The following is a 230686-nucleotide window of genomic DNA, read 5'->3' as shown; positions in this document are numbered from 1 at the left end:
ACCGGGGACGTCCTCGGCGTGGGGGCGTTCGCGCTGATCGCGCTCGGTGTCGTCGCGGCCACGGCCCGCCGGGGCGAGACCGTCGCCCGCCGGCGGGAGGAGCGGGCCAGGGTGGCGGAACAGGAGCACACGCTCCGCGAGGCGCTGCGCACGGCCTCGGCCGACGACCACGGCTTCGTCGAGGTCCACCCCGCGCACTACCCGGACGTCCCCCACCGCCGCGCGGCCGGCATCGCCGGGGAACTGGGTCTGCGCCCGGCGGACGAGCCGGGCTCCTGGCGCTTCAGGCGGTGAGCCGCTTGGTGAGCGTGTACTCCGTGATCCCCGGCGGATAGTCCGGGATCACGCACACCACCTCGTACCCCTGCTTCCGGTAGAACTCCGGCGCCTGGAAGTCCCAGGTCTCCAGGCGTACGGAGGCGCAGCCCCGTTCGTTGTGCGCCGTGCGCTCCGCCTGTGCGAGCAACTGCGAACCCAGGCCCGCCCCGCGGTGCCGTCCGTCGACCCACAGATAGGTCACGTGCAGCCAGCTCGTCCAGGTGTGCCCGACCAGTCCGCCCGCCAGGGCGCCGGAGTCGTCCAAGGCCCAGACGTGGAGCGGAAGTTCCCGTTCACCTGGGGTTCCGCGCAGCGCGCGCAGCACCGGGGAGGCGGTGGTGTTGGTGTCCCGCAGCCGTTTGCGGAGCAGATCTTGCCGGGCCTTGTCGACTTCTGTCTCCAGACGAAACATGCGGCTCACCATAAACGCACCGGACAGCCAGTTCTGCAAATAACCTTCCGCTCCTGCCCCCCGGCCGTACCCTGATGAACAGCACCGGTGGGGGCCGGTGCTGATCAGGGGGCGAGACAGTCGGGTACGGCGCCCGAAGTGGGGGTAGCAGTTCTTGCACGGCGGCGGCCGTGCGGCCATCGTGCTTCGGGCGTCGTACCCGCGGCGGTGTCGTCTCCCGAGTCGTCCTCAGACGAAGACGATGGGGTATCCCCTGCTCTTCGAGAGCTTGGGGAAGGGGGTTTCGTGGTTCGCATCCGAGTCCTGGTCGTCGACGACCATCGCATCTTCGCCGAGTCGCTCGCCGCCGCGCTGGCGGCCGAGCCCGACGTGGAGGTCTCCGCGGCCGGCAGCGGTCCCGCCGCGCTGCGCTCGCTGGAGCGCGCGGCCGCCGAGGGCCGCCGTTTCGACGTGCTGCTCGTCGACGCCGACCTGGGCGGCAACGTCCAGGGCATCAGGCCCGCCGTCTCCGTGCCGGACGGCAGCGAGGACGGTCTGGTCGACGGCATCTCGCTGGTCGCCGGGGTCCGTACGGCGCAGCCGGCGGTCCGGATCGTCGTGCTCGCCGAGAAGGACGATCCGCGGCGGGCCGCGCTCGCCCTGCAGGCCGGCGCCTCGGGCTGGGTCGCCAAGGACTGCTCGCTGTCCCGGCTGCTCACCGTGATCCGGGGGGTGCTGCGCGACGAGACCCATCTGCCGCCCGCCCTGCTCACCGGTGTGCTGCGGGAACTGACCGCCGCCCGCAAGCACCGCACCGAGAGCGAGCGCCTGGTGGAGTCCCTCACCCCGCGCGAGCGGGAGGTGCTGCGCTGCATGGTGGCCGGGCTCGGCCGCAAGGCGGTCGCGGAGAGACTGTTCCTGTCCCCGCACACCGTGCGCACCCACATGCAGAACGTCCTCGGCAAGCTGGGCGTCCACTCCACCCTGGCCGCCGTCGCCCTGGCGCGGCGCGCGGGTGTGGGCCCGGTCGACCTAGCCGGGGATGTTGTCGAACGGGGCGGTCAACTGGCGTAGCAGCCCGGCCAGTTCCCCGCGCTGGGCGCGGGAGAGCTCGGCGAGGATCGCGCGTTCCTGTTCCAGCAGACCGGCGAGGGCCTGGTCCGCGCGGTCCTTGCCGTCCTCGGTGAGCCGGACCAGCACCCCGCGCCGGTCGCTCGGGTCGGGCAGCCGCTCCACCAGGCCCTTCTTGGCCAGCCGGTCGATGCGGTTGGTCATGGTGCCCGAGGTGACCAGGGTCTGGGTCAGCAACTGTCCGGGGGAGAGCTGGTACGGCGTCCCCGCGCGCCTGAGCGCGGTCAGCACGTCGAACTCCCAGGGCTCCAGACTGTGCTCGGCGAAGGCCAGCCGGCGTGCCCGGTCCAGGTGCCGGGCCAGTCTGCTCACCCGGCTGAGCACCTCGAGCGGTTCCACGTCGAGGTCAGGGCGCTCCCGGCGCCACGCAGCGACCAGCCGATCGACCTCGTCCTCCATGACGATCAGTGTAGTGGTTGTGTCGACATGAAGTCTCTTGACATCAAGTCTCTTGACATCAAGACAACCATCCGGGGAAGGTGAAGGGCATGACCACCCCCGCCTGGGACCCCGCCCAGTACCTGCGCCACGCGGACCACCGCGCCCGCCCCTTCACCGACCTGCTCGCCCGCGTACCGGACCTGCCGGGGGCCGAGCCCCTGATCGCCGACCTCGGCTGCGGCCCCGGCAATGTGACGGCGCTGCTCGCCGCCCGCTGGCCCACGGCCCGGATCACCGGCTACGACAACTCCGCCGAGATGCTCGACAAGGCACGGGCCGACCACGCCGGCCCCACGGCCGGTGGCGGCAGCCTCGACTTCTCCCACGCGGACGTGCGCACCTGGACGCCCGCACAGCCGTACGACCTGATCATCAGCAACGCCACGCTCCAGTGGGTGCCGGGGCACGTGGAGCGTTTCGGGGCCTGGGTGGACGGACTCGCACCGGGCGGCACCTTCGCCTTCCAGGTGCCCGGCAACTTCGGCTCCCCGAGCCACCGGCTGATGCGCGAACTCGCCGGGGCCGTGGGCCTCGCGGACACCCTGCGCCACGAGGACGCCGTCCGCGCGCCGGAGGCCTATCTGGCGGAGCTGGCCGACCTGGGATGCACGGTCGACGCGTGGGAGACGACGTACGTCCACCTGCTCCAGGGCGAGGACCCGATCCTGGACTGGGTCAAGGGCACGGGGCTGCGCCCGCTCCTGACCGCCCTCGCCGACGACCCGCCGGCCAGGGAGGAGTTCCTGACCGCCTACCGTGCGGCCCTGCGCCAGGCGTACCCGGCGGGCCCGCACGGCACCCCGTTCCCCTTCCGCCGCGTCTTCGCCGTCGCCCGCAAGCAGAGCTGACGCTCGCGAGCGTGGACCGCGTGCGGCCCGCCGTGTTTGACCGGCGTTCGTCGGGTCACCCGCAGTGATGAGAGCGGAGTCGGCAATCGCTTGGGAGTGAGAACCGTGGCAGGAGACCAGAAGGCCAAGGCCAAGAAGGAACAGGCCAAGGGCAAGGCCAAGGAGGCCATAGGTCGCGCGGTCGGCAACGAGAGCATGGAAGCCGAGGGCCGCATGGGCCAGTCCAAGGGCGACGCGCGCCAGGCCAAGGAGAAGGCGAAGGACACCTTCAAGCACTGACGCCACGCAGACGAACGGCCCGTGCACCCACGGGGTGCACGGGCCGTCGTACGTGCCGGTGCCGGGTTCAGCGCCACTCGGCCGGGATGTGCTTCACCTGCTCCAGGACGTCCCAGTCCTTGGGACGGGAACTCGGCGAGTCCCAGGGAGCGCCCTGGCCGAGCCAGTAGCCGCGCCTCTCCCGCAATCCGGTGACGCTGACGTCGTTCATGCTGGGCTCATTGCCGCAGCAGGGGCAGATGGCGGCCTCGTTGGGCCAGCCGCCCTCCCAGAAGGGTTCCGGATCGTTGTCGTGCCCGCAGACCCGGCAGGCGGTCTCCCGCTCCGGGCCCGGTGGGCTCCCCGGTTCGGACTGCACGAGCAGCTCCTCCTGGGCGGTGGTCGGGTTCGGCAGGCGGGCGCTCAGCTCTTCCGGCGGCCTATCAGGCGCGGCTTCGCCTCCAGCCCGTCCAGGCCGTGCCAGGCGAGATTCACCAGGTGTGCCGCCACCTCCGCCTTCTTCGGGCGGCGCACGTCCAGCCACCACTGGCCGGTCAGGGCGACCATGCCGACCAGGGCCTGGGCGTACAGGGGGGCCAGTTTGGGGTCGAAGCCGCGCCTCTTGAACTCGCGGCCCAGGATGTCCTCCACCTGGGTCGCGATGTCCGAGATGAGAGAGGCGAAGGAGCCCGTGGACTGGGGGATGGGGGAGTCGCGCACCAGGATGCGGAAGCCGTCGGTGTACTCCTCGATGTAGTCGAGGAGGGCGAACGCCGCCTGTTCGCACAGTTCGCGGGGGTGGCCGGCGGTCAGGGAACCGGTCACCATGTCCAGCAGGCGCCGCATCTCGCGGTCCACCACCACCGCGTACAGGCCCTCCTTGCCGCCGAAGTGCTCGTACACCACCGGCTTGGAGACGCCGGCCTTCGCCGCGATCTCCTCCACCGACGTGCCCTCGAAGCCCTTCGAGGCGAACAGCGTGCGACCGATCTCCAGAAGCTGTGCGCGGCGTTCGGCCCCCGTCATCCGGGTGCGCCGGGCTCGCCGCGGCTTCGCTTCGCTGCTCGGGGTACTGCTGGAGTCGGTCGCCACGGCGTCCATCATGCCGCCTCGGCGGTCTCCTTCTTGCGCCGGGAGCCGTCCCCGTCGGTGTTCCGGCGCGAATCGATACGCGAGCGTGACGGCCAGCGCACGTCGTACGCCCAGCCGAGCATCTCGAACCAGCGGATGATCCGCGCGGAGGAGTCCAGCTGACCGCGCATCACCCCGTGCCGCGCCGAGGTCGGGTCGGCGTGGTGCAGGTTGTGCCAGGACTCACCGCAGGACAGCACGGCCAGCCACCACACGTTGCCCGAGCGGTCCCGCGACTTGAAGGGCCGCTTGCCGACCGCGTGGCAGATCGAGTTGATCGACCAGGTGACGTGGTGGAGGAGGCAGACGCGGACCAGGGAGCCCCAGAAGAACCCGGTGAACGCGCCCCACCAGGACATCGTCACCAGGCCGCCGATCACGGCGGGCAGGGCGAGGGAGAGCATCGTCCAGTAGATGAACTGCCGGGAGATCGCCCGGATCGCCGGGTCCTTGATCAGGTCCGGCGCGTACTTGTCCTGCGGGGTTTGCTCCTCGTCGAACATCCAGGCGATGTGGGCCCACCACAGGCCCTTGATCAGTGCCGGGACCGTCTCCCCGAACCGCCACGGCGAGTGGGGGTCACCCTCGGCGTCGGAGAACTTGTGGTGCTTGCGGTGGTCGGCGACCCACCGCACCAGGGGCCCCTCGACGGCCAGCGATCCCATGATCGCCAGCGCGATCCTCAGTGGCCTCTTGGCCTTGAAGGAGCCGTGCGTGAAGTAGCGGTGGAAGCCGATCGTGATGCCGTGACAGCCGAGGTAGTAGAAGAAGACCAGAAGGCCCAGATCGAGCCAGCTCACACCCCAGCCCCAGGCCAGCGGCACCGCCGCGAGCAGGGCGAGGAACGGAACGGTGATGAACAGGAGCAGCGTGATCTGTTCGAGCGAGCGTTTCTGCTCACCGCCGAGCGTCGCGGAGGGCGGTGTCGAGCCGTCGGTCGCCTTCGGGGCGTCTGCGATCACATCGGAGCGCGTGGTCATGGGCGTCCCCTGTGGGGTTTTGAGGGTTGACGACAGGTGCCGGGCTGCGGGAGTCATTCCCGGGTTCCGTTACGACGGTCCCTACGGTTCCGTAACCTACGGCGTCGTAAGTATGGCAGTGCGGTGCCCGGCGGCAAGAGCCCGAGAGTCTGCGCGTCCGCATGGACACCTATCCTTGGAGTCGGTCGGACAGCGCGGTCCGCTCTGATTTCTTCCCGGATGGCCCGGCCGTATGCGGCGGCTGCCGCACGACCGCCCTCCGGGTTCCCCTGCCGGACGAGCTTCAACACTGCAAGGAGCCGCACCTGTGAGCAGTGCCGACGACCTGACTACCAGCGCCACGTCGACCAGTACCGAGCTGCGCGCCGACATCCGCCGACTGGGCGACCTCCTGGGCGAGACCCTCGTCCGCCAGGAGGGCCCCGAGCTGCTGGAACTCGTCGAGAAGGTGCGCCGCCTCACCCGTGAGGACGGCGAGGCCGCCGCCGAGCTGCTGCGCGGCACCGAACTGGAGACCGCCGCCAAGCTGGTACGCGCCTTCTCCACCTACTTCCACCTCGCCAACGTCACCGAGCAGGTGCACCGCGGCCGTGAGCTGCGGGCCCGGCGTGCGGCCGAGGGCGGTCTGCTCGCCCGTACGGCCGACCGCCTCAAGGACGCCGACCCCGAGCACCTGCGCCAGACCGTCGCCAACCTCAACGTCCGCCCGGTCTTCACCGCCCACCCCACCGAGGCCGCCCGCCGCTCGGTGCTGAACAAGCTCCGCCGGATCGCGGCCCTCCTGGAGACCCCGGTCATCGAGGCGGACCGGCGCCGCTACGACACCCGCCTGGCCGAGAACATCGACCTCGTGTGGCAGACCGACGAGCTCCGCGTGGTGCGCCCCGAGCCCGCCGACGAGGCCCGCAACGCCATCTACTACCTCGACGAGCTGCACGCCGGCGCGGTCGGCGACGTCCTGGAGGACCTGACGGCGGAACTGGAGCGCGTCGGCGTCAGAATCCCCGACGCCACCCGTCCCCTCACCTTCGGCACCTGGATCGGCGGCGACCGCGACGGCAACCCCAACGTCACCCCCCAGGTCACCTGGGACGTCCTGATCCTCCAGCACGAGCACGGCATCAACGACGCCCTGGAGCTCATCGACGAGCTGCGCGGCTTCCTGTCGAACTCCATCCGCTACACCGGCGCCACCGAGGAACTCCTGGAGTCCCTCAAGGCGGACCTGGAGCGCCTGCCGGAGATCAGCCCCCGCTACAAGCGCCTGAACGCCGAGGAGCCGTACCGCCTCAAGGCCACCTGCATCCGGCAGAAGCTGGAGAACACCAAGACCCGGCTGGCCAAGGGCATCCCGCACGAGGACGGCCGCGACTACCTCGGCACCAGCGAGCTGCTGCGCGACCTGACCCTGATCCAGACCTCGCTCAGGGAACACCGCGGCGGGCTCTTCGCCGACGGCCGGATGAACCGCACCATCCGCACCCTCGCCGCCTTCGGTCTCCAGCTCGCCACCATGGACGTCCGCGAGCACGCCGACGCCCACCACCACGCCCTCGGCCAGCTCTTCGACCGGCTCGGCGAGGAGTCCTGGCGGTACGCGGACATGCCCCGCGAGTACCGGGCCAAGCTGCTCGCCAAGGAGCTGCGCTCGCGCCGGCCCCTCGCGCCCACCCCGGCCCCGGTCGACGCGGCCGGCGAGAAGACCCTCGGGGTCTTCCAGACCGTGAAGCGGGCCCTGGAGGTCTTCGGACCCGAGGTCGTCGAGTCGTACATCATCTCGATGTGCCAGGGCGCCGACGACGTCTTCGCGGCGGCGGTGCTGGCCCGCGAGGCCGGACTGCTCGACCTGCACGCCGGCTGGGCGAAGATCGGCATCGTGCCGCTCCTGGAGACCACCGACGAGCTCAAGGCCGCCGACACCATCCTGGAGGACATGCTCTCCGACCCGTCGTACCGCAGGCTCGTGGCCCTGCGCGGGGACGTCCAGGAGGTCATGCTCGGCTACTCGGACTCCTCCAAGTTCGGCGGCATCACCACCAGCCAGTGGGAGATCCACCGGGCCCAGCGGCGGCTGCGCGACGTCGCGCACCGGTACGGCGTGCGCCTGCGCCTCTTCCACGGCCGCGGCGGCACCGTCGGCCGCGGCGGCGGCCCCTCGCACGACGCGATCCTCGCCCAGCCCTGGGGCACCCTGGAGGGCGAGATCAAGGTCACCGAGCAGGGCGAGGTCATCTCCGACAAGTACCTCGTGCCGTCCCTGGCCCGGGAGAACCTGGAGCTGACGGTCGCGGCCACCCTTCAGGCCTCCGCGCTGCACACCGCCCCCCGTCAGTCGGACGAGGCGCTGGCCCGCTGGGACGCGGCGATGGACGTGGTGAGCGACGCCGCCCACGCCGCCTACCGCAGGCTCGTCGAGGACCCGGACCTGCCGAACTACTTCCTCGCGTCCACGCCGGTCGACCAGCTCGCCGACCTGCACCTCGGCTCACGTCCCGCCCGCCGCCCCGGCTCGGGCGTCTCCCTCGACGGACTGCGCGCCATCCCGTGGGTGTTCGGCTGGACCCAGTCCCGCCAGATCGTGCCCGGCTGGTTCGGCGTCGGTTCCGGACTGAAGGCGCTGCGCGAGGCGGGCCTGGACACCGTGCTCGACGAGATGCACGAGCAGTGGCACTTCTTCCGCAACTTCATCTCCAACGTCGAGATGACGCTCGCGAAGACCGACCTGCGCATCGCCCGCCACTACGTCGAGACCCTCGTCCCCGCCGAGCTCCAGCACGTCTTCGCCGACATCGAGGCCGAGCACGAGCTCACCGTCCGCGAGGTCCTCAGGGTCACGGGGGAGGACGAACTCCTCGACGCCACCCCGGTCCTCAAGCAGACCTTCGCCATCCGCGACGCCTACCTGGACCCGATCTCCTACCTCCAGGTGGCCCTGCTCAAGCGCCAGCGCGACGCGGTCGCCGCCGGTGAACAGCCCGACCCGCTGCTCTCCCGTGCCCTGCTGCTGACCGTCAACGGCGTCGCCGCGGGCCTGCGCAACACCGGCTGACCCCGTACGCGAAAGAGGCGGTGCCCCCGGGATCCCGGGGGCACCGCCTCTTTCGTTCGTTGCGTCAGGCCCGGCGACGCCGGACGACGAGGTAACCGCCCGCCGCCACCAGCGCGGCCGCGACCCCGGAGAGCAGGCCGACGGGAGCGCCGTTGCCGGTCTCGGCGAGGTCACCGGTGGAGCCCTGCGCGGACGCGGAGGCGGAGGCCGACGGAGAAGTACCGGCCCCGGCCGACTCGCTGGGCCCGGTGCTGGGCTCGGTGCCGGGCGGGGTGGACTCGCCCGAACCCGGAGTGCCGGAGGGCGAAGTGGTCGGCGTGGCCGTCGTACCGCCGCCTTCCTCGTCCTCGCAGTCCGTCCAGAACACCTTGTGCTTGGCGGCGCCGTGCTCTCCGTCGAAGTTCCAGAAGAGCTTGTAGTGCCCGTCGGGCAGCGACAGGTCCTCCGTGCGGCCGTGACCGTCGGAGTCCAGCGTGATCTCGCCGGACTTCACGGTCTCGCCCTTGACGTCGGCCGTCGGGGCCCAGGCCTCGATGTGCCAGTCGACCTCCTGGACGGCGTCGAAGCCGAAGGCGTCCAGGTAGAAGGTGCAGACGTGCGGCTCGTTCTTGCGGAGCTCTTCGCCGGTGGTGGCGTCGTGGATCTTCACGGTTCCGTTGTCACCCGGAGGGGTGGCGTGGGCGACCGGGGCGACCAGGAAGGCCGCCGAGGCGACGGCGGACAGGACGCCGAAGCGGGTGAGGGTGCGCATGGGGCAGTAGTCCATCTTCGAGAGTGGAACGGGAAGATGTGGAGGGTGCGGCTCAGCTTCCAGGTGTGACTGACCTCTGGTCAATCACGAACAGACAACACTCACGTTCTCCACGGAACCGAAGAACGGCGAATGCCCTCAGATGGTCACGAAAGCCGCCGTGAGCAGCGCGATCCCCGACCCCGCCAGCACCCACGCGAGCCGGGTCCGCAGCAGTCCGCCCGCCACGACCACCGACGCGAGCAGCAGCGCCCCGCCCATCGGCACCCACGCGTACAGCACCCCGGCCGGCCCCGACCGCACCACCTCGGCGCTGCCCGGCTTCACCACCACCGAGTAGGTCCGGCCCTCGCGCACCGCCACCGACTTCTCGATGACCACCCGCTCCCGCGCCTCGGACCCGTGCGACACAGGCGTGTACGGGCCGCTGCACACCTCCCGCGCGCACCGGGCCACCTCGATCGTGCCGCGCTCGCGCCCCTTGGTCAGCATCACGTACTGCGCGCTGCCCCAGGACCCCCACACCCCCGCGACCAGGATCAGCAGCGCGACCACCGCCATCGACGCGCGCCGCCCGAACCGCAGCGCGGCGACCGAGGCCCGGCGGGCGGTGAGGGCGGTGGCAGGCATGGCCGGGATCATTGGCCATGGCCCTGCGCGGGGTCAACTCCGGCCCGGCGGACCGCCGGACAAGTCAGGAGTTGTACGTGCTTTGCGCCCGCTCCAGCCCCTCGATCACCAAGGCCTCCACCGCGTCGGCCGCACGGTCCACGAAGTAGTCGAGCTCCTTGCGCTCGCTCGACGAGAAGTCCTTCAGCACGAAGTCCGCGACCTGCATACGGCCCGGAGGGCGCCCGATCCCGAACCGCACCCGGTGGTACTCCGCCCCGAACGCCTTCGTCATCGACTTCAGCCCGTTGTGACCGTTGTCCCCGCCGCCGAGCTTGAGCCGCAGCACGCCGTAGTCGATGTCGAGCTCGTCATGGACCGCCACGATGTTCGCCACCGGCACCTTGTAGAAGTCCTTGAGGGCGTTCACCGGCCCGCCGGACAGGTTCATGAACGACATCGGCTTGGCCAGGATCACCCGCCGGTTCGCCGGCCCCGGCGGCCCGATCCGCCCCTCGACGACCTGCGCCTGCGCCTTCCCGGCCCGCTTGAACCGGCCCCCGATCCGCGCGGCCAGCAGATCGGCCACCATGAAGCCGACGTTGTGCCGGTTGGCGGCGTACTCGGGCCCGGGATTGCCGAGGCCCACGATCAGCCAGGGGGCACCTGCAGGGGTGGTCACGTCCATGTCTCCTCACGTGCAACAGCCGCTGCCCCCTCAGGGAGCAGCGGCTGGAGCCTATACGGCGAGCGCTCGGGCTCAGGCCTCGGCGGCCTCGTCGCCCTCGGCCTCTTCACCCGCGGACTCCTCGGCCTGCGCGGCCAGGACCTGCAGGACGACGGTGTCCTCCTCGACAGCCAGCTTGGTGCCCTTGGGCAGCGGGATGTCCTTGGCGAGGATGGAGTCGCCGGCCGTCAGACCCTCGATGGAGACCGTGACGGACTCGGGGATGTGCGTGGCCTCGGCCTCGACCGGAAGCGCGTTCAGGACGTGCTCCAGCAGGTTGCCACCGGGGGCCAGCTCGCCCTCGGTCTGGACGAAGATCTCGACGTTGACCTGCTCGCCGCGCTTGACCAGCTGAAGGTCGACGTGCTCCAGGAAGCCCTTGATCGGGTCGCGCTGCACGGACTTCGGGATCGCCAGCTCGTTGGTCTTGCCGTCGATGTCCAGGGAGATCAGGACGTTCGGCGTACGCAGCGCCAGCAGCAGGTCGTGGCCCGGAAGGGTCAGGTGCAGCGGGTCGGAACCGTGACCGTACAGAACACCGGGAACCTTGTTGTCACGGCGGATACGACGGGCGGCACCCTTGCCGAACTCGCTGCGGGTCTCGGCGGTGAGCTTCACCTCGGACATGCGGATCACTCCTCGTGAATCAGGAACGGACGTGGTCACCCGGCCACGAACGGCCTGCTACGAAGAGCGCGTCGATAACGGACCGCCGCATCCATGGATACGGCCTCCCTCGCCGAGCAACTGGGGCAGTCTACTCGGCGCGGGAGGCCGCAGAAAAATCGATCATGCAGAAGCGTTTTTACAGCTTCGGTGCGACCTACTGCTCGTCGAAGAGGCTGGTCACCGACCCGTCCTCGAACACCTCACGCACCGCGCTCGCGATCGTCGGCGCGATCGACAGCACCTTGATCTTGTCCAGGTCCCGGGACAGCTCACCCGGCGTCGGCAGGGTGTTGGTGAACACGAACTCGCTCACCCGGGAGTTCTTCAGACGATCGGCCGCCGGACCGGACAGCACACCATGGGTGGCCGTCACGATGACATCCTCCGCACCGTGCGCGAACAACGCGTCCGCGGCCGCACAGATGGTGCCACCCGTGTCGATCATGTCGTCCACCAGGACACACACCCGGCCCTTGACCTCACCCACGACCTCGTGGACGGTCACCTGGTTCGCCACGTCCTTGTCACGCCGCTTGTGCACGATCGCCAGCGGCGCGCCCAGCCGGTCGCACCACCGGTCCGCGACCCGCACCCGGCCCGCGTCCGGGGACACCACCGTCAGCTTCGCCCGGTCGACCTTCTGCCCCACGTAGTCCGCCAGCAGCGGCAGCGCGAACAGATGGTCCACCGGACCGTCGAAGAAGCCCTGGATCTGGTCGGTGTGCAGATCCACGGTCAGAATGCGGTCGGCACCGGCCGTCTTCATCAGATCCGCGATCAACCGCGCCGAGATCGGCTCACGGCCACGGTGCTTCTTGTCCTGCCGCGCATAGCCGTAGAACGGCACGATGACCGTGATGGAGCGGGCCGACGCACGCTTCAGCGCGTCGATCATGATCAACTGCTCCATGATCCACTGATTGATCGGAGCCGTATGGCTCTGGATCACGAAGCAGTCCGCGCCACGCGCCGACTCCTGATAGCGGACATAGATCTCGCCGTTCGCGAAGTCGAAGGCCTTGGTCGGGACAACCCCGACACCCAGCTGCTGGGCGACCTCCTCGGCAAGCTCGGGGTGGGCGCGGCCGGAGAAGAACATCATCTTCTTCTCGCCGGTCGTCTTGATCCCGGTCACAGCACTGTCTCCTCAGAGGTGTCTCAGCCTGCTGGCCACAGACACGCCGCTGGGCGCGGCGGGCCGTCTCAGCTGGTGGGGTGCGGGTGTGCACTTATCACGGTACGACGACTTCGGCGCACCTGTTTCCGGTCAGTCCTCGCCGGCGCCCTCCCGGGAAGCCGCCTCGGCCGCCTTCGCCGCCGCGCTCCCCGGACGCTTCCGGGCCACCCAGCCCTCGATATTCCGCTGCTGGCCACGGGCCACGGCCAGCGAACCGGGCGGTACATCCTTCGTGATCACCGACCCTGCGGCCGTGTACGCACCGTCCCCGACCGTGACAGGCGCCACAAACATGTTGTCCGAACCCGTCCGGCAATGCGACCCGACGGTGGTGTGGTGCTTGTCCTGTCCGTCGTAGTTCACGAACACACTGGCAGCACCGATGTTGGAGTACTCGCCGATGGTGGCGTCCCCGACATAGGACAGGTGCGGGACCTTGCTCCCCTCACCGATGCTCGCGTTCTTGGTCTCCACGTAGGTCCCGATCTTGCCCTTGGCACCCAGCCGGCTGCCGGGGCGGAGATAGGCGTACGGCCCGACAGTCGCCTCGGGACCGATGTGCGAGCTGTAGGCGACCGTGTTGTCGACACGCGCCCCCGCCCCGACATGCGTGTCCGTGAGACGACAGTTGGGGCCCACCTCGGCGCCCTCGGCGAGGTGAGTGGAACCGTGCAACTGCGTGCCCGGATGGACGACCGCGTCCTGACCGAAGGTGACGGTCACGTCGATCCAGGTGGTGGCCGGATCGACGATCGTGACACCGGAGAGCATCGCCCGCGTCAGCAGCCGGTCGTTGAGAATGCGCCGCGCCTCGGACAGCTGGACGCGGTTGTTGATCCCGGCGATCTCACGGTGATCGCCGGCGACACAGGCGCCCACCCGGTGCCCCGCCTCGCGGAGGATGCCGAGCACATCCGTCAGGTACTCCTCGCCCTGCGAGTTGTCGGTGCGCACCTTGCCCAGCGCGTCCGCCAGCAACTGACCGTCGAAAGCGAACACCCCGGAATTGATCTCCCGGATCGCCCGCTGCGCCTCGGAGGCGTCCTTGTGCTCCACGATCTCCGTCACAGCACCGGAGACGCTGTCGCGCACGATCCGGCCGTACCCGGTCGCGTCCGGCACCTCCGCGGTCAGCACGGTGACCGCGTTGCCGTCCGAGGAGTGCGTCGCCGCGAGGGAGTTGAGGGTCTCACCGGTCAGCAGAGGAGTGTCCCCGCACACCACGACGACCGTCCCGTCTACGGAACCCCCCAGCTCCTCCAACGCCATCCGTACGGCGTGCCCGGTGCCGTTCTGCTGCGCCTGCACGGCCGTTCGTACGTCGGCATCGGTGTCGGCGAGATGGGCGGTGACCTTCTCCCGGGCGTGCCCCACGACCACGACGAGGTTCTCGGGGGCCAACTCGCGGGCGGCGGCCAGCACATGACCCACGAGGGAACGTCCGCACAGCTCGTGCAGGACCTTGGGTGTGGCCGACTTCATACGGGTGCCCTCACCCGCTGCGAGAACGACGACGGCTGCCGGGCGAATGGCGCTCACGGGATGCCCTTCGGCTGTGGAGGGGGTGGGGTGACATCCGCAGGATACCGGGGCGTTTCCGGAGAGACATGAGAGCGGGCCCTGACAGTGCTGTCAGAGCCCGGACGGAGTGCGGCTCCCCCGCCAGGACTCGAACCCGGACAGATGGCACCAAAAGCCACAGTGCTGCCAATTACACCACGGGGGAATATTTCGGCTGAACCAGACATTCAGTCAGGTCGCCGGGTGGCGGCTCCTACTATGCCGTACCAGGCGCCCTCCATGCGACGGTACAGATCGGCGCTCTGCCGGACGTAAATCACGAGACAGCCGTGATAGGTGTCTCCGGTGTTCTTGCGCACTGTCCGGGGGTTGTGCCGTTTCAGGGTGGCTTTGCTGAACGCTGCCGTGTCGACACCGGCGATGCCGGCCCAGAACTCCTCGGCGGCGTCCACGTCCGCGGTCTCGTGAATGCTGACGCGCAGGGTCAGGCGCTCTCGCCGCACCCCGAGGAGCTCGAGCCAGCGCAGGAAGAGGCTGATCACATTGGGGTCGCTGTTGATGAACTGCAGCACCTCGGTCCGGCGGTACGGCTTGTCCTTGGCGCCCTCGGCCCAGTAGAGGGCCACTCCGGCGATGAACAGTTCGCGGTCGGACATCATCCCGATCTCCTGTGCCGCGGTCGCCTTGGTCCGCCGTCTTTCCTCGTCCCGCACCGTCAGTTCGTGCTCCCACCGCTTACGCGCCGCCAGCTTCGCCTGTTCCGTCGGATCGCGGCGCTCCGGCTTCGGCAGGTCCCGAACCCACAGGGAGACCGAACTCCTTGAGCAGCCGAGCTCCGCCTCGATGCGGTCGTAGGTCCACCCCTGGAGTCGTAGCTCTCGCGCCCTCGCCCTCAGGTCGTCCTTGGCGTTCGGTCGTTTCGTCCACTCCGGTGGTGGCTCGCCCTTCACCAGCCGCTGCAGGATGTCGTTGTTGAAGATCTTCAGCTCGTCGCGGATCTGCCGGAGGCTGTGGCCCTGGCGCCGCAGGGCGACCGCCCGCTCCCGCAGTCCGTCGAAATCCGCGTACTTGCCCCGTGAATGTGCCATGGGCATACCGTCCGGGCGGAATGCGATCTTCCACGCTCGAACGGTGAGCGATTCAGCAGTTCGAGGGATATCGGGCTGTTTCGTAGTCGATCGGTCACTCGATGTGGTGTAGGCCAGTCGTCGAAAGTCACCGGAAATCCGGCGGGCGGCGACCGTAGGCTGGAGGCATGACCACGACGGGGGAAGACACCACCGCGGCGCAGAAGGGGCCGTGGTGGTGGGCGCGGTGGCGCAGTGCGGTACTGGACGTGGGCCTTGCGTCGGCGTCCGCAGTGGAGTGCGCGTTCGAGGGGGTCCGGTTCGCGGAGGACGCGGGGATCCCGATGGCCGCGGGGATCGTGTTCGGGGTGCTCGCGGGGGCGGTGCTGGTCGTCCGGCGCAAGTGGCCGATCGCCGTCGTGCTGGTGAGCATCGCGATCACGCCCGCTCAGATGGGCTATCTGATGGGCATCGTCGGCCTGTACACGCTTGCCGCGTCCGAGTTGCCGCGCCGGATCATCGGCTCGCTGGCGGGGATGTCCCTCGTCGGGATGCTGATCGTGATGTTCGTGCGGGTTCGGCAGGACATGGCGCACGGCGAACTGGACCTGGGGGACTGGTTCGTCCCCTTCGCGTCGATCACCACCGCGATCGGGATGACCGCGCCGCCGCTGCTGCTCGGGCTGTACGTGGGGGCTCGGCGCCGGCTCATGGAGAGCCTGCGGGAGCGGGCCGACGACCTGGAGCGGGAGCTTCAGCTGCTGGCCGAGCGGGCCGAGGAGCGGGCGGAGTGGGCGCGCAGTGAGGAGCGGACCCGCATCGCCCGTGAGATGCACGACGTCGTCGCGCACCGGGTGAGTCTGATGGTGGTGCACGCGGCCGCCCTGCAGGCCGTGGCCCGCAAGGATCCCGAGAAGGCCGTGAAGAACGCGGCGCTGGTGGGGGACATGGGTCGGCAGGCGCTGACCGAGTTGCGGGAGATGCTCGGGGTGCTGCGCAGCGGGGACGGGTTCGGGCGGCAGGAGCGGTCGGCGGTGCCGTTGGTCGCGGTGGGGGTGGCGGCGGCCGCGGCGGCCTCGCGTGTGGTGGAGGAGGCCGAGGGGCCCTGTCTGGACGATCTGGAGACGCTGATCGGGCAGTCGGCCGCGGCGGGCATGGCCGTGGATCTGTCCGTGGAGGGCGAGGTGCGGTCGTACGCCGCGCAGATCGAGCAGACGGCGTTCCGGGTGGTGCAGGAGGCGTTGACCAACGTCCACAAGCATGCGGCGGGTGCGAAGACGCACGTGCGGCTGGCGCACCGGGTGTCGGAGATCGCGATGCAGGTGGAGAACGAGCCGCCGCCGGAGATGTCGTCCCTCGCGTCGGCCCGGCTGCCGTCGGGGGGCAACGGGCTGGTGGGGATGAAGGAGCGGGTCTCCGCGCTGGGCGGGGTGTTCGTGTCGGGGCCGACGGAGGCGGGGGGCTTTCGGGTGTCGGCGGTGATTCCGGCGGTGTAGGGCGGCGGGGGCCGGCGAGGCCGGCGGGGGTCAGCCCGCGGTGAGGCGGGTGGGGTCGATGCCGGAGACGAGGCCGGCCAGGGCCTGGTCGACGTCGGGGCCGAGGTACCAGTCGCCGGTGTGGTCGAGGGCGTAGACGCGGCCCTCGGTGTCGATGGCGAGGAGCGCCTGGGTGTCGGTCTCGGCGCCGAGGGGGCAGACCTCGGTGTCCAGGGCGCGGCCGAGGTCGGCGAGGGTGCGGGCCATGTGGAGGCCGTGCAGCGGGTCGAGGTGGAGGCGGGCGGGGGCGATCTGGCGGCCGGGGCCGGTGGGGGTCAGGTGCAGTCCGCCGAACTCGGCCCAGGCCTCGACGGCGGCCGGGAACACGGCGTGCCGGTGGCCTGCGGGTGAGGTGTGTTCGCGCAGGGCGTCGGCCCAGATCTCGGCCTGTTTTATGTCCCAGCGTCCGGGCTGCCAGCCGGCGGCGCGCAGTACGGCGTCGACGGGGACGGGGAAGCGGGTGGTGCCGGTGCGGTCGGGGTGCATCTGCCCTTCGCGTTCGTCGAGGTCATGGGTGGGCGCCCGGGGTGAGCGGGGCGCCTTGGTGCGGGTGTCGTACGGGTCGTGCGTGGGGAGCTGTTTGGGCCGTTTGGGGGGGGGGTTGGGGTGTCAGCCGCCGTTCGCCGTCGGGTCGACGATGCGTACGCCGAAGTGGGCGCTCAGGGCGGTGCAGGCGCGGCAGGGGGCGGCGAAGCTGCCGTGCAGCGGGTCACCGTCCTCGCGGATGCGGCGGGCGGTGAGTTTGGCCTGCTTGAGGGCGCGGCGGGCCTCGCCGTTGGTCATCGGCTTGCGGGCGGCGCGCTTGCTGCGGGCCTCGTCGGCCGCGGTGATGTGCCGGGATATGAGCATGGCCTCGGCGCAGCGGCCGGTGAAGCGGTCGCGCCGGTCGCTGCCGAGGGTGTCGAGGAAGTCCTGGACGAGCGGGTGCAGTGGCGGGGCCTGGTCGCCGCGGGCGGCGGTGGAGGTGAGGGTGGCGCCGCGCACGGAGAGGGCGGCGGCGACGGTGGGCAGTATGCCGTCGCGGCGGTGGCGGAGGGTGGGTGCGTGGGGTCTCTCGGCGCTGCTCCAGCCGATGCGGGGGTCGCCGTTGGCACCGGCGTGCGGGCCGGCGTCGGTGCCGGTGGTCATGCCCGTGTGCGGTCCTGTGTGCGGTCCCGTCTGCGTCGTGTTCATGATCGTCATCCCCTCCCGAGCATCCCCCCGGAGGTCACAGACTGCCAAACGGCGTGGCTGGTGCGGAAGCTGGGGCGGTGCGACACGCCCGGGTTTGGGCGGGCTGTCACGGTGGGGTGACGGCTGGTCACGGAAGCGGAGGGGGGCTGGCCGGTGCCCGGTGACCGGTGTCGTCGTACCGCATAGGCTGTCGGCACCGCGATCCAAGTGGTCGCCGCGTTGCGCGCGGTTGACGCGTGGAGACGGACGAGACAGTCGATACGGTGCGTGGCGGCCTTGCTTTGCCGAGGAGGTCGCCGCGGTCGTACCAGAGCGCCGCAGGGGGCTTTCGCCATGACGACAGGTCGGCTCGGGCAACAAGCCGCGCCGCCGAACGCGGCCTACGCCGGGCAGGTCGTGCATTTCCCGGACCCGGTCCGGGCCGCGCGTCATCCCAGAGGGGTGCGGGTGGACGAGCGTGGCTACCCCGACTTCTCGCCCTACGCGCGTGCCGCCGCCGAGATCGCCGAGCCGCCGGAGGGTTTCGGGGTCGACGAACTGCGGCTGACGGACTACGTGTCGGCCAACGCGGCGCTGGCGGCGACCGGTCACGAGCTGTGGGACACGGTGCCGGCGGTGGCGACGCCGCACGGCTGGACGTGGCATCACGTGGTGGCCTCGCGGCGTCTGGAACTGGTCCCGGTCGAGGTGAAGGCCCTGTTGCGGCACCACGGCGGGATCGCGACGACCCGGGTCGACCAGAACAAGCGGGGGACGCGGCCGTTGCAGGAGACGCGGCCGGCGCACTTCGGGCTGCCGAAGTCCTCGGTGGCGGTGACGGAGTCGCAGGTGCAGGGGGTCGAGGAGGACCTCGGCTACCGGCTGCCCGGCGCCTACCGGTCCTTCCTGAAGGCGGCGGGCGGGTCGGCGCCGGTGGGGGCCGCGCTGGACGCGGAACTGGGGCTCCTGGTGGACCAGCCGTTCTTCACGGTGCGTGACGAGGCGGCGGTCAACGACCTCGTGTACGTCAACAAGTGCCTGCGGGACCATCTGACGAAGGACTACCTGGGCGTCGGCTTCGTCCAGGGCGGTCTGCTGGCCGTGAAGGTGAAGGGCGGGGGGATCGGGTCGGTCTGGTTCTGCGCCTACGACGACGCGCGTGACGTCGACCCCTCGGTGCCGCCGGCCGAGCGGGTGGAGCGTCTTCTGCTGCCCTGCGGTGCGGACTTCGACGAGTTCCTGTCCCGACTGGCCGGTAATCCGCCGGAGTTGGAGACGGTGGCGAACCTGATGGTGGACGGCGGGTTCGCCCGTTCCGTTCCCGTGTCTTCTTCCGTGTCGGGGGAGTGAGCTTCAGCGATGGTGACGTTCGCGCAGGCGCAGGAGCGCGCGGAAGAGTGGATCAACGGGGATGTGCCGGCGTACCAGCATCGTGAGGTGCGGGTGCGGGAGTTCGACCTCGGGTTCGTGGTGTGGGCCGAGGACCGCGCGGAGGGGCCGCGTTCGGACGGGGGCGCGCAGCGGCTGGTGATCGCCCGGGACAGCGGGGAGGCCACGCTGTGGCCCGCGTTGCCGGTGGGTGAGGTGATCCGCCGGTACGAGGAGGAGTACGGCCGGGAGGACGGGGCCGGGGACGCCGGGGCGGGGGCGGGGGGTGCGGTCGCGTCGCGGGTCGATCTGAACCAGACGTCGTTCCTGCTGACGCCGCCGGAGTGGTTGCAGGACGCGGCGGACAAGTTGGGGATCGGTGGGGCGGGGGGCCCGGCGGCCCCGGAGGCCCGGCCGTGGACCGGGACCGACACGAACGGGGGTGAGGACCTGTCCGTGGCGTTGCCGGAGACGGTGTTCTCGCCGCCGCCGTCCTCGTCGGCGCCGTCGCCGGGTGACGAGGGGGAGTCGTCGGCTCTGGACGGGGCGGACGTCGCGGATGTGCAGGACGCGTCGGAGGTGCAGGATGCGTCGGAGGTGTCCGACGCGTCGGAGGTTGCGGATGTGTCGGAGGGTTCGGGCGCTTCCTTGGTGATGGACGCCTCCGAGGTCGCGGACGTGTCCGAGGTCGCGGACGTGTCCGATGTCTCGGACTCCAGGACGGCGCGGATTTCCGGGGCTCGGGGTGCCGGTCCGGGGGCGCCTGGAGCCACGCCGGCGGCCGGAGGGTCCGCGGTGGGGGCGTCGTACGGGTATCCGCAAGGGCCAGGGGGTGCGCCGGGTACGCCTCCCGCGTACGGGTATCCGCAGGGGCCAGGGGGTGTGCCGGGCGCTGCTGGTGCGGCCGGTGGGCCGGCGCCTGCGCCGAGTGCCGGGGACATCGCCGATGTCGCCACCAGCAAGTTGGCGCCTCCTTCGCGGGGGGCGCAGGGTGGGGGTTCCACTCCGCCGCCTCCGCCTCCGCCTGGGCTCCCGGGGGCAGGTTCGACTCCGGGGGCTGGGTACGTGCCGACCCAGTTCGTGTCGGCGCCAGGTGCCGAGGGGACCGCGGGGCCGGGAGGGCAGTCGGCTCCCGGTGGCGTCCCCACGCCGCCTCCGCCACCGCCCGGTGTGACGGGTGCTCCGCAGCCGTCTGGGGGCCCCGCCGGCGGGCAGTTCCCGGGCGTCCCGGGTGCGCCTGCTACTCCTCAGCCGCCCGGTGCCCCGGGTGTGCCCGGTGTCCCTCAGTCGCCTGGTGCCCCGGGTGCACCCCAGTTCCCGCATGCGCAGGGTGCTCCGCAGTCCGCCGGTGCGCCGAACGCTCCTCAGCCTCCGGGTCCTCCTGGGGTGCCCGGTGCGCCGAAGCCTCCCGGTGCGGCAGACCGGGGGGCCGTGCATCACGCGGAGACCGTGTTGTCCAGGCCCCCGGCTAACGGACCCGGCGTGCCTCCGCCGCCGCAGGCCCCCGGTGCGCCTGGCTCTGCAGGTGGTCCCGGTGGTCCCGGCTCTGCCGGTGGTGCCGGCACCCCGGGTGCTCTTGGTTTCCCCGGTGCGCCGGGCGCTGCCGGTGGTCCTGGCAACTCGGGCACTCCTGGGGCCCCCGGTGCTCCCGGATTCCCCAGTGCCCCGAACCCTGCGGTTGGCCCCGGTTCTTCCGATGCCCTGGGCACTCACGCTGCTCACGGTGCTCCCGGCTCCGGCGGCCCTGGTGCTCCTGGTTTCCCCAGTGCCCCGGGCTCTGCAGGTGGCCCCGGTACCCCGGGCGCTCCAGGTGCCCCCAGCTTCCCCAACGCTCCGAGTGCCCCCGGCGCCGCTCCAGGCGCTCCACAGCCGATGTCGCCCGGCGCGATGCCGCCCCCGCCGCCCGGCGCGATGCCGCCCCCGCCGCCCGGCGCGATGCCGCCCCCGCCGCCGGGCGCGGTGCCGTCCCCGGGGCCCGGTGCCTCCGCCGGGGCAGACCATGCCGGGCCACCCGGCGTCCGGGCAGCCGATGCAGGGCCGGCCCGCGCAGGGGCACCTCGCACCCACCCCGCCTCCCGCCCAGGGGCACCCGGCCCCCGGCCATCCGTCGCCCGGTCAGCCGCCTGCCCCCGGACACCCCGCCCCGGCGCATCCCGCACCCACCCCGCCCCCCGCCTACGGATACCCCCAGCAGTCGCAGCCCACCGTCGGGCCCGGCTATCAGGCGGTCCTTCGGTACCGGGCGCAGGACGGGTCGGAGCAGCAGTTGATCCGGCGGTCGGCGCCGGGGACACCGCACCCGGAGTGGCAGATCTTCCACGAGCTGCGCGCCATGAACGTCCCGCCGGACCAAGTGCTGGAGCTCCACACCGAGTTGGAGTCCTGCGAGCTGCCGGGGGCGTACTGCGCGCGGATGATCCGGGAGCAGTGGCCGCAGGCGAGGATCGCGAGCATCGCCCCGTACGGCACGGATCACGCGAGCCGGCAGCAGGGCATGCAGCAACTGCTGGCGCATCAGGGCGAGTTGCATCAGGTGGCGGACGGACCCGCCCGCCCCGCGCCGGTGCGCGCGCCGCTGCCGCCCGTCCAGGCCGCGCCGCCGGTCCCGCCGGAGGGGGTGGCGCAGGAGCTGGCCGGGGCGTTCGGTCCGGGCGTCTTCCGGTTCGAGCAGGCCGCGGTGGACCGCCAGGGCGTGCCGCCGGTCGTGGCGCACTCGCTGGTCGTGGCGGGGCTGCCGTTGGACATGGGGCCGTTCTTCTGGGCGCAGGCGCAGCCGGGGCGGCCGGTGCCGACGCTGGCCGAGCTGGCGGCCGAGCGCGGGGTGCGGCCGGCCTCCGACGCGGGCTCGTACCTCGTCATGGGCGGCGACTTCGGCAAGGCGGTCTGTGTGCAGTACGGCACGGCGAACATCGTCGCCGTGCCGGTGGAGGCGGGGCCGGGCGGTGCGCCGGTACCGCCGCAGTTCGTGAACACGGGTCTGCCCGAGTTCCAGCGCTGCCTGGCTCTGCTGGGCCGGATGTGGCGGCTTCGCTTCGGCCTGAACCAGGAGCAGGCGGGCCGCTGGACCGTCGACTTCCAGGCCCAGCTCGCCTCGCTCGACCCGGCCGCGCTGGGTTCGCCCGAGAGCTGGTGGTCGGTGCTGCTCGAACAGATGTGGGACGGGCTGCTCTGACTCCCGGCCGTTGCTGATCCTCGCGGGCCGGACCCGGTCGCACGACCGGGTCCGGCCCTTTTGTGCGCGCACCCGATGATGTGACGATCCGTCACGTCCGCCGCTCGTGTGCGGAGTGTCGCGTTATGAACATTTCCGTCCGATACATCAAGATGTGCGCGAAATCATCATTTCGCGTTCGTTTGTGTCGTCGCGGAGAGGGGTTCCAGGATGAGCAGCGCACCGGTGCCACCCCCGGGGTTCGTGCCCGTACGGGGGCGCGGCTACCGCCCCGACCAGGTCGACGCGTACGCCGCCGCCCTGTCCCGGGACCGGGACGCCGCCTGGGAACGGGCCGCCCGGCTCACCGTGCTCGCCAGGGAGATGGAGTCGGAGGCGGTGCGGCTGCGGGAGGTCGTGGCGACACTGGCCCCGCAGGCGTACGAGGCCCTCGGCGAGGGTGCCCGGCGGCTCTTCGAGCTGGGGCAGGAGGAGGCCGAGGCCGTTCGGGAACGGGCGCGACAGGAGGCGCAGCGCATCGCGGACGAAGCGCAGGCGCACGCCGACGGCGTACGGGATGCCGCTCAGGCGCACGCCGACACCGTGCGCGCGGAAGCCGAGGAACGCGCCCGGGAGCGGCTGCTCGCCGCGCGCGCCGAGGCCGACGACATCCGGGTCGCCGCCCGGCGTGAGGTGAAGGCGGGGCGCGGGAAGGCGCTCGCCGCCCTGCGCGAGGTGCGCCAGCGCACCGCCGCGATGCTCGCCGAGCAGGCCGATGAGCACGCGGAGCGGCGGGCGGAGGCCGAGCGGGCCCACGAGCGCCGCGCGGCCGAGGCGGACGCGCGGGAGGCCGAACGGGTGGCGCGGGCGGAGGCGGCACTGTCGGAGGCGAAGCTGGGGTTCGCGGAGGCGGAGGCGTCGGCGGAGCAGGGCGAGGAGGACGCACGCGCGCGTGCGGAGGAGATCCTCGCCCAGGCGCGGAGCGAGGAGGAGCGCATCGCCCGCGAGACGGAACGCGTGCTGCGGGAGCACGGCGAGCTCTGGGACGAGGTCCAGGCCCAGATGGACCGCGTACGCAGCAGCCTGACGGCACTCACGGGGAAAGCGGCGACGGACTAGGCGGGGCGCGGGCCGGGAGCTCTCAGCGAACCCCCGGCCCCCCGCCCGCCCGGCGCCCCCTCACATGTCATCCCTCACCCCTGCGCACCGCCCCCGCCAGGATCCAGCCCTCCACCGCCTCGTACTGCTTGCGCTGCTCCTCCGCCTTGTGGCGGCCCGAGAGCACGGTTCCCAGCCATCCGAGCAGGAAGCCCGCAGGAACGGACACCAGGCCGGTCGTCGTGAACGGCAGCCAGTTGAAGTCGGCCTCGGGGAAGGCGGACACGGGTGATCCGGAGACGAGATTGGTGCCCGGCATCAGCACCAGCACCGTGAGCGTGCCGCCGAGCAGTGTGCAGAGCAGTCCCGTCCGGGTGTAGCGCCGCCAGAAGAGGGTGTAGACGAGCGCGGGGGCCAGCGCGGAGGCGCCGACGCAGAAGGACAGGATCACCAGCGGCTGGAGGCTGCGGTGCTGGATCAGCGTCGCGAGGAAGATCGTGGGGAGGCCGACCGCCAGCGCGGACACCCGGGCCAGCAATATCTCGCGGTGCGGCGGCATCGACCTGGCCCGTGCCGCGAACACGTCGTGGGCCAGGGAGTTGGCGCAGGCGAGGATCATGCCGGCGACGGACGCGAGCAGGGTGAGGAAGAGCGCGGTGGTGACCGTGGTGAAGAGGAACGTCTCCCCGGTCGACACCTCGGGCCCGAACGCCGCCCGGGAGCCCAGCAGGTACGCCGTGTTGCCCTGCGGGTCCGCCTCCGCGATCACCGTCCGCCCGATCATCGCCGTCGCCCCGACCCCGACGACCGTGATGACCAGGACGAACACCGCCACCGACGACACCGCCCAGGACATCGAACGCCGTACCTGACGGGCGCTGGAGGCGGTGTACATGCGCATGGTGACGTGCGGCAGACACGCCCCGCCGATGACGACCGCGAGCTGCGAGGTGATCATGTCGAGGCGCGGGTACGGGCCGCCCGCGAACTCCAGCCCGGACTGCAGGAAGTCGGAGCCCACCCCGCTCTGCCGGGCCGCCGTGTCGAACAGGGCCGCGGGGTTCCAGTCGAACCGGTTCATGACCAGTACGGCGACCACGGCGCCCGATCCGAGCAGCATGACGATCTTCAGGATCTGGATGAGGGCGGTGCCCTTCATGCCGCCGATGGCCGCGTAGCTGATCATCAGGATGCCCAGGCCGATGATGAAGCCCGTCTTCAGGGACTCGCCCGTGAACCCCAGGATGAACGCCAGCAGTTGGCCGGCCCCGGCGAGTTGCACCAGCATCAGCGGCAGCAGCGCGGCGAGGGTCACCAGGCAGGCGGCGACGCGCACCGCACGTCCCGGCATCCGGCGCGCGAGCGCGTCGCCCATCGTGAACCGGCCCGCGTTGCGCAGGGGTTCGGCCAGCAGGAACATCAGCAGCATCAGCGACAGGGCCGTGCTGAGTGCCAGGACGATGCCGTCGTAGCCGTAGAGCGCGATGACCCCGCCGGTGCCGAGGACGGTCGCGGCGGAGATGTAGTCGCCCGCGATGGCGAGGCCGTTGCGCATCGCGGACAGGGAGCTGTAGCCGGTGTAGAACTCGTCGAGGTCGTCACGGTCGGGGCCGGTCATCACGCACAGCAGGAGGGTGATGGTGGCGACGGCCGAGAACGCGACCAGGCTCATCGCCTGCGCGGAGTCGCTGAAGCCGGTCATCGCGCGACCGCCCCTCGCCTGGCGTCCACCTCGGACTGCCTGCGGATGCGGTCCGCGAGCGGGTCGACGTAGCGGCGGGCCGTGTGCTCGTACACGGCGATCGCCAGCCAGGTGACGGGCAGTTGGAGCAGGGCGAGGAGAAGCCCGGTGGGCAGCCCGCCGGTGACGCTGCTCGCCATGAAGGACGGCGCCCAGGCGGACAGGACGAGGAAGAACGTGAAGTAGCCGAGCGCGGTGAGCGTGGCGGTGCGCCGCTGCCAGCGGTAGGCGCTGCGCAGGATCCGCAGGTCGCTGTGGTGGCCGAGCGGGGAGCGGTGGCGGGGGTGGTGCGGTACCGGCTCGGGCGGTGGGGCGGGGGGCTGCCAGGGGTAGGTGGGGTACAGCTGCGACGGGTCGTGGGACATCCCGTGCTCCTTGCGTGGCTCGGGTCCGGCACGGCGGACCGCAGGGAGTTCTGGGGGGTGGACGGGGGAGCGGAGCCCCGCACGTTACTCGGCGGTTCGGCATTGCACAGCCCTTTCGACAAACTGATCGGTCGGTATGCGCTTACTTCGCTGACCTGCGGTGTTACCCGCGTTAACTCAGACTTTTGGGCTGACCGGAGCGTGCTCGGGCCCTTACGGGGGGTGTTGCGATGGCCTGGGCGACCGGCCCGGTCACTGCTCCTTGAGCACCGGGAAGCGGCGCGGCGCCAGGACCAGCAGCACCGTGAACGCCAGGGCCGCCGCGCATCCCGCGCCCACGTACACCGCGTGCACCGCGTCCGCGATGGCCGCGCGGGTCGTCTCCGGAGCCGTGCCCGCGTCCAGCGCGCGCGTGACGGAGTCGAGGTCGCTCGCGCCGCCCAGGCGGGACGCCAGGACGCCGTTGGCGATCGCGCCGAAGACCGCCGCGCCCACCGTCTGGCCGGTCTGGCGGCAGAACAGGACGGAGGCCGTCGTCGTGCCGCGTTCCGCCCAGCCGACCGTCGACTGGACCCCGACGATCAGCGGGAGCTGGAACAGCCCCAGCGCCGCGCCCAGGAGCAGCATCAGCAGCGTGGGCTGCCAGGCCGCGCCCGGGTAGGGCAGGAACGGGAACGCGAACAGGATCACGGCCGCCGTGCCGATGCCCAGCATCGCGGTGCGGCGGAAGCCGATGCGCCGGTACACGTGCTGGCTCAGCGCCGCCGACACCGGCCAGCTCAACGTCCACACGGACAGCACGAATCCGGCGGCGACCGGTGCCAGGCCGAGCACCGACTGGGCGTACGTCGGCAGGAACACCGTGGGGGCCACCATGAGCAGTCCCAGGCCACCGAGGGCCAGGTTCACCGCGGCGATCGTGCGCCGGCGCCAGACCCAGCCGGGGATGATCGGCTCGGCCGCCCGGCGCTCGATCAGCACCACGGCGGCCACCAGGGCCAGTCCCGCGCCGAACAGGCCAAGGGACGGCCACGACAGCCACGGCCACGCCACCCCGCCCTGTACGAGTGCGGTCAGCAGCACGCCGCCGCACGCGAACACCGCGAGCGCGCCCGCCCAGTCGACACGCGCGCGCGTGGAGGTCTGCCGGGCCCGCCGGGGCTCGTGCAGGTGACGGACGACCAGCCACAGCGCCACCGCGCCGATCGGCAGGTTGACCAGGAAGATCCACCGCCAGTCCGCGTACGCCGCGAGCACCCCGCCGATCCCCGGCCCCGCGACCGCCGCCACCGCCCACACCGTGGACAGCTTGGCCTGGATCTTCGGGCGTTCCTCCAGGGGGTACAGGTCGGCGGCGAGCGTCTGGACCGTGCCCTGCAGGGCCCCGCCGCCGAGCCCCTGCACGATCCGGAAGGCGATCAGCGCGCCCATGTTCCACGCCAGCGCGCACAGCAGCGAGCCGAGCAGGAACACCGCCGAGCCGGCGATCAGCACCGGCTTGCGCCCGAAGGTGTCGGACAGCTTGCCGTAGACCGGCAGCGTCACCGTCACGGCCAGCAGATAGCCCGAGAACAGCCAGGAGAAGACCGAGAAGCCGCCCAGGTCGCCGACGATCTGCGGGACCGCCGTGGAGACGATGGTGGAGTCCAGGGCCGCGAGCGCCATCGCGAGCATCAGCGCCGCCACCACGGCCCCGCGCCGGTGCGTGGAGACCTGCCGCGCGGACTCGCGTATCGACGGCTTCGTGTCGTCCACGCGGATTCCTTCCCCCTGCATCCATCTGCCGGCGACCACTCTCCCACTTGCCCCTCACGCGGCGGCAGGGTGCACTCTCGCGGAGGCGCAGGGTGGAGCCGACCCCTAGATCGCCTCCACCCGTCGGTGGACTGCCCCTAGGGGTACCTCCGTACTACGGCTGGGGGAGGGTTCGTACCGCCGGAGGACGAGAAGGCCCCGGGGCCGTCCTTAACCTGGCTTTACGCCGCTGGGGAGCGGTGGGGGAGGGGCGGCCGGATCGACGGGGGTGGGGTTTTCCCCCGTAGAAGAGGGTGCCGAGCACCAGCGCGCCGGACCGTCCCGCGGCACCAGACTGAACGCCGTACCGAGCAAGGCACCAAGCACCTACCGAACGCCGGGCGGTCCCGGCGGCTCACTGACTGACCGATATAGGAGACATACCGTGACATCGGCTGTAACCATCACCAGGCACGGGGGCACTGGAGGGCGTACGGCCGTTGCCGCGCGGGCGCGGCAGGTCGTCAAGGCGTACGGGTCCGGCGAGACCCGTGTCGTCGCCCTCGACCATGTGGACGTGGACATCGCTCGCGGACAGTTCACCGCGATCATGGGCCCCTCCGGGTCCGGCAAGTCCACCCTCATGCACTGCCTCGCCGGTCTCGACACCGTGACGAGCGGTCAGATCCACCTGGACGACACCGAGATCACCGGCCTGAAGGACAAGAAGCTCACGCAGCTGCGCCGCGACCGGGTCGGATTCATCTTCCAGGCGTTCAACCTGCTCCCGACGCTCAACGCGCTCGAGAACATCACGCTGCCCATGGACATCGCCGGACGCAAGCCCGACAAGCAGTGGCTCGCGCGCGTGGTGGACACCGTTGGACTTTCGGACCGGCTCAAGCACCGTCCCACCCAGCTCTCCGGCGGACAGCAGCAGCGGGTCGCCGTGGCCCGTGCCCTGGCCGCCCGCCCCGAGATCATCTTCGGTGACGAGCCGACCGGAAACCTCGACTCGCGCGCGGGTGCCGAGGTACTGGGCTTCCTGCGCCGCTCGGTCGACGAGCTCGGGCAGACCATCGTGATGGTCACGCACGACCCGGTGGCCGCCTCCTACGCGGACCGCGTGCTGTACCTCGCCGACGGCCGGATCGTCGACGAGATGCACAAGCCCACCGCGGAGGCCGTCCTGGACCGCATGAAGGACTTCGACGCCCGGGGGCGCACGTCATGACCGTCATGAAGACCTCGATGCGCAACTTCTTCGCGCACAAGGGACGCATGGCCCTGTCGGCCGTGGCGGTCCTGCTGTCGGTCGCCTTCGTCTGCGGGACGCTGGTGTTCACCGACACGATGAACACCACCTTCGACAAGCTCTTCGCGGCCACCTCCTCGGACGTGACGGTGAGCGCCAAGGGCGCCTCCGACACCGGCGAGACCACCTCCGGCAACGGCAAGCCGCCGGTCATGCCGGCCTCCGTGCTGACCAAGGTGCGTGAGGCACAGGGCGTGAAGACGGCGGAGGGGACCGTCTTCTCGACCTCGGTGACCGTCGTGGACGCCGACAAGGACAGCCTCTCGCCGTCCGGCGGCGGCCCGACCATCGTCGGCAGCTGGAACGGCAACGACGCCCGCACCATGAAGATCACCTCCGGTGCGGCACCGAAGAACTCCGGCCAGGTGATGGTCGACAAGGACACCGTCGACAAGCACCACCTGAAGCTCGGTGACGAGATCGGCGTGATCAGCGCGGTCGGCACGCACACCGCGAAGATCTCCGGCGTCGCCGAGTTCGAGGTCACCAACCCCGGTGCGGCGATCTTCTACCTGGACACGAAGACCGCCCAGCAGACGCTCGTCGGCGAGTCGAACGTCTTCACGAACGTCAACGTCACGGCCGCGTCCGGTGTCACCGACGCGCAGCTGAAGAAGAACGTCGCCGCCGAGCTCGGCGGCTCCTACAAGGTGCAGACGGCCAAGGAGACCGCCGACGCCAACCAGAAGGACGTCGAGAGCTTCATGAACGTCATGAAGTACGCGATGCTCGGCTTCGCCGGGATCGCCTTCCTCGTCGGCATCTTCCTGATCATCAACACCTTCTCGATGCTGGTCGCCCAGCGCACGCGGGAGATCGGTCTGATGCGGGCCGTCGGCTCCTCCCGCGGGCAGGTCAACCGGTCCGTGCTGGTCGAGGCGCTGCTCCTGGGCGTGTTCGGCTCGGTGCTGGGGGTCGGCGCGGGCGTCGGGCTCGCGGTCGGGCTGATGAAGCTCATGGGCTCCCTGGGCATCCATCTGTCCACCAGCGACCTGACCATCGCCTGGACGACCCCGGTGGTCGGCCTGCTCCTCGGCGTGGTCGTCACCGTCCTCGCCGCCTGGCTGCCGGCCCGCCGCGCGGGCAAGGTCTCGCCGATGGCCGCCCTGCGGGACGCGGGCGCCCCCGCCGACGCCAAGGCGGGCCGCGTACGGGCCCTGGTGGGCACGGTCCTGACCGCCGGAGGCGGCTACGCGCTCTACCTGGCCTCCGCGGCCGACAAGGCCAAGGAGGGCTCGCTGTGGCTCGGCCTCGGCGTGGTCCTCACCCTGATCGGATTCGTCGTCGTCGGACCGCTCCTCGCCGGCGGTGTGGTGCGCGTCCTGGGCGCGATCGTCCTCAGGATGTTCGGTCCGATCGGCCGCCTGGCCGAGCGCAACGCCCTGCGCAACCCGCGCCGTACCGGTGCCACGGGCGCCGCCCTGATGATCGGCCTCGCGCTGGTCGCGTGTCTGTCGGTCGTCGGCTCCTCCATGGTCGCCTCGGCCACGGACGAGCTCGACAAGACGGTCGGCACGGACTTCATCATCCAGTCCGACAGCGGGCAGCTGGTCACCCCGGCCGCGGTGAAGGCCGTGAAGGACACCCCGGGCCTGGCGCACGTCACCGAGTACAAGATCACGGAGGCCGACTACACGACCCCCGACGGCAAGACGCTCAAGGACACCGACATCACGGCGGCCGACCCGACGTACGCCACCGACCTTCAGACCAAGACGGTCGCGGGCGACCTCGCCGACGCCTACAAGCCCGACTCGATGTCCGTGCACGAGAAGTTCGCCAAGGCGCACGGCATCCACCTGGGCTCGAAGATCAAGGTCGCCTTCAAGGACGGCGCGACCGCCGAGCTGACGGTCCGGGCGATCACCAGCAGTGACGTCGTCATCGACGCGGGCTCCAAGTACATCTCGACCGCCACGCTCGCCAAGTACGTGCCGGCCGACAAGATGCCGCTCGACCAGCTGGTCTTCGCCAACGCCAAGGACGGGCAGCAGGACGCCGCGTACAAGTCCCTGAAGTCGGCGCTGCACGACTACCCGCAGTACACCGTGCGCGACCAGACCGACTACAAGGAAGCGTTCAAGGACCAGATCGGCCAGCTCCTGAACATGATCTACGGCCTGCTGGCCCTCGCGATCATCGTCGCGATCCTGGGTGTCGTGAACACCCTGGCGCTCTCGGTGGTCGAGCGGACCCGGGAGATCGGCCTCATGCGGGCGATCGGCCTCTCGCGGCGCCAGCTGCGGCGGATGATCCGCATGGAGTCGGTGGTCATCGCGCTCTTCGGCGCACTGCTGGGCCTGGGGCTGGGCATGGGCTGGGGCGCCACCGCCCAGAAGCTCCTCGCCCTGGAGGGCCTGAAGGTCCTGGACATCCCCTGGCCGACGATCATCGCGGTCTTCATCGGCTCGGCCTTCGTGGGCCTGTTCGCCGCCCTGATCCCGGCGTTCCGGGCGGGCCGGATGAACGTCCTGAACGCGATCGCCACCGAGTAGCCCGCCCCTGGGGACGGGGCACCACGGGGGAACGCCCGGCGCCGAGAAGCCACGGGGGGCTTCTCGGCGCCGGGTTCTTCGCTGTCCGGGGGTGGTTGGGGCGGGCGGCTGTGGGGGCGGCCGTGGGGAGTGGGTGCGGTGGCAAGTGGCTGGGGTGAGCGGCCGTGGGGAGTGGGTGCGGTGGCAAGTGGCTGGGGTGAGCGGCCGTGGCGATTGGCGGCCGTGGCGGGCGGCTGGGGTTGGCTGGGGTGACGGGCGCCTGGGGTGACGGGCGGCTGGGCTGGGCGGCCGTGGCGAGTGGCTGGGGTTGGCGGCTGGGATGAGCGGCTGGGGCGGGGGCCTCGCCGCTCGCGCGACGCCGCTGCGGGTGCTTCGTCGTCCACAGGGCACCCGGGGATACGGCGGCGTTGTCCACAGGCTCCGCCGGCCGGGCCGACGCCGTCGTAGGCTGGAGACCCCCCGGCCCTTCGTTGTGTCGGGCCCTTCGCGTTGCCCACCCCCCGCAGAAACCCCCGGACGAAAGCCGCCCAGAATGAGCCTGCACGGTCTGCTCGACGCCGTCGTCAAGGACCCCGCCCTCGCGGAAGCGATCACGGCGGCCCTGGACGGCAACCGCATGCACGTCGACCTGGTCGGCCCCCCGGCGGCCCGCCCCTTCGCGATCGCCGCACTCGCGCGTGAGGCCGGCCGCCCCGTGCTCGCGGTGACGGCCACGGGCCGCGAGGCCGAGGACCTCGCCGCGGCCCTGCGCTCCCTGCTCCCCTCCGAGGGAGTCGTGGAGTACCCCTCCTGGGAGACCCTCCCGCACGAGCGCCTCAGCCCCCGCTCCGACACCGTCGGCCGCCGACTGGCGGTTCTGCGGCGCCTGGCCCACCCCCGCCCCGACGACCCCGAGACCGGCCCGGTCTCCGTGGTCGTCGCGCCCGTACGCTCCGTGCTCCAGCCCCAGGTCAAGGGCCTCGGCGACCTGGAGCCGGTGGCCCTGCGCACCGGCCAGACCGCCGACCTGAACACGGTCGTGGAGGCCCTGGCCGCCGCCGCGTACGCGCGCGTGGAGCTCGTCGAGAGGCGCGGCGAGTTCGCCGTACGAGGAGGCATCCTCGACGTCTTCCCGCCCACCGAGGAACACCCCCTGCGCGTCGAGTTCTGGGGCGACGACGTCGAGGAGATCCGCTACTTCAAGGTCGCCGACCAGCGCTCCCTGGAGATCGCCGAACACGGCCTGTGGGCCCCGCCCTGCCGCGAGCTGCTCCTGACGGACGACGTACGCGCCCGTGCGCGCGCCCTCGCCGAGCAGCACCCCGAGCTCGGCGAACTGCTCGGCCGGATCGCCGAGGGGATCGCCGTGGAGGGCATGGAGTCCCTCGCGCCCGTCCTCGTCGACGACATGGAGCTCCTGCTCGACGTCCTGCCCAAGGGCGCCATGGCCGTCGTGTGCGACCCGGAGCGGGTCCGCACACGCGCGTCCGACCTCGTGGCCACCTCGCAGGAGTTCCTCCAGGCCTCCTGGGCGGCCACCGCGGGCGGCGGCGAGGCGCCCATCGACGTCGGCGCGGCCTCCCTGTGGTCCATCGCCGACGTCCGCGACCGCGCGCGCGAGCTGGACATGATGTGGTGGTCGGTGTCGCCGTTCGCTGCCGACCTCGAACTGGAGGCGGACACCCTCAAGCTCGGCATGCACGCGCCCGAGACCTACCGCGGCGACACCGCCAAGGCGCTCGCCGACACCAAGGGCTGGCTCGCCGACGGCTGGCGCGCGGTCTTCGTGACCGAGGCGCACGGCCCCGCGGCCCGTACCGTCGAGGTGCTCGGCGGCGAGGGCATCGCGGCCCGCCTCGACGCCGAGCTCACCTCCCTGAGCCCGTCCGTCGTCCACGTGGCGTGCGGCTCCATCGAGTACGGGTTCGTCGACCCGGCGCTCAGACTCGCCGTCCTCACCGAGACCGACCTGACCGGGCAGAAGGCGGCCGGCAAGGACGGCACCCGGATGCCCGCCCGGCGGCGCAAGACGATCGACCCGCTCACCCTGGAGTCGGGCGACTACATCGTCCACGAGCAGCACGGCGTGGGCCGCTACATCGAGATGGTCCAGCGGACCGTGCAGGGCGCCACGCGCGAGTACCTCGTCGTCGAGTACGCCCCCGCCAAGCGCGGCCAGCCCGGCGACCGGCTCTACATCCCCACCGACCAGCTGGAGCAGATCACCAAGTACGTCGGCGGCGAGGCCCCCACGCTGCACCGGCTCGGCGGCGCCGACTGGACCAAGACCAAGGCGCGCGCGAAGAAGGCCGTCAAGGAGATCGCCGCCGATCTGATCAAGCTGTACAGCGCGCGGATGGCGGCCCCCGGCCACACCTTCGGCCCGGACACCCCGTGGCAGCGCGAGCTGGAGGACGCCTTCCCGTACGCGGAGACGCCCGACCAGCTCACCACCATCGCCGAGGTCAAGGAGGACATGGAGAAGTCGGTCCCCATGGACCGCCTGATCTGCGGCGACGTCGGTTACGGCAAGACAGAGATCGCGGTGCGGGCCGCCTTCAAGGCAGTGCAGGACGGCAAGCAGGTGGCCGTTCTCGTCCCGACCACCCTGCTGGTGCAGCAGCACTTCGGGACGTTCAGCGAGCGATACTCCCAGTTCCCCGTGGTCGTGAAGGCGCTCAGCCGCTTCCAGACCGACACCGAGGCCAAGGCCGTCCTGGAGGGCCTGCGGGAGGGCTCGGTGGACGTCGTCATCGGCACCCACCGGCTGTTCTCCTCGGAGACCAAGTTCAAGGACCTCGGCCTGGTCATCGTCGACGAGGAGCAGCGCTTCGGCGTCGAGCACAAGGAGCAGCTGAAGAAGCTCCGCGCCAACGTCGACGTGCTGACCATGTCCGCCACCCCGATCCCGCGCACCCTGGAGATGGCGGTCACCGGCATCCGCGAGATGTCGACGATCACCACGCCCCCGGAGGAGCGCCACCCGGTGCTCACCTTCGTCGGGCCGTACGAGGAGAAGCAGATCGGCGCGGCCATCCGCCGTGAACTGCTGCGCGAGGGCCAGGTCTTCTACATCCACAACCGGGTCGAGTCGATCGACCGGGCGGCCTCCCGGCTGCGCGAGATCGTCCCCGAGGCGCGGATCGCCACCGCCCACGGCCAGATGTCGGAGCAGGCCCTGGAGCAGGTCGTCGTCGACTTCTGGGAGAAGAAGTTCGACGTGCTGGTGTCGACCACGATCGTCGAGTCGGGCATCGACATCTCCAACGCGAACACCCTGATCGTGGAGCGCGGCGACAACTTCGGCCTGTCCCAGCTGCACCAGCTGCGCGGCCGGGTCGGGCGTGGCCGCGAGCGCGGCTACGCGTACTTCCTGTACCCGCCGGAGAAGCCGCTCACCGAGACCGCGCACGAACGGCTCGCGACGATCGCCCAGCACACCGAGATGGGCGCGGGCATGTACGTCGCGATGAAGGACCTGGAGATCCGCGGCGCGGGCAACCTCCTCGGCGGCGAGCAGTCCGGGCACATCGCGGGCGTCGGCTTCGACCTGTACGTCCGCATGGTCGGCGAGGCCGTCGCGGACTACCGGGCCTCCCTGGAGGGCGGTGTCGAGGAGGAGCCGCCGCTGGAGGTCAAGATCGAGCTCCCGGTCGACGCGCACGTCCCGCACGACTACGCGCCGGGCGAGCGGCTGCGCCTGCAGGCCTACCGCGCGATCGCCTCGGTGAACACCGAGGAGGACATCAAGGCCGTACGCGAGGAACTCGTCGACCGCTACGGCAAGTTGCCCGAGCCGGTGGAGAACCTGCTGCTGGTGGCGGGACTTCGGATGCTGGCCCGCGCGTGCGGCGTCGGCGAGATCGTCCTCCAGGGCACCAACATCCGCTTCGCACCGGTGGAGTTGCGGGAGTCGCAGGAGCTGCGGCTCAAGCGGCTCTACCCGGGCACCGTCATCAAGCCGGCCGCGCACCAGGTGCTGGTGCCGCGCCCGAAGACCGCGAAGGTGGGCGGAAAGCCGTTGGTCGGGCGGGAGTTGCTCGGCTGGGTGGGGGAGTTCCTCACGTCGATCCTGGGGTCGTGAGGGGGGACCTGCGGTCGGACGGTCGGATGGTGGGGCACCCGTCGGGTGGTCGTGGCGGGGTGACTCGCGGTCGGGCGGTCGTGATGGGGGACTCGCGGTCGGCGGACGGTTGTGACGGAGTGACTCGCGGTCGGCCGTCGGGCGGGTGTGGGGGTCGGCGGGGCCTGACGCGGGTGGGTCCTCGGGCGGTGCTGCCGTCGCGGGGTCGGTGCTGCCGGCGCCCGGTCGGTGGTGCCGTGGGGCGTGGTGGCACCCCGTGGCGTCGGCGCGGTTGGCCTCCGGTGCGGCGCTAGGGCGCCCCTGACGCCGGACGGCTTCGGGCGGGACGTCCGTGTCCCGGGTTCCCGCGGTGCAGGCGCTGGGTTCAGTGCGTGCGGAAGAGCGTGGCCGCCAGCGTCCGGAACACCTCCTCGGGGTCTCTGTCGCCGACCGGGCCGTCCAGGTTGTGGCTGAGGAGCAGCGTGGCGAAGCCGTGGGCGAGGGACCAGGCGGCGACTCCCGCGAGGCGGCTGTCGACGCCGAAGTCATCGGCGTCCACGGCTGCGACCGCGGTGCGCAGGGCGTCGGTGGCCAGGGCGCGGGCCGTGATCAGTTCGAGGTCGTCGGCGCGCAGCAGTTCCGGCGCGAACATCACCTGGAAGTGAGCCGGGTGCTCGCGGGCGAAGCGTACGTAGCGCACGCCCGCGTCCTTGAGGTCCGAGGCGTCGTTGAGGGCGGCCGCGAGCAGCGCGAAACCTTCGGCGGCGATCGCCGTGAGCAGTCCGGTGCGGTCGCGGAAGTGGTGGGCCGGGGCCGCGTGCGAGACCCCGGCACGGCGGGCCAGGTCGCGCAGGCTCAGCCCGGCGGGGCCGTCGGCGGCGATGACGTCGAGGGCGGCGGTGAGGATCGCGTGGCGCAGATCGCCGTGATGGTAGGGGCGGTTCGGCTTCTTGGTCTCCGCAGGTGCCATGGTCGGCAGCGTACCCATTATCTAGGCATTGACAAGTTTGGTGAGGGCGAGGCAATCTAGTCAGTGTCAAGTTCTTGGGTGAGCGGATGCGACGGGGGTTGTGTCATGACGACGTATGACCGCAGGGTCGACGCGGGCGCGGGTGCGGTGGAGCTGAGTCAGGTGCGCCGGCTCTGGCATCTGCTGGAACCCCTGCACGCGGTGCTCTACTACGCGCCGCAGGTCTTCGAGGAGGCGGCGGCGCTCGGTTACGGCACGCAGGAGCGCTGGCCGAGCTACTTCCCGTTGCGTGCCGCCCCGTTGGGGCCGGTGGGTGCCGAGCGCGTGGCGTCCGCCTTCTACAGCTTCAGCCCCCGCATGGTCGCCGAGCACATCGGCTCCGCGTGGGCGACCGCCGAGCCCGGTGCCGTCCTGGCGGCGAGGCAGCGGGGGATCGACCGGGCGTACCGCGCGATCCTGGGGGACCGCGTGGACGGTCCGGAGCTGGCGGAGGCCGCGGCTCTGGCCCGGCGTGCCGCCGAGTCGGCGAACACGGCCGGCCGTCCCCTCGCCGCGGCCAACGCCGAGTCGGCGTGGCCCGAGGCGCCTCACCTCCAGCTGTGGCAGGCGGCGACGATCCTGCGTGAGCACCGCGGCGACGGCCACATAGCCGCCCTCCTCGTGGCCGGCCTCGACCCGGTCGAGTCGCTGGTGTCCTTCGCCGCGATCGGCGCCGCCTCCGTGGAGCGCTTCGAGAGCCGGGGCTGGAGCGCCGGGGAATGGGACTCCGCGCGCGAGCGTCTGACGGCTCGGGGACTGGTGGACGAGTACGGCCAGGCCACGGACGCCGGCCGGGATCTCCGTCACCGCGTGGAACACCACACCGACCAACTGGCTGCCGGTCCATGGCAGTTGCTCGGCGCGGCCGACACGACCCGACTCGCGGACCTCCTGGGAGACTTCTGGGTGGCGGTGCTCTCCTCCGGGCTGCTCCCGTCCGAGACGACGCTGGGCATCGGCAAGGTCTGACCGTGATAGTCAGGGCGGATGCTCGGACGATTCCCTTTGACGGAACAGCTGGATGCGTTCCGTGCCACGCTCGACCGGAACGAGATCCTGACCGAGGTGATGGCCAGGACGGCGACGCTTGACCTGCCGGGCTGGTACGTGACGGCGGGCTGCCTGTTCCAGACCGTGTGGAACGTGGTCACCGGCAGACCCCCGGCCCAAGGCATCAGGGACTACGACGTCTTCTACTTCGACGACACCGATCTCTCCTGGGAGGCCGAGGATGCCGTGATCAGAGCAGGGCAGGAGGTGTTCGGCGGCCTGCGGGCCGAGGTGGAGATCCGCAACGAGGCCCGGGTGCACCTCTGGTACGAGGAAAAGTTCGGGGTGCCCTGCCCTCGGTACGACTCCACCGAGTCCGCCATCGACCGCTTCGTCGCGACCACTTGCTGTCTGGGCGTGCGGCTCGAACGTGGCGGGGAATGGCGGGTCTATGCCCCGCACGGGCTGTCCGACGTCTTCAACCTCGTGGTCCGCCCCAACCCGGTCCTTGCCCCGAAAGAGGTCTACGAGGCCAAGGCCGCGCGCTGGAAGGAGATATGGCCGGAGCTCACGGTGCTGCCGTGGCCGGAAGGGTCACCGACGAGGCGGCCGGCAGGCTCGTCGACGTGACCCTGCGGACGTGAACACCGCCCGCGCGGGCCGGATCCGCGCGGACGGCCTCTCGTTCAGCGTGTGAGGGGAGTGGGAGCCGGCTCGCGGTGCGCCACCGCCGACGATACGGCCGGTATGTCTCGATGCCCATTTGGAGGGGATGTGGTCCGGGGCCTCCTCCATGCCGCGGTGCGCCCGCTCGCTACGGTGTGCGCGACGTAGTACGAGGGAAAGCGCTTCGTGCGGGGACGGACCGGGTTGCAAGGGGAGGGACGCACGTGATGCGTCTGAAGGGCGGGGCCGCGGCCGCCGTCGTGCTGGTGTTCGCCATGGCCGGGTGCAAGGCGGAGACGACCACAGGATCCGGCGGACCTGAGGAGACCGGCGTCGCGGGCGGCTCGGGCGCGGCCCTCAGCGCCGCCGAGTCGCTCACCGTGAAGGGGCGGGCACCCAAGACGGGTTACGAACGGGACCGGTTCGGCACCGCGTGGGCCGACACCGACTCCAACGAGTGCGACACCCGCGACGACATACTCAAACGCGACCTGGAGGACGTGAAGTTCACCGGCGGGGACTGCAAGGTGTCCTACGGCGTACTGGAGTCGGACCCGTACTCGGGCAAGGAGGTGACCTACCGGCGGGGGCGCAGTCAGGTCGACATCGACCACGTGGTCGCGCTCTCCGACGCCTGGCAGAAGGGGGCCAAGTACTGGGACGCCAGCAAGCGGATAGCCCTCGCCAACGACCCCCTCAACCTCCTGGCCGTCGACGCGAGCACCAACCGTTCCAAGGGCGACGGTGACACGGCCACCTGGCTGCCGCCGAACAAGGCGTACCGGTGCACGTACGTGGCCGCCCAGGTCGCCGTGAAGAAGAAGTACGGCCTGTGGGTCACGGCCGCCGAGAAGTCCGCGATGGAGAAGGTCCTCACGGGCTGCCCCGGCCAGAAGCTCCCGGTCGGCGGCAACCCGACGGCGGCGCCGCCGCGTTTCCACGCGGACTGACGGTTCGCACCGGGCTCGCGCGAAAAGTGTTTCTCCGGTGGGCGGGCCTGCGCCTACGGTGATCGTATGGAGTGGAAGGTATCGAGTCTTGCCGAGCGTCCCGAGATGCGGGAGCGGGTGCTCGGCATGGCCAGCAGCTGGCCGCAGTTCGTCACCGAGGACCTCGTGGGCAACGCGCACTACGGACGGATCTCCGGCGACTTCCCCGAGTACGTGCAGTTCGCCGAGGACGAGCGGGGTGAGGTCGTCGCGCACGCCCACAGCGTTCCCTTCGCCCTCGGTGCCGAGGACCGCGGTGAACTGCCCGCCCGGGGCTGGGACGAGGTGCTGGTGTGGGCCTTCAGCGACCTCCGGCGTGGCGTACGGCCCGACACGGTGAGCGCGATCTCGGTCGTCGTCGATCCCCGCTTCCAGGGCCGGGGGCTGTCCGCCCGGATGCTCTCGGCGATGCGTGACAACGCCCGCGCCCACGGCTTCAGCGAGGTCGTCGCCCCCGTCCGCCCCAGCGCCAAGCACCTCGAACCGCACACCCCGATCACGGAGTACGTCTCCCGCACCCGCCCCGACGGACTGCCGCACGATCCCTGGCTGCGCGTGCACGTGCGCGCCGGCGCCCACGTGCACGCCGTGGCGCCGGCGTCCATGACGGTGTCCGCGTCGCTGGAGCAGTGGCGCCGTTGGACCGGACTGCCCTTCGACACCCGGGGCGACATCGAGGTGCCCGGGGCGCTGGTACCGGTGCGCTGCGAGCCGGAGCGCGGGTACGCGGTGTACGTCGAGCCCAACGTGTGGATGCGGCACGCCCTTTGAGCGTGCCGCATCCACGTGCCGGCCTCGTGTGCGCCGGGCCCGTATGTGCAGGTCCTATGTGTGCACGGCCCGTATGTGTGGCGTGTGTCGTGTCGGTTCCGGGGCTCAGCCGCCCAGGGCGTCGAGGTCCAGGATCTCGCCCGCCGGCTTCTGCGTCGGGACCGGTTCGTCGAAGTCGCTGAAGGTGACGGAGCCCTGGTCCGCACCGGCCGTGCTGTCGACCCGCAGCAGATACGGCTTGCCCTCGGTTGCGACGTACAGCGTGTAGCGGTCCTTGCCGTCCTTCTCGTGCAGCGTGATCGCCGGAGCCCCGTCCACGGTGGCCGTCTTCCCGCGGCTGGCGTCCGAGCCGGTGTCCCCGGCGCCGTCGAGCACCGCGCCCAGGTCGCAGAAGCCCTCGAACTCCTTGGCGTCCGTCCCCGTCGCCTTCGACTTGGTCCACTTGCCGGCCAGCATGGCCACGGCCGCGTCGGTGTCCGCCTTCGACTCGCCCTCGCTCTGCTCGCGCAGGAACGCCTCATCGAACTTCATGTACACGATGTCGCCGGTCTTGATCAGATCGGCCTTGCCCTTGCCGCCCATGCCGATGGTGCCGGCGCAGTCGCCCTTCTTGTTCAGCAGGACGTCGAGGCTGATGGTGGTGCCGCTCTCGTCGTCGGGGATGTCGCCCTTCATCCGCAGCGAGGAGGCGCCGGTCGTGGCCTTCGTGGCCCGGTCGGCTATCTCACCGCCGCTCAGCCCGGCGAACGGTTCCTTCTTCGCGGCCGACTTGCCCGGCGCGGCGGCCGAGCTGGACGCGTTCGTGCTGCTGTCCGCCTTGTCCTGTCCCGGCTGACATCCGGTGAGTCCTGCGGTGGCCGCGGCGGCGATGCAGAGAGCGGCAAGTGCGGTACGACGCATGGTGATTCCTTGGTGGGGATGCGGTGAGGTGATGAGGTGCCGGGCGCGCTGTCCGTGGGGCGCCCGGGCGGCGAGCGAAGAGAGACCGAAGAGAGGCCGGAGAGCGGTCGAAGAGAGAGCGAAAGGGACGGGCCGGTTCAGCCGGTCCTCTTCCAGTCCTTGCAGCCGGTCGTCTTGAAGTACGCGTCCGAGGCGCCGATCTTGACGACGGCCGTGCCGTTCACGTTGTTGTTCGCGATGATCGAGTCGACGCCGTGCTCGGCGTCCTTGGTGCGCTCCCAGTAGCAGGAGTCGTCGGTGTTGCCGGTGGATCTGTAGGTGCCGGGGGCGATGTCGGCGCCGACCAGGAACATCCCGCCGTCGCCGGACATCCGGGTGGCGGGGGAGCCCTTCGCCTTGGTGTCGACGGCCTCCCAGTCGTTGCAGTCGCTCGACGTGAAGAGCTTGTCGGTGGCCTTGACGGTGACGTAACTGGTGCCGGTGACATTGTCGTTGGCCAGTAGCGAGTCCATCTCGCCCGAGGCGTCCTTGGCCCGCTCCCAGTAGCACATGCCGTCGCTGTTGCCGGTCGTGCGATAGGTGCCGGGCTTGACGTCCGAGCCGACCTGGAAGTCGCCGTCCCCCGAGAACGCGGCCTTCTTCTCGGCGGCCTCGGCCTCGGCCTTGCCCGAGCCCTTGTCGCCCTTCTGGCCCGCCCCGCCCGCCCCGGCCGTGCTGTCCCCGGCCTCGCGTTTCGCGGAAGCCGAGGAGCCCTTGCCGGTGCCGCCCGAGGTGCCGCCGTCCCCGTTGTTGCCGGCGTTCGCCGACACGACTCCGATGACGACGACTCCGACGACTGCGCCCAGCGCGACCTTGCCCTTCATGCCCATGGCTGTGCTCCCCCTCCGACGCCGCGACCACCGCCGTTCGGCGGCCGCTCCGTTCGCTGGGTCAATAAGAGCAGAGTCTGTGAACCGAGTCAACACTGTTCACAGGAAGTGTCGAGTACACGGGCGTGAAGGGGTGGATCTTGCGCGCCTCGGTATGCTCGGCGTCACACGCGGGCCGCGGGCTTGTGCGGTCGACGAGGGGAGCGGGCGAGTGCAGGACAACGCGACTGAGGTGACCGCCGCCGGTATCGCACGGCTGGCCGGGGTGGGCCGCGCGGCCGTGAGCAACTGGCGCCGACGGCACACCGACTTCCCCAGGCCCGTCGGCGGCACCGAGACCAGCCCCTCCTTCGCGCTCACCGAGGTCGAGGCCTGGCTGCGCAAGCAGGGGAAACTCGCCGAGGTCCCGCTGCGCGAACGCGTCTGGCAGCAGCTCTCCGGCCACCCCGACGGCCCGGTCACCGCCCTCACCCACGCGGGCTGCGTCCTCCTGCTGATCCACGACCGGCCGCCCGTCTGGCTGGAGGTGAGCTCCGGCTCCGACGAGCGCCTGGCCGAGATGCTGCCGGGGGCGCTGCGGGAGGTGTTCACGCCGCGCTTCGGAGCCGAGTCAGTGACCGGCGTCCAGTCGGCGACAGGCGTCCAGTCGGCAACAGGCGCTCAATCGGCCCCGGCGCCAAGCCCCCAGTCGGCGACGAGCCCCCAGCCGACAGCGGGCGTTCAGCCGACAGCGGGCATCCAGCCGACAGCGGGCGTCCGACCCGACGCGATCGCCCCCGCTGTTCACACTCCCGCCGTTCACACGGCCGCCGTTCGCACCCCCACCGGCCCCGAACTCCTCCCCTCCGCCCCCCTCCTCCGCGGCGTCGCCGAGCTGGCCGCCGAACTGGGCGCCCGCCAGACCTTCGAGTTCCTGCTCGGCCGACACCTCGACGCCAACCCGCGCCAGTACACGCTCACCCCCGCCGACCTGGCCGCTCTCATGGCCGACCTCGTCGGCCCCGCCCGTACCGTCCTCGACCCGGCCTGCGGGACCGGCGCCCTCCTGCGGGCCGCCGCCACCCGCCCCGACCAGCGGCTCTACGCGCAGGACAGCTCCCCCGAGCTCGCCGCGCTCACCACGCTCCGGCTCGCCCTGCACACCTGGTCCATCGTGCGCGGCGCCACCGGCGACACCCTCCGCGCCGACGCCCACCCCCGGCTGCACGCCGACGCCGTCCTGTGCCACCCGCCGTTCAACGAGCGCAACTGGGGCCATGACGAACTCGCCTACGACCCCCGCTGGGAGTACGGCTTCCCGGCCCGCACCGAGTCCGAGCTCGCCTGGGTCCAGCACGCACTCGCCCGCCTCAAGGACGGCGGCGCCGGTGTCCTGCTCATGCCGCCCGCGGCAGCGTCCCGCCGCTCCGGTCGCCGTATCCGCGCCGACCTGTTGCGCCGCGGTGCCCTGCGCGCCGTGATCGCCCTGCCGGTCGGGGCGGCACCGCCGTACAACATCCCGCTGCACCTGTGGGTGCTGCGCCGCCCGGAAAGGGCGCCCGCGCAGCCGGAGGTGCTCCTCGTCGACGTGGGGCAGTTCGCCGGCGACGGGCGCGGCGGTCCGGACTGGCACGCCGTGCGCGAAGCCGTCCTCGACGCCTGGCAGGCCTTCGGGCGGCCCGGCCGCTTCACCGAACGGCCCGGCCTGGCACGCGCGTTGCCCGTCATCGAGCTCCTCGACGACGACGTGGACCTCGCCCCCGCCCGCCACCTGCCCCCGCCCGCGGCGGCCGACGGCGCCGAACAGCTCACGGCTGTGCGCGAACTGCTGGGGCAGACCCTGCGCCTGACCGCGGACCTCACCCCGCAGCGTGCCGACGCCGCCCACCCCGCGCGGTGGCCGCTCACCACCATCGGCGAACTCGCCCGCGGCGGCGCCCTGATGCTGCGCACGGGCGGAAACGGCGGCCACGCACGCGTACCCGTGCTCACCGACCACGACGTCCTCTCCGGCGCCGCCCCCTCCGGAACGCTCCCCGAGAGCGACGAGGAGGCCGTGCTGACCGAACCGGGCGACGTCGTCGTCCCGGTGCTCGGCGGTGGCTCGGTGGCGCGCGTGATCGACGCGGCGACCCAGGGAGCCGCCCTGGGGCGCAACCTCGTGCTGCTGCGTCCCGATCCGGCGGCGCTCGACCCCTGGTTCCTCGCGGGATTCTTGCGCGGCACCGCCAACAACCGCCAGGCCAGCAGCTACGCCTCCACAGCGACCCGCCTTGACGTGCGCAGACTCCAGTTGCCGCGGCTCCCGCTGGACGAACAACGACGCTACGGCGAACGCTTCCGCACGCTCGACGAGTTCGAGCGGGCGCTCAGACACGCGGGCCGGCTCGGAGAGCAGCTCGTGCGCGGGATGTACGACGGACTCACCGACGGAACGGTCGCGCCCGACTGATCAGGTCGACAACGGTTCGGTACAACCCGTGACCTGTTGTCGGTATCGGCCTATACGCTCGAACCCCACATCGAATCCCGGTTCAGGAGCGTTCATGTACGGCCACGGCGCGGTGCCGCCCGCCCGCAGCTCGGGCACCGTCATCACCTTGCGCGTGCTGCTCGCCGCCGCCGGCTTCCTCTCGTGCGGCCTGCTCGCCTGCGCTCCGCTGTTCCGGGTCGCCTTCCTGCGCGGACGGTCGGTCGACTGGGTGCTGGCCTGGGCGAGCCTCCCGCTGTCCATCGCCTGCTTCGCGGTGGTCGGCGCACTGCCCGAGAGCGACCCGCGGACCGACGTCGCCATGGCCCTGGTCCTGCTGTTCGGCCTCTTCAGCAGTGTGTACTTCCTGGTGATGGACATCCGGGTGCACCAGCAGAGGCAGTTCGCCGGCTACCCGCCGCCCCAGGGCCCGACCGTCCACACCGGCTACGGCTACCCCCATCCGGCCCCGTCGCCGACGCCGCCGTACGCCTCCACGCTCCAGCCGCCGCAGCCGCAGCCGTCGGCTCCTCCGGTCCCCGGCCCCGGTGTCGTGCCGCCCCCGCCGCCGCAGCGCCCCGCGCCCGCCCGTATCGACCAGGTGCGCGCCGAACTCGACGAGCTCAGCGACTACCTGCGCAAGCACGACGGCAACTCCGAGGGCGGCAGGTGACCGTGGCGGCAGGACGCGTCGTCGCCGACCGCTACGAGCTGGCCACGCTCATCGGCCAGGGCGGCATGGGCCAGGTGTGGACGGCCTACGACCGGCGCCTGGACCGGCGCGTGGCGGTGAAGCTGCTGCGCCCCGACAAGGTGGCCGGACAGGAGGCCGACGAGCTGCGCCGCCGGTTCGTGCGCGAGTGCCGGGTGACCGCGCAGGTCGACCACCCCGGACTCGTCACCGTGCACGACGCGGGCAGCGAGGGCGAGGAGCTGTTCCTCGTCATGCAGTACGTCGACGGCGCCGACCTCTCCGACCACCTCGCCGAGCACGACCCGTACCCCTGGCAGTGGGCGGTCGCGGTCGCCGCGCAACTGTGCGCCGTACTGAGCGCCGTGCACGCCGTGCCGATCGTCCACCGCGACCTCAAGCCCCGCAACGTGATGGTGAAGCAGGACGGCACGGTCACCGTCCTGGACCTCGGTGTCGCCTCCGTCATGGACACCGACACCACCCGCCTCACCCACACCGGTTCACCGATCGGCTCACCCGCCTACATGGCCCCCGAGCAGGCCATGGGCGGCGCGGTCGGCCCGTACACCGACCTGTACGCACTCGGCGTACTCCTGCACGAACTCCTCAGCGGGGACGTCCCTTTCGCCGGATCCACGGCACTCGGCGTGCTGCACCGGCACCTGTACGAGCCACCGCTGCCGGTGCGCCGCAGCCGCCCCGAAGTCCCCGAGGCCCTCGAAGCGCTCGTCCTGCGGCTCCTCGCCAAGGACCCGCAGCACCGTCCGGCCTCCGCCCAGGACGTCTACGAGGACCTGGCGCTGCTCCTGCCCGCGCGTGGGACGCCGACAGGAGCACCCCTCGACCCCACCCGCCCCTTCCTGCGCCCGCACGCCCCCTGGCCGGACCGCGCGCGCACGCCCGCGCCCCAGCCCGCCCCCGTCACACCGGCCCCCGAGAAGACCGGGAAACCGGACGTCGCGCGCGCGGTCGACGAGGTCAAGCGCCTCCTCGGCGAGGGCCGCATCACCCAGGCCGTCGACATCCTCGGCGCCATCCTCCCCGCGGCCGCCGAACAGCACGGCGTGAACTCCCCGGTCGTCCGCACCCTGCGCAAGCAGTACGCCGCCACCCTCATGGACGACGGCCAGTACCGGCGCGCCCTGCCCGAACTGCGCCGCCTCGCCGACGAACGCGCGACCGAGGCCGGCCACGCCGACCCGCAGTCCCTGCGCTTCCGCTACGACGCCGCCCAGTGCCTCGAACAACTCGGTGAACCCGCGGCGGCACTGGCCGAATACCGCGCCCTGCTGCCGTACTACGAGAACCAGTACGTGGCCGGCGACCCCCAGCTCGCCCACGACGTCCGCCGCCGCATCGGGCACCTCCTGCTCGCCCTCGGCGACCGCGCCGCCGCCCACGACACCCTCGCGCGGCTGCTGCACGACGTGGAGCGACTCCACGGACCGGGCCACCCGCTCGCGACCGAGATCCGCCGCACCCTCCAGTGGCTCGGGCAGGTGCGCGGCTAGGGCCACCGGATTTTGCCGCACACAGAGGGAAACTTGCCGCCCCCAAGGGCTTGCGTTTCCGAAGGGCAGGCCTGGCGCCGGATAGCTTTGCGCTTCGTTTCAGCCATGCACAGCACAACCAGGGGTGGGGTACGTCCATGTCGTCCAGGTCCGGCCGAAGTCATCGTCAGTCGAAGAAGCGCAGATACGTCACCTGGGCCGTCGCCGGGGCCGCCGTGGCCGCCGGCGCCGGCCTCGCCGCGCAGAGCTCCATGGCCGCGACCACCTGGCCCGCGCAGAAGACGTACACCGGCCGTGCCTTCGACACCTGCGCCGCCCCCTCGCTCGCCGCGATGAAGGCCTGGCACACCGGCTTCTACGGCGCCGCCGCCGTCTACGTCGGCGGCAGGAACCGCGGCTGCTCCCAGCCCAACCTCACCGCCTCCTGGGTCAAGTCGGTCAGCACGCTCGGCTGGAAGCTCATCCCGCTCTACGTCGGCGCCCAGCCGCCCTGCCAGAGCGGCTCCAACCCCGAGAAGCTGACCGCCTCCACCGCCGCCTCCCTGGGCGCCGGCGACGGCGCGGACGCGGTCGCCAAGGCCTCCGCGCTCGGCATGAGGACCGGCAGTCCGATCTACCTGGACATGGAGGCGTACGACATCACGAACAAGGCGTGCAACGACGCCGTGCTCACCTATGTCCGCGCCTTCGACAAGACCCTGCGCGCGAAGACGTACCGCGCGGGCTTCTACGGCTTCGCCGGCTCCAGCGCCAAGGCGATCGCCACCGCGACCGACCGGACCGACCTGCCGGGCAACCTCTGGTACGCGCTGTGGGACAAGCAGAACACCACCACCGCGGACTGGCCCTTCGGCGCCACGCAGTACACCGACCACAGCCGCGGCCACCAGTACCTCGTCAACAGCAAGGAGTCGCGCAACGGCTACACGATCACCGTGGACCGGGACGCCTGGGACGGCCCGGTGGCGATCACCGGCTGACCCCGGCACGCGCGCGTGCGTGCGCTGAGGGCGCGGCGGTGCCGGAAGTCCTGGTGAATCGTTGGTCGAATGGGTTGGCCAGAGCCGGTCCCCTGCCTACCATCGATCACCGCAAGACCTTGTGCACCGTCGCACAATCTCCTCGGGAGGCCTCCTTGCACCGCCGTCGTCGCACCGCGCTCGTCCTCTCCGCCGCCCTCGCCGCCGCGGCACCCCTGCTCACCGCCTGCGGAAGCGACGCGCATCCCGGCGCGGCGGCCGTGGTCGGCGGGCAGCGGATCACCGTCTCCCAGCTGGAGAACCGGGTGACCGAGGTGCGTGACGCGCAGCGGGCCGCCGTCACGGACGAGACGCAGTACAAGCAGGCCATCGCCAAGACCGGCACCCTCACCCGCGACGTCCTGCACGGCATGGTGCTCGACCGGGTACTGCACCGGGCGGCCGCCGACGCCGGCGTGTCCGTGACCCGCAAGGAGGTCCAGGAGCTGCGGTCCGGCCTGGAGGAGCAGGCGGGCGGCGCCAAGGGCCTGGAGACGGCCTGGCTCCAGCAGTACGGCATCGCACCCGAACGCCTCGACGAGAACCTCCGACTCCAGTTGGAGGCCCAGAAACTCGCAGGAAAGCTCGGCACCGACACCAGCGACCCCGCCTTCTGGAACGCCCTGAGCAAGGCGTCCAAGCAGCTCGACGTCGACCTCAACCCGCGCTACGGCACCTGGGACGTCGCGAAGAGCACCCGCGTCGACGCGAAGACCCCGTGGGTACGGGAGGTCACGGCGGCGGGGACCGAGCAGACGGCATAGGTCGTACGGGACTGACCGGACCGGGCGCGAGGGCGCAGGGGCGGCGGGCGGCTGGCGCGGCCATCACGGCAGCACCGTGGGCAGATGATCGTACGATCACCTCGCCGCCCTCCGCCTGTGGACAACCCGATCTCCCCGTCGGCGCCGTGCGTTAGCTTCGAACTGTGAACGCAATCGGCTTCGAGCCCGCCCCTGACCAGGACCCCGACACGGCGTCCGCCCCCGGCCGCATCGTCCTGCTCACCACCAGCCACCGCGTCGCCCCCGGCCTGCTGTCGTGGCCCGCCTGGCAGGTGCTGCACGCCGCGGACCGAGTGCTGTGCGCGGACGGTGCCCACCCCCAGCTCCCCTATCTGCGCGAGGCCGGGATAGCGGTCGACGAGACGTCCCCGACCGCCGAGGAACTGGTCGGGGCGTGCGCGGGCGGACACACCGTGGTCGTGGTGGCCACGGGCGAGGGCGAGCCGGCCCTCACGGACGGTCTGGCCCGCCTCGCCGGATCCGGACGCCTGCAGATGCCCGAGCTGGAGCTCCTCCCCGCCTCCTACGACCTGCCCGGCGCCCGGCTCCTCGACCTCGTCCAGGTCATGGACCGCATCCGCACCGAGTGCCCGTGGTCCTCCCAGCAGACCCACGAGGGCCTCGCGAAGTACGGCATCGAGGAGGCGTACGAACTCGTCGAGGCCATCGAGGAGGGCGACCGCGACGAACTGCGCGAGGAACTGGGCGACGTCCTGCTCCAGGTCGTCTTCCACGCCCGGATCGCCGAGGAGGACCCGGACGCCCCCTTCTCCGTCGACGACGTCGCCGGCGGCATCGTCGCCAAGCTCATCCACCGGCACCCGCACGTCTTCGGCGACGAGAAGGCCGACACCCCCGAGGAGGTCAAGGCCCACTGGCTGCGCACCAAGGCGATAGAGAAGCAGCGCACCTCCGTGACCGAAGGCATCCCGCTCGGCCAGCCCGGCCTGGCCCTCGCGGCCAAGCTGGCGTCACGAGTGCGCACGGCGGGCCTTGACGTCCCCCTCCCCAGGACCGAGGGCATCGGCTACGAACTCCTCACCCTGGCCACGCGCGCCGAGGCAGAGGGCGTCGACCCGGAGGCAGCCCTGCGAGCGGCGGCACGGGCGTACCGGGACGCGATCCGCCGAGCGGAGAACGGAGGCTGAACGTCGGCCGCGCGAGCGCGCAAGTGAGCGGGGGCGGCGACGGATCGCGGCAGTACCGGGCCCCGCCGGAGCGAGCCTGCCATCCAGGGGCAGGAAGGCGCCGGATCCGTCCGCAGTGGCGGCGGGCCCGCACCGAGACGGTCCCCGCCGGAGCAGATCCGTCTTGGCCAGGTGTGGAGTGTGCCGGGCGACGAGGGGGAGACCCTTCGACACCGCCCCGCCGTCATCCAGGATCGGGCCCTGTCCCGGTGGCAAGGGGGACTCGGCCGACGAACGAAGCCGTCCAGAACTGCGGATCCGGTCGGCGCCAGGTCACCTGCTCCCCGCGACCCAGCCGCCCCGTGCCCCGCGCGCACCGTCCCCCCGCCCGCCTGTTCCCCGCGCCCCGACCCACGCCGACGCGCCAGCCTTCTGCCCACGCGTCGCGACCACGACCGGCTCCCTCGTCACCTGCTCCCTCGACCGCAGCCGGCCCCCGTCGGCCCTGTCCACCCGCGCACCGTCACCGGCCCCTAGCCACCTACCCACCGCCACCGGCCCTTTGGCGCCCACACACCGCCACCCCATCCATCCGCACCCCATCCCCATCCCCCGGAAGACACGCTGGTCCCTGCCACCCAGCACCGTCACCGACCCATTGGCGCCACACACCGCCACCGCATCCGTCCGCTCCCCATCCCCCGGCAGGCAGCCGGCCCCGCCACCGCATCCGTCCGCTCCCCATCCCCCGGCAGGCAGCCGGCCCCGCCACCGCATCCGTCCGCTCCCCATCCCCCGGCAGGCAGCCGGCCCGCCACCGCATCCGTCCGCTCCCCATCCCCCGGCAGGGAGCCGGCCCGCCCGGCCCACCACGACAGCCCCGCCGCCGGTACCCCCAGCACATGAACGACCCGTCACCGGAAGGCCGCCGCCATGCCCGGATACCGTCAAGGAGTGACCGACCAGCCCTCCATGCCCCCCGGCCCCGCCGCCCCCGCCGCTCCCGCCCCCGCGGATTCCGCGCCCGCCCTTTTCACCTGGGAGTTCGCCACCAACCCCTACCCCGCCTACGCCTGGCTCCGTGAGCACGCGCCCGTGCACCGGACCCGGTTGCCCAGTGGCGTGGAGGCATGGCTGGTCACCCGTTACGCCGATGCGAAGCAGGCCCTCGCCGACCAGCGGCTCAGCAAGAACCCCGCGCACCACGACGAGCCCGCGCACGCCAAGGGGAAGACCGGTATCCCGGGGGAGCGCAAGGCGGAGCTGATGACGCATCTGCTGAACATCGACCCGCCGGACCACACCAGGCTCCGACGGCTGGTCAGCAAGGCGTTCACGCCGAGGCGGGTCGCCGAGTTCGCGCCCCGGGTGCAGGAGCTGACGGACCGTCTCATCGACGGGTTCGCGGCGACCGGCAGCGCCGACCTCATCCACGAGTTCGCGTTCCCGCTCCCCATCTACGCGATCTGCGACCTGCTCGGCGTCCCCCGGGAGGACCAGGACGACTTCCGGGACTGGGCGGGCATGATGATCCGGCACGGAGGGGGCCCCCGGGGCGGGGTGGCCCGGTCGGTGAAGAAGATGCGCGGCTATCTCGCCGAGCTCATCCACCGCAAGCGGGAGGCGCTGCCCGACGAGGCCAGCCCCGGTGAGGACCTCATCTCCGGACTCATCCGCGCCTCCGACCACGGTGAGCACCTCACCGAGAACGAGGCCGCGGCCATGGCGTTCATCCTCCTCTTCGCAGGCTTCGAGACCACGGTCAACCTGATCGGCAACGGCATGTACGCCCTCCTCACCCACCCCGAGCAGCGGAACCGGCTGACAAAGTCGCTGGCCCGGCAGGAACGGGGTCTCCTGGAGACCGGAGTGGAGGAACTGCTCAGGTACGACGGCCCGGTCGAACTGGCCACCTGGCGGTTCGCCACCGAACCCCTGCGGATCGGCGGGCAGGACGTCGCCACCGGGGACCCGGTGCTCGTCGTGCTGGCGGCCGCGGACCGGGACCCGGAGCGGTTCACCGACCCGGATGTGCTCGATCTGTCCCGCCGTGACAATCAGCACCTCGGTTACGGCCACGGCATCCACTACTGCCTCGGTGCCCCGCTCGCCCGACTGGAAGGACAGACGGCGCTCGCCACGCTTCTCACCCGTCTCCCGGACCTACAACTCGCGGTGGATTCGGCCGATTTGCGCTGGCGTGGCGGACTCATCATGCGTGGACTGCGTACTTTGCCCGTGGAGTTCACGCCCGTCCGGTAATCGACCGAGGGGTCCGGCCTATCCCGGCACGGAGCCGGCTAAACCTGACACGCCCTCAACCTTGTGATCTTCACGTGATCTACGCGGCATTAACTTGTGACAAGTGATCGAATCCCTATACGTTCACGGACCAGCGCGGTGCCCCGCACCACGTGCCGCGCGGGTACTTGCTGTCTCGGGAAAGGTCCCCCCATGCTCTCCGGGAACGGTCGTCACCGTCGCCCCCGTCAGGCCCCGGCTCTCCTCGTGGCGGCCGGTGTGACGGGCTCCGCCATCGCGATCCCCCTGCTCGGGGCGACCGGAGCGAGCGCCGCCACCGGCACCACCTGGGACCGGGTCGCGGAGTGCGAGAGCGGTGGCTCCTGGAGCGAGAACGAGGGCAACGGCTACTACGGCGGCCTCCAGATGTCCCAGGAGAACTGGGAGAAGTACGGCGGCCTCGAATACGCCGAGACCGCGGACCTCGCCAGCCGCAACCAGCAGATAGCCGTGGCCGAGAAGCTCCTCGCGGACCAGGGCATCGCCGCCTGGCCGACCTGCGGTCTGCTCAACGGGCTCAGCAAGGACGCGAGCTCGGCCGACGTCGACACGGGCGTGGGGAGCGGTACCCCCTCGGCCTCGGCGTCCGGCTCGTCCGACTCGTCCAGTTCATCTGGTTCCTCCGGTTCCTCCGGTTCCTCCAAGTCGTCGGACACCGAGGAGTCCTCCGGCCTCCTCGACGCGCTGGACGGCTCGTCCGCCTCGCCGTCACCGTCGGCCACTCCCTCCGGCGACGGCGGTTCGGCCGAGTCGGACAAAAAGAACTCTTCGGAATCCAAGGACTCCGCGACGGAAGACGCTCGGTCGTCCGACGGCTCCCCCGTGGTGAGCCCGGAAGAGGACGAAGCGGACAAGTCGTGGCAGGTGGGCAGTTCTTCGGCCCTCGTGGACGTCGGTGCTCTCGGTTCCGGCAAGCACCGCGGCGACAGTGCCGAGGAGAATGCGACGAAGAGCACGGCCTCCTCCTCGACCGGCCGGCACGCCGCCGCCACTTACACCGTCCAGGCGGGCGACTCGCTCGCCTCCATCGCCGACTCCCTTGGCCTCGACGGCGGATGGCGCGCCCTCTACGCCGAGAACAAGGACCGCATCGGGGCCGACCCGAGCAACATCGTCGCCGGTCAGACGCTCGACACAGGGGCTGAATAGGGTCGAAAAGACCTGAAAAACAGCGGGAGTTCACGTCATACTTCGCACTGAATGTCCACTTTGGTGAAAGTGTGGGATGAGTCTCAGAAGCCCTGATCGTCTTTGAAATTCCGCCGAGCGCGTGTCTACGGTCGTGACCGCTCGGCAACCCGAGCCCCGTCTGCCGCAACGCCGAATCCTGCCAGCGGCCGTACGGGAACAGTCGTCGCGTCAAGCGCCGTAGGCAGGAGCGGGGGACCCAAGGTAAGCGCCGGGCCCAGCAGTTCACGCTGGACCGGCTTGGGGTGAAGCCGCGCACCGCAGGGTGTGCGACCGGGCAACTCAACCGGCCCGAACCCGACAGCTCACCTCGCAGGCGTCGGTGAGGGGATCGATCCATGCTGTTTTCCGGCAAGGGCAAGCACCGTCGTCCGTCCAAGGCCACCCGCGCCGCCGCGCTCGCCGGCGTCACCGGTGTCGCCATCGCCGCCCCGCTGATGGCGGCCGGCAACGCCTCCGCCGCCACCGCCTCCGAGTGGGACGCCGTCGCCCAGTGCGAGTCCGGCGGGAACTGGTCCATCAACACCGGCAACGGCTACTACGGCGGCCTGCAGTTCTCGGCCTCCACCTGGGCCGCGTACGGCGGCACGCAGTACGCCGCGCAGGCCAACCAGGCCAGCAAGGCCCAGCAGATCGCCGTCGCCGAGAAGGTCCTCGCCTCCCAGGGCAAGGGCGCCTGGCCGGTCTGCGGAGTGGGCCTGTCCAGCGCCGCCTACAACGGCGGCAGCGGCTCGTCCTCCGCCGGCTCCTCGAACTCGGGCACCAGCACCCGTTCGACCGACGAGCAGAGCGCCTCCCGCTCCTCCGAGCGCCCGGCCGCCAAGAAGACCGTCACCACCCCGACCGGCAAGAAGGTCAAGAAGGGCGACGGCGAGTACAAGGTCGTCAAGGGTGACACCCTCAGCTCGATCGCCGAGAAGCACAAGGTCAAGGGCGGCTGGCAGAAGCTGTTCAAGCTGAACAAGGACATCATCGACGATGCCGACTTCATCTTCCCGGGCCAGCAGCTGCACCTGAAGTAGGCCCCAGCTGAACCACAGGGCCCTCACAGCCGTGTCCTCCAGGATGAGGGCCTCGTGAGGGTCACCCCCCGTCCCCACGGGCTCCCCGCTCCGGTGCGTGTTCCCCCGTACGCACCGGGGCGGGGCTTTTTGTGTGTGCTCGCGTGGGCCGCTCTGTTCACGGGCCTCTTTTGTTCAGTTCAGAAACAATTTACTCTCGGTTTCGTCCACAGGTCGGTCCACACGGTGGCCGATGCCCCGGAGCCGGTTAGGCTCTAGTCGCAAGGCTCACCATCCAAGAAGGAGATGCTCGTGCCGTCCATCGACGTCGTCGTAGCCAGGGAAATCCTCGACTCGCGAGGCAACCCCACCGTCGAGGTCGAGGTCGGCCTCGACGACGGCAGCACCGGTCGTGCCGCCGTCCCGTCCGGCGCCTCCACCGGTGCCTTCGAGGCCATCGAGCTGCGTGACGGTGACCCGAACCGCTACCAGGGCAAGGGTGTCGAGAAGGCCGTCCTCGCCGTCATCGAGCAGATCGGCCCGGAGCTCGTCGGCTACGACGCCACCGAGCAGCGCCTGATCGACCAGGCGATGTTCGACCTGGACGCCACCGACAACAAGGGCTCGCTCGGCGCCAACGCCATCCTCGGCGTCTCGCTCGCCGTCGCCCACGCCGCCTCCGAGGCCAGCGACCTCCCGCTCTTCCGCTACCTGGGCGGCCCGAACGCGCACCTGCTGCCGGTGCCGATGATGAACATCCTGAACGGCGGCTCGCACGCCGACTCCAACGTGGACATCCAGGAGTTCATGATCGCCCCGATCGGCGCGGAGTCCTTCTCCGAGGCGCTGCGCTGGGGCACCGAGGTCTACCACACCCTCAAGAAGGTCCTGAAGAGCAAGGGCCTGTCCACCGGCCTCGGCGACGAGGGCGGCTTCGCCCCGAACCTCGAGTCCAACCGCGCCGCCCTGGACCTCATCCTCGAAGCGATCAAGGAAGCCGGTTACATCCCCGGCGAGCAGGTCGCCCTCGCCCTCGACGTCGCCGCCTCCGAGTTCTACAAGGACGGCAAGTACCAGTTCGAGGGCAAGGACCGCTCCGCCGCCGAGATGACGGAGTACTACGAGGAGCTCGTGGCGGCCTACCCGCTCGTCTCCATCGAGGACCCGCTGTTCGAGGACGACTGGGCCGGCTGGAAGGTCCTCACCGACAAGCTGGGCGACAAGGTCCAGATCGTCGGCGACGACCTGTTCGTCACCAACCCGGAGCGCCTGGCCCGCGGCATCGAGGACGGCGCCGCCAACGCGCTGCTCGTCAAGGTGAACCAGATCGGCTCCCTGACCGAGACCCTCGACGCCGTCGAGCTCGCCCAGCGCAGCGGCTTCAAGTGCATGATGTCCCACCGCTCCGGCGAGACCGAGGACGTCACCATCGCCGACCTCGCCGTCGCCACCAACTGCGGCCAGATCAAGACCGGCGCCCCGGCCCGCTCCGAGCGCGTCGCCAAGTACAACCAGCTCCTGCGCATCGAGGAGATCCTCGACGACGCCGCGGTGTACGCCGGCCGCAGCGCCTTCCCGCGCTTCAAGGGCTGAGCAGCGTAGAGGGCTGAGCAGCGTAAAGAGCTGAGCAGCTTCAAGGGCTGACCCTTAAGGGGCTAAGCCTTAGCCAGTCGTACGTACGTCCCCGTACCGGTCCCGTACCGTGTGCGGGGACGTACGCACGTAGAAGGGGAGGCGGAGAGCCGATGGCCGTGAAGGACCGGGACCGTTTCTCCACCACGACCAGGATCAGGCTGCTCGGCGAGCAGACCGCGGCCCGTGTCTACCGGTCCCAGACCAAACGGCAGGCCCGCCGCTCCCGGCTGACCGGCCGGGCCGCGCTGCTCGCCCTCGTGCTGTGCACGCTGGTGGTGGCGCTCGCGTACCCGATAAGGCAGTACGTCTCCCAGCGTGCCGAGATCGCCGATCTCCAGCGGGAGAAGGAGCAGGCAGCCGAGCGGGTCGAGAAGCTGCGCGACCTCAAGGCGCGCTGGCAGGACGACGCGTACGCGGAGCAGCAGATCCGGCAGCGGCTGCACTATGTGATGCCGGGGGAGACGGGGTTCATCGTCGTCGACCCGGACGCGGCGAAGCAGTCCCGCACCGACCTGGGCGCGGCCGACCGCCCCTGGTACGCGAACGTCTGGGACGGGGTCGACAAGTCCGACGCCTCCGACCAGTAGACCGACCGATAGAAAGACAGGCATGGAAACGCCTCCGCCCTCCACCCCGCGCACCGAGCCGACCGACGCGGACGTCGAGGCCTTCAAGCAGCAGCTCGGCCGGCCGCCGCGCGGACTGCGCGCGATCGCGCACCGCTGCCCCTGCGGTCAGCCGGACGTGGTGGAGACGGCCCCCCGCCTCCCCGACGGCACGCCCTTCCCGACGACCTACTACCTGACGTGCCCGCGCGCCGCCTCGGCGATCGGCACGCTGGAGGCGAACGGCGTCATGAAGGAGATGACGGAGCGGCTGCAGACCGATCCGGAGCTCGCCGCCGCCTACCGGGCCGCGCACGAGGACTACATCGCCCGCCGTGACGCCATCGAGGTCCTGGAGGGCTTCCCGAGCGCGGGCGGCATGCCGGACCGGGTGAAGTGCCTGCACGTCCTGGTCGGCCACTCGCTGGCCGCGGGCCCGGGCGTCAACCCCCTGGGCGACGAGGCGATCGCGATGCTGCCGGAGTGGTGGCGCAAGGGCGCGTGCGTGACCGTCACCGAGCAGCAGGAGCAGCAGGAGGACACCCAGTGACCCGGGTCGCCGCCATCGACTGCGGTACGAACTCCATCCGCCTGCTCGTCGCCGACTGCGACCCGGAGACCGGCGAACTGGTCGACCTGGACCGCCGTATGACCATCGTGCGGCTCGGGCAGGGCGTCGACCGGACCGGGCGGCTCGCGCCCGAGGCACTGGAGCGGACCTTCGCCGCCTGCCGTGAGTACGCGGCCGTCGTCAAGGAGCACGGGGCCGAGCGGCTGCGGTTCGTCGCCACCTCCGCCTCCCGGGACGCGGAGAACCGGGACGAGTTCGTGCGCGGGGTCCTCGACATCCTCGGCGTCGAGCCCGAGGTCATCTCCGGGGACCAGGAGGCCGAGTTCTCCTTCACCGGGGCGACCAGGGAGCTCAGGGGCAGCGACCACTTGGCCAGGCCCTACCTGGTCGTGGACATCGGCGGCGGTTCGACGGAGTTCGTCGTGGGCGACGACCATGTGCGCGCCGCACGTTCCGTGGACGTCGGCTGTGTGCGGATGACCGAGCGGCACCTGGTGCGGGACGGGGCCGTCAGCGACCCGCCCACCGAAGCGCAGATCACCGCCATGCGGGCCGACATCGAGGCCGCCCTCGATCTCGCCGAGGAGACCGTGCCGCTGCGTGAGGCGCGCACCCTGGTGGGGCTCGCCGGGTCGGTCACCACCGTCTCGGCGATCGCGCAGGAGCTGCCCGAGTACGACTCCGAGGCCATCCACCACTCCCGGGTCTCCCACGACCGGGTGCGCGAGATCACCGAGTGGCTGCTGCACTCCACCCACGCCGAGCGCGCGGCCGTGCCCTCCATGCATCCGGGGCGCGTGGACGTGATCGCCGCCGGGGCCCTCGTCCTGCTCACGATCATGGAGCGGATCGGCGCCGAGGAGGTCGTCGTGAGTGAGCACGACATCCTCGACGGGATCGCTTGGTCCATCGCGTAGGCCCCGCCGGGCACCTCTGCTGAGCAGGCAGAACAACGTATGAGCGTCTCTGAGGGGCCCTTCGGGGCCCCTCTTCGGCATGCGGCCCAGAAAGTTCGTGAAGTTCTTCACAAGGAATTGGGCCCTGTCGGACGACGAATGTGGTCCGGTTGACCCTTCCGGGGGCCCAACACCCGTGTGAACACGTTCAAAAGGGTGGGTTGCGGACCTCGGGCGAGGGGTCTGCGAGGGGTGTGCGAGGGCTCCTCACGGGACGCCTTTCGGCACGGAGAGGCAGCTCACGCGGCATTGACAACGGCAATCCCTATACCGTGGTTCCCGTTCGGCGCCATGACCTGGATCACGCGAGTCGCGGAGGATAACACACACCCTCCAAGAGCTTGTGAAGGGGCGCACGAGCGACCCCCCTGGGGCGGGTGGATACTCGATGGCATGAGCACCACGGAGCGTCCCAGGATCCTCGTAGTAGGCGGTGGGTACGTAGGCCTGTACGCAGCTCGGCGCATTCTCAAGAAGATGCGCTACGGCGAGGCGACCGTCACGGTCGTCGACCCCCGGTCGTACATGACCTACCAGCCCTTCCTCCCCGAAACCGCCGCCGGCAACATCTCCCCGCGCCACGTCGTCGTCCCGCTGCGACGCGTGCTGCCGAAGGCGGAGGTTCTCACCGGCCGGGTCACCACCATCGACCAGGACCGCAAGGTCGCCACGATCGCCCCGCTGGTGGGCGAGGCGTACGAGCTGCCTTTCGACTACCTGGTGATCGCGCTCGGCGCGGTCTCCCGCACCTTCCCGATCCCCGGCCTCGCCGAGCAGGGCATCGGCATGAAGGGCATCGAGGAGGCCATCGGCCTGCGCAACCACGTGCTCGAGCAGCTCGACAAGGCCGACTCCACGACCGACGAGGAGATCCGCCGCAAGGCGCTCACCTTCGTCTTCATCGGCGGTGGCTTCGCGGGTGCGGAGACCATCGGCGAGGTCGAGGACATGGCCCGCGACGCGGCCAAGTACTACACCAACGTCTCGCGCGAGGACATGCGGTTCATCCTCGTCGACGCCGCCGACAAGATCCTTCCCGAGGTCGGCCCCAAGCTCGGCCAGTACGGCAAGGAGCACCTGGAGAGCCGGGGCGTGGAGATCTATCTCTCCACCTCGATGGACTCCTGCGTCGACGGTCACGTGGTCCTGAAGAACGGCCTGGAGGTCGACTCCAGCACGATCGTGTGGACCGCCGGCGTCAAGCCCAACCCGGTCCTGGCCCGCTACGGCCTCCCGCTGGGCCCGCGCGGTCACGTCGACACCGCCCCGACCCTCCAGGTCCAGGGCACCGACTACATCTGGGCCGCCGGTGACAACGCCCAGGTCCCGGACGTCGCCGCCCGCAAGGCCGGCGTGGAGAACGCCTGGTGCCCGCCGAACGCCCAGCACGCGCTGCGCCAGGCGAGGGTCCTCGGCGACAACGTGATCTCCGGGATGCGGGGCTTCCCGCAGAAGGAGTACAGCCACTCCAACAAGGGCGCGGTCGCGGGTCTCGGCCTGCACAAGGGCGTCGCGATGATCGTCATGGGCAAGATGAAGATCAAGCTCAAGGGCCGTCTCGCCTGGTACATGCACCGCGGCTACCACGGTCTGGCCATGCCGACCTGGAACCGCAAGATCCGCGTCTTCGCCGACTGGACCCTCGGCATGTTCCTCAAGCGCGAGGTCGTCTCCCTCGGCGCCATGGAGAACCCGCGCGAGGAGTTCTACGAGGCCGCGCGCCCCGTGCCGGCCGCCGAGCCGAAGAAGACCGAGGCGAAGGCCTCCTGACCCGTCCCGGTCGCTGACGAACCGAAGGCCCCCTGCCATCCGTGGTGCAGGGGGTCTTTCGGGTTTTTCCGGGATTGACCATGACCCTTCGGTTGTTTACCCGGGTGGACAAATCCGGGATCCTCGTCACGGAGGTGTGGGCCATGGCGGATGCCGCACTGCGGCTGAAGAGTCTGCTCGAACAGTTGCTGGGAGCCGAGCTCCCGGTGCGGATCCGGGCCTGGGACGGTTCCCAGGCGGGGCCGCCCGGGGCGCCCACCCTGGTCGTCCGCAACCGCCGCGCCGTGCGCCGACTGCTGTGGAAGCCGGGCGAACTGGGCCTGGCCCGCGCCTGGGTCGCCGGGGACCTCGACATCGAGGGCGACTTCTACGCCGCTCTCGGCCTGCTCTCCGGCCTGGTCTGGGAGCGCGACGACACCCGCTCCGCCCTCCAGGTCCTGCGCGATCCGGAAACCCGCGCCGCGCTGCTCGGCCTCGTCCGGCTCGCCGGCCTGCCGCTGCCGCCGGCCCCGCCCCGCGAGGAGATCCGCCGCTCCCGGGGCCACCTGCACACCAGACGCAGCGACAAGCGCGCCATCAGCCACCACTACGACGTCGGCAACGGCTTCTACGAGACCGTCCTCGGCCCGTCCATGGTGTACTCGTGCGCCTACTGGGCGGATCCGGACGGCACCCTCGAACAGGCCCAGCACGACAAGCTCGACCTCGTCTGCCGCAAGCTCGCGCTCCGGCCGGGACAGCGGCTCCTCGACGTCGGCTGCGGCTGGGGCTCGATGGCGATCCACGCCGCCCGCGAGTACGGCGTGCGCGTCGTCGGCATCACCCTCTCCCAGGAGCAGGCCGCCTACGCCCGCAAGCGCGTCGCCGACGCCGGACTGACCGACCGGGTCGAGATCCGCGTACAGGACTACCGCGACGTGGCCGACGGGCCGTACGACGCGATCTCCTCCATCGGCATGGCCGAGCACGTGGGATCGGAGAAGTACCTGGAGTACGCCGAGGACCTGTACCGGCTGCTCGCGCCCGGCGGGCGGCTGCTCAACCACCAGATCGCCCGGCGCCCGCTGTCCGACGAATCGGCCTACGACCTCGACGAGTTCATCGACGCCTACGTCTTCCCCGACGGTGAGCTCGCCCCCCTCGGCACCACGGTGACCCAGTTGGAGCGGGCCGGGTTCGAGGTGCGGGACGTCGAGTCGATCCGGGAGCACTACGCGCTCACCCTGCGCCGCTGGGTCGCCAACCTGGAGGCCGGGTGGGAGCGCGCGGTCCGGCTGACCGGCCCGGGCCGGGCCCGGGTCTGGCGCCTCTACATGGCCGCCTGCGCCCTCGGCTTCGAACGCAACCACCTCGGCGTCAACCAGGTCCTGGCCGTCCGCACCCCCGGGTCCGGCCGGTCCGGGATGCCGCTGCGCGCCCGCACCTGGAACTGAGCGCACGGAAGGGGCCCGCCACTCCCTCCGTGACGGGCCCCGAGTGCCGTACCCCTACTCCGCCTTGATGGCGGCCAGCATGTTCATGCGGGCCGCCCGGCGGGCCGGCCACAGCGCGGCGAGGATGCCGACCGTCGCCGCAAGCAGCAGGAAGACGGCCATCCGGGCCCAGGGCAGGACCAGTTCGTAGGTCGCCATCTTCGTGCCGAGCAGCTCACCGGCCGCCCAGCCGAAGAAGACGCCCAGCCCGATGCCGAGGACACCGCCGAACAGGGAGATGACCAGGGACTCCAGACGGACCATCCGCTTGATGCCCTTGCGGTCCAGGCCGATCGCGCGGAGCATGCCGATCTCCTGGGAGCGCTCGAAGACCGACATGGCCAGGGTGTTGATGACACCGAGGACCGCGACGATCACCGCCATGGCCAGCAGGCCGTAGAGCATGTTCAGCATCAGGGTGAACATCTGCGCGATGGACTCGGAGAGGTCCTTCTTGTCCTGGACCTTGATGGCCGGGTTGGTGCCGAGGGCCTTCTCCAGCCGGTCCTTGGTCGCGTCCGAGGCGCCGTCCGACGTCTTCAGCATGACCTGCATGTCGGACCGGTCGCTCAGGTGCGGGTTGATCGTGGCGGTGTCGACCATGATGCCGCTGATCAGCTCGTTGCCCTCGTAGACGCCGGCGACCGTGAGCTTCTGCGCCTTGCCGTCCTCGTAGTGCACGGTGAAGACCGAACCCGCCTTCCAGCCGTGGGACTTGGCGGTGTCCCGGTCCACGACGACCCGCGCGCCGCCGACCTCGAAGGTGCCGCTGTCGGTCTTCAGGGCGGTCAGCTTCCCGATCGCCGGGCCGTTGACGCCGGTCAGGTACTCGGTCTCGCCGTCGATGCGGGAGGGCGCGTTGCGCAGCGGGCTGACGGCGGTGACGCCGTCGACCTTCGCCAGCTTCTTCTCGACGTCCGGGGAGAGCTCGTTGCCGTTCGCCATGGAGACGACGTAGTCCGCCTTGACGGCCGCCGACGCCATCTTGTCGATGGACTTCTGGAGGCTGCCCGCCATCACGGTCATACCGGTGATGAGGGTGAGGCCGATCATCAGCGCGGAGGCGGTGGCGGCCGTACGGCGCGGGTTGCGCACCGAGTTCTGGCGGGCGAGTTTCCCGGAGATGCCGAAGACGCGCATGAGCGGGGCCGCCGCCGCGATCAGCGGCCGGGACAGCAGCGGGGTGAGGATGAAGACGCCGATGATCAGCAGGACCGCGCCCAGGCCCATGGGGGCCTGGCCGTCCGAGCCCTCCATCGTGGTGGCCGCCAGGATCACGGCGACACCCGCCCCGCTGAACAGCGCGCCCAGCGTGTTGCGCAGCACCAGCGACTTGGTCGTCGCCTTGGCGTGCACGCTGCACATCGCCGCGACCGGCGGGATCTTCGCCGCCCGTCGGCCCGGGAGCCAGGCCGCCAGCATGGTGATCAGGACACCGACCGCGAGGGCGGCGCCGACCGTGCCCGGCGTGATGATCAGCGGGCCGTCGGGGACGGTCGCGCCCAACGTGCCCATGAGGGACCTGAGTCCGGCGCCGATGCCGATGCCGGCCACGAGACCCGTCACGGCGGCGACCAGGCCGACCACGAACGCCTCGATCAGCACCGATCGCGTGACCTGCCTGCGGGACGCGCCGACCGCCCGCAGCAGGGCCAGCTCCTTGGTGCGCTGGGCGACCAGCATGGTGAAGGTGTTGGCGATGATGAACGTGCCGACGAACAGCGCGATGCCCGCGAAGACCAGCAGGCCCTGCTTGAGACCGCTCATCGAGGACGAGATCAACTCGGCCTGTTCGTCCGCGAGTTGCCTGCCGGTCTCGGTCTCCACCAGGTCCGCGGGGAGCGCCTTGTCCAGCGCCGCCTTCAGCGCGGTCTGGGAGGTGCCGGAGGCCGCCTTCACATCGATCTCGTCGTACGTCCCCGGCTTGCCGAACAGCTTCTGGGCGGTGGCCGTGTCGAACAGCGCGAGGCTGCCGCCGGCCGCGACATTGCCGTCGTCGGTGGTGAAGATGCCGGTGACGACGGGCTTGAGGACCGGGCCGTCGACCGAGAGGCGCACGGTGTCGCCGACCTTGTAGCCGGCCCGCTTCGCGGTCTCGGAGTCGATGGCGACCTGGTCGGCGCCGTGCGGTGCGGCGCCCTCGGCGAGCGGGTACCGGGGGTCCTCGGCCCCGTAGTAGTTGCCGCCCTGGGACTGGAAGCCGCCGCCGACGAGCTTGCCGTCCTTGTCGGCGATGGCGGTGAAGCCGCTGACGACACCGATGGCGTTCGACGCCCCGGGGACCTCGGCGCTCCTGTCGAGCAGGGCCTGGGTCAGCTCGTGGCGCTTGCCGATCGTGTTGCCCTTGTCCTCGTCCCAGGTGGGGGTGACGGCGACGTCGACCTGGTCGAAGCCCTTGGCCGAACTCTTCTGGTAGGCCTCGGAGATGGTGTTGGTGAAGACGAGGGTGCCGGACACGAAGGCCACGCCGAGCATCACGGCGAGCACGGTCATCAGCAGCCTGGCCTTGTGCGCGAGTACGTTGCGCAGGGCGGTGCGGAACATCAGGAGGTGCGGCCCTTCGCGTCGAACTGCTTCATGAAGTCGAGGACGTTGTCGGCGGTGGGCTTGTACATCTCGTCCACGATCCGGCCGTCCGCGAGGAACACCACCCGGTCCGCGTACGCCGCGGCGACCGGGTCGTGGGTCACCATGACGACCGTCTGCCCCAGTTCCCGCACGGAGTTGCGCAGGAAGCCCAGGACCTCGGCGCCGGAGCGGGAGTCGAGGTTTCCGGTCGGCTCGTCACCGAAGATGATGTCGGGCTTGGACGCGAGGGCGCGGGCGACGGCGACGCGCTGCTGCTGGCCGCCGGAGAGCTGTGCGGGGCGGTGGCTGAGCCGGTCCCGCAGGCCGACCATCCGGATGACCGAGTCGAGCCACTCCTTGTCCGGCCTGCGGCCCGCGATGTCCATCGGGAGCGTGATGTTCTCCAGGGCCGTCAGGGTCGGCAGCAGGTTGAACGCCTGGAAGATGAACCCGATCTTGTCCCGCCGCAACTTGGTGAGCTGCTTGTCCTTCAGGGAGCCCAGCTCGGTCTCGCCGATGCGGACCGAGCCGGAGGAGAAGGTGTCGAGGCCGGCCACGCAGTGCATCAGCGTGGACTTGCCGGAACCGGAGGGGCCCATGATCGCGGTGAACTCGGCCTGCCGGAACTCGACGGTGACCCGGTCCAGGGCGACCACCTGGGTCTCGCCCTGTCCGTAGATCTTCGACAGATCCGTGGCACGTGCGGCCACGGAGGTGGCCCGGCTGACGACGGGTGGCGTGGTCACGGGATGGAACTCCTAGCGGGACGACATCGTTGAAGGACGTCTTCCATCGTGGCGGCCGGACACGGCCGTGTAGTCACCCGCTGTTCTGGTTCCGGGGGCAGACTTCGGAGGGACCGCGCCGCTCGCTGTCATACCTGGGGATGACGGCGGCCCCTGATTCGGGGCGGAAGCGGAGAACAGGTGGAGCGTCCTCGTTCGGGCGGTGAAATTCCGTCATTCCGCATGCGCGGCCGGGTGTCGCACGTAAGGCTATTGGCAAGTGCGGATGGCGTGTTCCACGGTCTGATGCACCCTCAGACGTCAATAAAATAAGACAACATCGGTCCGCCCGTCCGCTGTTCGGGGGACGCGTCCCGATAGGCTCGGAACCTCAAACGCGGAGCCCATGACCTGCCCGGATGGTGGAATGCAGACACGGCGAGCTTAAACCTCGCTGCCCCTTCGCGGGCGTGCCGGTTCAAGTCCGGCTCCGGGCACTTTCCCGCCCACGCGATGAGTTCTCCCGCGTGGGCCGGCGTCTTGTCGTCACCCTTCGTAGACGGTCAGTACGGCACCGTCGATCTCGATCCTGCGGCCGGCGCGCATGCCGTCGCGGCGCAGTGTTCTCAGACAGGTGTGGAACAGCGGCAGCTCGTCCGCGTCCAGGACGGCGGCGGCCAGTTCCACCAGTTCGGTCACCGACTGGTCGGTCAGTACCTCGGGCAGCTCGCCGGAGAGCAGGACGACCGATTCTCCGGCAGGCCCACGGACCACGGCAGTGGCCGGCCCGCCATGCACGAACAACACATTCCCCCCTGGGAGCCCGGGGTCGTGCGGCTCTCGCTCCTCGGGCAGGACGAGAGACTAGCGGGGGAGTCCGGCGCTTTCGGCCACAGTCGAATTCTTTTTCCGACTCCCCGGAAGAGTGAACATCCCCGGTCGAGGACGGCCGCCGCACGGTCACTTCTGTGGCGGGCGGTGGGCGTCTGCGGGCCGGTGGGGGCGTGTCGCGCAGTTCCCCGCGCCCCCAGGTGGCGGTCACGCGCGCCACGACGGACCCGCGCAGGCCGCCGCAGGCATCCAGGGGCGCGGGGGGAACTGCGCGGCCAGCCCCCCCACCGGCCCGCAGCCGACCGGCTACTGCTTGGGTGTGCGGTCCAGCAGGGACTCCACCAGCGCAGCGACATGGCGGCGGTCGTCCGCCGAGAGTTTCTGGACGCTGGCGATCAGCAGGTCCACCTCGGGGTCGGCCGGGTGCGCGGCGGTGCCCTCGGTGCCGTACACGTGGATGCCGCAGGCCTCCGCGGCGGCGCGACGGACGGTGTCCAACGGGAGTTCCAGTCCCTTGGACAGTCCCTCCAGGGTCGCCGACTGGGGCATGCGGACGACACGGTCGGTGGTCGCCAGGTGGTGGACGGTCGAGCGCGGGACGCCACCGCGGCGCGCCACGTCACCGTAGGACCAGCCCTTGCGGTCCAGGCGCTCACGGATCAACTGCTGGAGTGCGTTGGCCACGGGTGGGTCACTTCCTGCTCGCCGCTCGGCGGAACCGTCCATGTCGGGGCCGATTCTACGGGCGGCCCCACCCGCCGCCGAAAGGGTGATTCCCCGAACGGGTTGCGCAGCGGCCCCGCGAGGCCCTAGTGTCCAATCTCGTTGGACAGCACGTCCGACCAAGTTGGACAGAGTGTGGGGGGAACCTGACTCGGTCCGACCGGAAATGCCCATCCCTGAGGGGGAATTGATCATGATGGACGCTCACGAGCTCGAGGCCGAGTCCGCGGAACTGCTGCCGGGCCGCGAGGCCCTCGGTCGTCTGAAGTTCAGCTTCAACAAGACGACCAACGTCACCAAGCACATCGCCAACGTCGAGGCCCACAACTCGTCCCTGGCCGTCAACGACCACTCCTTCGCCTCGGCCGCCGCCTCGCAGGCCGGCCAGAGCATCACGGTCACCCAGTAACACCCGCGCACCACCTCGAACCCGATCCACATCACCTGAAAGGACGTCCGTCATGAGCATGGACATGCACGAGCTGGAGACCGAGTCCGCCGAGCTGCTGCCGGGCCGCGAGGCCCTCGGTCGTCTGAAGTTCAGCTTCAACAAGACGACCAACGTCACCAAGCACATCGCCAACATCCAGGCGGACAACCAGTCCGCGGCGCTGAACGACCACTCCTCCTACTCGGTCGCCGAGTCGCAGGCCTCGCAGTCGATCACCGTCAAGCAGTAGCGCCGGCGTGACCACGGCCGCCGGGGTGGACCGCCCGTACCAGCGGTGCGGTCCACCCCGGCGGCCGTGCAAGGGGGGAAACGGGGGAGGAGTGGGGGGAGACCACATATGACAGTGCTCGGAGACGGGCCCGCGACGCTGTACGACACGGGGCCGGTGCCGGGGCCGGGTGGCTGGCCGGTGACGTACGAGCAGGCCGCGACAGGCAGCCTGCCGGTCGTCGAACAAGGGCTCGTGCCGCGGCTGAGTGCGGGACTGCGACTGCACGGCGAGTACCAGGGGTCGGGTTTCACCGAGCCCAAGTACATCGCCCGTCGGGGGGACGGGCAGGTCGTGCAGCTGTCACGGCTGCTCTATCTCGTGGCGTCGTCCGTCGACGGCGTACGCGACACCGAGTCGATCGCCCACCGGGTGAGCGCGAGATTCGGCCGTGAGGTCAGCGGGGAGAACATCCGCTTCCTCGTGGAGAAGAAGCTCGAACCGCTCGGCGTGACGGTTCCCGAGGGACAGGAGAGCGACGAGGTCGACGCCCCGCGCTCCGACCTGCTGCTCGCCCTCAAGGGCCACCGGGTCATCTTCGACGAGCGGCGCACGGCACGCATCGCGGGGTTGTTCGCGTGGCTGCACCGGCCGGTCGTGGTCGCGGCCGTACTCCTTGCGGCCGTGGCCATGGACGTGTGGCTGTTCGGTTTCTTCGGGGCGATCGAGCCGGTCCTGGAGGTCCTCGACCAGCCGGTGCTGATCCTGATCGTCTTCGCCCTGACCGTGGCCTCGCTCGTCTTCCACGAGTTCGGCCACGCCTCCGCATGCAGATACGGCGGTGCCCGGCCCGGGTGCATCGGCTGCGGGATCTTCCTGATCTGGCCGTCGATGTACACGGACGTGACGGACGTGTACCGGATCGGACGCGGCGGCCGGATCAGGACCGACCTGGGCGGGGTCTACTTCAACGTGGTCTTCATGCTCGGCATGGCCGGGCTGTACTTCGCCACCGGGGAGCCCTTCTTCCTGGCCGCGGTGTACCTCGGGCACTTCGAGATCCTCGAACAGCTGATGCCGGCGGTACGCCTGGACGGCTACTACATCCTCGGCGACCTCGCCGGGGTCCCCGACCTCTACGGCAAGATCAAGCCGATCCTGCTCGGACTGGTGCCGGGCCGGAAGGGGCGGGCGGCCCGGCAGGAGGTCGCCGGGCTGAAGAAGTCGGCGCGGACCATCGTGGCCGCCTGGGTGCTCACGATGGTGCCGCTGATCATCGGCGAGATGGGCTACGCGCTGTGGAACCTGCCCCGGATCATCGCCACGATGACCCGGTCCATGGTCGAGCAGTTCTCCGGCACCGGGGCGGCCTTCGCGGACGGCCGGGTCGTCGAGGGGCTCGTCGGGGTACTGGGCTGTCTGATGCTGCTGATCCCGATGGGCGGTGTCGTCTACCTCTCCGTGAAGATCGGCGGGCGCATCCTGCGGGCCGCGAAACGGTCCACGGCCGGGCGGCCCCGGTTGCGGGTGGCGCTGTGCGCCGTGGCCCTCGCCGGGCTGGCCGGTCTCGGCTACGCGTGGACGTCCGGCCTCACGCCCCAGCCGCTCCCGAAGAAGCCCCCGATCGCGCCGATCCTCCAGCCGGGGGTGTCGACCGAGGAACCACAGCCCCGGCAGGCCACCGCCCCGGACGACGACACGGCCTCGGACGGGGACACCTCGGACGACCCGGCGGACCCGGGCTCCGGGGCCGTGGCGCCCACGGCGGCGGGCCGCGCCCCGGGCTCGGACGCGCCCTCGCCCGGGACGTCCTCGGCCGCGTCGGCGTCCGCCGCACCGGCGTCGTCCGCGACGGCCCCGGGAACGGCGACCGGGGGCTCCTCCCGCGGACCCGCGTCCCCGACCCAGGGCACCTCACCGGGCCCGCAACCGTCGTCACCGGGCACGGGCCCCTCGGCCCCCGCTCCGGATCCGACCCCGTCGGAGAGCATCCCGCCCTCACCCACCGAGACGGCGTCCCCGTCGCCGGCCAGTGGTTCGCCGGGGGCGTCCTGACCGGACGGCCGTCCGGTCCGAGGCAGTGGAGAGGCGTCGGGGGCGGGTGCGAGGGGCGGGCGGAGCGGTGCGGGCGCACCGGCGCCGGGCCTGCCGCTGACCGGCCGCGCCCCGGCCCGCCCAGGCACCCCGTTCCGCCGCCCCCCCCACATCCGTACATCCACCACCCGAGGAGATCCCTTGAGCAGCCACCGAAAACCCCGTACCCCCAGCCCGCTCACCCGGCGTGCCGTCCGTGTGGGGCTGTTCGCCGCCGGTGTCGCCGGTGTGGCGACCGCCGTGCCGGCGCAGGCCGCCACCGGCTCGGCCCCCAAGGTCGCCGTCGCGTCGGACCACGTCTTCAGCCACGCCGACCGCCGCGACCACACGGAGGAGGAGGACTCGTTCACCATCCGGCAGTTCGGCAAGGTGAACGCCGCCTCCGTGCGCAACCAGGCCAACGCGGTCTCGGCGGGCTGCACCGCCGACGACGCCTGCCGGTCGGTCGCGCTGTCCTTCCAGATCGTCACCGTGGCGGGCGAGCACACGCGCCTGAACGCCGTGAACCTCAGCGACGCCACCAACAAGAACTGCACCGGCTGCCAGACCCTGGCCGGCGCCTACCAGTTCGTGGTCTCCACGCCCGCCCCGCTCACCCTCGACTCCGCCCACCGCCGACAGCTCGACGACATCCACCGCCGGCTGGACGCCCTGACCCGCTCCGACATCCCCGCGACCGACCTGCGCATCCGGGCGGACTCGCTCGCCGCCGAGGTCGACGCCGTCCTCAAGGACGCCGTGGCCCACGCGCCGAAGGGCGACGCGCAGCAGGACGTCACCATGCGCCGCCACCTGGACGGCTGGCCCGGCCGCTGACCCGGCCGGCGGTCCGGCCCGCGGAAGCCACCGCGGGCCGGACCGCCGCGCGGAGACCGTTGACATCGGCAGACCCTCGGCGCAGACTCGGCACACTTAAGTGAAAAAAACTTCACTGTGCGAACGCAGTCGCCCCCGAAGGGAACGCCCGATGCGAACCACCGTCGGCATCGTCGGAGCCGGCCCCGCCGGCCTCCTCCTCGCCCGGCTCCTCCACCGCGCCGGCATCGACTCGGTCGTCCTGGAGAGCCGCGACCGGGCCTACGTCGAGCAGCGCCAGCGCGCCGGGATCCTGGAGCAGGGCACCGTCGACGTACTGCGCGCGGCCGGCGCCGGGGAGCGCATGGACCGCGAGGGACTCCCGCACGACGGCATCGAGCTGCGCTACGACAGGAAGCGCCACCGCGTCGACTTCCCCGCCCTCACCGGCGGCCGCTCCGTGATGGTCTACGCCCAGACCGAGGTCTGCAAGGACCTCATCGCCCTCCAGCTGAAGGACGGCGGCCCGCTGCTCTTCGAGGCGGAGGCCCTGGCCGTCGAGGGCGCCGACACCGGCACCCCGCGCGTCCGCTTCCGGCGCGAGGGCCGCGAGGACGTCCTGGAGTGCGAGTACGTGGTCGGCTGCGACGGCTTCTGGGGGGTGGCGAGGAAGGCGGTCCCCGCCGAGCTGACCCGGGTCTTCGAGCGGACGTACCCCTTCGCCTGGCTCGGCATCCTCGCCGACGTCCCGCCCTCCCACGACGAACTCGTCTACGCCCGCCACGACCGCGGCTTCGCCCTGCTGTCCATGCGCTCCCCGTCCGTCTCCCGCCTCTACCTCCAGGTCCCCGAGGGCACCGACGCCGAGAGCTGGGGCGACGAGGAGATCTGGGACGAGCTGGAGCGCCGCTTCGAGACGGACGACGACTGGAAGCTGGACCGGGGCCCGATCACCCAGAAGTCCGTCACCCCCATGCGCTCCTATGTCCACGAGCCCATGCGGTACGGCCGGCTCTTCCTCGCCGGCGACGCGGCGCACATCGTCCCGCCCACCGGCGCCAAGGGCCTGAACCTCGCCGTGGGGGATGTCGTGACCTTCGCGAGGGCGCTGACGCACCTGAGGGAGACCGGTTCGGCCGAGCGCCTCGACGCCTACTCCGAGACCTGCCTGCGGCGGGTGTGGCAGGCCGAACGGTTCTCGTACGACATGACGGGCCTCCTGCACCGGGCGCCCGACGCGACCGGCTTCGACGACCGGATGCAGCTGGCCCGGCTGGAGCGCATCGCCGGGTCGCGGGCCGCCGAGACGGACCTCGCCGAGGCGTACACCGGCTTCCCCTTCGGCTGAGGCCCCTCCGGTGCCGGGAATCACGCCGGCGCGTAGCGTGTTGGCCGGAGCAACGAGGGAAGATCCTCCTCAAGCACTAGGGTCATTCCTTTGCCTACCCATTACTCTTGAGGCAAGGTCCACACACGGTGGCCATGGAGGAGTGAAATGAGGAGCAGCAACCCGGTCTTCTCGCGACGGGGGTTCAGCCGCGACAACGGCTACGCGGGCTTCAACACCGCGCCGCAGGCCGGGGGCGCAGCCGTGGGCACGCAGGCCAACCCCTACGCGCAGCCGCAGGGCAACCCGTACGCGACCAACCCCTACGCCCAGCAGGACCTTCAGCAGGGGGCGCCGCCGCAGGCCCCGGTGTCCACCGGCCGGATGACGATGGACGACGTCGTCATGCGTACCGGCACCACGCTCGGCGTCCTGATCGTGACGGCCGCGCTCGCCTGGGCGCTGCTGCCCGTCGACGACGCCAACATCGGCCGCTCGTACGGCATCGGCATCGGCGCCGCGCTGATCGGCATGGTCCTGGCGCTCGTGCAGTCGTTCAAGCGCAAGGCCACGCCCGCGCTGATCGTGTCGTACGCCGCGTTCGAGGGCGTGTTCCTCGGCGTCATCTCCAGCATCGTCGACAACCGCATCGCCAGCGGCGCGGCCATGCAGGCCGTGATCGGCACCCTGGCTGTCTTCGCCGCGGTGCTGGTGGCCTACAAGGCCGGCTGGATCCGCGTCAACCGGCGGTTCTACGGCTTCGTCATGGCGGCCACGCTCGGCTTCCTGCTGCTGATGGTCGTCAACATGCTGTTCGCCGTCTTCGGCGGCGGTGACGGCCTCGGCTTCCGCAGCGGCGGCCTCGGCATCCTGTTCGGCGTCATCGGCGTCCTGCTCGGCGCGTGCTTCCTCGCCCTCGACTTCAAGCAGGTCGAGGACGGCATCGCCTACGGCGCGCCGAAGGAGGAGGCCTGGCTGGCGGCGTTCGGTCTGACGCTGACGCTGGTGTGGATCTACATGGAGTTCCTGCGGCTCATCGCGATCCTCAACAGCAACGACTGACAGCAACGACCAGGCCGCCCACGGCAGCTGAAAGGGCCCCGGGTTCCCACCCGGGGCCCTTTCACGTGTGCGCGGCTAGAAGTACCTGCGCGCGGCCCTCCTCAGGTCGTACTCGTGGATGATCGCCTTGGCGTGGCCGTACGCGAGGTTGTGTTCGTGGCGGAGCCAGCTGACCTTCTCCTCGAAGCGGAAGAGGGCCGGGCCTTCGTCGACGGTGCGGAGCCAGTCGGACACTTCACGACCGGTGCAGTGGGGGATGCGGGCGAGCAGGTTGCGGTGGGTCTCCTCGGAGAGGACGTGGGACATCGGCGCCTCCGGACGCAAAGGGGATGTAAGCCGGTCCTTCAGGTCACCGTGCCTGAGCGTTCGCCCGTTGGCAACAGTCCCGGTGGGACACGTACGGTTGGCCGGTGGCTGATACTTCGCGTCTGATCCGGGCTGTGGACCACTTCGCCGACCGTCTGCGGGCCGCGCCGCAGAGCCGGTTGCAGCGGGGCGCCGCCGCCGAAGCCCTGGGCCTGGCCCGGGAGTTCGCCCGCCGGACGCAGGTGCTGGAGGAGCCGGGGACCGAGCTGCGCGAGATGCCGGACGCGGGGATGTTCGCCGCCGCCGACCAGATCACCGTGGCCGTGCACGACCTGGCCCTCGTCCTGACGGACGAGGGCCAGGTGGAAGAAGCGCTGGAACTGGTCGCCCGGGCCCAGCAGCGGGCCGGAGTCTGACGTCCGCGCGGACGCTCAGAGGGACGCTATGACCCGGTCGGCGAGGATGTAGACGTTCTCCTCGCCGCAGGCGAACGTCAGCGTGTACGCGCCCGAGACGCCCGAGCCGCCCAGCAGGACCGGGGTCTCACCCGCGCGCAGGGCCGCCGAGAGCCGTTCGGCCGTCTCGCGGTGGCCCGGGGTCATGCACAGGGTCGTGCCGTCGGCGAAGACGTAGACGTCGAGGGTGCCGAGCGGGCCCGGCCGTACGTCGGCGAGTGCGGTGCCGGACGCGGCCAGTTCCTCCAGGGTGGCCACCGTGCGCTCATGGTCGCCCACGGCCGGTGAGCCGACCGGCACGAAGTCCGGGTGGGAGGGGTGGCGACGGCGGGCCGCGGCCAGTTCGGGGCTGTCGCCGGCGAACTCGTCCGCCTCCGCCGAGGACTCCGACACCGGCTCCAGCGGCTCCAGGCCCACGAAATCGGCCTGCCGCGGCAGGAACAGCTCGCTGTCGGGCAGCCCGAGCAGCGAGGGCGCGTCGGAGGCGTCACGCGCCTCCTGCGCGGCCCAGAAGGCGCGCGCCTCGGCGAGCTCGCGCTCACGCTCCTCGGCGAGGGCCTCGGCCACGGCGGCCCGTATCTCGTCGACGTCGGCGGCGGGACGGGCGGCCGGGACCAGGCCCCGCACCGGCCCGGTGGTGTTCCTGGCGAGCTCGGTGTGCAGGGCGGCGACCTGTCGGCGCAGCACCATGAGGGTGCGCAGGACGGCGACGCCCACGGCGCCCGTGGCGGCCGTGGTGACCAGCAAGGCGATCGGCATGGCGCTCACTGACGTACTCCCGGTTCAAAGTCGACCCCCGACTTCCTACATCAGCTTGAAGGGCGGACTATCCCTCTGTCAGTGCGTAACGTCACGAATCGGACAGGACTTTGGGCTCGAGGTTTGCCGGTGAACGGCTCTGAGCTGGGCAAATCCCTGTACGAAGGGAGATAGGTCACATCCTGGGGGAGATTGGATCACAAATCGGCCCAGAACCTTGGAGTTTCCCCGGTTCTGGGCCAAAGAGTGACGCTGGGTCCCCGTACGGGCACGGAGAGTTGAGGCTAGCTCAGGCGCTCGATGACCATCGCCATGCCCTGACCGCCGCCGACGCACATGGTCTCCAGACCGAACTGCTTGTCGTGGAACTGGAGGGAGTTGATGAGCGTGCCGGTGATGCGGGCGCCGGTCATGCCGAAGGGATGGCCGACGGCGATCGCGCCGCCGTTGACGTTCAGCTTCTCCAGCGGGATGTTCAGGTCGCGGTAGGAGGGGATCACCTGGGCGGCGAACGCCTCGTTGATCTCGACCAGGTCGATGTCGTCGATGGTGAGACCGGCGCGGCGCAGGGCCTGGTTCGACGCGTCCACCGGGCCGAGGCCCATGATCTCGGGGGACAGGCCCGAGACACCGGTCGACACGATGCGGGCGAGCGGGGTGAGGCCGAGCTCGCGGGCCTTGGTGTCGGACATGATCACGACCGCGGCGGCGCCGTCGTTGAGCGGGCAGCAGTTGCCGGCGGTGACCAGACCGTCGGGGCGGAAGACCGGCTTCAGGCCCTGGACGCCCTCCAGGGTGACGCCCGCGCGCGGGCCGTCGTCCTTGCTGACCACCGTGCCGTCGGGAAGCGTGACCGGGGTGATCTCGCGCTCCCAGAAGCCGTTCTTGATGGCTTCCTCGGCGAGGTTCTGCGAGCGGACGCCGAACTCGTCCATGTCCTGGCGGGTGACGCCCTTGACGCGGGCCAGGTTCTCCGCGGTCTGGCCCATCGCGATGTACGGGTCGGGGAGCAGGCCGTCCTCGCGCGGGTCGTGCCAGGTCGAGCCCTCGGACGCGGCGGTGGCGGCGGTGCGGGCCTGGGCCTCGTCGAAGATCGGGTTGGTGGTGTCCGGGAGGCCGTCCGAGCTGCCCTTGGCGTAGCGGGAGACCATCTCGACGCCGGCCGAGATGAAGACGTCGCCCTCGCCGGCCTTGATGGCGTGCAGGGCCATGCGGCTCGTCTGGAGCGAGGAGGAGCAGTACCGGGTGATCGTGCAGCCCGGCAGGTGGTCCATGCCCATCTGCACGGCGACGATCCGGCCCAGGTTGTAGCCCTGCTCGCCGCCGGGGAGGCCGCAGCCGAGCATCAGGTCGTCGATGTCGCGCGGGTCCAGCTCGGGGACCTTGGCGAGGGCGGCCTGGATGATCGTGGCGGTGAGGTCGTCGGGGCGCAGGTCCTTGAGCGAGCCCTTGACGGCGCGGCCGATGGGGGAGCGGGCGGTCGAGACGATCACGGCTTCGGGCATCACGGCTCCATGGGCGAACGGGGGTTTCTTCCGACTGGGCTGCTTGGGAAGTTACCCGTACGTATGGCCTGGGTCACGGGGGTGGCGGTGTGACCTATGTCTAAGCGCTTGCTTTGGCCCCCGGCGGTGGGGTGGTGGCTGGTGCCGTTCGGTGGGGGCCGATGTCCTGGCCGGACGGGCCGGGAGTGCCCGGCGCGGCGCTCGTCACTGCACGCCTGTCGGGCTGGTGGGTGAGGGCTCTGCCTCCTTGACCCGCCGCCTGCGACGCCGCTTCAGCAGGGCCCATGGCCCCGTCGGGCCCGTCGGCATCGCGGCCGCGACCTCCGTGCCCGCTTCCGAGGCCGCTTCCGCCGCCGCCCTCGCCACCGGCAGGAAGCCCTCGCGGCGGGAGACGTCCGGACGGTCCTCGTCGGCCGGCCACAGGCTCAGGGCCGCGCAGACCGTCGGCAGCACCGCCATCGCCGCCGTCGCGTAACCCTCCGCCGAGGGGTGGTAGTTGTCCGGGCCGAACAGCTCGCGCGGGTTTGCCTCGAACTCGGGGCCCAGCAGGTCGCCCAGGGACACCGTGCGGCCGCCCTGCTCCACCGCGCCGATCGTCTGCGCGGCCGCCAGCTGGCGCGAGGCCCGCCGGGCCAGCCACCGCAGCGGCTGCTGGACCGGCTCGATGGTGCCGAGGTCGGGGCAGGTGCCGACGACGACCTCGGCGCCGGCCGTGCGCAGCCGTCGTACCGCCGAGGACAGATGGCGCACGGAACGCGTCGCCGGCATCCGGTGCGTGACGTCGTTCGCGCCGATCATGATCACGCAGACGTCCGGGACCCGCTCGGGATCCGCCAGCGTCAGCGCCACCTGGCGGTCCAGGTCGTCCGAGGTGGCCCCGGGGAGGGCGACGTTACGGAGTTCCACCGGGCGCTCCGCCACCGCCGCCAGCCCGGACGCCAGCAGCGCGCCCGGCGTCTGGCCCGCCCGGTGCACCCCCTGCCCGGCCGCCGTGGAGTCGCCCAGCATCGTCAGCCGCAGCGGCGGCTCGCCCGCGGTGGCGTAGACATGGCCGTACCGGCCCTCGGCCTGCGGGACGTGCGGCGTCGTGCCGTTGCCCACCTGCCGCCTGGCCAGCCGCACCTCCGCCAGCAGCAGACCCATGGCCGCCGCGCCGACCAGACCGATCCCGCCGCCGCCGTACGCCGCACCGGCCGCGATCCGCCTGGCCGTTCTCGCCCTCGACATGCTCGTCATACGTCGCCGCCACCTCCGTCGTACCCGCTACACCCACTCCTTGCCCCGCACGGACCGTGGCCCAATCCCAACGGGGAGTGAACGACCGTCATGGCGCCCGATCAGGCCATAGGCTGGCTGGACCACTAGGACCACTTCTTTTGCAAGCATCCGGAGACAACGGTGCAATTCCACGACTCGATGATCAGCCTCGTCGGCAACACCCCGCTGGTGAGGCTCAACAGCGTGACCAAGGGCATCAAGGCGACCGTCCTGGCCAAGGTCGAGTACTTCAACCCCGGCGGTTCCGTGAAGGACCGCATCGCCCTGCGCATGATCGAGGCGGCGGAGGAGAGCGGGGCACTGAAGCCCGGGGGCACCATCGTCGAGCCGACCAGCGGCAACACCGGGGTCGGACTGGCCATCGTGGCGCAGCAGAAGGGGTACAAGTGCATCTTCGTGTGCCCCGACAAGGTGAGCACCGACAAGATCAACGTGTTGCGGGCGTACGGCGCCGAGGTCGTCGTCTGCCCGACCGCCGTCGACCCGGAGCACCCGGACTCGTACTACAACGTCTCCGACCGGCTGGTGCGCGAGACGCCCGGCGCGTGGAAGCCCGACCAGTACTCCAACCCCAACAACCCGCTCTCGCACTATCACTCGACCGGCCCCGAGCTGTGGGAGCAGACGGAGGGGAGGATCACCCACTTCGTGGCGGGCGTGGGCACCGGCGGCACCATCTCCGGCACCGGCCGCTACCTCAAGGACGCGAGCGACGGCCGGGTCCAGGTCATCGGCGCCGACCCCGAGGGGTCCGTGTACTCCGGCGGGTCCGGGCGGCCGTACCTCGTCGAGGGTGTCGGTGAGGACTTCTGGCCGACCGCCTACGACCGGACCGTCGCCGACGAGATCGTCGCCGTCTCCGACAAGGACTCCTTCCAGATGACCCGCCGCCTCGCCAAGGAGGAGGGCCTCCTGGTGGGCGGCTCCTGCGGCATGGCCGTCGTCGCGGCGCTCAGGGTCGCCGAGCGCCTGGACGAGAACGGCGTCGTGGTGGTCCTGCTCCCGGACAGCGGACGCGGCTACCTCTCGAAGATCTTCAACGACGAGTGGATGGCCGACTACGGCTTCCTGGAGGACGAGGGCCCCAGCGCCCGCGTCGCCGACGTCCTCAGCGACAAGGTGCACGGCGCCATCCCCTCGCTGGTCCACATGCACCCGGACGAGACGGTCGGCGAGGCCATCGAGGTGCTGCGGGAGTACGGCGTCTCGCAGATGCCGATCGTCAAGCCGGGCGCCGGTCACCCGGACGTGATGGCCGCGGAGGTCGTCGGCTCGGTCGTCGAACGCGAGCTGCTCGACGCCCTGTTCGCCAAGCGGGCCTCCCTGGAGGACCCGCTGGAGAAGCACATGTCGGCCCCGCTGCCCCAGGTGGGCTCCGGCGAACCGGTCGGCGACCTGATGTCGGTCCTCGGCGCGGCGGACGCGGCGATCGTCCTCGTGGAGGGCAAGCCCACCGGAGTCATCAGCCGGCAGGACCTGCTGGCCTTCCTCGCCAAGGGCGGGAAGTGACGGCAAACGTCCGGTGAACGCCGGATGCCGGCGGCGGACCTGCGGTTTCCTACCGAAAGGGTGGACTTCGCGGAACTGGTACGAGCGTGTCACGTCCGCGCAGCACACGCTTAACACGCGTCCGGCACATTGGTGGATGTCGGCAGGGCGGGAGCGGCTCCCCGCCCCGGCCGGCGCCGAACGTCCAAGGACCTCCGGAGCGGCTCCCGGACCTCCATGGACGCCGGACGTGAGACCTGGCCTGACCCGGTCGACGTCCCTCGCGGGGACCGCCGTCGTCCCGCCCCCCGTTCACGGGGGTGCGGCGGTCCCCGCGATATTTTTTTGCGGGCGCTTTCTTCTTCGGGCGGCCTCGGCAGGCGGTCTCAGCGGGCGGGGCTCGACGCCCAGCTGCCCAGCAGTGCCAGCCGCTCCTCCGTCTCCGACCCCGGTTCCGGGGTGTAGACGAGCAGGCTCTGGTCGCCGTCTCCCGGGACCGTGAGGGTCTCGTAGGAGAAGACGAGCAGACCCGCCACCGGATGCCGGAGGCGCTTCACGCCGTAGGCGCACTCCCTGACCTGGTGGTCGGCCCACAGACGGCGGAAGTCCTCGCTCTTCAGGGACAGTTCGCCGACCAGCGAGGTCAGTTCGCGGTCGTCCTGGTGGTGGCCCGCGAGCACCCGCAGATGGGCCACGCACTGGGCGGCCACCGCCGGCCACTCCGGGTAGAGGTCGCGCGCGGCGGGGTCGAGGAAGACCTGGCGCGGGATGCTGCGGGCCCTGGCCGTCGTACCGCTGTAGCAGAACACCGCGTCCGCCAGGGCGTTCCAGGCCAGGACGGTCATGCTGCGGTCGAGGACGAAGGCCGGGGTGCGGTCCAAGCTGTCGAGCAGGAGCTGGACCCCCGGGCGGACCCGGGAGCCGGCGGGACGTTCGGTCTGCCGGCGGGGGCGGGCCACCGCGTGGAGGTAGGCGCGCTCGGTCTCGTCCAGGCGCAGCACGCGCGCGACGGCGTCCAGGACGGCGTCGGAGACTCCCCCCGACTTCGTCCGGGCGGGGCCGCCGGGCCCTCTGCCCTGCTCCAGCCGGATGTAGTAGTCGACGCTCACTCCGGCCAGCTGCGCCACTTCCTCCCGGCGCAGACCGGGCACACGGCGCCGGCCGTGCGAGGGCAGCCCCACCTCCTCGGGCCGGATGCGGGCGCGGCGTGAGCGCAGGAAGTCTCCGAGGTCCCCGTCCATGGGTTCGATCGTAGGGGAGTCCCGGGTGGCGAACCTGGTACTGGCAGACCCAGGAAAAGCGCATCCCTGGGTAGGGCGGCCCGGACGCCGCAGGGTGGTGGACGAGGCCGGGGAGTCGCCCCGGCGGACATCCCACCGAGGAGCACATCGATGTCGTACGAGAATCTGGCCGGACGTACCGCCGTCGTCACCGGAGCGGCGAGCGGTATCGGCGAGGCCACGGCCGTCCTGCTGGCCGAGCGGGGGGCGCGGGTCGCGCTGCTCGCACGGCGCGGTGAGCGGCTGGAGACGATCGCCGGGAAGATCAGGGCCGAGGGCGGACAGGCGCTGGCCGTGGTCGCCGACGTCACCGACGACGCATCCGTGGCGGCCGCCGTTCGAAGCGTCCACGCGGCCTTCGGGACCGTCGACCTGGTGGTGAACAACGCGGGCGTGATGCTGCCGAACCCGATCGCGGACGCCCGCGTCGACGAGTGGCAGCGGATGATCGACACCAATGTCACCGGAGTCCTGCGGATCATCGGCGCCTTCGCCGGGGACCTGAACGAGGCGGCCGCGCAGGGGCGCAGCGCGGACCTGGTGAACGTCTCGTCCATCGGCGCGCACATCACCGGCTTCACCAACTACGCCGTGTACGGGGCGACGAAGGCCGCGGTCACCCATCTGTCGGCACTGCTGAGGAACGAGTTCGGGCCGCAGGGCGTGCGGGTCACCAACATCGAGCCGGGGCTGACGGAGTCCGAACTGGCCACGCACATCGAGGACGCCGGGCTGCGGGAGCAGATCGGCGGGCTGGTCGAGGCGACGGGCTCGCTGGCGGCCGCGGAACTGGCCGACGTCGTCGCCTACGTCACCAGCCGGCCCCGGCACGTCAACCTGCGCCAGGTCATGGTGCTGCCGACCGCGCAGGTGTGAGCGCCGAGGTCAGCCCTCCCAGTCGCTGCCCTGGGAGGACGGCTTCGCCCGCCGGCCCCGGAAGAGGTCCGGATTGAGGCGGAGCGCCTGGAAGGCGTTGACGCCGACGATGCCGACCCAGGAGACCAGCAGGCCGGGCAGGTGGGCGACGCCGCCGCCGATCGCGGAGAGCGGGATCGCCAGCACCAGGGAGACGATGCCGAAGCCGAAGCGTTCACCGAAGGAGTCGGTGGGCTTGGGCGAGCGGGCGCCGCGGGCCGTCACCATCTGCTGCTCGGCGAGCTGCCGGCGCAGCCGGCGGTCCACGGCACCGTCGATCCGCTGGTCGACCTTCTCCAGGAACGAGTCGACCAGCGCGGACTCGTACTCCTCGCCCAGTTCCCTGCGGGCCTGCAGGGTGGCGTTGAGTTCCTTCTTGAGTTCGGGGTCCCGCGCATCCATTCCGGTCATGGGATCCACGGTAGGCAGGGGGGAGGGCACCCGCACTGGGGATAGCCCCCCTGTTGCGCCGGGGGTCCTTCCTAGGCCAGCCCGTGCTGCTTCGCGTACGCGTTCGCCACGTCCTCCGGGTCCTCCTTGTCGTTGTCGACCTGGCTGTTGAGCCGGGTGAGCTGGGTGGTGGTGAGGACGTTCCCGAGGCGGGCGAGGGCCTTGCGGACGGTGTCGTCGGCCTTGCGGTCGGCGATCAGGGGGACGATGTGCTGGCTGGGAATGAGGTTCTTCGGGTCGCTCAGCACCACCCAGCCGTTGGCGGCGATGTCGGTGTCGGTGGTGAAGAGGTTCGCCACGTCGACGTCCCCCTTCTTCAGGGCGCCCTTGACCAGGGGGCCGTCGGAGTCGAGCGACTTGAACTCCTTGAACTCGACGCCGTACACCTCCTTCAGTCCGACCGCGCCCACCCGGCGCTTCTTGACCTCGGGGGCGGCGCCGATGACCAGCCTGCCGTTCTGCTCGGCGAGGTCGGCGAGGGTGACGAGGCCGTACTTCCTCGCGGTCGCCCGGGTGACGGCGAAGCAGTCGGAGTCGGCCGCCTGGCCGTACGGGAGGACCTGGAGGCCGGCGGGCAGGGCCAGGGTGAGGGCGTTCTGCATGGTGCCGGGCTCGGCGGAGGCGTCCTTGGGGGCCAGGTAGTTGAGGAGGGCGCCCTGGTACTCGGGCAGCAGGTCGATGTCGCCCGCCTTGAGGGCGGGGATCACGATCTCGCGGGTGCCGAGGTTGGGGCGGACCGTCACCTTCACTCCGGCCTGCCGGAGCACCGCCGCGTAGAGGTGGCCGAGGACCTGGTTCTCGGTGAAGTTGGCGGTGCCGATGGTGATCCCGCTCTTGCCGGCGCCGCCGCCGGCGGCGGCCGTACCGCCGCCGTCTAGGGAGGTGATGCCGCTGGAGCAGGCGGAGAGGGCGGGCACGGAGGCCGCCGCGAAGAGGCCGCCGAGGAGGGTGCGTCGGTTCATCTCAGGGTCCTTAAGCGGTGCGGTGCCGGAAGAGGAAGCGCTGGAGGCCGGAGAGCAGCAGGTCGAGGGTGACGGCGACCACGGCGACCAGCACCGCCCCGCCGAGCACCTGCACGAGGTCGCGCTGGGCGAGGCCGTCGAACACGTAGCGGCCCAGGCCCCCGAAGGAGACGTACGCCGCGATGGTCGCGGTGGCGACGACCTGGATCAGTGCCAGGCGCAGGCCGGTCATGACCAGGGGGAGGGCGAGGGGCAGCTCGACCTGGAACAGGACCTGGTGGCCGCGCATGCCCTGGCCGCGGGCGGCGTCCTTGACGTCCGGGTCGACGGCGGTCATGCCGGCGTAGGTGTTGGTGACGATCGCCGGGACCGCGAGGGCGACCAGGGCGACGTAGACCGGGAGCATGGACAGTCCGCCGGCCAGGAAGACCAGCACGACCAGCCCGACGGTGGGCAGGGCGCGGCCGAAGGACGCGAGGTTGATCGCCAGGAAGGCGCCCTTGCCGGTGTGCCCGATCAGCAGGCCGAGGGGCAGGCCGATCGCGGCCGCGACGAGGGTCGCGAGGAGTGAGTACTGCAGGTGCTCGGCGAGGCGGTGGGCGATGCCGTCGGTGCCCGCCCACTGGGAGCCGCTGGTCAGCCAGGTGCCGAGGTTCTCGAGGAGTTCGTACATCGCTCAGGCTCGCTTCCGGCGCCACGGGGTCAGGGCGTACTGCACGGCCACCAGCAGGGCGTCCGCGGCCACGGCGAGCAGGAGCGTGAGGAGCACTCCCACGATCACCGGGGTGGGGAAGTCGCGCTGGAAGCCGTCGGTGAAGAGCTGGCCGAGGCCGCCGTCGCCGATGTAGGTGGCGACCGAGACCAGGGAGATCGACATGACGGTCGCGATGCGGACGCCCGCCATGATCACGGGGAGGGCGAGGGGGAGTTCGACGGTCAGGAGCGTGCGCAGGGGGCGGGTGCCCATCGCCTTCGCGGCCTCCTTGGTCCTCGCGGGCACCGAGTCGAGGCCTTCGACGGTGTTCCGCAGCAGGACGACCAGCGTGTAGACGGTCAGGCCGATCACGGTGGTGGTGCGGGTCAGACCGCTGACCGGCAGCAGGAGCACGAAGATCGCGATCGAGGGGATCGTGAACAGGACGTTCGAGAGCCCGAGCAGGAAGCCGCGCAGGGGGCGGATCCGGTGGGCGATCACGGCGAGGGGAAGGCTGATCAGCAGGCCGAGGAAGACGGCGGTGAGGGCCGCCTGGAGGTGGGAGACCGTGAGGGTGGTGAGGTCGTCGGTGTGGCCGGATATCCACGACCAGTCGATGGTCATGCGGCCACCCGGGCCTCGGTGTGCGCCTGTCCGGCGTGCGCGTGGACGTCGTCGCGGGAGGTGACGCCGGTCAGGACGCCGTCCGCGTCGACGCGGGCGACCAGGCCGGCGGGGGAGGCGAGGGACTCGTCGAGGGCGGCGAGCAGGGAGTCGCCGTCCTTGAGGGGCCGGACGGGGAGTTCGGCCTCGCGCGAGGCCCAGTGCACGGGCCTGCCCGCCGCGTCGCAGACGAGGGTCCAGGCGTCGCCCTCCGGCGCGGGGCCCTGCGGGACGGCCGCCAGCGTCTTCAGCGAGAGCAGCTTCAGGCCGCGCTCGGCGCCGAGGAAGCCGGCCACGAAGTCGTCGGCGGGGCGGGCGAGGAGTTCGGCGGGCGGGGCGCACTGGACGAGGTGACCGCCGGTGCGGAAGATCGCGATGCGGTCGCCGAGTCTGACGGCCTCGTCGACGTCGTGGGTGACGAAGACGATGGTCTTGCTCAGCTCCTTCTGGAGCCTGAGCAGTTCGTCCTGGAGCTGGGTGCGCACGACCGGGTCGACCGCGCCGAAGGGCTCGTCCATGAGCAGGACCGGCGGGTCGGCGGCGAGGGCGCGGGCGACGCCGACGCGCTGCTGCTGGCCGCCGGAGAGCTGGTGCGGGTAGCGCCTGCCGGACTCGGGGGCGAGGCCGACGGTCTCGAGGAGTTCGGCCGCGCGGGCGCGGGCCTTCCTGCGGCCGTGGCCCAGGAGCAGGGGCACCGTGGCGATGTTGTCCAGCACCGTGCGGTGCGGGAAGAGGCCGGACTGCTGGATGACGTAGCCGATGGAGCGGCGCAGTTCTGCCGCGTCCTGCCGGGTGACGTCCTTGCCGCCGACCCTGATGGTGCCGGAGGTCGGTTCGACCATCCGGTTGATCATCCTGAGGGTGGTGGTCTTGCCGCAACCGGAGGATCCGACGAGGACGGTCACACCGCCTTCCGGCATGTCGAGGGTGAGATCGTGCACTGCTGTCGTGCCGTTGGGGAAGCGCTTGTGGACCGCGTCGAACTGGATCATGAGATGTCCCTTGCCCGGCTGTATAACGTCATGCAGAGTTCTCGGTAGCTGAATAGGTTGTCAACGCTTCGGCGTTAATCCGAGGTAACGGATGACCGCCAGGCAAGATCGGATGTCCGTGTTTGAGGGGAGTTCGGGTCAGATGTCGTCTCGGATCGTGGACACGCCGGATCCCGTCACGGTCGGGCACACCGGCCTGGTGGTCCTGGACGGGATCGGGCTCGGCGTCGCGGACGTCGTCCGCCTCGCCGACGGGAGCGCGCGACCGGTGCCCGGGACCGACGCGATGAAGCGGGTGACGGAGTCCTGGGACGCCGCCCGGCAGATCGCCGCGACCGGCCGCGTCTACGGCCGCTCGACCGGAGTCGGCGCGAACCGGAACGAGGACGTGCCCACCGAGGCGGCCGCCGAGCACGGTCTGCGGCTGCTGCGCAGCCACGCCGGCGCGATCGGCGAGGAACTCCCCGCCCGGCAGGTCCGCGCGATGCTCGCGGTACGGGCCAACCAGCTCCTGGCGGGCGGCGCGGGACTGCGGCCCACCGTCGTCACGGCCCTGTGCGAGGCGCTGGAGAACGGCGCGTACCCGGCCGTCAACGAGTTCGGCTCGGTGGGGACGGGGGACATCGCGGCACTGGCCCAGGCGGGACTGGCACTGGCGGGGGAGCATCCGTGGCGGAGCGCGGGCCCGGACCGGGGCGCCGAGGGTCTCGTCGGGCGTGGTGGGGCGGGCGCGGGGGGCCCGGGTGGACGTGGGGGCGGGGAGGCCGGTGGATCCGGTGCGGGTGATTCGGGCGGGCGGGGCGCCGAGGGTCTCGGCGGGTTCGGAGGGTGGGGCGCCGAGGGTCTCGGCGGGTTCGGGGGGCGTGGTGGGGCAGGCGGCGCCGGTGTTCCGCCGAGTGCGGGGGGCGGTGTCGCTCGTACCGCGCACGCCGTCGTCGGCGCCCCCGAGCCGCAGCCCCTCGACAACAACGACGCGCTCGCGTTCATCAGCAGCAACGCCCTCACGCTCGGTCAGGCCGCCCTCGCCCTGCACGAGTTGCGCGGGCTGATCGAGGCCACGCAGGTCGTCGCAGCACTGTCGCTGCTGGCGGTGGACGGGGCGCACGAGGCGTACGCCGCTCCCGTGCACGCCGCCCGCCCGCACCGCGGATCCGCCCAGGTGGCGCGACGCATGCGGGAGTTGATCGGCGCCGAGGACCGGCCGACCCCGCCCCTGGGGCGGATCCAGGATCCGTACGGCTTCCGGTGCCTGCCCCAGATCCACGGGCCCGCCCATGACGCAGCCGACGCTCTGGAGGAAGTCCTCGCGATCGAGATCAACGCGGCCGCCGAGAACCCCCTCATCTCCCCCGAGGACATGGCCGCCTACCACCACGGCGGCTTCTACCAGGCTCAACTCGCCCTCGCCCTAGACCACTTCAGGCTCGCCCTCACCCAGGTCGCCCGACTGTCCACGTCCCGGCTCTCCACCCTGAACGAGCCCGCCTTCACCCGCCTCAGGCCCTTCCTCGCCGACCAGGAGCCCGCCTCCTCCGGCGTGATGATCCTGGAGTACGCCGCCGGTGCCGCCCTCGGCGACCTGCGGGCCTTCTCCGCGCCCGCCTCCCTCGGCCACGCTGTACTCTCCCGGGGCGTCGAGGAACAGGCCAGCTTCGCCTCGCTCGCCGCCCGTCAGACACTGCGCGCGTGCGGCGCGTACCGTCTCGTCGTCGGCTGCGAACTCGTCGCCGCCGTAAGGGCGCTGCGCCAGCGCGACCTCAGGCCCGACCCGGGACTCCCGGTGGGCCGCGCGCTGGAACTCGCCGAGGCGGTGCTGGCGGAGGACCCGGCCGACCGGCCGCTCACGGGCGACGTGACGGCGGCGGCCGCACTGCTCGACCGGTTCACGGACATCTGGAGGGGGAGCGAGGCATGAGCGACATGGGTGCGGCGGGTGGGGCGGACACTCCCGCGGGACGGCTGCAAACACTGTTCGAGGGGCACCGGCTCACACCGACCCAGCGACGCATCGCGCACAGCATGGTGCGGCGGGCCTCCGACGTGCCGTTCCTGTCCAGCGTGGAGCTGGCCGAACTGGCCGGGGTCAGCCAGCCCTCCGTCACCCGCTTCGCCGTCGCCCTCGGCTTCGACGGCTACCCCGCGCTGCGCCGGCACCTGCGCGAGGTCGCCCCCGCCGAGCAGACGGCGGCCTCCGCGTCGTACAACGAGTACCAGCAGGCCGTCGAGGCCGAGATCGAGAACCTGAGGCACCTGGCGGAGGTCCTCGCCGACCCGCGCCCGGTGCAGAAGGCGGGCCGGCTGCTCGCCGCCTCCCGCCCCCTGCCGGTGCTCGGGCTGCGCGCCGCCGCCTCGCAGGCGTACGGCTTCGCCTACTTCGCCGCCAAGGTCCATCCGGACGTACGGCTGCTCCACGAGGGCGGCACCATGATCCACGACCGGATCGACGCCGCCGTCCGCGCGGGCGCCTCGACTCTGCTGTGCTTCGCGCTGCCCCGGCACCCCCGTGAGGTCGTCGACACCCTCGCCTACGCCAAGGAGGCGGGCCTGAGTGTCGTCACGGTCGCCGACTCCGCGTTCGCGCCGGTCGCCAAGGTCTCCGACCTGCTGCTGCCCGCCGCCGTCGGCACCGGCCTCGCCTTCGACACCGCCTGCGCGCCGATGCTGCTCGGCCGGGTGCTGCTGGAGGCGATGTGCGACGACCTGCCGGACGCCCAGGCCCGCCTGGAGGAGTTCGACGCACGGGCCGCGGCACGCGGACTCTTCGTCGAGTAGGCCGCGTTTTTCAGACTGGTCTCACGTTCGCCCGCTACCCTCCCGGACCGGCAGGACTGTGCCAGGACGACGAGGAGGCGGGACGTGGCACGCGCAGATCGCAGGGCTCAGGGGCTGGCTCGGGTGGCCGTCGTGGTGCGCGCCGGGGCCGCACCCCTGTGGTGGCTCGGGGTGTTCGCGGCGGCGGTCGGGCTGCTGGTTCCGGGGCTGACCGGGCGCCGGATCGGGGTGATGGCGGGAGCGGCGCTGTTCATCGTGGCGGTAGCCGTGGTGTCGTACAGCCGTCGCAAGCGGTACACGACGCTGGGGCGGGCGGCCGCGCGCGCGGGGAAGCACGACGTGCTCCAGGACCGTGCGGTCAGTGTGCGCAACTGGCGTCGCGGGCACCGCTGGTGGCTGCTGCTGGCCTGGCTGGTCGCGTTGCTGAGCTCGTTCGCGGTGCCCGTCGCGGGCGGCCTGCTGCTCGCCGGATGCGGTACGGGCCTCAGGCTCAAGGCCGCCTGGCTCGGGCGGCTCGAACGGACCGGGGACGCGCTGCTGTGGGTGCGGGTCGACTGGCTCGCCGCGAACGGCGGACGCCCGGCCGGCAAGGCGGTCAAGGCGTACCGCAGCACGGGGATCGCGGCGGGCGACGCGGCCCCGGGAGGAGCGCGCCGCCGCACCGCGGCACTGGTCTAGATCCGGTGCTCCCGGGTCACACCTCCAGGTCGTTCTCGATGGCCCGCAGCTGGTGGCGGGCCATGGCGAGGTTGGAGCGCTTGGCGTCCAGGACCAGGTAGAGGAAGAGGCCGTTGCCTCCGCGTCCGCTGATCAGGCGGATCAGGTGGTACTGGTCGGACAGGGTGATCAGGATGTCCTCGATCTGGCCCTTGAGTCCGAGGTGCTCCATGGTGCGCATCTTCGCGCGGACCACGTCGGTGTTGCCGGCGGCGGCCACGTTCAGGTCGAAGCCCTTGCTGCCGCCCATGGTGCCGAGCGCCATGCCGCTGGTGTAGTCGACGAGCGCGACGCCGGTCGCGCCCTCGATGGAGGCGAGGGCCTCCTTCAGTGCGGTTTCGGTGTTGGCCATGACTGTGTCTCCTCGGTTGTCTAACTTTCGGTGGTGGTGCGGGCCGCCGTCGGTGCGGCGGCCGCGGCGCGGGTGTCCACGGGCTTGGCCCGGGACGTGCGGGCTGCTCTGGCACGGGCCGGAGCGGGCTTCGCGGGCGCCTTCGTGAGGGCTTCGGTGTGCTCGGCGACCGCGCTGTCGACGAGTTCTGCGATCCGGGCGCCCGCCCGACGGCCCTCCAGGTGGAGGCGGCCGACGTTGACCCGGTCCTGGGCGAGCAGGGTGACCACGGCCCCGGCGCCCGCCGTGTACGTGGCGACGTAGCCGTACACGCCCCGTACGAGCAGTTCGCGCAGGTCGCCCTGGCCGGTCCCGTCGGCCAGCTGGGCGGCGAGCGCCCGGGTGGCCGCGGTGAGCGCGGCGACGGTCTCCGGATCGACGCCCGGGGTGTCCTGGGCCAGGACGAGACCGTCGGCGTCGGCCGCGAGGGCGCCGGTGAGCTGCGGCACCCGGGCTCTGAGCCGGCGCAGCTCCTCCAGGATCGCGTCCTGAGCTGCTGCCATCAGGTCTCTCCTCTCGGCGCGGATCCGCTGCCGTTCAAAGGGCCTCCAGCGCATCCCTGAGCCTCTTCAGCAAGGTGATGTGGGGGTCGACGGGCTCGACGGGGAGACCGACGCCCGGAACCCCGGGCAGAGGCTCGGTGCAGGACATCGGCGGGCGCGGCGCGATCACTCCGGCCGCCACCAGCCGTCGTACGTCCACCAGGGTGTGGAAGGCCGGGCGGCCCAGGGCGCGCGCGATCTCCGACGCCGTACGGATGCCGTCCACGCGGGCGAGCACCGCCTGCCGCCGGGCCGGGAGCGGCGGGGACGCGGGTCGGTGTTCCCGGGTCAGCGGCAGTTCGTCGGACAGGGCGTCGGGCCAGATGCGGTGCAGCAGGTCCCGCCGGCGCAGGGTCTCGCGCTCCAGGTCGGCGACCGGGACCGGGCGCGGGGTGCCGGGGGTGTCGTCGGGGTGCCGGGGGTGGTCGGGGACCGCGTCCGGTCCGTCCTCGGTGCTGTAGCGGAAGCGGCCCGGGGTGCTGCTCGGGGCCAGCGCGAAGTACGCCGCGTCGTACAGCGCGGTCAGCCGGCACATCTCCAGGGCGCCGGGGGTGAGCAGCCCGTCGGCGACCAGCCGGTGGCCGGCCCGGTGCACGGCCTCGGCGCCGGTGAGACGGCGGACCCCGGTGCCGGCGCCGCCGGCGCTCGCGACGCTCTCGGCCAGGGCCTGGCGCCAGATGCCGGCGTCCAGCGTGCCGTGCGCGGCGAGGAGGACGTCGGCGCCGGGGGCGGCGGGGCTCTCGGCGTGCACCACCTTGCCGTCGGCGAGGTGCAGGGTGCCGCGCTCGCGCACCAGGACACCGGTGGCGCGCTCGGCGGCCAGCCGGGTCAGCATCGGCGAGACGCCGCCCCAGCCGCGGCCCAGGGCGGCGGCCTTGTCGCGCACCGGCAGCCGGGGCGGCGGGGTGGCGGGCGTGCTGCGCACGGTCGTCATCCGAGCTCCAGCCGGCCGGCCATCTCGCCGAGCCGGATCCGGGCCAGTGCGAGGTTGCCCTCCGCGCGGGCCAGCCACAGGTGCAGGAACACACTGCTGTCGAAGGACGTCGGCACGAACCGCAGGACGTGGTAGCTGTCCCGGTTGCTGAGGATGAGGTCCTCGACCGGCGGCTCGGTCCCGGCCGGCCCCGTCGCGGAGCCGCCGGCGCCGTCGAGGCCGTCGAGGCCGACGGAGCCGGCGGAGGGCTCGGCGGCCCCGGGGCTGCCGGAGGCGAAGGCGCGCTGCTCGGCGGCGAGCCGGGCGAGCTCGGCGGCCTCCGCGGCGGCCGCCTCCTGGTCACCGCCGGGGGATTCCCCTACGGCACCCAGGGCCAGCCCGCTCGTCCAGTCGACCAGCGCGGCCCCCCGCGCGCCCGGCAGCCGCATGGCTTCCAGCAGGCACTCGTCGATTCCCTGCACTGGCTCCCCTCCCGCCTGGGGTTCGGCTGAGTGACGCCGAAACTACGCAACGTGTGCGCGAGGGGTGAGGGATCTGGCATTTTCCGGTGGAACATGCTCCAAGTGGCTAGAGTGGGTCAACTTGCCATCTTCACGGGCCCATTGATCAGCGGGCTCACCGGCGTGTGTCAACTGCTCCCGGGTGCGTGCAGGGTGGTGAGCGCACCGGCGTGCGCCCCTCCGGATTCGGCCACGATCGAAGCGAGCGTCTGGGGATCCCGTACGGTTGCGAAGCGGACGCCTCCCTCCGGGGCGGGGACGAAGCCGTAGATGCCCGGCCGGGCCAGCGAGTTGTAGGCGTAGTGGTGCGCGAAGTAGTACGCGCCCGTGTCCAGCGCCGCCGCGTAGTCCCCCTGGTCCAGCAGCGGCAGCGCGCGCCCCTCGGCCAGCAGGTCGCCGGCGAAACAGGCCGGTCCCGCCACGTCCTGCACCACCTCGGGCCCGCTCTTGGGCCGCCCCTTGCCGTCGTACGCCGCGATCCGCAGCGGCCACGACCCCGGTACGTAGACCGTCCGCGTCGCCACCTGCACGCCCGCGTGCGTCACCGCGACCGGCCGTCCGCCCGCACTCTTGGCGTACTCCACCCGCGCCACGATCGTGCCGTGCTTGGCCAGCAGCGACCGGCCGAACTCGGTGACCAGCCCGTACCGCCCGTCGAAGAGCCCCGGCACCGCCTCCCTGAGCGCCCGCGCGTACGCGCGGTACGTCGGTGTCGTCGCCTCCGAGGCGAAGTTCACCGGCAGCCCGCCGCCGATGTCGATCGTGTCGATCTGGGGCCGGCCGATGCGCCGGTTGATCTCCTCGGCGAGCGCGTAGGTCTCCGCGATCCCCTCGGTCATCAAGGAGAGCGGGATGCCCTGCGAGCCGGTGTGCGCGTGCAGCCGGGAGAGCCAGGGCCGGTCGAGGTAGGCGCGCACGACCCACTCGCGCGCTCCCTCGTCCCGCAGCGCCACCCCGAACTTCGAGGTCGCCGTGGCCGTGGAGGTCGCCCCGATGGTGCCCCCGCCGACCTGCGGGTTGATCCGGATGCCGAGCGGGGAGCGGCTCACGGCCGACCGCATGAGGCCGTCCAGGCGGTCCAGCTCCTGCGGGTTGTCCGCGTTGACGGCGATCCCCAGCGCCAGGGCCTCCCTGAGCTCGGCCGGGGTCTTGGCGGGCGAGTCCAGGACCGTCATGGCCGGAGACAGGCCCGCCGCCCGCGCCAGCGCGAGCTCGCCCGGGCTCGCCACCTCCGCGCCGATCCCCTCCTCGCGCAGCAGTCGCAGCACCGGCACCAGCGGGGTCGCCTTGACCGCGAACGCGTGCAGCACCGGCGTGCCGGGCGCGGTGACCTCGTCGAAGGCCGCGCGGAGCTCCGCCGCCGACTCCCGGACGCCGGTGACGTCGAGCAGCCCGGCGATGGGGGAGTCCGGCCCCAGCAGGCCCTGCTCCACGGCCGCCCGCACCGCCTCGTCCCGGCGCGCGGCCCGTCCCTCGCCGGTGGTGCCGTACTCGTCCATCACGTCCCCGTCCTGCCTTTCGCGCGCGTCGGATGTCCCACCGGTCAATCCCTGTCCTGAAACATCCCTCTCCTACCGATGCTGACGCGAGAACGTATTGACTAGTTCTATTCAGAAAGCCAGGATGTGAATATCGACGGCAACACTCCAGAGCAGAGTCCCCAGGAGGCAGACCATGTCAGGACCCCGCCCCGTCCGAGCGCCGCGCGGTACGGAACTGAGCGCCCTGGGATGGCAGCAGGAGGCCGCCCTGCGGATGCTGCAGAACAACCTGGACCCCGAGGTCGCCGAGCACCCCGACAAGCTCGTCGTCTACGGCGGCACCGGCAAGGCCGCCCGTGACTGGCGCTCCTTCGACGCGATGGTGCGGACACTGCGGACGCTGAAGCAGGACGAGACCATGCTGGTCCAGTCCGGCCGCCCCGTCGGCGTCATGCAGACCCACGAGTGGGCCCCGCGGGTGCTGATCGCCAACTCCAACCTCGTCGGCGACTGGGCCAACTGGGAGGAGTTTCGCCGCCTGGAGGCCCTCGGCCTCACCATGTACGGCCAGATGACCGCCGGTTCCTGGATCTACATCGGCACCCAGGGCATCCTCCAGGGCACCTACGAGACGTTCGCCGCGGTCGCCGCGAAGAAGTTCGGCGGCACCCTCGCCGGGACGATCACCCTCACCGCCGGCCTCGGCGGCATGGGCGGCGCCCAGCCCCTCGCGGTCACCATGAACGACGGCGTCGCGATCTGCATCGACTGCGACCCGCGCGCCATCGACCGCCGCATCGAGCACCGCTACCTGGACGTGAGGGCCGACTCCCTCGACCACGCCCTCCAGCTCGCCACCGAGGCCCGGGACGCCCGCCGCCCGCTGTCCGTCGGCGTCCTGGGCAACGCCGCCGAGCTGGTGCCGCAGCTCCTCGCCATGGGCGCGCCCATCGACATCGTCACCGACCAGACCTCGGCGCACGACCCGCTGGCGTATCTGCCGGTGGGCGTGGACTTCGAGGACATGGCCGACGCGGCCGCCAAGGACCCGGCCGGCTTCACCACCCGGGCACGTGAGTCGATGGCCCGGCACGTCGAGGCCATGGTCGGCTTCATGGACGCCGGCGCCGAGGTCTTCGACTACGGCAACTCGATCCGGGGCGAGGCGCAACTCGCCGGCTACGACAGGGCGTTCGCCTTCCCCGGCTTCGTGCCCGCCTACATCCGGCCGCTGTTCTGCGAGGGCAAGGGCCCCTTCCGCTGGGCCGCGCTGTCCGGTGAGGCCTCCGACATCGCCAAGACGGACAAGGCGATCCTGGACCTGTTCCCCGAGAACGAGTCCCTCGCCCGCTGGATCAGGATGGCCGGGGAGCGGGTCCACTTCCAGGGCCTGCCCGCGCGCATCTGCTGGCTCGGCTACGGCGAACGCGACAAGGCCGGCGAGCGCTTCAACGACATGGTGGCGAGCGGGGAGCTGGCGGCACCGCTGGCCATCGGGCGGGACCACCTGGACGCCGGGTCCGTCGCCTCTCCCTACCGCGAGACCGAGGCCATGCTCGACGGGTCCGACGCGATCGCCGACTGGCCGCTGCTGAACGCGATGGTCAACGTGGCCTCGGGCGCATCGTGGGTCTCCCTCCACCACGGCGGAGGCGTGGGCATGGGACGGTCCATCCACGCCGGCCAGGTGACGGTGGCCGACGGCACGAAGCTGGGCGGCGAGAAGGTCCGGCGCGTCCTCACCAACGACCCCGGCATGGGCGTCATCCGCCACGTGGACGCCGGATACGACATCGCGGAGTCGGTCGCCGACGAACGGGGCGTACGGATCCCGATGCGCGAGGGTGACCCGGCGTGACGCAGACGTCCCACGGCAGCTCGTTCCACACCATGTGGCGCGAGCTGCTCCCCATCGGCCGCCACCCCGGCTCCCACGGCTACCGCCGCTTCGCCTGGACCGGTGCCGACGCCGAATGCCGGGCCTGGTTCCACGAGCAGGCCGAGGCGCGGGGGATGAGCTACGAGCTCGACCGGAACGGGAACCAGTGGGCCTGGCTCGGGGACCCCGCCGCGGGGGACGCCGTCGTCACCGGCTCGCATCTGGACTCCGTGCCCGACGGCGGGGCCTTCGACGGGCCGCTCGGGGTCGTGTCGTCCTTCGCCGCGCTCGACGAACTGCGGGCCCGGCAGGTGGAGTTCACCAAGCCCCTCGCCGTCGTCAACTTCGGCGACGAGGAAGGCGCCCGCTTCGGGCTGGCCTGCGTCGGGTCGCGGCTCACCTCCGGACAGCTCACCGTCGAGCAGGCGCACCTGCTCACCGACGGGGACGGGGTCCGCCTGCCGCAGGCCATGGAGGCGGCGGGGTACGACCCCGAGGGCATCGGCGCCGACCCGGAGCGGCTCGCCCGCATCGGCGCCTTCGTCGAACTGCACGTCGAGCAGGGCCGGGCGCTGGACCTCTCCGGCGACCGGGTCGGCATCGCGAGCGCCATCTGGCCGCACGGCCGCTGGCGCTTCGACTTCCGCGGCGAGGCCAACCACGCCGGCACCACCCGCCTCGTGGACCGGCGCGACCCCATGCTGCCGTACGCCGAGACCGTGCTCGCGGCCCGCCGGGAGGCCGAACTCGCCGGTGCCGTCGCCACCTTCGGGAAGATCGCCGTCGAGCCGAACGGCGTCAACGCCATCCCCTCCCTGGTGCGCGGCTGGCTCGACTCCCGCGCCGCCGACCAGGCAAGCCTCGACCAGGTGGTCGGCGGCATCGAGAAGGCGGCCGGCGAGTACGCGCAGGCACACGGTATCGATCTCGACGTGGTCCGGGAGTCCTTCACGCCCGTCGTCGAGTTCGACCACGCCCTGCGCGACGAACTCGCCCGCATCCTGGGCACCCGCACCGAGCTGAAGGTGCCCGTCCTGGGCACCGGCGCCGGACACGACGCCGGGATCCTCTCCGGGCACATCCCGACCGCCATGCTGTTCGTGCGCAACCCCACCGGCGTCTCGCACTCCCCGGCGGAGTCCGCCGCCGAGGACGACTGCGTGGCCGGAGTCCTCGCGCTCGCCGACGTACTGGAAGGACTGGCCTGCCGGTGACAGTCAAGACCTACTGGCTGGAGCACGCCTGGCTCGGCACCCATGTCGAGCCGGGCGTGGCACTGACGGTGTCGACCAGCGGCTCCGCCGCGGGGGCGGACGGCCGCGTCACCGCCGTCCGCACCGGCACCGCCACCCCGCCCCCCGGCGCCGAGATCCTGCGCGGACTGACCCTCCCGGGCCTGGCCAACGCCCACTCGCACGCCTTCCACCGGGCCCTGCGCTCCACCGTCCAGGTCGGCTCCGGGACCTTCTGGACCTGGCGCGAGGTCATGTACGCCACCGCCGGCCGGCTCACCCCGGACACCTACCGCGACCTCGCCCGTGCCGTGTACGCGGAGATGGCGCTGGCGGGCATCACGGCGGTCGGGGAGTTCCACTACCTGCACCACGCCCCCGGCGGCACCCGCTACGCCGACCCCAACGCCATGGGCGAGGCCCTGATCGAGGCGGCCGCCGACGCCGGTGTCCGCATCACCCTCCTCGACACCGCCTATCTCTCCTCCGGCTTCGGACAGCCGCCCACCGCCCACCAGCTCCGCTTCTCCGACGGCAGCGCGGACGCCTGGGCCGAACGCTGTGCAGTTCTCAAGGACCGGGATCACGCGAGGATCGGTGCGGCGATCCACTCCGTACGGGCCGTGCCCGCCGACCAGTTGGCGACCGTGGCGCGCTGGGCCGAGGAGCGGCGGGCCCCGCTCCACGTCCACCTGTCCGAGCAGACCGCCGAGAACGACGCCTGCCGCGAGGCCCACGGCTGCACGCCGACCCGGCTGCTCGCCGAGCACGGGGGGTCCTCGGGCCGCGCACCACCGGCGTCCACAACACCCACCTCACCGACGAGGACATCGCCCTGATCGGCGGCAGCGGCACCGGCACCTGCATGTGCCCGACGACCGAGCGGGACCTCGCCGACGGCATCGGACCCGCGGTGGCCCTCCAGAGGGCGGGCTCACCGCTCTCCCTCGGCTCCGACAGCCATGCCGTCATCGACCTGCTCGAAGAGGCCCGCGCGATGGAGCTCGACGAGCGCCTGCGCACCCGCACCCGCGGTCACTGGACGGCGGCGGCCCTCCTGCGGGCGGCCTCGGCCGACGGCCACGCGGCCCTCGGCTGGGACGGCGCGGGCACCCTGGAGCCCGGTGCGCTCGCCGACTTCACCACCATCAGGCTCGACTCGGTCAGGACGGCAGGGCCGCCTGCGCGGCTCGGGGCCGAGACGGCCGTATTCGCCGCGTCGGCAGCAGACGTGTCGCACACGGTCGTGGGAGGTCGGCACGTGGTGCGCGACGGGGTCCACGCGCTGGTGCCACAGGTGCCGAAAGCCCTCGCGGACGCCGTCGCCGCACTGCACGGATGACCCCGGGCAGCCCGCTGCCACGGCCCGCCCCCGACCCCGCCCCCACCGCCGACCAGGCCACCGAGGACGCCATGAGCAACGCGACGACCGTCAGCCCCGCCCACTCCGCGAGCACCGCAAGCACGCTCATCACCAACATCGCCGCCCTGGTCACCAACGACCCCTCCCTGGGTGACAACACCCCCCTCGGACTGATCCAGGACGCGGCCGTCGCCATCGAGGGCGACCGCGTCGTGTGGACCGGTGATCAAAGCAAAGCACCCGCCACTGACAATCGGGTCGACGCGGGCGGCCGGGCGGTCCTGCCCGGCTTCGTCGACTCCCACAGCCACCTCGTCTTCGCGGGCGACCGCACCCAGGAGTTCAACGCCCGCATGTCCGGCCGCCCCTACAGCGCGGGCGGCATCCGCACGACCGTCGCCGCGACGCGGGCGGCGAGCGACGAGGACCTCGAACGCAACCTCACCCGCCACCTCGCCGAGGCCCTGCGCCAGGGCACCACGACCTTCGAGACCAAGTCCGGCTACGGCCTGACCGTCGAGGACGAGGCGAGGGCGCTGCGCATCGCCGCCGCCCACACCGACGAGGTCACCTACCTGGGCGCCCACATCGTCTCGCCCGACTACGCCGACGACCCGGCCGCCTACGTCTCGCTCGTCACCGGCGAGATGCTCGACGCCTGTGCCCCGTACGCCCGTTGGATCGACGTCTTCTGCGAGAAGGGCGCCTTCGACGGCGACCAGGCCCGCGCGATCCTGACCGCGGGCCAGGCGAAGGGCCTGCACCCCCGCGTCCACGCCAACCAGCTCACCCACGGCCCCGGAGTGCGGCTGGCCGTCGAGCTGGACGCGGCCAGCGCCGACCACTGCACCCATCTCACCGACGACGACGTGGACGCGCTGGCGAACAGCCGCACGGTCGCCACTCTCCTGCCCGGCGCGGAGTTCTCCACCCGCGCCGAGTGGCCCGACGCCCGCCGTCTCCTGGACGCAGGTGTCACCGTCGCCCTGTCCACGGACTGCAACCCGGGCTCCTCCTACACCTCCTCGGTCCCCTTCTGCATCGCCCTCGCGGTCCGCGACATGCGGATGACCCCGGACGAGGCGGTCTGGGCGGCCACCGCGGGGGGCGCGGCCGCCCTCCGCCGCGACGACATCGGCCGGCTGACGCCCGGGTCCCGCGCCGACCTGATCCTGCTGGACGCCCCCAGCCATGTGCACCTGGCCTACCGGCCCGGGGTACCGCTGGTCAGCGGCGTGTGGCGACGCGGCGTCCGGGTCGTCTGAGCCTCAGGAGGCCCCGGCCCGCCACCGCTGCTCACCGCCCCCGGTCAGCGGCTCCAGCGAGACGGCGTCCCCGCCTGCGGGAGTCACCCCCGTCGCGATGGCGATCGCCGGGCGGATCACTCCGTCGGGGTCGACCGTGAAGCGCAGGTTGTCGCCGTTGCGGCCCTCGACCGAGTCGCAGGACCAGATGCCGAGGCCCTTGTCGACGTCGCCGCGGCTGTCGAGGCAGAAGTCGGGGTCGGCGGCGGACTGGAGGACACCGCGGCCGGTGTCGACCCGCCAGCGCTGGGAGGCGGCCGAGGTGCAGGGGGCCGTGACGACGTCCGTGCCCTCGGCGAAGTCGCTGGAGACGTCCAGGCAGCGGGCCGTGGAGACGTTGACCACCTGGGCGTAGGAGCCGCCCGGCGGGCGGAAGGGCGGAGCCGTCTTCCGGGGCGGCGCCGAACTCTTCGTCGGGGACGGCGAGGGCTGCCTGCTCGTGACCGACGCGGAGGGCGAGGGTGAGGGCGAGGGGGAGACGGTCGCGGTCACCGTCACCGGCGGCAGGGTCGGCAGCGCGCCGCCGGCCGAGACCGGGGCGGAGGAGGAGGCCGACGCGCCCGTCGGCGGCTCACCCTCCTGCGAGACCAGGAACAGCAGCAGCGGCGCCAGAGCCACCCCCAGTGCCGCCGAGGCCAGGACCAGCCGGCGCGGTCGCGGCCACGTGCCGGGCGGCGTACGGGACCCCGCCCGGGACGCTGCCCGGGGGCGGTCCTCCTGCTCGGCCCCGCTCCGGCCCGCGTAGGCCGTCCCGCCCCACGGCAGCAGCCCCTCCGCGAGCGCCGCGCGCGGGGTGTCGCGCAGGGCGCACTGTTCCTCGTGGGCGGCCGCGCAGTGCGGGCAGTGGGCCATGTGGGCGTGCAGGTCGGTGCTGGTGCGGGGGCTGTCCGGTCGTACGGACTCCTCGATGAGACGGCGGAAGTCCACGCAGTGCGGGTCGTCCGAGGAGGCGAGGCGCAGTGTCAGGCACGCCCGGGCCAGAGAGTGCAGGGCGCCCTCCGTGCCGTAGACGACGTCCTCGCGGGTGAGGCCCAGATGGCCGGCGGTGCGGGACTCCGGTTCGCCCTCCACCAGGCCGTACCAGACGAGGCCCTGGGTGCGGGCGGGCAGGGACGTGAAGGCGGCGAGCATGGGCGGCACCGGGCCGTCGGGGCCCGCCGTGTTCAGGAGCAGCAGGACGCTCGGGTCCAGGCCCGCCGCCCGGTCGTCCCCGGCCCACGCCGCCGCCGACCGGGCCGTCAGCAGCAGGAGGCTCAGGCGCCACGGGACGCCGGGGTCGACCCCGCGGGCCGTCTCCCGGGCGGCGAGGGTGAAGGTCTGCGCGGCCAGTTGCCGGGCCGCGGACTCGCCGGCCGTGCAGAGGCGGGCGTAGGCCAGCACGGAGGGCCGGTGGCGGGCGCGGAGTTCCATCAGGGCCGCGTACGCCGTGGCCGTGTCGGCGCGCAGCAGCTCCGTGAGCCGGGCGTCGGACGCCCCGTCGGGGCGAGTCATGCGCACCCTCCTCCTGACGTACCGGCCAGTCTGTGGGGGACCATAGTGAGGGAAGCGAACCCCTGGGGAAAGGGTTTCGCCGGGTAACCACAGGATGATCAGGGGACCGGTCGGGAGGGGCCGCGGACGCACGGTGCCCGGTGTCCCTGCGGACACCGGGCACACGCGCAGGTCAGTGGTGCCGACGCGTCACTCCTCGACGGTCAGGCCCTTGCGCAGCCGTACGAGAGTCCGCGACAGCAGCCGCGAGACGTGCATCTGCGAGATCCCGAGCTCTTCACCGATCTCCGACTGGGTCATGCCCGCGACGAAGCGCAGCGAGAGGATCTGGCGGTCCCGGGAGGGGAGCGCGGCGATCAGCGGCTTCAGGGACTCCACGTACTCGATGCCCTCGAGCCCGTGGTCCTCGTAACCGATCCGGTCGGCCAGGGCGCCCTCGGAGTCGTCCTCCTCCGGCTGGGCGTCCAGCGAGGAGGCGGTGTAGGCGTTGGACGCCGCCATGCCTTCGACGACCTCCTCCTTCGACAGCCCGAGACGTTCGGCGAGCTCGCCCACGGTGGGGGCGCGGTCGAGCTTCTGAGCCAGTTCGTCGCCGGCCTTGGCCAGGTCGAGCCGGAGCTCCTGGAGGCGGCGCGGCACCCGCACCGACCAGGACGTGTCGCGGAAGAAGCGCTTGATCTCACCCACGATGGTTGGCATCGCGAAGGTGGGGAACTCCACACCCCTGCTGAGTTCGAAGCGGTCGATCGCCTTGATCAGGCCGATGGTGCCGACCTGGATGATGTCCTCCATCGGCTCACTGCGGGAGCGGAAACGGGAGGCGGCGAACTTGACCAGAGCGAGATTCAGTTCGACGAGCGTGTTGCGGACGTACGAGTACTCGTGCGTGCCCTCCTCCAGCGACTCCAGCCGCGCGAAGAGGGTCTTGGAGAGCGCTCGTGCGTCGACCGCCCCCACCTCTTCGAAGGGCGGGATGTCCGGAAGCCCGGCGAGCACATCGCCTTCGCTGTCCTGCTCGATGGGATCCAGATGTTCCGGGGGGGATGTCGACGTCGCCTGATGGGTATGCGAGGCGTCGAGCCGGGGTGACATGATGTCCTCCATCGTTCTCGGCATATGGCTGCCGAAGCCAGTTCGTGCACTGCGGTGTGCGGCGCCTCCAAAGCCGGCCGTGTCGAGTTCGTGTCTCTACTAGCCCTACCCGGTTTCCCGACACGACCGCAAGTGTGTTCTGTGCGGTTATGTCCGTTTGTGGGTGATTGTTCGGGTGTCGGAGGGTGTGGAGAAGGCGTAGTGTTCGAGGGCGTCATCAGCAGCCACGACGTCGGGAGAGAGAGACGGCATGGACCGCGGGACGGTCGGCAGCGCACAGTCTGGCCGGCTTCTGGTTGAGGTGCGGCAAGAGGGCTCCAGTGCCGTTGTGACTCCAGCAGGTGAGTTGGATCACCACACGGCCGATTTGTTGCGTGAGCCACTCGAGGAGTGCCTCGCCAAGGGGAAGAGCCGGCTTGTCGTCGACTGCACACGGCTGGAGTTCTGTGACTCCACCGGACTGAATGTGCTGCTGGGGGCACGGCTGAAGGCCGAGGCGGCGGGGGGTGGCGTACATCTCGCGGGGATGCTGCCCGTCGTGGCGCGGGTCTTCGAGATCACGGGGGCCGATGCGGTCTTCAGTGTGCACGCCACGCTGGAAGAGGCATTGGCCGGTGAGTCCGGCGAGTCCGGCGACTGAGGCGGCGGGCGGGTGACGGTCCCAGTGGCCTCCTTCGTGTCCCGTTCGTCCCCGTGGGCCGGTGTCCACCGGGTGTCGCACCTCTCGTTGCGGACATACGTCCCGAATGGAGGGGTGTTCTACCGGTCCGCTCGGGCAGGAGACATCCGTACTGACTGTTCGGTGAGCGACCATGCAGTGACGTTTTGAATCGTGAACCGGTGAATCGGTGAGGTGAAGCGCTGATGAGCACCACCCGGCCCTACTCGCCGGGCGACCGTGACCCGGAGCCCAGCGTGGAGCCTGGCGGCGAAGCCGAGGTGTCGACGGGACGGCGGGTCCGTCGGCTGAGCTTCGAGGGGGAGAGCGGGGTCGTCCCGCTCGCGCGTGACTTCACCCGTCAGGCGTTGCACGCGTGGGGGTGGCTGCCGGCGGCGTCCGCGGACCGGCGTGCCGTCACGGAGGACGTGCTGCTGGTCGTCTCCGAGCTGGTGACGAACGCGTGCCTCCATGCGGAGGGCCCGGACCAGCTGGGGATCTCCTGCGACAACAAGGTGATCCGGGTCGAGGTCTCGGACCGCGGGGCCGGGCAGCCGGCGCCGCGCACCCCGCACCGGGCGGGACGGCCCGGCGGACACGGCATGTTCATCGTGCAGCGGCTCTGCCTGGACTGGGGAGTCGTCAGGGCGCCCGGCACGGCCGGCAAGACCGTGTGGGCGGAACTGGGCGCACCCGCCTAGCGCCGGCCGCCCGCCCGAGCGCCTGCTCGGCGTCGACCCGCGCCCCGGCTCGGCATCCGCCCGGCAATCGCCGGGATCGGCCCGAGCCCCTGCTCGGCGTCCGCCCGGTGACCGGCGGCAGCTGTGCGAGCCCCCTGTTCGGCGTCCGCCCGGTGACTGTCGGCATCCGTGCGAGCTGCTGGTCGCGTCCGCCCGGCAATCGCAGGGATGGCCCCGAGCCCCGGCTCGACATCCGGTCGGCGACTGGCGGCATCTGTGCGAGCCCTGTTCGGCGTCCGCCCGGTGACTGTCGGCATCCGTGCGAGCCCCCTGCTCGGCGTCCGCCCGGCGAGCGTCGGCATCTCTGCGAGCCCCTGCTCGACGTTCGCCCGGTGACTGTCGGCAGCTGTGCGAGCCCCTGATCGGCGTCGGCCCCGCCCCCCCCCCCCCCCGCCCGGCACGCACCCCTCGGTATCCGCCCGCCGCCCTCCCCGCGCCCTTCCGCGGTCGGGCCCCGGGTGATCCCGGGTGTCCCCACAGTTCCGACACTTACTTTCTCTTCCTTCCTCCGGTGCCCCGGCGTACCTTGACGGCCGATCTGATGTGCCGTCAGGAACGAGTAAGGGGAGCGGAACCGTGTCGTACCCGAAACGAACCGCCGCGCTCGCGTCCGTCGCGGCTCTGGCCGGCTCGGCGGTGCTCATGGCCGCCCCCGCTGCCCGCGCCGAGGTCGTGAACGTCAACTACCAGTGCAAGACGCCCATCGGTGACAAGAGCGCCGTCTCGCCCATCGACATCAAGGGCGTCAAGAGCGGCAGCGGCTACCGGATCACCATGTCCTGGCAGAAGGGCGTCTCCTCCAGCCCGGTCGACCTCGGCAAGGGCGCGATGAACCCGAGCGCCACCATCAGGCTGGGCGGTGCGGACACCGGGACGATGAACGTGACCGGCCCCGCCAACCAGGCGGTCGTCCCCGCCAACACCCCCATCAAGATCAACGACCTGACCGGGACGTACACCCCGAAGAAGTCCGGCAAGGTCACCTTCACCGCGGGCGTCCTCACCATCAAGGCGCTCGGTACGACGACCACGTGCACGCCGACCAACAGCCCCGGCGCCTCGCTGACCCTCGACGTCACCGCCGCCTCGGGCTCCTCGGGCGGTGGCGCCCGGAGCGACAGCGGCAGTGACTCCGGCGCCGCCCTCCCGCAGACCGGCCCCGAGGACTCGGCGATCGCCCTCGGCACCCTCGGCGGCACGGTGCTGCTCGCGGGAGCGGCGGGCACGCTCTGGCTCACCCGGCGCAACCAGACGGCCCGAGCGCGCCGTTAGCGGCCCGGTCCGCTTCCGTACGACAGCTGGAGCCGCCCATGCCGCCCGTGCCGTCCCTCACGCGTGACCTGTCCCCGCCGGTCGGGTCGAGCCGGCCGATCCCACCGGTCGGGCGGCCTGCGGTACGGCGTCCAAGGCGTCGTACGGCCGGGCCCGCGCCCGAATCCCCGTGTACGGAAGCCGAGTTGACGGGAGCGACGACGTGAGCCCGAGCGGCAAGGTGCGGTGGGCGGTTCTGGTGGCGGTGTGCGCGCTGCTGCTCACGGCGACGGCGGGGACGGCGGCCGCGGCGGACGGGCCGAGCGTGAGGCTGTCCAAGTCCCAGGCGGGCAGCGGCGGTTCGATCACCGTGAGCGGCAGCGGCTGGCGTGCGCGGGCCCTGCTGATGATCCTGGTCTGCGGACAGGCGGTGCCCTCGCGCGGGGTGCCGGGCGGTACCAACTCCTGTGCCAACGCGGACGGCCGGGCCGTCACCACGGACGGGAAAGGGCGCTTCAGCAAGAAGCTGCCCGTCGCCGAACCCCCGGTGCCCTGCCCCTGCGTGGTGCACGTGGCCACGGTGACCGGGGCGAAGGCCGAGGCCGACGCGATCTTCCAGGTGGCCGGGCACGCCGTGGAGCCGTTGCCCGCGGAGACGGACGGCGGGCGGCTGTCCGTCCTCACCGACACCCGGCTCGACGGCTCGGGGGGGCTGCTGACCTGGTTCGGGGCACCCCCCGCACGCACCCTCGTCTTCACCGTCGGCAACGTCGGCACCTCCGCCGTCAAGGACCCCGTCTTCCAGGTCGGCACCGCGCACGGCGTGTTCGCCCCGCAGTGGGAGGAACAGCAGTGGCGCGGCACGATCCGGCCGGGCGGCAGGGCCCGGATCGAACTGCCCGTCGAGCTCACCGGCGGCGCGCACGGCGCGTACACGGTGTCGCTGAAGTACGGCGGCAAGGTGCTCGCCGAGCAGCCCTGGGGCGTGGGGCGGCCCTGGGGCGTGACCCTGTTCTGGGTGCTGGTCTTCCTGGTCGTGCCGGCGGCGCTGTTCCGCATCGGCATGGCCGTGGTGGACCGGGTGCGGCCACGGCCCGCCGGAGGTCTGCGGCACCGCGGACTGCGGCTGCCCGAACTCGCCCTGCGACTGCCGGGGTTCAAGCCCTCCACGGCCGCGCACGCGGCCCCTCCCACGTCCACCCTGCCGTGGTTCACCCCGGACGCCGATCCGGGCGCGGCCGGTGGCCGGCTCTCCGCACCGCACGACGACAGCCCGACGAGTCCCACGACTCCCACCAGAGAGGGTTCCACGTGAGCATGCGAAGGAGAGTCCCACCGGCCGGCGGGCCGAGAAGAGCGGGCGCGGCCGGTGCGGCGCTGGTGCTGGCCGGGGCGGGCGTGGTGCTCGCTCTCGCCGCCGGACCCGCCCAGGCCGCGGAGGTGTCGTTCCCGACCCGGTGCGTACCGCCCGCGGGCGTCGGGCTCGACCCCGTCGAGGGCACCACGAAGGTGGAGATCACCGCACCGGCCGGCGCGAAGGTCGGCGACGAGATCGACGTGGTCTGGAAGTTCACCCAGGCCGCCTCCAAGAACCCGAACATCATCGATCTGCCGGCGAACTCGGTCCAGCCGACCGGCACCCTGAAGGCGGCCGGAGCGCAGAGCGCCGACATCGCGATGACCGGACCGCGTGAGAACCCGGCCATCCCCAAGGGCGGCGACATGGTGCTGTCCGACATGAAGGGCACACTGAAGCTGACGGCGGCCGGGCAGCTGACGCTGACGCCGGGCGCGTACACGGTGAACGCGATGGGCACGAACACGGTGTGCACGCCGACGGGGACGGTGCCGACGGCGGCGACGCTGACCGTGGCGGCCGGTGACGGGACGTCGACCCCCACCCCGGACCCGACGGACACCCCCGCCCCGACCCCGACGCCGACCCCCACCGACACCGAGAGCCCGGATCCCACTCCCAGCTCCACAGAGTCCGAGGGCGACGGCCAGACGGACTTCACCGGCAAGGCGGTCGCCATCCCCTACACCTGCCAGTCGCCCCTCGGCGAGAAGAAGGCGACCTCCGAGATCCAGATCAACGCCAAGAAGGACGGCGGCAGTTACGGCATCACCGTGCAGTTCAAGAACTCCCCGATGGACAGCCCCGCCGACATCCCCGCGGACTCGGTCAAGCCCTCCATGGACGTGCTGCTGGGCGGCGACGACACGGGCTCGGTCCACGTCGAGGGCCCCACCAACTCCGCGGCCATCAAGTCGGGCGACCCCATCGAGATCCCCGACATGACGGGCACGTACAAGCCCGGGGCGACGGGCGAGTCGACGCTGTCACCGGGGGTCCTGACGATCGAGGCGCTGGGTACGACGACCACCTGCAAGCCGGACAGGACGGAGGTCTCCCTGACCCTGACCACGCAGGAGCAGGAAGGCGGTGCGTCGGGCGGTTCGTCGAGCTCGGGCGGCACGAGCACGAGCGGTTCGTCGACCAGCGGCGGCCTGGCGGCGACGGGTGCGGACGACCACGCGGCGCTGAAGGCGCTGGGTCTGGTGGCGGGCACGGCGCTGCTGCTGGGCGGCGCGATCTTCACGTTCCTGCCCGGGCGCAAGAGGCTCTAGGGGCGCGGGAAACGCACGGGGCGCCGGGATCCACCAGGATCCGGCGTCCCGCGGTTGCAGCGCTCGGTGCTCGTCGGGTCAGCGCACGCTGCCCATGAGCTCCTTGACCCGGTTGCGGTACATCCACACCGCGACACCGGCGAGAACGGCGAGCGTCGCCTCCAGGGCGACGATCCCGGTCTTGTTGAGGTCGACCCCGGCGATGGAGAGGAGTCCGGTCGTCGCGTCACCGGCGGTGACCGCGAGGAACCACACGCCCATCATCTGCGAGGCGTACTTCGCGGGGGCCATCTTCGTGGTCACCGACAGACCCACCGGCGACAGCAGCAGCTCACCCACGGTCTGCACGAAGTAGATCGCGACCAGCCACAGCGCGGCGGCCTTGTGGCCACCCTCCGCGATGGACAGCGGCGCGAGGAACAGGAAGAAGGACGCACCGACGAGCACCAGACCGGAGGCGAACTTCACAGCCGTGCTCGGCTCCTTGCCACGCCGGTTCAGCGCCAGCCAGAACCAGGCGAAGACCGGGGCCAGGGCCATGATGAGGACGGGGTTGACCGACTGGTACCAGGAGACCGGGAACGTCCAGCCGAGGACGCTGTTCTCGGCGGAGGAGTCCGCGAAGATCGACAGGGTCGAGCCGCCCTGGTCGTAGATCATCCAGAAGACGGCCGCGGCGACGAAGAACCAGATGTACGCGGACATCGACTTCTGCTCGGTGCGGTCCAGGTCCTTGTCCCGCTTGATGTTGACCAGGACCATCACCGGGATGATCACGCCGAGCAGGGTCAGCGGGACCAGGATCCAGTTCAGCGTGTAGTGGCCGGTGAAGCCGACGATCGCGTAGAAGACGACGGCGATGCCGGCCCAGATCGCGGCCTTGCGCAGGGTGGCGGACTTCTCCGCGTCGGACAGCGGCGTCGGGACGACGCTGGAGCGGTCGGCCAGGTGGCGGCTGCCGATCAGGAACTGGGCGAGGCCCAGGGCCATGCCGAGGGCGGCGAGCGCGAAGCCCAGGTGCCAGTTGACGTTCTCGCCGATGGTGCCGATGACCAGCGGGGCGGCGAAGGCACCGAGGTTGATGCCCATGTAGAAGACCGTGAAGCCGCCGTCGCGGCGGGGATCGTCCGGGCCCTCGTAGAGGTGGCCGACCATCGTGGAGATGTTGGCCTTCAGCAGACCGGAACCGATCGCGACCAGGCCGAGGCCGGCGTAGAAGGTGCCCGAGGAGGGCAGGGCCAGGGTGAGGTGACCGAGCATGATCACGGCACCGGCGACGGCGACGGTCTTCCGGGGACCCCACACGCGGTCGCCGAACCAGCCGCCCGGCATCGCGAGCAGGTACACCAGCGACACGTACACGGAGTAGATCGCGGTCGCGGTCGCGGCGCTGAGGTGCAGGCCGCCCGGGGCGACGAGGTACAGCGGGAGCAGAGCCCTCATGCCGTAGTAGGAGAACCTCTCCCACATCTCGGTCATGAAGAGTGTGGCCAGTCCGCGGGGGTGGCCGAAGAAGGCTGTGTCGGAACCGGGGGTGCCCGGAGTCACCGAGTCCTTCGTCAGGCTGGACGCCATGGTCGTTCCTTGCTGGTGGGGATTACCGCACACAAAAGAGACCTTCAGCGACGGATACGCGCCAAAGGTCCCCACGATGCGACAGGCATTGAATGCACCATACGTCAGGCTACCGACGGAAATGGAAGGACTTGAGATGTGAATCACAGGTGCCCGTGGAACCGTACACCTGGTTTCTAAGGTCCCTACAGGATTGGCACCGCATAGTCACAGGTTCACACCGGATCCACGAAAGGTAAGAACCACTGGGTTGCGATCACACCCCAGCATCTTTGAAGAGCGGTCTACCATCAGCTCATGACCCGTGTACTGCTCGCCGAGGACGATGCGTCCATTTCGGAGCCGCTGGCCCGCGCCCTGCGCCGGGAAGGGTACGAGGTCGAGGTGCGCGAGGACGGACCCACCGCACTCGACGCCGGAATGCAGGGCGGTATCGACCTGGTCGTCCTCGACCTGGGTCTGCCCGGCATGGACGGCCTCGAGGTGGCCCGCCGACTGCGCGCCGAGGGCCACGCCGTACCGATCCTCATCCTGACCGCCCGCGCCGACGAGGTGGACACCGTCGTCGGTCTCGACGCGGGCGCCGACGACTACGTCACCAAGCCCTTCCGACTCGCCGAGCTGCTCGCCCGGGTCCGGGCCCTGCTGCGGCGCGGGGCGGCCGAGCCGGCGCAGCCGCCGGCCACCCACGGGGTACGGATCGACGTCGAGTCGCACCGGGCGTGGATGGGCGACGAGGAACTCCAGCTCACGGCCAAGGAGTTCGACCTGCTGCGGGTTCTGGTGCGGGACGCCGGCCGGGTGGTGACCCGGGACCAGCTCATGCGCGAGGTCTGGGACACCACGTGGTGGTCGTCGACCAAGACGCTCGACATGCACATCTCCTGGCTCCGCAAGAAGCTCGGCGACGACGCGGCCAACCCGCGGTACATCGCGACGGTACGAGGAGTGGGTTTCCGCTTCGAGAAGAGCTGAACCCCGGGTCGCCGTCCGGCACGTAACAGGTAAGAGGACATGCGCCGTCGACTGATCCAGTCCACGCTCGCCGTGGTGCTCGTGGTGATCGCCGTCTTCGGCGTCTCCCTCGTCATCGTCGAGACCCGCACCATCAGCAACAGCGCCCAGGAGCGGGTCGACTCCGAGGCGATCCGGCTGACCGGGATCGTGGACAGCAGGCTGTTCGCCGCGGAGGACGTGACGGCGGAGATCCTGCGCGACCAGGTCGCGCAGGAACGGTACGCCGTGATCCGGATCCCGGGTAAGGACCCGATCGAGGTCGGCGCGAAGCCCTCCGGCGAGGTCATCAGCTCCACCGAGAGGGGCGAGGAGGGCGAGACGGTCACCGTGCAGGAGCCGCGCTCCTCGGTGACCCGCGAGGTCGGCCGTACGCTCCTGATCATCGGGCTGGTGGCGCTGCTCGCGGTGATCGCCGCGGTGCTCCTCGCGATCCGCCAGGCCAACAAGCTGGCCTCGCCGCTGACCGACCTCGCCGAGACCGCGGAACGCCTCGGCTCCGGCGACCCGCGCCCGCGGCACAAGCGCTACGGCGTCCCCGAGCTCGACCGGGTCGCCGACGTGCTGGACTCCTCCGCCGAGCGCATCGCACGCATGCTGACCGCCGAACGGCGGCTGGCGGCCGACGCCTCCCACCAGCTCCGGACCCCGCTGACCGCCCTGTCGATGCGGCTGGAGGAGATCACCCTCACCGACGACCCGGACACGGTGAAGGAAGAGGCGAACGTCGCGCTGACCCAGGTGGAGCGGCTGACGGACGTGGTCGAACGGCTGCTGACGAACTCCCGCGACCCCCGGGCCGGCAACGCGGTCACCTTCGACCTCGACGAGGTCATCCAGCAGCAGCTCGCGGAGTGGCGGCCGGCGTACCGCAGTGCGGGCCGGGCGATCGTGAGCTCGGGCAAACGGCACCTCACGGCGGTCGGCACCCCGGGCGCGGTCGCCCAGGTCCTGGCCGCGCTGATCGAGAACTCCCTCATGCACGGCGGCGGCACGGTGGCGCTGCGCACCCGCGTCACCGGCAACCAGGCCGTCATCGAGGTCACCGACGAGGGGCCCGGCGTCCCGGCCGACCTCGGCGCCCGCATCTTCGAGCGCACGATCAGCGGCCGCAACTCCACGGGCATCGGCCTCGCGGTCGCCCGCGACCTGGCGGAGGCCGACGGCGGCCGCCTGGAGATGCTCCAGGCCCAGCCCCCGGTCTTCGGCCTGTTCCTCTCCCGCACCCCCCTGAAGTCCCCCGCAACGGACGAGGACGAGCCGACGGTGCGGTGAGCTGCGCGAGCCAGGGGTGGGCCGGCGCCCGCCCACCCCTGGCGGAGACTGACAGCGGCCGGGGAAACCCGGTCCCGGCACAGGTGGGACCCGGTGGCCCGGGGCCGAGCATCCAGGCCGGCGACTTGGCAGAGCCGATGCTGCCCGTCCGGCGATGCCGCAGACCCAGCCTCGGACCGGGCGCTGTTCGGATCGGTGTCCGGGGGGCCTGCCGGAGTCGGGCGTGGTCGTCTGGGGCTGCTCCCGGCTCAGGCTCGGGGCTGGGAGTCGGTCGGACTCGGGCCTGGGGCTTGGCGGAGGTCGAGGGTGGTTGTCCCGGGGGATCTGGGCTCAGGCTGGGGTCAAGTGCTGGCGGGATCGGTGTCGGGGGGCCGGTGGTCCGGGGCGGGGCGCTGCCGCGCAGGACGTGGTGGGGCCGGCGGTGGTCGTCCCGGGGGGTGATCTGGGCTCAGGCGCCGGGTCAGCCGCTGGTGGGACCGGTGTCGGGGGCCCGGCCGTTCGGGGCGGGGCGCTCTCGGCCAGGGCCAGGGCCAGGGGCCTTGTGGGGCTGACGGTGGTCGCGTGGGGTGCTGTCGGTTCAGCCTCGGGTCGGGGCGCGGTCGGACATGGTGGCCCGGGGTCCAGGACCTGGCGGAGTCGGCTGGGGATGGCCAGGGGCGAGTGCCGGTGAGGTCCCTCAGGTCGAGTCAGAGGACTCGCTGTCTGGGGCGGGGCGGCTTTCGGGTCGCTGCCTGCTCCGCCTCCTCCAGGAAGGACTCCGCGCTCGCCACCGCCTCGCGGGCGGGGAGGGTCCTGAAGACCCAGCTGCGGTAGGACCAGAAGCGGAAGAGCGTGGCGATGCCGATGCCGACGAACTTGAAGATGTTGCTCTGGAGCGGGCTGTCCCAGCCGAAGGCGTAGGTCGCGGTGTACAGGATGCCGTTCTCGATGACCAGGCCGACCACGCTGAACAGCAGGAACAGGGTGAGTTCCTTCGTGCGGCCGCTCTTGTCGCGGTCGCGGTAAGTGAAGTAACGGAACCCTATGTAGTTGAAGACGATCGACACGACCGTCGCGATCACGCTCGCCCGGACCACCGGAAGGTCGGTGAGATGCCGGACGACGTTGAAGACGAGGAGGTTGACGAGCAGCCCCGCGCCGCCGACCGCGCCGAATTTGGCGATCTCGCGGACGATCCTCCGCAGCCCTGAGGAACCATGTCCCATGGTTGTACAGTCCCCCAGTCGGGTCGGTCAGTCGAGTGATTTCGTCAACCAAGCCATGCTAACCACCCCCCATACCAGTTGCCTGTGGATGAACTCACACACAGGGACCAAGCTGGTAAGAGGACCGGAAACAGGCGCGGAATCCAGCCGCCGTGGCGCGACCGATACCCTGGTGCCGTGACGTTCCCGGTAGTCGGCATGGTCGGCGGGGGCCAGCTCGCGCGTATGACACACGAGGCAGGCATCCCGCTCGGCATCAGGTTCAAGCTTCTCAGTGACACCCCTCAGGATTCCGCGGCGCAGGTGGTGAGCGATGTCGTCATCGGCGACTACCGCGACCTCGACACGCTGCGTGAGTTCGCGCGCGGGTGCGATGTGATCACCTTCGATCACGAACACGTACCCACCGAGCACCTCAGAGCCCTGGAGGCGGACGGCATCCCCGTGCGCCCCGGCCCCGACGCGCTCGTGCACGCCCAGGACAAGGGCGTGATGCGCGCGCGGCTCGACGCGATCGGCGTGCCGTGCCCACGGCACCGGATCGTCAGCGATCCCGAGGACGTGGCAGCCTTCGCGGCGGAGGGCGACGGCTTCCCCGTCGTCCTCAAGACCGTCCGCGGCGGCTACGACGGCAAGGGCGTGTGGGTCGTCGACTCGGCCGAGGAGGCCGCCGACCCCTTCCGGGCCGGTGTCCCCGTCCTCGCCGAGGAGAAGGTCGACTACGTCCGCGAGCTCGCCGCCAACGTCGTACGGTCGCCGCACGGCCAGGCCGTCGCCTACCCGGTCGTCGAGTCCCAGCAGGTCAACGGCGTCTGCGACACCGTGATCGCCCCGGCCCCCGACCTGGACGAGGCGCTCGCCCTCAAGGCCGAGGAGATGGCCCTCAACATCGCCAAGGAACTGGACGTCGTCGGCCACCTCGCCGTCGAGCTGTTCCAGACCCGCGACGGCCGCATCCTCGTCAACGAACTCGCGATGCGCCCGCACAACTCGGGCCACTGGACCCAGGACGGCGCGATCACCTCGCAGTTCGCCAACCACGTCCGGGCCGTCCTCGACCTCCCGCTCGGCGATCCGCGCCCCCGCGCCCAGTGGACCGTCATGGTCAACGTCCTCGGCGGCGACTTCCCCGACATGTACTCCGCGTACCTGCACTGCATGGCCCGCGACCCCAAGCTGAAGATCCACATGTACGGCAAGGACGTGAAGCCCGGACGCAAGGTCGGCCACGTCAACACCTACGGCGACGACCTGGACGACGTTCTCGAACGCGCACGTCACGCTGCCGGCTACTTGAGAGGCACGATCACCGAATGAGCCCCGTTGTAGGCATCGTCATGGGGTCGGACTCCGACTGGCCCGTCATGGAGGCCGCCGCCCAGGTCCTCGACGAGTTCGAGATCGAGTACGAGGTCGACGTCGTCTCCGCGCACCGCATGCCGCGCGAGATGATCGCGTACGGCGAGCAGGCGGCCGAGCGGGGCCTGAAGGCGATCATCGCGGGCGCGGGCGGTGCCGCCCACCTGCCCGGCATGCTCGCCTCCGTCACCCCCCTCCCGGTGATCGGCGTCCCGGTGCCGCTGAAGTACCTCGACGGCATGGACTCGCTGCTCTCCATCGTGCAGATGCCGGCCGGCGTCCCCGTCGCGACCGTCTCCGTCGGCGGCGCCCGCAACGCCGGTCTCCTCGCGGCCCGCATCCTCGCCGCGCACGACGAGGAACTCCTCGGCCGCATGCGGGAGTTCCAGCAGGAACTCAACGACCAGGCCACCGAGAAGGGCAAGCGCCTGCGGTCCAAGGTCGAGGGCTCCAACGGCTTCGGCTTCGGCAAGTGACCGCCGTGGACCGGCTGGAGAGCGCCCGGGAACTCCTGCGTGAGTTCCCGGTCGTCGACGGCCACAACGACCTCCCGTGGGCGCTGCGCGAACAGGTCCGCTACGACCTCGACGCCCGGGACATCGCCACGGACCAGTCGGCCCACCTGCACACCGACCTGGCGCGGCTGCGCGCCGGCGGGGTCGGCGCGCAGTACTGGTCGGTGTACGTACGCTCCGACCTGCCCGACGCGGTCCCGGCGACCCTGGAACAGATCGACTGCGTACGCCAGCTCCAGGCGCGGTACGCCGGGACGCTGCGGCCCGCGCTCACCGCCGCGGACATGGAGGCGGCGCGCGCGGAGGGCCGTATCGCATCCCTCATGGGCGCCGAGGGCGGCCACTCCATCGCCAACTCCCTCGCCACGCTACGCGCGTTGTACGCGCTCGGCGTGCGCTACATGACCCTCACCCACAACGACAACGTGGACTGGGCGGACTCGGCGACGGACGAGCCCGGCGTCGGAGGGCTCTCCGCCTTCGGCCGCGCGGTGGTCCGGGAGATGAACCGCGAGGGCATGCTCGTGGACCTCTCGCACGTGGCGGCGACGACCATGCGGGACGCACTCGACGCCACGCTCGCGCCGGTGATCTTCTCCCACTCCTCCGCGCGGGCCGTGTGCGACCACCCGCGCAACATCCCGGACGACGTCCTGGAACGCCTCCCGTCCAACGGCGGCATGGCCATGGTCACCTTCGTCCCGAAGTTCGTCCTCCAGGCCGCCGTCGACTGGACGGCCGCGGCCGACGAGAACATGCGCGAGCACGGCTTCCACCACCTCGCGACCACCCCCGAGGCGATGCGGGTGCACCGTGCCTTCGAGGAGCGCACCCCGCGTCCGGTCGCCACGGTCTCGACGGTCGCCGACCACCTGGACCACATGCGCGAGGTGGCCGGCGTGGACCACATCGGCATCGGCGGCGACTACGACGGCACGGCGTTCACCCCGGACGGCCTGAACGACGTCTCGGGCTACCCGAACCTGATCGCCGAACTCCTCGACCGCGGCTGGTCCCGCACCGACCTCGCCAAGCTCACCTGGCAGAACGCGGTACGCGTGCTGAGCGCGGCGGAGGACGTCTCCCGGGACCTCCAAGCCACCCGGGGCCCGTCCAACGCGACGATCACGCAGCTGGACGCCTGAGCGTCCGGGCACCCTGACCTGGTGGCCGGGGCGGCCCGGGGAGCCCGCACCCGCGTACCCCCGAACGCCCCGCCCACCAGGAAGCCCCCCGCGCTCCGTGCGACGGTGACCGTACGGCGATCAGGAAGATCACGACGTACGGAGCCCGTCATGGCAGATCTCCAGGACGAACTGCACCCCGAGGTGGGAGAGCTGCCCCAGCTCTTCGGGACCGTGCCGGAGCTGTGCGCCCCGGGCTCCGACCCGGACGCCGAGCTGCTGGAGCGCGCCCGTGCCCTCCTCGCCGCGCACCCCGTCGCCGACGGGTACAGCGGTCTGCCCTGGGCCCTGCGGCACCTGCCCTGGTTCGACCTGGAGCTCGGCGAGAGCGCGGTGGACACGGACGTACCCAGACTCAGGGAGGGGCACGTGGGCGCCCTGATGTGGTCGCTGCACCTGCCCGAGGGGCTCGACGGGGACAGGGCTGTCGGCGCCACCCTGGAACAGCTCGACCTGGTCAAGACGGTCGTACGCAACCATCCCGAGGGCCTGCGGCTGGCCCGTACCGCGGGACAGGCCACCGACGCCCGCAACTGCGGCCGCGCCGCCGTCCTGCTCGGCCCGGCCGGTGCCGCCGCCCTCGGCGACTCGCTGGGCATCCTGCGCTCCCTGCACGCCCTCGGCCTGCGCGCCCTCACCCTGACCGGGGTGTCCTGGGCGAGCGCGGCGGGGCTCACCCGGTTCGGCGAGGAGGTGCTGCGCGAGATGAACAGGCTCGGCGTCCTCGCCGACCTCTCCGGCGCCTCCGACGCCACCATCCGCCGCGCCCTGGCGGTGTCCAAGGCGCCGGTGCTCTTCAGCCGCTCCGCCGCCCGCGCGCTGCGCCCGCACCCGGCCAACCTGCCCGACGACCTGCTCGCCGGGCTGGGTGCCGCCAAGGGGCTGTGCATGGTTCCGCTGACCGCCGAGCAGACCGGTCCGACGGTCCGGGACGTCGCCGACCACCTTGACCATGTGCGCGCGGTCGCCGGCGCCGAGTGCGTGGGCCTGTCCGGCACCTACGACGCCGGAACGGCCCACCCGCAGGAGCTCGGCGACGCCTCCTGTTACCCGCACCTCGTCGCCGAGCTGCTGCGCCGCGGCTGGGACGAAGCCGACATCGCACTGCTGACCTGGGGCAATGTCCAGCGGCTGCTGCGCGAGTCCGACTTCACCGCCCGGGCGGCGCAGCTGCGGCGCGAGCCGTCCACGGCGAAGATCGCCGAGCTCGACGGCTGACCGGCGGCGCTACACCGGGTCGATACGGCAGAGGCAGAAGGGGTGCCCCGCCGGATCCGCGTACACCCTGAAGTCCTCCTTGTCCTCGGCGTGCAGCAGCCGGGCGCCCAGCTCCAGCACCTTGGCCTCGGCCGCGTCGATCTCCTCCCAGGTGGTCCCGCCGTCGAAGTCCAGGTGGAACTGCTGGGAGTTGCGGTCCGCCCGCGGCCACTCGGGCGGGGTGAGATCCGGGGCGCTCAGGAAGGCGAGCCGGGGACCGGCGGGGACGCGCAGGACCACCCAGTCGGGGTCGTCGTCCTCCGGGGTGCCGCCCACGATCCCGGCGTAGAAGCGGGCGAGCGCGCGGGGGTCGGGGCAGTCGATCACGACGGAACGGAAACGTGCGACAGTCACGAGAGGTCCTCCTGGTTCGGCCGGCGGTTCAGCAGGCGCAGAGGCAGAACGGGTGCCCCGCCGGGTCCGCGTACACACGGAAGGTGCGCGAGCGGTCCTCGGTGTCCAGCGGCCTGGCCCCGAGCGCCAGCACCTCCTGCTCGGCCACGTCCAGGTCCTGGACGGTCAGGTCCAGGTGGAACTGCTGCGAGGCGTCGGGGGCGGGCCACTTCGGCGGTACGAAACCGGGGGCGGCCTGGAAGGCCAGCGACGGTCCGCCGGGGGTCTTGAGGTCCACCCAGTCACCCTCGCCCTCGACGGTGCCGCCGAGGACACCGGCGTAGAAACCGGCGAGCGCGCGCGGGTCCGGGCAGTCCAGTACGACGGCTCCGAGTTCGGCGATGGCCATGGCTTCCTCCTTGAAGCGCGGTTACCTGTAGAGGCGGGTAACCAGTAACGGTTACCGCATGCTCCCGCATCGGGGGTAACGTCGCAAGGGAATTCCCTAGCTAGGTAGCGTGCAGCCATGAGTGAGCGATCGCCCGCGCCCGGGGGACTGGCCCTGGTCGAGTCCCTGGTGAACACGGTGGACCTGGAGTCGGGCGCCGATTCGCTGGACACGGTGGAGGGGCGGGAGCGGTTCGGGATCGCCGAGGCGGAGCTGGCGCGGGCACGTGAGCTGCGGGAGTCGCTGCGGGTCGCCCTGCTGGCCCACGCCGGACATCCGCCGCATCGCACGGTGACGCCGCTGGGAGAGCTGCTGGCGGCGGCGCCCCTGTTTCTGACGGTGACCCCGTCGGACGGCTCGGCCGCCCTCGCCCCCGCCGACACCGGGCCCCTGCTCTCCCGCGTCGCCGCCGCCGTCGCCGAGGCGCTGGTCGCCGGTACCTGGATCCGTCTGAAGGCCTGCGAGGCCGTGGACTGCCACTGGGCGTACTACGACCGGAGCCCGGCGGGGCGGGGGCGGTGGTGCTCCATGCAGGTGTGCGGGGCCCGGGCGAAGATGCGGCGGTACCGGGCGAGGGGCTGAGCGCTCCTCTCAGGCTTCCTCCTCCCGCGCGCGGGACGTCCTCGAGCCCACCAGCAGGAGGCACAGGACCGCCGTGCCGGCCATCAGGCCCGCGAGGAGCAGGAGGGGATCCAGCGGGCGGGCCGTCGAGGCCGTCGTCGTGGTCATGGCTGCCTGCGCCGGCTGCGGCGACGGCTGTGTCGCCTACGGTACGGCGGCCCCGGACGCCGTGGGTGACCGGGTCGGCGAGGGCATCGTCATCGCCGGTGCCGAGCGGACCGGACGCGAGGAGGTCGGACGTGAGGGCGTCCGGGGCTCGGCCGTGTGCACATGCTCGGTCGGCGCCGCCGGTTTCGTCGCCGGGGCCGCCGCCCGCACCGTGATCCCCGCCGTCATGTCCGGATGGACCGTGCAGACATAGCCGTAGGAACCGGCCGTGGTGAAGGTGAAGCTCCAGCTCTGGCCCTTGTCGAGCATGGGGGAGTGGATCGGGACGGGGCCGGAGGTGGTCTGCACATCGTGCGGGGCGGTGTCGTAGTCGGTCCAGGTGACGGTCGAGCCGGCGGGCACGCTCAGAGAGGCGGGCGAGAAGGCGTAGCCCTTCATGGCGACGGAGTAGGTCGCAGCCTGGGCCCGGTCCGCCGGGAGCAGCCAGACCGTGAGGAGGGCGAGCGCCGCCGCGGCCCGCAGCAGCGCCCTCACGTGAACTCCGCCGCGACGAGCAGCCTGAGCCGCGTGGCCGGAAGCCGCCACGGCAGCCGGAACCCGGTGGCCCGGCGCAGCAGCCGGTACGGCAGCCGGGCCGTGCCCACGACGAGCAGCCTGTCCTCGGCGCGGCCGACCACCCGCAGCCGTAGCAGGACGGGGAAGGCCACGCCGTCGACGTCGAGATCGGCGGTGAGCCGGAGGCGGTAGCCGGGCAGGTCCTCGACCCGCTCGGAGGTGAGGACGGCCCGGAGCTCGCGGTCGTCGCACGCGAAGCGGAAGGCGGGCTGTCCGGCGTCCGCAGGCAGGTCCAGGGCCGCTGCGGCGAGCGGTATCCGCCGTCGCCTCACGGGCAACGGGCCGTACCAGGCGGTGAGTTCGCCGAGCGAGCGGCCGGGGGACACGGAGAGTCGGCGCGGTGGTGGAACAGTGGGCAGAGTGACGGTTGTCATCCCGAACTCCTTGGAAAGCGGTTCCCGAAATGTGGTGGGCGTGTGGAGAATGGACGCGAACGCCGCTCCGGCCGACTGAGCCTCGGCCGGAGCGGCGTTCACCCATGGGTCAGCAGCTTGCGGTGAGGAAGTCCGTGGTGGGCATGAGCATGTGCCCGGCCCAGACGGTGTGCATCTTCACGTAGCTGTCGACATCGAGCAGGTCCGTGACCTGCTGCCCGAGCGACTCCTCAGTCGTCGGCGCCATGGTCGCGGGCGGCTGTGCATCGCGATGGTCACGCGGCCAGACCGCCCTGCGGAACAAGGGCATGACTCCACTCCTGACGTGCTCAGGTCAACCCGACGGAAGAATCCGGCGGATGACGAACAGTGGAGTAGAGGGCGGATTCCGCTTGACTGCACATTGGTTAACCGACCGTTATCTACCTCTCCTTTGTGGGGTCATGGGCTGTGAGAACGGTCAATTCTCCGCCGTACTCGAATGCAAATCGAACTCGTGTTGATGATTCCGGGGAAGGCGGCATATGCCGACGTCCGGGGCCCGACAGGGGTCCCTCAGAGAAACCGGCCGACGATGGCACCGGCCTGCTCCGGCCGCTCCTCGAACCATCGGCCGAGGTGCTCCTGTACGACCTCCGTGACGCACAGCAGCACCGCCGCGTTGCCCAGAAGGCCGCGCGTGGCACCGAGAAACTCCGGCCGGTCCAGCTTCACCGACACGACCGCCGTCAGGCCCTCGCCGATCCGGTCCGCGCTCAGATCCGCGTCGGCGGCCGCCAGCAACCCCCGCCCGCGCGCGTACGCGTTGACCGCGCCGACCAGCCCGTCCCGGAAGCCCAGCAGGTGGGTGCTGCCCTCGAAGGCGGGCCAACTGTTGGCGAAGCCCCGCACCCGCTCCTCGCGCGAATCGGACCAGCGCAGCGCCACGTCCACCGTCGCCGCCGGAGTGTCTCGCTCGAAGGCGATGACGTCGGGGTGGGCGGCCCTCCCGGCGGTCCCAGCTGTCCCGGCCCTCCCCGCCTCCCGGTCGAGGTAGGCGACGAACTCCCGTACCCCGTCCGGGAATCGGAACCGCACCGAACGGGGCTCGCCCGGAGGGCGTTCGTCGGTCAGTGAGACGTCCAAGTCCCGGTTCAGGAAGGCCAGTTCACGGAAGCGCTCCTCGAAGACGCCGAACACGAACTCCGTCGTCTCGAAGATGTCGGCGTCGGGCCAGAACGCGAGAGCGGTCCCGCTGCCGCTCGCCGGGCCCATCGCGGTGGGCGGGGCGAGGGCGGCCCCGCGGACGTACTCCTGGACCCAGCGCGTCCCCTCCCGCCGCACCTCGGCCGTCAGGCGGCTCGACAGAGCGGTGGTGACACAGGGGCCGACCCCGAAGAGCCCCGACGTCAGGTCGTGCCGCCCACTGGTGTCCGGCCCGGTGAGGGGCCGGGTCAGCAGGGTCTCCAGGCCGGGACCGCCGGTGTGTCCCGCCGCTTCGACGGGGACGCCCGGTCCGTCGTCCGCGACCCGCACACCGCCGTCGGCCAGGAAGGTGATGTCGACGCGGCTGGCGGTGCCGGCGAGGACCTCGTTCACCGCCCGCTCGGCCACGTCGAACACCAGCTGGCGCAGGCCGCGTTCACCGGTGGAGCCGACGTACATCCCCGGCCGTTTCCGGATGGCGTGCCGCCCCTCCAGAACCGTGATGTGGCTGGCGTCGTACTCGATGGCTTCCCCACTCATGAGGTCTCCCGTGATGCCGTCCGACAGACCTCGTCAGCCTAGGCGAATACCGGAAAAACACCAGGTCAAGCCGGGTGTGCGAAACGCGTGGACGGCCAGGTGGGGGCTCGCCGGGAGGCGGTGGGCGGCCAGCTCACGGAACCTCGCCGGGGGGCCTCCGGGACCCCACCGGGGCCGCGCACGGCCCAATTCCCGGCGCACCTGGGGCCGTTGGTTCACCCTCGTCCGTCGGTACGTGAGGCGCACATCGCTGGGCGGGGCCGGCACGGTCCCGAGAGGCGGCGATCACCAGCCCACCTCACGGGCCCGGAGGCCCGGTCGAGGAAACGCGACCGGTTCCGCGCCCGCGGCCCACACCCTGCACCACCACATGCGCCGCGCGCCGCAGGCGATCGGGGGGGGGGGTGCCGCACCGCGACCGCCCCGTTGACCTGGATGCGGCCGAGGACGTGTACGGCGCCCTGTCGCAGTCGCAGTCGCATTCGCCCCCCAGCCCCCGCTCTCAGGCCGTCGGCCGCCCCATCGCCCGGTACGTCCACCCCGCCTTGCGCCACAGGACCGGGTCCAGGGCGTTGCGGCCGTCCAGGACCACCTTCGCCGCCGCGACCTCGCCGAGGGCCGCCGGGTCCAGCTCGCGGAACTCCCGCCACTCCGTGAGGTGCAGGACGACGTCGGCGCCCCGGACCGCGTCCACGGCCGTGTCGGCGTAGCCCAGGGTCGGGAACAGGCGGCGGGCGTTGTCCATGCCCTTGGGGTCGTAGACCGTGACCTGGCCGCCCTGAAGGTGGATCTGCCCGGCGACGTTCAGCGCGGGGGAGTCGCGCACGTCGTCGGAATCGGGCTTGAAGGTGGCACCGAGCACCGCGACGCGCTTGCCGAGGAACGGCCCGCCGCCCAGTATCTGCCGGGCCAGCTCCACCATCTGCCCGCGCTGGCGCATGTTGATCGAGTCGATCTCGCGCAGGAAGGTCAGCGCCTGGTCGGCGCCGAGCTCACCCGCGCGGGCCATGAAGGCGCGGATGTCCTTCGGCAGACAACCGCCGCCGAAGCCGATCCCGGCCCGCAGGAACTTCTTCCCGATCCGGTCGTCGTACCCGATGGCCTCGGCCAGCTTGGCGACATCGCCGTCGGCGGCCTCGCAGACCTCCGCCATCGCGTTGATGAAGGAGATCTTGGTCGCCAGGAAGGAGTTCGCGGACGTCTTCACCAGCTCGGCGGTCGGGAAGTCCGTCACCACGAACGGCGTGCCCTCGCCGAGCGGAGTCGCGTACACCTCGCGCAGCAGCTTCTCCGCGCGCTCGCTGCGCACACCGACGACGATCCGGTCCGGGTGCAGCGTGTCGTCCACGGCGAAGCCCTCGCGCAGGAACTCCGGGTTCCAGGCCAGCTCCGCGTCCGCGCCCGCGGGGGAGTGGTCGGCCAGGTAGCGGGCCAGCCGGTCGGCGGAGCCCACGGGCACCGTCGACTTGCCGACGACCAGGGCCGGACGGCTCAGGTGCGGGGCCAGGGAGGCGATCGCGGAGTCGACGTACGACATGTCGCAGGCGTACTCGCCGTGCCGCTGCGGAGTGTTCACACAGACGAAGTGCACATCGCCGAAGGCGCCCACCTCGGCGAAGTCCATGGTGAAGCGCAGCCGGCCGGTGGAGCCCTCGATCCCGGCGACATGCTTGCGCAGCAGGTCCTCCAGGCCCGGCTCGTACATCGGGACCTCACCACGCTGGAGCATCTCGATCTTCTCGGGCACCACGTCGAGCCCCAGCACCTCGAACCCGAGCTCGGCCATGGCCGCGGCGTGGGTGGCGCCGAGGTAGCCGGTGCCGATCACGGTGATCTTGAGGGCCATGAAGACTCCAGGAAGGGGAACGGGCCAGTGCGCGCCCGAGCATAGTCGGCGGGGCCGACGGGCAGTTCTACCGCTGTCGCCAAGCTCACGTATCCGTCCCGTGGGCGGACCTTTAAAATTTGAGTTACTTAACGGTAGTTAGCGCAGCATCGCAGCGTCCTTGGAGCGTGAGAGACCTTGGCCGGAACGGCTGATTTCGACCTGTACCGCCCGTCCGAGGAGCACGACATGCTCCGGGACGCCATCCGCTCGCTGGCGGAGGCGAAGATCGCGCCGTACGCCGCCGCGCGGTCGACGAGGAGGCCCGCTTCCCCCGGGAGGCGCTGGACGCGCTGGTGGCCAACGACCTGCACGCCGTGCACGTCCCCGAGGAGTACGGCGGCGCGGGCGCCGACGCCCTGGCCACGGTGATCGTCATCGAGGAGGTCGCGCGCGTCTGCGTCAGCTCCTCCCTCATCCCCGCCGTGAACAAGCTGGGCTCGCTCCCCGTGATCCTCTCCGGCTCCGAGGACCTGAAGAAGAAGTACCTGTCGCCCCTCGCCAAGGGCGACGCGATGTTCTCCTACGCCCTCTCCGAGCCGGACGCCGGTTCCGACGCGGCCGGCATGAAGACCAAGGCGGTCCGCGACGGCGACCACTGGATCCTCAACGGCGTCAAGCGCTGGATCACCAACGCGGGCGAGTCCGAGTACTACACGGTGATGGCCGTGACCGACCCCACCAAGCGCTCCAAGGGCATCTCCGCCTTCGTCGTCGAGAAGTCCGACGAGGGCGTCTCCTTCGGCGCCCCCGAGAAGAAGCTCGGCATCAAAGGCTCCCCGACCCGCGAGGTCTACCTCGACAACGTCCGCATCCCCGCCGACCGCATGATCGGCGAGGAGGGCACCGGCTTCGCCACCGCGATGAAGACCCTGGACCACACCCGCATCACCATCGCCGCCCAGGCCCTCGGCGTCGCCCAGGGCGCTCTCGACTACGCCAAGGGCTACGTCCAGGAGCGCAAGCAGTTCGGCAAGGCCATCGCCGACTTCCAGGGCATCCAGTTCATGCTCGCCGACATGGCCATGAAGATCGCCGCCGCCCGCGCCCTGACCTACCAGGCCGCGGCCGCCTCCGAGCGCGGCGACAAGGACCTCACCTTCCAGGGCGCGGCGGCCAAGTGCTTCGCCTCGGACGTGGCCATGGAGGTCACCACGGACGCCGTCCAGCTCCTCGGCGGCTACGGCTACACCCGTGACTACCCGGTCGAGCGGATGATGCGCGACGCCAAGATCACGCAGATCTACGAGGGCACCAACCAGGTCCAGCGGATCGTGATGGCCCGCAACCTGCCGTAAGGGGTCCGACCGGCCACGACGACAGCCCCCGGAGGTGTTCCGGGGGCTTTTGTCGTCCCTAGAGCTGGGCGTTTCGGGGCGGATTGTTCGCGTCCGCCCGATGGCGTCCGGGCCGGGAGGGGCGTAGGACGGAAGGGCACGGGGCCCGCCCCGGGCTCCCGCGTCCCCCAGGAGGAGCCATGACCCAGGCCGAGAGCATGTCCGCGATGAGCAAGGAGATGCAGGACTGCGTGGCGGCGTGCATGGAGTGCCACAGCGTGTGCGAGGAGACCATGAGCTCCTGCATGCAGATGGGCGGCCAGGCGCAGATGCAGATCATGCGCGCGCTCATCGACTGCGCCGAGATGACCCGCATGTGCGCGGACATGATGATGCGCCGCTCGCCCCTGTCGGCGGAGATGTGCGCGATGTGCGCCAAGGCGTGCGAGATGTGCGCCGAGGCGTGTATGTCCATGCCGGACGATGCCCAGATGATGCGCTGTGCGCAGGCGTGTCGTCGCTGCGTGGAGACCTGTCGGGCGATGGCGGGCATGGCGATGTGACACCGCCGCCCGAGCGCGGCCGGGGGCACCCGCCCGGTGCTCCCGGTCAGGGGTGCGGCAGGCTGCGGGGCATGACCTCATCCCAGCACGAGACACCCTTGCAGCGGGACGCCACCGAGGCCTTCGACGCCGCCGAGCGCTCGATGTGGAAGGGCCGCACCGAGGCGTACGCCGGCAGCTTCGCGCGGCTGTGCGCCCACCCCGTGGAGGCCCTGCTGGACGCCGCCGGGGTCGGGGCGGACACGCGCGTCCTCGACGTCGGTACCGGCACCGGTACGGCGGCCGTGGCGGCGCGGGCACGCGGCGCCCGGGTGAGTGCCGTGGACGCCGATGCCGGGATGGTGGCCGCGGCACGGGCCCGCGGGATCGACGCGCGCACCGCGGGGCTTCCTGAACTCCCCTACTCGGACGGTGAGTTCGACGCCGTGGTCGGCAACTTCGTCCTCAACCACGTCGGCCGCCCTCGCACCGCCCTCGCCGAGCTCCACCGCCTCCTGCGCCCCGGCGGCCGGATCGCCGTCACGACGTGGAGTGCGCGGCGCGGTGCCGGTCAGGACCCGCTGGGCCGGGCCTGCGAGGCGGGCGGGGCCGTACCGCCGCCGTATCTCCCGCGGCTGGACCCCGTGCAGGACTGGCCCCGCACACCGCAGGGGCTTGCCCAACTCCTCGACGGGGCGGGCTTCGTGGCCTCGGAGGCGGCCGAACTCGCCTGGGACCACCGGGCCGGTGTCGAGGAGTGGTGGAGCGGTGCCGCGGGCGGTGTCGCCACCGTCGGGCTGGTCGTCACCTCGCAGGACCCGGAGACGGTGGCGCGTATCCGCCGGGAGTACGACCGGTTGAGCGCCGAACACACGGTGGCGGAAGGGCAGTTGGCCCTTCCGCACATCGCGCTGCTCGGCTCGGGACGGCGACCGTAGGGCTCAGGCGGCCGTAGGGCTCAGTTGCCCGAGACGGTGACCTTCTCGTCGTTCTTCAGCTCGTCGACCAGGGTCTTCACCTTGGCCTTGTCCCAGAGCAGGTTGCCGCCCGTGGAGCCGGAGATCGGCATGTTCATGGAGGTGCCGTCACCGCCGTTGACGCCCTTCATGGCCCAGAACATCTTGCCCAGGTCGTACAGGCCCATGTCCTTGTCGACGATCAGCGAGTCGAGGCCCGCGCCCATCGTCGGGTAGAGCTTGAAGGGGTTGAGGACGGTGCTCGGGGTGGCGACCTGGTTGGCGAGCGCGTTGAGGAACTTCTGCTGGTTCTTCGTGCGGTCGAGGTCGGAGCCCGCGAGGGCGTACCGGGTGCGCACGAAGGCGAGGGCCTGGTCGCCGTTGAGGGTCTGCTTGCCCGCCTCGAAGTCGGCACCGGACTTGGTGTCCTTCATGCCGCCCTTGGGGATGTCGATCTCGACGCCGCCGACCGCGTCCACGATGTTCGCGAAGCCGGCGAAGCCGATCTCGACGTAGTGGTCGATCTTCAGGCCGGTGTTGAACTCGACCGTGCGCACGAGCAGTTCGGGGCCGTCCTCGGCGTAGGCGGCGTTCAGCTTCACGTGCCGGCCGGTGCCCTTGTACGTCTTGCCGGACTCGGAGCCCACGAAGGTCGGGATCTCCACGTCCGAGTCACGCGGCAGCGAGATCAGCGTGTCGCCGTTGCTGCCGGTGTGCAGGATCATCATCGAGTCGGTGCGCTTGCCCTCGGCGGAGCCGGTGTGCAGCTGCTTCTTCTGCTCGGAGGAGAGCCCGGCGCGGCTGTCGGAGCCGACGATGAGGTAGTTGGTGCCGTCGCCCTGCTCCGGCCGGTCGATGACCTTGGACAGGTCGACCTCGCGGTTGAGCTTGGAGTCGGCCCAGAAGTAGGTGGAGACGGTCGTCACGACCAGCCCGGTGAGCACGACGATCGCGGTCCACTTGATCCGCTTGCGCCAGTTCGGCGCGGGCCGCGGACCACGGCCGCCGACCGGGTCGCCGGGGCCGCCGTAGCCACCGCCGCCGGGGCTGCCGTAGACCTGGCCCGTGTTGTAGCCGCTGTCGTACGCGTCGTAGTCACCGCCGTGCCCCTGGCCGTTGACGTACGACGGCTGCTGCTGGGGCACGCCGTTTCCGTACGGCGGCGCGGACGGGCCCTGGCGGCCGTACGCGCCCTGCCCGGGTGCCGCCTGACCGCGGCGGACCTGCCGCATCACGCGGGCGCTCTCGGGCTGTGCGCTCGCGCTGCCGCGTCCGTACCGGTCGCCGCGGTTGTCGCCGGACCATCCCTCGGGCCAATCGTTCATGGGCCCCAGTGTGCCGGTACCCGCTGTGCCCTTTACAAGGGTCGTCGGAAAATCAGGGCAGCGCTGTTGCGAAGCTGACACAAATTCCCGAATTGTCATCGGGCATAGGGTGGGGGGCATGACAGACCAGGCCACCGCCGCGCACCAGGGCACCCCGGAGATCCCGGGCAAGCCCACCTCGGCGTCCCGCACGACGCTCAGCCACATCATGACCCAGGCCGACACCAACCTCCTCGGTACCGTGCACGGTGGCGTGATCATGAAGCTGGTGGACGACGCGGCGGGCGCGGTGGCCGGACGGCACAGCGGTGGCCCCGCGGTCACCGCCTCCATGGACGAGATGGCGTTCCTGGAGCCGGTCAGGGTGGGTGACCTCGTCCATGTGAAGGCCCAGGTCAACTGGACCGGCCGGACCTCGATGGAGGTCGGGGTACGGGTCCTGGCCGAGCGCTGGAACGAGTCCACGCCCGCCACCCAGGTCGGCTCCGCCTACCTCGTGTTCGCCGCGGTCGACGCCGACGGCAAGCCCCGCCGGGTCCCGCCGGTGCTGCCGGAGACCGAACGCGACGAGCGCCGCTACCAGGAGGCCCAGATCCGCCGCACACACCGCCTCGCGCGACGCCGGGCGATCATGGAACTGCGCGAGAAGCGAGCGGCGGAGGGCTTCGAGGACTGAGCCGTCTCCCCTTCTCCCGCACGGTCTCCGGCGGCAGCCCCCGCTCCGCCCGGCCCCGGTCCATGAGGTCCCGCACCAGCTCCGCCCTGGCCCGCGCGTACGCTCCCGGAGCGGTCACGAGGCGACGACCGCCCGCTTGAGCCCGGCGTGCCGGGCGGCGTCGCGAGGGTGGGCGCGCGGATGCCGCAGCGACGTCCGGTTCCGGTGCGGCCGGCTCGCCCTCGACACCCCGTGCGGGATGTGGGTGCGGACACGGTCGGGGCGCGGACGGCAGCAGTCGGTCGGTCATCCCGTTGACGTGCGGGCGGAAGCCGGCAGCGGGCAGGGCGTCCTCACGGGGCAGGTGTGCCGGATGTCACGGGCGGCGGCCGGCCAGGTCGGTGACGAGCTTGGCCGCCGGTCCAGCGACCGCGGTGGACCGGGGCGCCCGAGCTCCACGAAGACCCCGGGGACGAAGTGGGGTGCACGTCGATCGCGGTGTTCGGGCGCGGCCACTCCGTGAGCACCGTCACCCGGTGTCCCCGCGCGGAGCTACACGCACCCCACCTCGTCCCCCGTCACCACCCCGAACTCGCCCTGCAGCTCGTCCTCGGCCCGTACCTTGCGCACCCGCTCGAAGTCCGCGCCCGCGACGACCTTCAGCACCGCCCCCTGGCCCTTCACCGCGCGCAGCTCGCTGCCCGGCAGGGCCGCCGCCAGCGAGCGGGCCGAGCGGTCCCAGCGGGGGTCGTAGGCGATGACCGTGCGCTTCAGGGTGCGGTCGGCCGAGTTCACCGGGGTTCCGGTGGTACGGAAGCCCGTCGACGCCAGGGCCGCGTCCACCCGCTTGCCGAGGCCGCCCGTCGCCGTGCCGTTCTCGACCTGGACGCGGATCTGCTGCGGGGAGACCGGGACCAGCAGCGCCTTGTTCTTCGGCTTGTACGCGGCCAGCGGCTGGTCCTCGCGCAGGGCCTTGAAGAGCCGCGCCGACTTCTCCGGGTCCCACTTCAGCGTCGAGCCCACGCCCTCGACGGCGTATCCCATCTGCCCGATCGGCACGGTGGTGAACTCCGAGGAGGAGGGGGAGAAGTTCCGCATCGCCCGGCCGAGGTCGAGCAGTTCGTCCGTGCCGAAGCCCTTGTCGGCCCGGACGGAGCCGAGGACGGCCCGGGCCACGTCGCGGAACTTCATCGGGTTCAGGAGGACTCCGGAGGAGGTCGCCCGCTCGATCAGCGCGGCGAGGAAGCGCTGCTGCCGTTTCATCCGGCCGAGGTCGGAGGAGCCGTCGGCGTGCCGGGAGCGGACGTACTGGAGCGCCTGACCGCCCATCAGCCGGTGCCGGCCCGCCGCGAGGTCGAGGCCGGTGTACGCGTCCTTCAGCGGGTCGGCGTTGCAGATCTCGACCCCGCCGAGCACGTCCACCGTCTTCATGAAGCTGGTGAAGTCGACCTCCAGATAGTGGTCGATCTTCACATGGGTCATGCTCTCCACGGTCCGGACCGTCAGCTGCGGCCCGCCCTCCGCGTACGCCGCGTTGATCTTGATGGGGTGGCCGTGATGACGTTCCCCCGTGGTCGCGTCGACGTGCTCCGGTGTCGTCGCGTACGAGTCGCGCGGCAGGCTCACCACGCTCGCCCGCTCCCGGTCCTCCGAGATGTGCACGATCATGATCGTGTCGGTGCAGTGGCAGGGCGCCCCGCCCAGCCGGTACTTCTGCCGCTCCTCCTCGGTGATGCGGTCGCGGCCGTCGGTGCCGACCAGCAGCACGTTCATGCCGTGTCCGGCGCGCGGCCGGTTCTTCATGTCCTTGAACGGGTCGACGCGCTTGATGTCCGCGTCGAGGCTGGTCATCACCGCGTGACCGATCCCGGCGGAGGCGAGCACGACGACGGACAGCGTGGTCGCCGCCCGCATGGCCCAGCGCGGCCGGCCGCGCCGTACGGGGGGACGGGAGGGCCTGCGCTGCGGGGGGCGAGGGCGGGCGGCGGAGGGCCGGGGTGGCGTGGCGGGCATGGCGGGACACCTCCGCGAGGAACAGCCGAACGAGGGATCCTGAGCACCGTAGGCCCATACGATCTGCGACGACCGGCACCGCCCCGGGCGGGGCGCGATGGTGTCCCCCGTTCGCGGTAACGTGAGCCCCCTATGAACGCCAAGCCCGACGTGCGGCCCCCCGCTGTGTCCGTGATCATGCCCGTCCTCAACGAGGAGCGGCATCTGCGCGGAGCCGTCCAAGCGATCCTCGCGCAGGAGTACGCCGGCGAGATGGAGGTCGTGATCGCCCTCGGTCCGTCCACGGACCGCACGGACGAGATCGCGGCTCAGCTCGTGGCGGAGGACTCCCGCGTCCACACCGTCCCGAACCCCACCGGCCGCACCCCCGCCGCCCTCAACGCCGCGATCAAGGCCTCCCGCCACCCGATCGTCGTCCGCGTCGACGGGCACGGCATGCTCTCGCCGAACTACATCGCCACCGCCGTACGGCTCCTGGAGGAGACCGGCGCGCAGAACGTCGGCGGCATCATGCACGCCGAGGGCGAGAACGACTGGGAGTGCGCGGTCGCCGCCGCGATGACCTCCAGGATCGGTGTCGGCAACGCCGCCTTCCACACGGGCGGTGAGGCGCAGGCCGCCGAGACCGTGTACCTCGGGGTGTTCCGCCGCGAGGCCCTGGAGCAACAGGGCGGCTACAACGAGGAGTTCATCCGCGCCCAGGACTGGGAACTCAACTTCCGGATCCGGGAGGCGGGCGGGCTCATCTGGTTCTCGCCCGAACTGAGGGTGTCGTACCGCCCGAGGCCCAGCGTGAAGGCCCTGGCCAAGCAGTACAAGGACTACGGCCGCTGGCGGCACGTCGTCGCCCGCTACCACGAGGGCTCCATCAACCTGCGCTACCTCGCCCCGCCGACCGCGGTGTGCGCGATCGCGGCCGGGATCGTGGTCGGCGCCGCGCTGACCCCGCTCGGCTTCGTGATCCCCGGCGGCTACCTCGCGGCGATCGTGCTGGGCTCGCTGCCCGCGGGCCGGGGACTGCCGCTGAAGGCACGGCTCCAGATCCCCGTCGCCCTCGCCACCATGCACATGTCGTGGGGCTACGGCTTTCTGACCAGCCCGCGCTCCCTGGCCAGGCGGGTCATCGCCTCGCGCCGGCCCGCCGTGCTGGACGGGGTGTGACAGCGGCGCCCCTCCGGACCGAGGGGCGCCCTCGCCTCACCAGGTGAAGCCCGGGTTGACGTGCATGCAGGCCGAGTCGTCCGCGCCGTTGAGGGCCTCCGCGGTCTCCGGGGTCGTGTCGTCCTGCTTCGGCGCCTTGTAGGCGCTGCCCTCGCGCCAGTCGGCGCCCACGACGAGCGTGACCCCGGAGACGTCGGTGGACCGCTTCACCGAACTCGTCGGGATTCCCAGCGACTTGGCGACCGCCCGGGCGTCGCCCTCCAACTCCGCGCTCGGGTAGCGCACGAGCGTGGTCGCCTCGCTCAGCGACGCGGACCGGTCGGAGACCGCCTTCGTGAAGCCCTGGTCCACCAGCAGCCCGGCCACCGTGCTCGCCCGGCCGCTCGCCGCGGCCAGGGTGTCGGTGCGGGTGCCGTTCTGGACCAGGACCCCGATCTCGTCCTTGGCGGCGGCCGGGTCGTCGGAGGTCTCCTCCGCCTTCTCCGAGGTCGCCTTCTTCGCGTCCTTGCCGTCCAGCGCGATGTCGTCGCGCACCAGCCGGAAGAGCTGCTCGGCGTCCTCGGTGGGCTCCACGCGCGCGCCGACGTACCGGTTCGGCATGGTCGTCATGGTGATGCGTTCCGGCTCGACCTTGCGCAGCTCGTTGCTGAGGTCGAAGAGCTTCTTCACGGTGCCGAGCCCCGAGTCGACGGTCAGGGCGCCCGTGGCCTGCTCGGCGAGCTTGCGCAGCTTGTTGGGGCTGCTCAGGGTGGCGTTGGCGCGCAGCTCGCGGACCATCGAGTTCATGTACATGTGCTGGGCCTTGGCGCGGGCCAGGTCGCTGCCGTCCTCGAAGCCGTAGCGGGTGCGCAGCCACTGCAGGGCCTGCTCGCCCTTGACCGAGGTGGTGCCCTTCTCCAGCTTCAGCCCGGAGCCGTGCCCCTGGCTGTCCCGCGAGTGGATGTTGGCGTCCACGCAGACCGGCACCCCGCCGATGGCGTCGGCCATGGAGACCACGCCGGCGAAGTCGACCATCATGAAGTGGTCGATGTGGATGCCGGTGAGCTCCTGCCAGGTGGCCACCGTGCAGCCCGGGCCGCCGTGGCCGAGGCTCTGGTTGGTCATGACCCGGCCGTCGCTCTCCGGGTACACCTTGCCGTCGTCCGGGTCGGTGCACTTGGGGATCTTCACCAGGGTGTCGCGCGGCATGCTGACGACCGAGAGGTTGCTGCGGTCCGCGGACAGGTGCAGCAGCATCTGCACGTCCGCGAGCGGGGTGGAGCCGAAGGTCTCCTTGGCGCCGCCGAGCTCCTGGTTCTCCTTGCTGTCCCGGGCGTCGGAGCCGATCAGCAGGATGTTCAGCGGGGTCTGGCCCGCCGCGTTCGGTGTCGGCTCGGCGACCTTGTTGTCGCCCAGGTTCAGGTCGTCCTGCTCGATGTTGGAGTTCAGGTGCCGGTAGTAGAGGTAGCCGGTCCCGGCCGCCGCGAGTATCAGCACGGCGAGCGTCGCCGCCGACCATCTGAGCAGCCGGTGCTTGCGCGGCGCCCGGCGGCTGCCGTGCCCGCCGTCCCCTTCGGTCTCCGGCGCGACTTCCTGCACGCTGTATTGCGTTGTCAACGTTCCCGTCCTCCCCACCCACCCCACCGGACCCGCGGTCATGCCACGGGCCCGCCGCACGTCTTAGACATACGACGGGGCCGTGAGGTTGCCCTACAAACCTGTGCGAGACCTGGGCGCCGGCTCGCGGCCCCCCGTGGGTCTCAGCTCGCGCACTGCGCCTTGTCCGCGGTGGACTTCTCCACGTCCGGTGTCGCGGCCGTGGCGGTGTTGAGCTTCACGCCCGCGCCCTTGAAGTCCTTGCCGAGGGTGAGGGTCATGGCGGGCAGGCCCTGGGAGTTGATGACACTCTTGCCGGGCTTCAGCGCCGAGCCGGACAGTCCCATGATGTCCGCGAGGCGGCGGGCCTGGTCGGCCTGGTCGGGGTCGTACTCCAGGGTCGTCCTCGCGAGCGCCGTGTCGGCGTTGCCCGCGTTGTCGGACTTGGTCACGCCCGCCTCGGTCTGGAGGTAGGCCAGCTGCTGCTGCGCGCTGCCGGCGGCCGCACCGCCGTTGAGGATGCGCACCCGCACGTCGGAGGCGGCCGACCTGGTGCCCTTGAGCCGGGCCGCGACCGCCGCCTTCTCCTTCTTCTGCTGCGCCTTGACCTCGGTGAAGGAGACGTCGTTGTTGATGGCGTCGACGACCTGCGGAGCCCTCGACTCGTCCACGACCACCGTCACCGGGGTCGGTTCGGCCGGGTTGTCCTTCACCGGGATCGTCATGAAGCTGATGTTCTTCGTCGGCACCTTCTTCAGCTCCAGGGCGATGTCCTTGAGCGTGCCGACCTTGCCGATCGCCTCGTCCACGGTGAGGGCGTTGGTCGCGGCCTCCGCCAGCTTCAGCAGCTTGGCGGGGCTGGTGAGGGTGTCGCCGGAGGTCATCTTGCGCATCAGCGAGCCCATGAACTGCTGCTGCACCTTGATCCGGTCCAGGTCGCCCTCGTTGCCGAAGGCGTGCCGGGTGCGCACGAAGGCGAGGGCCTGCTCGCCCTCCACCGTCGACTTGCCCGCGGGCAGGTCGAGCTTGGACTGCTTGTCCTTGACGGCGTTCTCCACACAGACCTCGACCCCGCCCACCGCGGAGGTCAGGGTCTTCACGGCGTTGAAGTCGGCCATCACGAAGTGGTCGGGCTTGATCCCGAGGGCCGCGTCGACCGTGCGCATCGTGCAGCCCGCGTCCCGGCCGCTCTCCCCGAGGCTCCGGTTGAAGCGGACGCCGTCCTGTCCCGCGACGACCGACGAGGAGCCGTCCTCCTGCTTGGTCTCGCAGTCCGGGATGTCGACGATCAGGTCGCGCGGGATGCTGAGCGCGGTCGCGTTCGTCCGGTCCTTGGAGACGTGCAGCAGGATGTTGGTGTCGGCGTGGCCCACGCTGCCCGCGTCGCCGTAGCCCTCGTTGCCCGCGCCGGTGCGCTTGTCGGTGCCGATGATGAGGATGTTGAAGGCCTCGTCCTTGCTGAAGCTGCTCGCGGCCGCGTCGCCGACGTCGGTGGTGCCGACGTTGCCTTCGAGGTGCTTGAGGTAGAACCAGCCCGTGGTGGCGCCGGCGACCAGGACGAACGCCATCGTGCCGCCGGTCCACAGCACGGCTTTCTTCGCCTTCGACTTCTGCTTGACCGGGCGGCGTCCGCGCCGCCCCGGCAGCGGCTCCTCGGGCGGTGCGCCCCGGCGCCTGCGCGGCGGCGGGACGTCCCGGCCGGGGGCCACGGGGGTCGTCGTACGACCACGCGGCGCTCCCGGCCGGCTCGACGAGGGGGCGGACCTGCGGGGACCGGGCACGGCCGACTGCGGTGCGGAAGGGGTCAGTCGCAGTTCGTATTCACCGGTGTTCGGATTGAGCACCCACTGGTCTGCGGGGTCGACGTCGTCCGCCCGCCCACGGCCTTGTGCGTCCACGTTGTCCGAATCCTCCGTCAGGGCCACGCGGCGATCGCTGGATCGCTCACACTATCCGCCCGATCGCGCCTTGAGCGACGTGAGTTGTTCCCGTGCCGATTCTGTGAGCTTGTACGTACGCCAGGAGCGCTCCGTTCGACTACCAGCGGTACACCGAGTACACGTCCATGCACTGTCCGGTGTCCGAGCCGTTGATGGCGTCCGCGTTGCCGGGCACGTCACCGGCCCTGGCCTCGGCCACCTTCGGATACGCCGTGCCCTCGCGCCAGTCGGCGCCCACGACGAGCGTGACCCCGGACACATCGGTCGACTTCTTCACCGAACTCATGGGGATGCCAAGGGACTTGGCGACGCGCTGGGCGTCTCCCTGCAACTCGGCGCTCGGGTAGCGCACAACGGTCCGCTCCTCGGAGAGCCCGTTCGTCGCGTCCTTGGACGCCCGCGAGAAACCTTTTTGCACGAGCTCGGCGGCGATCGCGCCGGCCCGTCCGCTCACCGGCCCGAGCGTGGAGGTGGCCGTCGCGTTCCGGACCAGGACACCGATCTCGCCGTCCGGGGCGGACGGGGCCTTCGTGGCCACGGTGGTCTTCTTCCCGCCCGAGGACGCCTTGCCGTTCTTGTCGAGGGCCACGTCGTCGCGGAGCATCTCCCACAGCCTGTCCGCGTTCGCGCCGTCGGGGACCACGTGGTCCCTGTTGCGCGGGTCCTCCACGTTCGGCATCGTCACCGAGGTGATGCGGTCCGGCGGCACCGACTTGAGCTGCATGCCCAGGTCGTAGAGGTCCTTGACCGAGCCGATCTCCTCGGACACCTGGAGGGACTTCGTGGCCGCCTCGGCGAGGCCCATCAGCCGCGGGGTGTCGGTGAAGACGTTCTGCCCCTTCAGCGTGCGGATCATCGAGTTCAGGTACATGTGCTGGGCCCGGGCCCGCATCAGGTCGCTGCCCCAGGCGTGCCGGGTGCGCAGCCACTGCAGGGCCTGCTTGCCCTTGACCTTGTGCGTGCCCTTCGTCATCTTCAGCCCGGAGCCGCCGGGCACGGCGGCCGTCGGCCGGTCCCACACGTTCTGCCTCACGCAGACGGAGACCCCGCCGATGGCGTCCGCCATCCGCACCACGCCCGAGAAGTCGATGGTCATCCAGTGGTCGATGTAGACCCCGGTGAGGTTCTGCCAGGTGGCGAGCGTGCAGCCGGCTCCGCCGCGGGCCAGGGAGGTGTTGATGATGTCCGTGGTCGCCTCGTACGTCTTCCCGGTCTCCGGGTCCGTGCACTGGGGGATGTCGACCCGGGTGTCGCGCGGGATGGTCACCATCGCCGCGCTCTTGCGGTCCGCGGAGAGGTGGATGAGCATCTGCACATCGCCCAGCGGCGGGTTGCCGCGGTTGTCCCTGCTGCCGCCCAGTTCGACGTTCTCGTCGGAGTTACGGCTGTCCGAGCCGATCAGCAGGATGTTGAGGGGCGTCTGCCCGGCCGCGTTGGCCTCGGTCTTCTTCGCCTTGGAGTCGCCGCTGCTGCGCTCGCCCTTGCGGATGTTGCCGTTGAGGTGCTGGTAGTAGAGGTATCCGGCGCCGGCCGTGCCGAGTATCAGCACCGCGAGCGTGGTCGCCGACCACCGCAGCACCCGGTGCCTGCGTTTGCCGCGCCGCCGCCCGTGCCGCCCGCCGTCCCCGCTCCCGGACCCGCCGTCGCCGCCCCCGCCGGCGTTCCGCGCTCGTGGAGCGGGCCGGGAAGCCGGCCGCGCCCCCTCCTCGTGCACACCGCTGTACGCCATCCCCTGTCTCCCCACCCTCACGCCGAACCAACGAAAAGACCTGCCGTACGACTGGTTAGACGCACGACAGGCCCCTCAGGTCACCTCACTTGGCGCACTCGACCTTGTCGGCCGTGGACTGCTGCACCCCCTCCGGTGCCTTCGTGGCCGTGGTGAAGGAGACCCCGGCGCCCTTGAAGTCCTTGCCCAGGGTCAGCGTCATGGTGGGCAGGCCCTGGGAGTTGGTGACGCTCTTGCCGGGCTTCAGCTGCGCCCCGGACAGGCCCAGGATGTCCGCGAGGCGGCGGGCCTGGTCGGCCTGGTCGGGGGCGTACTCCAGGGTCGTCTTCGCCAGCGACGTGCCCGCGTTGCCCGCGTTCTCCGACTTCAGTACGCCCTCCTCGTTCTGGAGGTACTCCAGCTCGGCCTGCGCGCTGCCCGCCGCCGCACCACCGTTGAGGATGCGCACCCGCACCTCGGACGCCGCCGACTTGGTGCCCTTGAGCCGGGCCGCCTCCTCGGCCGCCTGGGCGCTCTTGGAGGCGCTCGCCTTCTTCTTGACCTCGGTGAACGACACGTCGTTCTTGATCATGTCGAAGACCGTGGGAGCCGTGGCGTCGTTGAGGACGACCGTCGCCTTCACCTTCTCCGCCGGGTTGTCGACGACCGGCACGGTGGTGAACGTCAGGTTCTTCACATTGAGCTTGCCCAGCTCCAGGCCGAGGTCCTTCAGCTTGCCGATGCTGTCGAGCTGCGAGTCGACGGTCAGCGCCTTGGTGCCCGCCTCGGCCAGCTTCAGCATCTTCGCCGGGTTGGTGAGCGTGTCGTTCGACTTCAGCTTGCGCATCAGCGCGCTCAGGAACTGCTGCTGGAGCCCGATCCGGCTCAGGTCGCCGCCGAAGCCGACCGAGTGCCGGGTGCGTACGAAGGCGAGGGCCTGCTCGCCCGAGATGGTGTGCGTGCCCTTGGACAGCTTGAGCTTGGAGTCCTCGTCGTCGATGTCCTTGCCCAGGCAGACCTCGACGCCGCCGACCGCCGTGGTCAGCGTCTTGACGGCGTTGAAGTCGGCCACCATGAAGTTGTCGGCCTGGATGCCGGTGAGCTCGGTCACGGTGCGCACGGTGCAGCTGGGCGTGCGCTCGTCCTGACCGAGGCTGGTGTTGAAGCGGACGTTCTCCGAGCCCGGGATGACCTTGGTGGTGCCGTCGTCCTGCGTGGTCGGGCAGTCCGGCACGTCCACGATCAGGTCGCGCGGGATGCTGAGCGCGGTCGCGTTGCTGCGGTCCTTGGAGACGTGCAGCAGGATCGTGGTGTCCGCGTGCCCGACGCTGTTCTTGTCGCCGTAGCTGTCGTTGCCCTTGCCGGTGCGTTTGTCGGTGCCGATCAGCAGGATGTTGATCGCCTTGTCCGACTGGAAGCCGCCGGTGCTCGCGCCGTCGTCGGAGACGGAGGTGATGTTCCCGTTGAGGTGGCGGATGTAGAGGTAACCGCCGCCCGCGGCCGCGATCAGTACGAAGGCCATCGTGCCGCCGGTCCACAGCAGCGCCTTCTTCGCCGTCGACTTCTTCTTGACGGGCCGGCGTCCGCGCCGCCCCGGCAGCGGCTCCTCGGGCGGTGCGCCCCGGCGCCTGCGCGGCGGCGGCACGCCATGGCCGGGGGCCACGGGAGCGGCCGTACGGCCGGCGGGCGCGCCCGCCCTGCTGGGGGAGGGCGCGGATCTACGGGGACCGGGAACACCCGACTGCGGTGCGGAAGGGGTCAGTCGCAGTTCGTATTCACCGGTGTGCGGGTTGAGTACCCACTGGTCGGCGGGGTCGATTTCGCCCGCCCGCCCACGGCCTTGTGCGTCCACGGTTGCTGAATCCTCCGTCGGCCGGATGCACCGGATCGCTCACACTAGCCGTCCGATTCGCCGACAGGTTACGGCGGTGACGTATTCCACGTCCCTACAACCGGGCAATCCGCCCATTTGCCCGGACGCCGCTTCACTGCCTTGGGAAACGCTTTACCCGCAGGTGTCCTCGGCGGCCGTGTTGCCGCGGAAGGCGGGGACGTCACCGCCGTTCTCGCTTTCTCCACGAGGTTCTTCGTCGTGAGAATGTTCTGAAACCTTCGGGGCTTTCCGCGTCACCTTCACCGGCGCGTCCTTGCGCAACCGTTCGAAAAGCCGCCGGGCCTCCGGTTCGACGAGTTGATCACGATTGGCGTCGTAGACGTACGACTCCCGCGGCACGGTGAGGAATTGCACCCGCCCCGTGGGGATGTGCCGCAGTCCGCGCACGAGCTCGTACAGCCCGCGCAGACTCGCCAGAGCGGGATCGGTGGTGAGCGAGGAAGTCGCCGCGTCCAGCACGGGATAGAGCTTCACCGGATTCAGCAGTACGTCATTGCTCTGCACCTTGTTGACGAGTGCACCGAGAAAGCGCTGCTGGCGGTCCATCCGGTCGGTGTCGCTGCCGTTGCCGAGGGACTTGCGGGCCCGCACATAGCCGAGCGCCTCCTCGCCGTTCAGCGTCACCCGGCCCGCCGGCAGCCGCAGCTTGGCCGCCTTGTCGTCGATCGGTTCGGCGAGGCAGACCTGCACCCCGTCGACGGCGTCCACCATGTCCTTGAAGCCATGGAAGTCGACGACCATGTGATGGTCCACGCGAATGTTCGTGAGTTTCTCGACGGTCCGGATCGTGCAGGCCGAACCGCCCCTCTGGAAGGCGTAGTTGAACATCGCGAACATGGGCTCGCCGCGGGTGCCGTCCCGTCCGAGGCAGGCCGGCACGTCCACCATCAGGTCCCGCGGCAGCGACACGGCCGTAGCGGTGCGCCGCCCGGCGGACAGGTGCAGCAGGATCGTGGTGTCCGACCGCTCGGTCCCGGAGTCCCGCCCGTACCGTGCGTTCCCGTCGCCCGACCGGGAGTCGGACCCGATCAGCAGGATGTTCTGAGCGCCCTTGACGAGCGAGGTCGGCCGGTCCTTCTCGTACCGGGCGAGCTCCGCGGCGGCGGCCTCGTCCGCGGTGATGTTCCCGTCCAGTTTGGCGTACACGGCCCATCCGGCGCCGCCCGCGACGAGGACGACCACCCCGACCCCGAGCCCGACACCGCCCAGCCGACGCCGCCTGCGCCGCCGTATGAGCCCCTCCCCATGGGCCGACGCCCCGAGTCCGGGCCCGAGGGCGCGAGCACTGTCGGTCATGGCCGGCCCACCCCTCCTGGCGTAAGAATCCGTACACCCGACCATGCCGCGAACCGGTGGGGAGGGGGGCCCGGTATTGGGCCGTGTGGGTGAGGGGGTGGGGTGGTGGCTGCGGGTTCTGTGCGGGTGGCCGCAGGGGCTTTGCGTCTGGCGTGGGCGCTGTTCGGACCCCCGCAGCGGCAAAGGATCCGCGCGAGAAGCCGTGGCAGCAGGCCCGCATCCGGTGGGAGCGCTGCACGAGCCCCCACCGGACCGAGAGGGGCCGCCGCAGGCACATCAGGGGCGCGGGGAACTGCGCGACCAGCCACGACGGACCCGCACCTGGGCAGCCGTGGCGCTTCGCTTCCCGCGAGGTCTGTGCGGGGGGCCGTAGTGGTCGTGTGTCTGGCGTGGGGTGGCCGCAGCGGTCTCGGGCCGGGGCGCGGGTCTGTACGACAGACCGCAGCAGCCCGCATCCGGCGGGGGTCCGTGCGGGCGGCCGTGGGGTTCCGTTCCCGGCGTGAGGTCTGCGCGGCGCGGCCACGGTGGTCGAGCGTGGTGTGGGAGCGCCCGCAGCGGCAAGAGACCCGGCGCGAGTCTGCGCGACAGCCCACAGTGCCTCCCCCCGGCATGGGCGGCGTCTGCACGAGGAGTCGCAGCAACCCCGGCTCCGGTGCGGGAGTCTGACGACGTGCTGCTGTGGCTCTGCTCCCTGCGCGTCTGCGCGACAACCGGGAGCGGGCCGCCCTGGCGCGGCATGCCGCTGTGGCCCGCGCCCGGCCCGGAGCCGTTTCGGCAAGACCTGGCAACAGCGTCCGCGCCGCCGGCGCAGGGGCCGCCCGGCAAGCCCCAGTGGCAGCCCCGGCACGGAACCTGCCGGGCAGGCCGTGGTCGGCGGATCCGCCCGAGCGGGCCGCCCCGGCGCGGCATGCCGCTGTGGTCCGCGCCCGGCCCGGAGCCGTTTCGGCAAGACCTGGCAACAGCGTCCGCGCCGCCGGCGCAGGGGCCGCCCGGCAAGCCCCAGTGGCAGCCCCGGCACGGAACCTGCCCGGCAGGCCGTGGTCGGCGGATCCGCCCGAGCGGGCCGCCCCGGCGCGGCATGCCGCTGTGGCCCGCGCCCGGCCCGGAGCCGTTTCGGCAAGTCCCGGCAACAGCGTCCGCGCCGCCGGTGCAGGGTCCGCCCGGCACCCCCCAGTGACAGCCCCCGGCGCGGGACCCGTCCGGCAGGCCGTGATTGGCGGATCCGCCCGAGCGGGCCATTCGGTCAGCGGTGTGTGGCTGTGACCCGTTCCGTTTCGATCCGTTGGGCGAGTGCGTCCTCGCTCAGGTGTTCCAGGTGGCGGCACAGCACCACGGACCCTCCCGTGGCGAGCGGCCCGTACAGCCCGGCGCACAGCCCGTCCCACGTGTCGTACGGCAGGGCGGACAGCACCCGGTCCCCGGTCCCCTCCGCCCGGGCCCGCTCGACGAGCTCCGCCCCGCTGAACTCGCGCCCGGCGACGACCAGCGCGGGCTCGTCCGGATCCACCGGAGCGAACGGCACGAACCGGTCCCCCTGACCCGGCACCTCCACGGCGTAGTCGACGAACCCCTGCGGCGGCTGCGGGAACCGCCCGCCCAGCGGCCGCAGCGCCAGCGCCACCCGCTCCCCGGAGCACGCCCGAGCGGCCTCCAGCGTGTCCGGCCCGCTCACGACCACGTCGGCCGCGGCCGGATCGCCGCCCATGTCCGCGACCACCCCCACCGACGCGCACGCCAGCAGCCACACCGCCGTCTGCCAGTGCGCGGGCAGCAGCAGCGTCACCCGGTCACCGGGCGCCACGGCGAGGTCGCCCTGGAGGAGGTTCGAGGTCTTGGCCACCCAATTGGCGAAGGTGGCCACGGACAATTCGACACGTTCGCCCGTGGCATCGTCGTAGAAGGTCACCAGGGGGCGTCCGGGATCCGCGGCGAGCGCGGAACGCAGCAGGTCGGCAGGGGTGCGATCAGTGGCGTTCACCCGCGAAAGCGTACGCGGGCGCGCGGCCCGGCACCTCCGCGCGGGGCCACCGGTTCGGCGCAACGGCACCCGACGGCCCGTCAGTTCCCCGATGGACAGATTTATATGACTATGTCCAGGATCGGGAGCATGCGTGGACTCCTTGCTTCCGCGGTCGGCGTCACCTGCGCGGCCGCCCTCGCCCTTCCCCTCACCTCACCCGCGCTCGCGGCGAGACCGGCGTCTCCGGCGTCTCCGGCAGCCCCGGCGGCCGCCGGCCCGGCTGCCGTGAGACCGGCGCCGGGCGCGGAAGTCCTCGGGGGCACCCAGTCGCTGCCCCTCGCGCCCCTCGCCTCCCGCGACCGCACCCTCGCCCCGGTCGCCGAACAGGGCCTGCCCCGCCGGGACGTACGGCGCTTCTCCCTCGTGGGCGTGATCTGGGACGACCCGGACACCGTGCTGCACGGCCGCGTCCAGGTCCGCACCCGCGCGGTCGGCGCCGACACCTGGTCAAGCTGGCAGGACCTGGAGACCCACAACGACGACGCCGCCGACCCCGGCACCGCCGAACGCACCTCCGGCCGCGTCCACGGCGCCACGGCACCGCTGTGGGTGGGCGACTCCGACGGGGTGGAGGTACGCGTCCGCGCCGAGGCCGACCGCAGGACCGAGGACACGGCCCGCGGCTCCCGTACGGCGACCATGACCGCCCCGCTTCCGACGGGGCTGCGTCTGGAACTCGTGGACCCGGGGGAGAGCGCGCCGGCGCCCGCCCGGCAGGGGAGCGCGGCGAGTGCGCCCCGGAACGCCGTCGCACCCCGCTCCGCGCCCACCGCCGAACCCGCCGCCGACCTCGCCGGGATGGACGCGGCCGCCGCCAACGCCGATCTCGCCGACCTCGACGCCACCGAGATCCCGGCGCTGGACCGGCAGCAGACCGAACAGGAGCTGTTCGCCCTGCGTGCGGGGCAGTTGACGGACCGGCAACGCGCGAAGCCGTACATCGGACCGCGCCCGCGCATCGTCACCCGGCGCGGCTGGGGCGCCGACGAGGGGCTGCGCGAGCGGAAGTTCGTCTACACGAAGAAGGTCAAGGCGGCCTTCGTCCACCACACGGCGTCCGGCAACGGGTACCGCTGTACGCAGGTGCCCTCGCTCATCCGTGGTATCTACCGGTACCACGTCAAGAGCATGGGCTGGCGGGACATCGGCTACAACTTCCTCGTCGACAAGTGCGGAAACATCTACGAGGGCCGGGCGGGCGGGGTGGCGAAGCCGGTCCTCGGCGCCCACACCCTCGGCTTCAACTCCAACAGCATGGGCATCGCCGTCCTCGGCAGCTACGGCTCCAAGAAGCCGCCCGCCGCCGTGACGAAGGCCGTCGCACGGATCGCCGCGTGGAAACTCGGGCTCCACGGCGCCAACCCCAAGGGGAAGACGTATCTGAAGTCGGGCGGTGGCAACCTCTATCCGAAGGGTAGGAAGGTACGGCTGAACGTGATCTCCGGCCACCGGGACGGCTTCGCCACGGAATGCCCCGGACGGCAGCTCTACCGCAAACTCGGATCCACCCGTACGACAGCCGCCCGTCTCCAGGGCCGCTGACGGTCGCTGAGGACCGAGGGGAGTACCGGGGAGAGCAGTACCCGGGAGAGCAGTAGCCGGGGACTTCGTACCACCCGTTTCACCGCCGTCGGGGGGCAGGCGCGAATGCCGCACGGCCGCCGAAGGTGCCGCACAACGGTCTGCATACACTGGCCGGTCGAAAGACAGTTCGGGCCGGTCCCGGCAGGAAGCGGAGACGACAGGTGACAGAAGCGATCCTCCTGGTCGGCGGCAAGGGCACGAGGCTGCGACCCCTCACGGTCCACACCCCCAAGCCCATGGTCCGCGCGGCCGGCGTCCCCTTCCTCACCCATCAGCTGGCCAGAGCCAGAGCGGCGGGCGTCGACCACATCGTCCTCGCCACGAGCTACCTCGCGGAGGTCTTCGAACCGCACTTCGGCGACGGTTCGTCCCTGGGGCTCCACCTCGAGTACGTCACCGAGGAGGAGCCCCTCGGCACGGGCGGCGCGATCCGCAACGTGGCCTCCCGGCTGCACTCCGCCCCCGACGACCCGGTCCTGATCTTCAACGGCGACATCCTGACGGGCCTCGACATCAGGGCCCTGGTCCGCACCCACGAGACCACGCACGCCGACGTCTCCCTCCACCTCACCAAGGTCACCGACCCCCGGGCCTACGGCCTGGTCCCCACCGACGGGACCGGCCGGGTCCTCGCCTTCCTGGAGAAACCCCAGACCCCCGAGGAGATCGTCACCGACCAGATCAACGCGGGGGCGTACGTCTTCCGCCGCTCGGTCATCGACACGATCCCGCAGGGCCGCCCGGTCTCGGTCGAACGCGAGACCTTCCCCGAACTCCTGTCGGCCGGCGCCCACCTCCAGGGCATGGTCGACTCGACGTACTGGCTGGACCTCGGCACCCCCGCCGCCTTCGTGCGCGGCTCCGCCGACCTGGTCCTGGGCCGGGCCCCCTCCCCGGCGGTCCCCGGCCGCTGCGGCGACCGCCTGATCCTCCCCACGGCGAGGGTCGCCCCCGACGCGAAGCTGACGGGCGGCACGGTGGTGGGAGAGGGCGCGTACGTCGCGGACGGCGCGCGGGTCTTCGGCTCCACCATCCTCCCGGGCGCGGTGATCGAACCGGGTGCCGTCATCACCGACTCCCTGATCGGCACCGGGGCCCGCGTCGGCGAACGCTCCGTCCTCACCGGCACGGTCATAGGCGACGGCGCGGTCATCGGCGCCGACAACGAACTGCGGGACGGCATGAGGATCTGGTGCGACGCCCGCATCCCGGCAGGAGCGGTCCGCTTCTCCTCGGACCAGTGACCCCAGTTCCCCACGGACCAGTGCCCCCAGCCCTCCCGGCACTTGCGCAGCCCTGGTCAAGCGAGGTCCTGCCCTCCAGGCGCTTGCGTAGCCCCGGTCAAGCGCGGTCCTGCCCTCCCGGCACTTGCGCAGCCCCGGTCCGCACACTCAGCCCCTCCGGCGTTTGAGGAGCGGGGGTCCGGGGGCGGAGCCCCCGGCAGCGGGGTCGAAGGGGCGGCAGCCCCTGGAGGAGGGACGGGTAGGGGCGGCGGGGGCGAAAAAAGCCCCCCGACCCCCACCCGTCACAACCTCCCGATGTCCCCCCGAGTCATCCGCGGCGCCCGCCGAGGAGGCGTACGCCCACTCAACAAGATCAACCGAGCCGCCCGATGCCGCTGCCCCGCATACGGCTCCAGCAACGACAACATCACCGCGTCATCCGCATCCCGGTCCCCCGCGAGCGCGAACCCCACGATCCCCGGCAGATGCAGATCCCCCACGGTCACCGCATCCGCCGCCCCATGACTCCGCTGCACCACCTCCGCCGAAGTCCACGGCCCCACCCCCGGCACCACCTCCAGCCGAGCCTGCGCCGCGGCCGGCGGCATCGAAACCGCCTCCTCCAGCCGCGCAGCGACCCGCACGCACCGCAGAATCGTCGAGGCCCGCTTGTTGTCGACCCCGGCCCGGTGCCACTCCCACGACGGAATCAACGCCCATGTCCGGGGCGAGGGCATCACCCACAACCGCCCGCCCGCCGCAGGCCCCGGCGCCGGCTCCCCGAACTTCCGCACCAGCAGCCGCCACGCCCGGTACGCCTCGTCCGTCGTGACCTTCTGCTCCAGCACGGAAGGGATCAACGACTCCAGCACCAGCCCGGTCCGCGTCAGCCGCAGCCCCGGCCGCCGATGCCAGGAGTGCGCCACGACCCGGTGCCGGGGCACGAAGGCGGAGGGATCGTCCGCGGCCCCGAGCATCTCCGGCAACTGCGACAGCAGCCACTCACCGCCCGGCCCCCACGCCTCGCCGCGCACCTCACCGCCGTACACGCACACCCGCAGGGTCCCGGGCCCGGCAGGCGTGCGGCTGGCCCGCCACACGGACCCGTCCGGCAGCGCCCGGAAGGTGGGATCCGCCGGCCCGCGCCGCAGCGCCCCGAGCACCAGCCCGAGTTCGACGGGCCACTGCGGCCGCCATGTGCGCACCAGCGGGGCCTCCACCCGCGCCGCCGCCTCCCGCCGCGCGGCGGGCACGACGACCTCCCCACCGCGCACGGTCGTACGCGTGGGCCTGGGGGCGAAACGTCCTGCCACGAGTGATGTCCTGGGGTACGAGAGAAACCGGTGGGGAGGCCCTACGAGACTAGACGCACCTCACCGCATCTCACCGCACCTCGATGAAGCTCCCGGCCTCCCGCTCGGGCCGGGGCCGGGACTCCTCCGCGGGATGCCCCACCGCCACGGCCCCCATCGGATCCCAGTCCTCCGGCAGCCCCAGCACCTCCCGCACCACGTCCCGGCAGAACATCGTGGACGACACCCACGCCGACCCCAGCCGCTCCCCGGCCAGCGCGACGAGGAAGTTCTGCACCCCGGCTCCCGCGGCGACCACGAACATCTCCCGCTCGGCCGCGTCCCGCCGCACGTCGCCGTACGTGTGCGACCCGTTCATCACGAGACACGGCACGACGAGATAGGGAGCGTTCCGCAGGACGTCCCCTCTGCGCACCCGCTTCGCGATGGACTCCTCCGACTTCCCGTCCCGCCGCAGATCGGCGATCCAGGCGTCCCGCATGGCGTCGAGGAGACGGGTCCGGGACTCGGCGGACTCCAGCAGCACGAACCGCCACGGCGTGGTGTGGTGCGGCGCGGGCGCGGTCACCGCGAGCGCCACCGCCCGCCGCACGGCCCCGGGGTCGACGGGCTCGTCGGTGAAGGCCCGTACGGTACGCCGCTGGGCCACCGCCTCCCGCACCGCCTCGGAGGTCCCCAGCCGGAACATGTCGTCGCGCGCGTGACGCACCATGGCCCGCGCCCCCTCCCCGTGCTCCCCGTCCACCACGTGCGCCAGCCCGCGCACCACGGCGACGGGCAGTCCGGCTGCCTTGCCCTTGACGAGATCACCGGCGGCGGCCAGCTCGTCGGCCGTCGCCACTACGGTCGCGCTCAGCGGATTGCCGTACGCGTCCGTCCCGCCCCGCAGATCGTCCAGCACCCGCACCCCGGCGGCGCCGATCGCGACATCGGTGAGCCCGGTGCGCCAGGGCCGCCCGAAGGTGTCGGTGACGACGACGCCGACGTCGACCCCGAGGGCGTCCCGCAGCCCGTCCCGGATCGCCCGCGCGGACGCGTCCGGGTCCTCGGGCAGCAGCAGCACGGTCCCCGAAGGGGTGTTGGAGGCGTCCACCCCGGCGGCGGCCATCACCAGCCCCTGCCGGTTCTCGACGATCCGGAGCGGGCCGCGCCGCGCCACGACCCGTACGGTCTCGGCGTCGATCGCGGCCTCCCGGTCGCCGGCCTCGACGGCCCGCCCCTCCGCCTTGGACACGATCTTCGAGGTGACGAGCAGGACGTCCCCGTCCGCCAGGCCGGGCTCGGCGGCGGCGATCATCTTGGCGAGGTCGTCCCCCCGCTGCACCTCGGGAAGACCGGGAACGGCCCAGACCCGGTAGCCGTCGGCAAGCATCCCGCTCAAGCTCCGCGCACCTCCTCCGCCAGCTCCAGCGCCTCCCGCGCCATCCGCGCGGTCGCGTCGAGGTCGGTCATCATCAGCGGTACGGCCCGGCAGCGGATGCCGGCCGACTCGACCCGCCCGACCGCGCCCTCGTCCACGGTGTCGACGAGCCAGCCGTCCAGCAGCCCCGAGCCGTAGTGCTCGGCGACCGCCGCGGCCGTGGACTCGACGCCGACCGCCGCGAGCACCTTGTCGGCCATGCCGCGCACGGGCGCGTCCCCGACGATGGGGGACAGCCCCACGACCGGCACCCCGGCCTCGGCGATCGCCTCGCGGATCCCGGGCACGGCCAGGATGGTGCCGACGGACACGACGGGGTTGGACGGCGGGAACAGCACGACGTCCGCCTCCGCGATCGCCTCCAGGACCCCCGGCGCCGGCTTGGCCTGCTCCGCTCCCACCGGCACCACCGCGTGGGCCGGCACGGACGCCCGCAGCCGCACCCAGTACTCCTGGAAGTGCACGGCCTTGCGCTCGCCGTCGATCTCGACCGCGACATGGGTCTCGACCCGGTCGTCGGTCATCGGGATCAGCCGCACGCCCGGCTTCCACCGGTCGCACAGTGCCTCGGTCACCGCGCTCAGCGGATACCCGGCACCGATCATCTGCGTCCGCACGATGTGTGTGGCGAAGTCCCGGTCCCCGAGCCCGAACCACTCGGGCCCGACGCCGTACGCCGCGAGCTCCTCCTTGAGGTGGAAGGTCTCGTCGGCCCGGCCCCATCCCTGTTCCTCGTTGATGCCGCCGCCGAGCGTGTACATCACCGTGTCCAGGTCGGGGCAGACCTTCAGCCCGAAGAGGTGGATGTCGTCCCCGGTGTTGCCGATGACCGTGATGTCCGCGTCCGGCGCGGCCTGCTTCAGACCACGCAGGAAACGGGCACCGCCGATGCCGCCTGCCAGAACCACGATTCGCATGGAAGCCAGTCTTGCAGGCGGGTACGACATCACGTCACGCGGTGACGACGTCGGCCTCGTCGTAGGTCTCGCGGGCGGTGCAGGCCGTGTGCATGGGCATCTCGGTCAGGCCCGGGTAGTAGACGTGCAGGCTCACCGCCGGTTCCAGCGCGTCGTTGACGACCTCGTGCACGTACCCCGGCGCGAACACCCGCTGCGCCCCCGCCGCCAGCGCGCGCGTGCCCCGCTCGGTCCGCTCGGTCAGCGCACCCTCCAGAACGGTGAGGACACCGGAGGACGGGCCGTGGTCGTGCAGGCCGCTGCCCTGTCCTGGCACCCAGGACAGCAGCCACACCTCGTAGCCGGGGCCGGTGCGCAGCCGGTGGTACCAGCGGCTCGTCGCGTCGTACTGGACCAGGTGGGCCCACTGCGAGCGGTCGGCCGCGATGGAGCGGGCCAGCCCGACGAACTCGGCGACGGTGGCCGGGTGCTCGCGGGGTGCCTGGAGGAGGTGCGGGACCTCGAGGAGGTCGCCGGCGATCTGGAGGTCGTTGTCGCTGTTCATGGGATGCGGTGGGTCCTCGGCGAAGAGTGGGGGCTGACTGGGTGTCGCGTACCGTCCGCCCGGATCACGGGAAGACAGGAATGCCCGGGTGCGGGCGGGGCACTAGCAGCCGAGTCACGGTGGACTCAGGAGCAGCCGGAGCGCGTTGGGCTCAACAGCTGGAACAGCAACAACAGCTACAGCGAGCGCGGGCAGCACCGTGGGACCCGGCCGTGCGGGTCGAGGTGAGTGCCAAGTTCGCGAGCATGCCCACAAGGACAGCGGCTCACACCTTCACTGTCAACTCGACACCCTGGAAGTGGGACATGTTTCACCTCATCCGGTCCATCTCCATGGTGAAAGGTTTGTTCAGGTGCGGACCGGGACACATGGCGCACAACCGGGCGCACGGGCCGTGAGTCCCTCGCGACTTCCCGGTGCGCGTACGGAACGAGTTCGAACTGATGGGCGTCCTTCCCCGTACAGGCCCGAAAGGCCTGGCGTGGTTCGGCAGCCCTCTCGGGTCTCATCTGCTTGTCAAGGTTTATGCCGATTTGAACACTTTCAGCAAGGCCTTGGTTCCGCAGAGTGAATAAGGGGCCCAATAGCAGATCTCGGCTTGACTCGCCCGGAGCAGCACACTTGTAATTTCACTCGTGTCGTTCAGCCGAAATCGGTAACGGCCGTCACACGGGGACGCGAAAGACAGACGAGGGGCGCACATGACCGAGACGGTGCAGCAACTGCTGGTCGACGACGCGGACGAGGAACTCGGCTGGCAGGAGCGCGCGCTGTGCGCCCAGACCGACCCCGAGTCCTTCTTCCCGGAGAAGGGCGGCTCCACCCGCGAGGCCAAGAAGGTCTGCCTCTCCTGCGAGGTCCGCTCCGAGTGCCTCGAGTACGCCCTCGCCAACGACGAGCGCTTCGGCATCTGGGGCGGCCTGTCGGAACGCGAACGCCGCAGGCTGAAGAAGGCCGCCGTCTGACCCGAGGCAGGCTCCACCGCACTTCTCGCACGCAACCGAACGGCCCGTCGCACCTGGTTGTCCACAGGCGGCGGGCCGCCGTCGTGCCCAGCCGATAGTGTGGGCGCTCGTCCGAGACGCCTCGTCGCCCCCTCAGGGCACAGGCGTCCACCGCAGTCCACCGAACCGGGGCCCGTACCTCGATGTCCGTGCACAGCCACACGGCAGCCCAAGACCACGCTGCCACTCCTGAGTTCCCGCGTCATGTGGTGACCGCGGTGCTCGTCTCCCACGACGGCGCCCGCTGGCTGCCCGACGCGCTCGCCGGGCTGCTCGGCCAGGAGCGCCCCGTGCAGTTCGCCGTGGCCGCCGACACCGGCAGCGCCGACGACTCCGCGCAACTGGTCACCGACGCCCTCGGCGCCGACCGGGTCCTGCACCTCGCCCGGCGCACCGGTTTCGGCCAGGCCGTCGAGGAGGCGAACCGCACCGCCCCGGTCCTCACGCCGGACGAGCTGCCGTACCTCAAGCGACCGAGCGGCTGGGACCCGGTCACGCGCACGTGGCGCGACGACGCCTACGACCTGCCGGAGCTGCCGCACGGCGAACCGGTCCAGTGGCTGTGGCTGCTGCACGACGACTGCGCCCCCGAACCCGACGCCCTGGCCCAGCTGCTGCGCGTCGTGGACAACGAACTGGAGCTCGGCCGCGACGACGTCGCCGTCGTGGGCCCCAAACTCCGCGGCTGGTACGACAAGCGGCAGCTCCTGGAGGTCGGCGTCTCCATCGCCAACTCCGGACGCCGCTGGACGGGCCTGGACCGCCGCGAACAGGACCAGGGCCAGCACGACCACGTCCGGTCCGTGCTGTCGGTGTCCACCGCCGGCATGCTGATCCGCCGCGACCTGTTCGAGCAGCTCGGCGGCTTCGACCGGCGCCTGCCCCTCATGCGGGACGACGTCGACCTGTGCTGGCGCGCCCAGGCCGCCGGCCACCGCGTCCTCATCGCTCCCGAGGCCGTCGTACGCCATGCCGAGGCGGCCTCCCGCGAGCGCCGCACCGTCGACTGCGCGGGCCGCACCACCGCGTCCCCGCACAAGGTCGACAAGGCCGGCGCCGCCTACACCCTGCTCGTCAACACCCGCACGGCCGCGCTGCCCTGGGTGCTGGTGCGCCTGGTCGTCGGCACCCTGCTGCGGACCGTCGCCTACCTCGTCGGCAAGGTCCCCGGACAGGCCCTCGACGAGATCCGCGGTCTCCTCGGCACCCTGCTGCGGCCCGAGCGGATCATCGCCGGGCGGAGCAGGCGCGGCAAGCCGGTCGTCGACAAGGACGAGCTCAGACAGTTGTTCCCGCCGCCCGGCGCGACCGTGCGGGCCACCGTGGAGCAGGTCGCGGGCAATCTCTTCGGCGGCTCCGACACCGAGGCCTCCACGGCGGGGCGCCACGGCGGCGGCATCGAGTCCGGGCCCGGCGGTGACGACGCGGAGTTCCTGGAGATCGAGCAGTTCGCCCGCCTCAAGCGCATCGCCCGCAAGCCGGGGCCGGTGCTCTTCCTGGTGCTGCTGCTGGTCGCCCTGGTCGCCTGCCGCAACCTCCTGGGCGGCGGCGCGCTCGCGGGCGGCGCCCTGCTGCCCGCCCCGGCCGACGCGAGCGAGCTGTGGGCGCGCTACGCGGACGCGTGGCACGCCGTGGGCGCCGGCGGTACCCCCTCCGCGCCGCCGTACCTGGCGATCATCGCCGCGCTGTCCTCGGTGCTGTTCGGCTCGACCGGGCTCGCCCTGACGGTCCTGATGGTCTGCTCGGTGCCGCTGGCCGGACTCACGGCGTACTTCGCCTCCCGCCCGCTCGTCGAGTCCCGCCTCCTGCGCGCCTGGGCGGCCGTCGTCTACGCCTTCCTGCCCGCCGCCACCGGCGCCCTCGCCGGCGGCCGCGTCGGCACCGCCGTCCTCGCCGTCCTGCTGCCGCTCATCGCGCGCGCGGGCGTCGCGGCCGCCGGGCTGGCGAACAGCACGGGCGCGCGTGGCAGTTGGCGCGCCACCTGGGCGTTCGCCCTCCTGCTCACGATCACCACCGCGTTCACACCGATCATCTGGCCGATCACGCTGCTGCTCGGCATCGGCCTGCTGGTGGTGCGCCGCACCGACATCACCGCCTACGGCCTGCGCTTCCTGGCCCAGTTCGGCACCCCCCTGCTGGTCCTCGCGCCCTGGTCGCTCACGCTCCTCCCGTTCGGCTTCTTCGAGCAGGCGGGCCTGGAGTACGGCTCCTCGACCGCCTCCGCCCTCGACCTGCTCGGCGCGAGCCCCGGCGGACCCGGCACCGTCGACGGGCTGATGCTCATCGGAGTGGTGCTGGCCGCGCTGGCCGCCCTGCTGCGCACCGAGCGGCAGTTCGGCATCTGGACGGCCTGGGCGGTGGCCCTGGTGGGCCTCGTCTTCGCGGTCCTATCCAACGACTCGACCTGGGCGGGCCCCGCCACCCTCGTCTACGGCCTGGCCCTGCTGGCAGCGGCCGTCCTCGGCGCCGACGGGGCACGCGCGCGTGTGGCCGAGCAGAGCTTCGGCTGGCGCCAGCCGGTCGCCGCCCTGATCGCCTTCGCCTCCGCCGCCGGCCCGCTGCTCGTCGCCGCGGGCTGGATGATCGGCGGCGCCGACGGACCGCTGGAGCGCCGCGACCCCGTACAGGTGCCCGCGTTCGTCGCCGAGGAGAGCGGCACCCGCGACCAGGCCCGCACCCTCGTCCTCGACAGCGACTCCGCCGCCCACGTCGGCTACATGCTGGTCCGCGGCTCCGGTGCCCGCCTCGGCGACGCCGAACTCGCCGCGGCCGACGGGGAGAACGACAAGCTGGACAAGGTCGTCGCCAACCTCGTCGCCGGCTCCGGCGCCGACCAGGCGAACCAGCTCGGCGGTTTCGCCGTGCGCTACGTCCTCGTCCACAAGGGCGCGCCCCGCGAGGTCACGCGCGTGCTCGACGCCACTCCCGGCCTGACCCGGCTCAGCCAGCAGGACGGCAGCGGGCTGTGGCGGGTGGACCAGGAGGTCGCGCGCGCGACGATCGTCGCGAAGTCCGGCTCCGGCACCGCGACACCCGTCGCCGCCGGACCCGTCGACATCAGCACCACGATCCCGTCCGGCGCCGACGGCCGGATCCTGCGCCTCGCCGACACCGCCGACGAGGGCTGGACGGCCACCCTGGACGGCAAGCCGCTGACGCCCACCACGGTCGACGGCTGGGCCCAGGGCTTCGAACTGCCCACCTCGGGCGGCAAGCTGGACGTCACCTTCGACGATCCCTTCACCCACACCCTGTGGCTGTGGATCCAGGGCTTCCTCGCCGTCGTCCTCGTCGTGATGGCCCTGCCCGGCCGCCGCCGCGACGTCGACGACGACCTCCCCGAGGAGCCGGCCGTCCCCGCCCAGCCGGTGGCGGGCGAGGGCCGCCGTGCCCGCCGGCTGCGTGCCCAGGCCGAGGCCGAGGCCGAGGAGGGCGCCGCGCCCGAGGGCTTCCCCGCTCCTCCGCAGGAGGCCCCCGCCGCCGTCCCGCAGCAGCAGTCCTACGGCGACTGGGACGCCCCGAGCCACGCGAGCGCCGAGTACGGCACCTACGCCGGCGACCAGTACCAGAACACCCAGCAGTACGCGGCGGGCGGCTACGACCAGCAGCCGTACCAGGCGGACCCGTACCAGGGCGGCCAGTACGACCCGTACGCCTACGGCGGGCAGCACCAGCAGGCGCCGTACGACCAGACGTACGGCGGCCAGTACGAGCAACAGCAGTACGACCAGGGCTACGACCCCGCGTACGACCCGGCGCAGCAGCACCCGGGTGCCCCCGGCAGCGAGCGCCCCGACGGGAGTCAGCAGTGAACCGCACCACCGTGTCCCTCATCGCCGGCACCGCCGCGCTAGCCGCCGTCACCGGGTTCGCCACCCTCAGCTCACCGGAGGCCGCCGGCACCGCCAGGACGGCCGCCGAGCTGCCCGTGGAGCGCACCAGCCTGCTGTGCCCCTCGCCCAGCACCTCAGACATAGCGGAGACCTCGTACACGTCCTTCACGCCCGTCACCAAGGACGCGGGCAGCGGCGGCAAGGCCGAACTCCAGGCGGCCACCGAGGAGTCCGACGGCAAGAGCAAGGGCAAGGGCAAGAAGGCCGCGAAGCCGGTCCTGGAACCCGAGCAGCCCGGGAAGCCCGCCACCGGTGACACCTCCGGCGGCGACGCCCCGGCCCTGGTCGGCACCGCCGAGGGACAGTTCGCGCCCGGCTGGACCGTCCAGGAGACCACCGAGGTCGCCGCGGGCTCCGGCCGCGGGCTCCAGGGCGTCAACTGCTCCGCGCCCGACACGGAGTTCTGGTTCCCGGGCGTGAGCACGGCCGCCGACCGCACCGACTACGTCCATCTGACCAACCCCGACGACTCCGCCGCCGTCGTCGACATCGAGCTCTACGGCAAGGACGGCGCCCTGGACTCCACGCTGGGGGAGGGCATCACCGTCGGGCCGCACTCCAGCGACCCGATCCTGCTGTCCACCCTCACCGAGGAGAAGCAGGAGAACCTCACCGTCCATGTCAACGTCCGCAGCGGGCGCGTGGGCGCGGCCGTGCAGGCGCTGGACGACAAGCTCGGCGGTGACTGGCTGGCCGCCTCCACGGATCCGTCCGGCAGCCTGGTGCTGCCCGGCATCCCCAAGGACGCCACCGCCGTGCGCCTGGTCGCCTTCACGCCCGGCGACTCCGATGCCGACCTGAAGGTGCAGCTCGCGTCCCCGTCCGGCCTGATCACCCCCGCGGGCAGCGAGACGCTGCACGTGAAGGCGGGCATGACGGCCTCGGCCGACCTCGGTGACGTCACGCGCGGGGAGGCCGGTTCGCTGGTCCTGACCCCCACCGACACCTCCGTACCGGTGGTCGCCGCCCTGCGGGTCGTCCGCGGCAAGGGCGACGACCAGGAGACGGCCTTCATCCCCGCCACGCGCCCCCTCGGCACGCGCGCGACCGTCGCCGACAACAGCGCGAAGGGCACCACGCTCTCCCTGACCGCCCCCACGCGCGGGGCCACCGTCAAGGTCACGGCCTCGGCGGGCAGCGAGGGCGGCGAGGCCCTTTCGAAGACGTTCACCCTCAAGGCGGGCACCACGCAGAACGTGGAGGCCCCGGTCCCGACCGGCCTCAAGGGCACGTACGCCCTCACGGTGGAGCACGTCTCGGGCGGCCCCGTCTACGGCGCCCGCACCCTGGCGGCGACGGAGGACGGCGTCCCTGGCTTCACCATCCAGACCCTCCCCGACGACCGGGGCATGGTGGCCGTGCCGGAGGCGGACCAGGACCTGTCGGTGCTGCAGAAGTAGCCCGGGACGGTCCGCGGGCGGTTCAGTCCTCGCCGTACCGCGGATCGACCGTCTCGGGAGTGAGCCCCAGCAGCTCCGCCACCTGTTCCACGACGATCTCGTGCACCAGCGCCGCCCGCTCGTCGCGCCCCTTGGTGCGGATCTCCACCGGACGCCGGTAGACGACCACGCGCGCGGGACGTCCCTCCCGCGCGGGAATCGTCCCGCCGAGCGGCACCGCCTCGTCGTTCCAGGACCGCCCGTCCAGCCGGGGGACCTCGAGGACCAGGAAATCGATGTCGGCGAGCTGCGGCCAGCGCCGCTCCAGGCGCTCCACGGAGTCCTGCACCAGGTCCGCGAACGCCTCGGCCCGGCTCGCGGCGAGCGGCACCTGCGGTGGGGCGATCGGGCCGCGCATGCCTCGTCCGTGGCGATCACGGCGGCGGGGCCCGGGGCCGGTGGCGCGGGGCGGTACGGGGTTGTCCATCACTGGTGAAGGGTAATCCTCGCCGCACTCCCGCGCCCGGCCCCCACGCGGTACCCCGGGCCCGGTCCGAAACGACGTACGGCCGCCTCGTACGGCGTGTCGGCGGTTGACCATTCCAGCCAAGGTTGGGCTCGAATCCGTATCTCTCCGAGACCGTCGGTCGTAGGGCAATTGACATGATTTGTACCGAGTGATGACCGGATTCAGGTCTGTTCTACCCCTCGAAATCGGATGTCCGCGCAGGTCACGGCGGTGGGATCGGAGTGGCGTGTGGGGCGTTTCACAGCACGACACGGGGGAGTGACCTGGGGGAGAGTCGTCGCGGCCCGCTCAAGAGTGCGGTACCGTCCAACGTCGTGAGCCCTGTACGTCGCTGTTCGCGCACCGCTTGCGGCCGTCCCGCCGTCGCGACGCTGACGTACGTCTACGCCGACTCGACCGCGGTCCTCGGCCCGCTCGCCACCTACGCCGAACCCCACTGCTACGACCTGTGCGCCGAGCATTCCGAGCGCCTCACCGCCCCGCGCGGCTGGGAGGTCGTCCGGCTCCTGGACGGCTCGGCCCCCGCCCGGCCCAGCGGGGACGACCTGGAAGCGCTTGCCAACGCCGTGCGCGAGGCGGCCCGTCCGCAGGAGCGTGCCGCCGAGGCCGGCGGGGCCCGGCGGGCCGACCCGATGGAGGTCGCGCGCCGCGGACACCTCCGGGTGCTGCGCTCGCCGGACAACTGAGCCGTCTCGCCTGTCACTTGTGTACGTGTTCCACCGACTGACGCACACCCATTGACGGGTGCTTGGCGCGGACACGACCATTCCGTAAGCCGAAGTGAGAAATCGCTTTCCGCATGACGGAATCGGGGAGGCGCCCGTGTACGTCCAGGAACTCGAACCCGTCGCCGACTCGCTCGGGCTGTCCGCCCTCGTCGCGGCCCTGCCCCTGGTGATCGTCCTCGTCCTGCTCGGCGGCGTCCGCATGAAGGCGCATCTGGCGGGCCTCACCGGCCTCCTGGCGGCCGCTCTGGTCGCCTGGCTCGCCTACGGCATGCCACTGGGCCAGACCCTCTCCAGCGCCGCCCAGGGGGCCGCCTTCGGCCTCTTCCCCATCCTGTGGATCGTCGTCAACGCCCTGTGGGTGTACCGGATGACGGTCCGCACCCGGCACTTCGACATCCTGCGCCGCTCCTTCGGACGGCTCTCCGACGATCCGCGCATCCAGGCCCTCGTCGTCGCCTTCTGCTTCGGCGCGCTCCTGGAGGCGCTCGCCGGGTTCGGCGCACCGGTCGCCATCTGCTCGGTCATGCTCGTCGCCCTCGGCTTCGACCCGGTGCGCGCGGCCGTCGTGGCGCTGGTCGCCAACACCGCGCCGGTCGCCTTCGGCGCCATGGGCACACCGGTGGTGACACTCGCTCAGGTCACCGGGCTGCCACTGGACGACGTGGCGTCCGTGGTGGGACGTCAGACGCCCCTGCTGGCCCTCGTGGTGCCGCTGGTGCTGGTCTTCCTGGTCGACGGCAAACGGGGCCTGCGCGAGACCTGGGTGCCCGCGCTGGTCTGCGGAGTCGCCTTCGCCGTCGCCCAGTTCGCGGCCTCCAACTACCTCTCCGCCCAACTGGCCGACATCGGCGCCGCCCTGGCCGGGGCGGGCGCCCTGGTCGCCGTGCCACGCGCACGCGTGGCGGCCGACGAGTCCGTACGCGCGTCCGTGCTGACCGGCGCGCGCAGCGAGGACCTCGACGAGACCGACCCGCGCGGCGAAGTCCTGCGCGCCTACTCGCCGTACGCCCTGATCGTCGTGATCTTCTCCGTCGCCCAGATCCCGGCCGTCAAGGACTGGCTGGCGAAGGCGACCCGGACGTACGACTGGCCCTTCCTGAACGTCGTGGACCCCGACGGCGATCCGGTCGGCGGCAACGTCTTCACCTGGCCCGTCGTCTCCACCGGCGGCACCCTCGTGCTGATCGCCGGCATCCTCACGGCCCTCGTGCTCGGCGTGCACGCGCGCGTGGCGGTCCGTGAATGGGCCGCGACCGTGCATGAGTTGCGGTTCGCGATCCTGACCGTGACGTCCGTGCTGGCGCTCGCCTACGTCATGAACCTCTCCGGACAGGCCGCCACCATCGGCCACTTCGTGGCGGCGGCGGGAGCGGGCCTCGCCTTCCTGTCGCCGGTCCTGGGCTGGTTCGGGGTGGCCGTCTCCGGCTCGGACACCTCGGCCAACGCGCTGTTCGGGGCACTGCAGGTGACCGCGGCCCGCGAGTCCGGGCTCTCACCCGAGCTCCTGGCCGCCGCCAACAGCTCGGGCGGGGTGCTCGGCAAGATGATCTCGCCGCAGAACCTCACCATCGCGTGCGCGGCCGTCGGGCTCGCGGGCCGCGAGGGTGACCTGCTGCGCAAGGTGCTGCCCTGGAGCCTCGGACTGCTGCTGGTGATGTGCCTGATCGTGGTCGGACAGAGCTCACCCGTGCTGGGCTGGATGCTTCCCTGACCCCCTGGACGCCCTCTGACCTGAGATAACGGCTGGGCGTCACTCGGCTCCCGCACTACGCACTGTCAGTGCGCCCGGGTAGTTTGTGGTGACCGACAGGACTTTCAGAAGGGTTGGCCGTGGCTGATCTGTCACAGCTCGTGAAGGCGTACGACGTGCGCGGAGTCGTTCCCGACCAGTGGGACGAGACTCTGGCCGAGCTCTTCGGCGCCGCCTTCGTCCAGGTGACCGGGGCGAGCGCCATCGTGACGGGTCACGACATGCGGCCCACGTCCCCCGCCCTGTCGCGGGCCTTCGCGCGCGGCGCGGCCGCCCTCGGCGCCGACGTCACCGAGATCGGCCTGTGCTCGACCGACCAGCTGTACTACGCCTCCGGCGCGCTGGACCTGCCGGGCGCGATGTTCACGGCCTCCCACAACCCCGCGCAGTACAACGGCATAAAGATGTGCCGCGCGGGCGCCGCCCCGGTCGGCCAGGACACCGGCCTCGCCGAGATCCGCGAACTGGTCGAGCGGTGGAGCGAGACGGGCGGCCCGGCTGCGGCGGCCTCGACGGGGACGGTCACGCAGCGGGACACCCTGGAGGACTACGCGGCCCACCTGCTCTCCCTCGTCGACCTGACCTCCATCCGCCCCCTGAAGGTCGTCGTCGACGCGGGCAACGGCATGGGCGGCCACACCGTCCCGACCGTCTTCGCCGGACTGCCCCTGGACACCGTCCCGATGTACTTCGAGCTGGACGGCACCTTCCCCAACCACGAGGCCAACCCCCTCGACCCGGCCAACATCGTCGACCTCCAGAAGCGCGTCCGCGAGGAGGGGGCCGACCTCGGCATCGCCTTCGACGGCGACGCCGACCGCTGCTTCGTCGTCGACGAGCACGGCGACCCGGTCTCCCCGTCCGCCGTCACCGCCCTCGTGGCCTCCCGGGAGCTCGCCAGGCACGGCGGCAAGGGGACGGTCATCCACAACCTGATCACCTCCTGGTCGGTCCCGGAGGTCGTCGAGGAGAACGGCGGCACACCGGTACGCACGCGCGTGGGCCACTCCTTCATCAAGGCCGAGATGGCGAGGACCGGCGCGATCTTCGGCGGCGAGCACTCCGCGCACTACTACTTCAAGGACTTCTGGAACGCCGACACGGGCATGCTGGCGGCCCTGCACGTCCTGGCCGCGCTGGGCGGCCAGGACGGCCCGCTGTCGTCCCTGGTGGCCCAGTACGACCGCTACGTCGGCTCCGGCGAGATCAACTCCACGGTCGCCGACCAGGCAGGCCGCCTGGCAGCGATCAGGGCGGCCTACGAGGGCCAGGAGGGCGTACGGCTCGACGAACTCGACGGCCTCACGATCACCACCCCCGACTGGTGGTTCAACGTCCGCCCCTCCAACACCGAGCCCCTCCTGCGCCTGAACGCGGAGGCGAGGGACGAGGCGACGATGGCGAAGGTGCGGGACGAGGTACTGGCGGTCATCAGGGCCTGACCCCGCGAGGGAACGAGGCCGCAGGGGCGGCAGCCCCTGAGGGCGGGCAGTACCGCAGCCCCTGAGGGAGGGGGCAGTGCCGCGAGGGGCCTGGACTGGGCAGAGCAGCGGGGGCGGCATCCGCGCAGTACTCCCACCCGGAGCGGCAGCACCCCCACCCCACCTCGCCCCAACCCCGGCGCCCAACTCTCCCCGGCGGTACCCTGACCAGGCACATCCGCACAAGCAGCCGTACCGCCCCGAAGGGAACCCCCATGCCGCTCGAAGCCGGCCTCCTGGAGATCCTCGCCTGCCCGGCCTGTCACGCCCCCCTCAAGGAGCAGGACACCGAGCTGATCTGCACCGGCCAGGACTGCGGTCTGGCGTACCCCGTCCGCGACGGCATCCCCGTCCTCCTCGTCGACGAGGCCCGCCGCCCCGCGTAGGCGCCCCGCCGCGGGCGGACGGCGTCCGAACCGCCCCAGGCGACAACGACACAGCGACCCCCAGCGACCCCGGTGTCCCGGACCCGCGCGACCGACGACCCGGTGAAGCGACAATCCGGTGTCCCGGAGATCCGCCGAAGCATCCGGCGTCCCGGAGACCCGGCGATCGGAGGCTGCCGCCCCATGCTCGACGAATCGCTGCTAGACACCCCCGAGGCGCTCTCGGAGGCCGACCGCCGAGGGTTGCTCCGCGGCGCCGCGGAGGCCGGCGCCCGCGTCCGCACAGCGGCCCGGCACGCCGCCGAGGCCGGGGTCAACGACCTCAAGCCCGACGGCCGCCCTCGCGCGGTCCTCATCGCAGGCCCCGGAGCCGCCGCCACCCACGTGGCCGACCTGCTCGGCACCCTCGCCGGTGCCGGCAGCCCGGTCACCCGCCTCGCCCCCACCGGTGTCGCCCCCGCAGCCGGTGCCCTGCGCTGGGAGCTCCCCGGCTGGGCGGGCTCGGTCGACCTGCTCCTGATCACCACCCCCGACGGCACCGAACCGGGCCTCTCCCTGCTCGCCGACCAGGCCTACCGCCGCGGCTGCACGGTCGTCGCCGTGGCCCCCGCCCGCACCCCGCTCTTCGAGGCGGTCGAGGGCGCCCACGGCCTGTTCGTGCCCATGGCGACCGCCCCCTACGAGCAGGAGGCCCCCCTCACCGCCTCCGCCCCCGGCGTCCTGTGGGCGCTGCTCACCCCGCTCCTCGCCATCCTCGACCGCACCGGCCTGCTGACCGCCCCGCCGGACACCCTGGAGAAGATCGCGGGCCGCCTCGACCACATCGCCGAGCGCTGCGGCCCCGCCATCGCGACCTACAGCAACCCGGCCAAGACCCTCGCCGCCGAACTCGCCGACGCGCTCCCGGTGATCTGGACCGAGGGCACCTCCGCGGGCCCCGCGGGCCGTCGTTTCGCCGCGGCCCTCGCCGAGCTCTCCGGCCGCCCGTCCGTGGTCTCCGAACTGCCCGAGGCCCTCGCCGCGCACAGCACGCTGCTGTCCGGACCACTGGCCGCCGGCGCCGACCCCGACGACTTCTTCCGCGACCGCGTCGAGGAGCCTCCCGCACTGCACGCGCGCGTAGTGCTCCTCCGCGACCGTCCGATCGGCGGTCTCAGCGCCGCCCCGGCCGCCCGTGACCTGGCCCTGAGCCACGACACGCCGATCAGCGAGCTGGAACCCGAGTCCGGCGGCGAGATCGAGACCCTCGCGGAACTGATCGCCATCACGGATTTCGCCGCCGTTTACCTGGCGCTCGCCTCGGGAGCCTGATCTTGCCCGGGCGCCCCTGACCGCCACCCGCACACCTCGGGCCGCCCTGACCGCCGTACGACAGAAAGAACCCGATGGACCGCCTCGACAACACCATCCGCCCCTACGCCTGGGGTTCCACGACCGCCATCCCCGAACTCCTCGGAACCCGGCCCACCGGTGAACCCCAGGCGGAGATGTGGATGGGCGCCCACCCCGGGGCCCCCTCACGCACCGGACGGGGCACACTCGTCGAGGTCATCGACGCGGACCCCGCGCGCGAGCTGGGCGAGGCGGCCGTCGCCAAGTTCGGCCCCCGCCTGCCCTTCCTGCTCAAGATCCTCGCCGCCGGCGCACCGCTCTCCCTCCAGGTGCACCCCGACCTCGCCCAGGCGAAGGAGGGCTACGACGACGAGGAGCGCCGCGGCATCCCCGTGGACGCGGGCCACCGCAACTACAAGGACGCCAACCACAAGCCCGAACTGATCTGCGCGCTCACCGAGTTCGACGGCCTGTGCGGCTTCCGCGACCCCGCGCGCGCGGCCGAACTGCTGGACGCGCTCGGCGTCGACTCCCTCAAGCCGTACGTCGACCTCCTGCACGCCCACCCCGAGGAGGCGGCCCTGCGCGAGGTCCTGACGGCCGTCCTGAGCGCCGACCGCGCGGAGATGGCTCGTACGGTCACCGAGGCCGCGGCAGCCTGCGCCCGCCTCGGCGGCGACCACGCCCCGTACGCCGAGATCGCCCACCACTACCCGGGCGACCCCGGTGTCATCGCCGCGATGCTCCTCAACCACGTCCGGCTCCAGCCCGGCGAGGCCCTGTTCCTCGGCGCCGGCATTCCGCACGCGTACCTGAGCGGCCTGGGCGTCGAGATCATGGCCAACTCCGACAACGTCCTGCGCTGCGGCCTGACCCCCAAGCACGTCGACGTCCCCGAACTCCTGCGTGTCGTCCGCTTCGAGGCCGCCGACCCGGGCGTGCTCCGCCCCGAGGCGTCCCCCGACGGCGAGGAGGTCTACGAGACGCCGATCGACGAGTTCCGGCTGTCCCGGTACGTCCTCCCCGAGGGTGCCGTCACCCACGACCTGACCCGCCCGGCCCCGCAGATCCTGCTCTGCACGGCAGGTTTCGTGCGAGTCGGGGAACACGAACTGGGCCCCGGCCAGTCGGTGTTCGTGCCGGCGGGTGAGACGGCCGAGGTGTCCGGCACGGGCACGCTCTTCCGGGCGACCGTGATCGTGTGACGGAGACGTGCGACCGAGACGTGCGACATGGACGGGCGACAGGTACCTGCGACAAGGACGTGTGATCGTATGACCGGGCCTGTGGACGGCTGAGACGTCCGTGCCGGGGGAGGCTGCAAGAATGGCCCCCGGCAAAGGACGGGCAAAGGCCTGGACGGCGTAGAGGCACTTGAGGCGAAGGGACAACGCGACCAGATGAGCGCGTCAGGCGGAACCAGGGCGATCGTGGCGGCACTCGGCGCCAACCTCGCGATCGCGGCATCGAAGTTCGTGGCGTTCGCGTTCAGCGGCTCGTCCTCGATGCTCGCCGAGGGCGTGCACTCGCTCGCCGACTCCGGAAACCAGTTCCTGCTGCTCCTCGGCGGCAAGAAGGCCCAGCGCGAGGCCACCCCGCAACACCCCTTCGGCTACGGCCGCGAGCGCTACATCTACGCCTTCCTGGTGTCCATCGTGCTCTTCTCGATCGGCGGCATGTTCGCCGTCTACGAGGGCTACGAGAAGATCAAGCACCCGCACGAGATCGAACACTGGTACTGGCCAGTGGGCGTCCTCGTCTTCGCGATCATCGCCGAGGGCTTCTCCTTCCGGACGGCCATCAAGGAGTCCAACCCGCTGCGCGGCGACCTCTCCTGGAAGGAGTTCGTGCGCCGCGCCAAGGCCCCCGAGCTCCCGGTCGTCCTCCTGGAGGACTTCGGCGCACTCGTCGGCCTGATCCTCGCCCTCGGCGGTGTCGGCCTGGCCCTGCTCACCGGTGACGGCGTCTGGGACGGCATCGGCACCCTCTGCATCGGAATCCTGCTCATCCTCATCGCCCTCGTCCTGGCGGTCGAGACCAAGTCCCTGCTGCTCGGCGAGGCCGCCGGCATCGAGGCGGTCCAGAAGATCGAGGCCGCGATCGTCGACGGCGACACCGTCACCGGCATCATCCACATGCGCACGCTCCACCTCGGCCCCGAGGAACTGCTCGTCGCCGCCAAGATCGCCGTCCAGCACGACGACACGGCCGGCGAGGTCGCCGCCGCGATCAACGCCGCCGAGTCCCGCATCCGCGAGGCCGTCCCCATCGCCCGCGTCATCTACCTCGAACCGGACATCTACAGCGAGGCCGAGGCCCGCAAGGGCGCCGACCGCGAGGCCACCCCCGGGGGACCGGCTCCGCACCCCGCCGGGCACTGATCGCAGGTCCACAGCGGCTGCAAGGGCCCGCGTCCTCCACCGGGAGGCGCGGGCCCTTCGCTCACCCGATCTCGCTCAGCACGTCCAGTACGGCCCGCTCGTCGGGCGCCGCGATGAGCCGCGCCCGGAACTCGGCGTCCATCAGCTTCCGGGACAACAGCGCCAGGATGCGCAGGTGCTCGTCGCCCGCGGCCGCCTCCGGCACCGAGATCATGAAGACCAGCCTGGCCTTCGTCCCGTCCAGCGAACCCCACTCGACGCCCTCGGCGGACCGTGCGAACCCGACGACGGGCGCGGACACCGCATCCGTCTTGGCGTGCGGGATCGCGATCTCGTCGCCGAGCCCGGTGGTTCCCTGTGCCTCCCGTCGCAGGGCGGTGGCGACCAACTCGTCCACGTCCGTGACCTTGCCGGTCGTGGCGAGCAGCTCCGCCATCTCCCGGATGGCTGCCTCCTTGTCCCGGGCGCCGAGAGCGACCTTCACGGTCCGCTCCGTCAGATAGCCGGAGAGGACTTCGCGGTCGGGGCCGGTCACGGGGGCGCCACCTGTTTCAGCCACGGAAATCGCGGCGGCCTCGCCACCGGCATCCATCTCGGCCTCGACTGCACCGGCCCTGGCGGACGGATCGGTTTCGGTGTCGGCTGCGGTACCCGTGGCGGTGGGGACGTCGGCATTGATGTCGGCACTGCTCAGCGGCTTGGCTGACGGATCGACTTCCGTGCCGGCTGCGGCGCCCGTGACGGTGGGGACGTCGGCATCGGTGTCGGCACCGGCCAGGGGCTGGGCGGACGGATCGGCCTCGGTGCCGGCTTCGGCGTCCGTGCCGACACTGGCGTCGGATTCCGCGGCCGCCCGCACCCCGTCCGGTGCCGCTCCCGTGGCGGCGGACGTCTCGTGCGATGACGGGGCGACGATCCGCTGCGCCACCACGGCACCGGCGGCACCGCCGGCCGCCGCACCGGCGCCCACCCCGACGAGCGCGGGCTCGAGCGGCCCGGCCGCACCAGGCACACCCAGCCCGGCCTCGGTCACCGCACCCTTGCGCCGCCGCTCACTGATGTCGACCAGCGTGACCGTCGTCAGCGCGGTGACGGCCGTACCGATCAGCACGGCCACGAAGAACATCGGCACCCCGCTCACCGCACCCAGCACCGCCACGATCGGCCCGCCGTGCGGCACCGCGTCCTCGACCCCGGCGACCCCGGCGATCGCACCGGCCACGGCGCCACCGAGCATGTTGGCCGGGATGACCTGCGCGGGCCGCGCCGCCGCGAACGGGATCGCGCCCTCGGAGATGCCGAAGCAGCCCATGAACAGCGCGGCCAGCCCGGTCTCCCGCTCCTGCTCCGTGTAGAGCCGCTTCCGTATCAGCGTGGCGAGCCCCTGTCCGAGCGGCATGACGGGGATCGCGGCCGCGCACATGCCCATGACCGTCTGGTTGCCGGTCGCGATCAGCCCGGCGCCGAACAGGAACGCCGTCTTGTTGACCGGCCCGCCCATGTCGAACGCGATCATGAGTCCCAGAATCGCGCCCAGCAGGATCGCGCTGGTGCCGGTCATCCCGCTCAGCCAGTCGGTCAGGTGCTCGAACACCCAGGAGATCGGTTTCCCGATGACGTAGATGAAGAAGAGTCCGAGCGCCGTGGTCGCGACGATCGGGATCACGATGATCGGCATGATCGGCTGCACGAACTTCGGGACCTTGACCTTCTTGATCCACAGCACCAGATACCCGGCGAGGAACCCGGTCACGATCGCCCCGATGAATCCGGCGCCCGCCTTCGAGTCGTACAGCGAACCCGTGTTCGCGATCCAGCCGCCGATCATCCCGGGCACCAGCGCGGGCCGGTCCCCGATGGCGTAGGCGATGTACCCGGACAGGATCGGCACCATCAGTGTGAAGCCGATGACCCCGATGTTGTTGATGTCCATCCAGAAGGAGTCCTTCGGGATGACCAGGCCGCCGGACGGGTCGGTGTGCCCGCCCAGCGAGAGCGAGATCGCGATCAGCAGCCCGCCGACCACCACGAACGGGATCATGTAGCTGACCCCGTTCATCAGCGCCTTGTACCCGACGCTCCGCTCCTTGCCGCCGCCCGGCCCCGACACGGCCGGAGCGGCGCCCGACATGTGCACCGGCGCCGACCGCACCTGCTCGATCAACCGCTCGGGATGGTGGATCCCCTCGGCCACCCCGACGGTGAGAACCCGCTTGCCGGCGAAACGGCTGAGGTCCACGTCCTTGTCCGCGGCGACGATGATGCCGTCCGCGTCTCTGACATCGTTGTCGTCCAGAACGTTTTCAGCCCCGATCGATCCCTGGGTCTCCACCTTCATGTCGATGCCCCGGCTCGCGGCGGCCTGCGCGAGCTTCTCCGCGGCCATGTACGTGTGCGCGATGCCGGTCGGGCACGCGGTCACGGCCAGCAGCTTCACCCGCTGCCGCTCGCTGTCGCCGCCCGTGGGGGGAGGTCCGGCTGGACTGGTCACGTCGATCTCCTCACGCCTTTGTCACGCGGAGACGCCGTCCCGAGCGCCCCGCAAGATCGATCAGCTGTGCTGACCGCTGTGCATCCTCCCGCACCTGCCCAGGCCGCCCAAGGACAAAAGCCCCCCGATGACCTGGCCCGTTGCCACCAGATCCGCACCGGCCCCAGGGCCCGGCCGCACCCGGCGACGTTCCCGCCGTCACCCTGTGATCGGCCTGATGTATGCGGAGGCGGACTGGGGTGCCCCGGCCGACCGGTGTAGCTTGGGACGGAGCCAGACGTCGCTGCTGATGGCGGTCGGGCGGTCCCACCGCGGACCGACCGAGGGAGAGAGGGCCTCCGACGGACTGCGCTGCGCGCACCGGGCATGCCTGTGTCCTCTTCGGGCACCCCTGTGTCCGCCGCCGCGCAGACCAGCCGTACCCACCTCGCCCCAACCCCGAGGAGCAGCTCGCAATGACGACTGTCGACAACCGACAGGACTTCAAGGTCGCCGACCTCTCCCTGGCCGAGTTCGGCCGCAAGGAGATCACCCTCGCCGAGCACGAGATGCCCGGCCTGATGGCGATCCGCAAGGAGTACGCCGAGGCGCAGCCGCTCGCCGGCGCCCGCGTCACCGGCTCCCTGCACATGACCGTGCAGACCGCCGTCCTCATCGAGACCCTCGTCGCCCTGGGCGCCGAGGTCCGCTGGGCGTCCTGCAACATCTTCTCCACCCAGGACCACGCGGCCGCCGCCATCGCCGTCGGCCCGAACGGCACCGTGGACAACCCCCAGGGCGTCCCGGTCTTCGCCTGGAAGGGCGAGACCCTGGAGGAGTACTGGTGGTGCACGGAGCAGGCTCTGACCTGGCCGAACACCCCCACCGGCGGCCCGAACATGATCCTGGACGACGGCGGCGACGCCACCCTCCTCGTCCACAAGGGCGTCGAGTACGAGAAGGCCGGCAAGGTCCCCTCGGTCGACACCGCCGAGAACGAGGAGCACCGGGTCATCCTGGAGCTCCTGAACCGCACCATCACCGACGGCTCCCAGAAGTGGACCCAGCTCGCCTCGGAGATCCGCGGTGTGACCGAGGAGACCACGACCGGCGTCCACCGTCTGTACGAGATGCACCGTGACGGCACCCTCCTGTTCCCGGCGATCAACGTCAACGACGCCGTCACCAAGTCGAAGTTCGACAACAAGTACGGCTGCCGCCACTCCCTGATCGACGGCATCAACCGCGCCACCGACGTCCTCATCGGCGGCAAGACCGCGGTCGTCTGCGGCTACGGCGACGTCGGCAAGGGCTGCGCGGAGTCCCTGCGCGGCCAGGGCGCACGCGTCATCGTCACCGAGATCGACCCGATCTGCGCCCTGCAGGCGGCGATGGACGGCTACCAGGTCACGACGCTGGACGAGGTCGTCGACAAGGCCGACATCTTCGTCACCACGACCGGCAACAAGGACATCATCATGGCCTCGGACATGGCCAAGATGAAGCACCAGGCGATCGTCGGCAACATCGGTCACTTCGACAACGAGATCGACATGGCCGGCCTCGCGCAGATCCCCGGCATCGTCAAGGACGAGGTCAAGCCGCAGGTCCACACCTGGACCTTCCCCGACGGCAAGGTGATCATCGTCCTGTCCGAGGGCCGCCTGCTGAACCTGGGCAACGCCACCGGACACCCGTCGTTCGTGATGTCCAACTCTTTCGCGGACCAGACCCTGGCCCAGATCGAGCTGTTCACCAAGCCCGACGAGTACCCGACCGACGTCTACGTGCTGCCCAAGCACCTCGACGAGAAGGTCGCCCGCCTCCACCTGGACGCGCTCGGCGTGAAGCTGACCCAGCTGCGCCCGGAGCAGGCGGCGTACATCGGCGTCGAGGTCGACGGCCCGTACAAGCCGGACCACTACCGCTACTGAGCCGTACGGCACAGCAGCAGTCCTCCGAGGCAGGCCCCCGCACCCCCGTGTCGGGGGCCTGCCCCTTTGGCCTTGTGACCGGTCAGGCCGGACAGCCCGTCAGAACCCAGGACCCCCATGCCCCGCGGCCGTTATTCGCTCCACGATCCGCACGATCACACCCCCCTCGCGGAAGAACACTTCCAGTGCGCCCCCGGCCCGTCCGGCTGGCGCTACGTCTCTCAGCTGACCACCCCCGCGGGCGATCACAGCGGCTCGGTCGACCTCACCCTCGACGACCTCGGCCGCCCCATCCGTCTCGAACTGCACGCCGACAGCTGGCAGGTGCGCGGCGCGGCGCTCGACGGCGTCACCTGGGTCCGCACGGACCCCACCGGGACTCACGCCACGGAAGGCAATGTCCCCGCCCACGCCTTCACCGGCACATCCCCCGCGTTTCTGGTCGCCACCACCCGTCTCCTGCGCCTCACCCCCTCCGCATCAGCAACTCGCGTACGCCTCGTGGCCTTCACGGACCCGGTCCTCGCCCCGCGCACCGTGGACCAGTCCTGGACCCTGCTGAAAAGAGAAGCACACGCCACTGACAACGGCCCGCTGACCGTGGAGGAGTACCAGGTCACAGCCCTGGACACGGGCGAGCAGCACACCGTGCACATCGCCGGCGACGTAGTCCTCGCAGCCCCCGGGATCGAACTGGAGGACCTCGAATCACCGCCGTCGACGTTCCCCGACCCGCCGCTCGGCTGAACCCCCGCCGGCGGAGCCGCTCAGGTATCCGGAACCATCGCTGCCGCGGACCCCTGCGACATCACGCCGGCGGCACGAACCCGGAAGCGGGCCTGCCCTCCGAGGCGCCGGCGGGCGGACGTCCGCCCGAGGTCTCCTCGACCGGAACACCGGGGCGGTCCACCACGGAAGCCGCCTCGGCGCCGTACGGCACAGGCGGCGGAGGGGAGGACGGGCCGACGGGCCGCGCTCCCGAATACGGGTGGCCGCCCTGCACCCCGAACCCTGGGCCGGGCACCACCGTGGGAGACGCCCCGGTACCCGCCGTACCGCTGCCGAAAGCCCGCCGGGACTCGCGCGCCTGCCGCTCCTGCACCACCCCCGCCAGATACGCGCCCGGCGGCACGTCCCCCGGCGCCGGAGCCCCGGTACGCGCCGCGAGATCGGACGCCAGCCGCTCCGCCATCGCCCAGCCGACCTGCGGATCGAGTTGGTGCATCCGCGTCAGGTACTGACGGATGGCGAGCCAGAGGCCATCGGGAACAGCCGACAGATCGAGTTCGGAGAACCGGCCGGCCAGCCAGGGCGGGGGCGGCGGCACGAATCCGCTGGGTGCCGCGGGGATCCGCTCCCGCACGACCAGCGTCCCCGCGAAAACGTCACCGAGCCGACGCCCACGCGCCGAGACCAGCGAGGCGATACAGGCCACCACCCCGAACGTCATCAGGATCTCGACCACCCCGATGGCACCCCGCACCAGCGCATGCCGGAACCGGATGGGCCCGCCGTCGTCCCGCACCACGCGCAACCCCACGGCGAGCTTCCCCAGCGAACGCCCGTGGCTGAGCGTCTCGACCGCGATCGGCCCGCCCACCAGAACGAGCAGGAACGCGGCGATCGAGAGCGCCATCTGAGCCGCCTCGTCCAAGGACGCGGCAGCTGCCACCACCGCGATGGTCACCGCGATGTACACGACGACGGCCACGATCAGGTCGATCAGCACGGCCAAGGCCCTGCTGGGCAGCCTCGCAGGGCGCAACTCGAGCGCCACCGCCTCGCCCGTCACCAGCTCACTCACGCCCGCCGCCCTTCCCTGACCTGCCTCGTGAACAGCCAGTCTGCCAAGCTGAGGGCGCATCGCGCCGCAGTACGACAAGCTGACATCCACGACGGACCGCCGACGATCAGTTGAGGAGCAGGCAAACCGATGGACCTCGACGTCTTCGTCACCGCCCACCGAGCCGAGTGGGATCGTCTCGACGCCCTGCTCCGGCGCCAGCGCCGCCTCAACGGCGCCGAGACGGACGAACTCGTCGCCCTCTACCAGCGCACCGCCACACACCTCTCCCTGATCCAGTCCAGCGCCCCCGACCCACAGCTCACCGGCCGCCTCAGCCAACTCGTGGCACGCGCGCGCAGCGCCGTCACGGGAACCCGCCGCGCTTCCTGGCGCGATGTCACCCGCTTCCTCGTATACGGCTTTCCCGCCGCCGTCTACCGGTCTCGTCACTGGTGGGTGCCCACCGCGCTGCTGTCCACCGTCGTCGCAGCCCTCCTGGGCTGGTGGATCGGCACCCACCCCGAGGTGCAGTCCTCCATCGCGGCCCCCAGCGAGCTGCGCGAGCTGACCCGTCCCGGCGGCCAGTACGAGACGTACTACTCAAGCCATCCCGCCGCCTCGTTCGCGGCCCAGGTCTGGACGAACAACGCCCAGGCCGCTGCCACGTGCCTGGTCCTGGGCATCTTCCTGGGCCTCCCCGTCCTCTGGATCCTGTTCCAGAACATGCTCAACCTCGGGGTCGGCGTCGGCCTGATGTCCTCGGCCGGCCGCCTCGACACGTTCCTCGGCCTCGTCCTCCCGCACGGCCTCCTCGAACTCACGGCGGTCTTCGTCGCCGCCGGCACGGGACTGCGTCTCGGTTGGACACTGATCGACCCGGGCCCCCGATCCCGGCGTACCGCACTGGCGGAGGAGGGCCGAGCCGCCGTCGGCATGGCGATAGGCCTCGCCCTGGTCCTGTTCGTCTCTGGAGCCATAGAAGGCTTCGTCACGCCCTCAGGGCTGCCCACCTGGGCCCGCATAGCCATCGGGATCATCGCGGAGCTGGCCTTCCTCGCCTACGTCTTCATCCTGGGCGGACGAGCCGCGTGTGCGGGCGATACGGGTGACGTCGAGGCCGCCGAACGCAGCGCCACCGTCCCCACAGCCGCCTGATGTGCGTGGGCCCGTGCTGAGCTGCTACTGTCTCCTTCGCCCCACAGGAGCCGTTGACACGGCCGATGCGGGGAGGTAGATTCGAACAGTTGCCTGGAGCTGGGTTCATCCCGCTCGGCAGCGGTGAGTGTCTGTCTGCTTCTAGAAATTTAGATCTCTATGAAGCACCTTCCCGGTAAAGCGGAAACAGAGGGTCGGTCAGCCCGGCCTGAAACTTCTGATAATGTTGGGAACGCCGGAAAGGGAAACGCGGAAGCGGGAACCTGGAAAGTGCCGAGGAAATCGGAACCGGAAACGGTCTGATAGAGTCGGAAACGCAAGACCGAAGGGAAAAGCCCGGAGGAAAGCCCGAGAGGGTGAGTACAAAGGAAGCGTCCGTTCCTTGAGAACTCAACAGCGTGCCAAAAATCAACGCCAGATATGTTGATACCCCGTCTCCAGCATCTGCTGGGGCGAGGTTCCTTTGAAGAAAACACAGCGAGGACGCTGAGAACTGCCGCCTTATTCCGGTGGCGGTTCCGCTCTCGTGATGTGCGAACCCGATTACGGGTAAACATTCACGGAGAGTTTGATCCTGGCTCAGGACGAACGCTGGCGGCGTGCTTAACACATGCAAGTCGAACGATGAACCACTTCGGTGGGGATTAGTGGCGAACGGGTGAGTAACACGTGGGCAATCTGCCCTTCACTCTGGGACAAGCCCTGGAAACGGGGTCTAATACCGGATAGCACTGCCACGGGCATCCGTGGTGGTTGAAAGCTCCGGCGGTGAAGGATGAGCCCGCGGCCTATCAGCTTGTTGGTGAGGTAACGGCTCACCAAGGCGACGACGGGTAGCCGGCCTGAGAGGGCGACCGGCCACACTGGGACTGAGACACGGCCCAGACTCCTACGGGAGGCAGCAGTGGGGAATATTGCACAATGGGCGAAAGCCTGATGCAGCGACGCCGCGTGAGGGATGACGGCCTTCGGGTTGTAAACCTCTTTCAGCAGGGAAGAAGCGAAAGTGACGGTACCTGCAGAAGAAGCGCCGGCTAACTACGTGCCAGCAGCCGCGGTAATACGTAGGGCGCAAGCGTTGTCCGGAATTATTGGGCGTAAAGAGCTCGTAGGCGGCTTGTCACGTCGGGTGTGAAAGCCCGGGGCTTAACCCCGGGTCTGCATTCGATACGGGCTAGCTAGAGTGTGGTAGGGGAGATCGGAATTCCTGGTGTAGCGGTGAAATGCGCAGATATCAGGAGGAACACCGGTGGCGAAGGCGGATCTCTGGGCCATTACTGACGCTGAGGAGCGAAAGCGTGGGGAGCGAACAGGATTAGATACCCTGGTAGTCCACGCCGTAAACGGTGGGAACTAGGTGTTGGCGACATTCCACGTCGTCGGTGCCGCAGCTAACGCATTAAGTTCCCCGCCTGGGGAGTACGGCCGCAAGGCTAAAACTCAAAGGAATTGACGGGGGCCCGCACAAGCAGCGGAGCATGTGGCTTAATTCGACGCAACGCGAAGAACCTTACCAAGGCTTGACATACACCGGAAAGCATTAGAGATAGTGCCCCCCTTGTGGTCGGTGTACAGGTGGTGCATGGCTGTCGTCAGCTCGTGTCGTGAGATGTTGGGTTAAGTCCCGCAACGAGCGCAACCCTTGTCCTGTGTTGCCAGCATGCCCTTCGGGGTGATGGGGACTCACAGGAGACCGCCGGGGTCAACTCGGAGGAAGGTGGGGACGACGTCAAGTCATCATGCCCCTTATGTCTTGGGCTGCACACGTGCTACAATGGCAGGTACAATGAGCTGCGATACCGTGAGGTGGAGCGAATCTCAAAAAGCCTGTCTCAGTTCGGATTGGGGTCTGCAACTCGACCCCATGAAGTCGGAGTTGCTAGTAATCGCAGATCAGCATTGCTGCGGTGAATACGTTCCCGGGCCTTGTACACACCGCCCGTCACGTCACGAAAGTCGGTAACACCCGAAGCCGGTGGCCCAACCCCTTGTGGGAGGGAGCTGTCGAAGGTGGGACTGGCGATTGGGACGAAGTCGTAACAAGGTAGCCGTACCGGAAGGTGCGGCTGGATCACCTCCTTTCTAAGGAGCACTTCTTACCAACTCCGGTTGGTCAGAGGCCACTACGCAGGCAAACGTTCTGCGGTGGTTGCTCATGGGTGGAACGTTGATTATTCGGCACTTTCAGTCATCTCGGGCTGCCAGTACTGCTCTTCGGAGCGTGGAACGCTGATCACGAGTGGCGAGGGTGTCGGGCACGCTGTTGGGTGTCTGAAGTAGCGGCCGCAAGGTTGTGCTTCGATGCTGGCCCCAGTGAACTCCAGCTCAGGTTGGGGGTGATGGGTGGCTGGTCGTTGTTTGAGAACTGCACAGTGGACGCGAGCATCTGTGGCCAAGTTTTTAAGGGCGCACGGTGGATGCCTTGGCACCAGGAACCGATGAAGGACGTGGGAGGCCACGATAGTCCCCGGGGAGTCGTCAACCAGGCTTTGATCCGGGGGTTTCCGAATGGGGAAACCCGGCAGTCGTCATGGGCTGTCACCCATACCTGAACACATAGGGTATGTGGAGGGAACGCGGGGAAGTGAAACATCTCAGTACCCGCAGGAAGAGAAAACAACCGTGATTCCGGGAGTAGTGGCGAGCGAAACCGGATGAGGCCAAACCGTATGCGTGTGAGACCCGGCAGGGGTTGCGCATGCGGGGTTGTGGGATCTCTCTTCTGTCGTCTGCCGGCGACAGGACGAGTCAGAAACCGTTGATGTAGGCGAAGGACATGCGAAAGGTCCGGCGTAGAGGGTAAGACCCCCGTAGTCGAAACGTCAGCGGCTCGTTTGAGAGACACCCAAGTAGCACGGGGCCCGAGAAATCCCGTGTGAATCTGGCGGGACCACCCGCTAAGCCTAAATATTCCCTGGTGACCGATAGCGGATAGTACCGTGAGGGAATGGTGAAAAGTACCGCGGGAGCGGAGTGAAATAGTACCTGAAACCGTGTGCCTACAAGCCGTGGGAGCGTCGGGCAAGCACTTGTGCTTGCCTCGTGACTGCGTGCCTTTTGAAGAATGAGCCTGCGAGTTTGCGGTGTGTTGCGAGGTTAACCCGGGTGGGGTAGCCGTAGCGAAAGCGAGTCCGAACAGGGCGATTCAGTAGCACGCTCAAGACCCGAAGCGGAGTGATCTAGCCATGGGCAGGTTGAAGCGGAGGTAAGACTTCGTGGAGGACCGAACCCACCAGGGTTGAAAACCTGGGGGATGACCTGTGGTTAGGGGTGAAAGGCCAATCAAACTCCGTGATAGCTGGTTCTCCCCGAAATGCATTTAGGTGCAGCGTCGTGTGTTTCTTGCCGGAGGTAGAGCACTGGATAGGCGATGGGCCCTACCGGGTTACTGACCTTAGCCAAACTCCGAATGCCGGTAAGTGAGAGCGCGGCAGTGAGACTGTGGGGGATAAGCTCCATGGTCGAGAGGGAAACAGCCCAGAGCATCGACTAAGGCCCCTAAGCGTACGCTAAGTGGGAAAGGATGTGGAGTCGCAGAGACAACCAGGAGGTTGGCTTAGAAGCAGCCACCCTTGAAAGAGTGCGTAATAGCTCACTGGTCTAGTGATTCCGCGCCGACAATGTAGCGGGGCTCAAGCGTACCGCCGAAGTCGTGTCATTGCAGCAATACTCCCAACGGAGGCTGTGATGGGTAGGGGAGCGTCGTGTGCCGGGTGAAGCTGCGCCGGAAGGCAGTGGTGGACGGTTCACGAGTGAGAATGCAGGCATGAGTAGCGATACACACGTGGGAAACGTGTGCGCCGATTGACTAAGGGTTCCTGGGTCAAGCTGATCTGCCCAGGGTAAGTCGGGACCTAAGGCGAGGCCGACAGGCGTAGTCGATGGATAACCGGTTGATATTCCGGTACCCGCTGTGAAGCGTCAAACATCGAACCAGGCGATGCTAAGTCCGTGAAGCCGCCCCGGAGCCTTCGGGCAAAGGGGAGTGGTGGAGCCGACGGACCAGACTTGCAGTAGGTGAGTGATGGGGTGACGCAGGAAGGTAGTCCATCCCGGGCGGTGGTTGTCCCGGGGTAAGGGTGTAGGACGTCAGGTAGGCAAATCCGCCTGACATGTGTCTGAGACCTGATGCCGAGCCGATTGTGGTGAAGTGGATGATCCTATGCTGTCGAGAAAAGCCTCTAGCGAGTTTCATGGCGGCCCGTACCCTAAACCGACTCAGGTGGTCAGGTAGAGAATACCGAGGCGTTCGGGTGAACTATGGTTAAGGAACTCGGCAAAATGCCCCCGTAACTTCGGGAGAAGGGGGGCCATCACTGGTGATCCGATTTACTCGGTGAGCTGGGGGTGGCCGCAGAGACCAGCGAGAAGCGACTGTTTACTAAAAACACAGGTCCGTGCGAAGCCGTAAGGCGATGTATACGGACTGACGCCTGCCCGGTGCTGGAACGTTAAGGGGACCGGTTAGTCACATTTCGGTGTGGCGAAGCTGAGAACTTAAGCGCCAGTAAACGGCGGTGGTAACTATAACCATCCTAAGGTAGCGAAATTCCTTGTCGGGTAAGTTCCGACCTGCACGAATGGCGTAACGACTTCTCGACTGTCTCAACCATAGGCCCGGTGAAATTGCACTACGAGTAAAGATGCTCGTTTCGCGCAGCAGGACGGAAAGACCCCGGGACCTTTACTACAGTTTGATATTGGTGTTCGGTTCGGCTTGTGTAGGATAGCTGGGAGACTTTGAAGCAGCCACGCCAGTGGTTGTGGAGTCGTCGTTGAAATACCAGTCTGGTCGTGCTGGATGTCTAACCTGGGTCCGTGATCCGGATCAGGGACAGTGTCTGATGGGTAGTTTAACTGGGGCGGTTGCCTCCTAAAGAGTAACGGAGGCGCCCAAAGGTTCCCTCAGCCTGGTTGGTAATCAGGTGTTGAGTGTAAGTGCACAAGGGAGCTTGACTGTGAGACCGACGGGTCGAGCAGGGACGAAAGTCGGGACTAGTGATCCGGCGGTGGCTTGTGGAAGCGCCGTCGCTCAACGGATAAAAGGTACCCCGGGGATAACAGGCTGATCTTCCCCAAGAGTCCATATCGACGGGATGGTTTGGCACCTCGATGTCGGCTCGTCGCATCCTGGGGCTGGAGTCGGTCCCAAGGGTTGGGCTGTTCGCCCATTAAAGCGGTACGCGAGCTGGGTTTAGAACGTCGTGAGACAGTTCGGTCCCTATCCGCTGCGCGCGTAGGAATATTGAGAAGGGCTGTCCCTAGTACGAGAGGACCGGGACGGACGAACCTCTGGTGTGCCAGTTGTTCTGCCAAGGGCATGGCTGGTTGGCTACGTTCGGGAGGGATAACCGCTGAAAGCATCTAAGCGGGAAGCCTGCTTCGAGATGAGTATTCCCACCCCCTTTGAGGGGTTAAGGCTCCCAGTAGACGACTGGGTTGATAGGCCGGATCTGGAAGCCCTGTAAGGGGTGGAGGTGACCGGTACTAATAGGCCGAGGGCTTGTCCATATTTGCTCGCGTCCACTGTGTTAGTTCTGAGGCAATGACCGTGTCTTTTCCGGTCTAATCTCATAGTGTTTCGGTGGTCATAGCGTGAGGGAAACGCCCGGTTACATTCCGAACCCGGAAGCTAAGCCTTACAGCGCCGATGGTACTGCAGGGGGGACCCTGTGGGAGAGTAGGACACCGCCGAACAATTCTTGAGGAAAGGCCCACACCTTATGGTGTGGGCCTTTTCGCATTTCAGGTGTGGTTTGTTTTTTATGGGGGCGCTTTGCGCCCCCATTTTTCGTCTACAGACGTCCGGCTGCCTTCAGTGCCAGGTACGCGTCCGCCAGTGCTGGAGCAAGGTCGTCCGGTGTCGCGTCGACGACAGTCACTCCATGGCGGCGGAGTTGTTCCGCCGTGCGATGGCGTTCCGTCTGGGCTTGTGCGGCGGCCGCAGCCTCGTAGATCGCATCGGTGTTGCCGCGGGCCGTGGCCATGCGGGCGATGTGGGGGTCCGCCACGGAGGCCAGAAGCACCGTGTGTCGCTGGGTGAGCTGAGGAAGTACGGGCAGCAGGCCCTCCTCGATGGGCGCGGCGTCGAGGCTGGTGAGCAGCACGATCAGGGAGCTGCGAGGGGCTGTACGCAGGGCTGTGGCCGTGAGACCACGGGCGTTGGTCTCGACGAGCTCGGGCTCGAGGGTGGCCATGGCGTTGACCAGTGAGGGGAGCAGATCGTTGGCTGTCCTGCCCTGGACCAGGGCGCGTACTCGGCGGTCGTATGCGAGGAGGTCCACGCGGTCGCCGGCGCGGGAGGCGAGGGCGGCCAGGAGCAGGGCCGCGTCCATGGAGGCGTCGAGGCGGGGGGCGTCGCCCACGCGGCCTGCCGAGGTGCGGCCGGTGTCGAGGACCAGGAGGATGTGGCGGTCGCGCTCCGGGCGCCAGGTGCGTACGGCGACCGAGGTCCGGCGGGCCGTGGCACGCCAGTCGATGGAACGGGTGTCGTCGCCGGGGACGTATTCGCGCAGGCTGTCGAATTCCGTGCCTTTGCCGCGGGTGAGGACGCTGGTGCGGCCGTCGAGTTCGCGCAGGCGGGCGAGCTTCGAGGGAAGGTGCTTGCGGCTGGTGAACGGGGGCAGGACGCGGACCGTCCAGGGGACCTTGTGGGTGCCCTGGCGGGAGAAGAGCCGGAGGGGGCCGTAGGAGCGAATGGTCACTCGGTCGGCTTGGCGGTCACCGCGTCGGGTGGGGCGTAGGCGGGTCGTGAGGCGCCGGCGTTCGCCTGCCGGGACCGTCAGGCTGTGGCGGGAGGCCTCCACCTCCGTGCCGGGCTGCCAGCTGCTCGGGGGCCAGGCGTCGCGGATGTGGGCGCGGAGGGGACGGCCGGACGGGTTGGTGACCGTGAGGGTGACGTCGGCGGTCTCGCCCAGGCGGGCGGAGGTGTCGCCGGAGCGGGTCAGGCCGAGTCGTCGTACGGGGGCCGCCAGGGCGAAGTCGCAGGCGCAGGCCACGGCCAAGGGGGCGTTGACCGTGAGGATGCCCGCCCAGCTGGGTTCCCAGATGCCGACGGGCAGGGAACCCAGGGCTGCGAGGAGTGCGGCGCGTCCGGTGAGGGCCATCAGCGGGGGACCGGGACGTGGGCGAGGATCGCGTTGATGACGGAGTCGGCTGTCACGCCCTCCATCTCGGCCTCCGGACGCAGTTGGACGCGGTGGCGGAGGGTGGGCAGTGCCAGGGCCTTCACGTCGTCGGGGATGACGTAGTCGCGGCCGGTGAGCCACGCCCACGCGCGCGAGGTGGCCAGCAGTGCCGTGGCACCACGGGGGGAGACGCCGAGGGTGAGGGACGGGGACTCGCGGGTGGCGCGGCAGATGTCGACGACATAGGCGGTGATCTCGGGGGAGACCGTGGTCTTGGCGACCGCCGCGCGTGCGGCTTCGAGGTCGGCCGGGCCCGCCACGGGGCGTACGCCGGCGGCCTTGAGGTCGCGGGGGTTGAAGCCCTCGGCGTGGCGGGTGAGGACGTCGATCTCGTCCTGGCGGGAGGGGAGCGGGATCGTCAGCTTGAGGAGGAAGCGGTCCAGCTGGGCTTCGGGGAGGGGATAGGTGCCCTCGTACTCCACCGGGTTCTGGGTTGCTGCGACCAGGAACGGGTCGGGGAGGAGGCGGGGGGTGCCGTCGACCGTGACCTGGCGTTCCTCCATGGCCTCCAGGAGGGAGGACTGGGTCTTGGGCGGGGTGCGGTTGATTTCGTCCGCGAGGAGGAGGTTGGTGAAGACCGGGCCGGGCTGGAAGGAGAACTCGGCGCTGCGGGTGTCGTAGACCAGGGAGCCCGTCACGTCGCTCGGCATGAGGTCGGGGGTGAACTGGACGCGCTTGGTGTCGAGTTCCAGCGCGGATGCGAGGGCGCGGACGAGCAACGTTTTGGCGACCCCAGGGACTCCTTCAAGTAGTACGTGTCCGCGGCAGAGGAGGGCGACGACGAGACCGGTCACGGCGGGGTCCTGGCCGACCACGGCTTTGGCGATCTCGGCGCGCAGGGCTTCCAGGGAGGCCCGGGCGCTGTCCGGGTCCCCGGTGGTCCCGGCGTTGTCAGTGGTCGGGTCCATCATGGACGGCGTACCTCTCTTTCGAGGGCGTCGAGTTGGTCGGCTAGGGAGATGAGGGCTGCGTCGTCGCCGGGCGGCGGGCCGAAGAGCAGGGAGTGCAGGGGCTGTCCGTCACCTTCGGTGCGCAGGTGGGCGGACAGGGCGGGGAGCAGGGCTTCGGGCGCGTGCGCCTGAGCCACGGGGACGCCTACGAGGGGGGCGAGGCGGGTGCGGGTGGTGGAGCGAAGAGCGGTGGCCGCGCGGTCGCGGGCGTTGGCTCTGCGGTAGAGGCGGGCGCGGCCTTCCACGGTCTCGGAGGCGCGGATCGCCACGGGGAGTTTCTCGGGCACCAGGGGGCCCAGTCGGCGTGCCCGCCACAGGGCGGCGAGTGCGGCCGCGATGAAGAGCTGCAGTGTGCCCCAGAGCCAGCCCGAGGGGAGCAGGTCGAGGAAGTCCTTCTGCTCGTCCGGGTCGGCGGCGGAGGAATCGGAGAGCGAGGGGAGGTACCAGACCAGATGGGGGCGGGAGCCGAGGAGTTGGAGGGCGAGCGAGGCATTGCCCTGCTCGTCGAGGGTGTCGTTGTAGAGGATGTCGGGCGCGCCGAGTACGACGGTGTCACCGTCCCCGGAGGCTGCCGGGACGCGTACCAGGGTGGGGAGGCGCTCGCTGGGGTAGCACTCGTCGTTGCCGGGGTGGGTGACGGTGTAGCGGATGCCACCGGTGTCGGCGGTGCCCGCGCGCCGGGCCGCCGGCAGGCCGCAGTCGGGGGAGAGCGTCGAGTCGAGGCTGGTGGCGGGGTCCGCGACGACACCGGGAGCCAGCCGTTCGACGGACCAGCTGCCGGGGGCGACGAGGACGGTGCGGCCGTCGGAGTCGGCGGTCGCGGAGTGCAGGCGGCTCTGCTGGCGGTGTGTCAGGAGGTCGGGTACGGCGACCAGGAGCGTCGTGTCGGGGCCGGCTGCGGCGCTTGCCTGGCCCAGGGTCGTGACCACTCGGGTGTCGACGCCCCGGTCGGCGAGGAGTTCGGCGACCGCCCGGCTGCCGTAGGGGTCCGCGGAGCGCGGGTCGAGGCTGCCGTGGCGTTCGGTGGAGCGGATCGCCGCGATCGCCACGGCCGCGACGAGGAGCAGTACAAGGGCCAGTACAACGCCTCGCGCGCGGGTCCACACCTGGCGGACGGTGGGCGAGGCCGAGGTGGGCGGGAGCGTGGCCTCGGTGGTCATTCGGCCGCTCCCCGGCGGGCGTTGTGGTCCGCGCTGTGGCTGCTTGTGTTGCTTGTGAGGACCGGCTTGGTGCGTTCCAGGTCGTGGTCGAGTTCGGCGATGCGGTGGTACGACTGCTCGGTCGCGGCCCTGCCGCCGTACGTGACGTCGTCGAAGTCCCGGGAGGCGGCGCGGAGTCGGTCGCTGCGGGAGGGCAGGACACGGCCGGCTTCCGCCGCGGCCTCGTCCGCGGTGCGGCCGGGGCGGATGTCGAGGAGGGCTCGTTCCTCCAGGGAGCGGACGATCGCGCGCATGCGTTCCTGTACGGCCTGGTTCCAGTGGCCCTGGGCCGCGTGGGCCTCGGCGGCCGCGCGGTGTTCGGCGGCGCTGCGGGGGCGGTCGTCGAACAGGGCGGCGGAGGAGGCGGGGCCGCGGCGCGGGGTGCCCAGGCGCCACCACAGCGCGCCGGCGACCAGGACGATCGCGGCGATGACGACGACCAGGCCGAGTGCGCCGCCCGGTGTCGCCGAGGAGGCGGCGTTGAACAGCTTGTCGACCCACTCCCAGAACGCGTTGAGGGCGCGCTGGAACCAACTGGGGTCGTTCTCGTGGTACATGCGCTTGGACAGCTCGCGGCGGGCCGCCTCCCGCGCGGGGTCGCGCGGGATGGTCAGCGGCGGTTCGTCGGCGGACCGTGCCGATGACAGCACGGAGGTGTCGACGGCGCGCAGCATGGTGAGCACTCCCCCCGGCAAGTTCACCGCATCAGCTCCCGGGGGTGGGGCCGGTGCCGTAGCCCTGGACGCCGGCCGCGCGGGCCAGTTCGAGGTCGAGGGCCTCGCGGCGGATGCGCTGGTCGATGTAGAGGAGCACGGTGACGCCCGCCGAGATCGGGAAGGTGATCATGGAGCCGATCACCGAGCCGATGCCGCTGATGATGAGGAACGTCCAGCCGAGGTCGCCGGTGCCGTTGACGAACCCGCCGACGCCTTCGCCGCTGAGTGCCGCGGCGAGGAAGGTGAAGGGGATGACGACGATCGCCGCGACGATGTTGGCGATGAGTCCGGCCAGCAACTGGATGCCGAGGACCCGCCACCAGGAGCCGCGGACCAGCTTCGTGGAGCGGCTCATCGACTTGACGATGGTCTGCTTCTCCAGCATCAGCGCGGGCGAGGCGAGGGAGAAGCGGATCATCAGCCACAGCGCGACGACTCCGGCGCCGAGGATGCCGAGGATCGCGAGGGCGATACCGCCGCCCTCGGAGCCCGCGACGGCCACGAGGATGCCGGGCAGTGCGCCGACGGCGAGCACGCCGAAGGCGATGAGCAGCAGCAGGAAGATCAGGCCGAACAGCCTGGGCACCTGCGGGCGGGCGTCGCGCCAGGCCTCACCGGTGGTGACCGGCCTGCCGAGCACGGCCCGGCTGGTGACGGTCGTCAGCAGTGCGGTCGCGACGACCGTGCCGATCAGGGAGATCAGGAAGACGACGGTGGAGCCGAGCATGGTCTCGCCCAGGGCGCGGGTGACCTCGTCTGCGCTGGCGCTGGGGTCGTTGAGGGCCTCGCTCCCGGCGCTGTCGTTCAGGACGAAGCCCTGGAGCAGGATGACGAGGACCTCGGTCACGACGGCGACGGTCAGCGAGATGCCGAGGACCGTGCGCCAGTAGGTGCGCATGGTGGAGACCGCGCCGTCGAGGATCTCTCCCACGCCGAGCGGGCGCAGAGGGATCACGCCGGGCTTGGCCGCGGGCGGGGGGCCGCCCCAGCCGCCGTAGCCGCCGCCCCAGCCCGGGGGCGGGCTGTAGCCTCCGGGCGGGTCCGAGGGGGGCTGTGTGCCCCAGCCCGGGCCGGGCGGTGGGGGCGGAGGAGTCTGGCCGGGAGCGGCGGGGCCGGTAGGTCCGGTGGGGCCGGTGGGGGCGGACCACTGACCGGGTGGCGGCTGCTCCTGGGACCACTTCGAGCCGGCGTCCTGTGGGGCGTCCTCGGGCTGCTGCGCGGGGTTCGCGGCGTCGGGCCGGGCGCCGGGCTCGGTGGGGCCGGGCGTGCCGGGCTCGTGTCCGTCGGACGGGGCGGATCCGGGCGAGGCCCAGCCCGGAGTGTCGTTCATCGTCGCTCCTTCACGGTGCCCGTCCGCGGGCGCGGCGGCAGGTTGGCAGCCATCGTGCCATGGGGTGGTCGGCGGTGGACCAGCCGCGGTACGGGCTGCACACCTTCAATACTCCGGCGCACAAGGGGCAGACTGACGGCATGGCTGATCAGTACGTGCAATCCGGCGAGGACAGCAAGCCCACCGAGATACCGGCGATCCGCTGGGAGGAGCCACCCGAAGGCCCCGTGCTGGTGCTCCTCGACCAGACGAGACTGCCGGCCGAGGAGGTGGAGCTGGTCTGTACGGATGCGTCCGCGCTCGTGGAGGCGATCCGTTCGCTCGCCGTGCGCGGGGCCCCGTTGCTCGGTATCGCGGGGGCGTACGGGGTGGCGCTCGCCGCCGCGCGCGGGTTCGACGTGGAGGAGGCGGCGAGTGCGCTCGCGGGCGCCCGCCCGACCGCGGTGAACCTCGCCGTCGGGGTACGCAGAGCCGAGGCCGCCCACCGGGCCGAGCTCGGCAGGAGCGGGGACCAGGAGCTGGCGGCCGGGGCGGCACTGGCGGCTGCGCGCAGGCTGCACCAGGAGGACGCGGCGGCCAGTGCCGCCATGGCCGAGCGGGGGCTGGCGCTGCTGGACGAGCTGCTGCCGGGTGGCGGGCACCGGATCCTGACGCACTGCAACACCGGCTCGCTGGTGTCGGGCGGTGAGGGGACGGCGTTCGCGGTGGCTCTCGCGGCTCATCGTGCGGGGCGGCTGAGGCGGCTGTGGGTGGACGAGACGCGTCCGCTGCTCCAGGGTGCGCGGCTGACGGCGTACGAGGCGGCGCGCAGCGGGATGGCGTACACCTTGCTGACCGACAACGCGGCGGGCTCGCTGTTCGCGGCCGGGGAGGTGGACGCGGTGCTGATCGGGGCCGACCGGATCGCGGCCGACGGCTCGGTGGCGAACAAGGTGGGCAGTTATCCGCTGGCGGTGCTCGCGCGGTATCACCATGTGCCGTTCATCGTGGTGGCGCCGGTGACCACGGTCGATCCGGACACTCCGGACGGGGCGTCGATCGAGGTGGAGCAGCGGGCCGGACACGAGGTCACCGAGATCACGGCGCCTCAGGTGCCGGTGGCGGGGGCCGAGGCCGGCGGCGGGATTCCGGTGGCACCGCTGGGGACGCAGGCGTACAACCCCGCCTTCGACGTGACTCCGCCGGAGCTGGTGACGGCGATCGTGACGGAGGAGGGCGTGGTGTCGCCGGTGACGGCCGAGGCGCTGGCCGAGCTGTGCGCGAGGTCCGGGGAGGTGACGATCGGCTGACTTGGATGCCGTAGCCACGCATTCCGTTCTCGACGCGGCTTGCATCCGGCTCGCGTCACGGCGGCGGCCGAGGCAGACAGTGACCGTCCGGTACGACTAAGGTCACTGGTCGGTGACCTGTCTCACCTCTGCCTTCGCCAATGTTACGAGAATGGGATGATGTCGTTTATGAAGGGACGAGTCCTTGTCGTCGACGACGACACCGCACTTGCCGAGATGCTGGGCATTGTGCTGCGTGGTGAAGGTTTTGAGCCGTCTTTCGTAGCCGACGGTGACAAGGCGCTGGCCGCGTTCCGTGAGGCCAAGCCGGATCTGGTGCTGCTGGATCTGATGCTGCCCGGACGGGACGGTATCGAGGTGTGCCGTCTGATCAGGGCGGAGTCCGGGGTGCCGATCGTGATGCTGACGGCCAAGAGCGACACCGTGGACGTCGTCGTGGGGCTGGAGTCCGGCGCCGACGACTACATCGTGAAGCCGTTCAAGCCGAAGGAGCTCGTGGCCCGGATCAGGGCGCGGCTTCGCAGGTCGGAGGAGCCGGCTCCCGAGCAGCTCGCCATCGGTGACCTGCTCATCGACGTGGCCGGCCACTCCGTGAAGCGGGAAGGGCAGTCGATCGCGCTGACGCCGCTGGAGTTCGACCTGCTGGTCGCGCTCGCGCGCAAGCCGTGGCAGGTGTTCACGCGTGAGGTGCTGCTGGAGCAGGTGTGGGGCTACCGTCACGCCGCCGACACCCGGCTCGTCAATGTGCATGTGCAGCGGCTGCGTTCCAAGGTCGAGAAGGACCCGGAGCGGCCGGAGATCGTGGTGACCGTCCGTGGTGTGGGTTACAAGGCAGGGCCAAGCTGACATGTCCGGAGACAGTGCCGCTTCGTCGCCCGGGCGGGCCGGGGTGAGTGCGGGGCGGCCTGTCGGGCGGACCAAGGGCGGCTCCCGCTGGGGGCGGTTCTTCGAGGGCGGCCTGTTGCAGGGCGGAGTCCAGGGCAGTCCCGTTCTGAGGCTCTTCATGCGCTGGGTGCGCCGGCCGCTGCTGCCCGTGATGCGGCTGTGGCGGCGCAACATCCAGCTCAAGGTCGTCGTCACGACCCTGCTGATGTCGCTCGGCGTGGTCCTTCTGCTGGGCTTCGTCGTCATCGGGCAGGTGCGCAACGGGCTCCTCGACGCCAAGGTGAAGGCGTCGCAGAGCCAGGCCACCGGCGGTTTCGCGGTGGCCAAGCAGAAGGCGGAGGAAGCCGACGCCGGGACCGACGACACCGCTCCGGCGGACGGCCGGTCCGACCAGTTCGTCATCGAGTGGATGAGCAACCTCGTCTACTCGCTCTCCAGCGGCGGTCAGGGCGCCTTCGACGTGGTGACCCTGCCGGTGGGTGGCGACAGCGGGAGCGGGCGCGGACCGCGCGCCTCCGGCGACGTCGATCCGACGGCCAGTGTTCCCGAGGCGCTGCGCGCGAAGGTCGACGACAGCACGGCCGCCGCGCAGAGCTACACGCGCATCATCTACGACGCCGACGAGGAGTCCCAGCCCGCCCTCGTCATCGGCAAGCAGGTCAACGACCCCAACGGGGACCCGTACCAGCTGTACTACCTCTTCCCGCTCACCCAGGAGGAGAAGTCGCTCAGCCTGGTCAAGGGCACCCTGGCGACCGCCGGGCTCTTCGTCGTCGTCCTGCTCGGAGCCATCGCCTGGCTCGTGGTGCGGCAGGTCGTCACGCCGGTACGGATGGCGGCCGGGATCGCCGAGCGGCTGTCCGCGGGGCGGCTGCAGGAGCGGATGAAGGTCACCGGCGAGGACGACATCGCGCGGCTCGGCGAGGCCTTCAACAAGATGGCGCAGAACCTTCAGCTGAAGATCCAGCAGCTGGAGGACCTGTCGCGGATGCAGCGGCGGTTCGTGTCGGACGTGTCGCACGAGCTGCGGACGCCGCTGACGACCGTACGGATGGCCGCCGACGTCATCCATGACGCGCGCGAGGACTTCGACCCGATGACCGCGCGGTCGGCCGAACTGCTCGCCGACCAGCTGGACCGGTTCGAGACGCTGCTCGCCGACCTGCTGGAGATAAGCCGGTTCGACGCTGGCGCGGCGGCGTTGGAGGCCGAGCCGATAGACCTCAGGGAGGTCGTGCGGCGGGTCGTCAGCGGCGCCGAGCCGCTCGCCGAGCGCAAGGGCACGACCGTCCGGATCGTGGGCGACCAGCAGCCCGTGGTCGCCGAGGCCGATGCCCGGCGGGTGGAGCGGGTGCTGCGGAATCTCGTCGTCAACGCCGTGGAGCACGGTGAGGGCAAGGACGTCGTCGTCAAGCTGGCATCGGCGGGCGGGGCGGTCGCGATCGCCGTACGCGACTACGGGGTCGGGCTCAAGCCAGGCGAGGCCACGCGCGTGTTCAGCCGCTTCTGGCGGGCCGACCCGGCACGCGCGCGTACCACCGGCGGTACCGGCCTCGGGTTGTCCATCGCCCTGGAGGACGCGCGGCTGCACGGCGGCTGGCTGCAGGCGTGGGGAGAGCCGGGTGGCGGCTCGCAGTTCCGGCTGACGCTGCCCAGGACGGCCGACGAGCCGTTGCGGGGCTCGCCGATACCGCTGGAGCCCAAGGACTCTCGGCGCAACCGCGGACTCGACGACGCCGGCCTGCCGCGTGGAGGCGGCGACAAGGCGGCCACCGTGCCGGTCCAGCCGAAGGGCGACCAGGTGACCGCGCGGGACCCGATAGCGCCCAGGGCGGGCACGACGACCCCCGTGGCCGATCCGACGGCGCTGCCCGGCAACGGCGCGCGCGTGGTGCCCCGGCCGACCTCGGGTGCGCGACGGCCGGACGGTGCGGTCACCGGGGACACGCCCGGCGGTGAGAACGCCGGCCGCCCGGACGCCAGGGCGCAGGAGTCGTACGAACAGCAGGGGGAGGCATTCCGTGGACGCTGACCGCGAGGGGGGCGGCCGGCGTACGCCGGGGCGCGCGGCGGTGTACGCCGCCTGCGGTGCCGTACTGCTGGCGGGGTGTGCCTCCATGCCGGACAGCGGCGATCTGCGCGGGGTGGACTCCACACCGCGGCAGGACACGCAGGTGCGGGTCTTCGCGATGCCGCCGCAGGAGGACGCCGAGCCCACGGACATCGTGCAGGGTTTTCTCGAGGCGCTGACCAGCGACGATCCCAACTACGAGACGGCCAGGAAGTATCTGACGGCGAGCGCGGCCAAGCAGTGGCAGCCGGGGCTTTCCACCACGGTGCTCGACGACGGGCCCGGCGCCGACGTGGTGCCGCCCGCGGACCGGCAGCAGAGCGACGACAAGTCGTTCACGCTGGTCGGCACCAAGGTGGCCGTGGTGGACGCGCAGCAGTCGTACTCACCGGCGTCGGGCGAGTACCGGGAGACCGTGCACCTCGTCCACGACAAGAAGACCAAGCAGTGGCGGATCGACAGCCCTCCGCGCGGTGTCGTCATGGGGAAGTCGGACTTCCAGCGGAACTACGTGTCCGTCAACAAGTACTACTTCGCCTCGAACACCAAGTCGGCGACGGCTCCGCAGACCGTGGCGGTCGCCGACCCCGTGTACGTGCGCGAGCGCGTGGACCCCATGACACAGCTGGTGCGGTCCCTGCTCAGCGGGCCGACGAGCTGGCTCGACCCCGTCGTCAGGACAAGTTTCCCCACTGGTACGGCCCTCAGGAGCGGCGTCTCCGCGCTCGCTCCCGACGACCGGAGCACCCTGACGGTGCCGCTCAACGCCAAGGCCAGGAACGTCGGCACGGACCAGTGCAAGGCGATGGCGGCCCAGCTGCTGTTCACCCTGCAGAACCTCACCCCTGCCGTGGACGACGTCGAACTTCAGGCAGGCGGCAGACATCTGTGCACCGCGGCGGAGAGCGACGCCAACGGGGACGCCACCCGCGGTTCGGTCGAGCGTCCCGAGTTCCTGTACTTCGTCGACGGCGAGCACCGGCTGGCACGGGTTCCGGCCGACGCGGGCGGGAGCGGTACGAGGGCCGATGCGGTGCCGGTTCCCGGGGCACTGGGCGACGGCGACAAGGACCTGCGGTCGGTGGCCGTCTCGCGTGACGAGCACACGGCGGCCGGTGTCGGGATCGACGGCAAGGCGCTGTACGTCGGGTCGCTGGTGTCGGGCGGCTCGCTCGGGGAGCCGGTACTGGTCAGCTACGGCAAGACGGCCGAGGACCGGCTGACCACGCCGAGCTGGGACACCGAGGGTGACCTGTGGGTGGCGGACCGGAACCCCGTCGATCCGCGTCTGCTGCTGTTCAAGGAGGGTGCGGGCAAGCCGCTGGAGGTGGAGACCCCCGGGCTGGACGGGCGCATCAAGGACCTGCGGGTGGCCGCCGACGGTGTGCGGATCGCGCTCGTCGTGGAGAAGGGCGGCAAGCAGTCGCTGTTCATCGGCCGGATCGAGCGGGAGGGCAGGACCGGCGACCCGCAGAGCGTCTCGGTGCGGGGACTGCGCTCCACCACGCCGGATCTGGAGGAGGTCACGACCATGTCCTGGGCCGGCGACAGCAGGCTCGTGGTGGTCGGGCGTGAGCAGGGCGGTGTGCAGCAGACGCGGTATGTCCAGGTCGACGGCTCCACGCCGGAGGGGCCGCCGCCGGCCGCTCTCACCGGTGTGAAGGGGATCGCGGCGTCCGGGGACGACGAGATGCCCTTGGTGGCCTACTCGGAGGACGGGATCGTACGGCTGCCGTCCGGGGCGCAGTGGCAGAAGGTGGACGCGGACGGGACGGCGCCGGTCTATCCGGGGTGAGGTGACGGCACGCGCTGTCGGAGCGGCCGCAATTGCCGGGGCGAGGCCCCAGTGAGGGCGGCCGCTTTTTTCTGGGGCGGGTGAGGCATTCGCCGCTTGGCGGGCGGCTCGGATTCGCTGAGTGGGGCGAGTCGGAATCGTCGTTCGAGGGATTGAACCGCGGGGTGTGTTCGGCCGGCCGATTGTATGTATGGGGTCGGTATTTCATGGTGCGAACGGCTGTTCGTTTCGGGGGTTGAGTTTTCCACAGGCGGTTATCCACAGGGGTGGTCGGTCGGCTTCTGCGTTGGCACAGTGGTGGGCATGCGGGGGTGGTGGCAGGACCTCACCGATCTGATGCTGCCGGCCGAGTGCGGAGGCTGCGGGAAGCCTCGCACGGTGCTCTGTCCGGAGTGCCGTGCCGCCCTGGACGGGGCCGCGCCCAGCCGGGTGCGGCCGGTGCCGGAGCCGTCCGGACTGCCGGTGGTGCATGCGGCGGCTCGGTACGCGGACTCGGTACGGGCGGTGTTGCTGGCCCACAAGGAGAGGGGGGTGCTGGGCCTCGCGGGGCCACTCGGTACGGCTCTGGCGAGGGCTGTGGGGGCGGCTGTGCGGGAGGTGTGCGCGGCCGGGCCCGAAGGCGGCTTCGGGGGTGGTGCGGCCCTGACCGGGACCGGTGACCCACAGTCGGGGACGGCCGGTGGTGGCGGGTGGGCGGGTCCAGGGATCGGGATGCCGGTGCTGCTCGTTCCCGTGCCGTCCGCACGGCGGGCGGTCCGGGCCAGGGGGCATGATCCGACGCGGCGGGTCGCGCTTGCGGCGGCAGGTGAACTGCGGCGGGCGGGGATGCCTGCTCGGGTGGTGGCGGTACTGCGGCAGCGGCGGGGCGTGGCTGACCAGGCGGGGCTCAACTCCCGGCAGCGGCTGGACAATCTCGCGGGCGCACTGACCGTCGTTCCTGGTGGCGGGCGGCTTCTGGCCGAGGGGCTGGTCGTGCTGGTCGACGACCTGATGACGACGGGCGCGTCCCTGACCGAGGCGGCACGGGTCGTCCGGGAGGCGAGGGTGGGGGCCCTTGGGGAGGAGAGGGCGGGGGTCCTTCGGGGGGAGAGGGTCCGGCCGGTTCGGGAGGAGAGAGTGCGGGCCGTTCGGGAGGCGGGTGTTCGGGAGAGGTGGGAGGCAGGGAGCGGGCAGGACCGGGAGGTGAGGTGGCGGGAGGACCGTGAGGTGGGGGGCCTTGGGGAGGACCGGCGTGGCAGGGCTGGGGAGGAGCAGGCGGTGAGCGCTCGGGGGGACATCGGTTGCCGCGCTGAACATCCGGCCGTCCGGGGCCGTGATGATCGGCAAGAGGGAGGAGACCGCAGCGGTCGTGCCCCGCTGAGGGGCGGTGCACGGCAGGAGCGTCGGCGGCCGGGCGAAGCGGGAGAACACGCCCGGGGGCGGCGGGAGTTGGACGGACGTCATGGCGAACTACGGCAGGACGCAAGCGGGCGTCGTGGTGGACCACCGGTGGCCGGATCCGGCGATCAACCGCCGGCCCTCGTGTACACCGCTGCAAGCCGGGAAGGCATGGGGGAACGGATGATCGCAGTGACGGAGGAGGACGCGGGGCGGAAGCGCCGCTCGATGACAACGTCGGGCGCCGGTGGCGTCCGAGACGTCGTCTGCGCGGCTGTGGTCGCGGCCCCGCCGGATTCTTTCGAAATAAACCGGAACTGACTGTGTAGTTGCATCGTTGCAGGTTACGAGAGGGTCAATTCACCTGAACGGAGGTACGCCGCGGTAGAGGGTGACGACATCCGTCCAGGCGAGATATGTTCGGTTGTGAGAGAAAGGCGCAGGCCACACCTCGCAAATCCGAATGCCGTGCCCGCGGGATTTCCACCATCACCCGCGACGGTGGAATGGAGATCTTGCCCGCGGGGGAGGAGGAGGTGGACGTCACCGAGTCCGTAGGTTCCGGGGCTCACCGGAGCCTGGTGCAAAAGGGAGATGCTCCGCATCGAGGCGGAGCGATCCGGGAACGGAGTTCTGCGTGGACATCGTCGTCAAGGGCCGCAAGACCGAGGTGCCCGAGCGGTTCCGCAAGCACGTGGCCGAGAAGCTGAAGCTGGAGAAGATCCAGAAGCTCGATGGCAAGGTGATCAGCCTCGACGTCGAGGTGTCCAAGGAGCCGAACCCCCGACAGGCCGACCGCTGCGACCGAGTGGAGATCACGCTCCGCTCCCGCGGTCCGGTGATCCGGGCGGAAGCGGCAGCCAGCGACCCGTACGCGGCACTCGACCTGGCGGCGGAGAAGCTGGACGCCCGGCTTCGCAAGGAGCACGACAAGCGCCACACGCGCAGGGGCGCACGGAGGCTCACGGCGGCTGAGGTCCCCGACCACGTGCCGGACGCGGCGACGCTCAACGGCAACGGCCACCCCGTCCACGAGGAAGACTCGGACGGCGTGCCCGTCAAGAAGATCGGCTCGCTGGAGATCAAGGGTGAAGGTCCCCTCATCGTCCGCGAGAAGACCCACGTCGCTTCCCCGATGACCCTCGACCAGGCGCTCTACGAGATGGAGCTGGTCGGGCACGACTTCTACCTGTTCGTCGACTCCGAGACCAAGGAACCGAGTGTCGTCTACCGGCGGCACGCCTATGACTACGGCGTCATCCACCTGAGCACGGACCCGATGGTCGCCCGGGCGCACTCTCCCGCGGCCGGCGACACGACGGGCAGCTGACCCTCCCGGATGACAGCTGAGCCGGTGCCCCTGGAGCGCGTGTGCGCCCCCAGGGGCACCCGTGTGCGACCACTTCGCGACTCGCTCTGTCACCTCACTGTCGTCCGGGCATGAAATCATGGCTCCACCGGCCCAACCGGTGGGTCGTTGCCTTGGGTTGGCGATGGCACAGGACCAGCCACAGCCTTCAGGGGGAGGAACGATGGCGGACAGCTTCGGACCGCTGCACGGCGAGGACGCCGGCGACGGCGTCGTCGGCGCGGGTGCGGACACGGGCTCTTCACGCAAGGAGCCGATCCGGGTCCTCGTCGTGGACGACCACGCACTCTTCCGGCGCGGACTGGAGATCGTGCTCGCCGCCGAGGAGGACATCCAGGTCGTGGGGGAGGCGGGCGACGGCGCCGAGGCCGTGGACAAGGCCGCCGACCTGCTGCCGGACATCGTTCTGATGGACGTGCGGATGCCCAAGCGGGGCGGGATCGAGGCCTGCACCTCCATCAAGGAAGTGGCACCCAGCGCCAAGATCATCATGCTGACGATCAGCGATGAGGAAGCCGACCTCTACGACGCGATCAAGGCGGGCGCGACCGGGTATCTCCTCAAGGAGATCTCGACGGACGAGGTCGCCACCGCCATTCGCGCCGTCGCCGACGGGCAGTCGCAGATCAGCCCGTCCATGGCGTCGAAACTGCTCACCGAGTTCAAGTCGATGATCCAGCGCACGGACGAGCGTCGGCTCGTGCCGGCCCCGCGACTGACGGACCGTGAGCTCGAAGTCCTCAAGCTCGTCGCCACCGGGATGAACAACCGCGACATCGCGAAGGAGTTGTTCATCTCCGAGAACACCGTGAAGAACCATGTGCGCAACATCCTGGAGAAGCTGCAGCTGCACTCCAGGATGGAGGCCGTCGTCTACGCGATGCGCGAGAAGATCCTAGAGATCCGCTAGATTCGCCAGCTCCCTCACGAGGGGCTCGCGGAGTTCCGGAGCGTCCACCCGCTCCACGCGTACGTCCGTGCAGTCCACCCAGCTCGCCGCCTCGACGAGGGCCTGGGCCACCGCCGGAACCGCCTTGGGGCCGTCCACGGTGACCTGCCTGGCCACGAGCGTGCCTCCCTCCCGGGCCGGGTCCACGCGACCGACGAGACGGCCACCGGCCAGCACCGGCATGGCGAAGTAGCCGTGGATCCGCTTGGGCTTGGGGACGTACGCCTCCAGGCGGTGGGTGAAGCCGAAGATCCGCTCCGTGCGCGCGCGTTCCCAGATCAGGGAGTCGAACGGGGACAGCAACGTGGTGCGGTGGCGGCCGCGCGGGGGTGTCTCCAGGGCCACGGGATCGGCCCAGGCGGGCTTGCCCCAGCCCTCGACCGTGACCGGCACCAGGCCCGAGTCGGCGATCACCGCGTCGACCTGTTCGCCCTTGAGGCGGTGGTAGTCGGCGATGTCCGCGCGGGTGCCGACGCCCAGCGACCGCCCGGCCAGCCGGACCAGGCGGCGCAGGCACTCGGCGTCGTCCAGCTCGTCGTGGAGCAGGTCGGCGGGCACGGCGCGCTCGGCGAGGTCGTACACGCGCTTCCAGCCGCGGCGCTCCACACAGACCACCTCGCCGTACATCAGGGCGCGCTCGACGGCGACCTTGGTGCCGGACCAGTCCCACCACTCGCTGGTCTTCTTCGCACCGCCCAACTCCGTGGCGGTGAGGGGGCCTTCGGTGCGGAGCTGCTTGATGACCTGGTCGTAGGTGCCGTCCGGGAGCTGGTGGTTCCAGTGCGGGCGGCTGCGGTAGGCGCGGCGGCGGAAGGCGAAGTGGGGCCACTCCTCGATGGGGAGGATGCACGCCGCGTGCGACCAGTACTCGAAGGCGTGCGTGTCGGTCCAGTAGGCGTCCTCCACCGTCTTGCGGCCCACCGCGCCGAGACGGGCGTACGGGATCAGCTCGTGGGAGCGGGCGAGGACCGAGATGGTGTCGAGCTGGACCGCGCCGAGGTGGCGCAGGACGCCGCGGACTCCGCCCCGGCGGTCGGGAGTGCCCAGGAACCCCTGGGCGCGCAGCACGATTCGGCGGGCCTCGTCGGCCGAGAGGTCGGTGGTGGGACGCGGAGTCGTCATGGGTCCGAACGATAGAGGCCGGCACTGACAATGCGAGGTGACCTGCGGATCTACCGGGGCGCGGGAAGGTACTGCGCCGTCGACGGCAGGCCCAGGTCCGAGGGCAGCAGCGCACCCACCCAGCAGTCCCGGCGCACGCCCTGGTGGGCGATGCCGGAGCGCAGGACGCCCTCGATGACGAAACCGGCGCGCTCCGCCACCGCGCGGGAGGGCTGGTTGCCCACTTCCGCGCGCCATTCCACGCGGTCGACCGACAGCTCGGTGAAGGCCCAGCGGGAGACGGTGAGCACGGCCTCGGTGACATAGCCGTTGCCGCGGTGTGTCCTGGTGGCCCAGTAGCCGATCTCGGCCGTGCCCGGCGCACGCATGGTCAGGCCCAGCATGCCCACCAGCTCTTCCCCTTCGGGTCGGTGTCCGGGGAGGAAGAGGCCCCAGGTGAACATCGTGCCGTTCGCCCAGCCCGCCGGGGCCAGTTGCTCCGTGAAGCTCTGGGCGTGCTCCACCAGATAGGGCGAGGGGATCGTGGTCCAGCGCAGGATGTCGGGGTCCTGCACGGCCGCGAGGACGGTCTCCGTGTCCCGCGGGGCCGGCGGGCGCAGCAGGAGACGGTCCGTGGTCAGCGTGACGGGTTCCATCGGCCGATTCTGCTCAGTTGTTCGGTGAGGACGCCATCGTTTTCGCTGTGAGTGAGCGGGTGATCACAATTCGCGCAAATCGTGAGCGGGGCGCGGCACCATCGGCGTTCCCCGTCCGTTGTCCCCTTCGAAGCAGATTTGGAAGAGCTGACAGTCGGCGTACCCGGCAGGCCTCCCGACGCGGCGGGGTCCTCGCATACGATGGCCGTTGCTCAGTAAGTCAAATGGAAACCGACCGTCCCAGGCCCGACCGGCAAGGAGACCAACCCCCGTGTCCGTCCTCTCGAAGATCATGCGTGCAGGCGAAGGCAAGATCCTGCGCAAGCTGCACCGCATCGCGGACCAGGTCAACTCCATCGAAGAGGACTTCATCGACCTCTCCGACGCCGAGCTGCGGGCCCTCACCGAGGAGTACAAGCAGCGGTACGCCGACGGTGAGAGCCTGGACGACCTGCTCCCCGAGGCGTTCGCCACCGTGCGCGAGGCCGCCAAGCGCGCGCTGGGCCAGCGCCACTACGACGTGCAGATCATGGGTGGTGCCGCGCTCCACCTCGGCTACGTGGCCGAGATGAAGACCGGTGAGGGCAAGACGCTCGTCGGCACCCTGCCCGCGTACCTGAACGCGCTGTCCGGCAAGGGCGTGCACCTCATCACGGTCAACGACTACCTGGCCGAGCGTGACTCCGAGATGATGGGCCGCGTCCACAAGTTCCTCGGTCTCAGCGTCGGCTGCATCCTCGCCAACATGACGCCGGCCCAGCGCCGCGAGCAGTACAACTGCGACATCACCTACGGCACGAACAATGAGTTCGGCTTCGACTACCTGCGCGACAACATGGCGTGGTCCAAGGACGAACTCGTCCAGCGCGGCCACAACTTCGCCATCGTCGACGAGGTCGACTCCATCCTGGTCGACGAGGCCCGTACGCCGCTGATCATCTCCGGCCCGGCCGACCAGGCCACCAAGTGGTACGGCGACTTCGCCAAGCTGGTCACCCGCCTGAAGAAGGGTGAGGCCGGCAACCCGCTCAAGGGCATCGAGGAGACCGGCGACTACGAGGTCGACGAGAAGAAGCGCACGGTCGCCATCCACGAGTCCGGTGTCAGCAAGGTCGAGGACTGGCTGGGCATCGACAACCTCTACGAGTCGGTGAACACCCCTCTGGTGGGCTACCTGAACAACGCCATCAAGGCGAAGGAGCTCTTCAAGAAGGACAAGGACTACGTCGTCATGGACGGCGAAGTCATGATCGTCGACGAGCACACCGGCCGTATCCTCGCCGGCCGCCGCTACAACGAGGGCATGCACCAGGCGATCGAGGCGAAGGAAGGGGTGGACATCAAGGACGAGAACCAGACCCTCGCCACGATCACCCTGCAGAACTTCTTCCGCCTCTACAAGCGCCACGACCACGACGGCAAGGAACAGCCCGGTCTGTGCGGCATGACCGGTACGGCCATGACCGAGGCCGCCGAGTTCCACCAGATCTACAAGCTCGGCGTGGTGCCGATCCCGACGAACAAGCCGATGATCCGCAAGGACCAGTCGGACCTGATCTACCGCACCGAGGTCGCCAAGTTCGAGGCGGTCGTCGACGACATCGTCGAGAAGCACGAGAAGGGCCAGCCGATCCTCGTCGGCACGACGTCGGTCGAGAAGTCCGAGTACCTCTCGCAGCAGCTGAGCAAGCGCGGCGTCCAGCACGAGGTGCTGAACGCCAAGCAGCACGACCGGGAGGCGATCATCGTCGCCCAGGCCGGCCGCAAGGGTGCCGTCACCGTCGCCACGAACATGGCCGGCCGCGGTACCGACATCAAGCTCGGCGGCAACCCCGAGGACCTCGCCGAGGCGGAGCTGCGCCAGCGCGGCCTCGACCCCGAGGAGCACATCGAGGAATGGGCCGCCGCTCTGCCGGCCGCCCTGGAGAAGGCCGAGCGGGCGGTCAAGGCGGAGTTCGAAGAGGTCAAGGAGCTCGGCGGCCTCTATGTCCTCGGCACCGAGCGGCACGAGTCGCGCCGTATCGACAACCAGCTGCGCGGCCGTTCCGGCCGTCAGGGCGACCCCGGTGAGTCCCGCTTCTACCTCTCCCTCGGCGACGACCTGATGCGGCTGTTCAAGGCCCAGATGGTCGAGCGCGTGATGTCGATGGCGAACGTCCCGGACGACGTCCCGATCGAGAACAAGATGGTCACGCGCGCGATCGCGTCCGCGCAGTCGCAGGTCGAGCAGCAGAACTTCGAGACCCGTAAGAACGTCCTGAAGTACGACGAGGTCCTCAACCGTCAGCGCGAGGTCATCTACGGCGAGCGCCGCCGCGTCCTGGAGGGCGAGGACCTCCAGGAGCAGATCTTCCACTTCATGGACGACACGATCGACGCGTACGTCGCGGCGGAGACCGCCGAGGGCTTCGCGGAGGACTGGGACCTCGACCGGCTGTGGGGCGCGTTCAAGCAGCTCTACCCGGTCAAGATCACCGTCGAGGAGCTGGAGGACGCGGCGGGTGACCGCGCGGGTCTGACCGCCGAGTACATCTCCGAGTCCATCAAGGACGACATCCACGAGCAGTACGAGGCGCGCGAGGCGCAGCTCGGCTCCGAGATCATGCGTGAGCTGGAGCGCCGGGTCGTGCTGTCGGTCCTGGACCGCAAGTGGCGCGAGCACCTCTACGAGATGGACTACCTCCAGGAGGGCATCGGCCTGCGCGCGATGGCCCAGAAGGACCCGCTGGTCGAGTACCAGCGCGAGGGCTTCGACATGTTCACCGCCATGATGGAGGGCATCAAGGAGGAGTCCGTCGGCTACCTGTTCAACCTGGAGGTCCAGGTCGAGCAGCAGGTCGAGGAGGTCCCGGTCGAGGACGAGAAGCCGTCCCTCGCCAAGCAGGACTCCGTTCCGGCGCAGGCCGGCGCGCGTCCCGAGATCCGCGCGAAGGGCCTCGACGCCCCGCAGCGCAGGGACCTGCACTTCTCCGCTCCGACCGTGGACGGCGAGGGCGGCGTCATCGAGGGCGAGTTCGCCGACGACGACGAGCCCGTGCGCTCCGAGGCGGACGGCCTCACGCGCGCGGAGCGCCGCAAGCAGTCCCGCGCGCGGGGCCGACGCAAGAAGTAGTGCCTTCGGCGCGCTGGACGCCGTAGCGGATCGACGACGTGACGGTGCCGGTGGCGCCGGGGCGTGAGAAGGGCCGGTCACCTCGGGGTGGCCGGCCCTTCGCCGTGGTAGTCACCCGTCGGCCTCTCCGGGCTCCTCGGCCGTGTCCGGACCCTTCAGTCGTCGGAGCGGGGAGCCCGGGGGCCGCCCAGTTCGACCGCCGTGCAGCGCCAGCGGAGGTCCTGGCCCTGCTCCAGGCGGAAGGCCATGGCGCGCAGCTGGTCGCCCGCGCCGATGCGGGCGAAGGCCTCCACGGCGCCCTCACGGGGGACGTAGTAGCCGATGTCCCGGACGACCGGGCGGGTGCCGCGGGTGCGCAGCGGGCCCCGCTCGGCGAGCCGGGCCAACTCGTCGTAGGCGCGGCCCGCGGTGTGCCGGAGCATCGAGTGGACGGGGCGCTGACCGCTCAGGACGGCGAGGAGGAGGTCGGCGAAGAGGTCGGTGGGGCGGGGCTGGGGGACCGTGGGGCGCCGCGGGGTCTGGGCCGGGACGGTGTGCTGGGGGGCGGCTGCGGGGGCGGAGTGCGGTCGGGCGGTCGTGAGGCGGGTTGCGGTGCTGCTGTGCGGGTGGGCGGCCGTGCCGGTGGCCGGACGGTCTGTCGTGGCCGTGGGACCGGCGGTGGATCCGGCCGTGGGGCCTGCCATGGAGCCGGCCGTGGGACCGGCGATGGAGCCGGCCGTGGATCGGGCCGTGTCGCCGTGCCGCCGCGCTCCCGGGGGCGTCCCGTTCGGGCTCGGGATGTTCTGCGGGCGGCTGTCGGCGGGGCCCGTGCGGATGCGGGGGCCGCTGCCGGGGGAGCCCGGTGGGCGGCCGTCGCCCGGGGCCGTGCGCGGCGTGCTGCCACCGGGTGTGCGGGGTGGCGTGCCGCCCGGGCGGCGGGAGTCGCGGCGGGCCGGCGGGCGGGTGCCGGGGTGGTGCTGGGTCCTGGTCATGACCTTGTTCATGGGATCCCCGTTCGGCGGGCCCGGGAAGTACCGGGCAGTAACTTCGGTTGGGGATCTTGTACGGGGCCGCGGACCCCGGCGGCAAGCGAGCGGCGGGCCGGGTCGTGCGGCCGAAATGTTCACCTATCAGGGTGATCGGAGGCGGCAAAAGCCCGTGAATCCCGGGGTGGTGGGGGTGAATTCCGGGCCCGGGGTGGACGCCCGCCGAGGTCCGGGCAGGGACTCGAAAGGGGACGCCCGCACGTATCCTGAAGGCCTTCGCGGAGCCCCTGCGACGATGTCCTCCGACCATGAAAGCGGCCAGCCATGCGCGTCTACGTCCCCCTGACCCTCTCCGGTCTCGCCGAGGCGTACAAGACGGGTGAGCTGGGGGCCGGACCGCTCCTCGCCTACGCCGTCACGCCCGGCCTGCGCGAGTGGTACCTCTCCGACGACATCGAGGAGTTGGAGTACGCGGCGCTGAACCGAGCCGCGCTGGCCTCGCTGCGGCTGCTCGCCGCCGAGACCGGGGCCGTGCGGCGCCGGGTCGTGGTGGCCGTCGACGTGGCCGACGGCGCCGCGGTCTCCGATCCCGACCGGGCGCTGGATCCCGCGGCACTCGGTGAGGTGCGGGTCGCCGGCCCGGTGAGGCTGGCCAAGGCGGCCGCGGTGCACGTCGACTCGGACGACGCGGTGGAGGACGTCACCGCCGCCGTGGAAGCGCTGGAGGCGGCGGACGCCGGGGACGACGACGCGCAGTTCGTCGTGGACGGGGCCGAGGACCACGAACTGCTGTGGTACGCGACGCAGGAGATCCCGAACCTGGTGGGACTGGGCGGCTGAGGCCGTTCCTGGCCCCGCCGTACGACGGCTTTACCCGCCTTGACCTGCTGCTCTCTTGATTGTCAGTGGGGGCGGGTACGTTTTTGGCATGGGGAAGCTGACAGGGGCGCACATCGTCTGGGACTGGAACGGCACGCTGTTCCACGACAACGACGCGATCATCGGGGCGACGAACGCCGCGTTCGGCGAGCTGGGGCTCGCGCCGATCACGATGGAGCAGTACCGGGCGCTGTACTGCGTGCCGGTGCCGAAGTTCTACGAGCGGCTGCTCGGCCGGCTGCCCACCGACGCCGAGTGGGAGCTCATGGACGAGACCTTCCACCGGTACTACACCGAGCACCGCGTGGGGTGCGGGCTCACCCAGGGCGCGGAGGAGCTGCTCACGGGGTGGCGCTCGGCAGGGCGCAGCCAGTCCATCCTCAGCATGTACGTGCATGACGAACTGGTGCCACTGGTGCGCGGGTTCGGGATCGAGGCGCACTTCCTGCGGGTGGACGGGCGGACGGGACCGTCCGGGGGAAGCAAGGCGGAACACATGGAGCGGCATCTCGCCGCCCTGGTGGGAGTGGAGCCCGCCCGGACCGTGGTGATCGGGGACGCCGCGGACGACGCGGTGGCCGCGATGCGGGTGGGAGCACGGGCCGTGCTGTACACCGGGGGGTCGCACAGCCGGGCCAGCCTCGAGGGGGCGGGCGTGCCCGTGGTGGACACCCTGGCGGAGGCGGTCGCGGAGGCCGAGCGAATAGCGGCGTGACGGTTCGCGTCAGCTCCGCGACCACGGAACGGGTGGCAGGCGCGCACCCGTCGGTCAGGTCACCGGTGCCTTCGCCCTGAGCACCGCCAGGAACTCCCGCATCCAGGCCGAGTGGTCGGGCCAGGCACGGGCGGAGACCAGGGTGCCGTCGACGACCACCTCGGCGTCCTGGAAGGCCGCTCCCGCGGACTGCATGTCGGGTTCCAGGGCCGGATAGGCCGTGACGCGGCGGCCACGGAGGCTGTCGATCGCGGCGGTGAGCAGCGGACCGTGGCAGATCTGGGCGACCGGCTTGTCCGCGTCGAAGAAGGACTTGAGGATCTTGCGGAGCTCGGGGTCGTTGCGCAGGTACTCGGGGGCGCGGCCGCCGGGGATGACGAGAGCGGCGTACTGGCCGGCGTCGACCTCGGCGAAGGCCAGGTCGGCGGGCCAGGTGTAGCCGGGTTTCTCGGTGTAGGTGTCGAAGCCGGGTTCGAAGTCGTGGACGACGAAACGGAGCTGCTTGCGGGTGGGGGCCGCGACATGGACGTCGTAGCCCTCCTCACGGAGGCGCTGGTAGGGGTACAGGACCTCCAGTGACTCTGCTGCGTCACCGGTGACGATGAGGATTTTTGCGGTCATGTCGGCAAAGTGCACCTGCGGGGCGTGCTTGCCAAGAGGGTGTGCGAAGGGGAGGGAAGAAGGTCATGGCCTGGATGCGACGTGGGCACTGTGCAGAGTGTCAAAGTTCGGTCCCCGGTTTTGTACACATACGGCTCATGACGGGCCCCCTGTAAGGAGCGATAGCCTTGGTGGCGTGATCAGCGCGATAGTTCGCGGGGGCGCTGTGGCCCCCGCCCCGCGCCCGGTGCGCACGGAACACCTCCGTGGCCGGGCGGCGGCCGCTGGTCCTCGCGGGCGGGACGGGGCCGTTGGGGCCCTCATGACGCCGAGTACACCCTCGTCAGCGGCGCGGCAGAGAGCAGCGTCACACCTGGCGGGCGTGTCGAGAATGGCTGATATACCCCCGCTCATCTCACCTTGCGGCATAGCGTCGGAGCAGACCGGAGACCCCGGGCCGTGGCGTCGAGCCGCAGGGGAAGAGACCGTACTTCCTTCTACGTCACGCAACGGCGCGCGACAGGAGTCAGAGGACAATGCAGACCAAGCTGGACGAAGCCAAGGCCGAGCTGCTCGAGAGGGCCGCACGGGTAGCTGAGAACAGCCCGGCCGGGGGGCACCTACCGACTGGGACGACGGACGACGAGACCCCCCGCACCCCGGACACCCCGGACAGCGAGACCGTGCTCGCGTTCCTCCAGCGCTACTACCTGCACACGGCCCCCGAGGACCTCACCGACCGCGACCCGGTCGACATCTACGGAGCCGCTCTCTCCCACTACCGGCTGGGCGAGACCCGCCCGCAGGGCACGGCCAACGTGCGCGTGCACACGCCCACGGTGGAGGAGAACGGCTGGACCTGCACCCACTCGGTCGTCGAGGTCGTCACCGACGACATGCCCTTCCTCGTCGACTCCGTCACCAACGAGCTGACCCGGCAGGGGCGCGGCATCCATGTCGTCATCCACCCCCAGGTCGTCGTCCGCCGGGACCTCACCGGCAAGCTGATCGAGGTCCTCACCGCCCCGCCCTCCGCCGCCGACCTCCCGCACGACGCGCACACCGAGTCCTGGATCCACGTCGAGATCGACCGCGAGACCGACCGCGCCGACCTCAAGCAGATCACCGCCGATCTGCTGCGCGTCCTGTCCGACGTCCGGGAGGCCGTCGAGGACTGGGAGAAGATGCGGGACGCGGCCCTGCGGATGGCCGACGAACTGCCCGCCGAGCCGATCGCCACCGATCTGCGCGACATGGAGATCGAGGAGGCCCGCGAGCTGCTGCGCTGGCTGGCCGCCGACCACTTCACCTTCCTCGGCTACCGGGAGTACCAGCTCCGGGAGGACGACTCCCTCGCCGCCGTCCCCGGCACCGGCCTCGGCATCCTGCGCTCCGACCCGCACCACGCCGGCGAGGAGGGGCATCCGGTCAGCCCGTCCTTCGAGCGGCTGCCCGCCGACGCGCGCGCCAAGGCACGTGAGCACAAGCTGCTGGTGCTGACCAAGGCCAACAGCCGGGCCACCGTGCACAGGCCGTCGTACCTCGACTACATCGGCGTCAAGAAGTTCGACGCGGACGGCAATGTCGTCGGCGAGCGGCGATTCCTCGGACTGTTCTCCTCCGCCGCCTACACCGAGTCGGTGCGCCGCGTTCCGGTCATTCGGCGCAAGGTGGAAGAGGTGCTCGAAAGGGCCGGTTTCTCGCCCAACAGCCACGACGGCCGCGACCTGCTCCAGATCCTGGAGACCTACCCGCGCGACGAGCTCTTCCAGACCCCGGCCGACGAGCTGGAGTCCATCGCCACCTCCGTCCTGTACCTCCAGGAGCGGCGGCGGCTGCGCCTCTACCTGCGCCAGGACGAGTACGGCCGCTACTACTCGGCCCTCGTCTACCTGCCCCGCGACCGCTACACCACCGGCGTCCGCCTCCGGATCATCGACATCCTGAAGGAGGAACTGGGCGGCATCAGCGTCGACTTCACCGCCTGGAACACCGAGTCGATCCTGTCCCGGCTGCACTTCGTGGTCCGCGTCCCGCAGGGCACCGAGCTGCCGCAGCTCAGCGACAGCGACAAGGAGCGCATCGAGGCCCGCCTGGTCGAGGCCGCCCGCTCCTGGGCCGACGGCTTCGCCGAGGCGCTCAACGCCGAGCTGGGCGAAGAGCGCGCCGCCGAGCTGTCGCGCCGCTACGGCAGCGCCTTCCCCGAGGGATACAAGGCCGACCACCCCCCGCGCTCCGCGGTCGCCGACCTGGTCCGTCTGGAGCGGCTCGGCGAGGAGAACGACTTCGCGCTCAGCCTGTACGAGCCGGTGGGCGCCGCCCCCGAGGAGCGCCGCTTCAAGATCTACCGCAAGGGCGAGGCCATCTCCCTGTCCGCCGTCCTGCCGGTCCTCAACCGGCTCGGCGTCGAGGTCATGGACGAGCGGCCCTACGAACTGCGCTGCTCCGACCGCAGCATCGCCTGGATCTACGACTTCGGCCTGCGCATGCCCAGGTCGCAGAACGGCTCCGGCGACTACCTCGGCGACGACGGCCGCGAGCGCTTCCAGGAGGCCTTCGCCGCCACCTGGACCGGCAAGGCGGAGAACGACGGCTTCAACGCCCTGGTGCTGAGCGCCGGCCTGAACTGGCGTCAGGCGATGGTGCTGCGGGCGTACGCCAAGTACCTGCGCCAGGCGGGCTCGACGTTCAGCCAGGACTACATGGAGGACACCCTCCGCCACAACGTCCACACCACCCGGCTGCTCGTCTCCCTGTTCGAGGCGCGCATGTCGCCGGACCGCCAGCGCGCCGGCCACGAACTCGTGGACGCCCTCCTGGAGGAGCTCGACGCCGCGCTCGACCAGGTGGCCTCGCTGGACGAGGACAGGATCCTGCGCTCCTTCCTGACCGTCATCAAGGCGACCCTGCGCACCAACTTCTTCCAGGAGGCCGCGGGCGGCAGGCCGCACGACTACGTCTCCATGAAGTTCGACCCGCAGGCCATCCCCGACCTCCCTGCCCCGCGCCCGGCGTTCGAGATCTGGGTCTACTCACCGCGCGTCGAGGGCGTGCACCTGCGCTTCGGCAAGGTCGCCCGCGGCGGTCTGCGCTGGTCCGACCGGCGCGAGGACTTCCGCACCGAGATCCTCGGCCTGGTCAAGGCGCAGATGGTGAAGAACACCGTCATCGTGCCGGTCGGCGCCAAGGGCGGCTTCGTCGCCAAGCAACTGCCCGACCCGTCCGTCGACCGGGACGCGTGGATGGCCGAGGGCATCGCCAGCTACAAGACCTTCATCTCGGCGCTGCTCGACATCACCGACAACATGGTGGCCGGCGAGGTCGTGCCCCCGGCGGACGTCGTCCGCCACGACGAGGACGACACCTATCTGGTCGTCGCCGCCGACAAGGGCACCGCGACCTTCTCGGACATCGCCAACGGGGTCGCCGAGCAGTACAACTTCTGGCTCGGCGACGCCTTCGCCTCCGGCGGCTCGGCCGGCTACGACCACAAGGGCATGGGCATCACCGCCCGCGGCGCCTGGGAGTCCGTCAAGCGGCACTTCCGCGAACTGGACCTCGACACCCAGTCCGAGGACTTCACCGTCGTCGGCATCGGCGACATGTCCGGAGACGTGTTCGGCAACGGCATGCTGCTCAGCGAGCACATCCGCCTGGTCGCCGCCTTCGACCACCGGCACATCTTCATCGACCCCAAGCCCGACGCGGCCACCTCCTACGCCGAGCGCCGCCGCATCTTCGACCTCCCGCGCTCCAGCTGGGCCGACTACGACACCGAGCTGATCTCCGCGGGCGGGGGCGTCTTCCCCCGTACCGCCAAGTCCATCCCCGTCAACGCCCACATCCGCGAGGCCCTCGGCATCGAGGACAAGGTCACCAAGATGACCCCGGCCGACCTGATGAGGGCGATCCTCAAGGCGCCGGTGGACCTGCTGTGGAACGGCGGCATCGGCACCTACGTCAAGGCCTCCACCGAGACCCACGCGGACGTCGGCGACAAGGCCAACGACCCGATCCGCGTCGACGGCGCCGACCTGCGCGTGCGGGTCGTCGGCGAGGGCGGCAACCTGGGCCTGACCCAGCTCGGCCGGATCGAGTTCGCGCTGCACGGCGGCAAGATCAACACCGACGCCATCGACAACAGCGCGGGCGTGGACACCTCCGACCACGAGGTGAACATCAAGATCCTGCTCAACGGCCTGGTGGCCGAGGGCGACATGACCGTCAAGCAGCGCAACAAGCTGCTCGCCGAGATGACCGACGAGGTCGGCCGCCTGGTCCTGCGCAACAACTACGCGCAGAACACCGCCATCGCCAACGCGCTCGCCCAGTCCAAGGACATGCTCCACGCCCAGCAGCGCTTCATGCGCCACCTGGTGCGCGAGGGCCACCTCGACCGGGCCCTGGAGTTCCTGCCCACCGACCGTCAGATCCGCGAACGGCTCGGTGCCGCGCAGGGCCTCACCAGCCCGGAGACGGCAGTTCTGCTGGCGTACACGAAGATCACGGTCGCCGAGGAGCTGCTGCACACCTCGCTCCCCGACGACCCCTACCTGCACGGCCTGCTGCACACGTACTTCCCGGCCGCGCTGCGCGAGAAGTTCCCCGAGCACATCGACAACCACCCGCTGCACCGCGAGATCACCACGACCGTCCTGGTCAATGACACCGTCAACACGGGCGGTACGACCTATCTGCACCGGCTGCGCGAGGAGACCGGCGCGTCGCTGGAGGAGATCGTCCGGGCGCAGACCGCGGCCCGCGCGATCTTCCGCTCCGGCGTGGTGTGGGACGGGGTCGAGGCACTCGACAACAAGGTCGAGGCCGCCGTACTGACCCGTATCCGCCTGCACTCGCGGCGCCTCGTCGAGCGCGGCACGCGCTGGCTGCTCAACAACCGGCCGCAGCCGCTCCAGCTCGCCGAGACCGTCGAGTTCTTCGGCGATCGCGTCGAACAGGTGTGGTCGCAGCTGCCGAAGCTGCTGCGGGGCGCCGACCTGGAGTGGTACCAGAAGATCTACGACGAGCTGAGCGGCGCCGGTGTCCCGGACGAACTCGCCACGCGCGTGGCCGGGTTCTCCTCGGCCTTCCCGACGCTGGACATCGTCTCGGTGGCCGACCGCATGGGCAAGGACCCGATGGACGTCGCCGAGGTGTACTACGACCTCGCCGACCGTCTGCACATCACCCAGCTCATGGACCGCATCATCGAGCTGCCCCGCGCCGACCGCTGGCAGTCCATGGCCCGCGCCTCCATCCGCGAGGACCTCTACGCGGCCCACTCGGCGCTGACCGCCGACGTACTGGCGGTGGGCAACGGCACGTCCACGCCCGAGCAGCGCTTCAAGGCCTGGGAGGAGAAGAACGCGCCGATCCTGAGCCGGGCGCGCACCACCCTGGAGGAGATCCGGAGCTCGGACGCGTTCGACCTGGCCAACCTGTCGGTGGCGATGCGCACGATGAGGACGCTGCTGCGGCAGCACTCGTAAGCGGTACGACGACGAGGGCGCCCCGGGCCATGCGGCTCGGGGCGCCCTCGGTCATCCGGGCGGCTGTCCTTACGGGTACTCAGGCCGTACGGGTACTCAGGCCGCGACCTTCGGCTTCGGCTTCGCCTTGTCCGGGCCGCCGGTGAAGTCCTCGTAGGCCGCCAGGACCTCGTCGGTGGGGCCGTCCATGCGCAGTTCGCCGCGCTCCAGCCACAGCACCCGGTCGCAGGTGTCACGGATCGACTTGTTGCTGTGGCTCACCAGGAACACCGTGCCCGCGTGCTTGCGCAGTTCGCGGATGCGTTGCTCGGAGCGCTTCTGGAAGGAGCGGTCGCCGGTGGCGAGGGCCTCGTCGATGAGGAGGACGTCGTGGTCCTTGGCGGCGGCGATGGAGAAGCGCAGCCGGGCCGCCATGCCGGAGGAGTACGTCCGCATCGGGAGAGTGATGAAGTCGCCCTTCTCGTTGATGCCGGAGAAGTCGACGATCTCCTGGTAGCGGTCCCTGACCTGCTCCCGGGACATGCCCATGGCGAGCCCGCCGAGGTGGACGTTGCGCTCGCCGGTGAGGTCGTTCATCAGGGCCGCGTTGACGCCGAGGAGGGAGGGCTGGCCGTCGGTGTAGATACGGCCGTTCTCCACCGGGAGCAGGCCCGCGACCGCCTTGAGCAGGGTCGACTTGCCGGAGCCGTTGGTGCCGATCAGGCCGATCGCCTCGCCCTTGTAGGCGACGAACGACACGTTCTTGACGGCATGCACCTTGCGCACGCCCGCCGCCTTCTCGGCCTGGCTCCGGCGCAGCATGCGGTTGAGCGCGGCGGTGGCGGAGCCCTTGCCCGCCCCGGTGCCGTTGACGCGGTAGACGATGTCGACGCCGTCGACGACGACGGTGGGGATCTTGTCGTTCTCGATGTCAGCCACGGCCGTACGTCTCCTCAGCCTTCCAGAAGTAGATGAAGCCGCCGACGCCGGCGAGCAGCGCCCAGCCCACCGCGATCGCCCACACGTGGTGCGGCAACTGGCTCGCGTGGAAGCTGTCGATCAGGGCGTAGCGCATCAGGTCGATGTAGATGGCGGCCGGGTTGGCCTGGAGGACCGGGACCACCCAGGACGGCCAGTCGTGGTGCCCCTTGGCCAGCTTGTCGATGCTCCACATCACGCCGGAGACGTACATCCAGGTGCGCAGGACGAACGGCATCAGCTGCGCGATGTCCGGCGTCTTGGCGCCCATCCGCGCCACGATCATGGAGACGCCCGCGTTGAACGTGGACTGCAGTACCAGCGCCGGGACCGCCAGCAGCCAGGACGCGGCGACCGGGACACCGAAGCAGAGCAGGATCACCACCAGCGCGGCCATCGAGAACAGCAGCTGCTGCAACTGCTGGAGCGCGAACGAGATCGGCAGCGCGGCCCGCGGGAAGTGCAGGGCGCGCACGAGGCCGAGGTTGCCGGAGATCGCGCGGGTGCCCGCCATGATCGAGCTTTGGGTGAACGTCCAGATGAACACGCCCGTGACCAGGAACGGCACGTAGTCCGGCACGTTCCTCTTGGTGCCCAGCAGCACGCCGAAGATGAAGTAGTAGACCGCCGCGTTCAGCAGCGGGGTCATCACCTGCCAGACCTGGCCGAGCTTCGCCTGGCTGTACTGCGCGGTGAGCTTGGCGGTCGAGAACGCGGTGATGAAGTGACGCCGTGCCCACAGCTGACGGACGTAGTCGGGCAGGGAGGGGCGGGCGCCGCTGACCGCGAGGCCGTGCCGGGCGGCCAGGGCCGAGAGGTCTTCGTCGGCCGGGGGCGCTGTCGGGGGCGGTGTGTCGAGGACCTGGCTCACATCCGTTGCTTTCGCTCGGGGGGTGGGGGTGGGGCACGTGCTGCCGCGGCGCCCGTCATCCGGCGTTTCCTTACGGGACTCTTCACGTTTTCTTACGTCGGGACGGGACCGTATCGTCGCAACGTGAGCGTAAGACGAGGGAGCGTCGGAACGCAACCGTTTCGTCGTGACGAATGACGATGGAACGAAACCGTATCGTCGTGGCGACGGGCGTCGTGACGATCCCGTCCCGTCGTGACGCGTCCCGTCAGGCCGCTACGGTTTCGTCGCGACGATCCCGCGTCGGAACGATCCCGCGTCGGAACGGCACCGTTTCGTCGCTACGCCCTATGCTGTCCGCATGACGACCAACGCCGACGCGCCGCAGACCCGTACGCGCCGCCGTGCCCCGGCCGGGGCCGCCGTACTCCGTGAGGATGTGACGGAGGCCATTCGGGCAGCCGTTTTCGAGGAGCTCGCGGGTGTCGGGTACGCGCGGATGTCGATCGAGGGCATCGCGCGCCGGGCGGGAGTCGGCAAGACCGCGGTCTACCGGCGGTGGCGTTCCAAGCTGCACCTGGTTCTCGACGTGGTGTCGGAGATCGCGGTGATGGGCCTGCCGGTGCCGGAGACCGGCTCGCTGGAGGACGATCTGCGGATGCTGTACGAGGTGACCTCCCGGGCGCTGCGGCACCCGGTGGCCTCGCAGATCATCCCGGATCTCCAGGCCGAGGCGGCCCGCAATCCGGAGATCGCCGAGGCGTTGCAGAACGCGTTGCAGAAGGGTCAGGAGGGCGTCGCCAGCAAGATCATCTCGGCGGCGGAGCAGCGCGGGGAACTCCGGGCGGGCCTCAACGACGAACTGGCCCTCGATCTGATCTCGGGCCCCCTGTACTGGCGCTCGGTGGTCATCCGCAGCCCGAAGCTGCCGAAGGGGTACCTCGCGGCGCTGGCCCGGGCGACGACGGAGGCGCTGAAGGCGCTCTGAGCCTCAGCGGGCGCGGCCGGCGTCCGGTGCCGCGCGCAGGGCGAGGAGCTCCGGGGCGAGCACCCGAATTCGACCGCCACCGCCACCGCCACCGCCACTGCCGCCGCCGCTGCCGCCGCCGCTGGTGTCGCCGCCGTTGCCGCAGCTCCCCGCGGGCTCGATGAGTCCGTCCCGCCGAAGCCGGGACAGCGCACGGTTGACCGTGACGCGGGTGACCCCCAGCAGCTCGGCGAGTTCGCGCTGGCCGCCGGGGAGGAGGACGTGGCCGTCGGTGCCGGGCCGGCTCAGCCCGTCCAGGAGCCAGGCCGCGAGGCGGGCCTCGCAGGGCAGGGTGGCGGTGTCGGTGAGTCGTTCCTGCTGGGCGCGGGCCTGGGCGGCGAGGAGCCGCAGGACATGGGCGCGTACGGCCGCCGAGTCGTCGAGCAGGGACGTGAATCGGGCGCGTGGGACGGCTCGTACGGCACACGGGGTGAGGGCGGTGAAGGTGGCCGTGTGACCGGCTCCGTCGAGGAGTGCGACCTTGTCGAGGGCGCAGGGCCCGGCCCAGGTCCCGAACCGCAGGACGCGCCCGCCGGCGGTCGTGGCGGACGCGGAGACGGTGCCGTCGAGCAGGACGAGCAGGTGGTCGGCGGGGGAACCCTGGGCGCGCAGGGTGTCGCCGGGGGCGTAGGGGCGGGGGAGCGAGGTGTCCCACAGGCGGCGCAGGTCGGGCTCGGGGAGTGCGGCGAACAGCGGGACGTCCTGCAGACGCCTCCAGTCGGCTCTGGGCACGGTGGCGGTTTCCCTCCCCCTGTCGGCTCGCCCCTCGCTGTATCGGCCGATACAGACCGGCGCGGCGGCCCGAGCCTAGCCTCGTGGCGTCGGACTGTCGTCCCGGGAAGGGGACCTCGTGCTTGTCGTCGAACTCGCCTTCACAGCCGCGCCCGAACGCCTTGACGCCCGCCCCGCTCACCGTGAGGCGCTCGGCCGCCTGCACGCCGAGGGGAAGCTGTTCGCCGCGGGGCCGTGGGCGGACGACCGGGGGGCGATGCTGGTGTTCGCGGTGGGGCGGGCGGAGTTGGAGGAGATCCTGGAGGCGGACCCGTACTACCGGGCCACTCCCGGCGTCGAGGTGCGGGCGGTTCGTGAGTGGCTGCCGATACTCGGAAGTTGAGGGATGTCACTGCGGGGCCGGGATGCCACGGCGGCCGGGGCGGAAGCCACCCGCTCACTCCCGCCCCGATCACCGCACGCCCGTTCCGGAACCGCGGCCGTGCAGCTCCCTCGGACCAGCGAACCAGCGAACCAGCGGGCCGGCGGAACCACCCCCGCCCATCCGGAACCACCCGAACCCACCCGGAACCACCCGAACCCACCCGGCACCACCCGAGCCAGCCCACCGCACCTACTCGATGACGAGCTCCACGTCGATGTTCCCGCGGGTGGCGTTGGAGTAGGGGCAGACCTGGTGGGCCTGCTCGACCAGCTTGCGGCCGGTCTCCGCGTCCACGGTGTCGGGGAGTTCGACGCGGAGGGCGACCTTGAGGCCGAAGCCCTCGCCCTGCTTGCCTATGCCGACCTCGGCGGTGACGGCGGCGTCGCTGACGTCGACCTTGGCCTGGCGGCCGACGAGGCCGAGGGCGCTGCCGAAGCAGGCGGCGTAACCGGCGGCGAAGAGCTGCTCCGGGTTGGTGCCCTGTCCGTTGCCGCCCAGCTCCACCGGCGGGGCCAGAGCGACGTCGATCTTGCCGTCGTTCGTGTAGGCGCGGCCGTCACGGCCGTGGGTGGCGGTGGCGACAGCGGTGTACAGCGCGTCCATGGAAAACCGTCCCATCTCGAAGTCTTGTTCCGGCGGCTCTTCCGCGGCCGCCTCACGGCCATAAGTAGAGCACACAATTCAATTGTGCACAACTAAATGGTCCGCAAGAGCTACCCTGGACCCATGGACACGCCCCCGACCCCGACCCCGGCAAGCGCTCCCGCCGCGACCCCGGCCGCGACCGACTGGCTCCGCCTCGACCAGCAGATCTGCTTCTCCCTGAACGCGGCCTCCCGCGCCTTCGGCAGCGTCTACCGCGTGATCCTCAAGGACCTGGGGATCACGTATCCGCAGTACCTGGTGATGCTGGTGCTGTGGGAGCACGGTGATCTGCCCGTCAAGAAGCTCGGCGAGCACCTGCGGCTCGACTCGGGCACCCTCTCCCCGCTCCTCAAGCGACTGGAGACGGCCGGCCTGGTCCGGCGTGAACGCAGCGTGCGTGACGAGCGCTCGGTGGAGGTCCGGCTCACCGAGGAGGGCGTCGCCCTGCGGGAGCGCGCGGAGCAGGTGCCCCGCCGGATCGTCTCGGCGACCAGCTTCGACGTGGACGAGATCAGCGCCCTGCGGGCCCGCCTCGACCAGCTCACCTCGGCCCTGGACGCGGCGGTGCACGCCGAGCTTCCCGACGAGGACTGAGCGGGACCGGCACGCACCGGCACGTCGACACCGCACGTCCGATCCCACCGCCTGCTTCACTGATACGCGGACACGGGTCAACCGAAGAGGGGACGGCCGTACATGACCTGGCTGATCACCGGCGGCGCCGGCTACATCGGGGCGCACGTCGTGAGGGCGATGACGGCGGCGGGCGAGCAGGCGGTCGTGTACGACGACCTGTCCACCGGCATCGCCGAGCGCGTGCCGGCCGATGTGCCGCTGGTGACGGGGTCCACGCTGGACGCCGAGCGGGTCGCGCACACCCTGGCGGACCACGAGGTCACCGGAGTGGTCCACCTCGCGGCGAAGAAGCAGGTCGGCGAGTCGGTGGAGCTGCCGCTGCACTACTACCGGGAGAACGTCGAGGGCCTGCGCGTCCTGCTGGAGGCGGTGACGACGGCCGGTGTCCCCTCCTTCGTCTTCTCGTCCTCCGCCGCGGTGTACGGCATGCCGGACGTCCCCCTGGTGACCGAGCGGACCCCGTGCGCGCCGATGTCGCCGTACGGCGAGACCAAGCTGGCCGGGGAGTGGCTGGTGCGGGCCACGGGCCGCGCGACCGGCCTGTCCACCGCCTGCCTGCGCTACTTCAACGTCGCGGGCGCGGCGAGCCCCGAACTGGCCGACACCGGCGTCTTCAACATCGTCCCGATGGTCTTCGAGAAGCTCACGCAGGACGAGGCTCCGCGCATCTTCGGCGACGACTACGACACCCCGGACGGCACCTGTGTCCGCGACTACATCCACGTCGCCGACCTGGCCGAGGCGCATGTGGCCGCGGCCCGCACCCTGCAGTCCGGCCCGGGACGTGCCCTCACCGTCAACATCGGGCGCGGCGAGGGCGTCTCCGTGCGCGAGATGATCGACCACATCAACGCCGTCACCGGCTACGACCGCCCCCCGACGGTCACTCCCCGCCGCCCCGGGGACCCGGCCCGGGTTGTCGCCTCCGCGGAGCTGGCGGCCACCGAGCTCGGCTGGAAGGCCAAGCACGACGTCCAGGACATGATCACGTCGGCGTGGGAGGGATGGGTGCGGCTGCGTCCGCAGGCGGCTCGCGGCTAGCGGCCCGGCCGACCCGCCGGGCGCCAGGTGGACGGGCGGGTCGGCGTGGGGTGGGACGCGCTGGACGGCACGGGCCCCTCCTAGCGGGTCTCGGCGACGGGCGTGTCCGTCGCGGGGCGGGGCACGGTGGCCAGCGGAGGACGGTCGAGCGCTGCCGCCGCCGACGGCACCGGGTGGCGCTCCGCGAGCGGCACCACCGCCGGCAGCCCGGTCTCGCCCAGGACGACATGGCGTACGACCCGCTCGGCGGCGCGGCCGTCGTCGTACGGGCAGAAGCGCTCGCGGAACGCCGAGCGCAGCTGGGTGGAGCGGGAGCCGCGCCAGTGGCCGGTGGCGAAGATGTCGATCAGTTCGTCCTCGCTGCGCGCGATCGCGCCGGGAGCGCAGGACCGCAGGTCGAAGTAGGTGCCCCGGGACGCCTCGTACGCCTCCCGGTCGTCGGCGTGGATCACGATCGGGCGGTCCAGGCCCGCGTAGTCGAACATCAGGGACGAGTAGTCGGTGACCAGGGCGTCCGAGGCGAGGCACAGGGACTCCACGCTCGGGTGGCCGGTGACGTCGATGACCCGGCCGGTCGCGGGGGAGACGAGCGGGCCGCCGTGGCGGTGGTGGGCGCGGGCCAGCACGACGAAGCGGGGGCCCAGCCGGCGCAGCAGACGGTCCAGGTCGAGGCCGGTGCGCTGGGTGCGGCGGTAGTCGCGGTGGGTGGGCGCGTACAGGATCGCCACCGAGCCCTCGGGGATGCCGAGGGACTCGCGCAGCCGCCGTACGTCCTCCGAGGTCGCCCGCTGGAACACGTCGTTGCGGGGGTAGCCGTAGGGGAGCGTGGTGTAGCCGCCGGGGTAGACCCGCTCCCAGGTCAGGGTGGTGTGGCGGTTGGGGGACAGGAGGTAGTCCCACTGGTCGACGCCGCGCAGCAGCGCCTCGACGTCCAAGTCGCCGGCCGCCGCCGGGTGTTCCCGGAGGTCCAGGCCCATGTGCTTGAGCGGTGTCCCGTGTTGGGTCTGGAGAAGGATCTGGCCGCGGCGCTTGACCAGGCGGTGGTCGAAGTCGGTGTTGTCGACGAGGTACTTGGAGCGGGCCAGCGCCGTCCAGTGGGCGGCCGTGCCGGGGCGCAGCCGGCGGGTGGCGGTCGGGATGGTGTGGTGGTGCTCCGGGTGGGCGACCCACGCGGTGCGGATGTGCGGGGCGAAGGTGCGGAACGCCTCCTCCAGCGCGCCCGGGTTGCAGCCGTGGCCGCGGCCCCCGTAGGCGGCGAAGACGGCCCGGTCCTCGCGCAGCGGGAGGCAGCGCTGGACGCGGTAGTGGAGGCGCAGGGCCGCCGCGTGCAGGGACCTGGCGAGCCGTGCGACCGGGCGGGCGGTCCGCCGGCCGAGGCCCCGGGCCAGCTCGGCGAACCGGTGGGTGCGGTACAGGCCCAGGCGGATCACCGCGTGGCGCGCCCGGGAGCGCGCCGGGACCGGGTGGCCCGGGGTGCGGTGGGCCCGGTAGTGGACGCGGGCGCGCCGCAGGAACTCGGCCCGGGTGCCGCGCGGGAACCTGTCCCGGTCGGCGAACACCGCCCAGAGGTCGTCCACCATGCGGCGGAACAGCACCGGCCGCCACCGCCCGAGTCCGGGGCGCGTATCGACGTACGCGAAGACCCTGTCGTACTGCTCGAAGAGGTCGAAGTGCGCGTCCGCGTCGGGCAGTTCGCCCCGGCGGTCCTGTCGGTGGTGGACGCAGACCCGGTCCAGGGTGGCGATCGTCTCGGCGGCCATCAGGACCGGTGGGGTCCAGGCCACGTCCGTGTGCCGGCCGGGCGGGAAGGTGAAGCCCTCGCGCTCGACGAACTCCCGGCGGTACGCCTTGTTCCAGGCCGGCGACGGCACCCGCAGCAGCCCCGGGCGGTCCTCCAGGCGGAACGGTGCCGGGCCCTGCTCGGCGAGCCGGCCCGCGAAGGCGTCCCGGACGCTCTCGCCCGACCGGTCCACGAGCGCGTGGTCGTGGACCAGGACGTCCGGCTCGCCCGTCTCCTTCAGCCGGTCGGCGACGGCCCGCAGCGCGTGCGGGGTGAGGGTGTCGCCGCCGTCGAGGAACAGCAGGTAGTCGCCCGTCGCCTCGGCCGCCCCGGCGTTGCGGGCGGGGCCGAGTCCCGAGTGCCGTGCCAGACGGACCGCGCGGACCCGGGGATCACGGGCCGCGAACTCGTCGATGATCTCCCCGCACACGTCCGGCGAGCGGTCGTCGACCGCGATCAGCTCCAGATCCTCGTACGACTGCGACAGCACCGATTCCAGGCAGGCGTGCAGATGGGCCTGAACCTCGTACGCGGGGACGATGACACTGAACCTGGGCACGGCACATCCAAGGGTCGGCGCGGGAGTTCTGCCCGGGAACGCCCCACGGCGGCCCGGGGTTACGGTCCGTACGGCATTCGGGCGAACGCGAAGGGGCGGACCGTTTCCGGCCCGCCCCTCCAAATGCGCTGTTCCCGGAGCTACTTGACCGCGCCCGCCATCACGCCGGACACGAACTGCCGCTGGAACGCGAAGAACACGATCAGCGGAATCACCATCGAGATGAAGGCGCCCGGCGCCAGGACGTCGACGTTGTCGGCGAAGGCGCGCATCTGGGTCTGCAGGGCGACCGTGATCGGCTGGCTGTCGGCGTCCGTGAACACCAGCGCGATCAGCATGTCGTTCCACACCCACAGGAACTGGAAGATGCCCAGGCTCGCGATCGCGGGCCCGCCGAGCGGCATCACCACCCGTACGAACAGGCGCAGTTCACCCGCGCCGTCGAGCCGTGCCGCCTCCAGGAGTTCACGGGGGATCTCCGCGAAGAAGTTGCGCAGCAGGAACACCGCGAACGGCAGGCCGAAGCCCACATGGAAGAGGATCACTCCCATGATGTTGCCGAACAGGCCGATCTTGCCGAAGAGTTCGGCGATCGGGATGAGCGCCACCTGCACCGGCACCACCAGCAGTCCGACCACGGCCATGAACCACCAGTCGCGGCCCGGGAACTCCATCCACGCGAACGCGTACCCCGCGAGCGCGCCGATGACGATCACCAGGATCGTCGCCGGGACCGTGATCAGCACGGTGTTGACGATGGAGTGGGTGATGTCGTCGTTCTGCAGCAGCTTGTCGTAGCTGTCGAAGGTGAGCTGGGCGGGCTTGGTGAAGACCTTCCACCAGCCGCTCGCGGTGAGGTCCTGCGGGGTGCGCAGCGAGGAGATCAGCAGCCCGATCGTGGGCACCAGCCAGAACAGGCCGACGACCACGAGGAAGACGCTGATCAGACCGCCGCTGACGCGCTCGACGAGCCGTGAGCCGAGCGACTGCCTCGCCTTCGCCCCGTCCGCCGGTGCCGTCTCGGGGAGCCTTTCGGCCTGTGTGGTCATCGCCGTACCTCCCGCCTGAGCCGACGAATGTTGAACCACATCACCGGGATCACCAGCAGCAGCAGGAACACCGAGATGGCGCTCGCGATGCCCGGCTGGTCCTCGGCGAAGCCCTTGCGGTACAGCTCCAGGGCCAGGACGTTCGCGTCGTCCTGCGAGGAGCCCGGGGCGATGATGAAGACCAGGTCGAAGATCTTCAGGACGTTGATCATCAGGGTCACGGTCACGACCGCGAGGACGGGCGCCAGCAGGGGGACCGTGACCCTGCGGAAGACCTGCCACTCGCTCGCGCCGTCGACCCGGGCCGCCTCCAGGAGTTCCCGGGGGATGCCCGCGAGCCCCGGCCGCGATCAGCACCATCGCGAAACCGGCCCACATCCAGATGTACGCCCCGATGATCGACGGCGTCACCAGCGACGGGCCGAGCCAGTCGAGCCCGTTGTAGGCCTCCTTGAAGTTGCCGGCCGGAAGCCTGAGCAGGGCCCCGTCGGCCTTCTCGGAGAAGGAGAACGTGCCGTCGTCGCCGGCCTTCGTGGTCTCGACGACCTTGCCGTCCTTGACCGCCTCGATCTTCATGCCGGGGTAGCCGAGTTCGCTCGGGTCGACCCCGCCCAGCTTGCCGACACCCTTGCCGCGGGTGAAGTCCTGCCAGGTGGTGCCGGTGATCCGGCCCGGGTCCGCCTGCGGCGCCACGGCCTTCTTCGCGTCCCCGGGCATCTGGTCCGGGGCGACGCCCACCAGCGGCAGGGTGACCGTGCCGCCGGTGTGGACCGGGGCCTTGGTGATGAAACCGCCGCCCTGGGCCACCAGCGGCGAGTCACGGCCCGGGTGGGCCTTCGGGAACGCCGAGGACTGCGCGAACGTGTCGTGCACGCCCACCCACACCGCGTTCGCGAACCCCTTGTCCGGGTCCTGGTCGTAGACGAGCCGGAAGATGATGCCCGCCGCCAGCATCGAGATCGCCATCGGCATGAAGACGACCAGCTTGAACGCCGTTCCCCAGCGCACCCGTTCGGTCAGCACCGCGAAGATCAGACCGAGCGCGGTGGCGACCGTCGGCGCGAACACCACCCAGATGATGTTGTTCTTCAGGGCCGTGCGGATGCCGTCGTCGGTGAACAGGGCCTTGTAGTTGTCGATTCCGGCGAAACCGTCACCGGACTGGTCGTAGAAGCTGCGGACGATCGAGTACCCGATCGGGTAGACCACGAGCGCGCCCAGCAGCAGGAGGGCGGGCAGCAGGAACAGCGCCGCCACGGTCCTGCGCGTGCCGGTCACGCTCTTGCGCGACTTGGGAGAGGCAGGGGCCGGTGGGACCCCTGCCTCGGTGGCCGATGTCATCGCCTCAGTTCCCGTAGGCGGCCGCCGCGTCGGCCTCCAGCCTCGCCTGCGTGCCCGCGATGTTCTTCGGGTTCGCCAGGAAGTCCTGGAGCGCCTTCCACTCACCCTTGCCGGGGGTGCCGCCGAAGGCCTGCGGGGCCTGGTCGGACATGTCGAAGCGGAAGTCGTCGCCCGAGTCGATCAGCGCCTTGGCGATCTTCTGCTGCACCGGGTTCGGGTACGAGGAGATGTCCACGCTCTTGTTCGGCGAGAGGTAGCCGCCCAGCTTGGCCTGGATCGTCGCCGCGTCGGGGGAGGCCAGGAAGGTGGCCAGCGCCTGCGCCGCCTTGGAGTCCTTGAGGATGACGGCCGCGTCGCCGCCGGAGACCACGGGGGCGGTGTCGCCGACCTTCGGGAAGGGGAACACCTTCGCGTCCGTGCCGACCTTCGCCTTCGCCGTCTGGATGTTGACCTGCGCGAAGTCGCCCTCGTAGACCATCGCCGCCTTCGGCTGCTCACCACCGGTGAAGGTCTGTGTCACCGAGGCCGGGAAGTCCGTCTGGAGCGCGCCCTTGGCGCCGCCCGCGACATAGTCCTTCTTGCCCCACACCTGGGCCAGCGTGGTCAGCGCGTCCTTCACGGACGGGTCCGTCCACTTGATCTCGTGCTTGGCGAGCTGGTCGTACTTCTCCGGGCCCGCCTGGGAGAGGTAGACGTTCTCGAACCAGTCCGTCAGGGTCCAGCCCTCGGCCCCGCCCACGGAGAACGGGGTCACACCCGAGTCGTAGACCGTCTGCGCGGTGGTCAGCAGCTCGTCCCACGTCTTCGCCTCGGTGGCGCCCGCGTTCTCGAAGACCTTGGCGTTGTACCAGATCAGCGACTTGTTGGCGGCCTTGTAGTAGACGCCGTACTGGGTGCCGTCGATCTTGCCGATGTCCTGCCAGCCCTGCGAGTAGTTCTTGGCCAACTCGGCCTTGGCCTCGGCGCCGAGGGGCTTGGCCCACTTCTTGTCCACGGCCTGCTTGATCGCTCCCGGCTGCGGGAGCATCGCGACGTCCGGCGGCTGGCCGCCCGCGATCTTCGAGCCCAGGAAGTTGACGATCGGGTCCTGGGCGGGCACGAAGGTCACCTTGGCGCCGGTGCGCTTCTCGAACTCCGCGAGAACCTTCTTGAAGTTGGCCTGCTCGGCGCCGCTCCAGACGGCGGCGACCTCCAGGCTCTGGCCGTTCAGTTTGGGGAGGGTGACCGTGGTGCCGGTCTCCTTGCCGCCTGTCGCGCCCGTGTCACTGCTCTTGTCGTCGTCTCCGCCGCATGCGGTGAGCGACAGGGCGAGGGCCGCCGCGAGGGCGGCGGCCGCCGATTTCGCAGCCCTGTTCGCTGACCTGGGCTTCCGCTGGGTGCTGCTCGTGGTGCGCATCACGACCCCGTTCTTCGTTCCTCGTCGAACGTTCGAGGGCTGTCCCGTGCGATCTGGTCTACGCCGGGGGGCCGAGGTCGGCAAGTGGGCGTCCACTGTCAAGCGGGTGATCGTGATGGCGTCGTGACCAGTGCCGGTGCGTTGTGGCATGCGTCGGCCGGGGGCGGCGCCCCCGGGGACCCCTTGACGTCTAGAGCAGTGACGGGACCTCTGCTGCTGCCACTTCCCGCGCTGCCCGTTCCAATGCACTCGCGAGCAGGGCGAGATCCGTCGGGCCGTTGCCCAGTTCACGGACCGGGCGGCGGGCCGGGGGGTCACCCATGCGTTCCCATTCCAGCGGGACGACCGTGGGGCGCAGGGTCGCCGTGCGGGGGATGCGGCCGGTGACCCGGCCGGCCTGGAAGGCCGTCACCCGGCCGTCGGGCCGGGTCAGCCGGCCCCGGCCGGGAGCCGGTTCGTCCGGGCCGGTGGCCGGGGTGTCCAGGGTGACGCGCAGGGTGGCCCGGCGGGCCGCGTCCGACTCCGCCGTACGACCGCCCGGGCCGGTCGCGGCCACCAGGTGCACGCCCAGGCGCTCGCCCTCACGGGACACCGCCTCCAGCGCGCGTACGACCGATCCCGCGGCCGGCCTGCCCGGGGAGCCGAGGGGCGGGGAGACCAGCGCGTCCAGGTCGTCCACGATCACCACCAGGCGGGGCAGCGGGGGCGCCGTCTCCGTCTGCCGCCGGGCCGCCGCCGGGCGCAGGCGGATCGTGGAGCTGGGCGGCGAGTCGAGGTCGCCGGCGGCCGGGTCGCCGGGAGTGCCCGCGCTGCCGGTGGAGCCCCGGGGGGACGGTGTGCGCTGGGCGACCAGACGGCCCGACAGCTCCCGGCCGGTGTGCCACTCCGTGAAGTCGCAGCGGCCCAGCAGCTCCGCGCGCCGCTTCAGCTCCGCACTCAGGGACTGGGCGAACTCCCGCATGCGGACCGGGTCGTTGGCCGGCAGATGGGTGGTCACGTGCGGTACGTCCGTGCACACGCGCAGGCCCTCCCCGTGGCCGCCGGACCCCACACCGTCCCGGCCGTCCATCAGCACGATGCTCAGACGGTCGGGGCGCTCGGCCGCGGCCAGCGAGGCGACGACCGCCCGCAGCAGTTCCGTACGGCCGCTGCCCGCGGGTCCCTCGATCAGCAGGTGCGGGCCCTCGGCCACGAGGTCGGCGCAGACCGGGCCGCGTGGACCGGCCCCGAGCACCGCCCAGGCCCGGCCGCCGAGCGACTCCGGGTCGTCGGCCGCGTCCGCCCAGCGCGTCATCAGCGACGGCGGGGTGGCCCGGGCCAGCCCCAACTCGTCCAGCAGCCGCGCCGACTGGGGCAGCGGTGAGGACACGCGCGCGTGGCCCGCACCGGTGGTGCCGTCCGTCCGCAGCGGTGCCAGTGCCCGCGCGAACCGCTCGGCCCAGGCCGCGGAGACGGCGTCCACGGCGGCGACCGTGCCGTGCCCCACGGGGGCCGGGGCGGTGGCCGCGGTGAGAGGGAGGGTGTCCGGGTCGGTGCGGGCGCCCGGGCCGGTGGAGCGGGCCCCGGCGCCGGCGCGGGGAGTGTCCGCGTGGCGGGCGTCGGCCGGGGGCGGGGCGGTGCCGGGGCGGACGGACCCGGGGGCGCCGCGGTGCGCGCCGTCGCCGTCGGTCTCGGGGCCCGTCTCCGTGGGGACCCCTGCCCGGGCCACCCGCATCAGCCGCAGGGCCGTCGCCACGTCCCCGCTGAGCAGGCCGACCGCCCCGCACTCGCGGAACGTCGGGGCCGCCGCGCACGCCGCCTCGTAGGTGTCCGTGACCGGAGAGGCGGGCGAGGCCGGGGCCGTCTCCGCCAGGCACACGATGTGGATGCCGGCCCGCGGGCCCTCCGCCGCCAGCCGTGCCACCGCCCCGCGCAGATCCGCGCCGCCCGGGTCGCCGTCCACGACGACCACGGTGTACGGCCCCGGGAAACCGCCGCTCGTCCCGTCCTCCACGTCGTCCCGGGCCCAGGAGGGCCGTCGGACGGCGGTGCGGGGCCGGTCCTGACCGGCCGAGCGGGCGGCGGGCACGGCGGGGGCGAGCTGGGCGTCGGCCAGGTGGTCGTCCAGGCGCCGCAGGAGTTCGTCGGTGCGGGCCGCGGCCTGTTCGCGGTCGTGGGCGAGCAGGAGACGGCAGTCCTGGCCGTGGCCCGGACGGACATGGGGGAGCCAGCCGAGCCAGGACCACTCGGCGGTGCGCTCCTGCGCGGACCGGGAGCGGTCCGTGCTGATCAGGACGATCTCCAGGGTCTCGGGCGCGTGCAGGGCGGCGAGCTGGGCCACCACCGCGCGGGCCAGCCCGGCGAGCCGGGCACGCGGACCGGCCAGGCCCAGGGCGCCGGCCTCCCGCAGATCCGCGGTGACCGGGACGGCCGGCAGCAGCCCCGAGCCGTCGGGGGCCGCCCGGTCGGCGGTGCCGAGCCGCACGGTGAGGGCCTCCGGATGCCCGGGCTCCCGCTCCCACAGGCGCACGCCCGGACCCAGTGCGGTCAGCAGCAGGGCGGCCGGGTCGGGCCAGACCTCGGGCATCTGGGGTGCGGCGGCCGACGGGGCCGCGGTGACGGGCGCGCTCGTCCCGTCGTACTCCTCGTCCCGCCCGGACGGCTCCTGCTCGCCGCGCCCTCCCGTCAGCCGCCGGGCCCACGCGGACAGCCCACCGCGCCGCCGCACCTCCTGCGGTACGTCCGTGCCGCGCAGCGGGGTGCCCTTGCGGCGGCCGGCGGCGGGGGTGTCCGGGGCGTCGGAGGCGGAGGACGGGGAGGGCTCGTCGTGGTCGGCCGGGGGAGGCGGGGGGACGGCGGTCGTGCGGGTCACTTCGAAGGAGCCGATGCCTGACCGGCCGCCGTGGGTGTCCGCACCAAAAGCGCCGATGCCGGTGTCCGGGCGTCCGGCACCGGAGTCGCCCCGGCGCTCGATGCGGGGGGCGCCGCCCTGGCCCGGTACGACGACCGGGGGCTCCGACGGGCCGTGGCCCTGCGCTCCCGTGCCTTCGGGGCCGCCCGAGGCGCCCCAGCTCGCGGAGCCGTAGGCGTGGTGGGTGCCGTCGGCGGGCGGACGGGGCGAGGTGTCGCCGCTGTCACGGCCGGCCCGCGCGCCTGCCTGGCCCTCGGCCGCGGCCCTCGCCGACACGCGGCCCCGCGCGCGAGAGGCGGGCGCGGTCTGTCCGGGCACGCTCTGTCCGGGCACCCGGCCGGACGCGCCCTCGCCGTCCTCGTGAGGTCCTGCCGTCCCGCGCCCCTGGGCGGTGCCCGGCGAAGATGCGGCCGCGCCGGACTCCGATCCCCGGCGCGCTCCGGGCACGCCCGGTCCCTGGCCGTGGCCGCCCGGCTCACCGGCCGGTGCGGAGTCCCCGGGGGCTCGACTGCCGCCCGGTGCGGGTCCGGAGCGGCCGGTACGGGCCGTGGTGTCCGCGCGCCCGGGCCCGCGCTCGGCGCCCGGTACGGGGCCGGCCTCGTCGGAGGTCACGCGCACGTGCCCCTCGCCGTCCGGTTCCGTCCCGAGCCGACGCCCCCCGCTCGGCGCCAGCCGGAGCACCGACTCGCCGATCCTCAGGAGCGCCCCCGGGGGGAAGCGGACCGGGCGGGTGCCCACGCGGGCGCCGTCCAGCGTCGTGCCGTTCGTGGAGTCGAGGTCGGCGACCGAGACGCGGCCGTCGGGGGCGACCGTGACGGCGCAGTGCAGGCGGGAGACGTCGGGGTCGTCCAGCGGGACGTCGGCCTCGGCGGAGCGGCCGATGTGGATCTGGCCGCCGTGCAGCAGATGGACGCCGCCGGCGTCGGGTCCCGCGACCACATGGAGCTGGGTGGGGGCGTCGTCGAGCTCGGGATGGGGCTCGGGGGCCGCGGGGGCGCCCAGGGACAGCACGGCTCCGTCGATCAGCGGGGGCTCGCCCAGGGTGGCGCGCTGGGCGTCCAGCCGCTCGCCGTCCGCGTACAGCACGACCGGACCGCCGCCGCGCTCGGCCTCGCCCGCCCGGGAGGCGCCACCGTCACCGGGGACCGCCGAGGCGAGAGCCGTGGCCACCGCGGCCAGGGCGGTGCCGACGGGAGCGGTGACCAGCACGTCGCGGCTCGCGGCGCGGCCCCGGGTCCGGTCGGGCGGGCCCAGCGGGTCTACGACGGTCAGCCGGATCTGCATCGCCGTCAGCGGTCCCTTCTGCTCGGACGCGGACACCCCACCCCCGCACGAGCACCATCGGCCAGTACTGCACGCATCCTCGCACCTGACACTGACAACGCGCCCGTCGCCCGAGGGCAAGTGATCTTGATTGGTCAGCTCTGCCCCCAAAAGTGCCTGACCAGTGCAGCGCCGACGATCACTTGAGATCGGTCACGTCAACGTCCGGCAACCGGGAGCCCCGCACGGAGCGTCTTTCCTTCGAACGTGCTTGGCAACGCTTACGTGGTGCCCCGGGGAGCGGCACTACAGTGGGTCGGAACGACAGCCAGCAGCAGGGAGTGCATGACGTGCGGCCGGTAGGCAGCAAGTACTTCCTCGAGGAGCCGCTCGGACGCGGTGCCACGGGGACCGTGTGGCGAGCCCGCCAGCGGGAGACCGCGGGCGCCGAGGCCGCCGTACCGGGACAGCCCGGCGAGACCGTCGCGATCAAGGTCCTCAAGGAGGAGCTCGCGAGCGATCCGGACATCGTGATGCGGTTCCTGCGCGAGCGCTCCGTGCTGCTTCGGCTGACGCATCCGAACATCGTGCGGGTGCGTGACCTGGTCGTCGAAGGCGATCTGCTCGCCCTGGTCATGGACCTCGTCGAGGGCCCCGACCTGCACCGCTACCTGCGCGAGAACGGCCCCTTCAGCCCCGTCGGCGCCGCCCTGATCACCGCCCAGATCGCCGACGCGCTCGCCGCCAGCCACGCCGACGGCGTGGTCCACCGCGACCTCAAGCCCGCCAACGTGCTGCTGCGCCAGCACGGCGGCCAGATGCACCCCCTGCTGACCGACTTCGGCATCGCGCGTCTCGCGGACTCCCCGGGCCTGACCCGGACCCAGGAGTTCGTCGGCACGCCCGCGTACGTCGCCCCCGAGTCCGCCGAGGGCCGCCCGCAGACCTCCGCCGTCGACATCTACGGCGCCGGCATCCTCCTGTACGAGCTGGTCACCGGCCGTCCGCCGTTCGCCGGCGGCTCCGCCCTCGAGGTCCTGCACCAGCACCTGAGCGCCGAGCCGCGCCGCCCCTCGACCGTCCCCGACCCGCTGTGGACGGTCATCGAGCGCTGTCTGAGCAAGAACCCGGACCGGCGTCCCAGCGCCGAGAACCTCGCGCGCGCACTGCGCGTCGTCGCCGAGGGCATCGGGGTGCACGCGAACTCCGCGCAGATCGCCGCGGCGGAGAACGTCGGCGCGCTGCTGCTGCCCGACCCGGACCCGGCCGCCGTGCCGGACACCCCCGGCGCCGCCGACCCGACCCAGGTGCTGCCGCACGGCGCCGGTGCCGCGGGCGGCTACGACCCGAACGCCGCGACCAGCTTCCTGCCGCACACCGGCGCCGGGAACCCCGTCGGCGCCGCCGACCCCACCGCGGTGCTCCCGCACCGCGGCGCGGCCGACCCGACGGCCGTCATGCCGCCGGTACCGCCCGGGCAGCCGGGCCAGGGCCAGTACGGGCAGCAGGGCCGGCAGCCCGGCGGGCCCGAGGACCCGCACCCTTGGCAGAACCAGCTCCGCGCGGCTCGCGACCGCAACGAACAGACCCAGGTCCAGTACCTCGACCCCAACGAGGACCCGCTGCGCCGCCGCCCCCAGCGGCAGGTCGCCAGGCCGCAGCAGCAGCCGCAGCAGCGGCCCCAGCAGCGCCCGCCGCAGGGCGGTTACGGCCGTCAGCCGCAGCAGCAGCCCCAGCAGTACGCCCCGCAGCAACAGCAGCCGCAGCGGTACGCGCCCCCGCCGCAGTCCGAGCGCCCCACGCGCGAGCCGCGGCAGCCGCGGCAGCGCAGCGCCAACCCGATGAAGATCCCGGGTCTGGGCTGCCTCAAGGGCTGTCTGTTCACGCTCGTCATCCTGTTCGTGGCCAGCTGGCTGATCTGGGAGCTGAGCCCGCTCCAGGAGTGGATCGGCACCGGCAAGAGCTACTGGCAGCAGATCGGGGACATCGTCGACACCGTGAGCGGGTGGATCAGCGACCTGGGCGGAAACTCCTCAGGTCAGCAGTAAGTCTGGAGATTTGTCGACACCTGGCGGGTGATTTCCGTCTCCGCGGTGAAGGTTGGCTGTTCCGGCGCGTAGTTTTATCGGCAACACGCGTCTGTAGGAGCAGTCTTGGCACGGAAGATCGGCAGCCGGTACACCGCCAACCAGATCCTGGGGCGGGGCAGCGCCGGCACGGTGTGGCTGGGCGAGGGTCCCGAGGGGCCCGTCGCCGTCAAGCTGCTGCGCGAGGACCTCGCGTCCGACCAGGAGCTCGTCGGACGCTTCGTCCAGGAGCGCACCGCTCTGCTCGGCCTGGAGCACCCGCACGTGGTCTCCGTACGCGACCTCGTGGTCGACGGCAACGACCTCGCGCTCGTCATGGACCTGGTCCGGGGCACCGATCTGCGCACCCGGCTCGACCGGGAGAAGCGGCTCGCCCCCGAGGCGGCGGTGGCGATCGTCGCGGACGTCGCCGACGGGCTGGCCGCCGCGCACGCCAAGGGGGTCGTGCACCGGGACGTGAAGCCGGAGAACATCCTGCTGGACATGCAGGGGCCGCTGGGCCCCGGCGGCGCGCACCCCGCCCTGCTGACGGACTTCGGTGTGGCGAAACTCATCGACTCGCCGCGCCGGACCCGGGCCACGAAGATCATCGGGACGCCGGACTACCTGGCGCCGGAGATCGTCGAGGGGCTGCCGCCGCGGGCGTCCGTGGACATCTACGCCCTCGCGACCGTCCTGTACGAGCTGCTGGCCGGGTTCACGCCGTTCGGGGGCGGGCACCCCGGGGCGGTGCTGCGGCGGCATGTGACGGAGACGGTGGTTCCGCTTCCCGGCATCCCCGACGAGCTGTGGCAGCTGATCGTGCAGTGCCTGGCGAAGGCGCCGGCCTCCCGCCTGCGCGCCTCCGAGCTGGGCGCACGGCTGCGGGAGCTGCTCCCCCTGCTCGCCGGGATGCCCCCGCTGGACGTGGACGAGCCGGACGCGGAGCAGGAGGAGGAGCAGGACGCGCAGGACGCGGCCGCCGGCCCCTCCGGGGAGCAGCCCGCGTCCGGGCGGCCGGTGCGCAGGGGCGCGGTGCCGCTGGTGCCGGGGGCGAAGCCCGCGGACTCCAACCGGGACACCCACACCTCGATGCGCGTGCCGGGCCCCGACGAGCTGGCCGGAGGCGCGCGCGGGACGGCCCGGGTACCGAGGCCCGCCGGGGCACCGCGGCCCGGATCCGCCCGGCACCGGGCGACCACGCGGCGGCGGAGGCTGGTCGTCGGGGTTGCGGGGCTGGTGCTGGTTGTCGCGGCGGGTGTGGGTGTGTGGGCGGCGACCTCGGGCGACGACGCGGGGGCGTCCCCGCAGGACACGGAGAACTCGGCGCCCGCCTCCCCGTGAGGGGGCGGCGATCCGGGGGACGACCGACGTCGGTTGCCACAGCCGTTAGGCTGGAGGGCGTGGCAGTCGTCGATGTATCCGAAGAGCTCAAGTCCCTCTCCTCGACCATGGAGTCGATCGAGGCCGTTCTGGACCTCGACAAGCTGAGGGCAGACATCGCCGTGCTCGAGGAGCAGGCGGCCGCGCCGTCCCTGTGGGACAACCCGGACGAGGCGCAGAAGATCACCAGCAAGCTGTCCCACCTCCAGGCCGAGGTCAGGAAGGCGGACGCGCTGCGCGGCCGCATCGACGACCTCTCCGTGCTGTTCGAGATGGCCGAGGAGGAGGACGACCCGGACACCCGTGCCGAGGCCGAGTCCGAGCTCGCCGCCGTCAGGAAGGCGCTGGACGAGATGGAGGTGCGGACCCTCCTCTCCGGCGAGTATGACTCCCGTGAGGCGCTCGTCAACATCCGCGCCGAGGCCGGCGGCGTCGACGCCGCCGACTTCGCCGAGAAGCTGCAGCGGATGTACCTGCGCTGGGCGGAGCAGAAGGGCTACAAGACCGAGGTCTACGAGACGTCGTACGCCGAGGAGGCCGGCATCAAGTCGACCACCTTCGCCGTGCAGGTGCCGTACGCCTACGGCACGCTCTCCGTCGAGCAGGGCACCCACCGGCTCGTGCGCATCTCGCCCTTCGACAACCAGGGCCGCCGCCAGACCTCCTTCGCGGGTGTCGAGGTCCTGCCCGTGGTCGAGCAGACCGACCACATCGAGATCGACGAGTCCGAGCTGCGCGTGGACGTGTACCGGTCCTCCGGTCCCGGCGGCCAGGGCGTCAACACCACCGACTCCGCGGTCCGGTTGACCCACCTCCCCACCGGGATCGTCGTCTCCTGCCAGAACGAACGCTCGCAGATCCAGAACAAGGCGAGCGCGATGAACGTCCTGCAGGCCAAGCTGCTGGAGCGGCGCCGCCAGGAGGAGCAGGCCGCGATGGACGCCCTCAAGGGCGACGGCGGCAACTCCTGGGGCAACCAGATGCGTTCGTACGTCCTGCACCCCTACCAGATGGTCAAGGACCTGCGCACCGAGTTCGAGGTCGGCAACCCCGAGGCTGTGTTCAACGGCGAGATCGACGGCTTCATCGAAGCCGGAATTCGCTGGCGCAAGCAGCAGGAGAAGTAACTTTGTCGACTTGACCACCGGTCCGCAACTGCCGCCCCACGGGCGGCAGTTTGCTTTATGTCTGGGTTTTACATCACACTCACAGACCGCTTTCCCCGGCAAAGAGCTCTTACCAGGACATCGCGCCCGCAACGGCCTTGACGATGCTTTGAAAAATGGGAAGGGTAAAGCGTGGCATGCGTATCTCTGGGGCGCATGTGAACCGGGGGACATCAGCACACAGCTACCTTCCTCCGTCGATCACGGCCCCGAGCGCCGCCTCATTGACGATGAGCTACTGGGGGTAGCAACCACATGACGAAGAAGACGCGGATCCGTATCGCGCGCATAGCCGCCGGTGCCGTGATCGCGGCCGGTGCCTCGCTGACCGCCGCCGGCGCCGCTTCCGCGCTGGAGATCGGCGTGAGCGTGGGCGAGAGCGGTGTCGGTGTGAACGTCGCCACCGGCGACGACGACCCGACCGACCCGGGCACGGAGATCCCGACCGACCCGGGCACCACACTCCCCACGGACCCCGGCACCGAGGTGCCGACGGACCCGGGAACCACGCCGCCGGTCACCGAGGAGCCCACGGACCCGACCGAGGAGCCCACCGAGCCCACCGAGGACCCGACCGACCCGGGCAACGGGAACGGGAACGGCAATGGGAACGGCAACGGGAATGGCAACGGGAACGGTAACGGTAACGGCAACGCCGGGGGCGGTGGCAACAGCAACACCAACCCCGACGGCGGCTCCAACGCCTCCACCCAGGAAGAGGGCTCCTCGGCCCTGACCGAGACCGGCACGGACACCACGTCCAACACGTCGGCCCAGGGCAACGGGCAGGAGCTCGCGGAGACCGGTGCCGGTCAGACCGCGTTCCTGGTCGTCGGTGCCGCCACGATGATCGCCGGCGGTGTCGGCTTCCGTCTGCTGCCCCGCCTCGCGGGCGGTCGCGGTGGTGCGGCCGCCTGACGGTGACGTCCGGTAGCCGCGCACCCGCTCAGCGTGCGCGTGCGTGAACGACGAAGGGCCCGGAGCGTGTCCGCTCCGGGCCCTTCGTATGTCCTCGGTCGCCGCCTAGGCGGTCTGGTGCGCCAGCAGGGCCACCGCCGCGATCAGGACAGCGAGCAGGGCGATCAGGGCCGTCGGGTTCAGGCCCGCGAAGAGGTTCTCCTGCTGCAACCGCTCGCGGTTCGCCCGGCACACCGGGCACCGGCCCTCGCTCACGGGCGCCGCGCAGTTTGCGCACACCAGGCGGTCGTACGTCATGCGCGTCACCCTTCTTGCGAATACGTTCCACAGGGAGAACGCCTCCCGGCCGGAGAACGTTCCCCTCCCTACTGTGCCAGGTTCCTCCGGGGGTCGCCTGGCCGCTGCCGGAGACGGGGGGTTCCCAGGTGGGCACAAAACCGCCCAACCGCTACGCAACCCGAACCGGCGCCTGCGCTCGTGCACCCGGTTCGCGTATGGTCACGCTCATCTACCCCCGGCCTACCGTGGTGCATCCGTGATCCGATTCGACAACGTATCCAAGGTCTACCCCAAGCAGACCCGCCCCGCACTCAGGGATGTCTCCCTGGAAGTGGAGAAGGGCGAGTTCGTGTTCCTCGTCGGGTCCTCCGGCTCCGGAAAGTCCACCTTCCTGCGGCTGATCCTCCGCGAGGAGCGGTGCAGCCAGGGACAGGTGCACGTGCTGGGCAAGGACCTCGCCCGCCTGTCCAACTGGAAGGTGCCGCAGATGCGGCGCCAGCTGGGGACGGTGTTCCAGGACTTCCGGCTCCTGCCCAACAAGACGGTCGCCGAGAACGTGGCCTTCGCCCAGGAGGTCATCGGCAAGTCCCGCGGTGAGATCCGCAAGTCCGTGCCGCAGGTGCTCGACCTCGTCGGGCTCGGCGGCAAGGAGGAGCGGATGCCCGGTGAGCTCTCCGGTGGTGAGCAGCAGCGCGTGGCGATCGCCCGGGCCTTCGTGAACCGGCCCAAGCTGCTGATCGCCGACGAGCCCACCGGCAACCTCGACCCGCAGACCTCCGTAGGCATCATGAAGCTGCTGGACCGGATCAACCGGACCGGCACGACCGTCGTCATGGCCACCCACGACCAGAACATCGTGGACCAGATGCGCAAGCGCGTCATCGAGCTGGAGAAGGGCCGCCTCGTCCGCGACCAGGCACGCGGCGTCTACGGCTACCAGCACTGACCGCCGTTCGAAGAGTCCCCGGAAAGGCCTGAAGAAGACGCCATGCGCGCCCAGTTCGTACTCTCCGAGATCGGTGTCGGTCTCCGTCGCAACCTGACGATGACGTTCGCGGTCATCGTCTCCGTCGCCCTGTCGCTCGCCCTGTTCGGCGGGTCGCTCCTGATGAGCGACCAGGTCGGCGCCATGAAGGGCTACTGGTACGACAAGGTCAACGTCTCGATCTTCCTCTGCAACAAGAGCGACGCCGAGTCGGACCCCAACTGCGCCAAGGGCGCGGTGACCGACGACCAGAAGAAGGACATCCTCTCCGACCTGAAGAAGATGTCGGTCGTCGAGACGGTCGTCCACGAGTCCCAGGACGAGGCGTACAAGCACTACAAGGAGCAGTTCGGCGACTCCCCGCTGGCCGCGTCCCTCACCCCGGACCAGATGCAGGAGTCGTACCGGATCAAGCTGAAGGACCCGGAGAAGTACCAGGTCATCGCGACCGCCTTCAACGGCCGTGACGGCGTGCAGTCCGTGCAGGACCAGAAGGGCATCCTGGACAACCTCTTCACGATGCTGAACCTGATGAACAGGGCCGCGCTCGGTGTGATGGCGCTCATGCTGATCGTCGCCCTGCTGCTGATCGTCAACACGGTGCGCGTCTCGGCGTTCAGCCGTCGGCGGGAGACCGGGATCATGCGGCTGGTGGGCGCGTCCGGCTTCTACATCCAGGCGCCGTTCATCATGGAGGCCGCCGTGGCCGGCGCGATCGGCGGCGGGCTCGCCTGTGTCTTCCTGGTCGTCGGCCGCTACTTCACCGTCGACCACGGCATGGCCCTGGCCACCAAGCTCAACCTGATCAACTTCGTGGGCTGGGACGCCGTCCTGACGAAGCTGCCGCTCATCCTCGCCGCGAGCGTGCTGATGCCCGCGCTGGCCGCGTTCTTCGCGCTGCGCAAGTACCTGAAGGTGTGACGCATGCCAAGAGGGCCGTACGGTCAACCGACCGTGCGGCCCTCTTGCGTTGTCCTAGACTCACCGGCATGTCGGGCCGAGATCTGTTCTGTCAGCCCCGCCGCATCCGCCGCGGGGCGGCCCTGACATTGGTGTTCGCGAGCGTCCTGGTGGCCGGCGCGGCGACCGGCTCCTTCCCCGAGGCCGAAGGCGGCGACCTGAAGTCCTCGTCGGACACGGCCCGTTCGGCCGCCCCCGCGGGGCACCACGAGGACGTGGCCGAGGCGGCCGAGGAGGCCAAGGCCGACGGCGCGTCCCCCGTGGAGGCCGCCGAGCGTGCCGTCAGCCGCAGCGGGGACCGCTGGGGGGCCGTCTACTCCCGTGGCGAGTACGAGGAGTTCGAGGAGGCCCTCGACGGCCGGTACACCGGCGTCGGCCTGTGGGCGCGGCGCGAGCGGGACGGCCGTATCGAGGTGACCCGGGTGAGCTCCGACTCGCCCGCGGCCGCCGCCGGTATCCGCGTGGGCGACCGGCTGCGCAGTGTCGACGGGGAGCGGGTGGACGGGCATCCGGTCACCGAGGTGGTCTCCTTGCTGCGCGGCGACGCCACGGACGCGGCCGCCGGTACGGCGGTGCGGCTCGGCCTGGAGCGCGGCACGCACGTGTGGACGCAGACGGTCCGGCGTGCCCGGCTGTCCACGGACTCGGTCGCCGTCCGGGAACTCGGCGACGGGATCACCGTCATCAGGATCGACTCGTTCACCAAGGGAGTCGGGGACGAGGTACGCGACGCCGTCCGGGACGCCCCGGCCGGCGGCGGCATCATCCTCGACCTGCGCGGGAACTCCGGCGGCCTGGTCACCGAGGCGGTCACCACGGCGTCCGCCTTCCTCGACGGGGGACTGGTGGCGACCTACGACGTCGACGGGACCCAGCAGGCGCTGCACGCCGAGCCCGGCGGGGACACGAGCAGGGCGCTGGTCGCGCTGGTCGACGGCGGGACGATGAGCGCGGCGGAGCTGCTCACCGGTGCGCTCCAGGACCGGGGGCGGGCCGTGGTCGTCGGGTCCCGTACCTTCGGCAAGGGCTCGGTGCAGATGCCCAGCCGGCTGCCGGACGGGGCCGTGGCCGAGCTGACCGTGGGGCACTACCGCACTCCGTCGGGGCGCGGGGTCGACGGGCGGGGGATCACGCCGGATCTGGAGGCCGACGACCGGGCCCTCCAGCAGGCGGAGACGGTGATCGGAGGGCTGGGCGACTAGCGCCGGTCCCGGGGCCCGCGCCTCCGCCGGATAAGCACTGGTCTCCAGACCCCTTCCTAGTGCGAAAATGGGCAGCACTATGAGCAAGGGAATGTACGTACCGAAGGAGTCCCAGCCGAAGCAGGGCGGCGGGGGCGGCAAGGCGCGGGACGGCGAGAAGGGGGGCAAGCGGAAGCTGGTCGCCCAGAACAAGAAGGCCCGGCACGACTACGCGATCATCGACACCTACGAGGCCGGGATCGTGCTCACCGGTACCGAGGTGAAGTCCCTGCGTCAGGGGCGGACCTCGCTGGCCGACGGGTTCGTCCAGATCGACGGCGGCGAGGCGTGGCTGCACAACGCCCACATCCCCGAGTACAGCCAGGGCAGCTGGACCAACCACTCCGCGCGCCGCAAGCGCAAGCTGCTGCTGCACCGCGAGGAGATCGACAAGCTGGAGACGAAGGCCCAGGAGACGGGTCACACCATCGTGCCCCTCGCCCTGTACTTCACCAATGGCCGGGCCAAGGCCGAGATCGCCCTCGCGCGAGGCAAGAAGGAGTACGACAAGCGGCAGACCCTGCGGGAGAAGCAGGACCGGCGGGAGTCGGACCGCGCGATCGCGGCGGCGAAGCGGAAGCAGCGCGCCGCCCAGTAGGGCGGGCCGCCGGGAATGCGGTGGCATCGGCGTGCGTTGGTCACGTACGATGGAGTCAACACCGGCCGCGGTCGGTGGGCTGATTGACAACACAACATGGGGATGATCGGTTTCGACAGCGGCTGTTGAGGCAGGGGAAGCGTGTCGAGGAAGCGGCAATGATCTCGTAAACCATATGTCGCAACCAATAATCGCCAATTCCAAGAGCGATTCCCGCGTCTTCGCCCTCGCTGCCTAATAAGCAGTGAGCGAAGGCCCTAACGGGTGTCAGCCCGGGAGTGTTCCCGACCCGGACCCTGGCATAATCTAGGGGACTAAACCATTGAGCCCGGTCACGGGGTTCAATGGGAAATCAAACAGTGACTGGGCCCGTCGGCGACTTGTTCGCGTGATCGCCGGGGCCGAGAAAATCGCAGCGAACTGCACACGGAGAAGCCCTGGTTCTGCACCGTTGGACGCGGGTTCGATTCCCGCCATCTCCACTCGTCCCTCCGGGGACAACCCCATGTGGGCGAAGGCCCCGCTGCTTGACGGCAGCGGGGCCTTCGTCATGTCCGGTACGGGTTGTCCGGTGCCGTCCCCGATCGTCCCGGGCTTCACATGTTTCCCACATGTAACCCGGAAAACTCTTGTCCTGCACCCGACATGTATGTCTAAGGTAAACGCCGCGCCGGACGGAGCCGACCACTCCGCCACAGGGCGCGTCGAACGGCGACCGGGGGAACACCGTCGCCACGGGGAGGACAACCACCATGCCGAGACATCGGCTCTTCACGCATGCCCGGACGCGCTCCGGGCTCCTGACGCCGCTGCTGACGTCCGCCGTCGCAGTGGCCCTGATCGGTTCGGTGGCCGTACAGCCCGACCTGATCAGCCGGTACGCGGCCGACGACATGGCCGCCGTTGCCGCCTCGGACAGCGGTGACAGCTACGACGGCTTCGACGCCAAGGCCGCCGAACAGCTCCGCCAGGACCAGTGCCTGCTCGGCGAGACGCTGCGGATGGGCGGGCCGGCCATGTTCGGCGTCGCCCAGGACGGGCTGAACCAGACGCCGGACAAGCTGCACACGGCGGCGAACCGGTCGTACTGGGAGACCACTCCGCTGTCGACCGCGTTCGAGCAGGACCGGGACGCCGCCGACAAGGAGGGGTCCGCGCTCTACGACCACATCCGGGACTTCGAGATCTCGGGGCTGCCCACGCCCAGCGGTTTCCAGTCGAAGGCCGACTTCGAATGGCCGCCCGGGACGAGTGGCGACGACCGCCCGAACTTCTTTCAGCAGACCGGCATCTCCAAGTGGATCTGGGAGCAGTTCTGGAAGTCGGAGGGCGATTTCTACCGCGACCTGACCCCGAAGGCCGACGAGGCCACCGTCAAGGCGGTCAAGAGCCTGGGTGACCCGCTGTACGGCGGCGAACTCGACCCGACGCTGCCCAACTGGAATCAGCGGTACGAAGAGCACCAGGCCTACGACGGCCTGGTGAACTGGTCGATGGAGCCGACGTCCGCCGACAACGCCCGCCTCTTCCTGTCCTACGGCGGCTTTCCGCGCACCGCGCCCGAGCCCGGCAGCGTCGAGTACCGCATCGCCGTCGAGGACCTGAAGTCCCGGTTCGCCTCCTGCGCCTGGCGCACCCCGGTCGACCCGAACAAGGTGCTCGGCAGGGAGGTCGCCGCCGCGTCCGCCGAGTGGCAGCAGGAGATCGCCGCGCAGGCCGGCCCGCGCAACCAGATCCTGACCGCCAACAAGAACGCCACCAAGGCCCTCGCCGCCGGCTCCAAGGCGCTGGGTGAACTCCTCGGGCTGTCCTGGCGGGCCGACCACCTGGTCCGCTGGCAGGACTACTGGTCGGCCGGCGGCCCCGGCTGGATCGGCACCAGCCCCTTCGTCGTGCACGCCCACGGGGCGAGCGACAAGTGCCTGGACGTGGCCGGCGGCAAGAAGGACAACGGCACGCCCGTGCAGATCTACACCTGCAACGGCAGCGCCGGGCAGAAGTGGCAGATCGAGGCCGACCGCCTGGTCAACCCCAACTCCGGCAAGTGCCTGACCGTCAAGGGCGGCGCGAGCGCCAACGGTACGGCGGTGCAGATCTCCACCTGCGGCACCGGGGCCTCGCAGAAGTGGCAGTACGGCACCCACGGCACGACCCGGCTGTACAACCCGGGCACCGGCAACTGCCTCGACCTCGCCGACTACACCAACAGCCGTGACGGCCGCATGTGGGACTGCACGGGCAAGGCCCCGCAGCAGTTCGACATCGTCCCGTCCGGGCACCAGGGCGCCGACGACGACCTCGACTACCCCACCAAGGCCCAGTTCGACAAGGCGAAGCAGGGCATCACGGCCGCCCAGACCGAGGCGAAGAAGCAGGTCGACCTGCTCAAGGCCCAGGCCACAGCGGCGAAGACGGCCGCCACCACGTCGGACACCGCGCTGACCGCGGCGTACGGCATCGCCGACAAGGCGGGTGCCCCGCGCGGCCGCGGCCTGCTCGTCGGGCAGCAGAAGGCGCAGGTCACCAAGGCGTCGGCGGCCGCGCTGGACGCGCTCGCCAAGGCCGGTGACACCGCCTACGCGGCCACCCGCGCCGCCGCCGGGGACAGCGCCACCATCGCCGCCCGCGCGCTGACGCAGGCCGCGCAGTCCAAGGCCGCCTTCCGTACCGCGGCCGCGAACGAGGCCCGCGCGCAGGCGAAGGCCGCCGCCGACGCGGCCGCCGTACAGGCCCAGACCGCCAAGGCCGCCCGCGACCTCGCGAAGGCGAAGCTCGCCGAGACGCAGAAGGCCGAGGCCGACGCGAAGGCGGCGGCCGCCGACGCGCACGCCAAGCGGCTCGCGGCGGAGGCCGAGGCGGCGACGGCGAAGGCGGAGAAGGAGACCGCCGCGCAGAAGCAGGCCGAGGCCGCCCAGCACAAGCAGAACGCGCAGGGGTACGCGCAGACCGCC

Annotated in this window: 183 protein-coding genes, 2 tRNA genes, 3 rRNA genes, 1 other RNA gene, 5 pseudogenes and 1 riboswitch (2 of these 195 only partly in view); of the genes and pseudogenes, 108 read left to right on the top strand and 86 right to left on the bottom strand. The window is 71.1% G+C overall.

Annotated features, from left to right (window positions below):
* Window positions 1-294, top strand: the final stretch of a protein-coding gene (locus tag M2163_RS22465) for a hypothetical protein (protein WP_280894846.1). Its footprint begins 495 nt before the window's first position; only the last 294 of its 789 coding nucleotides appear in the window; its start codon lies off the left edge, out of view; the stop codon is at window positions 292-294.
* Here M2163_RS22465 and M2163_RS22460 read toward each other — a convergent pair.
* Complete coding sequence (locus tag M2163_RS22460; RefSeq protein WP_280851024.1) at window positions 284-742, bottom strand: N-acetyltransferase; 459 nt, start codon at window positions 740-742, stop codon at window positions 284-286. The two genes, M2163_RS22465 and M2163_RS22460, sit on opposite strands and share 11 nt — an antisense overlap.
* Before the next feature lie 273 nt (window positions 743-1015).
* On the opposite strand from M2163_RS22460, the gene M2163_RS22455 reads away from it, so the two are divergent.
* On the top strand, window positions 1016-1783 hold the full coding sequence (locus M2163_RS22455) for a response regulator transcription factor (protein WP_280851025.1): 768 nt from the start codon (window positions 1016-1018) through the stop codon (window positions 1781-1783).
* Here M2163_RS22455 and M2163_RS22450 read toward each other — a convergent pair.
* Window positions 1742-2239, bottom strand: coding sequence for a MarR family transcriptional regulator (locus M2163_RS22450; RefSeq protein WP_007382615.1), 498 nt, complete (start codon window positions 2237-2239; stop codon window positions 1742-1744). The genes M2163_RS22455 and M2163_RS22450 overlap by 42 nt on opposite strands.
* A gap of 89 nt (window positions 2240-2328) precedes the next feature.
* On the opposite strand from M2163_RS22450, the gene M2163_RS22445 reads away from it, so the two are divergent.
* Window positions 2329-3129, top strand: coding sequence for a trans-aconitate 2-methyltransferase (locus M2163_RS22445; RefSeq protein WP_280894845.1), 801 nt, complete (start codon window positions 2329-2331; stop codon window positions 3127-3129).
* Window positions 3130-3234: 105 nt separating this feature from the next.
* Window positions 3235-3408: a CsbD family protein gene (locus tag M2163_RS22440; protein WP_280894844.1), complete on the top strand. Its 174-nt coding sequence runs from the start codon at window positions 3235-3237 to the stop codon at window positions 3406-3408.
* Window positions 3409-3475: 67 nt separating this feature from the next.
* Here M2163_RS22440 and M2163_RS22435 read toward each other — a convergent pair whose 3' ends face one another.
* Genes M2163_RS22435 through M2163_RS22425 form a run of 3 tightly spaced genes read right to left on the bottom strand, consistent with a single transcriptional unit; the run spans window position 3476 to window position 5498 of the window.
* The gene (locus M2163_RS22435; RefSeq protein WP_280894843.1) at window positions 3476-3766 is read right to left on the bottom strand and encodes a hypothetical protein; all 291 of its coding nucleotides are present in this window, start codon (window positions 3764-3766) and stop codon (window positions 3476-3478) included.
* A gap of 44 nt (window positions 3767-3810) precedes the next feature.
* Window positions 3811-4491 carry a TetR/AcrR family transcriptional regulator gene (locus M2163_RS22430; protein WP_280851029.1) on the bottom strand — a complete coding sequence of 227 codons (681 nt, stop codon included), beginning with the start codon at window positions 4489-4491 and terminating at the stop codon, window positions 3811-3813.
* Window positions 4488-5498, bottom strand: coding sequence for a fatty acid desaturase (locus M2163_RS22425; protein WP_280851030.1), 1011 nt, complete (start codon window positions 5496-5498; stop codon window positions 4488-4490). The genes M2163_RS22430 and M2163_RS22425 overlap by 4 nt, the downstream gene beginning before the upstream one ends.
* A gap of 307 nt (window positions 5499-5805) precedes the next feature.
* On the opposite strand from M2163_RS22425, the gene ppc reads away from it, so the two are divergent.
* Window positions 5806-8547 carry a phosphoenolpyruvate carboxylase gene (gene ppc, locus M2163_RS22420; RefSeq protein WP_280851031.1) on the top strand — a complete coding sequence of 914 codons (2742 nt, stop codon included), beginning with the start codon at window positions 5806-5808 and terminating at the stop codon, window positions 8545-8547.
* A gap of 64 nt (window positions 8548-8611) precedes the next feature.
* Here the strand turns inward: ppc and M2163_RS22415 are convergent, their stop codons facing one another.
* The 8 genes from M2163_RS22415 to M2163_RS22380 all read right to left on the bottom strand — a co-directional run bounded on the left by M2163_RS22415 (window position 8612) and on the right by M2163_RS22380 (window position 15089).
* The gene (locus tag M2163_RS22415) at window positions 8612-9298 is read right to left on the bottom strand and encodes an LPXTG cell wall anchor domain-containing protein (RefSeq protein WP_280854177.1); all 687 of its coding nucleotides are present in this window, start codon (window positions 9296-9298) and stop codon (window positions 8612-8614) included.
* 138 nt (window positions 9299-9436) lie between these two features.
* Window positions 9437-9940, bottom strand: coding sequence for a hypothetical protein (locus tag M2163_RS22410; RefSeq protein WP_280894842.1), 504 nt, complete (start codon window positions 9938-9940; stop codon window positions 9437-9439).
* A gap of 52 nt (window positions 9941-9992) precedes the next feature.
* Window positions 9993-10595: an aminoacyl-tRNA hydrolase gene (pth, locus tag M2163_RS22405; RefSeq protein ID WP_280851033.1), complete on the bottom strand. Its 603-nt coding sequence runs from the start codon at window positions 10593-10595 to the stop codon at window positions 9993-9995.
* Window positions 10596-10667: 72 nt separating this feature from the next.
* Window positions 10668-11261 (bottom strand): 50S ribosomal protein L25/general stress protein Ctc, encoded by a 594-nt coding sequence (locus M2163_RS22400; protein WP_280851034.1) that lies wholly within the window; start codon window positions 11259-11261, stop codon window positions 10668-10670.
* Between the two features lie 196 nt (window positions 11262-11457).
* Window positions 11458-12438, bottom strand: coding sequence for a ribose-phosphate diphosphokinase (locus tag M2163_RS22395; RefSeq protein WP_030317447.1), 981 nt, complete (start codon window positions 12436-12438; stop codon window positions 11458-11460).
* 132 nt (window positions 12439-12570) lie between these two features.
* Window positions 12571-14019, bottom strand: coding sequence for a bifunctional UDP-N-acetylglucosamine diphosphorylase/glucosamine-1-phosphate N-acetyltransferase GlmU (gene glmU / locus M2163_RS22390; RefSeq protein ID WP_280894841.1), 1449 nt, complete (start codon window positions 14017-14019; stop codon window positions 12571-12573).
* A gap of 115 nt (window positions 14020-14134) precedes the next feature.
* Window positions 14135-14206, bottom strand: a tRNA-Gln gene (locus M2163_RS22385).
* A gap of 22 nt (window positions 14207-14228) precedes the next feature.
* Window positions 14229-15089, bottom strand: a complete 861-nt coding sequence (locus tag M2163_RS22380; RefSeq protein WP_280894840.1) for a hypothetical protein — start codon at window positions 15087-15089, stop codon at window positions 14229-14231.
* A 167-nt stretch (window positions 15090-15256) separates the two neighbouring features.
* Here M2163_RS22380 and M2163_RS22375 point away from each other — a divergent pair, with 167 nt between their 5' ends.
* Complete coding sequence (locus M2163_RS22375) at window positions 15257-16564, top strand: histidine kinase (RefSeq protein WP_280894839.1); 1308 nt, start codon at window positions 15257-15259, stop codon at window positions 16562-16564.
* Between the two features lie 30 nt (window positions 16565-16594).
* Here the strand turns inward: M2163_RS22375 and M2163_RS22370 are convergent, their stop codons facing one another.
* Together M2163_RS22370 and M2163_RS22365 are read right to left on the bottom strand one after the other, a co-directional pair.
* Window positions 16595-17089 (bottom strand): SUKH-3 domain-containing protein, encoded by a 495-nt coding sequence (locus M2163_RS22370; protein ID WP_280894838.1) that lies wholly within the window; start codon window positions 17087-17089, stop codon window positions 16595-16597.
* Window positions 17090-17212: 123 nt separating this feature from the next.
* Window positions 17213-17785: a YwqJ-related putative deaminase gene (locus M2163_RS22365; RefSeq protein ID WP_280894837.1), complete on the bottom strand. Its 573-nt coding sequence runs from the start codon at window positions 17783-17785 to the stop codon at window positions 17213-17215.
* A gap of 324 nt (window positions 17786-18109) precedes the next feature.
* Between M2163_RS22365 and M2163_RS22360 the strand changes: the two genes are divergently transcribed.
* The 3 genes and pseudogenes from M2163_RS22360 to M2163_RS22350 all read left to right on the top strand — a co-directional run bounded on the left by M2163_RS22360 (window position 18110) and on the right by M2163_RS22350 (window position 23393).
* Window positions 18110-19105: an SMI1/KNR4 family protein gene (locus M2163_RS22360; protein WP_280851040.1), complete on the top strand. Its 996-nt coding sequence runs from the start codon at window positions 18110-18112 to the stop codon at window positions 19103-19105.
* A 9-nt stretch (window positions 19106-19114) separates the two neighbouring features.
* Window positions 19115-22295 (top strand): annotated as a pseudogene (locus tag M2163_RS22355) (SUKH-4 family immunity protein).
* A gap of 210 nt (window positions 22296-22505) precedes the next feature.
* Window positions 22506-23393 carry a cellulose-binding protein gene (locus M2163_RS22350; protein WP_280894836.1) on the top strand — a complete coding sequence of 296 codons (888 nt, stop codon included), beginning with the start codon at window positions 22506-22508 and terminating at the stop codon, window positions 23391-23393.
* 67 nt (window positions 23394-23460) lie between these two features.
* Here the strand turns inward: M2163_RS22350 and M2163_RS22345 are convergent, their stop codons facing one another.
* From M2163_RS22345 to M2163_RS22335, 3 genes are all read right to left on the bottom strand, one after another.
* A complete protein-coding gene (locus M2163_RS22345) occupies window positions 23461-25074 on the bottom strand; it encodes a cation acetate symporter (RefSeq protein ID WP_280894835.1) in 1614 nt (537 codons plus the stop codon).
* The gene (locus M2163_RS22340; protein ID WP_280894834.1) at window positions 25071-25478 is read right to left on the bottom strand and encodes a DUF485 domain-containing protein; all 408 of its coding nucleotides are present in this window, start codon (window positions 25476-25478) and stop codon (window positions 25071-25073) included. The genes M2163_RS22345 and M2163_RS22340 overlap by 4 nt, the downstream gene beginning before the upstream one ends.
* A gap of 252 nt (window positions 25479-25730) precedes the next feature.
* On the bottom strand, window positions 25731-27233 hold the full coding sequence (locus M2163_RS22335) for an MFS transporter (protein ID WP_280894833.1): 1503 nt from the start codon (window positions 27231-27233) through the stop codon (window positions 25731-25733).
* Between the two features lie 424 nt (window positions 27234-27657).
* On the opposite strand from M2163_RS22335, the gene M2163_RS22330 reads away from it, so the two are divergent.
* The 3 genes from M2163_RS22330 to mfd all read left to right on the top strand — a co-directional run bounded on the left by M2163_RS22330 (window position 27658) and on the right by mfd (window position 35085).
* Window positions 27658-28446 (top strand): ABC transporter ATP-binding protein, encoded by a 789-nt coding sequence (locus M2163_RS22330; RefSeq protein WP_280851046.1) that lies wholly within the window; start codon window positions 27658-27660, stop codon window positions 28444-28446.
* Window positions 28443-31022, top strand: coding sequence for an FtsX-like permease family protein (locus tag M2163_RS22325; protein WP_280894832.1), 2580 nt, complete (start codon window positions 28443-28445; stop codon window positions 31020-31022). The genes M2163_RS22330 and M2163_RS22325 overlap by 4 nt, the downstream gene beginning before the upstream one ends.
* Window positions 31023-31554: 532 nt before the next feature.
* Complete coding sequence (mfd, locus tag M2163_RS22320; RefSeq protein WP_280894831.1) at window positions 31555-35085, top strand: transcription-repair coupling factor; 3531 nt, start codon at window positions 31555-31557, stop codon at window positions 35083-35085.
* Between the two features lie 364 nt (window positions 35086-35449).
* Here the strand turns inward: mfd and M2163_RS22315 are convergent, their stop codons facing one another.
* Window positions 35450-36034 carry a TetR/AcrR family transcriptional regulator gene (locus M2163_RS22315; protein WP_280894830.1) on the bottom strand — a complete coding sequence of 195 codons (585 nt, stop codon included), beginning with the start codon at window positions 36032-36034 and terminating at the stop codon, window positions 35450-35452.
* 105 nt (window positions 36035-36139) lie between these two features.
* Here M2163_RS22315 and M2163_RS22310 point away from each other — a divergent pair, with 105 nt between their 5' ends.
* From M2163_RS22310 to M2163_RS22295, 4 genes are all read left to right on the top strand, one after another.
* On the top strand, window positions 36140-37042 hold the full coding sequence (locus M2163_RS22310; RefSeq protein WP_280894829.1) for a hypothetical protein: 903 nt from the start codon (window positions 36140-36142) through the stop codon (window positions 37040-37042).
* A gap of 18 nt (window positions 37043-37060) precedes the next feature.
* Window positions 37061-37693, top strand: a complete 633-nt coding sequence (locus M2163_RS22305) for a nucleotidyltransferase family protein (protein ID WP_280894828.1) — start codon at window positions 37061-37063, stop codon at window positions 37691-37693.
* 260 nt (window positions 37694-37953) lie between these two features.
* A complete protein-coding gene (locus tag M2163_RS22300; RefSeq protein WP_280894827.1) occupies window positions 37954-38679 on the top strand; it encodes an HNH endonuclease family protein in 726 nt (241 codons plus the stop codon).
* Between the two features lie 66 nt (window positions 38680-38745).
* Window positions 38746-39489 (top strand): GNAT family N-acetyltransferase, encoded by a 744-nt coding sequence (locus M2163_RS22295; protein WP_280894826.1) that lies wholly within the window; start codon window positions 38746-38748, stop codon window positions 39487-39489.
* A gap of 105 nt (window positions 39490-39594) precedes the next feature.
* Here M2163_RS22295 and M2163_RS22290 read toward each other — a convergent pair whose 3' ends face one another.
* The gene (locus tag M2163_RS22290; RefSeq protein ID WP_280894825.1) at window positions 39595-40389 is read right to left on the bottom strand and encodes a hypothetical protein; all 795 of its coding nucleotides are present in this window, start codon (window positions 40387-40389) and stop codon (window positions 39595-39597) included.
* A gap of 137 nt (window positions 40390-40526) precedes the next feature.
* Entirely contained in the window at window positions 40527-41258 is a 732-nt protein-coding gene (locus M2163_RS22285; protein WP_280894824.1) for a hypothetical protein, read from the bottom strand.
* 211 nt (window positions 41259-41469) lie between these two features.
* Here M2163_RS22285 and M2163_RS22280 point away from each other — a divergent pair, with 211 nt between their 5' ends.
* From M2163_RS22280 to M2163_RS22210, 15 genes are all read left to right on the top strand, one after another.
* The gene (locus M2163_RS22280; protein WP_280894823.1) at window positions 41470-43689 is read left to right on the top strand and encodes an N-6 DNA methylase; all 2220 of its coding nucleotides are present in this window, start codon (window positions 41470-41472) and stop codon (window positions 43687-43689) included.
* Between the two features lie 94 nt (window positions 43690-43783).
* Window positions 43784-44380, top strand: a complete 597-nt coding sequence (locus M2163_RS22275) for a hypothetical protein (RefSeq protein ID WP_280894822.1) — start codon at window positions 43784-43786, stop codon at window positions 44378-44380.
* Between the two features lie 38 nt (window positions 44381-44418).
* Entirely contained in the window at window positions 44419-45912 is a 1494-nt protein-coding gene (locus M2163_RS22270; protein WP_280854178.1) for a serine/threonine-protein kinase, read from the top strand.
* 137 nt (window positions 45913-46049) lie between these two features.
* On the top strand, window positions 46050-46892 hold the full coding sequence (locus M2163_RS22265) for a glycoside hydrolase domain-containing protein (protein ID WP_280894821.1): 843 nt from the start codon (window positions 46050-46052) through the stop codon (window positions 46890-46892).
* Between the two features lie 155 nt (window positions 46893-47047).
* Entirely contained in the window at window positions 47048-47695 is a 648-nt protein-coding gene (locus M2163_RS22260; RefSeq protein ID WP_280894820.1) for a SurA N-terminal domain-containing protein, read from the top strand.
* 164 nt (window positions 47696-47859) lie between these two features.
* A complete protein-coding gene (locus M2163_RS22255; RefSeq protein WP_280894819.1) occupies window positions 47860-48864 on the top strand; it encodes a nucleoside triphosphate pyrophosphohydrolase in 1005 nt (334 codons plus the stop codon).
* A 951-nt stretch (window positions 48865-49815) separates the two neighbouring features.
* On the top strand, window positions 49816-51105 hold the full coding sequence (locus M2163_RS22250; RefSeq protein ID WP_280897295.1) for a cytochrome P450: 1290 nt from the start codon (window positions 49816-49818) through the stop codon (window positions 51103-51105).
* Window positions 51106-51297: 192 nt separating this feature from the next.
* Window positions 51298-52293, top strand: coding sequence for a transglycosylase family protein (locus M2163_RS22245; protein WP_280894818.1), 996 nt, complete (start codon window positions 51298-51300; stop codon window positions 52291-52293).
* Between the two features lie 205 nt (window positions 52294-52498).
* A riboswitch (cyclic di-AMP (ydaO/yuaA leader) is annotated at window positions 52499-52666 on the top strand.
* A gap of 4 nt (window positions 52667-52670) precedes the next feature.
* The gene (locus M2163_RS22240) at window positions 52671-53354 is read left to right on the top strand and encodes a transglycosylase family protein (protein WP_280851060.1); all 684 of its coding nucleotides are present in this window, start codon (window positions 52671-52673) and stop codon (window positions 53352-53354) included.
* Between the two features lie 285 nt (window positions 53355-53639).
* Window positions 53640-54926, top strand: coding sequence for a phosphopyruvate hydratase (gene eno / locus M2163_RS22235; RefSeq protein WP_007382562.1), 1287 nt, complete (start codon window positions 53640-53642; stop codon window positions 54924-54926).
* A gap of 152 nt (window positions 54927-55078) precedes the next feature.
* The gene (locus M2163_RS22230) at window positions 55079-55555 is read left to right on the top strand and encodes a septum formation initiator family protein (RefSeq protein ID WP_280851061.1); all 477 of its coding nucleotides are present in this window, start codon (window positions 55079-55081) and stop codon (window positions 55553-55555) included.
* Between the two features lie 22 nt (window positions 55556-55577).
* The gene (locus M2163_RS22225) at window positions 55578-56123 is read left to right on the top strand and encodes a DUF501 domain-containing protein (protein WP_280851062.1); all 546 of its coding nucleotides are present in this window, start codon (window positions 55578-55580) and stop codon (window positions 56121-56123) included.
* Window positions 56120-57061 (top strand): Ppx/GppA phosphatase family protein, encoded by a 942-nt coding sequence (locus tag M2163_RS22220; RefSeq protein WP_280851063.1) that lies wholly within the window; start codon window positions 56120-56122, stop codon window positions 57059-57061. The genes M2163_RS22225 and M2163_RS22220 overlap by 4 nt, the downstream gene beginning before the upstream one ends.
* Before the next feature lie 432 nt (window positions 57062-57493).
* Entirely contained in the window at window positions 57494-58870 is a 1377-nt protein-coding gene (locus M2163_RS22215) for an NAD(P)/FAD-dependent oxidoreductase (RefSeq protein ID WP_123761230.1), read from the top strand.
* 143 nt (window positions 58871-59013) lie between these two features.
* Window positions 59014-60303, top strand: a complete 1290-nt coding sequence (locus M2163_RS22210) for a cyclopropane-fatty-acyl-phospholipid synthase family protein (protein ID WP_280894817.1) — start codon at window positions 59014-59016, stop codon at window positions 60301-60303.
* Window positions 60304-60357: 54 nt separating this feature from the next.
* Here the strand turns inward: M2163_RS22210 and M2163_RS22205 are convergent, their stop codons facing one another.
* A complete protein-coding gene (locus M2163_RS22205) occupies window positions 60358-62886 on the bottom strand; it encodes an FtsX-like permease family protein (RefSeq protein WP_280894816.1) in 2529 nt (842 codons plus the stop codon).
* Complete coding sequence (locus tag M2163_RS22200; RefSeq protein WP_280851066.1) at window positions 62886-63656, bottom strand: ABC transporter ATP-binding protein; 771 nt, start codon at window positions 63654-63656, stop codon at window positions 62886-62888. Before M2163_RS22200 ends, M2163_RS22205 begins: the two co-directional genes overlap by 1 nt.
* 392 nt (window positions 63657-64048) lie before the next feature.
* Between M2163_RS22200 and M2163_RS22195 the strand changes: the two genes are divergently transcribed.
* Window positions 64049-64132, top strand: a tRNA-Leu gene (locus tag M2163_RS22195).
* 49 nt (window positions 64133-64181) lie between these two features.
* Here the strand turns inward: M2163_RS22195 and M2163_RS22190 are convergent.
* Both M2163_RS22190 and M2163_RS22185 read right to left on the bottom strand, forming a co-directional pair.
* Window positions 64182-64442, bottom strand: coding sequence for a hypothetical protein (locus M2163_RS22190; RefSeq protein ID WP_280851067.1), 261 nt, complete (start codon window positions 64440-64442; stop codon window positions 64182-64184).
* 330 nt (window positions 64443-64772) lie between these two features.
* Window positions 64773-65150, bottom strand: a complete 378-nt coding sequence (locus tag M2163_RS22185; protein ID WP_280851068.1) for a helix-turn-helix transcriptional regulator — start codon at window positions 65148-65150, stop codon at window positions 64773-64775.
* 232 nt (window positions 65151-65382) lie between these two features.
* Between M2163_RS22185 and M2163_RS22180 the strand changes: the two genes are divergently transcribed.
* From M2163_RS22180 to M2163_RS22155, 6 genes are all read left to right on the top strand, one after another.
* Window positions 65383-65598 carry a hypothetical protein gene (locus tag M2163_RS22180; protein WP_280894815.1) on the top strand — a complete coding sequence of 72 codons (216 nt, stop codon included), beginning with the start codon at window positions 65383-65385 and terminating at the stop codon, window positions 65596-65598.
* A 52-nt stretch (window positions 65599-65650) separates the two neighbouring features.
* Window positions 65651-65869 carry a hypothetical protein gene (locus tag M2163_RS22175; RefSeq protein WP_053848216.1) on the top strand — a complete coding sequence of 73 codons (219 nt, stop codon included), beginning with the start codon at window positions 65651-65653 and terminating at the stop codon, window positions 65867-65869.
* A gap of 108 nt (window positions 65870-65977) precedes the next feature.
* Window positions 65978-67903, top strand: coding sequence for a hypothetical protein (locus M2163_RS22170; RefSeq protein ID WP_280851070.1), 1926 nt, complete (start codon window positions 65978-65980; stop codon window positions 67901-67903).
* 180 nt (window positions 67904-68083) lie between these two features.
* Entirely contained in the window at window positions 68084-68758 is a 675-nt protein-coding gene (locus M2163_RS22165) for a hypothetical protein (RefSeq protein WP_280851071.1), read from the top strand.
* A 151-nt stretch (window positions 68759-68909) separates the two neighbouring features.
* On the top strand, window positions 68910-70085 hold the full coding sequence (locus M2163_RS22160) for a 4-hydroxybenzoate 3-monooxygenase (protein WP_280894814.1): 1176 nt from the start codon (window positions 68910-68912) through the stop codon (window positions 70083-70085).
* 147 nt (window positions 70086-70232) lie between these two features.
* Complete coding sequence (locus tag M2163_RS22155; protein WP_280851073.1) at window positions 70233-71126, top strand: Bax inhibitor-1/YccA family protein; 894 nt, start codon at window positions 70233-70235, stop codon at window positions 71124-71126.
* Window positions 71127-71201: 75 nt separating this feature from the next.
* On the opposite strand, the gene M2163_RS22150 is transcribed toward M2163_RS22155, so the two are convergent.
* Window positions 71202-71432 (bottom strand): DUF4287 domain-containing protein, encoded by a 231-nt coding sequence (locus M2163_RS22150; RefSeq protein WP_007382546.1) that lies wholly within the window; start codon window positions 71430-71432, stop codon window positions 71202-71204.
* A gap of 104 nt (window positions 71433-71536) precedes the next feature.
* Here M2163_RS22150 and M2163_RS22145 point away from each other — a divergent pair, with 104 nt between their 5' ends.
* Complete coding sequence (locus tag M2163_RS22145) at window positions 71537-71848, top strand: hypothetical protein (protein ID WP_280851074.1); 312 nt, start codon at window positions 71537-71539, stop codon at window positions 71846-71848.
* A 15-nt stretch (window positions 71849-71863) separates the two neighbouring features.
* Here M2163_RS22145 and M2163_RS22140 read toward each other — a convergent pair whose 3' ends face one another.
* The 3 genes from M2163_RS22140 to M2163_RS22130 form a co-directional block, all read right to left on the bottom strand.
* Window positions 71864-72646: a hypothetical protein gene (locus M2163_RS22140; RefSeq protein ID WP_280854180.1), complete on the bottom strand. Its 783-nt coding sequence runs from the start codon at window positions 72644-72646 to the stop codon at window positions 71864-71866.
* A gap of 284 nt (window positions 72647-72930) precedes the next feature.
* On the bottom strand, window positions 72931-74151 hold the full coding sequence (locus M2163_RS22135) for an acetyl-CoA C-acetyltransferase (protein ID WP_280851075.1): 1221 nt from the start codon (window positions 74149-74151) through the stop codon (window positions 72931-72933).
* A 204-nt stretch (window positions 74152-74355) separates the two neighbouring features.
* Entirely contained in the window at window positions 74356-75387 is a 1032-nt protein-coding gene (locus M2163_RS22130) for an SGNH/GDSL hydrolase family protein (RefSeq protein WP_280894813.1), read from the bottom strand.
* Between the two features lie 162 nt (window positions 75388-75549).
* Between M2163_RS22130 and M2163_RS22125 the strand changes: the two genes are divergently transcribed.
* Window positions 75550-76938: a cystathionine beta-synthase gene (locus M2163_RS22125; protein WP_280894812.1), complete on the top strand. Its 1389-nt coding sequence runs from the start codon at window positions 75550-75552 to the stop codon at window positions 76936-76938.
* 365 nt (window positions 76939-77303) lie between these two features.
* On the opposite strand, the gene M2163_RS22120 is transcribed toward M2163_RS22125, so the two are convergent.
* Window positions 77304-78158 carry a helix-turn-helix transcriptional regulator gene (locus tag M2163_RS22120; protein ID WP_280894811.1) on the bottom strand — a complete coding sequence of 285 codons (855 nt, stop codon included), beginning with the start codon at window positions 78156-78158 and terminating at the stop codon, window positions 77304-77306.
* Window positions 78159-78308: 150 nt separating this feature from the next.
* On the opposite strand from M2163_RS22120, the gene M2163_RS22115 reads away from it, so the two are divergent.
* Window positions 78309-79073: an SDR family oxidoreductase gene (locus M2163_RS22115; RefSeq protein ID WP_280851079.1), complete on the top strand. Its 765-nt coding sequence runs from the start codon at window positions 78309-78311 to the stop codon at window positions 79071-79073.
* Between the two features lie 9 nt (window positions 79074-79082).
* Here M2163_RS22115 and M2163_RS22110 read toward each other — a convergent pair whose 3' ends face one another.
* From M2163_RS22110 to M2163_RS22090, 5 genes are all read right to left on the bottom strand, one after another.
* Entirely contained in the window at window positions 79083-79514 is a 432-nt protein-coding gene (locus M2163_RS22110; RefSeq protein WP_280854181.1) for a hypothetical protein, read from the bottom strand.
* Between the two features lie 80 nt (window positions 79515-79594).
* Complete coding sequence (locus tag M2163_RS22105; RefSeq protein ID WP_280894810.1) at window positions 79595-80524, bottom strand: ABC transporter substrate-binding protein; 930 nt, start codon at window positions 80522-80524, stop codon at window positions 79595-79597.
* 10 nt (window positions 80525-80534) lie between these two features.
* Entirely contained in the window at window positions 80535-81197 is a 663-nt protein-coding gene (locus tag M2163_RS22100; protein ID WP_280851081.1) for an ABC transporter permease, read from the bottom strand.
* Between the two features lie 3 nt (window positions 81198-81200).
* Window positions 81201-81842, bottom strand: coding sequence for an ABC transporter permease (locus M2163_RS22095; RefSeq protein WP_280851082.1), 642 nt, complete (start codon window positions 81840-81842; stop codon window positions 81201-81203).
* Complete coding sequence (locus tag M2163_RS22090) at window positions 81839-82873, bottom strand: ATP-binding cassette domain-containing protein (RefSeq protein WP_280894809.1); 1035 nt, start codon at window positions 82871-82873, stop codon at window positions 81839-81841. The genes M2163_RS22095 and M2163_RS22090 overlap by 4 nt, the downstream gene beginning before the upstream one ends.
* A gap of 142 nt (window positions 82874-83015) precedes the next feature.
* Here M2163_RS22090 and M2163_RS22085 point away from each other — a divergent pair, with 142 nt between their 5' ends.
* From M2163_RS22085 to M2163_RS22075, 3 genes are all read left to right on the top strand, one after another.
* Window positions 83016-84788, top strand: coding sequence for an aromatic amino acid ammonia-lyase (locus M2163_RS22085; protein ID WP_280894808.1), 1773 nt, complete (start codon window positions 83016-83018; stop codon window positions 84786-84788).
* On the top strand, window positions 84785-85645 hold the full coding sequence (locus tag M2163_RS22080) for a MurR/RpiR family transcriptional regulator (RefSeq protein WP_280851084.1): 861 nt from the start codon (window positions 84785-84787) through the stop codon (window positions 85643-85645). The genes M2163_RS22085 and M2163_RS22080 overlap by 4 nt, the downstream gene beginning before the upstream one ends.
* Before the next feature lie 84 nt (window positions 85646-85729).
* Window positions 85730-86323, top strand: a complete 594-nt coding sequence (locus M2163_RS22075) for a hypothetical protein (RefSeq protein ID WP_280851085.1) — start codon at window positions 85730-85732, stop codon at window positions 86321-86323.
* A 16-nt stretch (window positions 86324-86339) separates the two neighbouring features.
* Here M2163_RS22075 and M2163_RS22070 read toward each other — a convergent pair whose 3' ends face one another.
* The 5 genes from M2163_RS22070 to M2163_RS22050 all read right to left on the bottom strand — a co-directional run bounded on the left by M2163_RS22070 (window position 86340) and on the right by M2163_RS22050 (window position 90228).
* Window positions 86340-86714 (bottom strand): hypothetical protein, encoded by a 375-nt coding sequence (locus M2163_RS22070; RefSeq protein ID WP_280851086.1) that lies wholly within the window; start codon window positions 86712-86714, stop codon window positions 86340-86342.
* 20 nt (window positions 86715-86734) lie between these two features.
* The gene (locus tag M2163_RS22065) at window positions 86735-87256 is read right to left on the bottom strand and encodes a roadblock/LC7 domain-containing protein (RefSeq protein ID WP_280851087.1); all 522 of its coding nucleotides are present in this window, start codon (window positions 87254-87256) and stop codon (window positions 86735-86737) included.
* Window positions 87257-87290: 34 nt separating this feature from the next.
* Window positions 87291-88229, bottom strand: coding sequence for a hypothetical protein (locus tag M2163_RS22060; protein WP_280894807.1), 939 nt, complete (start codon window positions 88227-88229; stop codon window positions 87291-87293).
* On the bottom strand, window positions 88226-88690 hold the full coding sequence (locus tag M2163_RS22055) for a hypothetical protein (RefSeq protein WP_280894806.1): 465 nt from the start codon (window positions 88688-88690) through the stop codon (window positions 88226-88228). Before M2163_RS22055 ends, M2163_RS22060 begins: the two co-directional genes overlap by 4 nt.
* A 167-nt stretch (window positions 88691-88857) precedes the next feature.
* On the bottom strand, window positions 88858-90228 hold the full coding sequence (locus tag M2163_RS22050; protein WP_280897294.1) for a diaminopimelate decarboxylase: 1371 nt from the start codon (window positions 90226-90228) through the stop codon (window positions 88858-88860).
* Window positions 90229-90403: 175 nt separating this feature from the next.
* Here M2163_RS22050 and hutU point away from each other — a divergent pair, with 175 nt between their 5' ends.
* From hutU to hutI, 4 genes and pseudogenes are all read left to right on the top strand, one after another.
* Window positions 90404-92068 (top strand): urocanate hydratase, encoded by a 1665-nt coding sequence (hutU, locus tag M2163_RS22045; RefSeq protein WP_280894805.1) that lies wholly within the window; start codon window positions 90404-90406, stop codon window positions 92066-92068.
* A 32-nt stretch (window positions 92069-92100) separates the two neighbouring features.
* Window positions 92101-93303, top strand: a complete 1203-nt coding sequence (locus M2163_RS22040; protein ID WP_280897293.1) for an allantoate amidohydrolase — start codon at window positions 92101-92103, stop codon at window positions 93301-93303.
* Window positions 93300-94663, top strand: a pseudogene (locus M2163_RS22035) (formimidoylglutamate deiminase). Before M2163_RS22040 ends, M2163_RS22035 begins: the two are co-directional and overlap by 4 nt.
* The gene (gene hutI / locus M2163_RS22030; protein ID WP_280894804.1) at window positions 94660-95949 is read left to right on the top strand and encodes an imidazolonepropionase; all 1290 of its coding nucleotides are present in this window, start codon (window positions 94660-94662) and stop codon (window positions 95947-95949) included. Before M2163_RS22035 ends, hutI begins: the two are co-directional and overlap by 4 nt.
* Window positions 95950-95952: 3 nt before the next feature.
* Here hutI and M2163_RS22025 read toward each other — a convergent pair whose 3' ends face one another.
* Both M2163_RS22025 and M2163_RS22020 read right to left on the bottom strand, forming a co-directional pair.
* Window positions 95953-97479 carry an RICIN domain-containing protein gene (locus M2163_RS22025; RefSeq protein WP_280894803.1) on the bottom strand — a complete coding sequence of 509 codons (1527 nt, stop codon included), beginning with the start codon at window positions 97477-97479 and terminating at the stop codon, window positions 95953-95955.
* A 189-nt stretch (window positions 97480-97668) separates the two neighbouring features.
* The gene (locus tag M2163_RS22020; RefSeq protein ID WP_280851094.1) at window positions 97669-98583 is read right to left on the bottom strand and encodes an RNA polymerase sigma factor SigF; all 915 of its coding nucleotides are present in this window, start codon (window positions 98581-98583) and stop codon (window positions 97669-97671) included.
* Window positions 98584-98821: 238 nt separating this feature from the next.
* Here M2163_RS22020 and M2163_RS22015 point away from each other — a divergent pair, with 238 nt between their 5' ends.
* From M2163_RS22015 to M2163_RS21995, 5 genes are all read left to right on the top strand, one after another.
* Window positions 98822-99211 (top strand): STAS domain-containing protein, encoded by a 390-nt coding sequence (locus tag M2163_RS22015; protein WP_280894802.1) that lies wholly within the window; start codon window positions 98822-98824, stop codon window positions 99209-99211.
* Window positions 99212-99435: 224 nt separating this feature from the next.
* Complete coding sequence (locus M2163_RS22010; protein ID WP_280851096.1) at window positions 99436-99930, top strand: ATP-binding protein; 495 nt, start codon at window positions 99436-99438, stop codon at window positions 99928-99930.
* 615 nt (window positions 99931-100545) lie between these two features.
* Complete coding sequence (locus M2163_RS22005; RefSeq protein WP_280894801.1) at window positions 100546-101241, top strand: LPXTG cell wall anchor domain-containing protein; 696 nt, start codon at window positions 100546-100548, stop codon at window positions 101239-101241.
* 202 nt (window positions 101242-101443) lie between these two features.
* On the top strand, window positions 101444-102535 hold the full coding sequence (locus tag M2163_RS22000; RefSeq protein ID WP_280894800.1) for a hypothetical protein: 1092 nt from the start codon (window positions 101444-101446) through the stop codon (window positions 102533-102535).
* 2 nt (window positions 102536-102537) lie between these two features.
* Window positions 102538-103851, top strand: a complete 1314-nt coding sequence (locus M2163_RS21995) for a hypothetical protein (protein ID WP_280894799.1) — start codon at window positions 102538-102540, stop codon at window positions 103849-103851.
* A gap of 78 nt (window positions 103852-103929) precedes the next feature.
* Here the strand turns inward: M2163_RS21995 and M2163_RS21990 are convergent, their stop codons facing one another.
* A complete protein-coding gene (locus M2163_RS21990) occupies window positions 103930-105426 on the bottom strand; it encodes an oligopeptide:H+ symporter (protein WP_280894798.1) in 1497 nt (498 codons plus the stop codon).
* A gap of 297 nt (window positions 105427-105723) precedes the next feature.
* Between M2163_RS21990 and M2163_RS21985 the strand changes: the two genes are divergently transcribed.
* A complete protein-coding gene (locus M2163_RS21985; RefSeq protein ID WP_007382513.1) occupies window positions 105724-106401 on the top strand; it encodes a response regulator transcription factor in 678 nt (225 codons plus the stop codon).
* A gap of 39 nt (window positions 106402-106440) precedes the next feature.
* A complete protein-coding gene (locus M2163_RS21980; protein ID WP_280851101.1) occupies window positions 106441-107715 on the top strand; it encodes an ATP-binding protein in 1275 nt (424 codons plus the stop codon).
* 686 nt (window positions 107716-108401) lie between these two features.
* On the opposite strand, the gene M2163_RS21975 is transcribed toward M2163_RS21980, so the two are convergent.
* Window positions 108402-108920 carry a GtrA family protein gene (locus M2163_RS21975; RefSeq protein ID WP_280851102.1) on the bottom strand — a complete coding sequence of 173 codons (519 nt, stop codon included), beginning with the start codon at window positions 108918-108920 and terminating at the stop codon, window positions 108402-108404.
* 177 nt (window positions 108921-109097) lie between these two features.
* Between M2163_RS21975 and M2163_RS21970 the strand changes: the two genes are divergently transcribed.
* From M2163_RS21970 to M2163_RS21955, 4 genes are all read left to right on the top strand, one after another.
* Complete coding sequence (locus M2163_RS21970; protein ID WP_280894797.1) at window positions 109098-110237, top strand: 5-(carboxyamino)imidazole ribonucleotide synthase; 1140 nt, start codon at window positions 109098-109100, stop codon at window positions 110235-110237.
* A 20-nt stretch (window positions 110238-110257) separates the two neighbouring features.
* Window positions 110258-110755 carry a 5-(carboxyamino)imidazole ribonucleotide mutase gene (purE, locus tag M2163_RS21965; protein ID WP_037711216.1) on the top strand — a complete coding sequence of 166 codons (498 nt, stop codon included), beginning with the start codon at window positions 110258-110260 and terminating at the stop codon, window positions 110753-110755.
* Entirely contained in the window at window positions 110752-111939 is a 1188-nt protein-coding gene (locus M2163_RS21960; RefSeq protein WP_280894796.1) for a dipeptidase, read from the top strand. Before purE ends, M2163_RS21960 begins: the two co-directional genes overlap by 4 nt.
* A 150-nt stretch (window positions 111940-112089) precedes the next feature.
* On the top strand, window positions 112090-113196 hold the full coding sequence (locus tag M2163_RS21955) for a dipeptidase (RefSeq protein ID WP_280851105.1): 1107 nt from the start codon (window positions 112090-112092) through the stop codon (window positions 113194-113196).
* 9 nt (window positions 113197-113205) lie between these two features.
* On the opposite strand, the gene M2163_RS21950 is transcribed toward M2163_RS21955, so the two are convergent.
* On the bottom strand, window positions 113206-113589 hold the full coding sequence (locus M2163_RS21950) for a VOC family protein (RefSeq protein ID WP_280894795.1): 384 nt from the start codon (window positions 113587-113589) through the stop codon (window positions 113206-113208).
* Window positions 113590-113617: 28 nt separating this feature from the next.
* Entirely contained in the window at window positions 113618-113977 is a 360-nt protein-coding gene (locus M2163_RS21945) for a VOC family protein (protein WP_280851107.1), read from the bottom strand.
* A 117-nt stretch (window positions 113978-114094) separates the two neighbouring features.
* On the opposite strand from M2163_RS21945, the gene M2163_RS21940 reads away from it, so the two are divergent.
* On the top strand, window positions 114095-114598 hold the full coding sequence (locus M2163_RS21940) for a CGNR zinc finger domain-containing protein (protein WP_280894794.1): 504 nt from the start codon (window positions 114095-114097) through the stop codon (window positions 114596-114598).
* Between the two features lie 9 nt (window positions 114599-114607).
* Here the strand turns inward: M2163_RS21940 and M2163_RS21935 are convergent, their stop codons facing one another.
* The 6 genes from M2163_RS21935 to M2163_RS21910 all read right to left on the bottom strand — a co-directional run bounded on the left by M2163_RS21935 (window position 114608) and on the right by M2163_RS21910 (window position 119305).
* Complete coding sequence (locus M2163_RS21935; RefSeq protein ID WP_280851109.1) at window positions 114608-114745, bottom strand: hypothetical protein; 138 nt, start codon at window positions 114743-114745, stop codon at window positions 114608-114610.
* A 36-nt stretch (window positions 114746-114781) separates the two neighbouring features.
* Window positions 114782-115279, bottom strand: a complete 498-nt coding sequence (locus M2163_RS21930; RefSeq protein ID WP_280851110.1) for a plastocyanin/azurin family copper-binding protein — start codon at window positions 115277-115279, stop codon at window positions 114782-114784.
* Window positions 115276-115734, bottom strand: a complete 459-nt coding sequence (locus M2163_RS21925) for a hypothetical protein (protein WP_280894793.1) — start codon at window positions 115732-115734, stop codon at window positions 115276-115278. Before M2163_RS21925 ends, M2163_RS21930 begins: the two co-directional genes overlap by 4 nt.
* 109 nt (window positions 115735-115843) lie before the next feature.
* A complete protein-coding gene (locus tag M2163_RS21920; protein WP_280894792.1) occupies window positions 115844-116044 on the bottom strand; it encodes a hypothetical protein in 201 nt (66 codons plus the stop codon).
* 245 nt (window positions 116045-116289) lie between these two features.
* Complete coding sequence (locus tag M2163_RS21915; RefSeq protein ID WP_280894791.1) at window positions 116290-117459, bottom strand: DNA gyrase subunit B; 1170 nt, start codon at window positions 117457-117459, stop codon at window positions 116290-116292.
* 502 nt (window positions 117460-117961) lie between these two features.
* A complete protein-coding gene (locus tag M2163_RS21910) occupies window positions 117962-119305 on the bottom strand; it encodes a UDP-glucose/GDP-mannose dehydrogenase family protein (RefSeq protein ID WP_280894790.1) in 1344 nt (447 codons plus the stop codon).
* A gap of 228 nt (window positions 119306-119533) precedes the next feature.
* Here M2163_RS21910 and M2163_RS21905 point away from each other — a divergent pair.
* The 3 genes and pseudogenes from M2163_RS21905 to M2163_RS21895 all read left to right on the top strand — a co-directional run bounded on the left by M2163_RS21905 (window position 119534) and on the right by M2163_RS21895 (window position 122101).
* Window positions 119534-120642: pseudogene (locus M2163_RS21905) on the top strand (acyl-CoA dehydrogenase family protein).
* Between the two features lie 179 nt (window positions 120643-120821).
* The gene (locus tag M2163_RS21900; protein ID WP_280851115.1) at window positions 120822-121184 is read left to right on the top strand and encodes a four-helix bundle copper-binding protein; all 363 of its coding nucleotides are present in this window, start codon (window positions 120822-120824) and stop codon (window positions 121182-121184) included.
* Between the two features lie 71 nt (window positions 121185-121255).
* Window positions 121256-122101 carry a class I SAM-dependent methyltransferase gene (locus M2163_RS21895; RefSeq protein WP_280894789.1) on the top strand — a complete coding sequence of 282 codons (846 nt, stop codon included), beginning with the start codon at window positions 121256-121258 and terminating at the stop codon, window positions 122099-122101.
* Window positions 122102-122121: 20 nt separating this feature from the next.
* On the opposite strand, the gene M2163_RS21890 is transcribed toward M2163_RS21895, so the two are convergent.
* Complete coding sequence (locus M2163_RS21890; RefSeq protein WP_280851116.1) at window positions 122122-123444, bottom strand: LCP family protein; 1323 nt, start codon at window positions 123442-123444, stop codon at window positions 122122-122124.
* A gap of 118 nt (window positions 123445-123562) precedes the next feature.
* Here M2163_RS21890 and M2163_RS21885 point away from each other — a divergent pair, with 118 nt between their 5' ends.
* Window positions 123563-124120, top strand: a complete 558-nt coding sequence (locus M2163_RS21885; RefSeq protein WP_280851117.1) for an acyl-CoA thioesterase — start codon at window positions 123563-123565, stop codon at window positions 124118-124120.
* Window positions 124121-124651: 531 nt separating this feature from the next.
* Here the strand turns inward: M2163_RS21885 and M2163_RS21880 are convergent.
* Window positions 124652-126112, bottom strand: coding sequence for an LCP family protein (locus M2163_RS21880; RefSeq protein WP_280894788.1), 1461 nt, complete (start codon window positions 126110-126112; stop codon window positions 124652-124654).
* Window positions 126113-126244: 132 nt separating this feature from the next.
* Between M2163_RS21880 and M2163_RS21875 the strand changes: the two genes are divergently transcribed.
* The gene (locus M2163_RS21875) at window positions 126245-127273 is read left to right on the top strand and encodes a glycosyltransferase family 2 protein (protein WP_280851119.1); all 1029 of its coding nucleotides are present in this window, start codon (window positions 126245-126247) and stop codon (window positions 127271-127273) included.
* A 36-nt stretch (window positions 127274-127309) separates the two neighbouring features.
* On the opposite strand, the gene M2163_RS21870 is transcribed toward M2163_RS21875, so the two are convergent.
* The 6 genes from M2163_RS21870 to M2163_RS21845 all read right to left on the bottom strand — a co-directional run bounded on the left by M2163_RS21870 (window position 127310) and on the right by M2163_RS21845 (window position 137664).
* Complete coding sequence (locus tag M2163_RS21870) at window positions 127310-128851, bottom strand: LCP family protein (protein ID WP_280854183.1); 1542 nt, start codon at window positions 128849-128851, stop codon at window positions 127310-127312.
* A 161-nt stretch (window positions 128852-129012) separates the two neighbouring features.
* Window positions 129013-130746, bottom strand: coding sequence for an LCP family protein (locus M2163_RS21865; protein ID WP_280851120.1), 1734 nt, complete (start codon window positions 130744-130746; stop codon window positions 129013-129015).
* A gap of 139 nt (window positions 130747-130885) precedes the next feature.
* Window positions 130886-132517, bottom strand: coding sequence for an LCP family protein (locus M2163_RS21860; RefSeq protein ID WP_280851121.1), 1632 nt, complete (start codon window positions 132515-132517; stop codon window positions 130886-130888).
* A gap of 85 nt (window positions 132518-132602) precedes the next feature.
* Window positions 132603-134348, bottom strand: coding sequence for an LCP family protein (locus M2163_RS21855; RefSeq protein ID WP_280851122.1), 1746 nt, complete (start codon window positions 134346-134348; stop codon window positions 132603-132605).
* A 153-nt stretch (window positions 134349-134501) separates the two neighbouring features.
* The gene (locus M2163_RS21850; RefSeq protein WP_280894787.1) at window positions 134502-135686 is read right to left on the bottom strand and encodes an LCP family protein; all 1185 of its coding nucleotides are present in this window, start codon (window positions 135684-135686) and stop codon (window positions 134502-134504) included.
* A 1243-nt stretch (window positions 135687-136929) separates the two neighbouring features.
* Entirely contained in the window at window positions 136930-137664 is a 735-nt protein-coding gene (locus tag M2163_RS21845; protein WP_280851124.1) for a TIGR03089 family protein, read from the bottom strand.
* A gap of 129 nt (window positions 137665-137793) precedes the next feature.
* Between M2163_RS21845 and M2163_RS21840 the strand changes: the two genes are divergently transcribed.
* Both M2163_RS21840 and M2163_RS21835 read left to right on the top strand, forming a co-directional pair.
* Window positions 137794-139248 carry a peptidoglycan recognition protein gene (locus M2163_RS21840; RefSeq protein ID WP_280894786.1) on the top strand — a complete coding sequence of 485 codons (1455 nt, stop codon included), beginning with the start codon at window positions 137794-137796 and terminating at the stop codon, window positions 139246-139248.
* A gap of 203 nt (window positions 139249-139451) precedes the next feature.
* Window positions 139452-140534 (top strand): NDP-sugar synthase, encoded by a 1083-nt coding sequence (locus M2163_RS21835; RefSeq protein ID WP_280894785.1) that lies wholly within the window; start codon window positions 139452-139454, stop codon window positions 140532-140534.
* A gap of 281 nt (window positions 140535-140815) precedes the next feature.
* Here the strand turns inward: M2163_RS21835 and M2163_RS21830 are convergent, their stop codons facing one another.
* From M2163_RS21830 to M2163_RS21815, 4 genes are all read right to left on the bottom strand, one after another.
* Window positions 140816-141826: a DNA-3-methyladenine glycosylase 2 family protein gene (locus M2163_RS21830; RefSeq protein WP_280894784.1), complete on the bottom strand. Its 1011-nt coding sequence runs from the start codon at window positions 141824-141826 to the stop codon at window positions 140816-140818.
* Between the two features lie 70 nt (window positions 141827-141896).
* Window positions 141897-143198 (bottom strand): coenzyme F420-0:L-glutamate ligase, encoded by a 1302-nt coding sequence (locus M2163_RS21825; protein WP_280897292.1) that lies wholly within the window; start codon window positions 143196-143198, stop codon window positions 141897-141899.
* Window positions 143199-143203: 5 nt separating this feature from the next.
* Entirely contained in the window at window positions 143204-144163 is a 960-nt protein-coding gene (gene cofD, locus M2163_RS21820; RefSeq protein ID WP_280851128.1) for a 2-phospho-L-lactate transferase, read from the bottom strand.
* A gap of 34 nt (window positions 144164-144197) precedes the next feature.
* Window positions 144198-144707, bottom strand: a complete 510-nt coding sequence (locus M2163_RS21815; protein WP_280851129.1) for a cysteine dioxygenase family protein — start codon at window positions 144705-144707, stop codon at window positions 144198-144200.
* A gap of 701 nt (window positions 144708-145408) precedes the next feature.
* Between M2163_RS21815 and M2163_RS21810 the strand changes: the two genes are divergently transcribed.
* From M2163_RS21810 to M2163_RS21800, 3 genes are all read left to right on the top strand, one after another.
* Window positions 145409-145672, top strand: a complete 264-nt coding sequence (locus tag M2163_RS21810; protein WP_020137941.1) for a WhiB family transcriptional regulator — start codon at window positions 145409-145411, stop codon at window positions 145670-145672.
* Between the two features lie 182 nt (window positions 145673-145854).
* Window positions 145855-149523: a glycosyltransferase family 2 protein gene (locus M2163_RS21805; RefSeq protein WP_280894783.1), complete on the top strand. Its 3669-nt coding sequence runs from the start codon at window positions 145855-145857 to the stop codon at window positions 149521-149523.
* Window positions 149520-151004, top strand: coding sequence for a DUF5719 family protein (locus M2163_RS21800; RefSeq protein ID WP_280894782.1), 1485 nt, complete (start codon window positions 149520-149522; stop codon window positions 151002-151004). The genes M2163_RS21805 and M2163_RS21800 overlap by 4 nt, the downstream gene beginning before the upstream one ends.
* 22 nt (window positions 151005-151026) lie before the next feature.
* On the opposite strand, the gene M2163_RS21795 is transcribed toward M2163_RS21800, so the two are convergent.
* The gene (locus tag M2163_RS21795; RefSeq protein ID WP_280851132.1) at window positions 151027-151470 is read right to left on the bottom strand and encodes a metallopeptidase family protein; all 444 of its coding nucleotides are present in this window, start codon (window positions 151468-151470) and stop codon (window positions 151027-151029) included.
* A 356-nt stretch (window positions 151471-151826) separates the two neighbouring features.
* Between M2163_RS21795 and M2163_RS21790 the strand changes: the two genes are divergently transcribed.
* The 7 genes from M2163_RS21790 (at window position 151827) to M2163_RS21760 (ending at window position 159570) form a co-directional block, all read left to right on the top strand.
* Window positions 151827-152198: a DUF3499 domain-containing protein gene (locus tag M2163_RS21790; protein WP_020120748.1), complete on the top strand. Its 372-nt coding sequence runs from the start codon at window positions 151827-151829 to the stop codon at window positions 152196-152198.
* A gap of 136 nt (window positions 152199-152334) precedes the next feature.
* Complete coding sequence (locus M2163_RS21785) at window positions 152335-153951, top strand: L-lactate permease (protein ID WP_280851134.1); 1617 nt, start codon at window positions 152335-152337, stop codon at window positions 153949-153951.
* Window positions 153952-154064: 113 nt separating this feature from the next.
* Window positions 154065-155432 (top strand): phosphomannomutase/phosphoglucomutase, encoded by a 1368-nt coding sequence (locus M2163_RS21780; RefSeq protein WP_280851135.1) that lies wholly within the window; start codon window positions 154065-154067, stop codon window positions 155430-155432.
* A gap of 254 nt (window positions 155433-155686) precedes the next feature.
* Window positions 155687-155857 carry a Trm112 family protein gene (locus tag M2163_RS21775; protein ID WP_007382472.1) on the top strand — a complete coding sequence of 57 codons (171 nt, stop codon included), beginning with the start codon at window positions 155687-155689 and terminating at the stop codon, window positions 155855-155857.
* 183 nt (window positions 155858-156040) lie between these two features.
* Window positions 156041-157168: an SIS domain-containing protein gene (locus tag M2163_RS21770; protein ID WP_280894781.1), complete on the top strand. Its 1128-nt coding sequence runs from the start codon at window positions 156041-156043 to the stop codon at window positions 157166-157168.
* A gap of 74 nt (window positions 157169-157242) precedes the next feature.
* The gene (gene manA / locus M2163_RS21765) at window positions 157243-158394 is read left to right on the top strand and encodes a mannose-6-phosphate isomerase, class I (RefSeq protein WP_280851137.1); all 1152 of its coding nucleotides are present in this window, start codon (window positions 157243-157245) and stop codon (window positions 158392-158394) included.
* Window positions 158395-158589: 195 nt separating this feature from the next.
* Complete coding sequence (locus M2163_RS21760) at window positions 158590-159570, top strand: cation diffusion facilitator family transporter (RefSeq protein WP_280894780.1); 981 nt, start codon at window positions 158590-158592, stop codon at window positions 159568-159570.
* Window positions 159571-159631: 61 nt separating this feature from the next.
* Here M2163_RS21760 and M2163_RS21755 read toward each other — a convergent pair whose 3' ends face one another.
* A complete protein-coding gene (locus M2163_RS21755) occupies window positions 159632-162061 on the bottom strand; it encodes a fructose-specific PTS transporter subunit EIIC (protein ID WP_280894779.1) in 2430 nt (809 codons plus the stop codon).
* Between the two features lie 455 nt (window positions 162062-162516).
* Between M2163_RS21755 and ahcY the strand changes: the two genes are divergently transcribed.
* Together ahcY and M2163_RS21745 are read left to right on the top strand one after the other, a co-directional pair.
* Entirely contained in the window at window positions 162517-163974 is a 1458-nt protein-coding gene (ahcY, locus tag M2163_RS21750) for an adenosylhomocysteinase (protein WP_280851138.1), read from the top strand.
* 117 nt (window positions 163975-164091) lie between these two features.
* Window positions 164092-164721: a hypothetical protein gene (locus M2163_RS21745; protein ID WP_280851139.1), complete on the top strand. Its 630-nt coding sequence runs from the start codon at window positions 164092-164094 to the stop codon at window positions 164719-164721.
* Between the two features lie 61 nt (window positions 164722-164782).
* Here the strand turns inward: M2163_RS21745 and M2163_RS21740 are convergent, their stop codons facing one another.
* Window positions 164783-165778: an RDD family protein gene (locus tag M2163_RS21740; protein ID WP_280894778.1), complete on the bottom strand. Its 996-nt coding sequence runs from the start codon at window positions 165776-165778 to the stop codon at window positions 164783-164785.
* Window positions 165779-165907: 129 nt separating this feature from the next.
* Here M2163_RS21740 and M2163_RS21735 point away from each other — a divergent pair, with 129 nt between their 5' ends.
* From M2163_RS21735 to rrf, 4 genes are all read left to right on the top strand, one after another.
* Window positions 165908-166915 (top strand): stage II sporulation protein M, encoded by a 1008-nt coding sequence (locus M2163_RS21735; RefSeq protein ID WP_280894777.1) that lies wholly within the window; start codon window positions 165908-165910, stop codon window positions 166913-166915.
* A 556-nt stretch (window positions 166916-167471) separates the two neighbouring features.
* A 16S ribosomal RNA gene (locus M2163_RS21730) occupies window positions 167472-168997 on the top strand.
* Window positions 168998-169305: 308 nt separating this feature from the next.
* Window positions 169306-172426: ribosomal RNA gene (locus M2163_RS21725) — 23S ribosomal RNA — on the top strand.
* Between the two features lie 69 nt (window positions 172427-172495).
* Window positions 172496-172612: ribosomal RNA gene (gene rrf, locus M2163_RS21720) — 5S ribosomal RNA — on the top strand.
* Together the 16S, 23S and 5S rRNA genes form the textbook arrangement of a ribosomal RNA operon.
* A 98-nt stretch (window positions 172613-172710) precedes the next feature.
* Here rrf and M2163_RS21715 read toward each other — a convergent pair.
* The 5 genes from M2163_RS21715 to M2163_RS21695 are packed head-to-tail and all read right to left on the bottom strand — an operon-like array spanning window position 172711 to window position 178297.
* Window positions 172711-174021, bottom strand: coding sequence for a DUF58 domain-containing protein (locus tag M2163_RS21715; protein WP_280894776.1), 1311 nt, complete (start codon window positions 174019-174021; stop codon window positions 172711-172713).
* Window positions 174021-175010: a MoxR family ATPase gene (locus tag M2163_RS21710; protein ID WP_280851143.1), complete on the bottom strand. Its 990-nt coding sequence runs from the start codon at window positions 175008-175010 to the stop codon at window positions 174021-174023. The genes M2163_RS21715 and M2163_RS21710 overlap by 1 nt, the downstream gene beginning before the upstream one ends.
* Window positions 175010-176212 carry a DUF4350 domain-containing protein gene (locus tag M2163_RS21705; RefSeq protein ID WP_280894775.1) on the bottom strand — a complete coding sequence of 401 codons (1203 nt, stop codon included), beginning with the start codon at window positions 176210-176212 and terminating at the stop codon, window positions 175010-175012. The genes M2163_RS21710 and M2163_RS21705 overlap by 1 nt, the downstream gene beginning before the upstream one ends.
* The gene (locus tag M2163_RS21700; RefSeq protein ID WP_280897291.1) at window positions 176209-176925 is read right to left on the bottom strand and encodes a DUF4129 domain-containing protein; all 717 of its coding nucleotides are present in this window, start codon (window positions 176923-176925) and stop codon (window positions 176209-176211) included. The genes M2163_RS21705 and M2163_RS21700 overlap by 4 nt, the downstream gene beginning before the upstream one ends.
* A gap of 31 nt (window positions 176926-176956) precedes the next feature.
* A complete protein-coding gene (locus tag M2163_RS21695; protein ID WP_280894774.1) occupies window positions 176957-178297 on the bottom strand; it encodes a glycerophosphoryl diester phosphodiesterase membrane domain-containing protein in 1341 nt (446 codons plus the stop codon).
* 140 nt (window positions 178298-178437) lie between these two features.
* On the opposite strand from M2163_RS21695, the gene mtnA reads away from it, so the two are divergent.
* From mtnA to M2163_RS21660, 7 genes and pseudogenes are all read left to right on the top strand, one after another.
* Window positions 178438-179586, top strand: coding sequence for an S-methyl-5-thioribose-1-phosphate isomerase (mtnA, locus tag M2163_RS21690; protein ID WP_280851145.1), 1149 nt, complete (start codon window positions 178438-178440; stop codon window positions 179584-179586).
* Window positions 179587-179742: 156 nt separating this feature from the next.
* Complete coding sequence (gene mtrA / locus M2163_RS21685) at window positions 179743-180432, top strand: two-component system response regulator MtrA (RefSeq protein WP_189709818.1); 690 nt, start codon at window positions 179743-179745, stop codon at window positions 180430-180432.
* A gap of 1 nt (window position 180433) precedes the next feature.
* The gene (gene mtrB, locus M2163_RS21680; RefSeq protein WP_280894773.1) at window positions 180434-182503 is read left to right on the top strand and encodes an MtrAB system histidine kinase MtrB; all 2070 of its coding nucleotides are present in this window, start codon (window positions 180434-180436) and stop codon (window positions 182501-182503) included.
* Window positions 182493-184337 carry an LpqB family beta-propeller domain-containing protein gene (locus M2163_RS21675; protein ID WP_280851147.1) on the top strand — a complete coding sequence of 615 codons (1845 nt, stop codon included), beginning with the start codon at window positions 182493-182495 and terminating at the stop codon, window positions 184335-184337. Before mtrB ends, M2163_RS21675 begins: the two co-directional genes overlap by 11 nt.
* A gap of 303 nt (window positions 184338-184640) precedes the next feature.
* Window positions 184641-185378: pseudogene (locus M2163_RS21670) on the top strand (ComF family protein); the annotation flags it as partial.
* 973 nt (window positions 185379-186351) lie between these two features.
* The gene (gene raiA / locus M2163_RS21665) at window positions 186352-187044 is read left to right on the top strand and encodes a ribosome-associated translation inhibitor RaiA (protein ID WP_280851149.1); all 693 of its coding nucleotides are present in this window, start codon (window positions 186352-186354) and stop codon (window positions 187042-187044) included.
* A gap of 202 nt (window positions 187045-187246) precedes the next feature.
* Entirely contained in the window at window positions 187247-187993 is a 747-nt protein-coding gene (locus M2163_RS21660; RefSeq protein WP_280894772.1) for a response regulator transcription factor, read from the top strand.
* On the opposite strand, the gene M2163_RS21655 is transcribed toward M2163_RS21660, so the two are convergent.
* Window positions 187979-189154, bottom strand: a complete 1176-nt coding sequence (locus tag M2163_RS21655) for a crosslink repair DNA glycosylase YcaQ family protein (RefSeq protein ID WP_280894771.1) — start codon at window positions 189152-189154, stop codon at window positions 187979-187981. The genes M2163_RS21660 and M2163_RS21655 overlap by 15 nt on opposite strands.
* A gap of 50 nt (window positions 189155-189204) precedes the next feature.
* On the bottom strand, window positions 189205-189789 hold the full coding sequence (locus M2163_RS21650) for a GNAT family N-acetyltransferase (RefSeq protein WP_280851152.1): 585 nt from the start codon (window positions 189787-189789) through the stop codon (window positions 189205-189207).
* 271 nt (window positions 189790-190060) lie between these two features.
* Between M2163_RS21650 and secA the strand changes: the two genes are divergently transcribed.
* Window positions 190061-192901, top strand: coding sequence for a preprotein translocase subunit SecA (secA, locus tag M2163_RS21645; RefSeq protein ID WP_280894770.1), 2841 nt, complete (start codon window positions 190061-190063; stop codon window positions 192899-192901).
* Window positions 192902-193056: 155 nt separating this feature from the next.
* On the opposite strand, the gene M2163_RS21640 is transcribed toward secA, so the two are convergent.
* Window positions 193057-193884 (bottom strand): Rv3235 family protein, encoded by an 828-nt coding sequence (locus tag M2163_RS21640; RefSeq protein WP_280894769.1) that lies wholly within the window; start codon window positions 193882-193884, stop codon window positions 193057-193059.
* Window positions 193885-194190: 306 nt separating this feature from the next.
* On the opposite strand from M2163_RS21640, the gene M2163_RS21635 reads away from it, so the two are divergent.
* Together M2163_RS21635 and M2163_RS21630 are read left to right on the top strand one after the other, a co-directional pair.
* Window positions 194191-194706 carry a hypothetical protein gene (locus tag M2163_RS21635; protein WP_280894768.1) on the top strand — a complete coding sequence of 172 codons (516 nt, stop codon included), beginning with the start codon at window positions 194191-194193 and terminating at the stop codon, window positions 194704-194706.
* An 88-nt stretch (window positions 194707-194794) separates the two neighbouring features.
* The gene (locus tag M2163_RS21630) at window positions 194795-195460 is read left to right on the top strand and encodes an HAD hydrolase-like protein (RefSeq protein ID WP_280894767.1); all 666 of its coding nucleotides are present in this window, start codon (window positions 194795-194797) and stop codon (window positions 195458-195460) included.
* A 54-nt stretch (window positions 195461-195514) separates the two neighbouring features.
* Here M2163_RS21630 and M2163_RS21625 read toward each other — a convergent pair whose 3' ends face one another.
* Entirely contained in the window at window positions 195515-196081 is a 567-nt protein-coding gene (locus M2163_RS21625) for a DJ-1/PfpI family protein (protein WP_280851157.1), read from the bottom strand.
* 515 nt (window positions 196082-196596) lie between these two features.
* Here M2163_RS21625 and M2163_RS21620 point away from each other — a divergent pair.
* Window positions 196597-201549: an NAD-glutamate dehydrogenase gene (locus M2163_RS21620; protein ID WP_280851158.1), complete on the top strand. Its 4953-nt coding sequence runs from the start codon at window positions 196597-196599 to the stop codon at window positions 201547-201549.
* A 96-nt stretch (window positions 201550-201645) separates the two neighbouring features.
* Here the strand turns inward: M2163_RS21620 and M2163_RS21615 are convergent, their stop codons facing one another.
* Entirely contained in the window at window positions 201646-202467 is an 822-nt protein-coding gene (locus tag M2163_RS21615) for an ABC transporter ATP-binding protein (RefSeq protein WP_280851159.1), read from the bottom strand.
* Window positions 202460-203377, bottom strand: coding sequence for an ABC transporter permease (locus M2163_RS21610; protein WP_280851160.1), 918 nt, complete (start codon window positions 203375-203377; stop codon window positions 202460-202462). Before M2163_RS21610 ends, M2163_RS21615 begins: the two co-directional genes overlap by 8 nt.
* Window positions 203378-203717: 340 nt before the next feature.
* On the opposite strand from M2163_RS21610, the gene M2163_RS21605 reads away from it, so the two are divergent.
* Window positions 203718-204344, top strand: coding sequence for a TetR/AcrR family transcriptional regulator (locus tag M2163_RS21605; RefSeq protein ID WP_280851161.1), 627 nt, complete (start codon window positions 203718-203720; stop codon window positions 204342-204344).
* A 3-nt stretch (window positions 204345-204347) separates the two neighbouring features.
* On the opposite strand, the gene M2163_RS21600 is transcribed toward M2163_RS21605, so the two are convergent.
* The gene (locus tag M2163_RS21600) at window positions 204348-205115 is read right to left on the bottom strand and encodes a Crp/Fnr family transcriptional regulator (protein ID WP_280894766.1); all 768 of its coding nucleotides are present in this window, start codon (window positions 205113-205115) and stop codon (window positions 204348-204350) included.
* Between the two features lie 118 nt (window positions 205116-205233).
* Between M2163_RS21600 and M2163_RS21595 the strand changes: the two genes are divergently transcribed.
* On the top strand, window positions 205234-205497 hold the full coding sequence (locus M2163_RS21595) for a YciI family protein (protein ID WP_280894765.1): 264 nt from the start codon (window positions 205234-205236) through the stop codon (window positions 205495-205497).
* A gap of 231 nt (window positions 205498-205728) precedes the next feature.
* Here the strand turns inward: M2163_RS21595 and M2163_RS21590 are convergent, their stop codons facing one another.
* Window positions 205729-206142, bottom strand: a complete 414-nt coding sequence (locus M2163_RS21590; RefSeq protein WP_280854186.1) for an organic hydroperoxide resistance protein — start codon at window positions 206140-206142, stop codon at window positions 205729-205731.
* Between the two features lie 123 nt (window positions 206143-206265).
* Between M2163_RS21590 and M2163_RS21585 the strand changes: the two genes are divergently transcribed.
* Window positions 206266-206778, top strand: coding sequence for a MarR family transcriptional regulator (locus tag M2163_RS21585; RefSeq protein ID WP_280851164.1), 513 nt, complete (start codon window positions 206266-206268; stop codon window positions 206776-206778).
* A gap of 102 nt (window positions 206779-206880) precedes the next feature.
* On the top strand, window positions 206881-207861 hold the full coding sequence (gene galE / locus M2163_RS21580; protein ID WP_280894764.1) for a UDP-glucose 4-epimerase GalE: 981 nt from the start codon (window positions 206881-206883) through the stop codon (window positions 207859-207861).
* Between the two features lie 80 nt (window positions 207862-207941).
* Here the strand turns inward: galE and M2163_RS21575 are convergent, their stop codons facing one another.
* From M2163_RS21575 to M2163_RS21555, 5 genes and pseudogenes are all read right to left on the bottom strand, one after another.
* Window positions 207942-210200 carry a bifunctional glycosyltransferase family 2 protein/CDP-glycerol:glycerophosphate glycerophosphotransferase gene (locus M2163_RS21575; protein ID WP_280894763.1) on the bottom strand — a complete coding sequence of 753 codons (2259 nt, stop codon included), beginning with the start codon at window positions 210198-210200 and terminating at the stop codon, window positions 207942-207944.
* Window positions 210201-210340: 140 nt separating this feature from the next.
* On the bottom strand, window positions 210341-211249 hold the full coding sequence (locus M2163_RS21570) for a carbohydrate ABC transporter permease (protein WP_280851167.1): 909 nt from the start codon (window positions 211247-211249) through the stop codon (window positions 210341-210343).
* A pseudogene (locus tag M2163_RS21565) lies at window positions 211246-212527 on the bottom strand (sugar ABC transporter permease). The gene M2163_RS21570 and the pseudogene M2163_RS21565 overlap by 4 nt, the downstream one beginning before the upstream one ends.
* A 67-nt stretch (window positions 212528-212594) precedes the next feature.
* Window positions 212595-213986 carry an ABC transporter substrate-binding protein gene (locus M2163_RS21560; RefSeq protein WP_280851169.1) on the bottom strand — a complete coding sequence of 464 codons (1392 nt, stop codon included), beginning with the start codon at window positions 213984-213986 and terminating at the stop codon, window positions 212595-212597.
* Between the two features lie 190 nt (window positions 213987-214176).
* Window positions 214177-218160, bottom strand: coding sequence for an FHA domain-containing protein (locus tag M2163_RS21555; RefSeq protein WP_280854187.1), 3984 nt, complete (start codon window positions 218158-218160; stop codon window positions 214177-214179).
* A 329-nt stretch (window positions 218161-218489) separates the two neighbouring features.
* On the opposite strand from M2163_RS21555, the gene M2163_RS21550 reads away from it, so the two are divergent.
* From M2163_RS21550 to M2163_RS21535, 4 genes are all read left to right on the top strand, one after another.
* Window positions 218490-220187: a serine/threonine-protein kinase gene (locus tag M2163_RS21550; protein WP_280894762.1), complete on the top strand. Its 1698-nt coding sequence runs from the start codon at window positions 218490-218492 to the stop codon at window positions 220185-220187.
* Between the two features lie 105 nt (window positions 220188-220292).
* Window positions 220293-221549 (top strand): serine/threonine-protein kinase, encoded by a 1257-nt coding sequence (locus M2163_RS21545; protein WP_280894761.1) that lies wholly within the window; start codon window positions 220293-220295, stop codon window positions 221547-221549.
* 59 nt (window positions 221550-221608) lie between these two features.
* Window positions 221609-222715: a peptide chain release factor 2 gene (prfB, locus tag M2163_RS21540; RefSeq protein ID WP_280851171.1), complete on the top strand. Its 1107-nt coding sequence runs from the start codon at window positions 221609-221611 to the stop codon at window positions 222713-222715.
* 294 nt (window positions 222716-223009) lie between these two features.
* Window positions 223010-223672: a hypothetical protein gene (locus M2163_RS21535; RefSeq protein WP_280894760.1), complete on the top strand. Its 663-nt coding sequence runs from the start codon at window positions 223010-223012 to the stop codon at window positions 223670-223672.
* A 105-nt stretch (window positions 223673-223777) separates the two neighbouring features.
* Here the strand turns inward: M2163_RS21535 and M2163_RS21530 are convergent, their stop codons facing one another.
* Window positions 223778-223969, bottom strand: coding sequence for a hypothetical protein (locus tag M2163_RS21530; protein ID WP_164433342.1), 192 nt, complete (start codon window positions 223967-223969; stop codon window positions 223778-223780).
* Between the two features lie 238 nt (window positions 223970-224207).
* On the opposite strand from M2163_RS21530, the gene ftsE reads away from it, so the two are divergent.
* From ftsE to M2163_RS21500, 6 genes are all read left to right on the top strand, one after another.
* Window positions 224208-224897 (top strand): cell division ATP-binding protein FtsE, encoded by a 690-nt coding sequence (gene ftsE, locus M2163_RS21525; protein ID WP_125191296.1) that lies wholly within the window; start codon window positions 224208-224210, stop codon window positions 224895-224897.
* A 42-nt stretch (window positions 224898-224939) separates the two neighbouring features.
* Window positions 224940-225857, top strand: coding sequence for a permease-like cell division protein FtsX (gene ftsX / locus M2163_RS21520; RefSeq protein WP_280851173.1), 918 nt, complete (start codon window positions 224940-224942; stop codon window positions 225855-225857).
* A 68-nt stretch (window positions 225858-225925) separates the two neighbouring features.
* Window positions 225926-227098, top strand: coding sequence for a S41 family peptidase (locus tag M2163_RS21515; RefSeq protein ID WP_280894759.1), 1173 nt, complete (start codon window positions 225926-225928; stop codon window positions 227096-227098).
* A 91-nt stretch (window positions 227099-227189) separates the two neighbouring features.
* Window positions 227190-227735 carry an SsrA-binding protein SmpB gene (gene smpB, locus M2163_RS21510; protein ID WP_280854189.1) on the top strand — a complete coding sequence of 182 codons (546 nt, stop codon included), beginning with the start codon at window positions 227190-227192 and terminating at the stop codon, window positions 227733-227735.
* A 98-nt stretch (window positions 227736-227833) separates the two neighbouring features.
* Window positions 227834-228220, top strand: a transfer-messenger RNA (tmRNA) gene (gene ssrA / locus M2163_RS21505).
* Window positions 228221-228487: 267 nt separating this feature from the next.
* Window positions 228488-230686, top strand: partial view of a ricin-type beta-trefoil lectin domain protein gene (locus M2163_RS21500; RefSeq protein WP_280894758.1) — the 5' portion only. 2661 nt of this gene lie beyond the right edge of the window; the window shows 2199 of its 4860 coding nt (coding positions 1-2199); it begins with the start codon at window positions 228488-228490; its stop codon lies off the right edge, out of view.

The organism is Streptomyces sp. SAI-135 (genome assembly GCF_029893805.1).
GTDB lineage: Bacteria > Actinomycetota > Actinomycetes > Streptomycetales > Streptomycetaceae > Streptomyces.
Note: the sequence above shows the minus strand (reverse complement) of the source record. Positions and strands in the feature narration are given on the sequence as shown.

What these genes read in the sequence shown, in the direction of transcription:
- M2163_RS22460 (WP_280851024.1), bottom strand. Translation starts at nt 742, where the DNA reads ATGGTGAGCCGCATGTTTCGTCTGGAGACAGAAGTCGACAAGGCCCGG.
- M2163_RS22450 (WP_007382615.1), bottom strand. Translation starts at nt 2,239, where the DNA reads ATGGAGGACGAGGTCGATCGGCTGGTCGCTGCGTGGCGCCGGGAGCGC.
- M2163_RS22445 (WP_280894845.1), top strand. Translation starts at nt 2,329, where the DNA reads ATGACCACCCCCGCCTGGGACCCCGCCCAGTACCTGCGCCACGCGGAC.
- M2163_RS22430 (WP_280851029.1), bottom strand. Translation starts at nt 4,491, where the DNA reads ATGATGGACGCCGTGGCGACCGACTCCAGCAGTACCCCGAGCAGCGAA.
- M2163_RS22425 (WP_280851030.1), bottom strand. Translation starts at nt 5,498, where the DNA reads ATGACCACGCGCTCCGATGTGATCGCAGACGCCCCGAAGGCGACCGAC.
- M2163_RS22415 (WP_280854177.1), bottom strand. Translation starts at nt 9,298, where the DNA reads ATGCGCACCCTCACCCGCTTCGGCGTCCTGTCCGCCGTCGCCTCGGCG.
- M2163_RS22410 (WP_280894842.1), bottom strand. Translation starts at nt 9,940, where the DNA reads ATGATCCCGGCCATGCCTGCCACCGCCCTCACCGCCCGCCGGGCCTCG.
- pth (WP_280851033.1), bottom strand. Translation starts at nt 10,595, where the DNA reads ATGGACGTGACCACCCCTGCAGGTGCCCCCTGGCTGATCGTGGGCCTC.
- M2163_RS22400 (WP_280851034.1), bottom strand. Translation starts at nt 11,261, where the DNA reads ATGTCCGAGGTGAAGCTCACCGCCGAGACCCGCAGCGAGTTCGGCAAG.
- M2163_RS22380 (WP_280894840.1), bottom strand. Translation starts at nt 15,089, where the DNA reads ATGGCACATTCACGGGGCAAGTACGCGGATTTCGACGGACTGCGGGAG.
- M2163_RS22375 (WP_280894839.1), top strand. Translation starts at nt 15,257, where the DNA reads ATGACCACGACGGGGGAAGACACCACCGCGGCGCAGAAGGGGCCGTGG.
- M2163_RS22370 (WP_280894838.1), bottom strand. Translation starts at nt 17,089, where the DNA reads ATGCACCCCGACCGCACCGGCACCACCCGCTTCCCCGTCCCCGTCGAC.
- M2163_RS22365 (WP_280894837.1), bottom strand. Translation starts at nt 17,785, where the DNA reads ATGACGATCATGAACACGACGCAGACGGGACCGCACACAGGACCGCAC.
- M2163_RS22360 (WP_280851040.1), top strand. Translation starts at nt 18,110, where the DNA reads ATGACGACAGGTCGGCTCGGGCAACAAGCCGCGCCGCCGAACGCGGCC.
- M2163_RS22350 (WP_280894836.1), top strand. Translation starts at nt 22,506, where the DNA reads ATGAGCAGCGCACCGGTGCCACCCCCGGGGTTCGTGCCCGTACGGGGG.
- M2163_RS22345 (WP_280894835.1), bottom strand. Translation starts at nt 25,074, where the DNA reads ATGACCGGCTTCAGCGACTCCGCGCAGGCGATGAGCCTGGTCGCGTTC.
- M2163_RS22340 (WP_280894834.1), bottom strand. Translation starts at nt 25,478, where the DNA reads ATGTCCCACGACCCGTCGCAGCTGTACCCCACCTACCCCTGGCAGCCC.
- M2163_RS22325 (WP_280894832.1), top strand. Translation starts at nt 28,443, where the DNA reads ATGACCGTCATGAAGACCTCGATGCGCAACTTCTTCGCGCACAAGGGA.
- mfd (WP_280894831.1), top strand. Translation starts at nt 31,555, where the DNA reads ATGAGCCTGCACGGTCTGCTCGACGCCGTCGTCAAGGACCCCGCCCTC.
- M2163_RS22315 (WP_280894830.1), bottom strand. Translation starts at nt 36,034, where the DNA reads ATGGCACCTGCGGAGACCAAGAAGCCGAACCGCCCCTACCATCACGGC.
- M2163_RS22310 (WP_280894829.1), top strand. Translation starts at nt 36,140, where the DNA reads ATGACGACGTATGACCGCAGGGTCGACGCGGGCGCGGGTGCGGTGGAG.
- M2163_RS22305 (WP_280894828.1), top strand. Translation starts at nt 37,061, where the DNA reads ATGCTCGGACGATTCCCTTTGACGGAACAGCTGGATGCGTTCCGTGCC.
- M2163_RS22295 (WP_280894826.1), top strand. Translation starts at nt 38,746, where the DNA reads ATGGAGTGGAAGGTATCGAGTCTTGCCGAGCGTCCCGAGATGCGGGAG.
- M2163_RS22290 (WP_280894825.1), bottom strand. Translation starts at nt 40,389, where the DNA reads ATGCGTCGTACCGCACTTGCCGCTCTCTGCATCGCCGCCGCGGCCACC.
- M2163_RS22285 (WP_280894824.1), bottom strand. Translation starts at nt 41,258, where the DNA reads ATGGGCATGAAGGGCAAGGTCGCGCTGGGCGCAGTCGTCGGAGTCGTC.
- M2163_RS22275 (WP_280894822.1), top strand. Translation starts at nt 43,784, where the DNA reads ATGTACGGCCACGGCGCGGTGCCGCCCGCCCGCAGCTCGGGCACCGTC.
- M2163_RS22265 (WP_280894821.1), top strand. Translation starts at nt 46,050, where the DNA reads ATGTCGTCCAGGTCCGGCCGAAGTCATCGTCAGTCGAAGAAGCGCAGA.
- M2163_RS22250 (WP_280897295.1), top strand. Translation starts at nt 49,816, where the DNA reads ATGCCCCCCGGCCCCGCCGCCCCCGCCGCTCCCGCCCCCGCGGATTCC.
- M2163_RS22245 (WP_280894818.1), top strand. Translation starts at nt 51,298, where the DNA reads ATGCTCTCCGGGAACGGTCGTCACCGTCGCCCCCGTCAGGCCCCGGCT.
- M2163_RS22240 (WP_280851060.1), top strand. Translation starts at nt 52,671, where the DNA reads ATGCTGTTTTCCGGCAAGGGCAAGCACCGTCGTCCGTCCAAGGCCACC.
- eno (WP_007382562.1), top strand. Translation starts at nt 53,640, where the DNA reads ATGCTCGTGCCGTCCATCGACGTCGTCGTAGCCAGGGAAATCCTCGAC.
- M2163_RS22230 (WP_280851061.1), top strand. Translation starts at nt 55,079, where the DNA reads ATGGCCGTGAAGGACCGGGACCGTTTCTCCACCACGACCAGGATCAGG.
- M2163_RS22225 (WP_280851062.1), top strand. Translation starts at nt 55,578, where the DNA reads ATGGAAACGCCTCCGCCCTCCACCCCGCGCACCGAGCCGACCGACGCG.
- M2163_RS22215 (WP_123761230.1), top strand. Translation starts at nt 57,494, where the DNA reads ATGAGCACCACGGAGCGTCCCAGGATCCTCGTAGTAGGCGGTGGGTAC.
- M2163_RS22210 (WP_280894817.1), top strand. Translation starts at nt 59,014, where the DNA reads ATGGCGGATGCCGCACTGCGGCTGAAGAGTCTGCTCGAACAGTTGCTG.
- M2163_RS22205 (WP_280894816.1), bottom strand. Translation starts at nt 62,886, where the DNA reads ATGTTCCGCACCGCCCTGCGCAACGTACTCGCGCACAAGGCCAGGCTG.
- M2163_RS22180 (WP_280894815.1), top strand. Translation starts at nt 65,383, where the DNA reads ATGATGGACGCTCACGAGCTCGAGGCCGAGTCCGCGGAACTGCTGCCG.
- M2163_RS22175 (WP_053848216.1), top strand. Translation starts at nt 65,651, where the DNA reads ATGAGCATGGACATGCACGAGCTGGAGACCGAGTCCGCCGAGCTGCTG.
- M2163_RS22170 (WP_280851070.1), top strand. Translation starts at nt 65,978, where the DNA reads ATGACAGTGCTCGGAGACGGGCCCGCGACGCTGTACGACACGGGGCCG.
- M2163_RS22160 (WP_280894814.1), top strand. Translation starts at nt 68,910, where the DNA reads ATGCGAACCACCGTCGGCATCGTCGGAGCCGGCCCCGCCGGCCTCCTC.
- M2163_RS22155 (WP_280851073.1), top strand. Translation starts at nt 70,233, where the DNA reads ATGAGGAGCAGCAACCCGGTCTTCTCGCGACGGGGGTTCAGCCGCGAC.
- M2163_RS22150 (WP_007382546.1), bottom strand. Translation starts at nt 71,432, where the DNA reads ATGTCCCACGTCCTCTCCGAGGAGACCCACCGCAACCTGCTCGCCCGC.
- M2163_RS22140 (WP_280854180.1), bottom strand. Translation starts at nt 72,646, where the DNA reads ATGCCGATCGCCTTGCTGGTCACCACGGCCGCCACGGGCGCCGTGGGC.
- M2163_RS22135 (WP_280851075.1), bottom strand. Translation starts at nt 74,151, where the DNA reads ATGCCCGAAGCCGTGATCGTCTCGACCGCCCGCTCCCCCATCGGCCGC.
- M2163_RS22130 (WP_280894813.1), bottom strand. Translation starts at nt 75,387, where the DNA reads ATGACGAGCATGTCGAGGGCGAGAACGGCCAGGCGGATCGCGGCCGGT.
- M2163_RS22120 (WP_280894811.1), bottom strand. Translation starts at nt 78,158, where the DNA reads ATGGACGGGGACCTCGGAGACTTCCTGCGCTCACGCCGCGCCCGCATC.
- M2163_RS22115 (WP_280851079.1), top strand. Translation starts at nt 78,309, where the DNA reads ATGTCGTACGAGAATCTGGCCGGACGTACCGCCGTCGTCACCGGAGCG.
- M2163_RS22110 (WP_280854181.1), bottom strand. Translation starts at nt 79,514, where the DNA reads ATGGATGCGCGGGACCCCGAACTCAAGAAGGAACTCAACGCCACCCTG.
- M2163_RS22105 (WP_280894810.1), bottom strand. Translation starts at nt 80,524, where the DNA reads ATGAACCGACGCACCCTCCTCGGCGGCCTCTTCGCGGCGGCCTCCGTG.
- M2163_RS22100 (WP_280851081.1), bottom strand. Translation starts at nt 81,197, where the DNA reads ATGTACGAACTCCTCGAGAACCTCGGCACCTGGCTGACCAGCGGCTCC.
- M2163_RS22095 (WP_280851082.1), bottom strand. Translation starts at nt 81,842, where the DNA reads ATGACCATCGACTGGTCGTGGATATCCGGCCACACCGACGACCTCACC.
- M2163_RS22090 (WP_280894809.1), bottom strand. Translation starts at nt 82,873, where the DNA reads ATGATCCAGTTCGACGCGGTCCACAAGCGCTTCCCCAACGGCACGACA.
- M2163_RS22085 (WP_280894808.1), top strand. Translation starts at nt 83,016, where the DNA reads ATGTCGTCTCGGATCGTGGACACGCCGGATCCCGTCACGGTCGGGCAC.
- M2163_RS22080 (WP_280851084.1), top strand. Translation starts at nt 84,785, where the DNA reads ATGAGCGACATGGGTGCGGCGGGTGGGGCGGACACTCCCGCGGGACGG.
- M2163_RS22070 (WP_280851086.1), bottom strand. Translation starts at nt 86,714, where the DNA reads ATGGCCAACACCGAAACCGCACTGAAGGAGGCCCTCGCCTCCATCGAG.
- M2163_RS22065 (WP_280851087.1), bottom strand. Translation starts at nt 87,256, where the DNA reads ATGGCAGCAGCTCAGGACGCGATCCTGGAGGAGCTGCGCCGGCTCAGA.
- M2163_RS22060 (WP_280894807.1), bottom strand. Translation starts at nt 88,229, where the DNA reads ATGACGACCGTGCGCAGCACGCCCGCCACCCCGCCGCCCCGGCTGCCG.
- M2163_RS22050 (WP_280897294.1), bottom strand. Translation starts at nt 90,228, where the DNA reads ATGGACGAGTACGGCACCACCGGCGAGGGACGGGCCGCGCGCCGGGAC.
- hutU (WP_280894805.1), top strand. Translation starts at nt 90,404, where the DNA reads ATGTCAGGACCCCGCCCCGTCCGAGCGCCGCGCGGTACGGAACTGAGC.
- M2163_RS22040 (WP_280897293.1), top strand. Translation starts at nt 92,101, where the DNA reads ATGTGGCGCGAGCTGCTCCCCATCGGCCGCCACCCCGGCTCCCACGGC.
- hutI (WP_280894804.1), top strand. Translation starts at nt 94,660, where the DNA reads ATGACCCCGGGCAGCCCGCTGCCACGGCCCGCCCCCGACCCCGCCCCC.
- M2163_RS22025 (WP_280894803.1), bottom strand. Translation starts at nt 97,479, where the DNA reads ATGACTCGCCCCGACGGGGCGTCCGACGCCCGGCTCACGGAGCTGCTG.
- M2163_RS22020 (WP_280851094.1), bottom strand. Translation starts at nt 98,583, where the DNA reads ATGGAGGACATCATGTCACCCCGGCTCGACGCCTCGCATACCCATCAG.
- M2163_RS22015 (WP_280894802.1), top strand. Translation starts at nt 98,822, where the DNA reads ATGGACCGCGGGACGGTCGGCAGCGCACAGTCTGGCCGGCTTCTGGTT.
- M2163_RS22010 (WP_280851096.1), top strand. Translation starts at nt 99,436, where the DNA reads ATGAGCACCACCCGGCCCTACTCGCCGGGCGACCGTGACCCGGAGCCC.
- M2163_RS21995 (WP_280894799.1), top strand. Translation starts at nt 102,538, where the DNA reads ATGCGAAGGAGAGTCCCACCGGCCGGCGGGCCGAGAAGAGCGGGCGCG.
- M2163_RS21990 (WP_280894798.1), bottom strand. Translation starts at nt 105,426, where the DNA reads ATGGCGTCCAGCCTGACGAAGGACTCGGTGACTCCGGGCACCCCCGGT.
- M2163_RS21985 (WP_007382513.1), top strand. Translation starts at nt 105,724, where the DNA reads ATGACCCGTGTACTGCTCGCCGAGGACGATGCGTCCATTTCGGAGCCG.
- M2163_RS21980 (WP_280851101.1), top strand. Translation starts at nt 106,441, where the DNA reads ATGCGCCGTCGACTGATCCAGTCCACGCTCGCCGTGGTGCTCGTGGTG.
- M2163_RS21975 (WP_280851102.1), bottom strand. Translation starts at nt 108,920, where the DNA reads ATGGGACATGGTTCCTCAGGGCTGCGGAGGATCGTCCGCGAGATCGCC.
- purE (WP_037711216.1), top strand. Translation starts at nt 110,258, where the DNA reads ATGGGGTCGGACTCCGACTGGCCCGTCATGGAGGCCGCCGCCCAGGTC.
- M2163_RS21955 (WP_280851105.1), top strand. Translation starts at nt 112,090, where the DNA reads ATGGCAGATCTCCAGGACGAACTGCACCCCGAGGTGGGAGAGCTGCCC.
- M2163_RS21945 (WP_280851107.1), bottom strand. Translation starts at nt 113,977, where the DNA reads ATGGCCATCGCCGAACTCGGAGCCGTCGTACTGGACTGCCCGGACCCG.
- M2163_RS21940 (WP_280894794.1), top strand. Translation starts at nt 114,095, where the DNA reads ATGAGTGAGCGATCGCCCGCGCCCGGGGGACTGGCCCTGGTCGAGTCC.
- M2163_RS21935 (WP_280851109.1), bottom strand. Translation starts at nt 114,745, where the DNA reads ATGACCACGACGACGGCCTCGACGGCCCGCCCGCTGGATCCCCTCCTG.
- M2163_RS21925 (WP_280894793.1), bottom strand. Translation starts at nt 115,734, where the DNA reads ATGACAACCGTCACTCTGCCCACTGTTCCACCACCGCGCCGACTCTCC.
- M2163_RS21920 (WP_280894792.1), bottom strand. Translation starts at nt 116,044, where the DNA reads ATGCCCTTGTTCCGCAGGGCGGTCTGGCCGCGTGACCATCGCGATGCA.
- M2163_RS21915 (WP_280894791.1), bottom strand. Translation starts at nt 117,459, where the DNA reads ATGAGTGGGGAAGCCATCGAGTACGACGCCAGCCACATCACGGTTCTG.
- M2163_RS21910 (WP_280894790.1), bottom strand. Translation starts at nt 119,305, where the DNA reads ATGGCCCTCAAGATCACCGTGATCGGCACCGGCTACCTCGGCGCCACC.
- M2163_RS21900 (WP_280851115.1), top strand. Translation starts at nt 120,822, where the DNA reads ATGACCCAGGCCGAGAGCATGTCCGCGATGAGCAAGGAGATGCAGGAC.
- M2163_RS21895 (WP_280894789.1), top strand. Translation starts at nt 121,256, where the DNA reads ATGACCTCATCCCAGCACGAGACACCCTTGCAGCGGGACGCCACCGAG.
- M2163_RS21890 (WP_280851116.1), bottom strand. Translation starts at nt 123,444, where the DNA reads ATGAACGATTGGCCCGAGGGATGGTCCGGCGACAACCGCGGCGACCGG.
- M2163_RS21885 (WP_280851117.1), top strand. Translation starts at nt 123,563, where the DNA reads ATGACAGACCAGGCCACCGCCGCGCACCAGGGCACCCCGGAGATCCCG.
- M2163_RS21880 (WP_280894788.1), bottom strand. Translation starts at nt 126,112, where the DNA reads ATGCCCGCCACGCCACCCCGGCCCTCCGCCGCCCGCCCTCGCCCCCCG.
- M2163_RS21875 (WP_280851119.1), top strand. Translation starts at nt 126,245, where the DNA reads ATGAACGCCAAGCCCGACGTGCGGCCCCCCGCTGTGTCCGTGATCATG.
- M2163_RS21860 (WP_280851121.1), bottom strand. Translation starts at nt 132,517, where the DNA reads ATGGCGTACAGCGGTGTGCACGAGGAGGGGGCGCGGCCGGCTTCCCGG.
- M2163_RS21850 (WP_280894787.1), bottom strand. Translation starts at nt 135,686, where the DNA reads ATGACCGACAGTGCTCGCGCCCTCGGGCCCGGACTCGGGGCGTCGGCC.
- M2163_RS21840 (WP_280894786.1), top strand. Translation starts at nt 137,794, where the DNA reads ATGCGTGGACTCCTTGCTTCCGCGGTCGGCGTCACCTGCGCGGCCGCC.
- M2163_RS21825 (WP_280897292.1), bottom strand. Translation starts at nt 143,198, where the DNA reads ATGCTTGCCGACGGCTACCGGGTCTGGGCCGTTCCCGGTCTTCCCGAG.
- cofD (WP_280851128.1), bottom strand. Translation starts at nt 144,163, where the DNA reads ATGCGAATCGTGGTTCTGGCAGGCGGCATCGGCGGTGCCCGTTTCCTG.
- M2163_RS21815 (WP_280851129.1), bottom strand. Translation starts at nt 144,707, where the DNA reads ATGAACAGCGACAACGACCTCCAGATCGCCGGCGACCTCCTCGAGGTC.
- M2163_RS21810 (WP_020137941.1), top strand. Translation starts at nt 145,409, where the DNA reads ATGACCGAGACGGTGCAGCAACTGCTGGTCGACGACGCGGACGAGGAA.
- M2163_RS21805 (WP_280894783.1), top strand. Translation starts at nt 145,855, where the DNA reads ATGTCCGTGCACAGCCACACGGCAGCCCAAGACCACGCTGCCACTCCT.
- M2163_RS21795 (WP_280851132.1), bottom strand. Translation starts at nt 151,470, where the DNA reads ATGGACAACCCCGTACCGCCCCGCGCCACCGGCCCCGGGCCCCGCCGC.
- M2163_RS21775 (WP_007382472.1), top strand. Translation starts at nt 155,687, where the DNA reads ATGCCGCTCGAAGCCGGCCTCCTGGAGATCCTCGCCTGCCCGGCCTGT.
- M2163_RS21770 (WP_280894781.1), top strand. Translation starts at nt 156,041, where the DNA reads ATGCTCGACGAATCGCTGCTAGACACCCCCGAGGCGCTCTCGGAGGCC.
- manA (WP_280851137.1), top strand. Translation starts at nt 157,243, where the DNA reads ATGGACCGCCTCGACAACACCATCCGCCCCTACGCCTGGGGTTCCACG.
- M2163_RS21760 (WP_280894780.1), top strand. Translation starts at nt 158,590, where the DNA reads ATGAGCGCGTCAGGCGGAACCAGGGCGATCGTGGCGGCACTCGGCGCC.
- ahcY (WP_280851138.1), top strand. Translation starts at nt 162,517, where the DNA reads ATGACGACTGTCGACAACCGACAGGACTTCAAGGTCGCCGACCTCTCC.
- M2163_RS21745 (WP_280851139.1), top strand. Translation starts at nt 164,092, where the DNA reads ATGCCCCGCGGCCGTTATTCGCTCCACGATCCGCACGATCACACCCCC.
- M2163_RS21735 (WP_280894777.1), top strand. Translation starts at nt 165,908, where the DNA reads ATGGACCTCGACGTCTTCGTCACCGCCCACCGAGCCGAGTGGGATCGT.
- M2163_RS21715 (WP_280894776.1), bottom strand. Translation starts at nt 174,021, where the DNA reads ATGGCCCTCACCGGACGCGCCGCACTCCTCGCAGCCCTGGGTTCCCTG.
- M2163_RS21710 (WP_280851143.1), bottom strand. Translation starts at nt 175,010, where the DNA reads ATGGACCCGACCACTGACAACGCCGGGACCACCGGGGACCCGGACAGC.
- M2163_RS21705 (WP_280894775.1), bottom strand. Translation starts at nt 176,212, where the DNA reads ATGACCACCGAGGCCACGCTCCCGCCCACCTCGGCCTCGCCCACCGTC.
- M2163_RS21700 (WP_280897291.1), bottom strand. Translation starts at nt 176,925, where the DNA reads ATGCTGCGCGCCGTCGACACCTCCGTGCTGTCATCGGCACGGTCCGCC.
- M2163_RS21695 (WP_280894774.1), bottom strand. Translation starts at nt 178,297, where the DNA reads ATGAACGACACTCCGGGCTGGGCCTCGCCCGGATCCGCCCCGTCCGAC.
- mtnA (WP_280851145.1), top strand. Translation starts at nt 178,438, where the DNA reads ATGGCTGATCAGTACGTGCAATCCGGCGAGGACAGCAAGCCCACCGAG.
- mtrA (WP_189709818.1), top strand. Translation starts at nt 179,743, where the DNA reads ATGATGTCGTTTATGAAGGGACGAGTCCTTGTCGTCGACGACGACACC.
- mtrB (WP_280894773.1), top strand. Translation starts at nt 180,434, where the DNA reads ATGTCCGGAGACAGTGCCGCTTCGTCGCCCGGGCGGGCCGGGGTGAGT.
- M2163_RS21660 (WP_280894772.1), top strand. Translation starts at nt 187,247, where the DNA reads ATGGCGGACAGCTTCGGACCGCTGCACGGCGAGGACGCCGGCGACGGC.
- M2163_RS21655 (WP_280894771.1), bottom strand. Translation starts at nt 189,154, where the DNA reads ATGACGACTCCGCGTCCCACCACCGACCTCTCGGCCGACGAGGCCCGC.
- M2163_RS21650 (WP_280851152.1), bottom strand. Translation starts at nt 189,789, where the DNA reads ATGGAACCCGTCACGCTGACCACGGACCGTCTCCTGCTGCGCCCGCCG.
- M2163_RS21640 (WP_280894769.1), bottom strand. Translation starts at nt 193,884, where the DNA reads ATGAACAAGGTCATGACCAGGACCCAGCACCACCCCGGCACCCGCCCG.
- M2163_RS21635 (WP_280894768.1), top strand. Translation starts at nt 194,191, where the DNA reads ATGCGCGTCTACGTCCCCCTGACCCTCTCCGGTCTCGCCGAGGCGTAC.
- M2163_RS21630 (WP_280894767.1), top strand. Translation starts at nt 194,795, where the DNA reads ATGGGGAAGCTGACAGGGGCGCACATCGTCTGGGACTGGAACGGCACG.
- M2163_RS21625 (WP_280851157.1), bottom strand. Translation starts at nt 196,081, where the DNA reads ATGACCGCAAAAATCCTCATCGTCACCGGTGACGCAGCAGAGTCACTG.
- M2163_RS21620 (WP_280851158.1), top strand. Translation starts at nt 196,597, where the DNA reads ATGCAGACCAAGCTGGACGAAGCCAAGGCCGAGCTGCTCGAGAGGGCC.
- M2163_RS21605 (WP_280851161.1), top strand. Translation starts at nt 203,718, where the DNA reads ATGACGACCAACGCCGACGCGCCGCAGACCCGTACGCGCCGCCGTGCC.
- M2163_RS21590 (WP_280854186.1), bottom strand. Translation starts at nt 206,142, where the DNA reads ATGGACGCGCTGTACACCGCTGTCGCCACCGCCACCCACGGCCGTGAC.
- M2163_RS21585 (WP_280851164.1), top strand. Translation starts at nt 206,266, where the DNA reads ATGGACACGCCCCCGACCCCGACCCCGGCAAGCGCTCCCGCCGCGACC.
- galE (WP_280894764.1), top strand. Translation starts at nt 206,881, where the DNA reads ATGACCTGGCTGATCACCGGCGGCGCCGGCTACATCGGGGCGCACGTC.
- M2163_RS21570 (WP_280851167.1), bottom strand. Translation starts at nt 211,249, where the DNA reads ATGACCACACAGGCCGAAAGGCTCCCCGAGACGGCACCGGCGGACGGG.
- M2163_RS21560 (WP_280851169.1), bottom strand. Translation starts at nt 213,986, where the DNA reads ATGCGCACCACGAGCAGCACCCAGCGGAAGCCCAGGTCAGCGAACAGG.
- M2163_RS21555 (WP_280854187.1), bottom strand. Translation starts at nt 218,160, where the DNA reads ATGCAGATCCGGCTGACCGTCGTAGACCCGCTGGGCCCGCCCGACCGG.
- M2163_RS21535 (WP_280894760.1), top strand. Translation starts at nt 223,010, where the DNA reads ATGACGAAGAAGACGCGGATCCGTATCGCGCGCATAGCCGCCGGTGCC.
- M2163_RS21530 (WP_164433342.1), bottom strand. Translation starts at nt 223,969, where the DNA reads ATGACGTACGACCGCCTGGTGTGCGCAAACTGCGCGGCGCCCGTGAGC.
- ftsX (WP_280851173.1), top strand. Translation starts at nt 224,940, where the DNA reads ATGCGCGCCCAGTTCGTACTCTCCGAGATCGGTGTCGGTCTCCGTCGC.
- M2163_RS21515 (WP_280894759.1), top strand. Translation starts at nt 225,926, where the DNA reads ATGTCGGGCCGAGATCTGTTCTGTCAGCCCCGCCGCATCCGCCGCGGG.
- smpB (WP_280854189.1), top strand. Translation starts at nt 227,190, where the DNA reads ATGTACGTACCGAAGGAGTCCCAGCCGAAGCAGGGCGGCGGGGGCGGC.